Below are 177,828 nucleotides of genomic sequence, written 5' to 3'. Positions count from 1 at the left end.
GGTGAAGTCAAGGAGTATTTGAATATTTTCAATCGCTCGTTTGCACTTCTGTTATGCTTTCAGCCATTTGAGGCTTGCTGCGTAACGAGGGGCGCATTTTATAGATTTCAGCATAGCTGTCAACCCCTGCTATGCAATTTAGTATTTTATCATTTTTAGGTTGGCGAGCTGCGCTGCAACCGCTAAGATTAAACAACCTGATTCAGCAGGTTTTTTATTCACTTACTTTATGATTTTAACAGGACATTTCTTATGCTACCTATATTAAGAGCCACTCTGCCTTTTACCATTGTAGTGGCCATCGTTGCTTATATTATTTTCTATTTCATAAACTCAGAAATCCCTACAGCATTATCCGTTGTCATTGGCGTGTTGCTTGGTGGTGTCTTAGTTCCTATTTTACGAGATCTGAAAGGTAAAGGTAATGCGGCTCATCGCAGTGATGATGGCATTGTTGGAGAGGAATTTACCGGTGACTCTGCGACCTTATACGTAGGAAATCTACCTTACCGTGCTAATGAAGAAGCCGTACAACAGTTATTCGAAACCAAAGGCGTAGTGATCAATGTTCGTTTAATGAAAGATCGCCAAACCGGACGTCGGCGTGGTTTTGGCTTTGTCGAAGTAGCAGCTAAAGATGCGGATAAAATGATTAATGCTTTGAATGACTCTGAGTTTCAGGAACGAACGCTAAAAGTTCGCGAGGCGAAAGATCGTCAAGAACAATGAGTTTCCTCTTAACATCATGAATGAGCACCTGACGACAGGTGCTTTTTTTTGTATTGCGTTTGGTTCTGTACTGAAAAAGACTTAAGATCGCTTTTTTCATGCAGATCAGGATGCCACCATGCGGCCAGGACAAATAACCCCAGAACAGTATGATGCGCTTTTAGCAGATAAAGTTGCACATGTCTCTAGTATCATGCAGCCTTTGAATCATCCTGAAATAGAGGTTTTTCGCTCTAAACCGAGTCATTATCGCCTTAGGGCTGAGTTTCGGATTTGGCACGAAGGAGACGACCTCTTTCACATCATGTTTGATCCCACCACGAAAGAGCGCATTCGTATTGATGAATTTCCCATTGCTGATCAACGTATCAGCACCATCATGCCCGTATTGATCGAGGAGTTAAAAGCGGAGCCGGAGTTACGTCATCGAATTTATCAAATTGACTATTTAACCGGTTTGAGTGGTGAACTATTAATTACCCTAATCTATAAAAGGCCACTCACAGACGCATGGCAGCATGCCGCTCAGGCATTAAAGCAGCGATTGGCGGCTTATGCGCCACTCGATTTTATTGGACGATCCCGTAAACAAAAAATTGAGCTGGATCGGGATTACATCATTGAGCAGCTGACAGTAGAGCAACGCAGTTTGCGTTATCAACAAATAGAAAATAGCTTCACCCAGCCCAATGGTGAGGTCAATCAACATATGTTGAATTGGGCGTGCAGCATAGCCAAAAATTTATCTGATGATTTGCTTGAGCTGTATTGTGGTAACGGCAACTTTTCTTTGGCTTTGGCACCACACTTTAATCAGGTGATCGCCACAGAAATTTCACGTAAATCCATTCGTTCTGCGCAATACAACTGTGAATTGAACCACATCAGCAATGTTCAGGTGCTGCAAATGTCGGCTGAAGATGTTTCTGCAGCTTTACTGCAAGGTTCACAGCTTAAAAAACTGGATCTATCAACGCTAACTCTCAATACCGTGCTAGTCGACCCACCCCGGGCAGGCTTGGATTCCGCTACCGTACAATTAGTCAGTCGCTTTGACGACATCCTCTATATTTCGTGCAACCCGGAGACACTTCGAATGAATTTAGCTGAACTGGATAGCACCCATAGTATAGAGCGCTTTGCTGTCTTCGATCAGTTCCCCTACACCCATCATTTGGAATGTGGCGTATGGTTAAAGAAACGAGCATAAAGTCAGCTTACAAGAGGAGTAGCTATCGCTTTGCCACATCTTTGTATACACGCTCTGGTCAAATTGACGCATGCTGGCTGCCTGCAGCCAGCCAACGCAATTGCAGAATTGTTTTCACCGTAATTTTTTGCCGCACCTCGTCACTGGCATCTAACGCATCCGCACCAGCATGGAATACTAAAATCACCATTGCCTCAGCTTGGATCAGTGCTAACTCAGGCGGACATTTATTTTCTTTACGCAGATAATCCGCTAATTCAGCACAAAAGTGCTGAATTTCTCGAGCAACCGCACTGCGAAAAGCCGCTGAGGTCCCTGAGCGCTCTCTGAGCAACAGCCGGAACACATTGCTATGCCTTATAATGAATTCCATAAAGGTTTCCACCGAGGTGCGGATCACACTGGTATTATTAATCAAACGTTGTCTAGCCTGACGCATCAGCTGCCGCAACATCAGACCGCCTTCGTCGACTAAAGTTAACCCAAGCTCATCCATATCGGCAAAATGGCGATAGAACGAGGTCGGAGCAATACCTGCTTCCCGAGCGACCTCCCGCAAGCTGAGACTAGCAAAACTTTTATCCGCACTAAGCTGCTCGAAGGCAGCATTGATAATAGCGCGGCGGGTACGCTCTTTTTGCTCGGCTCGTGTCACAGTTTCACCTCTTTTTCACCCTGTTTCATCGGAATCAGCTTGACCTGAATCGCTGCTCTCGGTAGATTGGGCGTACATTTGTAAGCTGAAAGTTCATATATGCAAAAAGCTCCACTTATCTGGACCAATATCCTGGTCTTTAGTAGCACATTCTTAGTCGCTTTAGTCGCTGTGCCTTGGTACGCCATCGCCGTTGGTTTTGGTGCGGCAGAAATTATCGCAATGATCTTATGCCTTGGCTACTGCGGAATGTCAATTACCGCGGGTTATCATCGGTTGTGGTCCCATAAATCTTACCAGGCGCACCCGGTACTGGAATTTATTTTTGCTATCGGCGGTGCTTTTGCTTTGCAGAACAGTGCTATTCATTGGGCCTCAGATCATCGCATCCACCATCGTCATGTCGATGATAACGATAAAGACCCCTACTCTGCCCGCCGTGGTTTTTGGTTTAGCCACATCGGTTGGATGCTACGGGATTATCAGGGGCCTGCTCATTATACCTACGATAATGTTCGTGATTTACAAAAGAACCGTATCCTGCAATGGCAGCATAAGCATTATTTGACTCTAGTGTTATTAACCAATGTTGGTATTCCTGTTGCCTTAGGCCTTATCTTCGGTAATTTCTGGGGCATGCTGCTACTTGTGGGTGTTGTCCGCTTGGTCCTGAGTCATCATTTCACTTTCTTTATCAATTCTCTGGCTCATATCTGGGGCAAGCAACCGTACACCGATGAGAATACTGCCCGTGATAACGGCATACTTGCACTGTTGACGTATGGGGAAGGCTATCATAACTTTCACCATATCTTTGAGTATGATTATCGTAATGGCATTAAATGGTGGCACTTTGATCCAACCAAGTGGCTTATTAAAGGCGCATCTTTGGTGGGACTAACGACCAAACTGAGAATCAGTCCGGAGGATCGGATTGAACAGGCGAAAGCCTTAATGCAGCTAAAGCGAGCCAAGTCAAAATTGCAGCAGCAACGCTATCCCGATGCTGAGCAAATACTGCAAAAGGTTGAACATGAATACGAGCTTTTAATTGAGCGTATGCAAGCATATTACGCATTGAAAAAAGGCTTGTTGGTGCAGAAGAAGCAACAACTTCAAGATAGTTTTTCCGTTAGCTATACTGAGCTATCCATGCAAAAGCAATATTTCGAACTGAAAGCTTTATTCAATGAGCAGCGGCGTCATTGGCAACGTCTGACTGCTCAGTTGGCCTAATAAAACTACAATCAACTTATGCCTTGTTGCTTATTGATTAGCAACAAGGCGGGCACCACTGAACTGAACCATTGCTTCTGGGCTATCAAGCTCCATCCAGACCGAACCGGACTCAAAATCAGCTAAGCTTACAGGCTGTTCAAATTGAAAACTGAACGTGAGTGACTCTGGCTGCTCAATAAAACTCATCAGACTTTGCTTAAACTCAGCCGGCACTGTATCTGTCATTGCTAACGACATCATCGCTATCCCTTGCAAAGCTTCCATGGTGGGGGATTGGCCATTCGCTGCCGTAAATTTAATTAAGCGCTGCAAAAAACCATCATTTACTAAATGCACTTCACCATGACTGACTGCACCATGTCGCAGAGCATCTGAAATCTCATCTGCATAGGACTCAGACGCCATCACTGCTTGCTGTTGCTCTGCGCTCATAGCTGTCATTTCCGCCAACCACTGCCATAATGGCTGCATCTGAGTGAAAGTGAATTGATAACTGAACTGGAATTCATCATTAATACGTGTGTGCTGAGAAAACCATAAACTTTCATTGTTTGGATTGTAGCTATAGCGATAATCGCCATGCAGCTGCACACTTTGTATAAATGCACCCAGTTCAGCTGGCAGAAACAGTAAGGCACCAGACCCAACCGTTAACTGGTTGACTTCAACACTGCCCTTATTCGCCAGTTGATTAGGCTTCACACCTTTTAGCTGCACACTATCCACAGCGAGCAGCTCACCCAATCCCGTCATAGAAAGTTGCAAATCATGAATACGATAACTGGATGTTAGTACGTTGGCTGAAATAGTACCATGTGCTAGTTGTAAGGCTGGTAATCCTTCAAGCATTGCCATGTCAGCATAAGATTGGTTCACTTGTTGCAGCTGCAACTGAATCGCCTCTGATGCTTTATAATTCACGAACACAAGACTAGCTGCAGCGGTGACAACCAACAAGGTAGGAATAATAATTTTTAACTTCATAAGACCTCATGTCCATAGGAATACTTATATGGTTTTGTCTATCATCATGCTTTGCATGCTAGCATAGAAGCTAAAATCACAACAGCAGCAGCTACCTCGCTAGCTGCTGTTCGAAGCGAGAAAAAAGCGATGGATTATCTGCATTGGTTTGATTTGATGGGTATAGCGGTTTTTGCGATTTCTGGCACCTTGGCGGCCTGGCGGAAACAAATGGATGGTTTTGGTGTGCTCGTCCTCGCCTCCGTTACCGCAATAGGTGGCGGTACCCTGCGTGATGTCATTCTGGATGTACCTGTCGTCTGGATCAATGACAACAGCTATTTTATCGCCATTTTTTCAGCAGCGTTGCTGACTATTTTATTGCTGCGAAAGCGTTTAACCATCCCGAATAATACCTTGCAGTTTTTTGATGCTATAGGCTTGGCCTTTTTCGTGATCATGGGTACTCAAAAAGCGCTGGATCTTGGTACTTCGAATCTAGTCGCTGTGATGATGGGTACCATGAGCGCGGTAGCAGGGGGCATGATACGTGATGTCTTATGCCGTGATATCCCAATGGTGTTTCGAGGTGAGTTATATGCAGTCACCTGTATTGTTGGCGGTGTGGTCTATATTCTTGCTCTGCACGCTGGGGCCAGTACGCTGCTCGCCATGGTTCTGGGCATGACCAGTTTATTTTCCTTACGTTTGGCGGCAATAAAGTGGCAACTGACTATCCCCGTGTTCGGCAAACATCAAGCTGATTTAGGCGAGCCGTGATGCACGGCTCTAAAAATAATACTCCAAGGTCAACTGAATATAGTCGTCTTTACGCAGCCAATACAGTAAGTCTTCAGGATCCTTGCTATCAAAAAACCAGCCATCGAGCCGCAACCGAAACCGATCACTCAGTCGAGTCGATGCTTCCAGATAGGCGCTTCGGCTCGAGCTGCGATCCAAATCCTGAATCACACCCAACAAAATTTCTGAACCTGCGGCATCATTGAGTGCCAAACGCCAGCCAACAAAGAGGTCATTTTGTCCTATAGCGTTGGCTTCTAACCCGCGGCTATCGTATTGGTATTCGACCAACCATCCCAGATCCCAAAACCGCTCATTGATGCCGATCTGAGTGTATTCAAAACCTGATGTAAAAGCCGCATAATCTTCAATCTGACTATCACGATAAACCGCTTCTATTTTCCAAAGCCAGCTGCCCAAGATCCACTGCCCATCTAAGCCTAGTTGCTTCATTTGCGGATAAAAAGGAATTAACAACTCTTCGCTCGATGGCACCAGAGCAGGCTCACGAGAGGTGCCCTGAAAAAAGCTTACCCCTAAATCTAGCCCGCTAAACTGTTGTGACCAACGCAATGCCCAGTCAAGATGACGACGTTCTCGGGAAGATTCATAAGCTGGCCTATCAGTATCAACCAATTGCGGCAAACGCAGCCGACCATCACTACCGGCAAATGCCCGTTCACGAAAATAGGGCAACAAATAGGCTTGAATGGTACCAAAGTCACGAATAAGACTCAGCTGCACCATTGGCTGCCCTAGCTTACTTTCTCCATCAGGACGATCCAGCAAGTCTCTCTGATTGATAATATCAACCAAACGTTGCGACTCTACCGCGCCCCAAAACACCTTATTGACTCCGGTGCGAACCTCCCAGCCAGAGCCATAATAGAGCCAATATGCCTCAGCCAAATCCACCAGATGACGATTACTATCCTGTTGATCCCAGCGTAGATAAGGAGCCACCACCACAGTGTGGCTGCGATCATCTGACTGCCAGTACCATTCCATTTCAAGGCTAACCGATTGATGCCACTGCGATTGCTGTTGCAAACCCCGTTGCGGGAATGCCCGCTGCATCAAATTTACTTGAGAATACCACTCAATATCAGACCACAGACTGTTATCGGCTTCGGGCGAAGCCGGACTGTTAGCGGAAGACGCGCTTCTGGCGGGGTTTTCAGCAGCTACGTTTGTCTCTGGGGCTGGCTCAACCGGTGACGGTGTCAATTGTTCCGGCCCGGCCATATTGGCAGCAAGTCCTCTTGTTGTATCGCTTGACGCCAACAAGAGATTTTGCTGCTCTTCTAACGCGTCAGAGCCAGACTGCACAGTCATAGACCACTGAGGCTCAGCCCTTTGCAATGAGGTTCTGGCTTCAGAAGCACGCTGCAAGGCTTCCGTGGCGTTCTGGCGAGCAACTTGTTCGTAATCAGGTACTATTAGCCATTGTCCGTGCTGCAATTGATTGATATCTTGCTGTAAAAAAGCATCTGGGTTCAGTTCAAATAATGCTTGCATCACCTGCGCAATACTCACATCGTCGCTAGGCCGGACCTCACTGGCAATGCGCCATAAAGTTTCGCCAGGTTGAACCTGTCGTTTACCGGCATGCTCATCGGCATGGGTGCTCGCAGTCCACATACAGCTACTGATTATCAGCAAAGCAGCTGCTGTGAAGTGTGAAACTTTATCTGGCACGTTGTAAGGCATTGTTATCAAAGTCTGCATCAGTAAAGCCGCGGTCAAACTGAATATCCGTCATCAATAAGGTGGTGCTCTTTTGATTCTGGGCATTCACCATTTCCATGCGATCTGCTCGCCAGAACTCGTCTTTATACAGTTTATAATCATGGATAGTCAGCGTTTTCAACAAGCTATCACGGCGATCGTAGTAATCAATTTTCTGTACCCGATAATGGCTTTTATCTATCCAGACCACCATCCGACTGTAACCAGAATACTCATCCTGCGGAATTTGCTCCACCACATAGCAAAGCTCACCATGCACTTCATCGTCATGCAAGTACGTGAAGCTAAACTTCTCCAACTCAAATGAGCTTAAATCTTCATACGCGTACTCACTACCCATAAAAGGGCCAGATTTATTTCGCGATACAATTCGGCGCACCCGATTGACCGCTGGTAAAAACAACCATTGCTCATCTGGTACCATAGTTTTGGTGTGCGTCAAAAAAGCGGAACCACGCACATCTCGTGGTTCATCAAAAATGGTTAACGCTTTATCTCCATCATCCAGCACCTCCAAAGTGAGGGTACGCATTTCACGACGGCTCTCACGACCACGGGCATCACGAAGTATCATGGTCATCACTACTTCCGTATCGCCCCAGCCGGTATCTCGTACTTTGCGTTCAGTCGCAATACGCAAGCCCTCTGCCATGGCCGCATCCTGCTCAGCTACCACAGAAGCTGGCAACAAACATAAACCCAAACTAAGCAGACTGTGTAGCAGGTACTTTTTCATCATTCCTTCCTTTTTTATCAAAACGCAATAACAGCGCTGGTAAAAGCAGTAAATCAATAATCAACGCCAGAACGATGATCATGCCGGTCAACAGTCCCATATCAGAGTTTAGCCTAAAACCAGACATCGCCAAGACAGCAAAGCCAGCTACCAGCACTACCGTCGTGACAAATAAAGCCCGTCCTACACTATTGAAAGCATAACGGACTGCACCTTCGGTGGTTTGCCCCTCTTGCAGGCCACGTTGGTACTTACTGAGAAAGTGAACCGTATCATCAACGATAATCCCCAGGCTGATACTGGCCACAACCGATAAGCCTAAATTGATTTCGCCGGAGTATAAAGCCCAGATACCAAAACCAACTAAGGCCGGCATAATGTTGGGAACCAAACTAAAGAGACCAAGCCGCCAAGAGCGCAAGCTAATTACTAGCAATCCAGAAATCAGGATCAGCGCAAACGGTAAGGTTTTGAGCATCGATTCCATATTTCGTTCCCCAATATGGGCAAACATTAATGCGGTACTGGCTGCACTGGCATCGTACTGTGGCATTTCTTCTGCTAACCAAGATAGCGCTCGTTGCTCAAACCCGGTCAGCTCTTTACTGCCAAGGTTTTGCAGCGTTGCTGTGATCCGGGTGGCACTTTTATCCAGATTTAATTGGTTATTTAGATCCAACCCAAACGGCAGTGACATTTCAAACATCAGTAAATATTGCGCGGCTAAATCCTGCTGCTCAGGTAAGCGGTAATAAGCGGGATCATCGCCATGCATGTTTTTATTCAGACGCTTAAATACGTTGGTAATACTGGCCACATGGGTCACTTCCGGCTGCTGATGCAGCCAATCACTGAAAGCCGCGACATGAGCCAAAAATTCAGGGTTATTCACCCCACTGGTTTGCTGGCTATCGATGGCAAAATCCAGATTGGCCGTGCCGGTGAGATTTTCTTCGATAAAATCCAAGGACTGCCGAAATTCGGTACGGGTATCAAAATACTTGACTGCCACATCATTCACCTGATTAGTGCCGGCAAAGGCGGCCACCGCCACCATCAAAACGGCTCCGACGGGTAGGATTTTCCGATGCTGCTGCACCACAAAAGTCGCCAGCTTATCCATCCCTTTCGCTGTATGGCTCACCGGCACCACTTTGGCCGGTAACAAGCGCAGCAATGCAGGCAACAAAGTCACACTGAAGATGCAGGCCAACATCACGCCAACGGCTGTCATGTTGCCTAAATCTCTTAGAATAGGCACTTCTGAAAAGTTAAGCGTTAAAAAACCAATGGAGGTGGTAATACTGGTAATAAAAATCGGTACGACGTTGCGAGTCATGCTGTAATGGATGGCTTCTTCCTTGCTTTTACCTTGCCTGAGTGCGTATTGCATCGACACAATGACATGCACACAATCAGCCACTGCCAATGTCATCACGATGGTAGGCACATTCACCGTTGCGGTACTCAAGAAAATACCCAGCCAACCAGCAACTCCCAAGGTGCTCAGAATCGTCACCAGAATAATAATCACGGTCGCCAGCGCTGCCAGCGCTGATCGTAGCAGCAGCACCAGCATCATGATAATCACTAAAAACATCAAGGGAACCAGAGTGGTGGCATCTTTCTCAGCTTCGCTGGCAAACGCATAATTCAGTGCCAAAATACCCGCATGATAAAATTCAACATCTGGATGCTTTTCAGCGAAGTAGGCACTTAGACCAAGTACATATTCATACGCATCCACCACTTCCTGGTTTTGATCAACCTCAGGCAGTTGTACCGTGATATTAATAGCGGCAACCGCGCCATCAGCCGAGACGAGACTCCGGTATAATGCAGGTTCAGTCATAGACACCGCACGAATTTTAGCGCGCTTTTCCTCGGTTAAATCAGCAGGGTTAAGCAGTAAGTCTTCTACCAGCAAATCATCATCCATGGCCTCGGTATGTTGAAAATTGCTGATCGAATCGACCCGGCTTGAATAAGGGGTCTGCCACGCGGCTTCGGTAAATTGCCAAATCAGCGTCAGCATATCCTCATCGAACACATCACCGGATTGAGGCGCAATGGCCACCATGATGTTATCGCTTTTATTAAATTCATTTTGCATCTGCTCAAAAGCAAGCATTTGCGGATTATCCGGTGAGAAAAAAATGCGGTAATCGCCTCGAAAATAAAGCTGCCCCATGCCAGCCGCCAACGCCAGCGTTAAAATCAACGCCCAGCTGATGGTCAGCCAAGGTCGTCGTAATGCACTATTGAGCCAAAATTGCTGCATGGAGCCCCCATCGATTAGCAATGCAAGGTATTGGTTTTGAACCATAGTGTAGCGCATAGGTTGTCGGAATGCGCGCCAATTGCTTGAACACCTCGCACAATAAAACCAATAAATAATCATAAAATTTGCAAATATATTACTTTTTGATCAATACTAGCCAAGTTGTACTTTTTCATTCGTCGGTAATTTTGGAGACAGGATGTCATTAGCCATTATTTTTAGCCGGGCGCGCCATGGATTGGCCGCCCCTCTTGTTACCGTAGAAGTTCATTTAGCCAATGGCCTGCCGGCATTTCATTTAGTCGGTTTGCCCGAAGCCTCGGTTAAAGAATCACGCGATCGAGTGCGAAGCGCACTGATGAACAGCGGCTTCGCATTTCCCGATAAAAAAATCACAGTCAATCTTGCTCCGGCAGATTTACCGAAAGAAGGCGGTCGCTTCGATTTGCCTATCGCGCTGGGTATCATTGTTGCTAGTGGACAGCTGAGTGAAAAGAGCATTGAAGGCTATGAGTTTGTCGGTGAGCTGGCGCTTTCAGGTGAAATCCGCCCTATCGTCGGAGAAATACCCGTTGCCATGGCCAGCCGTGATGATGGCCGAGCGACCATCATGCCAATGAGCAATGCGGAACAAGCTCAGCAAGTGCCCAAAGCGCATATTTACGGTGCATCTCACTTGTTACAAATTCATAGTTTTTTGCAATCAGGCCAAGCGCTCCCTGCCATTCCGGCCTTACCCAAAGAAACACTGCCACAGCTGCCTGATCTGGCAGATGTCAAAGGCCAAAGTACCGCCAAAAGAGCGCTGGAAATTGCAGCTGCCGGAGAGCATAACTTAATGATGCTTGGCCCTGCTGGTACAGGCAAATCGATGCTGGCACAACGACTGCCGGGGATCTTACCCAATCTAACTGAGGAAGAAGCTCTGCAAACCGCAGCTTTGTATTCCATTGCAGGCATGCCTCGCTCAATGGCTGACTGGCAACGCCGTCCATTTCGACAACCTCATCACACTAGCTCTGCCGTTGCCTTAGTGGGCGGAGGCCCAGTTCCCAGACCAGGTGAAATTTCGCTGGCACACCATGGTGTCTTGTTTTTAGACGAGCTTCCCGAGTTTCCCCGCAAAGTGCTCGATGTCCTGCGCGAGCCACTAGAAACAGGCTGGATCCACATTTCAAGAGCAGCCCGGCAGGCAGAGTTTCCGGCACAATTTCAGTTTATTGCTGCGCTCAACCCCAGCCCTACTGGTCATCATGATGATGGCCGTGCTAGCCCCGAACAAGTCATGCGTTACCTAAATCGTATTTCAGGGCCTTTTCTCGATCGGATCGAGCTGCAAATTGACGTACCATTGCTGCCTAAAGGCTTGCTGAGCCAACAAGATGCTTCGGCAGAGTCCAGTGAGCAGGTCCGCGCCCGTGTGTTAGCTGCCAGAACCCTGCAAATGGATCGTCAGGGCAAGGCCAATGCCCGGCTCAGCGCCGCCGAAATTAACCAGCACTGCCCACTAACCCCACAGGATGCTGCCTTTCTGGAAGATACCATTCACCACCTGAAACTATCGGCGCGTAGTTATCACAAGCTGATCAAAGTCGCTCGCACCATTGCCGATTTACAGCAGCAACCTCGGATTCAAAAAGCACATCTAATGGAAGCGCTGAGCTACCGCGCACTGGAGCGGTTGCTCAGCTATCTAAAAAATTGACACCAAAAACAAAAGAATCCATTACATATAATTCATTTACTTTTACAAAGAAAAAATTTAGCATACTGCAAGCTAAACTTTTCGCCGAGGAAACGAAACCATGGCAAACTTCTTACACTCTTGCCATATTGAAAGAATTAACAACGGTCAACTGCAAAGAGCCGCAGGTATTATCGAGCGCTATTTGGATCAACATGGTAATACCGCCGTCACCAGTCAAAATTATCGGCTGCATCAATACGGTGACTTACGCATCACACCGGAACAAAAGGCGGCAGCATTTCGAGGTGATCGCAAGACCTTCTGGCGTTTACGCCAAAAAGTTGGGGATCCAATTGCAGATGTGGCCCTGCCGATATTGGAGAATCGAGGCCTAAATGGCCGTGTAGCGAACAGATTAACCGGCCTCTCGGACGATCCGGTAAAATTAAACCAGCTAGGTGTAGATCTGATGGTTGCCCATGTTGCAGCTGTCACTCATGATTATGATAACTGCATCGGCAATGTACCGGGCGCGTTAAGCCCGCAGCAAGTAGCTGAATATCATCATATTGTTTTTAGAGAACATGGCATTGGCAACTATCACTGGCTGCAAAGTGATGGCGCCTGGTTGTTTGGCGGTACTTTATTTAATCTGCCAGCCAACCTCTACCGGCCCATCTGGTGCAACGCTTGCGATTTTATTGGCCATGGCATTGGAAACTAAGCTTATGCGCATTCTCACTCACTGTTGTACCTGGAGTCTTCTAGTTGCGCTTACCAGCTGTAGCGAGGTATTTGCTGATTTCGAACGTATACAGCTAGGCAACCAGCAGTACTGCATTCCAAAAGAATACAGCCCCTACCAATACGGTACAACCAGCCGTGTATTTTCATTCGCCGGTGCAGATACCGATAATCGCCCTGCATCTTTGATTGTGCAATTTCAGGGGGTAGAGGTGCAATCCCACATCCCTGAATACACGGCAGCACTTGGGGAGCAGGACTTTTTGCTATTTGCCACCATTCGCCGCCCTGGCGCGGCACAAGCAAAAAACTTTCTTACACAAGGCGCATACAGCTCCGGTTTGACCTTACGGGACGACTACCAATTTGTTGAATACGATACCAAACAGGGTTACTACAAAGTCAGCCAGCTACCCTTTCCTGATACGCCATTTTGGCACCTCTACAAAATGAAGCCTGCCGTTGCTCAGCCTGTGCCTGAGTTGCTGAATGATTACTTTCTGGGGGCTTGCTCCATCTCAACCATTTACCAGACCGTTTGCAACATCGATATCCAGCTCCATGACTATCTGATACAGATTCGGACCCCTGAACCAAATATTCTGTTGCAACAGCAACTGGCGACCTTTGCCTATAACAAACTCCAGCAATGGCAGGATAATTGTCCAAGCGAATAAAGAGACTTGGTTGTTTTCTACCACCAATTGGCCGATAGCTTCTGGTAGAAAGCACTCAGCTACCGCGCTTAAGGTCGTAGCTGAGTTATCTGAAAGTTAAAGCTGCTTCCACTTGAGCGTCTGGCCGGCATGAAACGGTACGATTGCTTCACCATTGGCCAGCATCAGTTGCTCTGGCAGCGTCCAGTCCTGCCGCTGCAACGTGATGGTACCGCTGTTGCGGGGCAAGCCGTAAAAGTCCGGGCCATGATGGCTGGCAAAACCTTCCAACTTATCCAAACAGCCTAAATCATCGAACACCTGAGCATAGAGCTCAATCGCACTCATGGCACTATAACAGCCGGCACAGCCACAACTGGACTCTTTTCGATGTTTTTCATGCGGGGCTGAATCCGTTCCTAAGAAAAACTTTTTAGAACCCGAGGCCACCGTGGCTTGTAGTGCTTGCTGATGGGTATTGCGTTTTAACACCGGCAAACAGTAGTTGTGTGGCCGAATACCCCCCACCAACAAGTCATTGCGATTTAACAGTAAGTGCTGTGGCGTGATAGTTGCCGCTACCTGACTGGGAGCATCCATGACAAACTGGGCAGCATCGGCGGTGGTGATATGCTCAAACACCACTTTTAACTGCGGTAACCGCGCCACAATATGCTGTAAATAGCGATCGATAAACTCTTTTTCCCGATCAAAAATATCGATATCGGCATGAGTCACTTCGCCATGCACCAACAACAACATCCCTTGCTCAGCCATGGCTTCAAAGACGGGGTACAAACTATCCAAAGCACTAACCGCATCACTGGAGTTGGTAGTGGCACCCGCCGGATACAATTTAGCCGCAATAACTCCGGCAGCCTTTGCCGCTGCAATATCTGCTGCGCTGGTCTTATCGGTCAAAAACAGAGTCATCAAGGGCTCGAACTCGCTACCTGCTGGCCGGGCAGCCAAAATCCGCTCACGGTAAGCAATCACCATGTTCGCATTCGTTACTGGTGGCACCAGGTTGGGCATAACGATGGCTCGACGAAAAGTACGCGCTGTAGCCGGTACAGTATCCAGCAACATCGGCCCATCGCGGAAATGCAGATGCCAATCGTCGGGGGTTTGCAGAATGAGTTGATCCATAAAAGCTCCAGAGTCCGCAGAAAAGTCGCTCTATGATAGCAAATAAAGCAGCATCCCCGTTATTTTCCAGCCAAGAAAACAGAAAAAAAGTATCCTTGCAAAACAACAACTCACCTTGCGAAATACATCATCTTATTGGATAGTGAAGCCATATCATGATTAAAGTCTCAATGGCTAAGGCGCATGGATGGAACTGTCGCAACTTCTTATTTTTCTGATTTTAGCCATCACCGTTGTGCTGTTTATCTGGGGCCGCTGGCGACACGATATGATTGCGCTTGCTAGTTTATTGGCTTGCGTGCTTGTTGGCTTGGTACCAACCGAACATGCTTTTGCAGGTTTTGGGCATCCTGCGGTGATTACCGTTGCCTGTGTATTGGTGTTAAGTCAGGCGCTACAAGCTACTGGTGCAGTTGATGTATTGGCCATGAGAGTGTTACCAAAACACGCAGGTCCCACCTTTACCATCGCTGCATTAACGGCTCTTGCTGCTATTTTGTCTGCATTTATGAACAATGTTGGCGCCTTAGCACTGTTAATGCCCATTGCCATTCAAGTGTCAGCACGCACCAAACTGGCCCCCGGTCAGGTGCTCATGCCGGTTGCCTTTGGTTCTATACTCGGCGGTATGACTACCTTAATTGGTACCCCACCCAACCTGATTGTTTCTGGTTTTCGCGCTGAAGTAGCCGACTCTGGTTTCGGCATGTTTGATTTCAGCCCGGTGGGTGCTGCGGTTGCGTTAATCGGTGTCATTTTTGTCGCTCTGATCGGTTGGCGGTTAGTGCCGGTTCGAAGTCGCTCCGATGCCAGCAGCTTTGAAACCAGCAAGTATTTGACCGAAATACGCATCACTGAACAAAGTAAACTGGTCGATACCCCATTAAAGGATTTAGAAAAAAAGCTGGAAGAAATGGAAGCGCAAGTCGTTGGCATTGTTCGTAACAATTATCGCGCCCCCACGCCTCCCGGGTACTACCGCCTGGCAAATCAGGATATTCTGGTGATTGAAGCCGAACCTGAATCGTTAGGCGCCATCCTGACAAGTCTGGGTTTGTCACTGGAGGAAAGTGAAGCCAACCAAAAAGTTGATGCAAAAGAGAAAGAAGACACGAAAGAAAAGCAAGTGGCTAAAAGCAGTACAGACAACACGGTAGAAAAAACTAAAAAGGAAGAGAACGGCGATATTCATCTATTGGAATTGGCGGTACTGCCAAACTCCGAGCTGATACGGCGTACAGCGGCTCAATTAAGTTTGCGTCGTCGGTTCAATATTAATTTGCTGGCTTTATCCCGCCACGGTCAACGCTCTATTAAGCGGGTCCGTCGAACCGCTATCCAGGCGGGCGATGTACTGCTTTTGCAGGGGCAAGAAGATGCACTAAATAGTTTTGCCAGTGAGTTTGGCTGTGTTCCATTGGCAGAGCGACAGATCCGAGTTCCGGAAAAGAAAAATACCATCCTGGCCAGTATCATTATGCTGGGTGCAATTTCCGGGGCTGCTTTTGGTTTGCTGCCTGCCGCAATTTCCTTTGCTGCAGGTATTTTAGCCATCATGGTCTTTAAGGTGATGCCGCTTCGTAAGGTTTATACCGCCATTGACTGGCCTGTGATTGTGCTTCTGGCCTGTCTAATCCCCGTTGCTGGTGCTTTAGCAACCACCGGTGCAGCCGACTTAATGGCACAAAGTCTGCTTGACTATATAGCAGGCGATCATGCAATTCTTGCATTAGCCATTGTACTCATTCTTACTATGACGTTATCCGACTTCATGAATAATGCTGCCACTGCAGCCATGATGTGCCCCATAGCTATTAGTATCGCGGAGCAACTTAGTGTTCGTTCCGATCCATTTTTAATGGCGGTAGCGATAGGAGCGTCTTGCGCCTTTCTAACTCCAATAGGGCACCAAAACAACACCCTGATCCTTGGCCCGGGTGGCTTCAGGTTTGGCGATTACTGGCGCCTGGGGTTACCCATGGAATTGGTCGTGATAGTAACCGCCATACCTGCATTACTCTTTTTCTGGCCTCTATAAAGGCACAGCAGAGAGCAAGACTAGGCGCAGCCTGCAATTTCAGCATATACTGTCGGTAAAATAGCTGTCAGAGTGTATTAATGAAGAAGAACAAAGTCGTCGCTACAGAAGATATTCTGCTCACCTTGTGTCAGTCCGTCAATGAAGTGCTGTCTGCAGCTGGCAACCGTGATGTTGCCTACTCACCGATGGTGCAAAAAATTCAGAAAACTTGCTTACGCCCTGACTTAGGTTGCTTTGTGTTGTTTGATGGCGGTTTTTCAGGTCTGGTGGTGATCAACTTTACCTCACAAGCCGCGATGGAAATTTATCGCAAGTACATGATGAGTATGGGCATGCCGGAATCTGAATTAGCTCAATTTCATACCTCAGATGAAGTGGGTAACGTCATGGGCGAACTGATGAATCAGATTGTCGGTGATTTTACCAACAAAGTGCGCCACGATTTACAAACATCCATCAATCAAAGCCAACCTAAAATGATGGCCATCAACAAACAAGTACAAATCCTTATTAACACCCAGCTGGACCAGCCACAAGCTCGCCGGGTTACATTCAACACGCCTGAGCACAATATCTTTTATCTGGAACTGGCCATGGATAAGACCGAGTTTATCCAGTTGCATGAGTTTGAAAAAACCGCCCGGGAAAACCCTGACGATATTCTGGAAAATGCTCAACAAGGCAGTTACGAAGTCGCCAACGAAGTCAGCGCCGATGTCGATGAAGATTTTCTGAAGGATTTAGGTCTCTAAGACGCCACAGACTCCCTCGGTGCAAGTTCTCTCGGTACCAGCACCAAACTAAAGCGGGCCCCTCCCAATGGGGCCATGCTAATCACCAAACGACCATGATGCCACTCCATAATACGACAGACGATCGCCAATCCTAAGCCAAAACCACCGGTGTGTGGCCGTCTAGGTTGATCCAGCCGCTGAAACGGCTTGGTAATTTGCTGCCGCATCTCAGCGGCAACACCGGGTCCATCGTCATCAACATGCAGCCATAATTCACTATTTTTCTGTTCCAGGCTTACTTGAATACGTTGTTTGGCATAGCCTTTGGCATTTTGCAATAAGTTGACAATCGCCCGCTCGAGATAATGCCCATCGGCTGCGAAGTTACACGTCGCTGGCAGCTGCAACTCAATAGAAGGGCCGGGCAATACCGCCAATTGCTCTTGAATACTATGCAGTAACTCCACAATATCAACCGAGCTTGGTTGCAGTTGAGGCATCGCCACTTCCAGACGAGCGTAATCCAACATTTCGTCCACCAATCGCTGCAGTACCCGAACATCTTGTTGCATCAATTGACGCTCCTGCCCGGTTAAGTGCTGAGCAATTTCCAAAGCAAAACTTAGCCGGGCTAAAGGGGTACGTAATTCATGCGACACGGCATGTGTCATCTCTTTTTGCAACGATAATAAACGTTGGATCTGCGCCTGCATCTGACGCACGCTATCGGCAATCGGCGCTAACATGGAGTGAGCAGGCACTGATACGGCTGACGATTGTCCCTCCCCCATCAAGCCAAGATCCCGCTGTAAATATTTGATATCTCGTGCCAAAGGCCATAACCAGAGTGCCACCGCAATGCCAAGCAAAACAAAAAACAGCACGCTTAAACCCAATCGCAGCGGTGACTCACTTTCCAGCTCTACCGGCCCAAACTGCCATAACTCATTGTGATGTAAACCGAAGAGGTAAAGCTCGGAGCCTTGCGTAAATAAAGGCAACACCTCACCTCGCTGCAAAGCATGCTGCTCTTGCTCGGACCACTGGATGCTACCCGATGCTAGCATCTGGCTAGGCATGGCCAGTGAGGCACTAAGCTCTGAAGCAGACTCATGTTGCAAGCTTAACTGAACTTGCTGTTGCCAGTATGGCACCGAAGCAGGCAGGTCTGCATCAGACCAAATTTGCCATAGCTGCTCAATGCTCCAACCCAGCCCAAGTAGTAAAATCAATAAAAATAAATAAAAACGGATGAATAAGCGCTGCATCAGTTTGCCCAGGCATCGGCGACAAACAAGTAGCCTTTCCCCCAGACGGTTTTAATGCGAAAGGGCGTTTCAGTATTATCATTCAGCTTTTTGCGTAAATGCGATATCCGAACATCGACGGACCGGTCCAAGCCATCGTAAGGACGACCGATCACTTGTTGGTGGATTTCTTCTCGCCGAACCGTCTGGCCGGCGTGTTGAGCCAGCATCCATAGCAAGTCGAACTCGTAGCTGGTTAGCTCAACCCGGTCACCGGTTAGAAACACTTCACGCGCCCTTCGCTTTAATTGCAAATTACCGAAGCTCAATTCGTATTGATGATCGGGCTCAACCGGTTGGTGACGACGCAATAAGGCATGAATACGTGCCAACAAGACCCGTGGCTCAACCGGTTTAATGACATAATCATCCGCTCCTAGCTCCAACCCGAGCACCTGATCAATATCACTTTGCTTGGCGGTTAACATCAAGATGGGCCCGGTAAAACGAGGCCGAATCTGCCGACAAACACCATAACCATCCAGGCCTGGTAACATCAAGTCCAGAATGATCAAATCTGGTTTAAAGCGGCCACAATGCTCAGCCACCGCACTGCCATTGCCTTGAATCTCAACCTCGAAACCATGTTGTTTCAGATAGCTTTGCACCAACTCAGCCAGACGCTGATCATCTTCCACCAACAATACTTTACTCATTAGAATACACTCCAGGGTGCAACCAGACGTCGACGACGTTTTGGTTGTCGACTCACAGTTTTCAAGGTTTCATACGCTACAATATGCTCTGCACTGCGCAGTGATAGCATGGCTTGCTCTGGCCATTGCAATGACGCACGCCACTGGCCGCGCTGCTGCGATGGCCAGCAGGTTAATAATTCATCGGCCAGATAAAGGCAAAGATCAACAGGTTCAGGGCTACTCCAGGCAATAGCAAGCTCCGCCTCGCAGCCACCTCCCTGCTCACTGGAAATACAGACAACAGGCATCGCTGACCAACAAAGATCAGTGCTACATTCCTCTGCGGCTACCCCGCCGGTCCAAAGCAAAGCCAGCAACAACGTGACTTTACTGTCGAATCCATTCATGAGTTAAATCGGTAACTCCATCCTATAAACCAACTCTGTACATAGTTTTGCTTTACCAGTGGGCTGCGGGTCATCGCATTATCGAGCCAGCGATAGCGATAAAAGGCCATCAGGCTCCAACCAGAACGTATTGGTAGTGACCAGCCCATCTCAACCTCTGGCTGCCAGCTGGCCTTACCATGATAACGCGGCAAATGAGGAGCCTCATTGGCGCCGATACCATAATAACGATCAATCAGTTGTTCACTTTTCCAATGCAAACCAGCACTCCAGCGCCAATGCCCGTAAGCACTCTGCTGATACCAACTCATCACGGTACTCAATTGGTGGCCATGATGCTGACCAGATATATCTGTCCACGCATTCATTCGCAGCGACCACTGTTCATAGTGAGCATTTAATTGTACACCGGCATCCCAAGCCGTCGGGCGCCGACTCACCTGATCCACAGACACTTTAGCCCGTTGTTGGTTCCTCAATTCTTGTTCTTGCGAAACCGTAGGCATCGACTGAAACGTTTGATCGAACACATTGATGTTGCTAATGTGCCAACGATAAAAGTACCCTTTTTCGGGATTAAGCCGACTGACCACGCTCAAGGTCCAATGCTCTTCCCTCAGCGCACTTATACCAAAAATGCCATTGTCAAAAAATGCATAGCGGCCATAATAGCTCACATCCGGCATCAGCAGCAGCGGCAGTGGCTTAGCACCATGCAAGGGGGTAGAGCTTTGCCCTAACCCAACAGCCAGCCCAAGCTGCCAGCTTGATTCATCAATGTAACGCTCATCAGCCAAACTGACTTGTACTGTCAGGCTCAAAGTAAGGCTTAAGACGATACTGCTGATTGTAGTTGCTATTTTGTTCATACCACGACCTGTTCACTGCATCTTGCTTTGTTCAGTTTATCACCGCTATTGCTACACTCTAAAGCAAAGTAACATTGTTTCACAATTTAACGTCCCCTTCCGACACACTCTCCAACCACTTTAGAACACTCTCCCCATTTGGAATAAAAAATTCCACAAGATAGTTTGATTAATAATAAAAAATTGTATTAGACTGACTATTCGTCGACCTCAAGGGAGCATCTGCATGAATAAACGACAGTTACTTAAATTAAGCTTAGCGTCCGCATTGCTGCCTCTTATGTCATGCTCGGGTATGGCCGCCACCGCTGTCCATCGCTCTGGCGTACTATTGCCGGCTCCTTTAAAACGAGGCGATACCATTGGTGTCGTCAGTCCCTCTGGTGCCATTGCCTCGCGGCAGGGCTCGCAATTTGCCATCGAATCCATGGAGGCTTTAGGTTTTACAGTGAAAGCTGGTCAGCACTTTCGCAGCCGTCATGGCCATCTTGCCGGTCAGGATGAAGACCGCGCGGCTGATTTCAATAGCATGTTTGCTGATCCTGAAGTTAAAGCGGTGATCTGTCTGCGCGGCGGCTCAGGAGCCGCGCGGATATTGCCACTGATTGATTATGATCTGGTCCGGCAGAACCCTAAAATTGTGCTGGGTTATTCAGACATAACCGCCATCCATAATGCATTGCATGCTAAAACCGGTTTGGTGACCTTCCATGGCCCCAATGGTAGCAGTCGCTGGCATGATTTTAACGTGCAGCAATTCGAGCAACTTTTTTTCGAGCAACAACTGCTTACTTTTGCCAACGAGCAGTCGATCAATGATGATTTGATTGTCCGTCAAAATCGCACCCAAACCATTCGCAACGGCAAAGCCATTGGTGAACTCGTGGGTGGCAACTTAACCGTACTGACATCCTTATCTGGCACTCCTTATTTGCCTGACTTTCGGGGTAAAATTTTATTTCTGGAAGACATTAATGAAGCCCCCTATAAAATTGATCGCATGATGAGTACCTTGCGGTTAAATGGTACATTGCAGCAAATCAGTGGTTTTATCTTTGGTGATTGTGCCCGCTGCGAGCCAGGTGGTGGCTGGGGTAGCCTGACCTTGGATCAAATTTTCGATGATTATATTCTGCCATTGAATATACCGGCCTTCAGTGGCGCCATGATCGGCCATATCCCACGGCAATTTATTGTTCCTGTCGGAGCCAAAGCAGAAATGAATGCTGATAACGGTACCTTTCGCTTGCTCGAGCCGGTTTTCCAAGCCGGATAACCTCATCCTTCACGTTGCTCAGGCCATCAGCAGATCCTAAAGGTAGCCTGAGCGGCTCATCCGCTAAAGGTTTGAATCCAACAGCGCTTCAGTCTATGATAGCTGCAGGTGTCCGCAAAGGCCGTTATTAAGTCATTGTCGCTCCACATTTTTGTTGTTAGCCAACCTCATTGGTAGAGCGTGATCCATGAAAGACAAAGCAACTTCTTTTGATATTGCATACCTAGCCGGGGTGTCTCAGTCGACCGTCTCGAGGGCTCTGCGTGATAGCCCTCAGGTCAATAAAGAAACCCGTGATAAAGTTCATGCTATTGCAAGGCAGTTAAACTACAAAGTCGATAAAAATGCCAGTAACCTGCGGAAGCAACGCAGCAGTACACTGGCGTTACTACTGTTTGAAGACCCAACCACCGATGAATCGCTGATTAACCCATTCTTTTTATCCATGCTCGGCAGCATTACCCGCGCCTGCGCACAGCGGGGTCAGGATTTATTAGTCTCGTTTCAGCAACTCAGCGATGATTGGCATGCCGATTATGAAGATACCAAAAAAGCCGATGGCATCATTCTGCTAGGATATGGTGATTACGAAGATTACGAGGAAAAGTTGGACAAGCTACTGGCACAAGAAACCCACTTTGTCTGTTGGGGTGCCGAGGTGGAAGGGCACCCGGATTTTTCCATTCGTAGCAATAACCGGCAAGGTGGCCGCTTGGCAGGCGAGCATTTATTGCAACTTGGTCATAAACACTTTGCGTTTATTGGCAATGCATCTGCTGGCAGCCCCGAGTTTAACCAACGTTTTCTTGGTTTTACCGATGCGTTGCAAGACGCTGGCATTCATCTCAAGCAGATCCCACAATACAATGCAATTTCGACGGAACAGGCTGGTCAACTGGCAACCTTAAACTTGCTGGATGCAGGGCATCCGGTCGATGCTATTTTCTGTGCCAGTGATTTGATTGCCATTGGCGTGATGCAAGGCATTCAACTGCGTGGTTTAAAAGTACCAGAAGATATTGCCGTAGTTGGCTTTGATGATATTCCTGTCGCCTCGTACGCTAACCCACCACTAAGCACCATCCAGCAAGACACCACGCTGGCTGGCGAGATGCTGGTGCAGAACCTGCTGCAATTGATCAACAATCAGCCCATTGAAACCAATCAGATTGAACCAAAAATAGTGATCCGTAAATCGTGCGGCACCACTCCCAGTAAAGGATAACATGATGAAGAAAATAGCCTTATTGTTTAGCTCAACCTTACTTTTGGTTGCCTGCGGCGGAGCACCATCTGCCGACAAGTTAGCCAAGGATCCCGAACTTCTGGCCAAAGTGATGACGGAGTGTGCCGAGCTCGGTTTAAAAGGGGAAAGTACGGATATCGCCAAATGCAACAATGCCAAAAAGGCGCAGCAGCAACTACTGGATGATGCAAAAAAAGAGCTGGATAAGCTGCTAGGTAATTAACCCGGTATTCAAGGCTGCGCCAGCATGGCGCAGCTTCTATCGATTCAGTACTACTTCGATTGCATAATCAGCAAACCATCGCTCGCCAATTGTCTGCCATCCAAATCATAGCCCCAGATGACATCCAGACCGCTCTGTTCTGCTAACACCGCTGAAATATCTGTCATCTCACCGGCTAAATTCAGCACAAATACCGTGCGCTGCTTATCTAACTCACGTGTTACCGTCAGGACCCCCTGCAGCGGCGACTGCACTTCATAAGAGCCGTTCAGACTCATTTCTGGCCGTTGCTTTTGCATAGCAATCAACTGGCGGTGCAGCTGCCACAAAGAATCCAGTTGAGCTCGCTGCGCCGCTACGATGCGATCGCCAGTTGCCAATTGCTCTGCCAGGAAATCCGGCCACCAGAGTTCAAAGTTCTGAGTAAAGAGCTCATTCTGCTCCACCCAGCTAAGCTCGGCTTTAGTAAAGCCCGCCTGATGACTTTGATCCCACAACATCGGCGCCCGCTTATACACATCATGGCCACTTTGCTGCTGAGTAAGGCCAATTTCTTCACCATAATAGATGTATTTTGTACCCGGTGAGCTGAATAATAATGCGGCCGCCTGCTTGGCTTTGGCCTGATTTTCCTGCAACTGAAAAGCCACCCGATCCTGATCATGATTGGTCAGAAAAGGAGTGAAAAAAGCCAGTGGAGCTCCAGAATCGAGCCGGCGTTGTACATTAGCAGCGAGAGGATGCAACTCACCGTCTGACATCTGACCAGACTGCTGACTCATGGTGCCAAACTGAGCTTCGGTGGCAAGGCCTTGCTGCAATAAATCCAGCACGATGTAACCAAATTCAAAATCAAAGCCCTGATCCAGCCCTTTACCATCCCCCCAGTATTTAGCCGCTACCGGAATATCCACCCAAGCCTCGCCGACCAGATACGCCTCTGGGTTAACGCTTTTGACAAAGGCATTAAAGTCTTGCCAGTAATCAATGGTCTCTGGTAAATCTGCCTGCCCTTCAGGCCCGCGCTCAATCACAAAACGAACGGCATCGAGCCGAAACCCATCAACCCCTTTATCCAGCCAGAACTTAGCCATGGTCTTCATTTCTTCGATGACATCCGGGTGCTCCAGGTTGAGATCCGGCTGAGTGGCACCAAAAGCGGCGTAGTAGTATTCACCACGAGTTTCATCAAAGTGCCAGACCGCTTCAGGTAAATCATTCGTCCCCCAGGCATGCCCCCAGCCTTTACCTACCGCAGGTAAATCTTCACGCCAGATAAAGTAATCGCTGTAGGGCTCAACCCGCTCTGCTGATAAACGGAACCACTCGTGCTCTCGCGAAATATGGTTGATCACCAAATCCAAAATGACTTTGATATCACGCGCTTCAGCTTCGTTTAAAAAACGCTCAAAATCAGCCATGGTGCCATAGTCGGATTCAACCTGATAAAACTCAGTAAAGTCATAGCCATGGTAAGACGGCGCTTCAAACATCGGCGTCAACCAAATGGCATCGATGCCCAGCTCCGATAAATAAGGCAGCTTGGCGGTCATGCCATTAAAATCGCCATGACCATCGCCGGTGGTATCATAAAAGCTACGCGGCCAAATCTGGTAAAAAACCGCATCATCCCACCAAGGCGCTTCGCTAGCTTGCTCAGAATCATGCTGCAGAGCGAATGAGCTCTGTTCTGCTGAAGCCTGCTCTGATGAAGCCGGTTCCGGTGCTGGCTGACAAGCAGCCAGCATGAGCGCCACAAACAAGCCACAGCAGAGGCGGATAGAATCTTGTAACCACAATCGCATCGTCAATTACCCTTTTACTGTTTTACTGGTTCGCACAAATAACACCGCAACCGCCGCAATTAGATAACTAATGCCGCCCAATGCTAATGCGTAAATCGCCTGACCATCAAAGAAATAGGTGAGCAGGCTGCCCAAAATAGCGGCTGCCAGCAGTTGCGGCAGCACGATAAAGATATTAAAGATCCCCATGTATACGCCCATCTTATGGGCCGGTAAGCTATTCGACAGCAACGCATACGGCAATGACAAAATAGAGGCCCAAGCAATACCGATACCAATCATCGGCAGCCACAGCAATGCGGGATCCGTAATAAAGAAGAATGAGAACAAGCCAAGCGCTCCGCACACCAGATTCAGACTATGGGTGCGCTGAGTGGTAATACGCCGGGCTAACCAGGGAATACCCAGTGCTGCAATCGCAGCAAAACCGTTGTAGACAGAGAATAAAACACCGACCCAATCAGCGCCGGTATTGTATGCTAAAGAGGTGGTATCGCTGGTACCATAATGATGGCTGGTCACAGCGGCAGTGGTATAGATCCACATGGCAAACAGCGGGAACCAGGAAAAGAACTGCACTACTGCCAGTTGCTTCATGGTGCTTGGCATGGCGTACAAATCATCAATAATTTGCACCAGCATATTGCGGTTTTGCTGTTGCTTGAACCAGCTCGTTAACCATTGCAGCACACCAAAAGCAGCAATCAAGGCACCGAGCAAATAGAGGTTCTGATCCAGCTGCTGGAAATAAACGAAGGCCCACAGCAACACGCCAATCACAACAGCCGCCGCACCACTTAACCAGTAGTTGTCATGTACTTTGACCACTTCCACTTCAACCGGATTGGCTTGTTGCTCCGCAGCTTCAAAAGCAGCCAGCTGATCCGGGCTGTATTCTTTACTGCGAATGATGGTCCAGCCTACCGCCAAAAATAGCACCACACCGCCAGCATAGAAGGAATACACCACCGAGGCAGGGATCTCACCAGCAGGTGCCGTATTGGCCACACCAAACCAATTGGTCATGATCCATGGCAAGGCAGATGCCACGACGGCTCCGACACCAATAAAGAAGCTTTGCATGGCAAAACCGAGCGGCCGTTGCTTTTTATTCAAATTGTCACCAACAAAAGCCCGGAACGGCTCCATGGTGACGTTGATGGCAGCATCGAGGATCCAAAGCATCAAGGCAGCGACCCACAGATAAGGCGAGTTTGGCATAAACACCAAGGCCAGGGTAGTGGCCAGGGCGCCATACAAGAAAAAGGGGCGACGACGACCAAGTTTGGTCCAGGTTTTATCGCTAAAATGGCCAATAATGGGCTGAACCAATAAACCGGTTAAAGGAGCCGCCACCCAAAGGATAGCGATTTGGTCCATTTCAGCGCCCAGAGTCTGAAAGATCCGACTGACATTACCATTTTGCAAAGCAAAACCGAATTGAATGCCAAAAAAGCCCAGACACATATTCCAGATTTGCCAAAAATTGAGATCAGGTTTTTGCTGCTGCATTGTTTTTATCTCGAACACTGTTGATCCATCTTTGATAACCTTATTATGGTGCAACAACAAGATGAATACGTATTCAAACCAGCAAAACTGTCACAAAATAGTGCAAAACAGGCTAAACCACTCAGCAGAGTAAGGCCATCGGCTATAGCTTACTCAGGCTTAAGCTCGAACTGCCCCAGGCCGCTCTCCATATCTACTGGCACTGAAAAGTGCTCATGAATAATTTTCCAGCCATCAGTTTGTAGTTGCCAGCATTGGGTACAACGTAACCAACATACATGCTGCTGACCTTCGGCATCGGTGCCGCCAGCCAGGTTCAAAAAGTGACAAAAAGCCAGCTCATTGTCGGCTTGCACTTCCAGTTGGTGAATGTCAAAACAGAAGGTACCCGGGCAATACTCCATGCACTCTTGCCAGTGCTGCTGATAGGCATCGCGGCTGTTAAACTGCAAAGGCCCCATGGCATCAAAGGCACGCAGTGGCGGGCTGTAAAACTGCATGATCGCTTTCACATCTTTACTCGTTACCGCTTGCTGCCATGCCTCGAGCAACTGGCGAATTTGTTGCGCGTGTTTGTGATCGGTCATTGTGGTCTCCTTTCATGAACTGTGTCACTAACGGTCGTTTCATCATGCGTTATTTCGACAGACCAGACCGATATTTAGCGTAAAAAAATGTAAGCAAATATCACAATGAAAGACAAGAAAAGCCAGTACCCAACTGCTGTACTGGCTTTGAACGGGAGAACGGTTGGTTGATTAGTTCAGAGTCAACTGAGTATCCTGTTGCCAGTTCAGTTGCACCACAATAGCGCCATCGCGATTGCGCCAGGCACCTTCCCCGCCTTTCGCGACCGACTCAGCCTGCACTTCTAAAGTACGGCCATCTACCTGAACCTGCTGCCAGTGCGCCGGGGCCTGATGCACCACTAACATCAAGTGCCGTGCAGCTGGCATACCAGAATAATCGCCTTGTCGCGTCAATGTCAGGTTAAGCTGCTGATCCTGCTGATTGCTGGCATGAAATTGCAACAGCTCAAAGGCGCCATCCTGCAAGCTGGTACGGCTTACGCCATCGTCTTCATACATCTCGCCTTGGCTTTGGCCAACACTGGCATCATGCCAGTAGTGCAGCTCCAGCTGCTTGCTGCTGTAGTGATCCGTAGTTTGCATGGAGGCGACCATCGGCACAAAAGCACCAGCCTTCACCAGCACAGGAATGGTTTCCAACGTCACCGGCACAGTCAGCGACTGGCCACCTTTGTAGCGACTGCCATCAAAGAAATCAAACCAAATGCCCGCTGGCGCATTGACCGTCCACTCGGTCACACCTGGCTCGGTGACTGGCGCAACTAAGAACGCATCGCCCCACAGGTAGCTGTTACGCTCATCAATAAAGGCGGTATTATCAGGCTCCAGATAAAACAATGGCCGCATCAAGGGTAAACCCAGCGTACTGTGCTGATAGGCTAAGGTGTAATTGTATGGCAGCATCCGATAACGCAGCTGGATAAAATCACGGGTGATACGTTGAGTAGTGCCATCATGAAACACTGGCTCTGGCGCGATATGCTCCTGCGCATGCGGTCGGTAGACGGGTTGAAACACACCATACTGCATCCAGCGGGTGTACATCTCGGCATCGAACTGCTCGCCACCGGCAAAGCCGCCCAAGTCAGAGTGGATGTAACCAAAGCCAAACAAACTCATTTGCAGCGCCAACTCGACCTGAGGCTCTAAACCGCCCCAGCTGCGATCAACATCGCCGGTCCAGGGGATCATGCCATAACGCTGCGAACCCGGTGCACCAGAGCGCATCATGATAAAAGGACGCAATGTCGGGTAATCACGTACGTGGCGTTCAAACACCATTTTGGCCCACTCATGGCCATAGGCATTGTGAATTTCATCCGCCGTGGCGGTGCCATCAGGCAACTGGTGAATGGTATCGTGCGGATGCACCTCTGGTTCACCCAAATCGCCCCACCAGCCGGCCACACCTTGCTGCATCAGACCATGGTAAATTTGCCAGAACCATTCGGCGGCTTCCGGTTTAAAGACATCAATTAAGCCGGTATTGCCAAAGTAAAAATCAAAGGTTTTTGGCTTGCCAGCCAGATTAAGCGCCAGCACTTGTTCCTCCACCGCTTCTTGCCAGCGGTTGGAGCTGGTCAGCATAAAAGGCTCAGTGATCAATATGGTTTTCACCCCCAGTTCGCGAAAATCAGTAATCATCTGCTCTGGATTAGGGAAAGCATCTTTATCCCAGGCCAGATTGCCCATATGGCCCTGAATATCCGGGCCAAACCAATACAAATCCAGCACAATGGCATCGAGTGGAAAGCCTTGTTCAATAAAGCGTTGCACTGTATCGCGCGCTTCTTGTTCGGTACGATAACCAAAGCGGGAGGCGTAATTACCCAGCGCCCAGCGTGGCGGCATTGGCGGCATGCCGCTGGCCTGAAGGTACTGCTGTAAGGTATGCTGATAACTCTCACCCGCCGCCACAATGTAACCAGTGCGACCTGCCACGGCTTCAAACTGCAGTACGTCAGCTTCAGTTTTGCCTAAATCAATAAAACCACTGGCGGAATTATCAAATAACAGCATGTAGTTGTTGCTGGATAAAACCGCTGGCAGGCTAAAGTACATTTGCTCAGACTCGGTGGTGTAACCGTAGTCAGCCTTGTTGTAAAGCGGCAAACGATGACCTCGTCGGTCCATGCCTAGCACCCGCTGCCCGGCTCCCATCAGCTTTTCATCGGGTTGCAGCTGAAAGCGAAAACCACGCAGAGTGTCATGCTGAAACAAGCCCTGTTCTTCGGCCAAAAACACCTTGCCATGTCGCTCATAGCTCAGTTGCAACGATGCCTTATCGATAAGCACAGTCAGTGCTTCGGTGCCATAACGCAAAACGTCACTTTGCACCTCCAAGCCAGCTGATACAAGCTCTTGCTGTGTTGGCAAGGTAAACGAAGGCAGCTGCTTTACCCCTTCAGTCTGATAAAAGGCTTCAACCACTGCTGGTTGATGAAAGCGCAGCAGCAACTGGCCATCTGTGGTTTGTATTACCAGGCCGTCATCGGTCAATTGATGGCTTTGGTAATCGGCTGCTTGCAAAGGCAATACCCACAACAGGGCCAGCAGGCAGAGCCAGTTCGAGCTGCGACGTAGCTGCAAGAAATTAGCGGGCAGAAGTCTCATGGTTATTCCTCAAGCTGTAAGATCAGCGATGCCAGGGGGGCCAGCGCTAATGGCACCGAGCCGACACCATCCTGCACTGTTAGCGTCGTGGCAAGCTCGCCATACAGCTGCTCTGACAAGGTATAGTCACCATCAGTCAGACCCCAAGCGGCAATGAGATCGGCTGGGATAGTCAGGCTTAGCGGCGGATAAGCCGCATCACGCAGGTTGGCCACCACCAGCAATTTTTGCGTATCGCTCCAACGCAAGTAAGACAGCAGTTTGTCATCGTAATGCTCAGTTTTCTCGCGGTTGGCTCGATGGATCTCAGCATAATGGCCATTCATTGCGGGTTGCTCGGCGCTGAATCGCATTAGACGGACATAAAAATCACGCAGCTGCCGCTCGTCGTCGGTCAAAGCACCGCCATCAAATTTACCGTCGTTCATCCAGCGCTGATGGGCTGGTACGCCCCAGTAATCGAAAATGGTGGTGCGACTGGCTTTACCAAAGCCTGCATCTTCACTAGCAGCCTCGCCCACATCCTGACCAAAGTAAAGCATGGTTGGTGAGGTGCTGATGGTCGCTGAAATTAACATGGCAGGCATGCCTAAGCGGGCATCACCGGCAAATTCGGGGCTGGCCAAACGTTGCTCGTCGTGATTTTCCAGAAAATGCAGCATATGATGCTCGATATCAGCCATGCCTTCTTGCACCTCGATCAGCGCATCGGTGCTGCCATGGCCCTGCATCGCCCATTTCAGGTTGTCATAAAACTCAACTTTGTCATACAGGTAATCCATGCGACCCAAATGCAGGTAATCACGATACAAATGCGGTTGATACACTTCTGCTAGCAAGAAAGCATCTGGATTGACCTGCTTGATGTGCGAGTTCAGGTAGCTCCAAAACTCCACCGGTACCATTTCGGCCATATCATAGCGAAATCCATCCACGCCCATCTCAGTCCAGTACAACACGATATCGCGGAATTTCTCCCAGGAATCAGGCACATCACGGCCCTGCCAGAACGTATAGTGCTCCTCAATGCTCTTTTGCGCATACTCGGCTGGCAGGCTATCAAAGTCGTAACTGCCATCTGGCCGCACGCCAAAGTTGATTTTCACCGTCTCGTACCAGTCGTCAAAGGCTGGCTGAGCAGCCCGTGAGCCATTGCCAGTCCATTTGGCCGGATACTCATCAAAGCTACCATCAGCTAATGGATGTGACTCACCGCCCAGTACCTGATAATCATCTGGCCAGGCAGGTACCTGAAACGCCTCACCAGGGATGTAGTAGAAATTGTTGTCACGGGCATAGGCTACGCTGGTATCGTCGCTAGCGCCAAAGTCAGCGACCCCTTCTGGCCGACTGATTGACTGATAATTGCGCGCGACATGGTTTGGTACGATATCGATCAACACTTTCATGTCGTGAGCATGAGTACGGGCAATCAGTGCCTGAAACTCCTGCAAGCGATTGGCTGGGTCATCCGCCAGATCGGGGCTCACATTGTAATAATCTTTCACCGCGTAAGGCGATCCCGCCCGGCCTTTCACTACATCCGGGTCATCCAATGAAATGCCGTACTCAGTGTAATCGCGGATCACCGCATGATGCGGCACACCGGTGTACCAAACATGCGTCACACCCAGCTCTTTAATGCCCGCCAGCGCTTCATCAGTAAAGTCGCTGAATTTACCAACACCATTCTCTTCCAGCGTGCCCCAAGGCTTATTGGTGGTGTTGGTATTGCCAAATAAACGGGTAAAGACCTGATATACCACTGCCTTCCCGTCACCAGACTTAGCAGCACGAGCTTGTTCTTCGGTCTCGCCTGCTGGCTGAGTAGATGATTGCGTGGATGGGTTCTGGGATTCAACCGCCGGTTGGCAGGCCAACATCAGCGCGGCAGAGACGGCAGCCAGCATAAAAGGTTTCGGGTGCATATTTAAGCTCCAATAAACAGTGATGGATTTAAATTAACGCACTTTTATGATGCAAACCTGCTTTTTTTGCTGAATACGTATGCACTGACATACTGATATCATACTAGAGTTGACTCTATTGAATCGCTGGGCAGATCCTTTTAAGTTCTCTATAGTTAGAGTGCAGATATGACTGATGCCACACTATGACTGAGTCACAACAGATGTTGCAACAAGCCGATGCGGCGATGTATCAAGCTAAAGAGGCTGGTCGTCATTGCTGGCAACAACATAATGACGCGGCCGGACAACCAGCAACGCAAACTTAGTCTGTTTCGCTGCGAGCAGCATCATCGGGCATAAAAGTACACTGCCAGCCCCAGCCGCGCTGCTTTTCAACAAAATCAGCAGCTTTCTGTTCGCAGTAGCCCGCTTCATTGCGAGCTTGCCACAATACGCTTTGTTCACCTTCGCGCTGATAACGCACTTCGCAAGGCAGTTCCCCGCCTTCCGGGTACACCACTTGAATCACCCGCACCGTATCGCCAAGCTGGCAGTGAGTGGTATGGGTTTGGCCGGCAATCACAACACCGCTAAACAGCATCGTTAAACAACAGGACATGGTTAAAAAGCACAAGGTTTTCATCGTTTTCGCCTCTCTGGTTATGTACAGATTAACCGCAGTATAGCAGAGCCAGCAGGCACTGCCCTTAAGCACAAAAAAAGGTGCCTGTGTCAGGCACCTTTTCAAAGACAAGTACATGCTGCTTAGTCGGCGGCCAGCACCGTAATCATAGGCGCTTCTGGATCAGCTGCATCCACGATGAACGTGTAATCACCATCAGCCGGAATGCTGACATTCAAATCACCGCCATTAAAGGCCAGCACCTTGGCTTCACCTAAGTTGACAGTGCCGCCATCATCACCAGCCCCGTAATTAATGGCCCCCCAGTCAGCATCGGCAAACTTAAAGTTATAGCCGCGTGCTTCCAGCGTAATGGTCACACTGTACTGGTCGTTACCGATGTAACTAAACGGCACACCAGTGCCCCAATCGCTCATCTCTCCGCGCAAATAAATGGTATTAGCATAAGGCTGCTGTTCCGCGACCGTCAGCACCGGCGCTTCTGCATTTCGTGCATCAAGACTAAAGACGTAGCGACCTGATACAGCAATGTCGATATTGAGGTTACCACCGGACCGGGCCAAAGTATTCGGTGTATCCAGCAATACATCCTGACCATCGGCACCGCCACCAAAGTCAACGGTTGACCAGTCTTCCGAGGCGATTTTAAATTCATACTGCCCAGCTTGCAGGTCGACAACGATGCTATAAATACCGGCGCCAGCATACGCCATTTCATCATCCGTGCTCCAACCATTCATGCCGCCCCGAACAAACACACTGGTGGCTTCATACGGCGGGATATCTGGCGCACCTATGGTGGCATCTGCAGCTAAACCTTCCCCCTGAGTGCCATGCTGTGCTTTAACAAACACCGCCATGGTCTGCGCAGGGACCACAAAGGTGCCAGCCCCATCCCCTTCATAAAACATCGCACTTGCTACTCGCTGATCGGCCGATGCCTGCTGTATGGCATGCAGATCAAACCCAGTTGCCGTCGGGATACTATGCGCTTGCTCTGTGACGGAGCCATTAATCACCACCACCAGTGCATCTACTGCAGGGTCAAGATCCGCATGGCCAATGCCATCGTCAATACTCATCACAATCAAACCAGGGGTTTGATTGCTGCCAACATTGTGGAAGCCGACCCGCGCCATCACATCCTCCGCCGTCCGCAGGCGGAACAATGGGTGCTGACTGCGAATTTGCAAAAACTCGGCAAAGACATCGGCAGCAAAGGCAATCTGCTCAGGCTCAACCGCCGTATTGGGGTTTAAGAACAAGCGGGCAATCTGATCCCAGTTGTCGAGATTCTTTTCTGCCAACGGCAGACCCACCGCCCAGTTATTGCTCTGCATAGTAAAGTCGACATAATTGAACCAATCACCCGCATCGTAGCTGTCTCTATCCATCGACTTCGATCGTAGGAAATCGCCACCCAGTTGCAGGAATGGAATCCCCTGACTCATCAGTGGAATGGCGATGGAAATATTTTGCGCCCGCACCCGTTCAGCCGAGCTCATCGACTCTGGTAAGCGTGCTTGCAAAATATCCCACAAGGTCTCGTTATCGTGTTTCGAAACGTAGTTGATAATATCCGCTGGCATCTCAGCATACCCGGCAGGCTGGCCATTCCAGCTTAAGCTAGAGGCTGGGCCTGACACGCCCCGGGCGTTCAATAACACGTAATCTTTCAAGGTAGCGGTTAAACTGATACGAATGATGTCCATTTCTGAAAGATCGCTATCGCTTAGCTCGGGCTGAAACAGCGCAGCACTGCGTACTCCTTCGCGGATCCGGTCATTAAAGGTACCGATACCAGAACCGGCCATATCTTGCTGCTTGGCCTGAGTAAAGAGTCGATTGTTGGCCACTTCACCGAAGTTCCAGCCCTCACCGTAGAAGTAGGTGTGCGGGTCGACCGCACGCACGGCATCACGAGCAGCCAGAATATCCTCTTTACGATGATGTCCCATGATATCGAAACGGAAATCGTTGTAGCCAAAATCCCGCGCCAGAATCACCAGCGAGTCACGGATAAATTTATCCATCATCCGATGCTCTGTGGCGGTGTTTTCGCAACAAGTCGAACGCTCAATCGTACCGGTACTCTCGTTGTAGCGATGGTAATAACCAGGCACGATTTTATCGAACACAGAGTTATCAAACAGGCCCGAAGAACTGGTGTGGTTGTACACCACGTCCAGCGCGACCCGAAGCCCCATTTCATTCAGTGCCTGGATCATCGCCCGAACTTCCCGCACCCGTGCTGGCCCTTCAGGGTTGGTCGCGTACGATCCCTCAGCAGCAATAAAGTGATGTGGATCATAACCCCAGTTAAAGCCATCCAGACTGCGCATCGACTGCACCAGTGCTTGTGCTTTCGATTCATACGGCAGATAACTCTCCAGCACCGATAAAATAGTGGCACTGTTGCTTTCCACTCCACAGACTGGTGCTTCTGGATTGAGCTGACACAAGCGGCCCACCGTATCGGTAATTTCAACCCGCTGACTGGTATCTTCATCAATGTTGGCCTGATCGGTGGCAGGCAATACATGGAAATGCGTTAAGCCTGCCTGAGCCAAACGGCGTAAATGCTGCACCGGTGCCGAATCCTCTTCGGTGAAAGCTAAGTACTTACCGCGCCAGCCTGAACGAGTACTTTCATCACGAATACTGAAATCACGAATATGGCCTTCATAGAAAACGATATCTTCCGGCTGTTCCACCACCGGCACCACACGATCATCCCAGCCTTCTGGCTTCATATCGTCATCATTCAAATCAACAAACTGACTGAAGCGACCGTTTAGCGAGACATTCAGTGAATAGGGATCGGTCGCTTCCATGACTTCGACTTCACGGGTCAGAGGATGGTAGGCCGTCACCTGATAACGATAAAACTGACGATCAAGTCCATCGCGCGCCCCCGTGTACGACCACACGCCAGTGTCATCATGCCAATCCATCAGGATGCTATCGGTTAGGTTTTTATCCGCATTGTAGACCTGCAAGCGGACCTCATGCGCGGTTGGTGCCCACACCGCAGCACTGATCTCACCGGCTTCGTAATGGATACCAAGCTCAGCAGCTAAAGCACTGTTGTCGCCATGAGCGTATAAATCATCCAACACTTTGGCGGCTTGGACATAGGTTGCGCTTAGTAGCTCCTGCTCGGCATTGTAGGCGGCCAATACCAACTGATTACGTGCCATGGCTTTCGCCTCAGTGCTGGTCAAATCCAGCATAAAGGCAGGTTGCCCGGCCAGATGGGGCACCAGCTCGCGCTGCTCATCACTCAGATCAACCGGTTGCAACTCTATACTTTGCCCGGTCAAATCGTCATCCATCACCTGAATATCGCCGTCGGTATCATAAAACAACCGAACCCGGTTGGCAGACCAGACATCGGCATTCCAGATCACCGTATGCTGGTCAATCCAATGCGCTGCCGCCCCCTGCACACTAACGCCCAGTGATAATAAGGGGTATTCAAACACCGACGCCACACCAGAAAAAGTCCAGTTCATACGGGCAAAGTCCGGATCATCCTGCGATAATGGCATGGTAAAGTCACCACCCCCCATCTCTTTGCCTGATTCCTCGGTACCAATATGAATAATAAAGTTTCCGCAGGCATCTTCGGTGCCAGCGTAGCCCTCTTTCAACTCCAAGAGCCAGTAAGCACCATAGTTTGGATCGATACCAGTGATCGGCAAACCATTGTCCCAAGAAGGAGCAACAGACTCGGGCTGATAGGCATCGCAGCTGTCGTTGTTCCAGGTATGCAGACGCCAGCCGTCGTAGTTGCCATCCTGCGGCCGTTTGTAAAACAGTACGGCTTGATTCTCTCCGGCAAAAATGACCGGATCCGGCGCATCAGGGTCGGCTCCGACCACACAGCTTTCATTCATTGCATCCGGCACGGTCGGTGCCGGGCACTGGATCGGGGGCGGGTCAATACACATGGCCCCGGTAGCATCCGGGATTTGTGGTACGTTACAGGTCAGCATTGGCTGGCCTTGTTCGGTCGAGTCACCGCAGCCACTCAGTACAAGTAACACAAGGGCGGAAGCACCGAGTTGTCCAAGTTGTTTCATGCTAAACATCATGATGTTGCTCCAAAAAAGTGGTGTTCATACCAGCTGCTCTCGCCATCAGTCATCGGCAGCCGGAAATCAGGCTCAGCGTTAAAAGGAATACACCGCACCCAGAAAGTACTGGCGGCCAAAGAATTGCAAGGTGCCCGTTTGGGCTTGCTGGCCAAAGTAACTCTTGGTCGGTTCATCCGTCAGGTTATTGACCTGAAACAGCAGCTTCAGGTTATCGTTCCACTGATAACCTGCCTGAAAATCAACCACGGTTTCACTGTGAAAATTGGTGACCTGCTCATCGATTCCAATCTGGGTCGAGACAAATGGCGAGCGATAACGCCCACTGATGCGAGCTTCCAAACCCTCGTGCTCCCAAAACAGAGTCGCCGTCAGTACCTGCTTGGATAAGCCTTCAAAGCTCATAGCAACCGGCTCACCTCCTAACGGGTTGACCAAATCCACTTCACTTTCGGTGTATGAATAACTACCACTGACCCCTAAGCCAGACCAAATCGATGGCAAGAAATCGAAGATTTGGGTATAGGCCAGCTCAATACCACGAATATAGCCACCATCCTCGTTATTTACCGCCGTTGAAAATGCACCATCAAAGGTCGCACGTGGCACGCCATCCTCATTGATAATTTGATCCGGCACCGGGAAACCTGCCGCCTTAAAATCAAATTCCTGAATGGTGAAGTCATTGATAAAGGATTTGATATCCTTGTAAAACAAAGCCGCCACAAAAGCACCGGTACCAAAGTAGTACTCGTAGGATAGATCATATTGGGTAGCTTCAAACGGACGTAAAAACGGGCTATTCGAGCTGTTGCCACTGACTTCACCATCATCGCTGATAAAAATCGCGGTGTTGGACGACAACCGATTAATGGGTGGCCGGGATATTACCTTGGCCGCAGCAAACCGTAACTGAGTGTTTTCAGTCAAGCCCAGATTTAAGTTGATACTCGGTAGATAGTGGGTGTAGCGATCGCCAATGATACCCGGTGCGTAACGGCCATTGATCAAGCCGGCTTCATCGACAATAAACTGAGCTCCCTGCAGTGGATCACCATCCACATTGGCTAAATCAGTGGCTGTTTGATCGGTATCGACCCGTCGCACACCAAGATTACCAGTCAATGGTAAATCAAACAGCTCGGTATCCAGATTGACCATCAGATAGCTGGCCAGCACATCTTCAAACACCTGACCACTTTCCTGCACTGACCACCCCGTATTTGGCCCGACCCCTGGCGAAGGGCTATTGATCACATCGGGATTGCCCGTGCCCCAGGTCTGTATTGGCTGGGGAACTCCCTGTGGAAACCAGGCATTCAGTGCCTTATCCAGATCAATCGCCAGATAGCTGGGGAAATAGGCAAACTTGCCTTTAAAATCGACAATATCCACCATGTCATCGGTTAAACGCAGCGGAGGCTGCGAACTTAAAAAAGCGCCATCACTGCCATACTCAAACACTGAGCGGTCATTGCTGTAACGGCGCTCAGAGTAGCGGACACCGGCTTCTACTGAGCGTATCAATGGCATATCTAACTCATATACCAGATCCAGCTTGAAGGCATTGACAGCGTCTGAATTGACATAGGGGTAGATACCGTACTTACTGACCATCACCCGATTAATATCGGAAAATGCGTCGGCTTGATTAAAGCCCATATTGGGTAAATTTAAGCCGTTCAAGCCATAGCTTATAGATACATTAGGATCTAAGACCGGTACATCCGCAGTGGCATCTTCTGCGACCAAAGACCATAACAAGCCATTACGGAAGTCGCTGCTGGCAGTCGAGCGTGAGACATCCATCGTCAGGTTCAACCGGTCCGTCACATCCCAGTCGGCTTTGATACCAAAACTATCGACTTCGTTGTAATCCCGATTGTCGTCATTAACAATCTCTACCCGGGTAAAGCTTTGCGATGTGCGATTAAAGGTGCCACCGATCACCGAGTTGTTATTCAGCACCGGATTACCCACGGCAGTACTGGCACCGCCCAACTTAACCCGAAAGCCACGGGCAAAAGCTTCTTTATCGAAACGTGAGATAAAGGCATCCGCTTTTAAGCTAAAGTTACTTAATGGCGCCCACTCCACCGATGCCATGTAGCCATCACGGGTTTCTTCACCACCACGATGCTGGATCTCAAAGCCTTCGCTTAAAAACTCATTCTGGCCATCCCCAGTGACATCTTTTTGCGCATTGTAGGCCAAACCAACAAACTGCGTGGCCACACTGGGTTGAAACAGGCGCGCATAACCAAGGGCAACGCCCAGCGTATCGTCAAGAAACTTGCCCTGATACGACAGACTAAAACGATGGCCGCTCTCTTTGCCATCAGGTACCTCATTGGCCCGGTCGTTGTACATACCGCGGGCATTGACGACAAAGGTATGCTGCTGTTCATTGCGAAGAGCACTGGCCGTTTGTAGTTCAACCGTACCCGCCACACCACCTTCAATCAGCGATGCCTTTGGCGATTTATATACAGCAGCCGAGTTAATCAATTCTGATGGGTATTGATCAAATTCAATATTGCGCTTGCCACTGGTGGACACCTGCTCGCGACCATTCAGAGTGGAAAATACAAAGCCGCCTGACATACCACGAATATTAATTTCTGCCGCCTGACCGCCAGTTCGCACTGCAGAAATTCCTGGTAAACGCGTTAACGCATCTGCCATTGAGACATCGGGCAAGGCACCTAAGTCATCAGCGGATATGGTTTCAGAGACGATATCGCTAAAGCGCTTGGCATCCAGTGAACGAAATAAGCTGCTGGCAAACCCCCGCACCTCGATCACTTCGACTCGTTCTTCTTCTGCAGCGGCTACTGCACTATCCGGCTCAGCTTGCTCCGCCATCAGCGCAAAACTGCCAATACCAGCCGCTGCCAGCGCCAGTGTTAGCAGGTTTTTTTTGGTCCTCACCATGTCTGTTGTCCCCGTTTTTATTGTTGTTTGTGGCGGACAACGTACTGCTGGTATTGATCACTCCTGCCCACCTGGCGTTGGTTACGCCTTGAACAGTTATGGCCAGAATATCAGCAAACGACAACATGAATACGTATTCATAGGCTAAAATTTGTCTACTGGCTTGCACCACGATGGCACCTTGCGCACAGCTGCAGTGCTTTACTTTCAGCAACAATCCGTTATGTTAGTTTGTATGGTCTGTCACCTCTGGCAGTTCCTCAGAAAACAAAAATGCGGAGCCACTCCTTGCCAAGCCTTGCTGCCAACCTACCGACAGCCAGCGTATATTTACGCCAGCTCAAACAGCTGCTGAACACCTTGTATCAGCCCGCTCAGGCTGGCGATAGCTTGTACCAAAGCATGCAGCACTTTTTTAAGAAAGAGCATGCGCAGTGGCAAAAGCTACCGGAGCTGGAACGGAGCTGGCAACAAGCCAGACAACAAAAGCCAGAGCAGGTGCAACGAGAGCGCCAACGCTATACCCAGCTTAGTCATCAACTCGAACAGCAACGATTGGCCCGGCTGGAGCGCTGCATGCACTGGTGTGAACAATTGCTGCAACTGAGTGAAGGCACAACCATCAATGAAACGCTGACTCGCTCCGCTCGTATTCTCGGCAGCCTGCAATTGTTGGTGCCAGAACAACCACACCGCGCAATCGAGGTTCAGTTCAGTTATAAATTGATTTATAAGGCTGTGCTTGCTCTGCGGTTACTGGATCATCGACTGAAACTGCAGCAAATGCCTGAAGCATGGCAGCAGTTATGGCAGAAGCGCTCTGGCGTGTCAGAATCAAACGGTGATTGTCCCTTCCGGGAGCAGATACAACTTCCCCTGCTGATGGCAATCTTGTTGCAGGACTTCGGTCAATTGCATCCAGATGCACAAGCTTTATTAACGGCTCCGACCGACAAGCTGGACCCATTAAAGGCTTTAACCCCGGACGAACGCGTGCAGTTTTTGGCCGTCAGCCAACAGGCATGTACCGATTTGCTCAAGCAAGGGCTTGGCTTCTGGCCTTATCAGGGCAATGACAAAACCGAACGCAATGCGCACTTGCATTCACAGCAGCAACGTCAGCAGTGGATCCAGCAGTTGCTGGAAGACAGCCAACAACCAGGTGCAGGCTCGGGGAATTTACTGAAAGTGCCCCAGGTGTATGCCTCTATTGTGATGCCCGGCCGCAGAGGTTTCAGTTACGAGGTTTTACCCAAAGCTGCTTTATTGCTAAAAGAAGGGGTGAAACGGCAACTGTACAGTGCAGAGTGGGTGGATCAGCTATTGCGCATTACCGGTTTATTCCCTCAAGGCTATGGCTTGGCGTTTATTCCCCCACGCCATGCCAGCCAGCCAAAAGATAAATATGAATTTGCCATCGTAAATGCACTATACCCAGAGCAGCCCGAAGAACCCCATTGCCGCATTGTCACCCGAAACTTGCAGTACAAAAACACCGGTAAAGATTGCATTATTGCCGTGCAGCAAAACCTGTATTTTCGTCAGGCACGTAAACAATTGGAGATAGTCCCTGCCGAGCGATTACAACATATTCTCAGTAAGCTCTTTGCCGATCACGAGCAGCGTTTTTTACGCCAATTGCTGCCTCGTTGCTGGCAACCGAACGACTTTTTTGCTCAGCCAGCGCATCAAAACTTGTGGAACAAGAGATAAAATAGCTTCAGATTCATGCTAAATCAGCCATTAATTCTATTTTTTCGAATGATTGCTGCTGTATATTGTGCTAGAAGCACCACCAACCCAAAGGTATGATTATTTTATCACCAGCCAACCCGGTTGGGCTAATTTAAAGGTCATGTTATGTCGTCATTGACACTTGGTACCCGGCTCGGGGCTGGTTTTGGTTTGGTGTTGCTGCTCATGTTGGCACTTACGCTATTTGGGATCCAGCGCGTTCATGTCATCAACACGACTCTGACAGAAATTACAGAAGTCAATTCAGTGAAATTACGTCATGCCATCAATTTTCGCGGTAGTGTGCATGATAGAGCCATCGCATTGCGTGATGTCACGCTGGTAACAGAGCCCGCTCAGCTCAATACCGTTTTGGCAGATATTCGCCAATTGGCCGATTTTTATCGTCAGTCAAAACAACCGATGGATCAAATTTTTACACAAGGCCAAAACATCGGCCAGCAAGAGCGACAGTTGCTGAATGCCATTCATGCTATAGAGCAACGCGCCTTACCGCTCACTGACCAAATCATTCAGTTGCGCCAGCAAGGTCAACAGCAACAAGCTCAGCAACTATTATTGCAACAAGTCAGCCCTGCTTTTGTTGACTGGCTAGCCAGTATCAATGCCTTTATAGACTTTCAAGAAGATAAAAACCAACACGCGACGGACTATGCCGGGCAGGTCGGTGCTACTTTTGCCATCACCATGGTATTGCTTACCAGTGTTGCCATTGTGCTGGGTGGCTTCATTGCCTTTTTGATCACTCGTTATCTGAAACGCGCTCTGGGCGGCGAACCGGATGAGACCGCGCTTATTGTTAGTCGTATTGCCGAAGGCGATCTAACCCAGTCGCTGCGCTCCAGTCGGGCGGGTAGTATGTTGGCGGCTGTTGGCACCATGCAGCAGCAACTGCGTCAGACCTTAAGTGAGGTGATCGTGGCGGCAGAGCAGGTTTCTAAACAGTCATTCGAACTGGATCAAGCGTCCAATGATGCGTTGCAAGCAGCTGAAGTGCAGGCTAGCTCATCCACGGCATCCGCTGCCAGCATCGAGCAAATGACCGCCAGCCTGAACGATGTTGCCGGGATCGTGCAGCAAACCGAGAGCAACTCTGAAAAAACCGTGGTGTTGGCCGAGCAAGGTGCTCAGCTGGTCAATAGTGCGGCCAAAGAAATCGGCCGGGTGGCTGAAACTGTGCAATTATCGTCTGAAAAAATCAGCAGCCTGCAGCAACGCTCTAAAGATATCGCTGGTATCGCTAATGTCATTCGGAGCATTGCCGAACAAACCAACTTGCTGGCTCTGAATGCCGCTATCGAAGCCGCACGGGCCGGTGAATCGGGCCGCGGTTTTGCCGTGGTTGCCGATGAAGTGCGCCAACTGGCCGAGCGCACCAGCAAAGCCACTACGGAAATAGCCGGCATGATCCAACTGGTACAGGAAGACACAGAGCAATCAGTCCAGGCCATGGAAGCCACTGCTCCACGGGTGGCCGAAGGGTTATCACTAGCCAATGAAGCCGTCACCATGTTGCAACAAATCCGTAGCCAAGCCACCGACTCACTGGAAAATGTACGTGATGTATCCCGGGTCTCTGTTGAGCAATCCGCCGCTGTCGCCGAGTTGGCGCAACATATCGAACACATTGCTGATATGTCGCGTGAAACCTCGGTAGCGATGCAACAAAATCGTGGCGCCGTTGCATCATTGCAGCAGGTTGCCAGCGGTCTGATCGCTCAGGTGAGTCGCTTTAAAACCCAAGAGAAATAAAGCGCATCGAAACTGACATGGGCTCGTACCATGTCAGTTCATTGATGGCGGCCACAGTCACTATCCAACCAGGTGCCCTGCTGTTGCATGGTCATTCGCTCGGCGCGGCCATTGATCTCGGTGGTAAAGTTGGCATTGCCTCTGTAAGAGCGTGGGCTTTCAAAGACCATCTCTCCCGATCCACTGGTAGGCGGATTCCCCTGACATTCAAAACTAAAGGTAAATCGATCATCGCCTTGAGGTTCCAGCGTTTGGCTGCATCCATCTTGTTGCGGCATCATGCCCCGATTGATTTCCTCTTCGGTTAAACAAACCTGGATCGATGAGCTGGTTCCACCAAAACTGATCCCTTGCTGCTCCAGCATCGACTCCATCATCCGGCGCTGCGCAGCTGGTAAGCCTTCCAGTTGTTTCCTGGCTTCCTCCATTGCTCGTTCCAGCTCACCACTCTCACTTTGCATGCTGATATTATGCTGCCATAGTCCAGGCTGCATATTGAGTTTAGGTGCGTCAGCCAGTACCGGGTTGCTCAAAAAAAACACGGTAATAACAACCGCATAATTTAAATATTTCATACACTTTGTCCTTGTCGTGATTGAAAGTACGCTGCACCAACAGGGTACTTCATCCGATCAAGGCTCCCTGCAGCTCGAACCTATAGCATAGCGGCTAGTTTGGGATAGATCCAAACCGATCGGCCCCCTAACCCGCCGGACTACAAAGCGAGAGCTTGCGTCAACTGGATATCCCCCTGTTCAGCCGCGTATGTCATTGCTGATGTATAAGCCTTTTCCTTACTCAATCTGTTATTACCAGGGTAAAGCATCGCCATTGCTGTGAAAAAACTGGCCACTGCGGCTGGCATCAAGCTCGCTAATGCGCTCAACCAGACGGCGAGCCGCTTCATCCGGACTGATGTCGCCTGCAAAACCCACCATCTGGGTTTTAACAAACCCCGGGTGGTAAATGCCAACATAAACCTGCCGGCTTTCTAAATCATGGCTCAGTGATACACTGGCGGCATTCAAGGCCGCTTTGGCCATGCGATAGCCGTAATAGGCGCCAGAGCCATTATCACTGATCGAGCCCATTCGGCTGGTGAGCATTGCAATTTTACTGCCCACCTTCAGCGCTGGCAGCATGGCATGGCTGAGCACTAATGGAGCGACGGCATCAACCTGAAACTGAGCTTGCACGCGATCCAGATCCAGCTCATTCAAGGTTTCATTGCTGAAAATCCCAGCATTATTAATCAAAACATCAACTGAATTTTCAGCAAATTGGCTGGCTACTTGCTGCAACTGGGCTGGCTGGCTGAAATCGATACCGCTATGGACAGTCACATCCAAATCGGCCAGCTCTGCTGACAAGTTGCGACACAGCACAGTGACCTTGCAGCCTTTGGCTAAGTATTGTTTGACCAGAGAAAGACCAATGCCCCGGTTGCCACCGGTAATAACGACGTGTTGCATGCTAAGGCTCCTTTAGAGTACGAGAACGGCCACAAGAATTTAATGACTTTAGTAGATATTCGGTCAACTCCGTGAAAATTCAAGGCAAGTCAGCAAAAGCCAGACTCAGGATGCCACCGGATATGAATACTGACACCAGCCAAAAATGAGAGCTACTTATACAAAGCTTAGCACCAGGCTGATGATCAGCCCGGTGATCACCAGCTGTACCAGACAAAACCCCATAATATCTTTTGCTTTCAAACCAGCGATCGCCAGCACGGGCAAAGCCCAAAAAGGCTGAATTAAGTTGGTCCAGGCATCTCCCCATGCGATGGCCATAGCCACTCGCTCAATATCTGCACCCAGTTCCAGCGCTGCAGGAAGCATGATCGGCGCCTGTACCGCCCACTGACCGCCACCAGAGGGCACAAATATATTGACGATGCCGGCACTGATAAAGCTCCAGAACGGCAGTGTTTCGCTACTGGCAAGGCCAACAAAGAATTGTGACAGGCTTTGCGCCATGCCCGATTGCACCATCACTGCCATCATGCCGGCGTAAAATGGAAACTGCAGCAAGATACCAGCACTACCCGAAATAGCCTGCTGTAAACTATTGAGTAATTGCCGGGGGCTCTGATGCAGCAGAATGGCGGCAAACAAAAACAGGAAGTTGACGCTGTTTAGGTTCAAACCACCCTGAAGATAAAAATAATTCAGCAAGTACAGCAAACCCAAACCACCAAATAACCAGCCTAACCAACGACTTTGCTCCAGCTTATCTGCTGGTCGCTCACTGACTGACGATTCAATAACAGGGTCTTGCAGCCGAGCAGGATCTATCAGGAAAGTATCTTCATCTTTGGGTTGCATCAAGCGATTCACCAAAGGGATCACGACCAGCAGCAACAAGGTTAACGTTAGATTAAAGCCAGAAAAAATAGTCTGACTAGTCGGGATCACGCCAATCAGCGATTCAGAAAAGTGCCCTTTAGTAGCAATGGTCAGCGGCACCGAGCCAGCCAGGCCGCCGTGCCAAATCACAAAACCAGAATACGCACTGGCCACCAATAATCGATAATCGACCTGCACTTGACGCGCCAGCGCTTTGGCAAAAAACGCTCCGACCACCAGACCAAAGCCCCAATTCAACCAACTGGCTATTAAAGCCACCGCAGTCACCAGCACAATCGCCTGCCCTGAGGTGCGGACCCGGCAGGCCAATCGATCCAGACCTGCTTGTATCAGGGGCGTAGTCGCCAGCATAAAGCCAGTGACCAGCACCAGCATCATTTGCATAGCAAAAGTTAGCAGGCTCCAAAAGCCATCGCCCCAGTAACCAATGACCGTCAACGGAGCCTGTTGTTGAAACACCATGGCAGCGACAAAGACCAGCAAAGTGAGCAGCAATACAATAACAAATGGATCAGGCAGGTAGCGATCGACCAGTTTAACGAAGGGTTTAGCGGCATTAGTGAGCATAAAAAAAGTTAGGCCAGGTAAAAAACCCAGCCTAACTCGTTTTTGTTGGAGGAGCCAGCCTTTCAGTGGAGACAAAAGGCTGGGTAAAACCTAATGGTTACTCAGCATCACCACGCGTCATCGCAAGAATACGTTCACGTAGCTCTTCGTCTTGTTGCGCTTGTTGCGCAATGGCATTGTATGTCTCTGCGGTTAAACCAGCCGCTTCGACCGCTTCTACCATTTCATTTTGAGCTTGCTGCTGAATTTGTTGCGCTTCCTCAGCACTTTCAGCTTCTTGAAATTGGGCTTCATACTTAGCACCGACTTCACCAATGGCATCCATCGCCATGCTAAATTGCAACAAGGTCGCTTCATCGACTTCAACACTTTGCTGTTGCTGCGGTTGCATCGCAGCCGGGTTTGCTTGCGCAATACCGACAGTGGCAGATACAGAGAAAGCGGCCATACATAATGCGATTGCTGTCTTTTTCATAGTTGCTACTCCTTTCGTTTGAGTTCGCAGTACTTAATGCCAAGACCATGCCAACAATGAAATAAAACAATAATAGACTGATAATAAAAGGTTTTATTTAATTCGTAGAGAGAGGGGCCTTTCTGGCAACACAGACATTGTGTATACTAGTGTCACACTTATGGAGGTGCTGTGACAAAATTATCCAACATTCGGCGTTGGCATCAAGCCAGCTTACAGCGAAGCTTATTATTTTATGTGGTGTTGCCCATGTTACTGCTGACGGGTTTAGCCATTCGCTTTGGGCTCACCTTTACCAACGAACTGGTGATCAGCAACCTTCGCAGTGATCTTGAATTGATTGGCCGCGCCATTCGGGTTCCTATCAGTGATGCATTACTGAAACAGGATACAGCGACTATTCATGCTCATCTGGAGTCCGTATTCACCATAGGGCGGGTGTATGGTGCATCGATTTACGATACCGATGGCGCGCTGGTAGCTGCCACCGGGGTGATAGAACGCGATCTGAGTGACAGTCAACTGGCTTCTGAGGTGGTGCGTACGGGTCAACAGCAGGATGGCTATCGCTCCGTATCCGGACAATCGTTATTCTCGCATTTTCTCCCCATTATTGATCGCAGTGGCCAGATCCATGGCCTGTTGCAAATTAGCCGCAAAGGCAGCGATTTCGAGCAATCGTTGGACAGACTATCCACGCTGGCCTGGTTAAGCTGGCTTGCCCTGGCTTTACTTAGTTTACTCATTATGTGGCGCGGTCATAAACGCGTGATTGGTGAGCCCATCAACGAATTGGTCAGTAGCATGCGGCAGGTGGCCAGTGGTGACTCTAACTACCGGGCCAAAGTACAGGGGCCTGTCGAGCTACAAGAGGTGGCCAGAGGCTTGAACCAGATGCTGGATGAAATCAAACGAGCAGAGCAGCAGCTACTGCAACAACAAAAGCAGCAACGGCACATTGAGCAACAGCTGAAAGAAAAAGAAACCATGGCGGCTATTGGTCAGGTGGTCAGTGGCGTGGCCCATGAGTTGGGCGCTCCGTTAAGTGTGATTGATGGCAGAGCACAGCGTCTGTTACGACAGCAACCCGATGAAGATGGTCAGCGCCAACTGCAGGCGATTCGGGGCCAGGTGTTGCGCTTGAATCATATGGTGAAGCAACTACAGGCTTTTGCCCACACACCGGTAGCCAGCTGGCAACAGATCGCATTGCCGCAACTGCTGCAACAAGCCATTCAAGGCATCAGCTATGAGCTGCAACAGGATGAAGCCATGCCTGAGATCTTGCCCCCTTGCCCAGCGATCAACATACAAGTCGATGTACCCCGGCTCGAGCTGGCACTGGTCAATGTACTGCGAAATGCGATTCAAGCCGCGACCCAGCGCGTTGTTATTGTCGCAGAGGTGCAGCAAAACCGACTGCACATTCGGGTGCAAGATGATGGTGAGGGCCTTGCCAATAATTTAACCACCGCGCAAATGATGAGTCCTTTTGTGTCCACTAAGCCACAAGGCAAAGGAACTGGACTCGGCCTTGCCATCGTGCAGCAAATCATGCAAGAGCATCATGGCTCCATCACGCTGCACAATCGCAATGAAGGCGGCTGCGAAGTCACCCTAACCTTGCCGATAAACCTTATGGAGACGCATTAATGTCCATTCTATCCCCGCATCAGTTAGCTGTGGTTGAAGACGATCCGGCTTTGATGGAGCTCTTGCAAGAAGAGTTAACCAGCCAGGGCTATCAAGTCACTGCGTGCGGCAGTGCGGAAGACTTTTTGGCATTAGGGACAGAGCATAGCTTTGCATTGGTGATTAGTGATATTCGCTTGCCCGGCATGGATGGTCTGCAATTACTGCAACGGTTAAAACAGCAGCCAGAGCCCCCTGCATTACTGTTAATCACCGCCTTTGGTACTGTGCGCCAAGCCGTCAATGCCTTAAAGCAAGGAGCCGATGATTTCTTAACCAAGCCACTGGATTTGGAGCATCTTGCCTTATCCGTTCAGCGACTTTTATCCCACAAAGCTCTGCAGCACGAAGTGCAACAATTGCGGCAATGGCAGCAAGATGGCCCCGCTGGTTTAGTCGGTAAGAGTCGAGCCATGCGTCGACTCTATCAACAGATCAGTCAGGTGGCCCCAGCTCAGGGGGCAGTGCTTATTTTGGGAGAAAGTGGTACCGGTAAAGAACTGGTTGCTCGAGCCATTCATGAACAAAGCAACCGTAATGATCAGCCTTTTATTGCCGTAAATTGTGCAGGTATTCCAGCTGAATTAATGGAAAGTGAGTTCTTTGGCCATACCGCAGGGGCCTTTACCGGAGCCAGAAATCAGCGCGCTGGTTTGTTTAAAGAAGCCGATGGTGGCACCTTGCTGCTGGATGAAATTGCTGAAATGCCATTGCTGCTGCAAGCCAAATTGTTGCGCATCTTACAAGAAGGGACCATTCGTCCGGTCGGCAGCGATCAGGAAATCAGCATCAATGTCCGAATTTTGGCAGCAACCCACCAGGATCTGGAGCAAAAGGTCGAGAGTGGACAGTTCCGTGCTGATTTATTTTATCGGCTGGAAACCTTCAGCATACAGATACCACCATTACGGGAGCGAGCCGATGATTTGGAGCTGCTGGCTGTGTTTTATCTGCAGCAACTGCAGCAAAAGCATGCACGACCAGTGAATGGGTTAAGCCAGGATGCACTGGATTGTCTCTATCGCTATCCATTCCCGGGCAATGTGCGCGAACTGCAAAATGCATTGGAACGAGCGTATACCTTCGCTAGCGGCAGTGATATTGAGCCAGTCGATTTTCCTGCCCGTATCCGCAGCTTTCAACCGGAAACGACCGATATCAACCCTGCCGCCAATACTCGTTGGCCAACCTTGCATCAATTGCAGCAGAATTATGTCCGGCAAGTACTGCAGCATACCGCGGGCAATAAACAAAAAGCGGCTCAGTTGCTTGGCGTCACCCGACGCACCTTGTACCGCTGGTTGGAGCAAGAAAATGGTACTGACGACAGTCACCCGGCTGAGCCTGGTACCTGACGATGATTACCTGACCAGAGAGTGCAAACACTCCAATCAGCAACACAACTCTGCTTTACGTTATCATTGGTGATGAATTGTTACGTTGCTGGAATCCCCCCTTTGGCCTGTATTATGCTCTGAGCTTAAAATGTTCTTAAAGGATACATAATGAAACCATATCAGTCCGCTTTGGCCATACTATGCTTTGTTCTGACCAGCCTGAGTGCCTCGCTACAGGCAACCATAGTTGAGTTTAAAACCTCGCTCGGCGATTTTGAAGTCAACCTGTTTGATGAAATTACACCGGAAACGGTTGAGAATTTTCTGGAGTACGTCCAGCAAGAAAGCTATCACCACAATGTGATCCATCGCTCAATTCCTGGCTTTATCATACAAGGTGGTGGTTTTGTCTATGATGATGAGCGCCCTGATAATGAGCTTCCTCTGAGTGCCATTGCAGCAAATGCAGCTATCACGAACGAACCAGAGCTATCCAACCGTCGCGGCACCATCGCCATGGCCAAACTTGAATACAACCCGAACAGTGCAACCAATCAATGGTTTTTTAATCTGGATAACAACAGTGCCAATCTTGATGCACAAAATGGCGGCTTTACCGTCTTTGGGCAGGTGTCCGCACAAGGTCTGGAGGTGATCGATGCCATTGCAGCATTACCACGCTACAATCTGGATAATGGTGTACTTAGCGATGTCCCGTTACGTAACTATACCTCAGCAGATGCAGCTGCAGGCGTAGAAATTACTGAAGATAATTGGGTATTTATCGAAAGCGTGGTGGTGGTTGACGCCCGCACAGATACAGCCTCTGGGCTGAACCCTGTTGCCAATGAAGCTGAGCCTGAAATTCCATGGGGTGATACTCCAAGCTCCGGCTCTATTGGCTGGTCACTACTAGCCCTATTGATCTGTTTTGGTTTTCGACGGTCACGCGGCTAATCAATGAAGCGGGCCTTGGCCCGCACTTCCTACTGATTTAATTAGACTCACTCATGGTTTTCAGTTGTTGCTCTAAGGATTTTATTTTTTGCTGTGCCTGCTGGTTTGACATCGTTAAGCGTTCAACGGTAGACGTCGTGTTGCTCTTAACAAAACTTAACTGCTCTTCCAACTTACTACAACGTTGCTGCAGCTGCTCTCGTTCCTGCTCAAACTGGTGCTGTGCTTCACGCAGCTGTTTGTTCTCATCGCGCTGTAACTTGATGGTCTCTCGTTGTCGGGCCTGATGGCTGGAGGTCACTTCACTTTGCTCTTTCAGCATGGTATTGGTGTTCTGCAAGTGAGCAATTTTGCTTTCCATCACGGGTAACCGCGAGCGAAGGCGCTTTAGCTCTTGCTCTTGCTCAGCAAATTCCTGCTGCGAACGCATTTCTGGTAATTGTGAGCTCAGTTGCTTAATTTGCTCGACCTGATCCTGCATCGACTGCTGCAGCTCTGCAATGGTATTCTGCAGTTCGCTGACTTCTTTTTTCGCTTCATCCCGCTCTTTTTCGAGCTTGGACAAGACCGCTTCCTGCTCTGAGTAACGCTCTTGCCGCGCTTTTAGTTTATCTTCCAGTGTTTTCTGCTCACGCAGTTGAGCATCGTATTTCTCCTGGAACGACGTACGAGCCTGCTCTGCTTTTTGCAACTGTTGTTCCAGTTCAGGGATCTGAGCATTCAGTTGCACCAGCTCCTGTTGTGCCTGCTCTAGTTTTTGCTCTGTTAACTGTAAACTTTTGGATTGCTTGGCATCAGCGCCCGTTTGTAACTCAGCATTGGCTAACTGCAGGGCATCTACCTTTTGAGCCAATAGCTCGTATTGTTCATCACCCTGCCGCTTTGCTTGCTGAGCTTCATGCCGTTGCTGCTCTAGCTCAGCGACCAGATCGTTTAACCGGTTCAGTTCATTCTGCTGAGCAACAATTTTCTCCTGCACTTCATTCAATGCTTTCTGGCGCTGAATCGCGGTTTGTTGTGCATCGGTGAATTGCTGGTGCAAATCGGTACTTTCTTCTGTCAGTTCTCTGGCCTTGTCGCGCTGCAGATTGAGTTCAAATAGCAGCTCTTCTTGCTCTTGTTGCAAGATCTCAATTTGTTGCTCTAACTCCAGTACGAGTTCAGAGCTACTTTCTGATGGTGGCAAGTGAGCTTTCGCGTCGGTAGCGAGTGGCTTGGATGCCTGAGCCGGAGCGTCGCTTTGCTTTTCATGTTGTGCGGCCATAACATCTACCTTGGTTTGTTCTGTGGTTTTAGGCTGGACTTTTTCTGGTGTTACGGCTGCAGGCTGAGGCTCAACCTCATTTTTTTGTATTGCAACAGCTGCCGCATCGGCCTCCGATGCGGCTGTCACTTCAACGGTAGCTGTGTTTTCTACCAGTGGAGGCTTATCACCCTTGATGATTTGTTTACTAAAATTAAACACCCGGCTGAGTGAGCCGGGCATTTTTTCAGTGAGTTGATTCAGGTGCGCTTTCGCATTGCTTAACGTATCACTACTGGTTTGCTCTGTAGTTGCTTGAGTTGCTTGCTGCGCTCTTGCCAGCGTATCGGCTGATTTTGGCAGTGCATCCTGCTCTGAACACCAATGGTCGAAGTGCACCACCATACTGGAGCGGCTGCCATCAAGATGTTTGGCGAGTACGTCAAGGTTGATTGCTTTTCCTTCGCGCTGTAAACGCTCACAGACTGCTTTCACTTCACTATAGTTAGCCATGGTATTAAATCACCTCATAAAACACAGAGCTAAACAGGATACTCACTTTTTTGCGTGCAGCAAACATTTAAAGGGTATTTTTTACTCATTTAGTTACATTGGGTACACATTAGCCAATCTCATCAGCATGGCTAGAAAGCGTGGTGCCTGAAGCCAACCAAAGCATTCCAGCAAATCGGTAATTTTGTTAGCAGTTTCTCGCAAAACGGCTAGTTCAAGCTATACTGAAAAATCTGTTCCTTTGGAACAATATTATGGTATTTGCTGAAAGAGGATAGGCTGATGATTCTGTTGGTCGGTGGTGAGAAAGGCGGTAGCGGTAAAAGCTGCTTAGCACAGAATATCGCAGTGTATTTTACCCGTGAAAAGCAGGCCAATGTGATGTTGGTTGACTGCGATCCACAACGTACAACATCCGACTGGGTGCAAGAGCGTCATCTTGACTCTGAGTTGCCCTGGATCAACTGTGTACAGATGTATGGCAAAATTCGTTATGAATTAAAAAGCTTAGAAATGCATTACGATGTGGTGGTGGTGGACTGCGGTGGTCAGGATAGTGTAGCCTTACGTTCGGCGATGGTTGTCGCCAGCCACGTGCTGCTTCCGTTACGTCCCAAACGACGTGACTTAAAAACTCTGGAGCATCTGGAAGATTTGGTGAGTGCCTGTAATGTAGTCAATCCGGATATGATTGTTGGTTGCGTGATGACTCAATGTCCATCACTGCCCAATCAAGCCAACCGCATTCTGGATGCGAAAGAGGTCTGTAAATCGTTTAATTTACGGGTGCTCGAGGCCATTACGCACAGTCGCAATATTTACGATGATAGCGAAGAAAAAGGCTTATCAGTGATGGATATCGATCCGCAAGGTAAGGCTGCAGTAGAAATTCGCGATATGATTACCGAACTCTTATCGATGAAGGCGATACAAGAAGATGGGTCTGAGGGATCTGAGAAAAAAGTCTACGCCGTCTGAAAAACCCAAAGTCAGCGTAGATGACTTTATTGAAGATGCAAACAATTATGCCATGGGCTTGCCTAAGGTCGTTAGTTTGCGTCAACAATTGCCGGATGAAGAACAAGGCCCTCGCCTGCCGATGCGCCATGCTACCTTCACTTTAAGCCCTGAAGCAATAGAAGCACTGAACCAACTGAGTGAGCTGACTGGCGAGGCTAAGTCCAAGATTGTTCGTCATTTGGTGTTGCAAGCCATGGAGCAAACCGGCTCTCGACCCGATGTCGTGGTGGAACCGGTTCAGCCGCCACCGGGCAAAACCAGATCAGGCAGCTAAAAGCGAACTCGATGCATGATTCATAACACAGTAAGACTATAGCTGCTGGCTTAATCGAGCATAAGCAATGTCAAATGCCCCCTGCTGAAACCCCTTTAAGCCCGTTGCTTTGAAGTCAATCAGCAATGGATGACGGCTTAACTGCTCCTTGATCTGAGTACCTGACATCAATTGTACGTCAATACCTTCAATCAGCTGCAAGGCGGCTTCAATCTTAAAACCAATAGCGCCACCAGCAAACTTTCCTTTTTGCGGTCGCTCCCGGATCACCACCTTTTCAACCTGATAATCCTGTAGAAATTTCTTCATGGTAAATTGGAATTTCCGCACCGACTCTGCGTCTTTATCTTGTAATAAAGCAAAGCGTTGCTGACGACAATCAGGCAGCTCAAACAAACCTTGATCCAACACCATCAAACAAATGATAGCTTCATTGCTTTTTATCTCTACGCCACAAATACGCATAATGGTCTCCGTCTCTCCGGTTTATTTGATGTATCTCAAACCTAATTGCGCATCAACATGTCATACTGACTTTCAATGATGCTACAAGCCTTACTTAATGGCTCACCAAACAGTAAAGGGTTAAAATCGCGATCGATGCAATACCGCTGACGAAACTTCAACAGCTCGTCTTTTGATGACGCAGCATTTTTAAGCTGAGCACGCTGGCCTTCACCCAACTGTTGCCCCAGTTGTTGGAACAGGTTGTCAACATTCTTTAATGCCTGAGTTTCGCCAGCCCGCCCGGCGGAACCAGCCAAGCCGACCAGCCAGCTGTACAGCTGATCTTTGTAAGGGCTAACTCGGGGGTGATCGGAAAAAGTGGCCAGCAATAAAATCACCAGCAACAACAACAGCAGTTTTTTCATCGTTTGGCTCTTTGTCTGATACCCATTGCAGCCATGATAACTGATCCGGCACGTGCGTGTCTTGTCAGTCATAGTGAAAAGGGGTTTGTTCCTCTACAAAGTCCAAAGAAATGATATACTGTGCTCTCGATGCACCCCAGGTTTGAGGTTACCGTGACAGATAAAATTGATGTGAAAAACATTCCGGTCGATGTGCAGCTTCATAAACCTGATCTCAAGCAGCCCAATCGCTACCCTTCACGGGATCGTATTTATGTTCGGGCCGTTAAGGGATTGCACCAGGTGCTCCGCCGCTACATGGGGTTCTTCTTTATGGGGTTGTTTATGCTACTGCCCTGGCTCCGTTACCATGGCGAGCAAGCTATTTTACTGAATATTGCCGAACAAAAATTCACTATTTTTGCACTCACCTTATGGCCGCAGGATTTCACCATTCTGGCCTGGCTGTTTATCATTGCTGCCTATGCACTATTTTTTGTCACGACTTTTTATGGCCGGGTCTGGTGTGGTTATTTGTGCCCACAGTCGGTCTGGACCTTTATCTTCATGTGGTTTGAAGAAAAAATTCAGGGCAGCCGCAATCAACGGATGAAGCTCGACCAGCAAGCCTGGAGTGTAACTAAATTCAGTAAGAAGTTTTTGACTCATCTCTGTTGGGTTACTTTTGCTTTACTCACATCGCTGGTGTTCGTCGGTTACTTCACTCCTATTGACCAACTGGTCCTTAACTTCTTTACCTTGCAAGCCGGTTTCTGGGCCACGCTGGCCGTGTTGTTCTTCACCTTTTGTACCTATGGCAATGCTGGCTGGATGCGGGAGATCATGTGCACCCATATGTGCCCCTATGCCCGTTTCCAATCCGCCATGTTCGATAAAGATACGTTTACCGTTAGTTATGATGCAACTCGCGGCGAAAACCGGGGGCCGCGCAGCCGGAAAGATAAAGACTATAAAGAAAAAGGCTTAGGAGATTGCATTGATTGCAACCTGTGTGTGCACGTCTGCCCGACCGGTATCGATATTCGCAATGGCTTGCAATACGAGTGCATCAATTGTGGTGCCTGCATTGATGCTTGTGACGACACCATGGATAAAGTGGGCTACCCAAAGGGCCTGATCAGCTACACCACAGAGAATCGTCTATTGGGCAAGAAGACCCATATTTTCCGGCCTAAACTGGTCGGCTACTTTGCGGTTCTGGTCGTCGTTTGTCTGGCTTTTGCCTATACCCTGCACCAACGTCAGCCGCTGGAGTTCGATATTTTACGCGATCGCGGAGCTCTGTTCCGGGACACCAGTGAGGGCTGGGTAGAAAACACCTATATTCTTCGTATTATCAATAAATCACAACATGAGCGCAGCTACCGTGTAGAAGTCACCGGGCTCGACGATGTCCGCTGGATAGGTCCGCAAGAAGTGACCATTGCCGGAGGCGAAACCATTAGCCAACCGGTGAGCCTGGCGGCAGATCCATGGGAGCTGGCAGAGCCAATCACCGATGTAACCTTTACCGTAACCGTGCTGGAGCAACCGGAGATTCAGATCAGCCAAACCAACCGCTTCTTCTCACGACGCTAGGCCGCTTCGTGCTATAGTCGCTGTATTCCTTGTCTTGCAGCGACTGCCGGAGCTCTATGTCTGCTTTTTGTTTCACCTCGTTGACACCCGATACGGTGCTGGATGCGCTTGAGCAGTATGGCATGGTCATCGACTCTGGTTTAACCGCTCTCAATAGCTATGAGAACCGGGTTTACCAATTCCGCGGCGAGCTTGAAGCCGCACCGGGGATCCAACGCTGGGTGGTCAAGTTTTACCGTCCTGAACGCTGGAGCCTTGCACAATTACAGGAAGAGCATGACTTCACCTTTGAGTTAGCCGCTGCCGATGTGCCAGTCGTTGCTCCCATCCAATTGAATGGTCAATCGGTACTGCCTTATGCCGGTGGTTATTTCGCATTGTTCCCCAGCCGGGGAGGCCGCACACTCGAAACCGATAACGAAGAGCAGTTGGCTATGCTCGGCCGCTTTCTCGGTCGTTTACACCAGGTTGGCAAAGCCAGCACTTTCACGCATCGTCCGGCATTCAGTGCTGACAGTCATTTGCATCAAAGCCGCATCGTGCTGAGTAGCTGCCCTTTTATTCCAGATAGCTTGCAGCAGCCTTTTTTTACTATACTCGATATGGTGATTGCACAAGCCAGTCAGCACTATCAACCGACTGAGCTGCTCCGACTACACGGCGATTGCCATGCAGGCAATTTATTTATTGATCAGCAAGGACCATTTTTTGTCGATCTGGATGATTGTCGCATGGGGCCGGCGATACAGGATATCTGGATGATGCTATCCGGTGAGCGCAGTGACCAACTACTATATCTGGATATTATGTTGGAAGAATACCAACAATTCTGTGACTTTAACCCGGCAGAACTAAAACTGATCGAACCCCTGCGTGCCATGCGTATGATCCACTACATGGCCTGGCTGGCAAGACGATGGCAAGATCCGGCCTTTGCAATGAACTTTCCCTGGTTTGCAACAGACAAATACTGGGAGCAACAAATTTTGGTACTGAAAGAACAATTGTTTCTGCTGCAACAACCACCATTGTCGCTGCAACCGGGTTATTAATCCTGAAGCAATGTTCAATTCCGCCTTTTTTTGCTAGGCTAGCCCACAACATGATGTATCTTTTTGAGGAAGTAAATAATGATGAAAAAGCTATTTGCAGCGTTTACGCTCAGTCTGCTGTTTAGTGCTTCGGCTTTCGCACAACAGTTTGTGCAAGGTACCCACTACGACGTGATTGCCGAGCAAGCCACTAGTAAGCCTGAATTAAAAGAGTATTTTTCCTACTTCTGTGGTGGCTGTGCATCGATTGAGCCACTGGTACAACAGTTAAGCAGTAACTTGCCAGAGGGTGCAGAGTTCAAAAAGGTTCATGTAGATTTTGTCCGTGGAGCCTCCCCTGAGGTACAGAATACGCTGGCCCGTGCCTATCTGGTTGCCAAAGCTCATGGCACAGCCGACCAATTCTCTACCGCCGTTTTTAATCACCTTCACCGCCAACGTAATCAAATTCGTAACGATAGTGATGTCCGCTCTATTGCTTTGGGAGTCGGTATCAGTGCTGATGATTACGACAAGCAAATCAATAGTTTCTCAGTACGAATGGGGGCTACGGTGATGCGCAACGAACAAAATGAGTTATCCCGTGCACGGGTGTTAACCGGAGTACCCACCTTTGTAGTAAACGGCAAGTACAAAATCAACAACGGCAATTTAGACAGCCGCAACTTTGCGACAGAACTGGAGCAGTTGGTCGAGTATTTGCTACAAAAAGACAGTTAATAACCCCTTTCGGAACAGGCTGAATTGGCAGCCTGTTCAGCACATAAAGAGCCTTTCTCTCTCCCCGACTGATGTACTCATAAAGTAAAACCCAAACCTTCGCATGATCATTCGCACTATACAACGGCTCTTATCCGCAAGAGAGCAAGCCAGTTAAGACAAAGTCTGCTCCAGATCGGCCAATAAACAACCAACCCGAGCAAAAAACAAACGGTTAACTTATAAACCTCATTTATTACAACAAAAAACTTTACATTACATTATTGCTACCATAGAATCCGCCGCCGTGACATTCACTGGACAAGGACATAATACAATGATGTTAAAATACGCACTTCCATTCGTCGCAGTTGTAGCCTCTGCCTCTGCTATCGCTAATGACTATCAGCTGATCTCTTCTCTGGAGTGGGATCACATCCGCTACAGCGGTAGCTCGACCAATGTGCGCGCTTTAGAAGGCACTTACTTTCTGGATCGTAAGACTGTACTAGGCCCTTTGGATCAGTTTGAGTACATCAACAAAACATCGAATGTTCAAGCCGGTTATGCCCGTTTTGATGGCACCAACCTGTGGGCTGTTGGCGGTGAGTACTTCGCCGATAACAATCTGATCGTTTCTGCTGGCCATGCTCGTAGCAGTGGTATGCATGCGAATACGCTTGGTTTGGGTTACTTAATTTCAGATGACTTCGTTGTCCGCGCTGAAGCCACGCGCCCACGCAGTGGCAGCACCTCCTATCTCTTCTCTGCCGGTTACAACGTGCAGCTCGAGGGCAATGACTATATCGGTTTTACTGCCAGCACCGATGATGACTTCGACTATCACAGCATCAGCAGCAAATATTTCTCAGCTCTGGGCAATGATCGCTTTATCACTGTTGGTGCTGAGTTTGAACGCCTGGAAGGCATGAAAAACAACTGGGAAGCCGAAGTGGGTTACTACTTCACTCGCATGACATCTGTTGCGGTAAGCTATGATCGCAGCAAAAGCTACGGCTTCAAAGCCAAGCACTTCTTCAACCACAACTGGGCATTGGCAGCTGGCTACGGCAGCAACCGTGACCTGTCAGGCTTGAATGTGTGGCATCTGGGCGTTACTGGTCAATTCTAAGCCAGATGATTTGATCACTTGAAGGGTGCCGCTGGCACCCTTTTTACTGTCTGTCACTAACATTATTTCAGTTTTGCTTGCATCGAACCGCGTCAACAATAGCAGTCTGAACCAGCGCAATTATCAGCAAGAGCTTGAGCAATTACTGACCTACTTGCTCAGTAAAAAAGATTGAGCCCGTTAAGGCTCAATCATAACAGCTGAAGGCACCAGCTGATAACGGACTTCCTCGCTACCTGGCCATGGTTGCAACACCCCGGTGGCGTAAGCTGTTTTACCTTTAGCACTGAGCGGAAACACCATATCACCATCCCGCACTTTTAACCGGAAAGCCGGCTCATTGTCTTTCGTAGCAAAGCGCATCCAGCAGTGCATTTTTTCGCATACAGCAGTAATAGTGCCCTGCACCGTCACCTCCTGCTCAAGATACTGCTCCGGTGCAGCCAGAATACTGGATAACGCCACCAGCTGCTCTTGCTTCACTTCGTCTCCAAAATGGATCTGCGCAGCCTGTACACTGGATAACAAACAGCCAGCTGCAACCAACGTAATAAATAGTTTGTTCATTCTTATGTCTCCTTTGATTCTGAGCAAACTGCAACAAAAGCAATTTCTACCAGCATGGCAGGATCCAGCAGCTCTACTTTGATGCAAGCCCGTGATGGTGCTGCACCCTCCGGCAACCAGGCATCCCAACACGCATTAAAGGCATCGACCTGGCTGATGTCGGTGATATAGATGGTCGCGCTGAGTAATTGACTGTGATCACTGCCAATGGCGGCCAGCGTCTGCTCGGCTTGCTGAAAAATCTGCCTGGCCTGGCCGACCATATCAGCAGAGGTATCTTCCGGCACTTCGACAAAGTGAGCGATACCATTAAAAACAGTAGCATCCGACCAGCGCTGGCTGGGGTTAAGACGTTGTAGAGGCATGATTCAATCCATGTTTTTTGCTATACCGTCGATTATGACCAGCATTCACAGCAAATACAATCTGAGCAATCACCACAGCCCATCGCATGTATCACCTTGTTTTGTGATAAATTAGCCGAAATACAACAAAACCATACGATGCAACATAAATACGTTTATGCAGAAAATACCCACAATGGGTCTTGGTGACCCTCAGGCGAGCTTTCGGGTGTACGTCGCTAAACGTCCACCGATGCAAGAATATGCTGATTTGACCGCAGTGCAGTCTTTATGCCGCGGTGAAATCGACAGCATTAACGCAGCTTGCGGCAACGGCTGGCGCAAGCTGTTTAACGTGTACAGCAAATTGTTGTTTGCTTTAGATCCCAGGCAGTTTGCTTTCAGCCAACAGGCCAGCAGCTGGCAACAGTATCGCGATCAGCACCTGCTGCAGCAACGCAGCAACACCGCCTTACTATTCAGCCCGCCAGAGCTGAACCCGGCAGAAGCTACTATCCATATTATTGCCGGGCGCACCCACGCCAAACACCTGCTCAACCAGGGCTTAGCCGCACAGCTAAACTGGCTGAATCAGGAGTTCGCGATAGATACCAGCAACCGGTTGCTGGTATGCCCCTACTTTGATTACCGGCAGCTGAACAATGAGAAGATTGTGCGGCTGTCTGAACTGATCAAAAGGCTTCTGATGTAAAACAGTGAAAGATACAATAATATCCATACTGCCCTGATATAGGCTATAATAGACACTATTATATCCCATAAAGGTGTTTTAGTGGCAGATCTTCCATTACTTGACGATACCGATGTACAACAGGCATTTGCTGCGCATCTGCGTGCACAGCGTGAACAAGCCGGGCTGTCCCGCGCTGCGCTGGCAGAGCGCAGTACAGTGCCAGCGCCAACCATCAAGAAATTTGAGCTAACCGGCCAGATTTCTTTGCGCCAACTGCTGTTGTTGTGGCAATCGCTTGATGACTTACAGCGTTTATACGCACTCACCCAAGAGCCAGCACGTCATGCGGCTCTGCCCGGCTCTATAGAGGAAGTGCTGCGCGATGACCTTTAAACCCGTACAAAAACTGACTGTCCAGCGCACTCTAATCACCGGCGAAACCCTGCCGGTCGGAATTTTGGCGCAAAACCGCCGGGGTGTTTTTTTTCAATACGACACGGCTTATCTACAGCAATTCGGCTCCCTGTCTCCATTTCTTTTGCCCGCGACTGGCCAGCTTCATCCCGCGCCAGTGAAGCCTCATGCTGGTCTGCACGGGGTATTTGCCGACAGTTTGCCGGATGGCTGGGGCCTGTTATTACAAGACAGGGTATTCCGACAGCACGGAATTTTACCCAGCCAACTGACTGCCATGGATAGGCTGGCTTTTGTTGGTAACCATGGCATGGGCGCATTAAGTTATGCACCTGCTTCTGCTTACCAGCCTGAGCACTCTACCGAAGTTGATATAGTGAGTCTTGGCATGGAGGCGCAAGCGCTGTTCGATGGCCAGACTGATGACGTTCTGACGGCCCTCGTCGCAGCTGGCAGCTCTGGTGGTGCCAGACCAAAAGCACAACTGTACTTCGCTGCCGGGCAACCGGAACACTGCCGCACCTTCGCCAAAGCAGGCGACGAGGCCTGGCTGGTGAAGTTTACCTCCAGCCAGCTGGCACTCGGCCACGAAGAAGGCATGTGCGAAGCGGTATACCTGGCCATGGCAGACAAAGCCAGTTTGCAACCGCCAGAATGGCGCCTTATTGATGTCGCTACGCCCAGCGGGCCACGTCGCTGGCTCGCCCTGAAACGCTTTGATTGGTGCAAAAATACTGAGAATGAGCAGCTTCAGCCCGGCCGTTTGCACCTGCACAGTGCTTGTGGGTTGCTTGATGCCGATTTTCGAACGCCGAGCCTGGATTACCTCGACTTAATCAAAGCCAGCCGCCAGCTCTGCCAGTCGCCAGCCGTTGGTCAGCTACAGTTTCGTCGTGCTATCTTTAATTTATTTGCCTGCAACCAGGATGATCACAGTAAAAACTGGGCTTTTTTGCAAGATGATCAAGGCCGCTGGCAGCCAGCGCCTTTTTACGATGTAACGTTCAGCCCCCATCCATTCAACGAGCACGCTACCGCTTTCTCTGGCTTTGGCAAAACACCTCCGCTTAAAGCCATGCAAAAACTCGCAGCCAGTAGTGGCTATAGCGATTGGCGAAAGGCACAACAGCACATACAACACATCGTCGATACCATCAGCCAGTTTAGCGAAATTGCCCAAGAGCTTGGCATATCGAAAAACACCATTCAGACGATCAGTACCCAGTTGACTAAGTGCCGGCAGGAGAATAAAGCTTTGCTTGGTTAATCTGCACGGGCCGGGCTGGTAGTGTGAAAAGTAATTGAACTCTCAGGAAAATCACCAAAGGCACTCAGCCTTACCCGTATTGCAGAAAGTTAGCACCACGACATTAAACCACCAATACAGCAAATAGAAATGGTTTATGGGTTGATGACAACGAGCAATGTGAAATACTGTATTGTGACTTATCGTCCGTGGTGCAAAAACCAGCAATGCCGGATACTACAAGATTCTTCACAACCGGAGACTTGAACATGATGGCAGCCAACGAAGCAATCGATATACAAATCCCTTACGAGGAAGAGCTAGGCGACTATACCATCTTCATTGAAGACAACCCCGATCACTGGACTGGTGGGTATTTATGGTCGGCGTGTAAGAATGGAATAGAATTTGATTCAGGTCTGGAATTCAGTATCGCTGGCGCGCTACAGGTAGCAACCGCGAATATAATTGGGAGCTAAAACTCATAAAGTAATACTTATCACTGTAAACTCTGTTACCTTGTCTTTATAATCAATTCCGGCTATGCGCGAAGGGTAAATCTACCCTGCGAACTGCTGAAAATAGCAACAAACTCAATTGAATCAAGAAGTAATCAGAGATATCACGTGACTAGCTATTTAAATAAAATTGAAAATGCACTAATTCCTCTTGCAGAGAAATATATTCCGGAAGGCAGTTCTTCAAAAGCAGTAGTCGATCAATGGTTACATGCTCTGGCAAATGGTAGTGATTTGTTCGCAAGCAACAAAGGAATCAATGCAAGTGTTATTTTAGGTATACTAAAAGACGTTTTACCTGAAAAACACGAGGTTAACTTAAAGGAGTTAGTCTACAGTCATTTGGTATTGAAGCCAGATACATCCCCCAAACTTAAATTTATTGATCTCTTTGCTGGTATCGGTGGAATGAGGCTGGGTTTTCAGAATAATTCTGGTTTATGTGTTTTTTCGTCAGAGTTTGAGAAACATGCACAGGCGACCTATTCCGCCAACCATGGTGAGTTTCCGTTTGGTGATATTACCAAAATAGATGCCACTGATATTCCAGATCATGATGTTCTGGTTGCAGGGTTCCCATGCCAGGCATTTTCTCATGCGGGCTTAAAGTTAGGGATTCACGATACCCGCGGAACCTTATTTCATGATATAGCCAGAATTCTGGAAGCAAAAAAACCAAAGTTTGCATTACTTGAAAATGTTAAAGGACTGATTAGTCACGACAAAGGTTATACTCTGCAGGTTATTCTTAAAACCTTGACCAGGATTGGGTACAGTTGCAATATATCCAAAGACGTTATCCACAATGGCTCTGCAAAACAAATCCAGGCTGAAGCGAAAAAGATGGTGTTGAAGTCAACAGACTTTGGGGTACCACAGAACAGACAACGTATTTATATAGTACTATGGCAGGATGGTTTGATAGATTCATTTGAATACCCAAAACCAACCAGTGATAAGGTGAAAGTTGGCGATATTCTTGAAGCTAATCCGGATCCCAAACTGACAATTTCAGATCGGCTTTGGGATGGCCATCAGCGCAGAAAAATTGAGAACAAGCGCAATGGTAAAGGATTTGGCTTTGGTCTCGTTACTGAAGATTCGCCATACACTAACACTATTTCTGCGCGTTATTATAAAGACGGTAGTGAGATACTCATCGCACAGAATGGCGCAAATCCAAGAAAATTGAGTACTCGTGAAGCAGCACGATTACAAGGGTTCCCTGATAGTTTCAAACCATCGCAGTCTAATACTCAAGCATACAAGCAATTTGGGAATAGTGTTACTGTGCCAGTGATTACGAGTATTGCATTTCAAATTAAAAAACTAATGGAATAGCTGAATGTTAGTAGACCTAAACGCAATAGCATCTGAATTAAAAAATAATTTTGAGCAAAGCTTCAAACACAAAGATTTTATATTGAGCAATGAGTTTAAAATTGCTTATAAAAATCTGCTGTCTTCTGGGCAATATAGTTTAGGTTATACCGATGTCATATTTCACAGATTCTCAGCGGAAATTATAACGAGTTCAAGTAAAACAATATCTGTACCGAATTTTTGGTTCATTTCTGCAGCACATTTCTCAGCATTAATTCCCGTTTTACATGAATATAGAAATGCTGTACTAGAAATAGGCAGTTATTTGCAGCTACCAAAAAATTGGATTCCAGAATGTAAGGGAACTGCTAATATTCCTTTTACTAGCGTAGATGTTCAAGCAGTAACCGGTGATGACCGCAACTTTGAGCTGTTACGCAACTTTCTGACGAATTACGATTGGTGGAAAGGCGCTAAGTCTATTGATAGAGGCGATTTTTATGTTAGCCCAATTCTAAAGTTGGGTAACTTTCTAGCCGAATCCCAAAGTGCTGTGGCTGAAATTGCACAACAACTTAGCCATATCAATGATGCTAGCATCTTGATAGACGCAGTGAATGACTTTTTAGATATTGCACAAAATAAACCTGGAAATAAGCCAGTAGGATTACACTTATCAAAACCGTTTATCCTGCTTGCTGGCATTTCAGGTACTGGTAAATCACGTTTTGTCCGTAAACAGGCTGAGGCACAGGGAAGCGAGGCTGAGTTTTGCCAAATGGTGCCGGTGCGACCAGACTGGCACGAGCCATCCGATTTGCTTGGTTATGTATCCCGAATTGGCGGTGCGCCCAAATTTATCGTAACTGATGCACTGCGCTTTATGGTTAAAGCCTGGAAAGCCTGTGATACAGAAGCAATAGTATTACCGGATGGCAGAGCCGGTTGGGCCGGTAAGCCGCTTGATTACATCAACACCTACTGGCTTTGCCTGGATGAAATGAATCTGGCGCCGGTTGAACAGTATTTTGCCGATTATCTTTCTGTAATAGAAAGTCGCAGCTGGCTGTATGATGACGATGCGCAAGGGCAAGACTATCTTTACTGCTGCGAGCCTATTCTTCCGGCATCTGCTTTGCAGGTTGTAACTGACCAGAATACCTTCGCCAAAGAGCTTGGCTTGGATATTATTGATTCGCCAGCCGATAAACAGTTGTGGGATGCCTTTTTACAATACGGCATTCCTGTACCCTTTAACATGGTCGTGGCAGGCACGGTAAATATGGACGAGACCACTCATGGCTTCTCCCGCAAGGTGATAGACCGTGCGCTGACGTTTGATTTTGGCCGGTTGTTCCCGAATGATTTTACCAACCTGTGGACTGGTCAGCCAGAGCCTAAAAAATTAAGCTTTTCCAGGTATTCGCAAGCAAGGCCGGAATTAATGGCCGGCTGTGTGGCGGATAGTGACGGCATGAAAACGATTAGTTTCCTACAGGCGGTAAATGATGTATTGCGTGACTCACCTTTTGAACTGGCTTATCGCGCATTGAATGAGTTACTACTGGCGGTAATCTGCCATAGCCCTGCTGATGAGCCTTCACTGCAGGCAGTATGGGACGATTTTATGATGTGTAAGGTACTGCCGCGTATCGAGGGAGACGATGAAAAGCTTTCTGTTTCATCTGATACCGTCAAAACAGAAAACCTGCTGGACAAGCTGGAGCAGGTACTGGAAAAGCAATTAACAGCCATCTGGTCCACTACCCGGCCGGAATTGCTGCTTGAAAATGCTAATCCGGTACTCTGCCGCAGTGAAGTGAAACTGGAATGGATGAAGAACAGGCTGGAACGGAACAGCTTTACCAGTTTCTGGCCTTAAACTGTGAGCCCGGGGATGCGCGAACTTCTGCAGATCGATACACCTGATTGGCAACTGGCGGTTTATGGGCCTGATGTAGCAGGTAAACAGCGGGTCCTGGAAAAAACGATGAACATCCGCGGCAAACCTGCACCTACAGGCGTAGTTGTATTTGACCGCTTGTTGTATGTGACGACTTTTACCGCAGAGCAGAGTACCACTCCACTTAATGCTGATGTTGGTGCTTTAATCAGCCCTCAGGCTTTATTGTTTGAAAACACCGGTTATATGTTTGAACTGTTGTTTAAACATTACTCCGGTTCTGAACCGCCGCCACAGATCACTCACAAGCTTACAGCAATCCAAAACGCATTTCGCAGCAAAAAAATCGGTAATCAGCTGTTGGTTAGTGGCGCCCTGAACTTTGGTAACAACGTCGGCTGGTTTTCACTGCCTTTTAGCTACCACAGCAATAATAAGCAGCAGCAGAATATTGTTATTAAGTTTAACATCTTACCTACTAAGATGGACCTCGATTCAGATTTGCAGGCGATTTACTATCGGCTGGATGCCGACTACCCGTTATGGCGTTTTGCCTTTAGTAACAGCACCGAATCAACAGCAGACGGCAAAAGACAATCCAACAACAACTTCCCGCTGTTATGGCTGGCACGTTTTACCGGCTTGCGGGAAAAGTTTGAGAAAAATATCCGTATTTTGCTGAATGCCCCCCACAGCCGGCTGGTGCAGGTAGATCGCAGAGTGAAAGCAGAACGCCTGAAAGGCAAACTATCAGTTGCCCTGCAGGAAAAGCTGGAGCAGGACTTTAGCAATCAGCATTATTACAACAGCTATGCTACCAGACGTAAGATCCTAAGCCTGGATACACCGGAAAACCGCTTTATAAAAATGGTGCTGCAGCATGCGCATTCACAGCTGGGGCGCTTTCTTCATCTGGTTGCTGAAGCTAACAAAAAGCCGGATGCGCAAATTTTTGCAGCTTCATTTGTGACCCAGCTAAATAGCTGGCAAAAAACACTGGAAAAATACCTATACCATCCGATGTTTAAAGAAGTGGGCTCCTTTAAAGGTATGAGTAAAGAGTCGCTGGTTTTACAACAAAAAACCGGCTACAACGGTGTTTACAAAGTCTGGCATGAACTGAAGCGCTATCTGGACGTGATGGGTAGCCAAAGCTCTGTTTCAATGAAAACCATTGATGAGTTATATGAAGTTTGGTGCTTTCTTGAAATACGCCGGATTTTACTTAGCAGTGAACTGGGGTTTAGGGAAGTAGAACAAAAACCAGTGCGCGTCGGGCACTCAGGACCAGAAGTTAAGTTTGATGATGTGCTGGCAGACTCTTATATCTTCACCCGGGAAGATGGATTAACGATAAGGCTGGCGCATGAACCAGAGTTCACCGAGACATCAACGCCTGTGCGTTCCTGGTTAAATAAACATAAACCTGACATAGTGATGGAAGCGACCTTTGCAGACGAATTCAAATTAATGTGGTTGTTTGATGCTAAGTACCGCATTGACAACAAGTCAGAGGACTCTGAGCAGGACCTTGTACCTGCAGATGCTATTTATCAGATGCACAGATACCGTGACGCGTTGATCCACATCGAACCAGCCGGAGAGCATAGTCACAAAAGTCGCTCAGTTTACGGTGCCTATGCATTGTACCCCGGGGCAAATAACCAGAATAAACCACTATCCGCCAACACATATTCCGAAGCAATAGATTCAATAGGTATAGGCGCTTTTCCGTTACTACCCTCAGCTGATAATGACAAGGGTTGTATCTGGCTTAAAACTTTCCTGCAGAAACAATTTGCGACTATACCGACTACCCCGGCACCTCTCACAAAAGATCGTTATCTACTTGAGGACTCAGCCCGTATTCCACACCATGGCATGCAGCAGGTACATTATCCTGATCTTACCATGTTAATAACAGCAGCACCGGAGCAAGGTAGGGATCAGACTTATATCGACAGCTTTAAACAGGGAACCGCTGTTTGTTATCACACCAGGCTTGAGGCAACAGAACGCATAAATCTCGAAAAGAATGCAATAACAGAAGTGCGCTACTGCGTTATAGCGACTGTTGTAGCGGGCAGTACTGAACGTGAAGCTAAGTACATTTGGCCGGTAAAATCTGTAAAGCTGGTACAAAGAAACAGTCTGAATATACAGCAAACCGGGATTAAAATTGATGATAGTGACCCTCGCGCAGTCGACAAATATTGGTTATTTGAGTTCGGGCCAGCATTTGAATTACCACAGCCAATCACTGGCTTCTGTACAGAACATCATGAGGTAAAGTTAACAACACGCAGAAGCCTTGTGCACATTAATCGTTTTGATAAAGTTGAACCGGTATACAGTGCGGTAATGACTTATCACTTGTGACAATACAATGGGGCTTAGTTCCTGATGACGGACGTGCATACAAAAACTATCAGAAGTAAAAACATGGCTGCCATAAAGAGTCGCAATACCAGACCTGAAATGGTGGTACGCAAAGCTTTGCATAAAGCCGGTTTCCGCTACCAGTGTCACCGGCAATGTAAAACTGACCCACTAACGACAATTTAAAATTGACCCACCTGAGGCAAAATTACCGCCGACATTAATTGAATTAAGGCGGTGTAATTTTAATGCTGACTCAGGAGTTATTAGTGGAAATCCATGTGTTGCACCGACAAGGCCAAAGCATTCGTGCTATCGCCAAAACATTACATGTATCACGCAATACTGTTCGTAAGTATCTGCGGGATATTGCTAAAACGCCAGCCTATAGTGAACGTGCTGATCGGGCTTCAAAACTTGACCCCTTCAAGACGTATCTGATGGAACGGATTGCTGCGGCTAAGCCGGACTGGATACCGGCAACGGTGCTGTTCCGTGAGATCCAGGCGAAAGGATTTACCGGCAAAGAAGGCATTCTGAAGAACTATATCCGGCCTTTTAAACCGCAGCAGAATGAGCCGGTGAGACGCTTTGAAACCGCCCCAGGCCAACAGCTGCAAATCGACTTTACGACCATTCGCCGCGGGCGTTATAAGCTAAAAGGCTTTGTTGCCACGTTGGGTTTTAGCCGCGCTACCTATGTCCGTTTTAGTGAATATGAGCGCCAGGAAGACTGGTTGCTGGGTATTGAAGCCGCGCTGGATTACTTCTCTGGCGTCCCTAAAGAGCTGCTGTTTGATAACGCCAAATGTATCATGATTGAGCGCGATGCTTATGGTGAGGGTGCTCACCGTTGGAATGCCAAACTGCTTGAAATGGCCAAAGACTATGGCTTTAAACTTAAAGCCTGCCGCCCTTACAGGGCGAAAACCAAGGGTAAGGTTGAGCGTTTCAATGGCTATTTAAAAGGCAGCTTTATCACGCCACTGGCTGCCAGCTTAAAACAGGCTGGCCTTGTGCTCGATGTCGACACAGCCAATGCGCATATCGGCCCCTGGCTGCATGATGTGGCCAATCAGCGCATCCATGGCACGACTGGCGAGAAACCTGCTGTGTTACTGACCAAAGAGCGCTTGAGCTTACAACCGCTACCCAGCGGGATTAAACCGCGCCAATCTGACATCCGGCAAATCACGCGCTATGCGATGCCAAGGGAAAGCTTGCAACATCCCTTATCGGTGTATGACCAATTGCTGGAGGTGCGGCCATGAACCTGCAACTTCAACGAATACAGCATGCCTGTGAGGTATTGAAACTGCCGGCAATGGCTACCGAATGGTCAGCAATGGCTGACCACAGTGCCGCACAAGGTAAAAGCTTCGCCGACTTCCTCGAAAGCCTGCTGCAAGCAGAACTGGACGCCAGATTGCAGCGCACGCGGGAGATGTTGCTCAAGACTGCCGGGTTACCAGCGGTAAAGCACTTCGATGATTACGACTTCCGCTTCGCCACTGGCGCACCGCGCAAACAGCTATTGGAGCTCACCAGCCTGGCCTTTATTGAGCGTCAGGAGAATATTGTACTGCTCGGCCCAAGTGGCGTAGGTAAAAGCCATCTGGCGATAGCACTGGCGTACAGCGCTATTATGCGGGGGATAAAAATACGCTTTATTACTGCGGCAGATTTAATGCTACAGCTGGCAACAGCCAAGAAACAGGGCCGCTTGGAGGCATACTTAAAACGCAGTGTATTATCGCCAAAACTGTTGGTCATAGATGAAATAGGTTACTTACCGTTTGGCCGGGATGAAGCCAACCTGTTCTTTAACGTGATAGCGAAACGTTATGAACAAGGCAGTGTTATTGTGACCAGCAACCTGCCATTCTCACAATGGTCAACGGCGTTTGCTGATGATCAAACATTAACTGCGGCACTCTTAGACAGGCTATTACACCATGCTCATATCGTGCAGATCAGCGGCAACAGCTATAGGTTAAAAGGTAAAAGAACAGCGGGTGTAATACCGGCAGCAGAGAGTATGTTAAGTTGATAAAAAGCCTGGGGTGGGTCAAATTTAGATTACCGTTTTAAGCGGTAAGTGGGTCAAAATTGGATTGCCGTTGACAACCAGCTACATGTTGCCAACCTGCCTGGTAAACCGGATTTGGTTTTTCCCAAATACAAAGCTGTAATTTTTGTACAGGGCTGCTTCTGGCACCAGCACCAGTGCGCTATGTTTCATTGGCCAAAAACCCGAACAGAATGGTGGCGGCAGAAAATCAGCGCCAACCGTGCTCATGACGAAGCGGTGCAGGACAAACTTCGTGAGCTGAGCTGGCGGGTGTTGTTAATTTGGGAATGTGCATTAAAAGGGAAGAATAAACTCACACCTGAACAAATCACGCAACATGTTGCGTCATGGCTGCGGCATGGTAGCTCCTTTAATGAGCTGCCACCACCGTAAGTATTAGACGATTTTTTCCAAGGCATAAAAATTATATAAATCGTCTGTAGAAACTCCGAACTTTTCGAAAACAGGTCTTTGTTTCACAACACGATTTAGTATAGGTATCGCAATCTTTGGCTCTGCATGGTGTAAGGCCCTGTGACAAAATGGACAAAGGCATACCACATTCTCTTTTACATCAAGTTGCTCATCAAATTGTGAGCCAAGGCTAACCGGAATAATATGGTGTGCTTCGAGGTAATTATTTCCTGTGGATTTTGATACGAACAAGCGATGGCTGGGGGTAGCTTCGCAGCGATAATTTGCCTCAGCCATTACATCCAATGCAACCTTGCGCTTCCTTTTAAAAACATCAACCGTTGTTTGTCGTGTTTGATTGACCAGCTCCTGATAGCTACTATCGTCTGTATCATCTGTTAGTGCTGAAAACTGAAAGCGCCAATTAAATTCGGACATATTGCCAATCCATAATTCATCGTCCCTGATGTAGAAAAAAACAACATCCCCAACCTCAGGCATAAAGCCTTTGCCTGTAGCTATATATAAGCGCAGCTCTGATTTCGCAGGTTTTGGGTAAACAAGATTAAGATGAATTATGGTTCCGCTGGGGTGAAGTCTGAAAGTTTTGAGTGAAGCGCCATCAGAACCTTTAACATTACCAGTATGAATAGTGTTGCCAAAGAAACTTGTCACCACTTCAACTTCATGATCTGTTAATGTTATCTGGCTATCTTTAATTTCGCGCTGTGTGACGAGGGAGTATGCGCCGTCGAAGGTTCCGAACTTTTGATTTTGAATTCTGCCAAACTTCATAAATTACTGTGCTTTCCTTTTTTATATCGCGGAGTAGAGTACTAGTCAAACAAATAGCTAATCGGCTTTAGCATAGTGATGGCCAGCCTGAATGTAAATAGAGAGAAAATCTTATGACAGTGAAAATGAGTACAACGAGTACAGCAGCAACATTTTGAAAATGCCTATCGGGTTCTGTTAACCCGAGCCCGGGAAGGGATGGTGATTTTTGTACCAGAAGGAGATGATACCGACTCAACCCGAAAATCAGCTTACTACGATGGCACCTTTGCATTTTTACGAGCCTGCGGGTTGCCCATCCTCCAGAACAAACCTGTCGAATAGGTCACTCAATTTTATGGGTCAGATAAAATAACCTACACCGAATTGATCAACTGCCACAAAGGGTAAGAAAACAACTGAAGTAGTGCTTCGGTCAGGCTGGCAATAATGGCGGTTGGTGTTTAGTGACAACTGATACTTTAAGGGCGTTCATAATATTTTGCTCGGCTTTATGCGCATGCTTTTGCCAGGCATTTTCGTCAGATTGATCGACCCGGTGTTGAAAGCTAATTGTAAGATAATAGTGCTTATCAAGCGGTAAACAGTAAACATCCGTGTGCGTTGCCTGCTCGCCCTTACGCTCTTGGTAGAAGACCCATTCAAAACCATGCATGGAAATAACCTTTGCCGGTTGCAACCCCGGATAACCAAACCGCTCAATTTGTTGCAGGTAATGCTCTTCCAGCTTTTCCAACCGCCCGATTGAACCGCGTGCAGCGGCAGCTTCGGCCTCTTGCATAAGCTTTAATCGTTGCCGGGTATTCCAGCCAAGTCCTTGGCAGTTACCATCAGGCCCGATAGTATCGGCGTTATAATGCGCATCGTAGTGTGCAATCACATAATCTGCTAATTGCTGGCGGTTCAGGGCATTTATAGTATCAGGTGATTTTTTTAAAGCCAGCTGTAACCAAAGCACACCATATTCACTGTTTTCACCCCTTAACACCGGTGCCAGATAACACCAGCCTTCGGTATGGATATGCACTTGAAAGTTATGCATGTCCTGCTTTGCATGCTGTTCAAACCACCCGTTAACACGGAACGGCAGATTGACCATACGAAGCGGTTCGTCTGCAGCAATGTTAGAATATGGCAGGGAGAGATCCAGCTGGAATTCTTCTAACTGAAATGACAGTTTTTGCAGCCGGTTAAAATCCGGGCCACCTGAAAAACCTTGCCATAAATGTTTAACCAGCTGCATTGGCTACCCTGTATGCTTATCAATATAACGCTGCACCTGAGCGGCCTTCTTATGCTGGCCAAACATGCGTAGCTGTTCTTTATAGGTTTCAATACCCAGGTAAGGCAGTGTATGCGGACTAACCCCAGGCTCAGAATCTTTACCAAAGACTAAACCACAAAATTGAATGCTGCGACACAAACTGCTCGGTGATAAATCATTACCGCCAGCAAGATTGGGTACCATGTCAAACGGGTTGTTATTCACTGCCACCACTTTCATACCGAGCACTGTAGCTAACTGGGTGAGCTTGGTTACATTGGCGCCACTACCATGAATAGCCAGCTGTTGTGAGCCCAAACGGCCACCGTAGCTTGCCCGGTAATGCACCAAAGCCGCATTAAAAATGATGGCCCCCTGACTATGAGCCACCCACTTAATGGCCTTGCCACTTTGCTGAGCCTGCGCCAGCACAGCTGCCAGATGTTGAGCGTTATGTGATTTGGTACGGCTAAGTTTATCAAACACGCACTCGGCAAAATCCAGCTTCCAGCCATCACTCGGGTTATGGAACAGAGTATAACCTCTGATGCCATCGGCAGAATACGCAGCCTGAGCATGAGCGCCCATCAACCAAGCGGCTTTCTCTGCATTATTTTGCATGCCGTTGACAGCTGCGTGCATGGTATTTACCCGCGATACAGGCTCTTCAATCTGCCAGGCACCTTCCAATGCTTTAAGTGAATTTCTGTCTTTAGGCCCATCATAGCTGGACTGATTGTTGCGTCTCACGCTATACAACATGGTACGTTCTGCAGAACAACTCTGCTTCGCACCATAGAGACTGCGATCGAAGTAAATATCATCGATAATGACCTGACCGGAGCCTGTGGTTTTATATTCAACTAAGTAGTGGTATGAACGAAATGGGTAGCGTGAACGATAAATCCGCCGAGATGGGTTCAGACTGTGTCTGGTAGAACAGGTCGTGCCAGGGTAGCGTGTGACGTAATCGATTTCTTTCATCACTTGCTGTTGATCATAGTCATTAAGGCTGGTAAGCATAACAAGTGCCTGATGAGTGAGTTGCCACTTGTTATTCATGTAGTGAGACGGCAAGCGGATGCCATGCTCCTGCGCCAAATTTTTATCTAACCCCGTGTAATTGTAAGCCTGAACTTTACCAGCATGTCTCCAGCTCATCCATGTGCGCCCTGTCGGTTTGACTATTAAAATATGCTATCATTTAAAACATTAAATTTGCAAATAATTTTAATTTGCTTAAATTGTAAACTTGATCGTCAAATAAAAGATCTGTAGCCGGGTTATAGTGATGAACCATCAGCAGCAAAAAATAAAACTGGCAGTCACATCACTGTTCGCTTTTTTCCTAATGCTTGCCATGGGTATTGCAGCAAGTGTGCTGTTGACCTCGGGGTGGCATCAGCATACTAATGCTATAGCGAGCGAATCGCAGTTAATCATTATCAGCAGTATGCATGGCTATGGCCCCGGGATTATTGTTGGTTCTGGTGCGGGTGCTTTATTGTTTCTGCTTTACTTTATGTATCGCTGTATTTACCAGACAGAAACACAATTTTTCAAAAAGGCTGAGAAAATCCTGGCATCTTTTGCGGTGATCGGATTAGTAGCTATTTTTGTTGGTCGTCATTTTTTAACGTCCCACTGGCAGAGCAATGCATACGCAGCGGGTTTCACGCCTTGCCCCGCTATGACATTACTATCCAATCGAGCGACAATGGAAGTCTGGGTAAGGAATGCAGCCTTGTGTTTCGACGCCGATGTACGGCGGATCATTAGCAGAGGAACACCAGATGAAATGGCACAAGTGGAGCGACATCTACAAGCTAGGCAAAAGCAGCAAGAAGCCAGACAAAAACTTTAGCGTTAGATCAAAATAACACAAGAGATTGCATGTGAACTAGCCTGATGGATATGGTCACTTTAATTTGCGATTCTGACCACCACTCCGTGACCAGTATCAATGCTCGCTTTGGTACTGAATTAGTGCGTACTACACTTTTATGCGCATATTAATGTGTAAAATTACATTTTCATGCGCATAAAAGTGTAAAGCCCCCTTGTTTTAAAGCGCATAAAAGTGTAGTTTTTAATGAAGTGTCGCGAAAGAGAATTCGCTGTGGAACGGGCATTATTAGCAGAACTATTAATTTGGAAAGAGAAATCTAAACGAAAACCGCTACTTATTGATGGTGCACGGCAAACAGGCAAAACCTATTTATTGCAGGAGCTACTAGGCCAGCATTTTAAGCAAGTGCTGCGTATCGATTTCCTTGAATCTCCGCACATGGCTGAGGCTTTTACCGGCTCCCTGGCGCCAGAAGATGTATTGTCTGCTATCGAGCTATTAATGAATAAGCAGTTTAATGCTAAGACTGATCTGCTAATCCTCGATGAAATAGGTGAATGCCCACATGCTGTAACAGCGTTAAAATATTTCGCTGAAAAGGCACCGCATATGTTTGTTGCAGCCAGTGGTTCGAACATTGGCTTACTGAATACTTTTCCTGTAGGTAAAGTTGAGCAATACAACTTGCGCCCCCTCACTTTTCGCGAATTTCTGCTGGCAGCCAATCAGCCAGCGCTGATAAACACCTATGATAACGCTGTAAACTCTACGGCTGCACACAGTAAGTTATTTGAAAAGCTCACAGAGTATTACTTTACAGGTGGCATGCCCGAGGCTGTCAGTTGCTGGTTTGCCATGGCAGACAACAGTATTCTGGAGCGTGTAAAAGCCGTTTCCCGCATTCATGCCGATCTGATTTCAGGGTATTCTCGGGATTTTGGTAAATACTCTGGCAAGGTTGATGCTGGGCTTATTGCCGCTATTTTTAATGCAGTACCGTCGCAGTTGGCTGCCGTTCTGGATGAATCTGTTAAACGGTTTAAATTTAAACAGGTGCATGAACGAAAATCTCGCTATCAAGAGCTGGAAAGTGGTATCAACTGGCTGGAGAAATGCCGTCTTATCTTAAGAAATTACCCGGTAGAGGGTGTACCACGCAGCCCCCTGGCCGCCTATAAAAAAGACAACAAGGTAAAGTTATTCTTACTGGATGTGGGGCTGTTGAACCATATGTTGGGGGTAAGTTATCTGGAAATTAAACAACAAAGCTATGAGTACAAAGGCTATATTGCAGAAAACTTTATCCAGCAAGAGCTCGCGGCGCTTGGAATTGAGCCTACGTTTTCCTGGAGCGATGCCAGAGCTGAGATTGAATTTGTTATTGCTGATCAAGCAGGCAATATTATCCCTATTGAAGTGAAAAGCGGTAAGCGTACAAGAGCTAAGTCACTGCAGTCTTATATCGACAAATGCGCCCCCATAAAAACCATTAAACTGACGGGTACACAAGGCTCATCGACAATTGAGCAACAACATTTTGTCTACCCTCTTTACTACGCTGTCCATGCTGTCAAAAAACACCTGATGAATTAACAACCATCAGGCCTTCAACAACGGCTTCAAGTAATGGCCGGTGAATGATTTTTTGCACCTGGCGACGGTTTCCGGTGTACCGGCTACCAGGATTTCGCCACCACCGCTGCCACCTTCAGGGCCTAAGTCGACGATCCAGTCGGCGGTTTTAATCACGTCCAGATTGTGCTCGATCACCACCACGGTGTTGCCGTGGTCGCGTAATCGGTGCAGTACATTCAGCAGTTGCTGCACGTCGTAAAAGTGCAGGCCGGTGGTGGGTTCGTCCAGAATATACAGCGTTTTGCCAGTATCGCGCTTGCTGAGCTCACGTGCGAGTTTTACCCGCTGCGCTTCACCGCCGGATAAGGTAGTGGCCGACTGGCCGAGCTTGATGTAACTTAAGCCGACATCGAGCAAAGTTTGCAGCTTACGATTAATGGCCGGGATGGCTTTGAAAAACTCTTGCGCGTCTTCCACTGTCATATCCAGCACTTCGTGAATGTTCTTGCCTTTGTATTTTACTTCCAGCGTTTCACGGTTGTAGCGCTTGCCTTTACAGACATCACAGGGCACATAAACATCGGGTAAAAAGTGCATTTCTACCTTAATCACGCCATCACCCTGACAAGCCTCGCAACGGCCACCTTTGACGTTAAAGCTAAAACGCCCCAGCTGATAGCCGCGCGAGCGCGCTTCCTGCGTGCCGGCAAACAACTCGCGCACACCGGTAAAAATGCCGGTATAGGTCGCGGCATTGGAGCGTGGAGTGCGACCAATCGGGCTTTGGTCGATATCAATCACCTTGTCGAAATGCTCCAGACCTTCAATGGTTTTATGTGGCGCCGGATCTTTGCCTTCGCCTTTGTTTAAAACCTTGTGTGCTACCCGGTACAAGGTATCGTTGATCAAGGTCGACTTGCCCGAGCCGGATACGCCGGTAATGCAGGTCATTAAGCCAAACGGAATGGCCAGATCGACTTTCTTCAGGTTATTGCCTCTGGCGCCGAGCACGCTAAGCCATTTGTCGGTTAATGGAGTACGTTTTTTCGGAACTTCAATCCGACGTTTGTTGCTAAGATACTGGCCGGTCAGTGATTCCTCACAATTTTTTATATCATCCAGCGTGCCTTGTGCCACGATGTAGCCGCCATGCACCCCGGCGCCCGGACCAATATCCAGAATATGATCGGCACTGCGAATAGCATCTTCATCGTGCTCGACCACAATCACGGTATTACCCAGATCGCGTAAATGCGTCAGGGTGCCAAGCAGGCGATCGTTATCACGCTGATGCAAACCAATGGAGGGTTCGTCCAGCACATACATCACGCCAACCAAACCAGCCCCAATCTGACTGGCTAAGCGGATACGCTGCGCTTCACCGCCCGACAGGGTTTCAGCGCTGCGCGATAAGGTTAAGTAGTTCAGGCCGACATTGACCAGAAAACGCAGCCGGTCCTGAATTTCTTTCAGTATTTTTTCGGCGATTTGAGCGCGTTGGCCGCTGAGTTGCAGCTGCTGGAAAAACGTTAAGCAATCACCGATAGAACGCTCGGTGATCATCGGCAGATTGGTCTTGCCAATAAACACATGGCGGGCTTCTTCCCGTAAGCGGCTGCCATTGCAGCTGGGGCAAGGTTGGCTGGCCATGTACTTCACCAGCTCATCCCGTACCGAGTTCGATTCGGTATCGCGGTAACGCCGTTCCATGTTTGGAATAATGCCTTCAAAAGCATGGTTGCGCCGGACGGTATCGCCGCGGTCATTCAGATAGGTAAAATCAATTTTGGTGCTGCCACTGCCGTACAACACGGCTTGCTGCTGCTTTTTACTCAGCTCTTTAAAGGGCGTCTCGACATCAAAATCGTAGTGTTTAGCAACCGACTTCACCATCTGATGGTAATAAAAGCTACGCTTATCCCAACCTCGAATCGCACCACCGGCCAGGCTCAGGCTATCATTACTGACCACTTTGGCGGGATCAAAGAACTGCTTCACCCCCAGACCATCGCAGGTGGGGCAAGCCCCAGCCGGGTTGTTGAAGGAAAACATCCTCGGTTCCAACTCAGTCATGGAGTAACCACAGGTTGGACAGGCAAAATTAGCAGAAAATACCAACTCTTCTTTAGCAGGATCGCCCATATAGGCCACCCGAACCACACCATCAGACAACTGCAATGCAGTTTCTAATGACTCCGCCAGCCGTTGCTGAATATCATCCCGCACCTTGATACGGTCGATCACCACTTCAATGGTATGCTTTTTATGCAACTCCAGCGTTGGTGGATCGGATAAGTCACACACTTCGCCATCAATGCGGGCACGGATATAGCCCTGAGTGACCAGACTTTCTAATAATTTGACGTGCTCACCTTTGCGGTCTTGCACCACAGGCGCCAACACCATCATTTTGCTGCCCTCAGGCAGTGCCAACACTTTATCCACCATTTCGCTAATCGTTTGCGCGGCCAGAGGTAAATCATGCTCCGGGCAACGTGGCTCGCCGACACGGGCAAACATCAAGCGCAGGTAATCGTAAATTTCCGTGATGGTACCCACAGTCGAGCGCGGATTGTGAGAGGTCGATTTTTGTTCAATCGAAATGGCCGGCGATAGCCCTTCGATATGATCGACATCGGGCTTTTCCATCATGCTTAAAAATTGGCGGGCATAGGCAGATAAAGACTCGACATAACGGCGCTGACCTTCGGCATACAAGGTATCAAACGCCAGCGATGATTTACCCGAGCCGGATAAACCAGTCACTACGATCAATTTATCGCGCGGAATATCAAGTGAAAAGTTCTTCAGGTTGTGGGTACGGGCACCACGAATTGAAATTTTGTCCATGATCAGATCCATTTGCCAGCAGAGAAGTGGCCAGATAATGCCACTGTAAACTGTACAAATATACACTATCTATACAGCAGGTAAAACCACCAAAGGGTAGATAACGCGGTAAAGCTGGTTTTGGTTCTTTGTCAGGCCATCAATTCTATACCGTGATTGTCTGGCTAGACATACGAAGATGCAAGACGGTATGTTATACTGCTTCGCCGTTGTAGGCCCAAACTCACATAACCAACGAACACACGGATGCATCAACTCACCTCGACCGAAAAAAAAGCAGCAACGTCACTGGCTCTGGTCTTTTCCAGCCGGATGCTCGGCCTGTTTATGCTACTGCCGGTGTTTGCCATTTATGGTGCTGACTTAGTCGGCTTTTCGCCGTTGTGGATTGGTTTGGCCATTGGCGCTTACGGCTTTACGCAGGCCTTACTACAAATTCCGATGGGTTGGCTGTCGGATAAAATTGGTCGTCATAAAGTGATGTTACTGGGGCTGGCTTTATTTGCCGTTGGCTCGGTGGTGGCTGCACTTGCCGATTCGGTTTATATGGTAACTATAGGGCGGGTACTGCAGGGTGCAGGGGCTATCGCTGGTGCTGTGCTGGCACTAGCGGCCGATTTAACCCGCGAAGAACAGCGCCCCAAGGTGATGGCTATTATCGGTATGAGCATCGGCTTGTCTTTTGCGGCAGCCATGGTGCTCGGGCCAATGATTGCAGCACGTTATGGCCTAAGCGGTGTGTTTTGGTTTACCGCCGGGCTGGCGTTGCTGGCGATGCTGGCAGTACAGCTGACGCCCAAAGCCATCAGCAAAGCACCGCAACGCGAAACTCTTGCCGTACCAGCTTTATTAGCTACTTTAGTTCGTTCGCCGCAACTCAGTCGGTTGAATCTGGGTATTCTCCTGCTGCACTTTATGCTGACGGCTCTCTTTATCGCCTTACCGCAACAACTGGTGCAATTGGACTTCGGCAGCGAGTCGCACTGGCGTTTGTACGTACCGGTGTTGTTGCTCTCTTTTGTATTGATGGTACCAATGATCATTATTAGCGTACGTAAACGAAAAGAAGTTGGCTTTTTCCGTACCGCATTGGTTTTATTGCTACTCGCTGCTTTGCTGTTCTGGCTGGCACCACTCAATTTGCCGGGTATTAGCCTGGCCCTGCTGTTGTTCTTCACCGGTTTTAACTATCTGGAAGCCAGTTTACCCGCTTTGTTATCCCGCTTAGCACCTGCTGGTCAAAAGGGTACCGCTATGGGGCTCTATTCCAGTGCTCAGTTTTTTGGTGCCTTTCTTGGCGGCCTTACCGGCGGCCTGGTAGCGAGCTGGTTTGGCTTGCAGGCTGTTTTTGTGCTGAGTGCACTGGCAACGCTTGGCTGGTTACTCTTAACGTTGGGAATGCAGCTACCGGGTAAATCTGAGCGACTAAGTATTGATTTAACAGAAAAGACAGAGGAAGAATCACAAACTCTGCTTGAACACATCGCTCAGTTGCCCGGGGTTTTGGAAGCAACCTTAGTGCTGACCGAGCGGCGCTGTTATCTGAAAGTCGAAGCTGGCCTGTTTGATTACCAGCAACTCAAAGCCTTATCTTAGACATAAATAACGTCAATTATTTTTACAATTCATAACGGCTTCCATGTACGAATCACCATAAGGTGCTGAAAAAAAAACAATCGTAAAACTGGCATTTTCTATGCACTTTCTAAAATTGTCCGGGCATGACGCCCAACTTTAGAAGGATGACAACGATGACGACCAAATTTAAAACAACCTTAAAACTGTTAGCAGGTGCTGCCTGCTTGTTGTCAGCTCACACTTTTGCAGTACCTATTTCTAACTTTGATTTCACCGCTGGTGGCGGCTTTGTAGATGGTTCTGCTACCTGTGATGGCGGTGGTACCTGCGGTATAACCTATTCCAATGCAGATGGCTTGTCAGGTGATTTCCTGAATATTAACTGGGGGACTCCAGCAAATACCAATCCCAGTGGCTTAGAGATCCAACATGATCCCTTTGGCTTAGGTTCCATACAGGTTGGTGCTGGCCCACAAGTTGTCGGTTCTTTCAGTCACTCCAATTTTGTGCTTCAGGCCGCTGGCGGCTGGATGAACTTTGTGCAGGTTTCCGGTATTTTCAACCTGTTTGATCCAGACACTAACATGATCGCACCAACACCAATTGAACAGATCAATAATCTGGCCTTTTACGAAACCTTAAACTCAACTCCTTGTGATGATCCTTTCCCGGGAGGCAATGCGACTGACTGTGATGACGTATTCACCACCGAGATTTTAGCCGGGGCCTTTGATTTCACCATCGATGGTTATATCTATACCTTTAGCTTTGGTTTTCAGGCTGGCCCTGGGTTAACCGGTTTTATTTTCGATACCTGGGACTTCGGAGACGGGGAGGTGGATGTGATTCGCATCTGGACTCAGGAAGATGGCGTCAGTACCATTTATACCACGGCCACTATTGATGTACGGCCTGTTCCAGAGCCAGGCACTCTGGCACTGTTTGGTTTATCGCTGCTCGGAATGGGCGCCTATGCCCGCCGCCGTAAGCAGAGCTGATGCTCCTTTCAGTACATCTAATGTAGTAAAAAAGAGACAGCCAATGGCTGTCTCTTTTTTACAGCGAATCACTCTTGAATGCCCTGCTGGCATGGTATACTCTCAGCTATTATATTCTGCATCAGCCCATACCTAATTCCAGCAGCCCATGTGACGTTTATCTGCTTCGGGCTTCTTAGCTGGTTTGGACTCGATACTTTCGCAAGGAGACATATTCATGGCACGTGGTATTAACAAAGTAATCTTAGTCGGCAATCTGGGTGCAGACCCGGAAGTCCGATACATGCCTCAAGGTGGCGCAGTGGCTAATTTAAGTATCGCGACCTCAGAAAGCTGGAAAGATAAAAACACCGGTGAGCAAAAAGAACAGACAGAATGGCACCGCGTGGTGATTTATCAACGTCTGGCGGAAATAGCCGGTGAATATTTGCGAAAAGGCTCAAAAGTTTATCTGGAAGGTAAGCTAAAAACCCGCAAATGGACTGATAAAGACAATATCGAGCGATACACTACCGAAATCGTCGCCAGCGAAATGCAAATGCTGGATGGTCGTAATGAGGGTCAAGGCATGGGAGGAGGCCAAAACCAACAAGCCCCTATGCAGCAACGCGCACCTCAACAACAACCACAACAGTCTGGCTACCAGCAGCCGCAGCAAGGTGGATACCAGCAATCGTCCTCTCAGCCAGCGCAACGACCACAAAATAGCCAACCGCAACAACGCGCGCCTATGGAGCCACCAATCGACTTCGATGATGACATCCCGTTCTGAAGCATCCTTGATACCAACCCCATTGCTGAAGCCATGGGGTTTTTTCTACAAAGCAAAACACATGATTGCTTTTGTTTTTTGCTTACTTGCTTTCACCGCTACAGCGCAAAGCAATACTGCACAAATAAACAGCGAACAGAACCGCATTGCACAACGCCCTACTGATTCACTGCAGCATTACTTTCGCGAGCAATGGACCACTAGGGATGGCTTACCGCACAACACCATCAACAATATGGCTCAAACCGACGATGGTTACCTCTGGTTTGCTACCTGGGAAGGCATCGCGCGTTTTAACGGACGCAGCTTTAAAGTGTTTGACCGAAATGAAACCACTGGTTTACCCGACTCAGGCATATTTGCTTTGCATGCTGCTGCCAATAACCGTTTGCTGGCTGGTGGCTCCCGGGGTGGTTTGGTCGCACTGCAGAATGAACGCTGGCAACCCTATCCAGTGGCTGGCGCTTTAATCCGATCAGTACTTGAGGATAGTCAAGGGCGTATTTGGCTAGCGACTGAAGGCGCCGGCCTTTGGCGGCAAGAGCCCGATGGTCAGCGTTATCGGATCACCAGTGCAAAGCCCGGGTTGAGTAATGAAGCAATGTTTAGCCTTGCCGAAGATAACACTGGCACTATCTGGGTTGGAACCGCCGAAGGACTGTTTTTCATAAAGCATGATCTAGTGCAGCACGTTTCGGCGGAGCATGGCCTGCCTGAAGGCCCAGTGTTCAGCATTGCGATGGCTTACCAAGATCAAGTGGTCGTCGGCACTGAGCAAGGTGTGTTTATCGGAGATAAACAACACGGCTTTCACTTACTTGATAACACGCTCACTATGGCCTCCTCGGCGCTGTTAGTGGATGACGACCAGCTCTGGATTGGTACCGTCAGCGATGGTTTATTTCGCTTCAATCAGTCCGGAGTAGAAGCGTTAGGCACAGATACTGGCAAACCCAATAATCGAATTTTGTCATTACTTAAAGATCAGCAAGGAAGCCTATGGGTAGGCACCAATGGCGGATTGTTCCGATTGCGTCACGCGCCGTTTAGCTCTTTCAATCATGAACATGGTTTAGCCGATGATTTTGTCCGGGCCGTGTTGCCCCTGGCGGATGGATCTGTACTGGTAGGTACCAGCCGGGGAGTTGATCGTATTGACAATTACCGCGCCAAACCATTTGAGCACTCATTACCGCTGCTCCGTGAGTCCATTCTTAGTTTAGCGCAAGATGCCAGTGGCACCTTATGGTTTGGCAGTTATGCTCATGGTTTATTTAGTGTTGATGCCACAGGTGAAACCCAGCAATTTACCCGGGAGCAGGGCTTGTGGACCAATGAGGTCAGAGCTATTTTGCCTGCGGACGACGGTAGCTTGTGGATAGGTACCTCACGCGGTCTGAATCGGTGGTATCAAGGCAGTATGGAGCAATTTGATGTGGACTCAGGATTGCCAGGTAACTATATCATGGCACTGTATCAAACCGCAGATCAGCGCATTTGGGTCGGCACTGGTTCAGGAGTCGCCTACCGCCACAATGATGGCTTCACCACGGTTGACTTGCAACAACAGGATGAAGCTGAATTCGCCTTTGGTTTTTTAGAAGTTCAGCACCATCTTTGGATGGCAACAGACCGGGGGTTAGTTCGCTATGATCAAAACAGCGGTCAGCTTGCGATCATCGGCCGCCAGGCTGGCTTACCCTTCGATAAATATTTTCAAGTGGTGCTGGATCAACAAGAGCACCTATGGTTAACCAGTAACCGTGGCATGCTGCGCTTCGCTCTGGCTGATGCCAATGCACTGTTGGATGGCAGTATCACTCATCTGGCACCGGAACACTACAATGAAGCTGATGGGATGCATAGTGCTCAAGCGAACGGCGGTTCCAACCCCGCCGCTACTTTGCACCCTGATGGCTCCGTGTGGGTGGCTACCGCTGGTGGCGCCATCAGAACCCAACCAAGTACACTGGGCAGCTTCAGTGACTTTATCCCACCCATTGTCATTGAAGATATTCGAGTCGATGGGGAAACCAGCACGAAAGAAGCTCTGCAATCACTACCTGCTGGCACCCAACGTATTGAGCTCCACTACGCTGGTTTAGCCTATGTTATGTCGCAGCACATCCGTTATCGCACTCGACTTCAAGGCTTTGACCAAGACTGGATAGAGCGCGGTAATCAGCCCTATACCGAGCTTACCAACCTTCCACCCGGGCAGTATACTTTTGAAGTCATTGCAGCCTATCCTAATGGCGAATGGAGCCCACAACCGGCAATGCTGGCCATTCATATTGCCCCTTACTTGTGGCAGCGAACCGGATTCTGGTTCACTGTTGTATTGTTCGGTGTACTTGCTGTGATAGGTTTAGTGCGCTGGCGCCTGTACAGCTTGCAGCAAGCTGCCACTCGTCTGCAACAACAAGTGGCAGAGAAAACCATTGAGCTGCAACTGAAAGCTGACCATTTGCAGCAAAGCAATCATGAGAAGTCCTTATTGGTCGAGCAGCTACGCATTCAATCCGAGGCCTTTGCCCGTCAAGCACGGCAGGACTCTCTGACTGGACTCGCCAACCGTCGGGTATTTGATGAAGCACTGAGTCAGGAGTTTAAACGTGCTAAACGGCATCAGCACCCACTTTGTTTGGTGTTGATCGATCTTGATCATTTCAAGCGCGTCAACGATAACTGGTCGCATGCGGTAGGAGATCAGGTGCTCATTCGCGTGGCCGCTTCTCTGCAAGAGCAGTGCAGAGATACCGATATCGTTTCTCGTTGGGGCGGTGAAGAGTTTGCCTTGTTATTGCCGGAAACGGGGCTGCCTGAGGTCATGCAATTCTGCGACCGACTGCGTGCCCAAATCCGGCAGCTCGATTTTAGCGATGTAGCCGCTGACTTACAAATTACCATCAGCATTGGTGTCGCCGATAGTATGCATTGTGAGCAGCCTGAGACCTTACTCAGTCAAGCCGATAAAGCCTTGTATCAGGCGAAAGACCAAGGCCGTGATCAGGTGAGTGTAGCCGGGACTTAACTGCGAACACTAATCGCTGAGTCCCACTCGCTTTAGAAGCTCAGAAAACTCACTGGCAGGCAGTGGTTTTGAATAGTAATAGCCCTGATAACAATCGCAACCAATCTGCTGCAAGTAAAGCTGCTGAGCAGCTAACTCAACACCTTCGGCCAAAACATCGAAACCTAAGGTATGGGCCAGGGTAACGATAGCCTTGCAAATTTCAGCATCTTGCTGGTGCTCGGGCAATTGATCAATAAAGCTTTTATCAATTTTTAGTACATCGATGGGAAAGGACTTTAGGTAAGCTAACGAAGAATACCCGGTACCAAAGTCATCAATGGCTAACCGAATACCTAGTGCTTTTAAGCTGGAAAGCATACCGACCGCTCGCTCATGCTGGGTCATTAAAGCGCTTTCCGTCATCTCCAACTCCAACTGCTCCGCTGGAAAGCCCGAGCTTAACAAGGTGTCCGCGATCTGCTGCTGCAATTCGTTGCGCTGAAACTGATGCGCCGATACGTTGACAGCGATAATCAGCGGAGGAAGCCCTTCCTGCAACCATAACACCCCTTGGCGACAGCTTTGCTCGATCACCCAGAGGCCGATTTCATGGATCAAGCCGCTGCTTTCAGCAATAGGGATAAAGCGACTTGGAGCGATGAAGCCTTCATCAGGATCATACCAGCGCAATAAGGCTTCGGCCCCAACAATACGACCACTCGATAAATCAATTTGCGGTTGATAGTGCAATGACAACTGCTGCTCAACGATAGCATTGCGTAAACGAGACTCTAGTGTCAAACGTTCCCGTGCACTTTGGGTCATGCCATCAGAGTAATAGGCGCTGGTATTACGGCCTTCACTTTTGGCTTTGTACAGGGCTGAGTCTGCACCCTGAAGCAAGCTATCGGCAGTCTGCTCATGCAAGGGAAATAAACTGATCCCCGCACTAGCACTCAATTTCACATCCACACCATTGCTTAATGTCCAGACACGATGAATACAATTCAGCAGTTTATCTGCAACTCTGGCTGCATCCTCCGGTTGCTCTATCCCTTCGATTAAAGCTGCAAACTCATCCCCACCAAGTCGGGCTAAATAATCAGATGGCCGCAACAATCTTCCCAGCGCTTGACTCACTTGCTGCAACAGTTCATCGCCAATAGCATGGCCATAACTATCATTAATATTTTTGAAATGATCGACATCCAGCACAATGACAGCCACTAACTGTGGTCGGCGACTGGAGCGCTCTAATACCTGGCTAAGCCGCTTCACAAAAGACTGCCGGTTTGGTAAATCTGTCAATGCATCAAAGTCAGCCAAATAAGCGACTCGCTGCTCTTGCTTTTTTTGCTCGGTTAAATCAATGTCAATGCAAAAAAACTGTGGTTTTTTCCCGGGTAAATCAATCAGCGTATGCGATGAAAATACCGTGACCGGTTGTTGGTTTTTTCGTTTGAGTACCAATTCTGCTGATGGGATCGGTTGGCCACTTTCAACCATGGCTTTCACACCGCTAGTCACTACTGCATGCATTGGTTCAGGAATGATTAGATCCAGTAGGTTTCGGCCAATCGCTTCATCAGCACGATAACCATAAATGCGCTCGCTGGCTTTGTTCCAATAGAAGGTTGTGCCATCGGCCTCATAGCCCTGCACCGATATGTCTGCACCACTATCCAGCAAGGCACTGAACTTCATATTGGTTTCACGCAATGCAGTTTCGGTTTCTTTGATGCTTTGAATGTCTTCGATGATAGAAATAAAAAACAGCTCCCCAAACTGAGAAGCATCTACCGCCCGGACATACAATCGAGTCCAGATGTAATGTCCTTCTTTATGCCGATAGCGTTTTTCCATGTTGTATTCACGTCGGATGCCATTGCCTAATTGCTCCATCTGCGTCAGATCTTTGTTCAAATCATCAGGGTGGGTAATATCCTGAAATGTCATCTGTTGCATCTCAATTTCACTGTAACCAAACATCTGACATAACCGGGCGTTGCAGCGCAGCCATTGGCCATCTTTACTTACATGTGCAATGCCTACATTCGCCAGTTCGAATGTCAGGCTAAACAAACTACGTATCTGATTAGACTCTTTCTCAGCACGAGTCCGCTGCCACAATAACACCCAAGCCAGTAACGCCGTAAAAGCAACGTACATCCACCCTTTGTAGGTTTGATATTGGCTGTACAATTCAGGATCGGTAACAATGGCTCCGAGCAGAAAGTCACTACTGCTGATCCAAAAAACACCAAAAGCGAGGTAGACCAAAGCACCAAACCAAGGTCGGTGACTCAGACCTTTGTTAAGTACGGGCAGATGCCTGTGATCGTAGGTTGGCAGTGTCATGCAGTAATGTCCCTTAACCGAACAGAAGTAACTGAAAGCTCTCAACTAAATCAGTCAGTTAAGCATAGACTATTTTTTTCAGAAAACTACAGCACGTTGGCAGGGAAAGTACCGGCTAACCCGGGGTTAGCCGGCTCACATTAAAATGAATAAACCAGAGTGAGGGAGGTCTGAGTATCGGTGCGCTTTTTATCCACAGGCACATCGGTATCGCTCTGAACAATAAACGCTGCCTTCATTTGCATACGGCCATTGATCCGCGCGGTCAAAGAGGTTTCTGCTGAGGTACGGGTGTTATCTTCACCATATTCAACCACTAAATCCTGACCAAAACTGGCATGCTCACTGATGACCCATTTATAAAAGGCACCTGCACGAGCCAGTAGGCCACTTTCAGTATCGCCTTCTGCTGTCTTCCCATAAGAGTAACCCGGACCTATTTCAACATTCAGGCTTTGGCTCTCACGATCCAACAAGCGTGTACCATAACCCACAGCAACGGTGGAATATTTACGATAGGCACCAAACTTATCCTCGGTGTGGCTCCCCAGTACAAACAAATTATCATGCTCAGTTTCCAGCTTGTAAGCACTCTTCACCGATGCCCTGATGCGTTCAGCTGTGCGCTCACGCTCAGAACTGCCATCTTCCAGCCGCTTTTTATCTTCTTTGAAAAAAGCACTCAAGTGGTACTCGTTGTCAAAGCGCTCTAATCGCTGCACCGAATTAATTCGTCCGGTAATCGAGGTACCTTCGGTATTCCCTGTGGTGGTAATAGCACCGAGCTCTGCCGATGAAGACCAGCCTAGCTCTTCGGCCTGAACAGTGATACCAGAGGCAGCTATTACCACAGCTGCCATCGTCATCGAATACTTCATTCTTTCTCCTGCTGCGTTGATTGAATATGCACATCCATCTGAGGAAATGGAATACCAATGCCTTGCTCGTCAAAGGTCAACTTCACTTTTTCCAGCGTTTCCCAATACACGGCCCAGTAATCGGCGGCATTGACCCAAGGGCGTACTAAAATATTCACCGATGAGTCAGCAAGCTCGCCGATGACAATGTTTGGAGCTGGCTCTGGAAGAATCCGCTCATCTTGCGCCAGAATATCCGCTAACAATGCTTTGGCTTTTTTCAGGTCAGAGTCGTAACTGATGCCAATCACCAAGTCCACGCGACGGGTCGGTTCAGCCGAAAAGTTGGTAATGGCTCCGCCGGTGATTTGTGCATTCGGAATGATCACTCGCTTATTGTCCGGTGTTTTTAATACGGTCTGAAAAATTTCAATTTTATCCACCGTGCCCATTACTCCCCCGGCATCAATAAAGTGACCGGCTTTGAAAGGACGGAAGATGATGATCAACACCCCTGAAGCAAAGTTGGCCAACGACCCTTGCAAAGCCAAACCGACGGCTAAACCTGCAGCACCTAAAATTGCAATAAAGGATGTCGTTTGCACACCAACATGTGACAACGCCATCAAAAGGACCGCAATCATAATCAGGCTATAGACAATGCTGCCTAAAAAGCTAACCACAGCCTTATCAATAGAGCGGGATAACAGTGCTTTTTCCATCAAGCCTGAAACCGCCCGGCCTATCCAACGACCTATGACAAAAATAACCAGTGCCATGACGATATTGAGCAGATGACTAACCATGACATCCTGATTTTCAGTCATGAAATGGGTGACTTCATCCATATAAATCTCCAAATTGATAGCAAGTGAAAGAAACCAGCTAAAATGATAGCATAGAGAAAACAGACATCTGTGTAAAATTGTCTGAATTCCACTATAATTTTTTGACAAAACATGGCGAGCTGATGAGATTTTAGCTTAAAATTCCGCTAAAATATGGCATGTGTTGTGGTGATTGTAGCTCAGTTGGTAGAGCCCCGGATTGTGATTCCGGTTGTCGTGGGTTCGAGCCCCATCAGTCACCCCATTTCTTTTCCTTTCTCACGCTCACTCTGCTACGCTTTTTTACTCCTATTTTGACGAGGATTTAACGATGTTGACCTTGGCTGCGTTACAACAACAACTGGAGAAAAAACAAGCACCAATTGAGCAGTGGAATCCGCCTTTTTGTGGTGATATCGACATTCATATTCAGACCGATGGGCAGTGGCTGTATCAATCCAGCCCTATAGGAAGGCTGGCTCTGGTTCGGTTATTTGCCTCGGTACTGATCTATGAAGCAGGTGAGTACTTTCTGAAAACACCGGTCGAAAAAGTGCGCATCCAGGTGGATGATGCCCCTTATCTTATCGAAAGCTGGCGCTGGCAAACCACGAAGCAAGGCAAAGCCCTCGTTGCTATCACCAACCTGGACGATGAAGTGATCCTCGGTCCAGAGCACCCGGTTGCACTGCAACCTTATCAGGCTCAGCCTGTACCTTATGTGACCCTGTGGCGTGGATTGACCGCACGAGTCAGCCGTAATGTATTCTATCAGTGGGTATCAGAAGCTTTAAACCAATCCAATCAGACAGCAACACCTGAGCTGCATTTACAGAGCGCCAGCTATGCTATTCCACTTGGCTCGACCAACGAAATCGATCCTCGCTAGATAAGTTACAATATCACAAAATCATGATTTTAAACGGTTAAATACCGCCAGTAGTCGCATTGCACTTGCCGTTTACTCAAGGGCTGCCACATTGGGTTATCGTGCTCATTTTCTTTGTCTGGAGTTTCTATGACTATCGTTACCCTGAAAGCGCCGGTTGCGCTTTCCATCGCTCTCGCGCTTGGCTCCATGTCAACGCAAGCTGCAACCTTAATTCATGCTGGACAGTTGATCACAGCAGAAAATAATCAAGTATTAACCAATCAAACCATTGTGATTGAGCAGGATAAAATTCTGGCAATTGAGTCTGGCTTTCGTACGCCTGCAGCAGATGATACCGTCATCGATTTACGTCAGCATACCGTGATGCCCGGTTTAATAGACCTGCATACCCACTTTTATACGCAATTAAGCCAAGGCTCTTATTCTGACGCCTTTCGTATGAATGAAGCAGACTATGCACTTCGTGGTGCCACTTTTGCGACCAAAACATTGATGTCAGGCTTTACCACTGTGCGTGAGCTGGGTGACAACCATCAGATTAGTGTGGCGTTGAAAAAAGCCATTGCCAGTGGTTATGTGCAAGGCCCCCGCATCTATGCTGCCGGCAAGTCGCTGGCCACCACCGGAGGTCACGCCGATCCGACCAATGGCGTCAGTTATAGCCGAATGGGCGACCCGGGGCCTGTTGAAGGCGTGGTCAACAGCGTTGAAGAAGCACGCAAAGCAGTACGTCAGCGCTACAAAGAAGGCTCAGATCTAATCAAAATCACTGCAACAGGTGGCGTGTTAAGTGTGGCTGCCAGTGGCATGAATGCGCAATTTACCGAAGAGGAAATTGTGGCTGTCGTTCAAACAGCGCAGGATTATGGTTTTAAAGTCGCAGCTCATGCCCACGGTAAAGAAGGCATGGAACGGGCGATCAGAGCTGGCGTTCACTCCATTGAGCATGGAACCTACATGGATGACGAGACCATGGCTCTGATGAAACAGCATGGCACCTACTATGTCCCTACCATTAGTGCAGGTAAGTTCGTCGCTGAGATGGCTGTCATGCCTGGCTTTTTTCCTGAGTTGGTCCGGCCAAAAGCACAAGAAATCGGCCCTCTCATTCAAGACACCTTTGCCCGTGCCTATAAGGCTGGTGTCAATATTGGCTTTGGTACCGATGCAGGCGTTGGCCCGCACGGTGATAATTGGAAAGAGTTTGTCTACATGACCGAAGCAGGGATGCCTGCCATTGAAGCCATTCGCTCTGCAACCTATCACGGCGCCCAGCTGCTTGGTTTATCTGATCAACTAGGGACCATCCGCACTGGCAACTACGCGGATATTGTTGCTGTCCCCGGCAACCCACTGGAAAACATCGAACTGATGGGACAAGTCAACTTTGTCATGAAAGCAGGTAAAATTTATAAACAATAATATGCGGTAACTTGCCAGGGCATGCTTCAAGCCTTGGCAAGATCCCGGTAGGCGTTTAGCAGCTTTTCCACATCAGCCAGAATAAAATCTTTCAGATCCACCTCAGCTTGCTCACGAATGCGATCCAACTTCTGGATATGGGCTTTATCATGTTTTTTCCGCGCCGAGTGCGTGGGCATATCCTTGACCACATCATACATACGATGCATGCCGGGGTATTCTGTCACAGGATCTGGCTTATCTGATCGCTCTATATGATCCAACAACACCCAGACACGCAAGGTGCCTTCCGATAGCTCACATTGCTCAGCTTGCATCGCTTTACAAATACCAACAATACTATCAATCAAATACTGATTTTTTTTCGCTTTACTCGCAGCAACGGCCCGTTGTTGTGCTTGAACCAACCACAGCAAGCGACCGGCATAAAAAGACAAGCCAATGATAATGGCAGCACCTACCAGTATTACTATGATCCACCATACACTCATTGCTGCTCCTCATCATCTCCTAACAAATCTCGCTTCCAATCTTTACGCTCAAACTCAGCTAGCGGATCGTCGCTAGGCGCTTCCGCCAAGCCAAGTATTTCCAGCAATTGCTCGTAGCGCTCCGTCATACGATTAAAGTACTTGGCATCTTTACCTGTCAGGACTTCATTTTGCTCAACCCGCTCCAGTAGCTGCTGCAACTTTTCATCCTGCTCCAGCACAGCCAACTCTTGCTCTGGTGACAGTGCAACTGCTTTAACCTTCCCAATCTGAGCTTTTGGTTGCATGGAGTGCTGCAACTGCTCCTGCTCCGATGGCTCTGTTATCAGCAATGGTATCGGCTTTTTACTGCCATGACGCGGATCTTTCGCCGCTTGTTGCCGACTATCATCACGAGCATGTTTACTCAATAAAGGCGAGTTGCGCTGGCCAGCTTTGCCACCAACCGCCGACTTTTTGCTTTCTTCCTTGCGTTCTCTCGCTTTGCGGACATCAGAAGCGGGTAGAAAGCGAGGGCCATTATCGCCAGCGCTACGGGTTTTTTTTTGACGAGTCATAGGACCCCCTCAATAAGTTCATGTGCAGGCAAAGCCCTGCTTCAGCTAATGGAGCGCATTTTAGCATACTCCAAAGTCAGGAAGTGGATTCTGTTGCGACAGACAAAAAAAGAAAAGGCGATAAGTTGCCTTATCGCCTCTGCCATGTTGTGTCTAAGTGGACACTTATTTCATTCGCTGCAGTCATCCTGACCCGAGTTGGACTACCTGTCCTGTAATGGTCCCTACTATTTTTCTGTAATTTCCATATAAAGCTATTTTTTATTGACGATCATCCTGATACTTTCGTAACCATCCATGAGGTTTTAGCGCACTGGCATCGCAGCGATGCAGTATTCGTCGTCGCACTTGTATAGCTTTCCGTGCCTTAGATCCATTTTTTCGACGCGTTACTAAATGTAACGAACTGTTAATGTACTCCTATTGCAGCAGATGGCAAGACCCCATGCATAAAAAACCAGCAAAAACTTGATGTGCTGATAATAAAATCAATTTTATCAATCAATTATGAAGTACCGTTAATTGACACAAAAATACAAGAGGCTGGAACTATGGCAGATTTCTTACAGGGCATGTGGGATATATCGCACAAAAAAGCCAGTCGAAAGACTGGCTTTATCTATAGACTTAGTCTGGTAAGGCGCAAACCACTTAAATTAGTGCAAACCACCCAAGTACAGCGAAATCATTTCGATGTCTTCATCCGACATCTTACGCGCGATATCGCGCATCATGCCATTCATGTCATTTGCCCGCTGACCACTACGAAACTCTTTCAGTGTTTCAATCAAATAAGGAGCATGCTGAAATGAAATGCGTGGAAAACCGGACAGGCTGGTACCAGCCCCACGAGGACCATGACAAGCAATACAGGCTGGGATGCCTAATTCCGCATCACCACCACGATATAGCTGCTCACCACGCTCTAATGCATGCTCCGGCGTCTCACCAGCTGACATCGGCTGCGATGAAAAATAAGCAGATAAATCACGCATATCCTGATCAGACAATGAAGCTACCATACCGAACATCACTGCATTGTTGCGACCACGCTCACCGCCCGTGGACATACCCAATTTGTAATCTTGCAGCTGTTTGTACAAATATTCAGCATGCTGACCAGCAATTTTAGGATAGATATCCATTGGGCTATTTCCATCGGTGCCATGACAGGCGACACAAGTGGTTGCTTTTTCTTTACCGGCCGCCGCATCACCATCAAATGCATGGGCCGCCCCTATCATGCTGAATAACAGCGTAAGTGGCAGTACAAGTCTTTTCATGTTGTTTCCGTCTCTGTCTGCAGTGAATCGCCAGTAATCTGGCACCTGTTGTTATGTATAAATGTGATCTGCCGCTTATTTTACACGATTCTGCTTAAGATAAAATCCCATCTATACAGCAATTACTTCTTCCGATCCATTGGATCCGTTACAATAGCCCAAAATCATTGCCGGAGATAGCCGTGAGCAGCACGCCCCTCAATTTTCAACAAGCTACTTTTTTGACCAGTGCGCCCGATATTCGCGCACTGCCAGCGGATGAAGGCATCGAAGTTGCCTTTGCCGGACGATCCAATGCAGGTAAATCCAGTGCATTAAACACGCTGACCCGGCAAAAAAGTTTAGCCAGAACCAGTAAAACGCCGGGGCGAACTCAATTGATCAATGTATTTCAAATGAATGATCAGCAACGATTGATTGATTTACCAGGGTATGGTTTTGCCAAGGTGCCACTGGCAGTGAAGCAAAAGTGGCAAAAAGCACTGAGTGAATACCTCATCAAGCGCCAAAGTTTGCAGGGACTTATCGTGCTGATGGATATCCGTCACCCATTAAAAGACTTGGATCAGGATTTAATCCATTGGGCAGTTGAAAGTCAGTTACCGGTACGTATTTTATTGACCAAAGCAGATAAACTCAGCCCGGGCCCACGCAAAAAAGCCTTGTTGCAAGTCTCTGAAGCCGCATTGGCCTTTATGGGGGATGTTCAGGTCCAGGTATTCAGCTCATTAAGCAAACAAGGATTACCAGAATTAGAGCAAGCATTACGGCTGTGGTTCAACCCAACAGATATGCCTGCCGATAGCGAATAATACTTCGGCCCGTACCAATAAGCATAATACGTATGGATAAAAAAACGGCCTCACAATGTGAGGCCGGTATAGCAAACGGGGAGAAGCTATTAGTTCAAATCAACAGGGTGTCCTCTTTACGAGGACATTGTAATGATACTACAAAAAAATCTTCGTTTGAAGTATTTACTCTATAAAAATAATCACTCATTCCCTACGACAAAAATAAAAAAACGCCCCACTGCAAGCAGTGGGGCGGCTAAATAAGCCTACTTTCTGGTGAAGAACTTACGTTCAGACACTGAAAGATAGAACATCTTACCTCTGTACCCTACACAAGCAATTCTAACTTCAGCAGCTGAAAAATCAAGCGAATTTGGTAAAAAAACAACATAAATAACAATAGCACCGATTTAAAGTACAAAAATGGTAATTAAATTACTTGGAAATAGAGTGACTTTCTGCAGTGATACGCGGGTAAAAAGCAAAAAAAACCCTGCCAAAGGGCAGGGTGAATCGTATTTATGAAGGGAGAGCAGAACATGTTACTAACTATTCTGAGTCAACCTTATCGATTAAGTTCATTTTTAATGCGCTTGATCCCAGTTATCACCAATGCCTGCTTCAGCCACCAGAGGTACATCCAGTTCAGCGGCTTCCGACATCACCGCAGTTAGAGCCCGGGTCGCTTGTTCGGCTTGTTCACTGCTCACTTCAAAAACCAATTCATCGTGCACCTGCATCATCATCACAGCTTTCAATTCAGGGTGTTCTTTGAGATAGGCCGCCACTTTGATCATGGCACGTTTAATAATATCTGCCGCAGTCCCCTGCATTGGCGCATTGATTGCCGCGCGCTCCGCTGCTTTTTTACGTGCCGCATTGCGGGCATTGATCTCTGGTAAATACAAGCGACGGCCATAGATCGTCGTCACATATCCCTGCTCATGCGCTTGCTGCCGTGTCCGCTCCATGTAGTTCAGTACACCTGGGAAGCGTTCAAAATAACGATCAACATACTGCTGAGCTTCTTGCCGGCCAATATCCAGTTGCTTGGCCAGACCAAAAGCAGACATGCCATAAATCAAGCCAAAATTAACTGCTTTCGCCCGGCGCCGTTGTTCTCCGCTTACCTCAGATAAAGGCACACCAAACACTTCTGCCGCAGTTGCTTTATGAATATCTAAGCCTGCAGCAAAAGCATCAAGCAACGCTTGATCCCCCGACAAGTGAGCCATGATTCGCAACTCAATTTGTGAGTAGTCAATCGCCACTATCTTTTTACCAGCTGGTGCGATGAAAGCCTGACGAATACGTCGACCCGCCTCACTGCGAATAGGGATGTTCTGCAAATTCGGCTCGGTTGAGCTTAACCGGCCAGTTGCAGCAACCGCTTGATGATAAGAGGTATGCACCCGGCCTGTTGCGGCTTTGATCATTTTTGGCAGTTTATCAGTATAAGTCGACTTCAGCTTGCTGAGCCCACGGTGCTCAATCAGCACACGCGGTAATTCGTATTGATGCGCCAATTCTTGCAACACATCTTCAGCAGTAGAGGGTGTGCCTTTGGGCGTTTTCTTTATCACAGGCAACTGTTGTTTTTCAAACAAGATCTCCTGCAATTGCTTGGGAGAAGCCAGATTAAACTCCTGCCCGGCTAGCTCATACGCCAACAACTCCAGTTCAGCCAGTCGCGTTGCGAGTACAGCACTTTGATCACGTAACTGCTTTGCATCGATCAAGACACCGTAACGTTCCATCGCCGATAAAATGGGTACCAGCGGCATTTCAATCTCTTGCAATACGGCAACCAGCGCTTCGCTCTGTTGAAGCTGTGGCCACAAAGTTTGGTGCAAACGTAATGTCACGTCTGCATCCTCAGCAGCGTAACGGCTCGCCTGTTCCATCTCAATTTGGTTAAACGTCAGTTGCTTCACTCCTTTACCAGCAATATCGGTAAAGCTAATGGTGTTATGACCCAAGTATTTTAATGCCAGATTATCCATATCATGCCGTGAACCCACACTATTGAACACATAAGACTCCAACATAGTATCAAAACAGATCCCTTGCAGTTCAATGGCATATCGGGCCAATACACTTTGGTCATACTTTAAATTCTGCCCGACTTTGGCTTTTGCCGGGTTTTCCAGCCAAGCCTTTAACTGAGCTAACACCCAATCGCGGTCCAGTTGCTCTGGAGCATCTAAGTAATCATGAGCCACAGGCAGGTACCAGGCTTTGCCTGGTGCCGTGGCAAAAGACAAACCGACCAGGTTGGCCTCCATGTAGTCCAGACTGGTCGTTTCGGTATCCAAAGCGGTTAATTCGCTACCTTCAATCGCCTCCAGCAGCTGCTGAAACTCGTCTTTAGTGAGGACCGTTTGATAGCCTGAAGTATCAAGTGTCACTGCTGTTGGCTCTGCCTGCTCCAGCTCAGTCACATCTGGTTGCAGGCTATCCGTCGCGGTCTCTGCCGTCAGTAACTCTTTTAACCAACGATTAAATTCACATTGTCGATAACACTGCTCTAACTCAGCAGTATTCGCAGGCTGTATTTGCAAGTCGCTCAATTGATAGGGTAATTCAACATCGGCTTTGATGGTGGCCAGCAGATAAGACAGCTCCACCTGCTCTTTATGGGCGAGCAGCTTTTCAGCCATAGTTTTCGCACCACGGAAATTCAGTTCGGCTAGCTTTTCTGGTGCAGCAAAAAGTTGCTGCAAACTGCCCCCTCCTTGCAACATGGCGGTAGCGGTTTTTTCACCCACACCGGGCAAACCGGGAATGTTATCTGATTTGTCCCCCACCAAAGCAAGGTAATCAATGATCAGCTCTGGTGGCACGCCAAATTTGGCCTCTACACCTACGGGATCCAATACCGTATTGGTCATGGTATTAATCAAGGTAACGTGCTCATCCACCAGCTGAGCCATATCTTTATCGCCGGTAGAAATCACGGTGTGACGGCCCGCTGCACTGGCAGCTCTTGCCAAAGTACCAATCACATCATCCGCCTCAACGCCGGAGACACAAAGCAGCGGTAAGCCCATGGCCTGAATGATTTGGTGCAAAGGTTCAATCTGATGGCGTAAGTCATCAGGCATTGGAGGCCGGTGTGCTTTGTACTCCGCATACAGCTCATTACGAAATGTAGGGCCTTTGGCATCAAACACCACCGCCATTTCCGATGGCTTATACTGCCGCAGCAAGCTTTTTAGCATGTTGACCACACCATAAATGGCACCGGTCGCTTCACCTTTGGAATTAGTTAGATGAGGTGGTGAGTGATAGGCGCGAAATAAGTACGAAGAACCATCCACCAAAACTAATGGGGTATCGGGGTGAGTTGCCATAATGCATCCTAATCAAGTGCTGTTAAAATCAGTGTTTGGTTATGGTGATTGCGCGATCATACTATAGTATCGAAAATGGGCCTAGAGTATCAAAATCAGGTCTGCCCCAAAGAAGGGTAGATCATCACAAGCTGTGGATAACTATGTGCAAAAGATTTTTTGAAGCACAATAAATGCCCAACATAATCCTTGCGGATGTTGAGTAAGTAATTGAAATTGAAGTTATTTAAAAGGGAAAACTACTGGAACCCTTATTATTTTTTTTATATTCCATCATGTGGAAAAACTTTTTGTTGGAAGCATAATGCTTGCCAGAAAAACCTGCGGACACTTAGTCAGCGGTTGTGTAGACTATCACACTATGCTGGATAAAACAGAGCAAAACTATAAAAAATTTTCGTTTAAAAAAACCAGTTTAAGAATCGATTGGTATAAGCCAGTATAGATGCCTGCTGGCGGTTATTTTTGGAGGTTATCATGAAGCATGTAGCAGTAATTTTGAGTGGTTGCGGTGTCTATGATGGGGCTGAGATCCACGAATCGGTGCTCACTTTATTGCATCTGGAACAACAGCACGCGACCTACCAGTGTTTTGCACCCGATACCATGCAACACCATGTGATTAATCATGTCACAGGCGAAGCAAGCAACGAGCAACGCAATGTGCTAATTGAAGCTGCTCGTATTGCTCGTGGTCAGATCAAACCGCTTTCTGCTTTGCAGGTCGATGACTTTGATGCTGTGATCCTGCCCGGTGGTTTTGGTGCCGCAAAAAACTTGTCTGACTTTGCCTTTGCTGGTGCCAAGGCGGAGGTGTTACCAGAATTAAAACAGCACCTATCCCGTTTTATTGCCGCGAAAAAGCCACTGGGCTTTATCTGTATTGCCCCGGCCATGATCCCCCGGTTATTCGATAGTCGCGTAAGCCTGACCATCGGTATGGATCAAGATACTGCAGACCACATTACCACCATGGGTGGACAACATATCAATTGCCGGGTGCAAGATATCGTGGTTGATCATGCAGCTAAGGTAGTCAGCACCCCAGCCTATATGCTGGCACAGTCGGTACTCGAAGCCAGTAGCGGTATTGAAAAGCTGGTGCATGCGGTGCTTGAGCTGGCTGAAGCAAAGACAGCTTCACATCATGGGGCTTCCCCAAGCCCATCTGGATCGTTATAATGGCGCAAGATTTGTACAAATTAAACACAGGACCAACAACGATGAAAAGAATCCACCTTGCAGCAGCGGCTGCATGCGCTTTGCTGTTCACAGGTCTGGCTAGCAGCTCGACTGAAGATGATGTCCGTAAGCGTATCGCTCCGGTAGGTCAGGTGTATCTATCAGGCGATGCGCCAGCACAAGCCACAGCAGATACTGGTCCCCGCAGTGGTGAGCAAGTGTACCAAACAGCTTGCTTTGCTTGTCATGGTACAGGCGCTTTAGATGCCCCAAAACCTGGCGAATCCAGCTGGGAGCCACGGATTGCGCAAGGCTTTGACGTAATGCTGCAAAAGTCAATTGAAGGATTCAACAACATGCCAGCGATGGGGACTTGCATGAATTGTTCTGAAGATGAAATCGCTGAAGCGATTCGCTTTATGATTGAAGGTGTCTGAACCCGGGCCGTGCCCTGACGCATTGTTCTGTCGTGGCCAGGCGGCCACGGCAGGCTTGCCTCCCCCACATATAACGTTTCTCAACAAAATACTCACCATATATACTAAACTAGTATAATAAAGCTTCGCTTTCATTCAGATGACGATTTCACTCTGCGTAAAGTTTGTGCATAATGGGTCAGTTCCGTGCATTGAACCGATCATTATGATAAGAGACTGAGTTGAAGGATTTAACCAATAAAAAGCGCGCGTTACAGCGTGCAGAAGCCAATCAGCAACGGTTGCAACAATTGGCCGAACGTTATCGTCAAGCGTATGCTATCCAAGGTGCTCTGCTCCAGCTTTCTGAGCTGGCCAGTACTATTGCTGATATGAAAGAGTTTTATCCTGCCATTCACCATATGGTGGCTGAGCTGTTGCACGCCAAAAATTTTTATGTCGTCTTGGTCAACCCAGAAACTCATGAGTTTTCTCTGGAGTATTTTTCTGACGAAAAAGACCAGCAAGTTATCCCACAAGTACCATCAGAAGCTTTTTCCTCTGGCCTGACCGGCTATGTCTTTCAAAAGCACAAACCTCTACTTTGTGATCAGTCTTTATTTGAACAATTGGTGACTTCAGGTCAGATTAAAGCTCAGGGTTCCATGCCAACCCATTGGATGGGAATTCCACTTAGTCGGGGCAAACAAACCATCGGTGTGATGGCCATCCAAAGCTATGATGCTGACAAGCATTATACCGAACACGATCTCGATATTTTTAGCCATATCGGTCACCATACGGTGACCGCTTTTGATCGAGTCCGTAGCAGAGAGATCCTCGAACAAACTGTTCGTGAACGCACTCAACAATTGCAAAAAACCAATGTTGAGCTGCAAAAAGAAATAAAAGAACGTAGTGCCGCTGAAAAGCTGCAAGGCTCATTGTATCGTATCAGTGAGTTGTCGGCCTGCAGCCGTAATATGCAAAGCTTCTATCGTGATGTTCATCAGGTACTGTCTGAATTGATGTATGCCGAGAATTGCTACATTGCGTTAGTGGACGCCAGCAACAATAGCCTGAGCTTCCCATTTTATCGCGATCAATACACACCAGCTGCGCCAAAGCGCCCTATGGGTAAAGGCTTTACCGAATACATCATTCGCACCGGAGAAGCACAATTAATTGATGGTGCGGCAGCTTTGCAATTGGCAAGAGCCGGAGAAGTGACTCGCGGTATGGTGAGTGCTTTACAGAGTACCCGCCATTCGACCAGTTGGCTGGGTGCTCCTTTATTACTGGATGACGACGTGATCGGAGTCATTGCGCTTCAGGCCTATGACTATCAATACGATTACAGCGAGCAAGAGCTCAATATTCTGCGCTTTGTCTCTCAGCACATCGCTGTCGCCATTCAGCGTAAGTTGGCAACCGAACAACAACGTAAACATCAGGAAGACCTGGAGCGAAAAGTCTTTGAGCGAACCCGGGAATTACGTCAGACTAACCTGTTCCTCCGCTTACAGGTTGAAGAACGGAAAAAAATCGAAGAAAAGCTGTTTCATGAAGCCAATCATGATGCGTTAACCAGTCTGGCAAATCGTCCTCGCTTCCTGCAATTGCTGCAGCAACAGTTTCGTCAACGGAAGCGCCAATCGGATGGCAAGTTGGCGTTATTGTTTATCGATTTAGATCGGTTCAAAGCCATCAACGATAACCTGGGCCATGCCATTGGAGATTCGTACCTGATTGAAACCAGCCATCGTCTGCAAGCAGCCGTGCGAGAGCATGATCTGGTTGCCCGACTTGGTGGTGATGAGTTTGTCGTGATGCTGACCGAAATCCACCAACAACTGGATGTAGAAGAAGTGGCAGATCGTATTCTCGAGTCGGTTCGCCAACCCGTCGATATCGAACAGCAGCAAGTATTGTCAGGTGCAAGTATAGGTATAGCTCTCTATCATCATGGCTACCAATCTGCAGATGAGATGCTGCGCGATGCCGATGCGGCTATGTATCAGGCTAAATCGTTGGGCTCTAACCGTTTTGTGATTTTTAATCCCGATATGATGGAGGTAGCCGCCCCCAAATCCCCAAAGTCTGACGCTGAACCTGCAGCGGTATCAAATAAAGCAGCTCAGGTCGGTTAGCTTTTTTCTTTATTAAGCAGTTGTCGTAGTCGTTCAATGTTGGCTTTGCCCGTCACCTGTCGTTGTTCTGCTGTTTTAGGGGCCGCGACCAGCTGCCACTCCAAATCATCTTGCGGTAGTTCATACAAAAAACGGCTGGGTTCTGGCCGGATCACTTCGCCATACTGACGCCGCTCTTTGGCATAGGTAAAGATCAACTCTCGCTGCGCTCGCGTGATGCCAACGTAAGCCAGTCGCCGCTCTTCCTCGATGTTATCTTCATCAATGCTACCCTGATGGGGCAAAATACCTTCTTCCACACCCACCATAAAGACGTAAGGAAACTCCAATCCTTTGGATGCATGCAAGGTGAGCAATTGCACCTGATCGGCCTGCTCATCCTGCTCTTGTCGCTCCATCATGTCGCGCAGGGTCAGACGAGTCACAACTTCCGGTAAAGTCATCGGGGCTTCATCATCCTTACCTGCCAGCATCTCGACAATCCAGCGGTACAGCTCATTGACATTTTTCATCGCCATTTCCGCGGCTTTGGGGCTGTTACTGGTTTCAAATAACCAGGCTTCGTAATGACTTTGCCGGATCAAATCGCGGATGGCTTCACTTGGCTCTTCCCGCTTGATTTGCTCCGTCAGTTGCACAATCCAATTGGCAAACTGCTGCACCGCCTGATACCCCCTCGCAGGCAAACGCTGGGCAAGTTCTGGCGAAAAACAACTGGCAAACATGCTCTGTTGTTGCTCATGAGCCAGGGTACCTAGCTTTTCCAGTGTGGCAGCACCAATCTCACGGCGCGGCACATTGATAATGCGCAGCAGGGCATTGTCATCATCCGGATTGACCAGTAAGCGCAAATAAGCCATCACATCTTTAATTTCAGCACGGGAAAAGAATGAAGTTCCGCCAGAAATACAATAGGGAATACGATTGCTCATCAACGCTTTTTCAAAAATTCGCGCCTGATGGTTGCTGCGATACAACAAAGCATAATCTTTGTATTGAGAGCGGTTGCTAAAGCGGTGAGAAATAATCTCTGCCACTACTTTTTCGGCTTCGTCCTCTTCATGTTTGCACGGCAGCACCTTGAGCGGCATGCCATAGCCAATTTCACTAAATAACTGCTTTTCGAACACATGGGGGTTATTGGCAATCAGAATATTAGCGGCTTTCAGAATGCGCTCTGAGGAGCGGTAGTTTTGCTCCAGTTTAATCACTTTCAATTGCGGAAAGTCTTGCTGCAAAAGTGCCAGATTCTGCGGCTTAGCGCCCCTCCACGAATAAATAGATTGATCGTCGTCTCCAACCACGGTGAAGCGCTGTCGCTCTCCCACTAGCAGCTTCACTAGCTGATACTGACTGGTGTTGGTATCCTGATACTCGTCCACCAGCAAGTAACGAATTTTTTGCTGCCAGCGCTGCCGCACCTCTGGTTGATGCTGCAATAATAAGGTTGGTAATAAGATCAGATCATCAAAATCAAAGGCATTGTAGGCTTTCAATAGTTGGTTGTAGCGCAAATAAAACTGCGCTTGCAGCAGCTCTTCAGGGTGCACGGCCTGCTGAATGGCCAACTCGGGTAGCACCAGATCATTCTTCCAATTGGAAATACGGCTTTGCAGTTGGCGAATTAAATCCTTATCACCGGCATAATCCCCTTCGGTCAGCTCTTTCAGTAGCGCTTTTGAATCCTGATCATCAAATAAACTAAAACTGGCTTTGTAACCCAGCGCGCGATACTCTTTTTTCAGAATAGTTAAACCGAGTGTGTGAAAGGTCGAAATGGTCAAGCCGCGACAAGCCGGTTTTGGCAGTTGATGACCAATTCGCTCTTTCATTTCACGGGCGGCTTTGTTGGTAAAGGTCACCGCGGCAATATGGCGGGCAGGCAATTCGCATTGCTGAATTAAATAAGCAATTTTATTAATAATAACCCGCGTTTTGCCACTACCGGCACCAGCTAATACCAGACAAGGTCCGGAAATGTAATGCACAGCATCATTTTGTTGTGGATTTAGTTTCATTTAAGCGCCAGCGACAGCATCGCCATAAAGAGGATCGTCCTATCAGGCGAGCTATTTTACCGGAAATTGCCGTAAAAGAGCAGCGAAGCTTTGTTATACTGAATAAACACTCATATCCAGCACTGCACAGGACACCCTTATGATTGATCCAAAAAAAATTGAAGACATGGCGAAACAAATAGGCGCTCTAATTCCGAGCCAACTGCGACAGGCAGCCGATGATATTGAAGGGAAAATCAAACTGATCCTACAGCAAAAACTGGCTCAATTGGATGTAATTAGCCGCGACGAATTTGATGTGCAACGACAAGTCCTGGCCCGCACCCGGGAAAAAGTCGACCTGCTGGAAACGCAAGTTCAGGCTTTACTGGCAGAACGCACCACGCCCTCCACTAAAGACGAGCTGCCTTCGTCTGATCAACAGTAGGACAGTCGAATGAAAACGCCCGTTTTAGCCCTAACCGCACTATTGATAAGTTGTGGTCTTTACGCCGCGCCGGATCGCTTAATTTTGGCTGGCCAGTTATTGGATGTTCGTACCGGTGAACTTCATAGCCAGCAGGCTATTTTGATCAAACAACAACGTATTCAGCGTATTACGTCTATCAGTGAGCTGGCAGACAATGAGCGACCAGCCGATGTGCTCGATTTAACCGGTTACACCGTCTTGCCCGGCTTAATCGATATGCATGTGCATCTTACTTCGAATCCGCAGAAACATGGCTATCGTCGCCTCAACGACACCCCAACCCGGCAAGCTCTGTTTGGTGTCACTGCGGCTCAAGCGACACTGGATGCCGGCTTTACCACAGTGCGTAATGTTGGTGCCAGCGGCTTTGCTGATGTCGACTTGCGCGATGCCATTGATGAAGGCGATATTGTCGGCCCCCGCATGCGAGTGGCAGGGCACAGCATCTGTATTACCGGTGGCCACTGCGACAACAACTTACTGCCTCATACCTATAAGGCCAACAGCTTTGGTGTCGCCAACAGCCCGGACGAAGTTCGTGCCCGTGTGCGTGAAAATATGAAGTATGGTGCCAACGTTATTAAGTTTACCGCAACCGGTGGTGTGTTATCGCGCAATACCGATGTTAATGCCAGCCAGTTTAGTCTGGCAGAAATGCAATCGCTGGTGGCTGAAGCTCACGATCGCGGAGCCAGAGTTGCAGCTCATGCCCATGGGCTGCATGGCATGAAGCGGGCGATTGAAGCCGGAGTCGACTCCATTGAGCATGCCAGTTTCCTAAACGATGACGTGCTGGCACTGGCAGCAGAAAAAGGCACCTATCTGGTGATGGATATCTATGTCAGTGATTACATCTTAGGCGAAGGCGAGGCTGCCGGTATTTTACCGGAGTCGCTGGAAAAAGAACGTCATGTCGGCCAGTTGCAGCGTGAAAACTTTCGACGTGCCGTTGTCGCTGGTGTCAATATGGCCTTTGGTACCGATGCTGGTGTTTATACACATGGCCAGAATGGCCGTCAACTAGCCTACATGGTGGAATGGGGCATGACCTCATTGCAAGCGATACAAAGTGCAACTGTGCATGCAGCTGATTTATTGCATTGGTACAGCGATGAAGGCAAACAAAACGTGGGTGTACTCGAGCCTGGCGCTTTTGCTGATTTGATCGCGGTACAGGGTAACCCGCTGCAGGACATTCGACTGCTGGAGTCAATTCCCGTGGTAGTGAAAGGTGGCCAGCGGGTTAAATAATCTGCTGCTGAAACGTAAAAAGGCCTGTTGCAGCAGGCCTTTTTGGTATTTGGAGCGACGTAAAAGAATTAACGGCGGCGTAAACGCAGCCCGAGCAAGCCAAGGCCTAGCAATGCCAAAGTGGCAGGAGCAGGGACTGGTGTGGTGGTTTGAGCTGGCGTACCAAATACATCTAAGGTTGCACTGCTTAAGTCAAATGAGCGTTCACCACCACTCCGCGAAAACCACAAGTAAAAACTGCCCGACTCCACAATGCTATCAAATACATCCAGTGAATTATTGAAAGTAAACGTCATGGTTTGATTACCAGAGTTTAAGCGACGGTTTGCCGCCGTTATGTCAGACAAACTGCCATTGATTTGATCCACGGCTGGACGAACATACCAGCGATTATTATTAATCATCCCAAAGAACGCAGTGTTAGGAAGCAAGTTGTAAGTCAGAGTTAACTCAAACGACGTAATATCTTCAAAAGCAAGATGACTGAAGTCAAAACCATCATGGAACGAACTACCGCTACTGCAACCAGTGACATTGACCTGAAAGTGGTCTGCATGCAAGCTGCCACAAGAGCCATTGTAATTTGTATGTAACGGTGAGTGCTTACCAATACCATAATCATGGCTGATAGTGCCAATCAAGGTAGCATGCGCCGAAAACGCCAAACCGGCCAACAAAGTGATCGTACTAACAACTAAAGATAGTTTCATGTTTTTACCTGAGTTAAGAAGAGAATATGCCATACAACTGATCCGGGCATCCTGAACAGCGGGCGATCATTGACCATAAAACACATTTAGCAAAGATCGAGCCACAAAAAACAATACCATTGTATGTCTATGATACTAAGTAGCTTATTTTTTGTTCAGCACCTATTCCACCTCCTACTGCCATGAATAACGAACCGTATTGTAAACAAAACAGACACCGTCGGCTCAGGGACCAATGAAATCATTGTATGGGGTTAAAATTCACAGACGCTCATACTAAACTGTTAGACTATCAACGACTCATAGTGCTTGGTATTCATTTGAAAAGCTTCACAGACAAACAGGAGATACTGTGGCTAAAACACAGGAAAAATTGGATCGGTTGTATGGCCTAATCGCCAACGAGGAAGATGCCCGTGCCTGTAAGGATATTTCTGATCAGGCTTGTACCGAGGTGCCTCGCAACTTTTTTCTGATTTTATGCAGCCAGACCCTGACTAGCTTAGGTGATTTACTCACCAGTCCGAAAACCATTTTAACCTGGTTGATGACAGCTGTCGGCGCTCCTGCCGCCTTGATCGCCTGGCTGGTCCCTATTCGGGAATCCGGCTCCATGTTGCCGCAACTGATGATTGGTGCCTGGGTGCGCCAGCATGCCCTGCGTAAACCCTTTCTGGTACTGGGAGCCATCATTCAGGCGCTGAGCTTATTCGGTATGGTACTGGTCGTGCTGTGGCTGGAAGGGCTGGCTGCAGGTCTGGCTATTTTGGGCCTGCTGGTGGTATTTAGTCTGGGCCGGGGCCTCAATTCAGTGGCGATGAAGGATGTACAGGGCAAGACCATCCCGAAACAACGCCGCGGCCGCCTAACGGGCCTTGCCAGCACTATTTCTGGCCTGCTGACAACGCTGATCTCTGTCTGGCTGTTCAGTCAGGCTGAAGATGCCGGTCTGCTGATCTATGTGCTGCTGTTGCTCGGTGCCGCTATGCTATGGTTTGGTGCTGCCACCTTGTTCAGCCAAATTGACGAACAACCGGGTGAAACCAGCGGTGGCGGCAATGCCATGCAGCAAGCCTTTGCTAATCTGGCACTGCTGCGTGACGATGCCTTGTTTCGGCACTTCGTCATCACCCGGGCGTTAATGTTAAGCTCAGCTCTGGCAACTCCCTTTCTCATTGTGTTAGCGCAACAACACAGCAGCTCAGGTGCCTTACTGGGCGCTTTTTTGCTGGCGAGTAGTCTGGCCAGCTTGCTTAGCTCTAGTATCTGGGGTTGGATGGCCGATTGGTCCAGTCGAAAAGTCTTGTTATTGGCTGCCGGCTTGGCGTCTGTGTTCTGTTTTCTCGCTGCGCTAGCCAGTCAGTTCGATGGCCTGATCGTCAGCAATTTTTGGTTTTACCCCACACTATTTATGCTGCTGAGCATTGCCCATGCTGGCGTGCGGGTGGGCCGAAAAACCTATCTGCTGGATATGGCAGGTGGCAATAAACGCACCGATTATGTCTCGGTCAGTAATACCGTCATTGGCGCGCTGTTACTGCTTACCGGCTTGGTCAGCGCTCTCGTTGCCAGCTGGTCGTTGTTTGCGGTGCTGGTGTTGTTTGCACTGATGAGCGCAGTTGGCGTGATCTACGCCTGGCGTTTAAAAGAAGTAACGCAATAACCCAGGGCATGCCCTAGTCACCGCCAGCCAAAAAGTTATCCAAATCCTCGCCGGTTAACTTGCCGATTTGAGAAAAGAGATACAGGACTGCGCCCATCATAATTATGGTGCAAGGGATAGCAATCACAGGAAAGCTCAGCGCCGTCATGCGGCCAATTTCAGCATTAAAGGCTTCAGTACCTGCCGGGCTCACCACGATCCATTTGGCCAGCACGTAATTTAGAATGGCAGACAGCACAAATGAGCTGGCCAACAAATAAGTGCTTATTTTTAATTTTTCCTCGAAGGCTTCTGTTGCCTGCCTGGCCTTCAATGCCTTGGCCAGTTTCTCGGTTTGAATAAGCTCTTCATTTAACAACAACTTGCGTACCAGCGAAAAACGAGTGTTGTGGGTCAGCAAGACGCCAACAGCGATCACGGCTGGCACAGCAGCCTCTTTAATCGCAATATAAGCCGGGTCGAGTTGCAGCAAACCAATACCGCCAGTCAGCAGCACACTGATCACACCCAACACGGAAATAAAATTCACCTTCTCACTGCGATGAAAATCCCAACTGCCATACAACACCGGAAACGCCAGTGCCACCACCAATGCCCACATTGGACCCAAATGCGCCTCACCGCTGAATTTGGTCAGGATCAGCACCGGAATGATGATATTAAATACGATATTTCCGAAAAAACCGCCTTTCTTTTTGGCTGGTTTTGACTTCACAGCATCGGACATGGCTACTTCCTCACTCACTGCGCATCTGCGTAGATACACATACTCAATAAACGCTAGTATGCCACTAGCCAGCATCCGCGGCTAGCTGCTGATCCAGCAACAAGATAAAACTCAACACCGCCTCACTCACCGCATGATAAAACCCGGTATCCACCCGTTCAGCAGTATCCCTTGGGCTATGATAATCCGCATGATCGGCCACACCAAAATACACAAAGGGCACACCATGGCGATGAAAGACACCATGATCGGAACTCTGAGTCCAGTTTTCAGTCCGGCCCGCCCGCCACCAGGGTCGATCATGGGCTCTTATCAATCGAACACTACTTTGTGCCTGCACCTGATCCAACAATGGGTGCAACCAGGGGTGCTGGTAGGTACCAACCGCAAAGAGCTTGCGCCCGGTATCACGGCTTAGCATATCGACATTGATGTTAAAGGCCAGCTGCTCAGCTGTTAGCATCTGATGCTGAAACAAAGCGACTGCGCCTTGCAAGCCTTTTTCTTCGCTATCCAGCGCAATAAACAGCAAGGGATGCTGTGTTGGGTTGTGTTGAAAATAACGAGCCAACTCCAGCATAGTAGCTACACCTGAAGCATTGTCATCGGCGCCATGGAAGATGTCTCCATTGCGAATACCCAAGTGATCATAATGTGCTGTCACCACGAGGTAGGGTAAATCCGGCTGTTGGCCGGGTAAACGTCCCAACACATTGGCAGCGTTAGTTATGGCTTCAATCTGACGCTGACGTTGGCGAAACAAGCCACTGAACTGAATATGCTCTTTCACCTCATACTCTTGCAAATACCCCTGCTGGCCAGCAGGCTGCAAACCAATCGACTGATACTGCTCAATCAGCCAATGCCGGGTTGCCAAAGCACCTGCTTGACCAGACTCGCGACCTTCACGGTCTGGGTGAGCCATCCAGCTGAGATCATCCATCATGCGTTGCGCATCAAGCCGATTGGGGATGGTTTCAGCCAACTGTTGCGGCGTGATGGCTTCAATACGTGCGGCTTCCCGCTCCGTTAGCCAAGCCTGCCAAGCTGGGTACAGGCCGTAATAGCTTACCGCAGCTACCACAGCAAGCATTGTCGTTATCACCAGTACACGCTTTATCCACTGGAGCATCATGGTTACCTCTAATCTTCAATAACCGCAGTGTACTGAAGAAGCTAACCAATAAAAAGGACGCATTGCACCATTAGGTGAACAATGCGCCAAGGCTGTGGTTGGAAACGTTTAACTGTATTAACGGCGCTGCATCGCCTGAGTCGTTTGCTGAAACAGAGCATAGGGTGCCAACTTTGGCAGTTCGCTGATTAAATCCTGCTCCAGTACCGTCAGCTGCTGGATTTGCTCGCACAGCGTATCTCCTCGCTGCTCCAATGCCGCAGCTTTTAGATCCATACTGGCTTCCAGCTCTGAGCCAAACTTTTCCATCCGCTCGCCAAAGGCTTCCATTCGTTGCTCAAAGCTGCCTTCGCCACTGAAAAAAGCTTTGCCCAGCTGCCAGAAAATACTACTCATGGAGCTTTCTACCACCTCTTCGATGGCGGCTTCAAACTCAGAACCAAAGGCATGCCCCAATGCATCGAACTGACTGCCACGAATAAGCAATGTATCGCCTTGTTCAACGATGATTCTGGATTGCACCTCCGCTACTTTTTGCAGGGCAGCTTGCATACTCTTGTGCTGGGATAATGGCCGTCCGGTCAGCTCGGTCAGTACCTGATCGACTGCACTGTATGCAAGATCCATCGCTTCTACCACGATATGTACCGTGGTTTTTCCTTGCTGATAGACACCTTCGCGGTATTGTTGAAGCTGCTCTCGCTGTGCAGGGCTGGTAGATTGAAGCTGTTGCTCTACCCACAACTGCCCCGCCTGATCGATGCGCCATAATTCGGTGCTACCAGACGATAAGGTCAGTTGTTGTGGGGTCATGGTTAGATCATGCTGCAATTGAAAATTGCACTGCTGATGGTGCACAGTGGGCCCCATCATGCTCAGGGTCAGTATGCTGCTGATTAACAGGCTGCTCATTATTCTATCCTCATGGTTGGTCGGTGACTCGTTTCGAGTTGTCGATAAGCGTATTGCAACCTGAGTGCCAAATATTAAACCACTGTTTTTTATGATTTATTTTAATTTCATCTTGCTGTGGCTTGGCTTGAAATAAGCAAAATGACCAAAAAATAGTTGATTTCACATCATGCAATCCAGTTTCTTAATTCCATAAAGGAATAAAAAAGAGAAATCTATTCTTTTACGAGCATCCATGTAGACGGCTATGCTAACGGCCTTATCATCGAACAGGTGTCGTTATGCTTTTGTCTTCTCTTGTCGCTCAGGCGAGCCCATTGACTGAACAGCAAATTCAGCAACTACAAGGCGTCGTTAGTCAGCTCAATCCCATCCAGCAAGCCTGGGTGAGTGGCTATCTGGCTGCCAGTGCTCAACTCGCCGGTGGCAGCGCGCCACAAGCTGCAGCCAGCGCGGCACCCGCTTCCAGCCTGACTATTTTATATGGCTCACAAACCGGTAATGCCCGTCATGTTGCCGAGCAGCTGGCCAATGCCGCCAAAGCGAAACAATGGGCTGTTAAGGTGCTGGATATGGCCGATTACAAAGCCAACCAACTAAAACAAGAGCGCTTTTTGACCATAGTAACCTCCACCTATGGCGAAGGTGAGCCACCAGAGAATGCCGAAGCCTTCTACAAATTTCTGTTCAGTAAAAAAGCGCCTAAGCTCAATGGCTTGAAATATGCTGTGCTTGGCCTTGGTGATACCAGCTATGAATTCTTTTGCAAAACCGCGCAAGACTTTGATGAGCGCTTGGCGGAGCTGGGTGGTGTCTCATTGCAGCAGCGACAGGATTTAGATGTCGACTATGAAGCGCAGGCTGAAAGCTGGAATCAACAGTTAATTAAAGCGTTAGAGCCAGAGCTTAACGCAGCCAGCGAACCGGCTGGCGCTCAGGTCATTGCCTGGCCCGGACAAACGGCCAGTGCCACCAGCACTTTTAGCAAACAAAACCCATTTCATGCTGAGTTGTATGCCAATCAGAAGATCACCGGCCGCGATTCAACCAAAGATGTGCGTCATATCGAAATATCACTGGAAGGCTCGGATATCCGTTACCAGCCAGGTGATGCGCTCGGCGTGTATTTCCTGAATGATCCGGCCATCGTGCGTGAAATCTTACTGGGTGCCGCCATTGCCTCCAATACACCAGTGCAACTGGCAGAGCACAAGCTCACTGTGGAAGAAGCGTTACTGGAGCACCTTGAGCTGACCCAGTCGTACCCAGCTTTTGTCGAGAAATATGCTGCAGCGACTCGCAATGATGCGCTGCAAGCACTGGCAGTAGATAAAGCTGCTTTGCGGGCTTATCTGGCCGATCGACAAATCATTGATATTATTCGCGATCACCCCGGGCTGCTGACCGCACAGCAATTGGTCGATGCGCTGCGTAAACAGCAACCTCGTCTGTATTCCATAGCCTCTTCGCAGGCCGAAGTGGAAGAAGAAGTGCACCTGACTGTCGCGGTGGTTCGTTACGATGCCTATGGTCAACCTCATTTGGGTGGCGCCTCGGGCTTTTTGGCAGAGCGTCTGGCCGAAGGAGAACGCATCAAAGTCTTTGTTGAACACAACGACAACTTTCGTTTACCGGCCAATGACGACACACCGGTGATTATGGTAGGCCCAGGCACTGGTATTGCTCCGTTCCGCGCTTTTTTACAAGAACGAGAGCAACGTGATGCCAGCGGTGACAACTGGTTGTTCTTTGGTAACCCACATTTCACGCAGGATTTTATCTATCAGGTCGAGCTGCAACGCTACCTGAAACAAGGTCTGCTAAGCAAGCTGGATGTCGCCTTTAGTCGCGATCAGGCAGAAAAAGTCTATGTGCAGGACAAACTGCGCAAACAAGGTGCCGAGCTGTTTGCCTGGCTAGAGCGCGGTGCCCATCTTTACATTTGCGGCGATGGCAATCGTATGGCCAAAGACGTACATCAGGCGTTGCTGGATATAATCCAACAGCATGGCCAACGCAGTGCGGAACAAGCTGAAACCTACTTAGATGAACTGAAACAAGCCAAGCGCTATCAGAAGGATGTGTATTAATGAGTCAGTATCCAATCAATCCAGCCTTTGTGGCTGAAGGCAAGCCCTCTGATAACGAACGGTTAAAAGCAGAGAGTGATCATCTGCGTGGCACCATTACGCAAGACCTGAAAGATGAAATCACCGGTGGGTTTAACGGTGATAACTTTATGCTGATCCGCTTTCATGGCATGTACCAACAAGATGACCGTGATATCCGTGCCGAACGCGCGGCGCAAAAGCTGGAGCCATTGCACAATATGATGCTGCGGGCCCGGATGCCGGGCGGTATTATCACGCCAACACAGTGGCTGGCCATCGATCAGTTTGCTGCGGATAAAACCATGTATGGCAGTATTCGGTTAACCACACGGCAAACCTTCCAGTTTCACGGCGTGCTTAAACCCAATATCAAACCGATGCATCAGTTTTTGCATGACATTGGTATCGATTCCATCGCCACCGCTGGCGATGTTAATCGCAATGTGTTGTGTACCTCAAACCCGGTTGAATCCGAGCTGCACCAGCAGGCCTACCAGTGGGCCATTAAGATCAGTGAACATTTGCTGCCGAAAACCCGTGCCTACGCCGAGATCTGGCTGGATGAAGAAAAAGTTGAAACCACTGAGCAAGAGCCGATTTTAGGCGATCATTATTTACCGCGTAAATTTAAAACCACGGTGGTGATCCCACCGCACAACGACATCGATGTGCATGCCAACGACCTGAACTTTGTTGCCATTGCCGAGCACGGTCAACTGATCGGTTTTAATGTGTTGGTGGGTGGTGGCCTGGCCATGACCTTTGGCGATAACTCGACCTACCCGCGCAAGGCTGATGAACTGGGTTTTATTCCGCTTGAGCATACATTGAAAGTGGCTGAACACGTCGTCACCGTGCAGCGTGATTATGGTGATCGCAATAACCGTAAAAATGCCAAGACCAAGTACACCATTGATCGCATCGGGCTGGATAACTTCCGTAGCGAAGTGGAGCAACGTGTTGGCGTGGCTTTTGAGCCGGTGCGCCCCTATGAGTTTACCAGCCGCGGTGATCGCATCGGTTGGGTGGAAGGCATGGATGGTAAACACCACCTGACGCTCTTTATTGAGAATGGCCGTATTCTGGATTACCCGGGCCGACCGCTGAAAACCGGTTTGGCTAAAATCGCCAACATCCATCAGGGCGATTTGCGCATGACCGCCAATCAAAACCTGATCATCGCTGGTGTACCCACTGAGCAAAAAGCTCAGATTGAGCAATTAGCTCGCGAGCATGGCTTAATCGACGATGGCCACAGCGAACAGCGCAAAAATTCTATGGCTTGTGTCTCCTTCCCGACCTGCCCATTAGCCATGGCGGAAGCGGAACGCTACCTGCCAGAACTGGTGACCAAGGTCGAAGGCTTGCTGCAAAAACACGATGTAGCAGATGACCATATCGTACTGCGCGTCACCGGTTGCCCGAATGGCTGTGGCCGGGCCATGCTGGCAGAGGTGGGGCTGGTGGGTCGAGCGCCGGGTAAATACAACCTTTATCTTGGCGGCAACCGTATTGGCACCCGGATCCCGAAACTGTATCTGGATAATGTCGGTGAAACCGAGATCCTGAGCCAACTAGACCAACTGATCGCCGACTGGGCCGCCAACCGCCAAGCTGATGAATGCTTTGGTGACTTTGTCGTTCGTACTGGGGTAGTGGCTGAAGTAAAAGTATCCAAAACGGATTTTCACGCATGACCGAGGTCGTTATGAGCAAATTTCAACAGATCCTGTCGCAGGATAAAGCCACCCAGCAAGACTGGCTGGCCGAGATCAATCAGCAGCTGGCCCCGTTGTCAGCCGCTGAGCGGGTGCGCTGGGCATTGGAACACTTGCCACAGCAACCCATACTCAGTTCCAGCTTTGGTATTCAGGCTGCGGTGATGCTGCATCTGGTCACCCAGCAAAAGCCTGATATCCCGGTGGTACTGACCGATACCGGCTATTTATTCCCGGAAACCTACCAGTTTATCGATCAACTGACCGATCAATTGGGTTTGAACCTGAAAGTGTACCGCTCGCAACTGTCGCCCAACTGGCAAGAAGCCCGCTATGGCGAACTATGGCAAAGTGCCGAGGGCATCAAGCAATATAACCAACTGAATAAAGTAGAACCAATGCAGCGCGCACTTCGTGAATTGAACGCTGGCAGCTGGTTTACCGGCCTACGCCGCAGCCAAAGCAGCACCCGCGCAGAGAAAGCGATTGTTGAAATCAGCCGCGGTGTGATCAAGATCCAGCCCATTATCGACTGGAGCAACAAAGACGTGTTCTATTACCTGAAAGAACACGGCCTTAGCTACCACCCGCTGTGGGAGCAAGGCTATATCTCGGTCGGCGATACCCATTCCACCGTCAAGTTCGAACCCGGCATGAGCGAAGAAGACACCCGCTTTAACGGCTTTGGCCGCGAGTGCGGCCTGCATATCGATGGCGATGGCATCTAGCCATCGCTGAAACACTCAGCGCTTGCAATGAAGTTATCGATTTCATGTATTTTCTGTAGTTAATCGTCAGCTATCTTTACACGACTCTTAAATTTAGTGTCTGGTTTATCCATAACTTTATGATTCCTTTGCATTTAAATATCATGGCGTAAACATTGCTGTGTTGGTTTACTCTCAATGATAAAATCCCTTTATGGAGGAAGCTATGAAGGCACTTAAACCTGTCGTATGTGCTATTGGTCTGGTATTTTCGAGCCTGGCCAGCGCAGGACCTATTTTAATTATTAATGGTGCAGATCAGACAACGGAAGTAGGTACTACCAGCGCTGTAACTGCTAATCTGACATCCTTGCATGAAGCGGTTGGAAACACGGTCACTGTTAGTAATACTATACTGGGTGACTTATCTGGTTTTTCTCAGGTATGGGATGTACGCTTTTTTAATGCTGCAGCACTGGATGCCGGATCACAAACTACCTATCAAAACTATCTGAGCAATGGTGGTGGATTATTTTTAATGGGTGAAAACTCAAGTTTTATGGCACGAAATAACTCGATCCTCTCGCTTATTGACATGCTAGGTGGTGGTTCTTTAGGTTTTCAAGGCTCTTGCCAAAGTAACCAAACAGTGTACGCACCTTTTAATGAGCCAAATGTCGTTACTCAGGTCAATTACAGTGCAGCAGGTTGTTTTGATGGTACCGGTACTGGGCAGTGGATTACCTCACGTGCTGATGGAGCTCAGGGCTCAGGCCTGGCTTTTGGTGTTGGCTCATTGACCAATGCGATGGCGGGTAGTTTAACAACCATCCTCGATGTAAATTTCATGATGAATCAGAATGATTTGCCAAATTCACAAGAGCTGACCAAAAACCTAATCTCTTTTGTCGGTGATCAAACCGAGCCGACTCCGGTTCCAGCCCCAGCTAGCTTCTTATTGCTTGCTGCAGGTTTGATTGGCTTGCGTTTTAGTCGTAAATCGGCCTGATTATACCAACCGCAGATAAAGCAAACTTCTCCACGCGCACATTACAGTGCGCGTGTTTTATTACGAAAAATCAATAAACCAGACATTATATTCTGGAATGTGAGCCTATCTTCATTCTGATATACCAATGCGCTTGCAGTAAGTGACGCTAAGGCATTAGGTCACGAGCCGTTTGAAAGAGAGCGGCATTAAATCGTCATTTTTTCATTCCCAAGAATCGGTTACACTAGCCATATCTTTCTCATTATAAATGATCAGACATGAACGAGTGGCTAGCTACACTTCAACACTGGCGTGAACTGTCGCCGGAACTGTTTATGGCCTCCAGCCTTGCGGGCTTGGTTTTATTATCCTGGCTCGCTAACTGGCTCACCAAAAATATTCTGGTCCGTGCTGTTTCCAAAGCCTTTAATGCCACCCCTTTCGCACAAAATTCGTTGCAGCAGGATTTTGGCATCATTGCGCGGCTATCCAATGTAGTACCAGCCCTGGTGCTGGCTGCTGGGGTAGGATATATCCGGGATGTGCCTGAGCCTTTGGTCGAGGTGGTTCGCAATGTCAGTAATGGCTTTATTGTATTGACCATTGCCATGGCGCTCAGCAATGTGTTGACCATGGTCAATACCCTGTATGAACGCCGACCTAACTCCCGTACCAAGCCGATCAAAGGTTATATACAGCTGCTGAAAATCATCATCTACACAGTAGCCTTTGTGCTCATCGTCGCCATGCTCATTAACCGCTCCCCTCTGATCCTACTATCAGGTATGGGCGCCATGATGGCAGTCATGCTGTTGATTTTTCAGGATACTATCTTATCAGTGGTGGCCAGCATTCAGATTGCTTCCAACGATGTGATACGCGTCGGTGATTGGGTCGAGATGCCACAGCTCAACGCCGATGGCGATGTGATTGATATTGCCTTGCATACCGTGAAAATCCAAAACTGGGATCGTACCATCACCACCATTCCTACGCGCCGCTTTATGACCGATCCTTTTAAAAACTGGCGTGGTATGCAGCAATCTGGTGGCCGGCGCATCAAGCGCAGCCTGATGATCGATCAGCAAAGTGTCCACTTTATCAGCGCTGAAGAACGCTCGCGGTTAAATCGCTTTCGTTTGCTACAGGAGTACCTGCCAGAGAAAGAGCAAGAAATAAAAGCCTGGAATGAATCACTGAAAGAGCAGGGGCAAGAGCCGGTAAATACCCGCCGCATCACCAACTTGGGTAGCTTTCGTGCTTATGTCGAGCGCTACTTGAGAAGCCATCAGCATGTGCATCAGCACATGACCTTGATTGTGCGTCAGCTCGCACCTACGCCGGATGGCTTGCCACTAGAGATCTATTGTTTTACCAACACCACGGCATGGGTCGCTTATGAAGGCATTCAATCGGATATTTTCGACCATCTGTTCGCCATTTTGCCTGAGTTTGGCTTGCGGATGTATCAGCACCCAAGCGGGTTGGACTTACGACAAATTAAGGTAGAAGGCTTAATGCCAGCCAATCCACAAGACTAGGGGGTTAAAAGTCTTTGCGTGCGTGATTATTGGCGTACTATCTGCCATAGTTACTTTAGTATGTGTCTTGAGTGGGTACACCAATGGTGAAAATACTGCGTATAACGGGGTTGCTAATAAGCGGGTGGTGGTTCTCTATACAGGCAGAGCCAAGCTCCCTAACCGTTTACACAGAGCATTTTCCTCCATACAACTTTCAGCAGCATGACAACATTGTTGGTATCAATACCGAGTTGGTACAAGCCATGTGCCAAAAAACAGCCATCGATTGCCAGTTTGTGCTTTACCCATGGCGCAGAGCCTATGAAAATGCCCAGCGTGATAGCTATGGGGCCCTTTTCTCAACGTCTCGCATGCCTCAAAGAGAGGCAGATTTTCAATGGGTTGGTCCCTTGATGTACTCCACCGCCTATTTGTACCGACTTCGCAGCCGACAGGAGGTCAACCCACAAAATCTAGAGGATGCCAAACAATTTGTGATTGGTGTGGCACACGGCGATGTTTATGAGATCTATTTAAAGAGTATTGGCTTTGATTATGGCACCAATTTGGTAGGTTTCGTTGCCAAAGCCGACTCGATTGGGCCTTTTCTACAGCATAAAGTCGATTTGATCATAGGCTCTCCCAGAGTGATCCAAGTCTGGCTGCAGCGCTATGGCAAAGAAAGTTCGGAGGTAGAGCCAGTCATTGAGTTTGATATGCTGGGTCTTAATTATCTGGCAGTCAATCTCGATGTCGAACCTGAGCTTGTCGATCAACTGCAACAAGCTCTGGATGAACTCAAGTCTTCGGGTGAAGCAGAACGTATCGTACAACAGTATATGAAGGACTTCTCATACCCACATTAACAGACCAAAAAACACCCGGTTATTTACAGAAAACTTTGCTGCTGTTCCTGCTGCAAAACGGCCTTTAACCGCTGCTGCAGACCTTCGCTAATCCAGTCCGCCAGTTCTTGTTGCTGCTTACTTTTCCACTGGTCGTTTTGCAATTGCTTTGCCCATTGCAGTAAACGGACTTGCTCTGGCCGCGACCAATCACTCGCCTTCGCCGTCAGAGCCAACCGACTGCGCTCGGCATGCGGTCGCAGCCAAAGTAATTGGGTGAAAGTCAGTGCCCGAGCCATGACCACCAAAGGAAAATTAGGGTGCTTCACCGGCCCGACATAACTTTTTTTGCCACTGAGCGGCAACCAGCCAAGTCGCTTCCCTGGCAGCTGTTTGCTGGCCAACCATCCCCCAGCGGTTCCCAACACGCCCCCTGTTAACGCCCCTAGCATCATGGTGCTGCCGGCTAACCCCATATCAAGCATGGCGCCTGCCGCCATACCCGCGCCGCCACTCACTACCAGCAGCTCTTTTTGCTGCAGGCCCCATAAATACCAGGTTTCGGTATTCATGAGCTGATCGTGATCCAACTCCCAATTGACGTCGCGCTGCAGCTCTGCCTGTCCATGCCCCCACTGGGTTGCTAATTGCTGAAATAACTGAAGCTCCGCCTGATCCAATTGCTGCTGTAAGTAGACTTCAGGGCTATCAGTTAACAAAGGAGGCAGTGTCAGTAAGGGTTCGCGGCGACTCACTTGCCGACACCAGTACTCGGCCAGCTGCAAACTAACATCGAGCAACCGTTGCTGATCGCGCGCCGCCAGTTGCTGGCTCAATCGGGTTAAATCAGCCGTCCACTCTGGTGTCAGTTCAGCCATGGCTTTGAACAACGCCTGTCGGCTGGGTAAACTGGCCGTCATGGGGTTAAACACGCGGACCCACTGAAAAAACTGACTTAAGGTCGCCTGCCAGGCCGCCGCGTTATGCTGCTCACTCATCGGGTTAATCAGCGCCATTCTGGGCTGGCCGGTCCAGCGTAAAATCTCCATTTCCGCCTCATCGGCCCGGCTAACCTCGTTGGCCGCATCGGTCACGTACAAGATACCACTGCCTGCCATAATGGGCTCCAGTAGCCGACACTCATCCGGGAATTGCTGCTGGTGCTGTGGCTCGGCCAGAAAAGCACGGATCCGCTCAGGGCGATCTGCAGGCGCAACCGCTACTTGCTCCAGCCAAGCCAACACTTGTCTGGCGCGTTGAAAGCCTGGTGTATCCGTTAATGCCAGTACCACTTTATTCTGCATCCGAAACTCAAAACGCTCGGCCTGCTCTGTAGTACCAGACTCCACGCCTATTCGTACGGAGTCATTCTCCACCAAGGTGGAGACAATGGACGACTTGCCTTGATTCGGGTGGCCGACCACACAAAACTGTGGGCATCGCGACATCATCATTTCCTTGTCAATTCCCTATCCAAACCAGTTCATGCTGTCGGGCAAAGGCTTGCCAACTGGCGATATGCCGCTCCGGCACGGTTTGCGCATCGGTTTGTAACCAAATGGCTTGCTCAATCTGCTGCTGCCTGGCCTGTTGCATCCAATCGGCCAGCTCAGCCACCGGGGAACGACTGGCAGGCACGCGCCATAGCAGTCGTTTTGGCTTGCTGGCCAGACACTGTTGCCATTGTTGCTGATCGTGCTGCCAGTCTTGCACCCCCAACTGCAAGGCGCCAGTTGAGGCCAATTGCCAATTCACCACTTTAGCATCTTGCCATTGCTCCAACACCGCAGTGGCTAGCTGGTTGGTACTGGCATTTTTTTCAGTCGCTTGGCGTGAAGAGGGTATGGCGACGTGTATTTGCGAGCGCTGGGCATGATGCCAGCGCCAACGGCAAAAAAGCACCAACCCCAGCCGGGGGAGGATATTGTAAAAAAGCACACTCGCCAGTAAAAATGGCCACCAGCCACTGGCCTGCTGCAAGCTGGTCTCTGTGGTTTCAACACGAGCAAAGCGTGTCAACTCTATCATGGCAGCATCAGGAACAGCCGCAGGCCACAAAGCAGCCCAAGGACAACTAATCAGGCGAATAGTCTCAACCAACAGCTCGCTATTAAACAAGAGTGTGGAGCTCCAGCCAAATGCCAGATCAGAAAACAACAACAGCAGTAAATACACCAGCACAATACCCAACGCAAACCAGACCCACAGCCATTGCAGTTGACTGAGCAACCACCACAACTGTTGCTTATTCGGTTGCCAGAATACCGATTGACCGCTGAAGCGGCTGAGCCACGGCTTGGCAGGGCGAAACAACCAAACGACCGACACCAGGCTGCCCAGCATAGGCATTCCAGCCCATAACAACCACACCAACAACACGTTAATGCGACCATCGGCACTGTAATTTAGCGCGCCTGCCCCGAGCAGCATACCGGCCAGCATGGCCAGCGGCCATAGCCACCAAAACAAATGCAGCTCCGAGCTCTCTTGTTGTTGCTGTATAAAAGGCATTGCGCTCCATCGGTAAACATCATCGAATGGTCATTATCTTATGCCAAGATCCAGCCAGTGCATACACTGAACCTGCTGTTTTTAGCTGATGAATGGCAAAGTCACCATTGAGAAATGCGCTATCAGCCCTAATCTATAGTGAGTTGCGAGCAGTAAGCACAGGATGACAATATCGTTATCGATAAAAACGATTAAACCTATTTGTTTTATTCGTTTTAAAATAAATCTGTAGCTTGATAAAGTAGCTGCAGTTGAGACACACCCAATCATTAACCTAAAGGAGTAAGACGATGTCTTCTATTATCAATACTAAGATCAAGCCATTTAAAGCGACCGCATTCCACAATGGCAAATTTGTTGATGTGACCGAGCAGGATTTATTAGGCAAATGGGCTGTGGTCTGTTTTTACCCTGCCGATTTCACCTTCGTTTGTCCAACTGAGCTGGGCGACTTAGCGGATTTCTACGCTAAATTCCAGGAAATGGGTGTAGAAGTGTACTCTGTATCAACTGATACGCATTTCACCCACAAAGCATGGCATGACGCTTCTGAAACCATCAAGAAAATTCAGTACCCAATGATCGGCGACCCAACCGGTGCCATCACTCGTAACTTTGGTGTGATGATTGAAGAAGATGGTTTGGCACTGCGTGGTACTTTCGTTATCAACCCAGAGGGCGAAATCAAAGTTGCTGAAATTCATGACTTAGGTATTGGCCGTAGCGCTGCTGAACTGTTCCGTAAAGTACAGGCTGCTCAGTATGTTGCGAACCATGATGGCGAAGTATGTCCTGCTAAATGGACACCAGGTGAAGCTACGCTGGCTCCATCTTTGGACTTAGTAGGTAAAATCTAACTTGCTACACCGACCGTTGCCAGACAGCGGTTGCTGAACCCCGCTTCTTAGCATTCATGTCAAGAAGCTGGTCCCGGCTTCCCCTGTTTAATGAGTTAACTGGTCTCTGTCAGCGCCTCCGGGCGCTGACAACACTATCTTTTTGCCTGCACGGCAGCAATAAAATGCCACGTTATGGAGTACAACGATGTTAGATACGAATCTGAAACAACAACTGAACACTTACCTGCAAAACCTGAAAAGTCAGGTTGAATTGGTCGTATCTCTGGACGATAGCGCCAAGGCAGCTGAAGTGCATGAACTGGCGACCGAAATCGCCGAACTGTCCGATTTAGTGACCTTACGTCGGGACGATGCTGCCGCTGAGCGCATTCCTTCGATGCAAGTCCGCTCGGTGGAAAAAGACACCTCGATCAATTTTGCCGGTGTGCCACTGGGGCATGAATTTACTTCTTTGGTGTTGGCTTTGCTGCATTCAGGCGGACACCCGATTAAAATTGAAACTGATTTGATTGAGCAGGTACGCCAATTAAAGGGCAGTTTCAAATTTGAAACCTTTATCTCATTAAGCTGCCAAACCTGCCCGGAAGTGGTGCAGGCTCTGAATATGATGGCAGCGATTAACCCGGACATCACCAGTGTGATGATCGATGGTGCCGTTTTTCAGCAAGAAGTGACTGACCGTAACGTCATGGCAGTACCAACGGTATTCCTGAATGGCGAGCAGTTTTCACAAGGCGCTATTACGCTGGAACGTATTATCCAGAAAATCGACGTCAATGCCGAAGCCCGTCAGGCCGATGCATTAAAGCAAAAAGACCCTTTTGATGTCTTGGTAGTGGGCGGTGGCCCGGCCGGTGCTTCCGCAGCCGTTTATGCCGCTCGTAAAGGCTTACGCACTGGTGTATTGGCCGAGCGCTTTGGTGGTCAGGTCGCTGATACCGTAGGTATTGAAAACTTTATCTCAGTGCAATACACCGAAGGCCCTAAGCTGGTCAATGCACTGGAAGCCCATGTTCGCCAGTACGAAGTCGATATTATGAACAACCAGCGCGCGACCAAGCTCAGCAAAAGCGAACAGGTCGAGCTGGAGCTGGCCAATGGTGCCGTACTGAAAAGCAAGACACTGATTCTGGCACCCGGTGCCCGCTGGCGTGAAATGAACGTACCGGGTGAGCAGGAATACCGTGGCAAAGGTGTCGCCTATTGTCCGCATTGCGATGGCCCTTTGTTTAAAGGCAAAAAAGTTGCCGTCATTGGCGGTGGTAACTCCGGTATTGAAGCAGCGATCGATTTGGCTGGTATCGTTGAGCACGTCACTGTGCTGGAATTTGCCGCCGAACTGCGCGCCGATGCCGTGCTGGTGAAAAAAGCGCATTCGATGGGCAATATCACCATCATTGCCGAGGCCGAAACCACCGAGGTATTGGGAGATGGCAACCGCGTCACTGGCCTAAACTACAAAGATCGGGCGAGCGGTGAAACTCATAAAGTCGAGCTGGCAGGTATTTTCGTACAAATCGGTCTGGTACCGAACACCGAATGGCTTCGTGGTGCGTTAGAATTAAGCCCGCGCGGTGAAATCATCGTCGACGAGCGCGGCCAGACCTCACTGCCAGGTGTGTTTGCTGCCGGTGATGCCACCACCGTGCCCTATAAGCAGATCGTTATTGCAATGGGCAGTGGTGCCAATGCTTCACTCGGTGCCTTTGACTATCTGATCCGCCACTAATTTCATAAGCGCGTCCCCTTTGCGGCAACCTTCGGGTTGCCGTTTTTTTATCACTCACTCTTTTTGAACACAGTGCTGCGCATGTAGGGAGCCGGGTAAATGCCGACTTGCAACAACTGGGGTCGTAAAGTCCATTCGACCTGAAGCTCCAGTTGGCCTTGGTCATTCATAGCAAAATGGACAAACTTCTCGCGTTGCGCTTTGTTGTGCCAATGTGCCCGGTACGTATCGCCCTGCCAATGCTCCAGGGTCAGAACTGATACAGCATCATCCCAGAACTCCAGCCGCAGCTGACCATTGTCATGGTGCTGCACTTCGGCACTACCATACAAATCATGCCGATAACGGCCAGTGATCTGTTCAGGTGTCAAACTCGCTGCACTATCCGCTTGGCGCTGTTGCTCAATCTGCTGGCGCGCTGCACTGGCTTCGGCAAAGTCGCGTTGGTACTGCGAAAAGTAATGCTGATGCCAGTCTTGTGCAGATAAACCAGCCATACGATCGATGATGGTTCGGGTTACCGCCGGGCGGAAGTTTTCAAAGGTATTGCCAATCACAATGATGCCCAGCTCCAGCTCTGGCACTAAGGTAATGTGGGTATTAAAACCATCGGTGGCCCCGCCATGACTGGCAGTTGCGAAACCACGGTAATCTTCTAAATACCAACCGAGGCCATAGGCACGAACGGGCTCGGTACGGCTGGCACGGCTGACGACCACTTGCGGGGTAAACAGTTCGGCCATCACGTCATCGCTCACCAACCTTTGGCCCTGATAAACTCCGGCCTCACCTAAGTTGAAACGCAACCACTGCGCCATATCGTACACACTGCTGTTGACTGAGGCCGACGGGCCGACATTATCAAAGTTGCGTCGGGCGATGGGCACCACTGCGCCGTCGATAAACTGGTGAGGCAAGGCAATATTGGCATCATCTGGCATAAATTGGGTAATAGACGTATTGCTGCGCTGCATCGTCAGGGGCTGGAACAGACGTTGCTGGATAAATTCATCCCAGCTTTGGCCACTGACTGCCGCAACCACTTCGCCAGCCACTGAGTACATGACGTTGCTGTAAACGAAACTGCTGCGAAACGGCTGCTCAAACTCATGATACTGCATCTGCCGGATCACCTGCTCACGGCTGGCCGTCGGCATAAACTGAATGCGATTACCAGTGATGCGGCCCAAGCCTACCTGATGCGTTAGCAAATCACGAATACGAACTTCCTCCGTGACCCAATCATCTGCCAGCTGAAAGTATGGCAGATGGTCGATGACTTTATCATCCCACTGCAACTTGCCTTCATCTACCAGGATACCCAGCGCGGTAGCTGTCATTGCCTTGCTGGTGGAGGCAACGCCAAACAGCGTATGCTCGTTCACCGGCAGCTCAGAGTCTAACCCCAGCGTGCCAAAGCCCTTGACGTAAATCAGCTGATCCTGATACACAACAGCCACAGCCATACCCGGCAACTGCCAATCGCTGCGGCCTTGCTCAATCCACGTATCCAGCCCAGCCAGCGGCTCTGATTGAGTCGTACCAGGTGCACAACCTGCCAGCATTACCACAGCTACAGTGCTCAGCAAGACCTGACGAAACGAATGAGAAGAAGTAAAAAATAAATGCATGCAGCCCTCGTGGCAAATCAATCAAGGCCAGCATACTAGCCGATCCGGTCGGTCAGCTGCAATGATTGCAGAGGTAGGTATCAATAGCAGAACTAATCCTTTTTCAGCCACGGTGCGTACTGATCCCCTTTCAGACAGGGATAACCAACCTATGCAGATTGAACCAAACCCAAAAGGCGTCATTGTGATCACCGGTGCGGGCCAGCGGGTAGGCTTGCACTGTGCGATAGCCTTACTGCAACAAGGCTATCAGATCGCAGTCAGTTATCGCAAAGAATCCGCTGGCATCAAAGCGCTTCGAAGTGCAGGGGCCCATTGTATTTATGCCGACTTTCAATCACTGAATGACATTGCTGCCTTTGTCGAGGCATTGGCCGTATACCCGACTATCCGGGCTCTGATTCATAATGCATCCAGTTGGCAACCTGATCCACCTTTGCATCAACGCCAGCCATCCGGCAGTGTACTCGGGCAATTGCAGCAAGATGCCAAGGTGTTTGACGCCATGCAACAGGTTCATGCCAGAGCTCCTTTTTTACTTAACCGGGCTTTGCTGCCGCAGTTAACCGTTGGCACCGAGCCTACTGATATCGTTCATCTCACCGATTTCGTCGCCAGTGTCGGTAGCAGCAAACACCAAGCCTATGCGGCGTCGAAAGCTGCGCTTGAAAATCTGACACTGTCATTGGCCAGAAAGCTGGCACCCGGCGTGAAAGTCAACGCGATTGCACCGGCTTTATTGATGTTTAATGAGGGCGATGATGCAGCCTATCGCGAAAAGGCCTTAGCAAAATCATTAATGGCTACCGCACCGGGGCCAGATGAAGTACTCAACAGCCTGCTGTATTTACTTCATAGCCGTTACATCACCGGCCGCGTACTCGCCTTGGATGGTGGTCGTCATTTGAAGCTGCCGTAAACGATGCATCAGAACAAGCCAGCACATTTAAATCTATTTTTTAAATTAGGGTAATCGATTTAAATCACAATATACTATTAAAACCTTACTATACTATCTTCAAGGTTACTTTGCGACGCAAAGGCAGTTGGGCTCGTTTGCTGTGCATACAAGCCAGTTGCTCAATGCTTATTTAGAGGCAAAGGCGACCTGTTCTTGCATATCAACCCACCGTGGCGTTGAAGCAAACTCTTAACCTGAAGGAAATAAATGATGAAACGACCGCATTTTAATAGATCAATGTTGGCTGGCATGATGAGCATCTTGCTGGCATCTGGCTCGGTTTTTGCGAACTCACAAACAGCCGAGATGAGTAAACCACAAGGAGCCGTCGGCTCAGGAACGGCCACTGTAGGCGCAGTACGAAACAATCAATTTTGGTGGCCGGATCAGCTCGATTTGTCACCACTGCGCGCCCATGATGTTCGTTCCAACCCCTATGGCGCTAACTTTAGTTATGCTGAAGCCTTTAGCAAGCTTGACCTTGACCAAGTCAAACAAGACATCGATCAACTGTTGACCACTTCACAAGATTGGTGGCCGGCAGATTTCGGTAACTATGGCCCTTTCTTTATCCGCATGACGTGGCACAGCGCGGGTACTTACCGGACCTTGGATGGCCGTGGTGGCGCAGGTGGCGGCCAACAACGCTTTGATCCACTCAACAGTTGGCCAGATAATGCGAGTTTAGACAAAGCCCGGCGTTTACTCTGGCCCATTAAGCAGAAATATGGTGAATCCTTATCATGGTCAGATCTCATCGTCTTGGCTGGCAATGTCGCTTTAGAAAACATGGGGTTTGAAACCTTCGGTTTTGCCGGTGGTCGTGCCGATGATTGGGAACCGGATTTAGTTTATTGGGGCCCTGAAGTTGAAATGCTGGCCAGCGATCGTGAAGATGTTGATGGCGAGCTACAACGGCCTTTAGGCGCGACCCACATGGGGCTTATTTACGTCAACCCGGAAGGGCCAAGAGGAGTGCCTGATCCTGTAGGTTCGGCGAAAAACATTCGTGTTGCCTTTGATCGTATGGCCATGAACGATGAAGAAACGGTAGCACTTATTGCTGGTGGCCATACCTTTGGTAAGATGCACGGCGCGCACAAGCCTGATGATTGCCTGGGGGCAGAGCCTGGTGCCGCGGGCATTGAAGAGCAAGGCCTCGGCTGGAAAAACAGCTGCGGTAAAGGGCATTCGGAAGATACCATTACCAGTGGCTTAGAGGGTGCGTGGACGCAGGCACCAACACGCTGGACTACGCTGTACTTAAGCAACTTGTTAAACTTTGAATGGGAGCAAACACGCAGTCCGGCTGGTGCGATTCAGTGGATCCCAACCGATGAATCGCTGCATTCCTCAGTACCGGATGCACATATCGAAGGAAAGTTTAACCCACCGGTCATGACGACCGCGGATTTAGCGCTTAAATTCGATCCGGAGTATAAAAAAATAGCAGAGCGTTTTCTGGCCAACCCAGAAGAGTACCGGTTAGCCTTTGCCAAAGCATGGTACAAACTAACCCACCGAGATATGGGTCCTCCGCGTAACTTTTTAGGCAAAGAGGTCCCTGCTGAAGTACAGGTATGGCAGGATCCGATTGATGATAACACCCGTTCCACCATCAACAGTCGGGATGTCAATCGCCTGAAAACGGCTATCTTAGAATCTGGCCTGACCGTTCCTGAGTTGGTCCGTGTCGCCTGGGGCTCTGCCGCCAGCTACCGCAGCTCAGATATGCGTGGAGGTGCAGATGGTGCCCGCATTGCATTAGCCCCTCAAAAAGACTGGGCCGTCAATAACCCTGAAGAAACTGCCAAAGTGCTACAGGCATTAACGGCCATTCAAAGCGACTTCAATAAAAGCAGACGCAAAGTATCTCTGGCTGATTTAATTGTACTGGGTGGCGCTGTTGCGATAGAAAAAGCGGCGAAAGATGCCGGTTATAGCATTGCAGTGCCCTTCAAGCCGGGTCGTGGTGACGCGACGCAAGCGTTCACTGATGTCAACTCCTTCAATCAACTCGAGTTGACCTCTGATGGCTTTAGAAACTACTTTGATGTCGATGCCAGCTACAAGTCTCCGACTGAAATGCTGGTGGATAAAGCGGCTCAACTGGATCTATCGGTGCCCGAAATGACCGTTTTGGTTGGCGGCTTGCGCGCTCTTGATGCCAACTACCAAGGCGCTCAACATGGCGTATTTACATCGAACCCCGGCACCTTAAACAACGACTTTTTTGTCAACTTGCTCGATATGTCTACCGTATGGAAAAAGGCTGACGATGACGGCGTTTACCAGGGGTTGGATCGCGCTAGCGGCGAACCAAAGTGGTCGGCAACCTCGGTTGACTTGATCTTTGGCTCCAACTCAGAGCTGCGCGCAATTGCGGAAGTCTATGCATTTGACACGTCCAAACAAAAGTTTGTTGACGACTTTGTAGCCGCCTGGACCAAAGTGATGAACTTGGATCGCTAACCAAAGCTGAGTGTCATTCTAAACACCAAAAAAGGGCCTGTTGGCCCTTTTTTATGGTTATAAACCCTACATCATAGCGCTAGATCATGTCTGCGCATTAACCTGCGTTCGGCGTTCTGGCCGGACGACTGCGCTGACTGCGGGCTTTAGCCGTCGCCGAACCCGTACTACGCTGACCATCCTGATGTTGGGTTTTCGGCCGTTTTGGCTTGTGTTGCCGTGGTGCCGTTAAGGGGCCCGTCTCCGGCAATGGATGCACCGGTTGGTAGCCTTCCAGCTGAGCACGAGGGATCTTTTGTTTAATGACCCGCTCAATATCACGCAGCAGTTTCACGTCATCGGCACAGACCAGTGATACCGCATGGCCACTGGCGCCAGCACGACCCGTCCGGCCAATACGATGCACATAATCTTCCGGCACATTGGGTAAATCGTAATTCACCACTTGCGGCAATTGATCAATATCCAAACCACGGGCAGCAATATCAGTCGCTACCAGCACGCGGGTATCGCCGCTTTTAAAGTTGGCTAATGCTTTGGTCCGTGCGGCCTGACTTTTATTACCATGAATGGCTGCCGCCTGAATGCCCACAGCTTCCAGTTGCTTGGTCAGCTTGTTGGCGCCATGTTTGGTTTTGGTAAACACCAATACCTGCTGCCAGTTGTTATCAACCACCAAATCAATCAACATCGCAGCTTTACGGCTTTTATCAACCGCATAGACGCTTTGCTCGACGCGCTCAGCGGTGGTGTTTTCCGGGCTGACCGACACTTCCAACGGGTTGTTGACCATGGTTTTTGCCAACGCGCGGATCTCAGTAGAGAAGGTCGCCGAAAACAGCAGGTTCTGCCGCTGCTTTGGTAAAAACGCCAGAATTTTACGAATATCGCGAATAAAGCCCATATCCAACATTCGATCGGCTTCATCCAGCACCAGCACTTCCAGCTGATTAAAGCGAATGGCATTTTGCTGATACAAATCCAACAAACGGCCAGGTGTTGCCACCAGTATATCGACGCCTTTACGCAGTTTCTGCATTTGCGGGTTAATTTTTACACCACCAAACACCACCGTGGAACGAAGGGGCAGACCACGACCATAACGCTCAACACTGTCCGCTACCTGAGCTGCCAACTCACGCGTCGGCGTTAAAATAAGTGCCCGCGCCTGATTGGCCTGCGCCGGCTTGCCTTTGGCGAGGATCTGTAAAATAGGCAGGGTAAAACCCGCGGTCTTGCCGGTGCCAGTCTGGGCAGCCGCCATTAAATCTCGCCCAGCCAACACGGCTGGAATGGCTTGCGCCTGAATAGGTGAAGGGGTGTCGTAACCTTCGGCTGTAATGGCAGCCAGCAGGGGGGCCGATAAGCCCAGAGAGGCAAAACTCATAGATTCTCACTTGTTGTGCAAAATATCGCCAGAATGGCAGCCGGGCAGGATACAGGATCTGGCCTCAAATCGCTATCTTTATCCCAATACCAGCCTAAGCTTTGTGCTTGAGAGCATAGAAGATCTACTCTTAATTCCTTTTGGTTATATCTGAGCGCGATCCATTCTTTTATTAAGGCCATGCAGACGGCTATTCTATACGCTGACGAATTGGCTTGATGGCCCGATAACAGAGGCACCCGATGGACTTCTTACCTATTTTTACGCAATTGCAGCAACAACCCGTGCTGGTCGTCGGTGGCGGGCCGGTTGCGCTGCGTAAAATACAGCTGCTGCTGGCTGCCGGTGCAAAAATCACAGTATTGGCTCCGAGCATCTGTGCTGAAGTGGAGGCACTGGCTGGTGAGCAATTAAACTGCCTCTATCAACGCTTTGGTCAGCACGAGATTGCTGGCTACAAGCTGATTATTGCCGCCACTGATAAGCCTGCGGTTAATGCTGAGATTTATCAAGCCGCTCAAGCCGCTAATATCTGGATCAATGCAGTCGATGATCCCGAGCATGGCAACTTTATTTTCCCGGCCATTGTCGATCGCAGCCCTATCGTGGTGGCTATTTCCTCCGGTGGCAATGCCCCCGTGCTGGCGCGTCGTATCCGCGAAAAAGTGGAGCAATTACTGCCGCAATCCATCAGTTTAATGGGCCAGTTTGCCGCCCGCTGTCGTGATCAGGTCAAAGCCGCACTGCCGACCATAGATCAGCGCCGTGATTTTTGGGAGCGTTGGTTTAGTGGCCCGGCTCAACAGTTGATCGCCAGTGGCCGCCAGCAAGCGACTGAGCAACTGTTTCAACAGCAATTGGCTGATTTTTCGCCGAATCAGGGCGAAGTCTACATTGTTGGTGCAGGGCCCGGTGATCCGGAATTATTGACTATCAAAGCCATGCAGTACATGCAACAAGCCGATGTCATCGTGCATGATGGCTTAGTCAGCGATGATATACTAGCCTTAGCACGACGCGATGCCGAGCGCATCAGCGTGGCCAAGCAGGCCGGCTTTCACAGCTTGCCACAGGATGAGATCAACGCATTATTGGTCAAGCTGGCTCAGGCTGGCCAGCGGGTTTGCCGGTTAAAAGGTGGTGACCCTTTTATTTATGGCCGTGGCGGCGAAGAATGTGAAGCACTGGCCGCTGCAGACATTCGTTATTATGTGGTGCCGGGCGTCACTGCTGCCGCTGGTTGCGCTGCCTATGCCGGTATTCCGCTGACGCATCGCGACTATGCGCAAACGGTACAGCTGGTGACTGGCCACTGCCGTGCCAATGGTGATGAACCAGACTGGGCCTCTTTGGCCAAAGCCAGACAAACCTTGGTGGTGTATATGGGTTTAATTAACAGCACCACCCTGACCGAACAACTGATCAGCCATGGGCGGGATGCCAATACGCCGGTGGCGATTGTCGAAAATGGTACCCGGCCAGAGCAGCGCAGCGTCACCGGCACGCTAGAACAACTACCGGCGCTGATCAACCAGCATCAACTGAGCAGCCCGGCACTTATTATTATTGGTGAAGTGGTGGCTTTAGCCTCCAACTTGCAATGGTTTCACACGGTCGCTGCTAAGCACAGCACAACTGAAGCAGCCTAGGAGTAACACAGATGGCGTTATCGCATTTACAACAACTGGAAGCGGAAAGCATTCATATTTTCCGCGAAGTCGCCGCCGAGTTTAAAAAGCCGGTGATGCTGTATTCCATCGGTAAGGATTCATCGGTGCTGCTGCATTTGGCACGCAAAGCCTTTGCCCCCGGCAAAATTCCATTTCCACTACTGCATGTGGATACCAACTGGAAATTTCGCGAGATGATCCAGTTCCGTGATCGGGTCGCTAAAGATTACAACGTCGACTTACTGGTGCATAAAAACCCGGAAGGGCTGGCGATGAATATCAGCCCCTTTGTCCATGGCAGTGCTAAGCACACCGATGTGATGAAAACTCAGGGGCTAAAGCAGGCACTGAATCAATACGGTTTTGATGCAGCCTTTGGTGGCGCCCGTCGCGATGAAGAAAAATCCCGCGCCAAAGAACGGGTGTTTTCCTTCCGCGATAAACACCACCGTTGGGACCCAAAAAACCAGCGTCCTGAACTGTGGAACCTGTACAACAGCTCCATCAATGAGGGCGAAAGCATCCGGGTGTTCCCACTGTCCAACTGGACCGAGCTGGATATCTGGCTATACATTTTGCAGGAAAACATCGACATCGTGCCGCTGTATTTAGCCAAAGAACGGCCTGTTGTGGCCCGCGATGGCAGCTTGATTATGGTCGATGACGACCGTATGCCGATTGAGCCGGGCGAGGTGATTGAGCACAAGTCGGTCCGTTTTCGTACCCTTGGCTGTTACCCACTAACCGGTGCCATTGAGTCCACGGCCAACACCTTAGAAGGCATCGTCGAAGAAATGCTACGTGCCCGAACCTCCGAACGTCAGGGGCGGGTGATCGATCAGGATCAGTCCGGTATGGAATTGAAGAAACGTGAGGGGTACTTCTGATGAGCAGCGTACTGGAAGCAACATCATTACAACAGCAGCTCGACGAGCTGGGCATTCGTGGTTACCTGCAACAACATCAGGACAAAAGCCTGCTACGCGTGCTGACCTGTGGCAGTGTCGACGATGGCAAAAGCACCCTGATTGGCCGCTTGCTGCATGACAGCCAGCAACTGTACGATGATCAGCTGGATGCGTTAAAAAGCGATCACAAAGGTCGCAACAGCGATGGCGAACTGGAACTAGCCATGCTGGTCGATGGTCTGCAGGCCGAACGCGAGCAAGGCATCACGATTGATGTCGCCTACCGCTATTTCTCCACGACCCAGCGTAAGTTTATTCTGGCCGATACACCGGGGCATGAGCAGTACACCCGCAATATGGCGACTGGCGCGTCCCATTCCGATGTGGCCATTTTATTGGTCGATGCACGCCATGGTGTCTTGACCCAAACCAAACGCCATAGCTTTATCTGTGCTCTGCTGGGCATCAAGCATTTTGTGGTGGCGGTCAATAAAATGGATCTGATCGGCTACGCTGAAACCGAATTCAGCCGCATCAAAAAAGATATTCTGGCCATCACCACTCAGTTGCAGGTGCCTCATGTCGATGTCGTACCCTTAAGTGCGCTAAAAGGTGAGAATATTACTCAGCCTTCAGCCTCCATGCCTTGGTATCAGGGGCAGCCATTATTGCCCTTGCTGGAAACGCTACCGATCCCGGACCGCAGTGGTCAGCACACCCGCTTTCCGGTGCAGTACGTGATTCGACCCGATCTTAACTTCCGTGGCTTTGCCGGCACTTTAACCGGTGGCCGTCTCGCGGTTGGCCAAGCCGTCAAGGTGTACCCATCGGGTCAACAAAGCACGGTGCGCAGCATTGAAACCTTTGCCGGTCAACAGCCTTCAGCCCAAGCCAGTGAAGCGGTAACGCTGACCTTGCAGGATGAAATCGATATCAGCCGCGGCGACTGGCTGGTCCCAGTGGAAGAGAGTGTCACGCAGAGTAACCGTGCGCTCGCCTATCTGGTCTGGTTTAATGAACAGCCGCTGCAACCTGGCCGGTTGTATGACTTAAAGCTAGCCAGTCGCAAAAGCTCGGCCAGCATCAGCCAGCTAGATCATAAGATGAATATCAATACGCTGCAGAAAATCGATGCCGACGATGTGCAGATGAACGACATTGCACTGGTGGAGCTGGAGCTGACTGAAGTGCTACCACTGGATAGCTTTGCCGATCATCCCGGGACTGGCAATTTTATTCTGGTCGATCGCTTAACCAACGCCACCGTTGCCGCGGGTTTGATTCAGACCGTGTTAGCGAAAGAAAGTCAGAGCATTCCAGCGAGCTTCACTGCCTTTGAGTTGGAGTTCAATGCTTTAGTCCGCAAGCACTTCCCGCATTGGCAAGCCAATGATCTATCCACGCTCGTGGAAGAGCTCCGCGCCAAAGACCAAGCAGAGAAGAAATGACCCTACAGCAGTATGGGGTTATCACCCTGCTGCTGGCTCTGGTTGCCGGCCTGATAGTAAGCAAGCGCTCACCGGCCTTTTGGTTTGGTGGTGCCTTGCTGTTCAGTTATCTGGTTGGCTGGCTGGAACTCGACAAAGCATTAACCAACTTCAGCAACCCCTCACTCATTACCTTGGTGTTGTTGTTGCTGATTTCCATTGCCATCGAAAAAACCCGGTTGGTCAGCTGGCTCAGCCATAGCTTTGAGGGCAAAAACCTTAGCCTGGTAGTAGCACGGCTCAGTCTGTCCAGTGGATTCTTGTCATCCTTTGTCAACAATACCGCCGTGGTATCGACCTTGATGGCGTCGCTACGGCAACATCCACATTTTGCTGCCTCCAAGCTGTTGATCCCATTGTCCTATAGCGCCATTTTAGGTGGTATGCTGACCTTAATCGGCACCTCGACCAACCTGATCGTCAATGGTTTTGTTGAAGAGGCTGGCTTGCCCAGCCTTGGCTTTTTTTCCTTCACCTTGCTTGGCCTGATTGCCTTTGCCGCTGGTCTGGTGGTCCTGATGATTGGCGTGCACTGGCTACCCGATACCCGTAAGCAACACGATGAAGCCGCACCTTTTTACTTAAGTGCTCATGTGGATAACAGCAGTCAACTCGCTGGTAAAACGGTAGAGCAAAATGGTCTGCGTGAGCTGCAATCGTTGTTTCTGGCCGAGATCCAACGCGGTGAGCAGCATATTTGTCCGGTCCGCCCCGATACCGGGATACAGGCTGGTGACGAGTTGCGCTTTGTCGGCGATATTCAGGCCGTTTCACGGCTGCAAAGCTTCCCGGGCTTGCAGCTGGTGCCGGATCAAGCCGATCAACAAGGTGAGTTGATGGAAGCGGTGATTAGCTACAGCTCCAAGCTGGTTGGTAAAACCTTAAAAAACTTGCGCTTTCGCGAGCAGTACGATGCGGTGGTGATTGCGGTTCGACGCGGCCATGAAAGGCTCAATGGTGGCCTCGGTGATTTAGAGCTGCATGCTGGTGATGTGCTGATCTTATCCACCGGCAAAGACTTTCCTGGCCTGAATGAACTGAGTCAGGATTTTATCTACGTTAATGGCCTTTCGATTTCGACGCCTTTATCGTCGAAACGTAGCCACTGGGTACTGGCCGCCTTCGCCGCTACCTTGCTCTTATCCTTATTGGATATGGTGCCGCTGGTGAAAGGCTTGCCGGTGCTTTTGGTTGGGTTATTGGCCACTCAGGTGATCCATCTGAATGAATTAAAGCGCCGTTTCCCGCTGGAGCTATTTGTCATTGTCGGCGCTGCCATTGGTCTGGCGCAGCTGATGATCCAATCCGGCGTCGCCGGCATGATTGCAGCAGGCCTGAACCAGCTGGTCGATGGCAGCGGAGCCTATGGCGCACTGATTGCTATTTTTATTGCCACCTGGCTGTTTACCGAAGTGGTCACCAACAATGCCGCCGCCGCGCTGACCTTTCCGATTGCCTATGCCATGGCATTAGAGCTAGGCGTAGACCCTACGCCATTTTTTATGGCAGTCGCCTTTGGTGCTTCAGCTAGTTTTATTTCTCCCTTTGGTTATCAAACCAATTTGATGGTGTACAGTGCCGGTAACTACCAGCTAAAAGACTATGCCCGACTCGGGATCCCAATGGCTTTGGTGTATAGCAGCGTGGTATTGCTATGCTTACCGCTGATTTTCCCTTTTTAATGCGTTTATGGATACAAGATGACTGACAATATTGTTTGGCAACAACATCAGGTAGGTCGCGAGCAACGGGCTGATTTATTCGGCCATCGCAGCGGCGTGCTATGGTTCACTGGATTAAGCGGCTCCGGTAAGTCCACCGTGGCTAATGCGCTGGAACAAGCACTGGCGGAGCAAGGCTTTCATACCTACTTGCTGGACGGCGACAATGTGCGCCATGGCCTGTGCGCCGACTTGGGCTTTAGCGCCGAAGACCGGACCGAGAACCTGCGCCGGGTTGGTGCAGTATCCGGCTTAATGGTCGATGCAGGATTATTGGTACTTAGCGCCTTTATTTCGCCTTATCGCAACCAAAGAGCGCTGGTTCGCAGCTTTTTACCTGAAGATAGCTTTATCGAGGTGTACATTGCTACGCCACTGGAGGTTTGTGAGAAACGCGATGTTAAAGGCCTGTATCAAAAAGCGCGCAAAGGCGAAATTAGTCATTTCACCGGCATCTCTGATCCCTATGAGGCACCAGAACAACCGGATTTGGTCATCGACACCTCCAGCAGCACCTTGCAGGAAAATGTCGCCCAACTGTTGCAACTGCTGCAACAGCGTGGTTGGATCAAAGCCAACCGCTGAGTAAGCACAACAAACATATAATGATGAAGCCGATGCTATGAAACTGCTATTACAACAAATCATTCAACTGGCAGAGCAAGCCGGAGAAGCCATTCTTGACGTGTATCACCGCGATATCACCGAGCAGGGCATTCAGGCCAAAGCTGACGACTCGCCACTCACCGCTGCAGATCTTGCAGCGCAGCAGGTGATTAGTGAACGCTTGCAACAGCTGACGCCGGATATTCCACTGCTGTCGGAAGAAGCTGCAACCACGCCATGGAGTGAGCGCCAGCATTGGGAGCGCTTCTGGCTGATTGACCCAGTCGATGGCACCAAGGAGTTTATTAAACGCAATGGTGAGTTTACCGTCAATATTGCCTTGATTGAGAAAGGCAAAGCAGTACTCGGTGTGATCCATGCTCCGGTTCTGCAAAAAACCTATGCCGCCTTAAAAGGTGAAGGCGCACTGGTACAGGAAAAAGGTGAGCAGTACCGCATTCAGGTTAGTCGCCCCGCTCCAGGCGAAGCCATCAGAGTGGTTGGCAGCCGCAGCCACCCAAGCCCGGAGCTGGCAGACTACGTCAAGAAATTTCCGCAGCATGACATTGTCGCTGTGGGTAGTTCATTAAAGTTTTGTCTGGTGGCAGAAGGCAGTGCTCATGTCTACCCACGCTTTGGCCCGACCATGATGTGGGATACCGGCGCAGGCCATATCATTGCCGAAGAAGCAGGTGCCTCGGTGCAATTTACCGGCCTGGGTGACGCGGTATACCATCGCGACGAATTGCTTAATCCAAACTTTATCGTCTCGGCGCTGCATTAGAAACTAAAACGAGCACCGAGCTTACCCTGAGTAAAGGTTCCACCCAAAAAGTCACCCCGAGAGAATTCAGCAAGAACTGAGATGTTTGGGCTAAAGAAGTAATGCAAGCCAACAGCTTGGGTAAACTGGCTTTTATCCACGATACCCGACTCATCCAGATACTCGTAGCCCAAACGGCCATACAACTCAACCTGAGGTGTAATCATGCTGCGCACAGTGCCTTCAATCTTTAAATAGTCGTATTTATCTTCAAAGCGCTCAATAAAATTACCATCCACGATGGTATCCTTCAGCTGGTAATTGCCAATATAACCAGCTAAATCCAACGTCGTATTCGGCGCAAAGGGCGTGATCACGCCAAGTCCGATTGCCTGATTGCGAATACGGTACTCATCATAACCATCACTGAAGCGCACGGTATCTTCCACCCGACTGTACTCACCGGCGATAAACAAATGCTGGTTAATTTTAAAGGAACCTTTCAGACCATAGCCACTGTAATCGTTACGATCGCCATCGAACTTATCTTCAAAAGACAGAAAACTGCCTTCGATATAGCGATGGCCAGGCCACTCAGCAGCCGTTGCGGTAAAGCACATTGCACCTGCTAATGCAGACATTAGTAGAGATAAGCGCATAGATCGATCTCCTAAACCATAAAGTAGTACTGTTTGTAGCCTAGTGCCTGCAGCTTAATTGAAGCTGAACAAGCTTTTATGGGTCAACTGAAGTAAAATACGCATCTATTGTTGATAAGGTTTTTTCTGTATGCGATTGGATAAATACCTCAGTGCCAGTACTGGTTTAACCCGCTCCCAGGCCACCAAAGTAATCCGCCAGAAGCGTGTCACCGTCAATGGTTTGCTGGCCAAACAAAGCGCCATGCAACTGCCCGCTGATGCAGTAGTTGAGCTCGATGATCAGGTCGTAGCACCAACGGGCCCGCGCTATATTGTGCTGCATAAACCCGCCGGCTATGTCTGCTCCAGTGATGACCCGGAGCACCCGACTGTAATGCAGTTACTGGATGAGCCACTGCTGGAAAAACTAAATCCGGTCGGGCGATTGGATTTGGATACCACAGGCTTGCTGCTGATTACCGACGATGGCCAGTGGCTGCATCGCATCACATCCCCCAAGCATCATGTTGCTAAAACCTATCGGGTCTGGCTGGCCGATCCCATTCCAGCCAGCGCTGTGCAAGCCTTTGCTGATGGCGTATTACTTCGTGGTGAAAAAGACCTGACCCTACCCGCTGAGCTGAACATCGTTGCCGAGCAAGAAGCTTTACTCACCATCCACGAAGGCCGCTACCATCAGGTAAAGCGCATGTTCGCCGCCATCGGCAATAAAGTCGTGCGCCTGCACCGGGAAAAAATAGGTGATTTTCAACTGCCAGACGATTTGGTGGAGGGTGAGTACAGGGAATTGAATTTGTCAGAAATAGAGTTAATTGAGAGTTAATATAGCGCAAGTACAGTATTAGGCTTGATAGCATGAATTCGTTTAAGCCGATGCAAAATCACATCGGCTTAGTCTGGAAAACAAATGGGCCAAAGACCCAATTAAACACGCCTTAGGGCAAAAGTTTACTTTTGCTTCTCGCTTGTTACTGGCTGACCATACTTGGGTGATCTTGGGCCATAAAGCAGCCCATTATGACTTTCAGCAAACAACAGCCGGTTGGAGCTAATGGCTGCAATATCAAAACCGCGGTCGGTGATGGTTTCAATGATTTGATTCATCGCCGCTTCTACCAGCATACCTACCAAGCCACCTCCACTGTTTCCTCGACTTTCTGCAGATGATGCTGTTGCTTTGTCTTGCCACAAGACATTTCCTGAGCGCAAATCAACCAGGGTAGCTGAGATTGCCACTACGGTCTCACTCGACAACACTACATAACTGGTACCGTATTTTTCAATCGTCATGTAAAGGCCAGTATCAGCACCAAAAATTTCATGGACTCTTTCAAAAGGCACGGCATGAATATCCGTTGCTTCGGTCAACCCATTGTTGCGGAATGTTTGTTCAACCAAGGTCACAGGAAACACATAGTAGCCCGATTCTGCAATAGGTCCTGTGACCTGCGACAGTAAACTATAAGGCGCAATAACCTCTACACTGTTGTTAATCGGTGGCAATACCAGTATCGAGTGAGGATCTGCATTGCGAAACGCACTGTAATCATGCGCTGACGGCATACTCACACAACCAGTCAAAACAATGACCGCACCTACAAGGCCTAACTTCAACCACTGCATAAGGGTGTTTTCATTATTTTTAATCATGAATAACACCGTCCAAAGGGGCAGTTCAGCAAACAAATCCTACTCCGACACTGGCTTTTTTGCTGAATCAAGTATCATTCACCCGGTTCTCCTGCTATTTTTTGAAGGCGAACTTTGCATTATTGAATAACAACCATAAAGAGGAAGTTTATGAACTTTATCATTTTTCTATTGATCGGCGCCCTTGCTGGCTGGCTGGCCGGGCAACTCATGAAAGGCCGTGGTTTTGGTCTGATTGTGAATATTATTGTCGGGGTTGTCGGCTCCTTTATTGGTGGCATCGTGTTTAATGCGCTCGGTCTTGGCCCCACCAATCTGATTGGTACCTTAATTATGGCAACAATAGGTGCCGTGGTGCTGTTGTTCTTATTAAGCCTTATCAGTAAAAAAGCATAAACCGATCTTCAACACATCCAAACCCCAGCCAATAGCGTAAGATGCTATTGGCTAATTTTATTCAGGGGTTTTCATGATCAAGGTCTCATCAGTTCTCACGCTCACGTGCGTGATGACACTTACTGCACTGCACGTAAACACAGCGTCGGCTCAAACCAATCCGAACGATTTTATTGAAGTATTTCAGCAGCTTTCCGGTCATCATGCCGGTGAGCGTAAAGGCCATGCCAAAGGTGTTTGTGCTGTTGGTGACTTTACCGCCAGCGAAGCTGGGCAACAGGCATTTGATATTGCTTTATTTTCTGGCGAAACATTACCAACTCAATTTCGCTTTTCGATGGCCGGTGGTAATCCGCATGTTCCTGATTACCACCGCTCACCACGCGGATTAGCCGCTCAATTCACCTTGCCTGATGGCAGTAAACACAATATTGCAACCCTGACGACGCCGGTATTTGGTGCCAAAAACCCTGAAAATTTCCTTGGCTTATTGCAAGCCATGCGGCCGAATGCAGAGGGCCAAATGGATGCCGAGCGAATTGCTGATTTTCGTCGCGCACATCCAGACACGCACGCGCAAGGGGCCTGGCTAGCGGCTAAACCGCCACCCTGGAGTTATACCACTACGGAATATTTTGGCCTGCATACGTTTTACATACGTGATCATCAAGGCGATGCCGTGAAGATCCGCTGGCATTTATCGCCGGGTGATGGCATCAAGGGCTAGTCAGAATCAGACATTGCTGAAGCCAGCTCTGATTTCTTAGTCGACCGCCTGGCAGAGCGACTGACCGAGGGCCCTGTGCATTTTGATTGGATGGTAACCCTGGGTGAAGAAGGCGATAGTATCAGCGATCCATCGGTGCAATGGCCAGCAGAGCGGCAGCAGATCCATGTCGGTACCTTGCGTATCACATCCAGTGGCGATGACAGCTGTGTTGGAACCAACTTTGACCCGAATGTGCTTAGCCTAGGCTTTCGGGCCAGTGATGACCCAATACTGCAAATGCGCTCGCCAACCTACGCCATCTCTTTTGGTAAGCGCTTGAGTGGTCAGTAAATGCCAATACGGCCTAATCTTGGTTGGAGGCATCAATAAACCAATCCGGCTCTTGCTGATCCGGGTTGGTTGCTCTGTCATGGCCTGATTGGCTTTTGGCCTGACGGCGTTTTTGTCGCTGGGCCAACAGCTTTAAGATCCGGGCTTTCTCCACCGCAGGCTTTTGTGGCCAATTGAACCGCTCCTCACGTGAGCGCAAGCAGCCCTTGCAATAACCCCGGTTATTGCTTTCACACACCCCAATACAAGGGTTGGGCAGATCAAACAGCTCTAACTGATCCATCGGCTGACCGCATTTGTTCACTATTGCTTCAGTGTACTCTGTCGTTCCATTCTTGTGCAAATAGCAGTTTTTGGCACTTTTTGCTGCAGAATTGGCCATTTCCTGAAAAAACCGTTGACTTCAGACTGATAGACGGCTATTTATAGAGGTAACTGGCATGGTTAACCCCATGACCTTAAATTAACCCTTAGAGTTAGTGAAGAATTATAAAATGCGTTTAGCTGCTGTTCTAAACATTATTGTCCTCGTAGTCGTGGTGATTATTAGTCACTGCGGGGGCTTGCGTTTGGAATTTTCTAGCTAGAAAACCAGATTCCAGAAAAACCCCCGCTCCGCAAGGACCGGGGGTTTTTTCGTTTCCGGACCTTGAAAAAACGGGCTGAATGAGTAAAGAGGAAACACAATGAACGGCGCAGATTTGGTGATGAAGGTATTGGAGCAACACGGCGTGGATAGCATTTTTGGCTATCCCGGTGGCGCCATCATGCCCATTTACGATGCCATCTACCACAGCCCCATCAAACATTACTTATGTCGCCATGAACAAGGCGGAGCCTTTTCAGCCATCGGTTACGCCCGTAGCTCAGGCAAAGTTGGTGTTTGTTTGGCAACCTCAGGGCCAGGGGCTACTAATCTGATCACCTCATTGGCTGATGCCATGCTGGATTCAGTACCCATGGTGGCCATCACTGGTCAGGTGCCACAAGCGGTGATGGGAACCGATGCCTTTCAAGAAATCGATGTCTTAGGTTTAAGCTTATCGGTCACCAAGCACAGCGTGCTGGTAGAAGATATCCAACAGCTGGAAGCGACGCTGCATGAAGCCTTTCGTATTGCACAAAGCGGCCGTCCCGGCCCGGTGCTGGTGGATATCCCGAAAAATATACAGGTTGCCGAGGTCTCCGCTGCGCTGCATGAAGTTCAGCGACACACAACCAACGATCTGGAAACGGTCGAACCGCACACCCTAACACAGGCCCGTCAGTTGATAGCCGCTGCCAAGCAACCCATTGCCTATATCGGTGGCGGTGTGCATATGGCCGATGCCATCGCGGAATTGCAGCAGTTTTTAACAGCAAGCTCCATGCCATCAGTCACCACTTTAAAAGCCATGGGCTCAGTGGCGAAAGACGACCCGTATTATCTAGGTATGCTGGGCATGCATGGTACTCAGGCCGCTAATTTGGCAGTGCAGCAATGTGATTTGCTGATCTGCCTGGGCGCACGTTTTGATGACCGGGTGACCGGCAAGCTGGACACCTTTGCCGCCGGTGCCAAAGTGATCCATATCGATATTGACCCCGCCGAAATCAACAAACTGCGTCAGCCAGATTGCGCCATGCTGGGTGATATGAAGCAAATCCTGCCCGCCATCAGCACAGCCACGGCTTGTCAGCCTTGGCTGGAGCATTGTCAGCAGCTGAAACAACAGCACGGTTGGCGCTACGATCACCCCGGTGAACGCATCTATGCTCCTTTGCTATTGAAGCAACTAAGCGAGCGGATGCCAGATAACAGTGTGGTCTGTTGCGATGTAGGCCAGCATCAGATGTGGGTCGCGCAGCATATGCGGTTTGACCACCCACGCAATCACTTAAGTAGCGGCGGCCTTGGCACCATGGGCTTTGGTTTACCTGCCGCCATAGGCGCCAAGCTGGCCCGACCGCACGACACCGTGTTGGCCGTTAGTGGCGATGGCTCCTTTATGATGAATGTGCAAGAGCTGGGTACCATCAAGCGCTTTCGGCTACCGGTAAAAATCGTCATCATCGATAACCAGCGCCTTGGCATGGTGAAACAATGGCAGCAGTTGTTTTTTAACGAGCGCTACAGTGAAACCGACTTATCGGATAACCCGGATTTCGTTGCGCTGGCGGCGGCTTTTGCCATTCCCGGCCATCGCATCAGTCGTAAAGATGAAGTCGCTGATGCACTGGAAGCTATGTTTACCTGGCAGGGCCCCTACCTGCTGCATGTCTGTATCGACGAAAAAGACAATGTCTGGCCACTGGTTCCACCAGGCGCTGCCAATGAACAAATGATCACGGAGCATTCATCATGAATCATGTCCTTACTATCCAGACCAGAAATCAAGCCGTGGTGTTAGAGCGGCTATTGCAGGTTACCCGCTATCGTGGCTTTCAGCTTGCTGGCTTGGAAATGAAGCCGCTGGCTGAACATGCTGGCCTGTTAATCATCTTATCGGTGGTCACCGACAAGCCCATTCATTTGTTGACCAATCAGTTGAATAAACTGGTGGATGTAGAGCAACTGGAGCTGGCAAGTGAAACACTGACCGCCCTGCGGGCGTAAAATAACCGGGTGCCATGCCTGAATCAGGGGCGTAGCATCTATACTGAACACAATTGACTACATCTTTTTTCAGCTCAGTTATTTCATCGTAATGAAACTGGCAACCATGGAGTATCAACACAATGCCAAAGTTAAGATCCGCAACCGTCACTGAAGGTCGTAATATGGCTGGAGCCCGTGCGCTCTGGCGCGCCACCGGGGTGAAAGACACCGACTTTGGTAAGCCCATTATCGCGGTGGTGAACTCATTTTGTGAGTTTGTGCCTGGCCATGTGCATTTACGGGATCTGGGCAAGCTGGTAGCAAGCAGCATTGCCGAAGCGGGCGGCATCGCCAAAGAGTTTAACACCATCGCCGTCGATGATGGCATTGCGATGGGGCATGGCGGCATGCTGTATAGCTTGCCCTCACGTGAGTTGATTGCCGACTCGGTCGAGTACATGGTCAATGCGCACTGTGCCGATGCCATGGTTTGCATTTCCAACTGCGATAAAATCACCCCCGGCATGCTGATGGCCGCCATGCGCTTGAATGTGCCGGTGATCTTTGTCTCTGGCGGACCGATGGAAGCTGGCAAAACCAAATTGTCGGATCAAATCATCAAGCTTGATTTAGTGGATGCCATGGTGTCCGCAGCCGACCCTAACGTCAGCGACAGCGATAGCAAAGCCATCGAGCAAAGTGCCTGCCCAACCTGCGGCTCCTGCTCAGGCATGTTTACCGCCAACTCGATGAACTGTTTGGTCGAAGCCCTGGGCTTAGGCCAGCCGGGTAACGGCTCCATGCTGGCCACTCATGCTGATCGCAAAGAGCTGTTTGTGCAGGCAGGCTATCGCATTATGGAACTGTGCAATCGCTGGTACAAAGAGGATGATGTTCGTGCTCTGCCACGTAGCATTGCCTGCAAAGCTGCTTTTGAAAACGCCATGATGCTGGATATCGCCATGGGTGGCTCCACCAATACTGTACTGCATTTATTGGCTGCAGCTTTAGAAGGTGAGGTTGATTTCAGCATGGATGATATTGACCGCTTATCGAGGATGGTGCCGCATCTGTGTAAAGTGGCCCCCTCGACGCAAAAGTACCATATGGAAGATGTGCATCGCGCCGGTGGTGTACTGAGCATTCTGGGCGAACTGAATCGAGCAGGCTTGCTTGATCCCAGCACGCCGCATGTTTGTGGTGCTAGCCTCGGCGAGGTATTGCAAAAGTGGGATATCAAAACCACCAGCGATGAGGCAGTAAAACAGTTTTATATGGCAGGCCCGGCCGGAATTCGCACCACGCAGGCGTTTTCACAAAACTGTCGTTACCCTTCGCTGGACGACGACCGCGAACAAGGGTGTATTCGCAGTAAGGAGCACGCCTTCTCGCAAGATGGTGGTTTGGCCGTACTATCAGGCAATATCGCCCCCAATGGCAGCATCGTGAAAACCGCTGGAGTAGATGAGGAGTGCTTGGTCTTCTCTGGCCGCGCCCGAATTTTTGAAAGTCAGGATGATGCCGTGGCCGCTATTCTGGCAGGTAAGATTGTCGCTGGCGATGCGGTGATCATTCGTTATGAAGGGCCGAAAGGCGGACCGGGCATGCAGGAAATGCTGTATCCAACCAGTTATTTAAAATCGATGGGGCTGGGCAAAGCCTGTGCGTTGATCACAGATGGTCGTTTTTCTGGCGGTACCTCCGGTTTATCCATTGGCCATGTATCACCAGAAGCAGCCAGTGGCGGTGCCATTGGTCTGGTGGAAGAAGGCGACCGCATCGACATCGATATCCCGAATCGCAGCATGAATATCGCTATCTCGGATGAAGAGCTAGCCGCACGCCGCGCAGCGATGGATGCAAAAGGTGCAGCGGGCTGGAAACCAGTGGATCGTAAGCGGGTTGTCAGCAATGCGCTGAAAGCCTATGCCATGCTGGCCAGCAGCGCCGATAAAGGGGCGGTGCGGGATTTATCGAAGCTGGAAGACTGAGTCAACTTAGTTGTAGGCTTCGACCACAAACTGCACACAAGGACGCCGTGAATGCATCCATGTAGGCTCGGCTCCAGCATCCATGCTGGAGACGCCTTGTTTAGCAGTTTCCGGTCTTCGCAAGATAGTTAAGTGTTTCGGAGAGAAATACAGCAAAGCATGAAAGACGATGGGCAAGGTGTGCTCTAGTAGCAGCGGCAGGGATGTGCTGTCTAAGGCGGCGAAAAGAGCATTACCTTGCCTTGAGCTTACACCTGATCGGCAGGCATAAACCAAAACATTAGCAGTAAAACATCAACGGAGTAGCAATGAATAACCTGGCAACAGCACAACCGACACCGACAGATACCGATGAAATGCAGCAGTATCTGCGCGAGATTTTGCTGTCGCCGGTGTATCAAGCCGCAGTGGAAACACCAACCGAGCCGATGAAAAAGCTTAGTCAACGGCTTGGCCACTCCATCTGGCTGAAGCGGGAAGATAAGCAACCAGTGTACTCGTTTAAACTACGCGGTGCCTTTCATAAGCTGCACAAAGTAAAGCAACAAAGTCCCGATGCCCAAGTGGTCTGTGCCTCAGCTGGCAACCATGCGCAAGGAGTGGCCCTTTCGGCCAGCAAGCTTGGCTTGCAAGCCACCATTGTGATGCCAATCACCACACCAGAAATCAAAGTAGCCGCCGTCAAAGCACTGGGTGGCAATGTGGTGCAACACGGCACCGGCTTTGACGAAGCCAACCGCTTTGCCATAGAGCTGGCTACAACAGAGGGTGCCATCTATATCCCGCCGTTTGATGATCCGGATGTGATCGCAGGCCAGGGTACTGTGGCCAAAGAGCTGTTGACTCAACACAATCAACTGGATGCGGTGTTTATTCCGGTTGGTGGCGGTGGTTTACTGGCAGGCATGGCGGTGTACATTAAGGCAGTATTGCCGCATGTCAAAGTGATCGGCGTCGAGCCAGAAGATGCCAACTGCCTGCAGGCAGCACTCAAAGCAGGTGAACCGGTCACATTGGAGCGGGTTGGCCTGTTTACTGATGGCGTAGCAGTCAAACGTATCGGCAGCGAAACCTTCAAACTGGCGCAGCAGTTCTGTGATGACGTCATCACCGTCAGCAGCGACGAGATCTGCGCAGCCATTAAGGATATCTTCGATGATTTGCGGGCTGTGGCAGAGCCGGCAGGCGCCTTAGCATTGGCTGGGTTAAAAAAATACAGCCAGCAATCAGGCTGTGAGCCGAACCAGCAATTGGCAGCTGTATTAAGCGGTGCCAACCTGAATTTCGATACCCTGCGTTATGTATCTGAACGCTGCGAGCTGGGCGAGAAAAAAGAAGCTGTGCTGGCCGTCACCATCCCGGAGGAAAAGGGCAGCTTCCGCCGCTTTTGTCAGGCCCTCGGCGGGCGCGCTATCACCGAGTTTAACTACCGCTACGCCAGCGACCACAAAGCGCATATTTTTGTTGGCATCAAACTACGCCATGGTGTGCAGGAGCTTAACACTGTCAAAGAGGCACTTAGTGATGCGGGCTATGAATTTCTGGATTTATCCGACGACGAACTGGCTAAACTGCATGTACGCCACATGGTCGGTGGCCTGCCGCCTCGCCCGTTAAACGAACAGGTGTATCAGTTTAACTTCCCGGAGTACCCAGGCGCGCTGATGAACTTCCTCAATACCCTGGGCGAGCATCGCAACATTACCTTATTTCACTACCGCAACCACGGCGCCGCCACCGGCGATGTACTGGCAGGTTTTGAAGTCACTGGCCGCAACGATATCAATGAGCACTTAGAACATCTGGGCTACGAATACCGTTTAGTCAGTGATAACCAAAGCTACCGGACCTTTTTAACAGCGGGGTAATGGTGGATCCTGCGCAGATTTGGGCAGTGAACCAGTTAGGGCTTACTGATGGCCCATAACCAAGTGGCAACGATTAAATCAACTGCCAATGTAATGCCCGAAGCACTGCTTGCGTTCGATCACGACAATGTAATTTTGCCAGAATGGCTGATAGGTGGTTTTTTACCGTACCTTCGGCCAGATACACCGCACCGGCAATTTCTTTATTCGATAGCCCAGCGGCAACCAGCTTCAGAATTTGCTGCTCTTTCTCTGATAAGCAATCAGCAACAAAGTCTCTCTCCCGATCCAGTGGCATGGAGATCTGGCTAACCAGCACAGGTTCAGCTACAAAACCTCCGGCTGCGATTTTCTGGATCGCATCAACCAATGTCGGCATATCAATATCTTTCAACAAAAAGCCATTTGCACCTGCAGTCAATGCTTGTAAAAACAACTCGTGATCATCAAAGGTAGTCAGCATCAGCACCGGAATAAGGCTCCCTTGTGCTCGTAAGGCAGTGACCAGGGCAATGCCATCCTGTTGCGGCATTCTGATATCGCTAATCAGCATATCTACGGGCTCGCTGATTAGCTTTTTCTGTGCCTCCAGACCATTGGCAGCCTGCCAGCAAACCCGGGCAATTCCTGACAAATCGATCAGAGTCGCGATACCGGACCGCACCAGCTGTTGGTCGTCAGCTAACCCAATACTAATCATGGTTTTGCTCCACAGATAATTGCAAACAGGCACCGCCTTGCTGATTATTTTGCAACGTCACCGTGCCCTGAAAAGCGGCCAGCCGCTCTTTCATGCCTTTAATCCCACTACCGGAACAGATGTTTTTTGCCAGCCCGGTACCGTTATCAGTCAGTTCTATGGTCAGTGGTTGCTGGCTCAGAATACGCACGTTAATAGTTGTCGCATGCCCATGCCGTACGGCATTACTAATTCCTTCCTGCAAACACAACAGTAATTGCTCTGCCAAAGCCGCGTTTTCTACCGAAAGCGAATCAGGCAGTTCAACATGAATACCGGGCAACCTGCTGGACAAAGTGCGAAGTGCGGCAGTCAAGTCTGTTGCGGTTGCGCCGCGCACCTCTCTGACAATGGCCCGCAGATCATGCAAAGATTGTCTGACTTGCGTTTTCAGACTGACAAAAATATCGGCTTGCCCGACTGGGGCTGAGTGCCGGGCCGCTTCAAGTTGCAGTGAGAAGGCGGTCAGTTGATGGCCGATGCTATCATGCAAATCACGGGCTATCCGCAACCGCTCCTGGCGCGAAGCATCTTGCGCCAGCAATAAACGAGTCGCATCCAGTTGCTGATTACTTTGCGCTAATGCTTTGTTGGCCTGCTGTAATGCCTGCCTTGCCTGAGAGCTTGCCAGGGCAAACCACTCGAATCCCAGGTAAGCGAAGGCCGCAATCCAGCTTGGCTGCTTGCCCAGCAAGAAGGGCAGCAAGATAAAAGCGAATGCATTCAGGCCCAGCAACCCCAGTACCGCCTGACGAAAAGAAAACACAAAAGGCAATTGTGCCGCCCAAACCACCAGCAATATCGGGGTCGCCCTGACGTCTATATAAGCAACCAGCATTACAGCGATGATGCCCTGCAACCACAACGCTACGGGCTTGATCCAGAGATAGCCTGACTGAACTTTATCTACCGTGACCAGTAAAAATAAGAAAGTAAAGGCGACATAAGGCAACAGCCAGAGCAGACTCACCCCTTGTTGCCTCCAGGCCAGGCTATCGACAAAAGCAACTAACGCACAAGTGAATAAACCACTGAATATCAGAAACCACTCTTCTCGTTTTTTTAGCAAAACTTTCCCCTTTACCCCAGATCTAAACAGTATATCGCGACCATGGCAAACAGACAGGTGCCAAAAGTCATGGTTTTTCTACCGCAAAACGGTGACCACCGGCACCTGTGATCAGTCAGGATAAAACTTAGTCTATGGCCAACTCAAGTAAAGGAGATAACCGATGAAATACACTAGCCTGATCCTGGCAGCCAGCCTGGCATGGACTGCATCTGCCTCTGAAACCAGCAGCATTGATGTCACCATCAGCAATATTAAAGCCTCTTCCGGACAAATTAAGTTTGCTTTATTTCGTGGCCAGGAAAATTATGACAACAATAGCTCCCCTGCATTGGCGCTCACATTCCCTGTAGACGGCGACAGCCTGCATATACCCTTGACAGATTTACCTGCTGGTGAATACGCCATCAGAGTTATGCATGATGAAAATAACAACGGCAAGTTAGATACCAACCTGCTGGGCATGCCGACCGAGCAATACGGCTTTTCAAATAATGCCGGGCAATTCGGCCCAGCCAGTTTTGCAGATGCACGCTTTAATCCGGCTGAATTAACAGAAATGCAGATCCGTCTGCGTTAGGAGGTCTCCATGGAAAGGCGCAGTTTTATTCAAATACTGGCCATGCTGGGTGCCAGCGCAGCCATCCCCCGCAATGCGTTCGCTTTTGAGACAAAGCAGCCAGACGCACCCTGGCTGTCCGCCTATCAAGGCGTTCAACACGACTTGCCTGTGCTATCGCTACACACTGAAGGTAGCTGGCCTACAGAGCTTACGGGCACGTTATACCGAAACGGTCCGGCGATGATGCAACGTGCAGGCGAGCGTTACCACCATTGGTTTGATGGGGATGGAATGATCCAGAAGTTTCGGATCAACCCGGACGAGATCACGCATCAAGGTCGTTTTGTTCGCACCGAAAAGTTTGTTACCGAGGAAGCAGCCGGGCGCTTTTTATACCCGGTAGCGGGAACCTATAGAGCAAACAGCCTGCCAGTTGCTAATAATGACAGCATCAATGTGGCTAACACCAATATTTTCCCAATAGCCGACAAGTTATTGGCCTTGTGGGAGGGAGGCTCTGCAACAGAGATTATCCCTGACACTCTGGATACTGGTCGCTTAATCAGCTGGGGCGAAGGCATGCAGCATCTGCCGTTTTCAGCCCACCCGATCCGGGATCAGGATGGCAGTGTCTGGAATATGGGCAGCGTGGTATACGTTTCTCCCGCCAAGGTAGTTCTGTATCATCTGTCCGCTACTGGCAAGCTAAACAAGATGAAGCTGCTTGAGCTTGATTTTGGCGGCTATATGCATGATTTCGCCATCACGGATGAATATGTGGTAATTCTTAATTCTTCCTGCGTTTATGGTGAGGGCCGTACCTTTACCGACAGCTTTTCATGGCAACCACAACGGGCCAGCCAATTGATAGTATTGTCAAAACATGATTTTTCAGTAGTCGCTCAATACGATATTGAGCCAAGTTTTGTCTTTCACTTTGCCGGAGCCTATCAACGTGGTCAGGAGCTGGTGGTTAACCTGAGCCGCTACAAAAACGCCGATATTATGCTCAGCGCCATGAAAGAGTTACTGGCCACCGGTTATGCCAACGACTGTGAAGATGCCACCTTGTCGCAACTGGTGGTCAATATGCAAACGGGTAAAAGCACCTTGCACGACACCGGCATGGCGCTGGAATTTCCAGCCTGGGATCGCAGGCAACCACTGGCACAAGCCAGCACCTATGGTGTCGGCACCTCAGGGCGTAGCGCCAAGCTACTGAACGATGCCGTGGTTGGCTTCAATTTTCAACAACAACAGCAACAACATTACCACTATGGCCCGGGCTATTTAGTGGAGGAGCCCCAGTTTATCGCCAAAGCCAATAGCAAACCCGGGCAGGGTTGGCTATTACACACCCTGTTTGATTACCAACGGCGAAGAAGTGGCCTGGCGGTATTGGATGCGCAACAACTTAGCAAGGGCCCAGTAGCAATGGCTTGGACTGATAGGGCAATCCCACTGGGTTTTCATGGCTGTTTCGTGCCAGCTAAGGGATGAAAATCCCAAAACAGCTAAAAATTCAACCGGGCGCACAGTTGTGGTAAATCAGCAGTGCCCGGTGGTACAAAGCGGTTTTGCGTGGTTTGCTCAGCGATCGCCTGAGTATTTTCAGCCATCACCGCGTCCAGCCAGCTGGCATGGTGTGAAATACGGGAGTAGGCTTCTTTGACACCATATTTACCCACAGCAGTAAACCAGGATGTTGCTCTGGAACTAACGCCAAGCAGGTAAAAATCGGTGCCCTGCTGAATAAAGGCTGGGCCGCCACTATCCCCATTACCCGACACTCCTTCCAGTGGCAGGGCCTTATCGCCTTTGTTAAACGTGAAGAGCAACTCAGTCGCCGAAGTGCTCCGAACCGTATTTTGCGCCTTTCGCAACTGGCCGTTATTTTGTTGCAACGATACCGTCTGCCCGGTATTGCCATTGCCGCTGGCACCGGCACCAATAAACCACAGTGCCTGGCCTTTTTCATCATTATCGCGGTACAACCGGGCTGCAGGCACTGCAGTTACCGGCTGTTGCAGTTTAACCAGCGCAATATCATTGTGTTTATCCAACTGGTAATCTGCATGGGCATAAACCGCACTGACGGCAACCTGCTGCCCACCAACCTGGATCAGCGCACCGGGCTCCAGACAAAAAATAGCATGTGCGGCGGTAACCACCCACTCGGGGTCGATCAGGCTGCCATGCACACCTATCTGGTACAAGGTGGCCAGCGCAGGAAAATCTGCTTCAGTCGCCCAATACTGCTCATCACTGACATCATGCCGGATAACAATGGCAGCCAGTTGAAACGACAGCATAGCTGTCAAAAGTAAAAAGAATATCCGGAACAGGCTCATAGTCACTCCTCATTGACTGATCAGTTGGCTACACGCCACTCTGACAAGCACACCTCCCTCTGTTAGCTGACCTTACCAACAGTGTTATCAGCATCATTGTATGATTAAGCCACTCTATAAACTACCGAAAATAAATCTTATCGTTGCTTGCATCTGCGCCAAGCCACCCCCAAATCATCAGCAATGGCTCACAAAGGTAAACCGATGCAACAAAATTCCTGGCTAGTTCAGTGCAAAGTGCTGCTATTCACTGCAGGGCTGATGCTACTGGTTGCCTGGCTAGTGCAGCCTGCACCACTTGGCGGCTCTGTTGCTGAGGTGCCTGCATTAACTCAATTAAGTCAGCAGGAACCAGCTGATGAGTATGTACTACCTAATCTGGCTCGTCATCCTGCAGTTTTATTTCAACATATCAGGCAGCAGCCGGTGTATTCATTATGGCAAGAGTTTGGGGTAAGCCCACTGGCCGCCTTGCCGCTCAGCTTGCCGCCCTTATCATCCCTGCTCCCCTGGTATATCCTGGCCGATGCGTGCGCCAGCTTTCGGCTTGGGCTGTGGCAGGATGCAAACTTACACGCAAAACGGCTGTACTATTCCCTTCTGGCTTGATGTTTTTAACCACACCTTACTACGTTAGTTAAAATAATCAGACAGAGGTTTTTATGTATTCCTATTTTATGCAGCTCAGTAAAGCTGTCACGATCACGCTATTTATTTTTACCATGATGCCAGGTGTCGCGCATGAAAGCGTCAGCATAAGTGCAAGCGAACGCCGGGCGGCCATTGACGGCATTAACCAGGTACTGCACCAACACTATGTATTTCCGGACACCGCCGAACAAGTGGCTCAGCAGTTATCAGCAAAGCTAAATGCAGGTGAACTGGAGCATTTAATCAACCATCAACAGTTTGCCGAACAGGTGGCCAGCTTACTACGGAAATACAGCAGTGATGGTCACCTGGGCCTGGCTTTGACAGCAGAAACAGGTGGCGTCTCACATCGATTGCAGGAAACCGAAGAAAGTAAAAACAATAACTTTGCCTTTGAGCAGGCCATGGTTCTGCCAGGCAATATTGGCTATCTGAAACTGAATAAGTTTTGGCAGGCAGAGCAGGCGCACCGAATTGCGCATGCTGCCCTGACTTTTCTCAGTCATACCGATGCCATTATCATTGATTTGCGTGACAGTGGTGGTGGTTCCCCTGAACTGGTGAGTTATTTGCTCAGCCACTTTGTCCCGGCCGACACCTTATTGTGGCAGATCCATGATCGGACAGGGCTCCCAACCAGCCAGGTAGTCAGTGAAGCGGTGCCAGGCTCCGAATTGCTGCAAACCATTCCTCTTTATGTGTTACAAAGCAGCCAGCTGGTAAGTGCTGGTGAGTTTTTCAGTTATACCTTACAGCAATTGCAACGAGCCACCATAGTCGGCGAAACCAGTGCTGGCCTGGCGCATTATACCGGTGCCGCCAAGGTGAATGACTGGCTGTTCATCAGGATCCCTATGTACCGGCCGGTATTTCCCACCTCAGGAAAAAACTTTGAGGGCATAGGGGTAATCCCGGATATCAGGGTCGATGCGCAGGAAGCGTTGGATAGAGCACTTAAACTTGCCCGGTGAGCCGATTAGGGCTCATTATTCGGCTCACATTGTGAGCCGAGTATCGTTATGATTTGGCGCATTGCTCAGATAAAACGATAAGGGCGTAATTCAAATGATTACGCCCTTGCTGTTTTAACCATCTACCCTATTAAAACCCACCATTAAAACTGGGATGCAGGTTGTTCTGGTTGTGGTTGCTGCCACTTTCCCAGTCTTGCCCACTTCCGCCCACTGGCCCTCTGCGAGTTTTCCATTCAAAGTTACCTGGATCTGGGATCGTCACTTCCCAGACGTTGCCGGGTGTCCAGGTGCCTTCAATACCAGCGCCCCAGTTTGTTAAGGCTGAGTCACCGCCTGTAAAAAACAACGAGTAGCCATAGCCGACATCTTTCGTCATCCGTAAGGTAATGGTGTTTGGTGCAGATCCTGTAGATTGTGGTACCCAGACCGACCACCCTGTACTTTCCGTCATATTCACTGGGAAATTGCCAACTCCCTGAGCATTGGTAGTGATGGTGCCAGACACATTGCCGGTATAATCGTAGAAGGTGGTATTGGGTTGGTGACTGTTGATGCTGAATAACTGCTGACCACCCCAGTTTCGGCCCGACATCAGCATCACCAGGCCGGTACCCGGCGCAGTACTCAGACCTTCACGTACATAAGCATACACCGCCTCGGTATTGCCGGCGTATTCATGACCCGGGCCATAGGCAAAGTAGCGGCGCGCCTCGATCAGCTTATCCAACGTAGGCGCCATGCCAAACTCGTCGTAATCGCGGGCAAACACGGTGGGTACACCATGCTCCCGCAGCAGGATGTAGGCATAAGCTTGGTTCTTGTAATTAATGACCTGTGGCATGCCATACGGATTTCCGGCCCGGCTGGTGTCGTGGTTATCAACAAAGGTTACCGCCCGGTCCCGATGCGGGCTGTTGACCAGACCACCCCACCAGCGCATGTCTTTATTGCCACTGCTCAGTGCAACAAATTCCTCCCGCAAATTGAAATCAAAAGCACGTAAATGCGGTGTGTCGACTGCATCCAGATAACCATTGATGTCGCTGACCCAGGCTTCCGCCACAAAGAATACATCCTCGGTGGTGGCCCACTGCACATGGTTGATCCAGTCGCGGGTGAAATCGGTATCGACATGAGCAATCGCATCCATCCGGAAGCCGCTGAAACCGACATCATTAATCACCCATTCTCCCCAGGCTTTCATTTCCTGCTGCACTTCAAAGCGGTTGTAATCGACGTCCTCGCCCATCAGGTAAGGAAAGTGATAAGTGTTGCCCCACCATTTCCCCGGATACAAGTTGCCATCGGAGCCATTGAATGCGGTCCAGTTCCAATCAAAGTCGTGCCAGAGATACCCCCAGTTTTGCTGGGTATAGTGCACCGAACGGCCTTGCAGATGGTACTCGGTCCAAGCCAGGCCAAAGCCCGGAATATTCTCCTGTGCATCAGCGCCCATACGGTGGTTAAACACTACATCAAAGTAGGCTTGCACACCCAGATTATCGAGCGCGGCTAGTGCTTGATCCAACTGCTGTCGGGTGCCATAACGGGTGGCGACCGTGCCCTTTTGGTTAAATTCACCCAGATCCCAGAAATCATAGACATCATAGCCAACGCTGAAAGTCCCATTCATGCCTTTGGCCGCTGGAGGTAACCACATCGATGTAATACCGCGCTCGGCCAGCGGTGCAGCCATGGCTGGCAAATCCGCCCACAAACCAGGGTAGGCATCCCAGTAAAATGCCTGATACATGGTGTTATTAACTTGATTGGCTGGGATTTGAGGTAAATCGCTGGCCTGTATGCCAAGCGATAAAGTGAGAGCCGAGAATGCAACGGCGCTTCGGCGGAAGCATGTCGACAAGAAAGTTTTAGCTGTCATTTGCATGGTTATACCTGAAAATAAAAGGTGTATTTCAGGTCTGTGGTGTACTACCTCAGCTCCATGCCATGCCGCTCCCCGACTTTTGTCCTTGTTGTTACCTCCAGCGTTTCCAAACGCGACAAGCAATACGAAACAGACCTCACGTGCTCTGATAAATACACAGAGCCATACTGTTATGGCCAAGCTGGTGCAGCTAAACAAGATGAATACGTATGCAAAAGCAAATTAACGAATTAATTGCACTAAAATGGGGAAATGTGTAAATCAATTTACAACTGCGGCTGCCAGTACAAGGCTCGCTCAGGCCAGTGCAGGGTGGCCTGCCGACCATGCATTTTTTTCGCCAGCGCAGGATCGAAATCCGCCACTACTTTGGCAGCAAACTGATAGAGGAAGGCCGACTTCAGGGCTGCTCTGGCCTGATCTGGCCCCAGCTGCTGGTATGGCGCAGATGACAGCAACAAAAACCCATCATCCGCAATGCGCCCTGCCCGCATATTTTCAGCAATAATTGCCGCAGCCTGACGGATGGGCTGTGCTAAATCCGGGCTAAAGGGGCCGATAATCAAGGCGGTATTGGGCACATGCAAAAAATCAAAGCCACGACCAATACATAGCATCCACTCCCGGTGCTCACTATCTGGCTGGCGCCGATGCTGTCGCATCGCTGCGATATGAGCCAGATTGCCCTGCACCAAAGGCAGCAGATCCTGCACTAGCTGCGCTGGCATATCCGGCAACAATTGCCGGACTAACTCAGGCGCTCTGCTTTGCTGCAATGCAGACATTGAAGCCAGATCTAACTGTTGTTCAGAGCCGTGCAGTACCAATGCATCCAGATCGGTTTCAAAACCGCATACCAGGGGATACAACCAGTGCTGATTGGGGTAGAGCTGACGGAATTGTTGCTGTAATAATCTGGCCTGTTGTTCGGCTGCTGCCCGATCACAATCAAAACCAGCGCAACCACGCTGCTTATTGCCTTTGGAAAAGTGGTAGCTGATCAACACCAGAACCGGCCGGCCTTGCTGCCAGGCGGCTTGCACCTGCTCAGCCAGTAGGTCGCCTAAATAAGGCCAGCCAAGATCAAAGATACCGCCCAGATTACGAAATGGCTGAATCACCCCTGTTGGAATACGAGTAGCATGCGGTAAGTGAATGCGCCCATCCATGCATTTAAAAGCAATAATAGCGGTCGGGTGGAAAGCCTGATACTGCCGACGCAGCTGACGCTGCTGCTCACTGATAAAATCTTGATGGTAGTGGCTAGCCAGTTGTTGCAGCCAGTTAAGTTTATCGGTAATGGGAGCAAGATGCATGGTCATGCGGTGGTGTCCTGGCCTTTGCGTGTTATTAACACTAGCAGGCCAGGCAACTGCTGCAAGGCGACTTTGGTCGCATCAATGATGTCAAAAACCCGGCAACTGCTGAGTGCCAGGCCAAAAGTTATTTAGCGGGAAGGCAAGCGCACCTGACCACCTACATCCTGATGACGGACTGAGCCACTGCCTTTGCGCTCCAGGCTCAGGTCACCATCAATGCGCTCAGCCCGAATACTGCCTGAACCGATAGAGCCAAACTCCGCATTACCTTTTACATCGCTAACGCGCACCGAGCCAGAGCTGATACGATCAACTTTTACGGAGCCATGCACGTCACTGGCACGCATTTGGCCAGAGCTTAAGCTTGCTAAGGTGACATCACCCGCTGCGGTTTCAATACTGAGCTGACCTGAGCTTACACTGCTGGCTTGCACCGAACCCACCTGATGCAACCGGACCTGTCCAGATGACAGCGCATTCAATTGCACCGGCCCTGCCTCTGTGATGGTGAGCTGACCACTGGATACAGAACCGCTTACCGGACCAGCAATATCGTTAGCCTGTACCCGGCCCGAGCTTAATACCAATTCTAAACCTGCAATATTTTCAACGCTGGCCGAGCCAGAGCTCAGTGTTAAATCCAGTAAAATACTGGCTGGCACCTCGATGGTTAAATCAAACCATGCATAGCTGCCACCCCGACCAAATAAGCCGGAACTGAACTGATTCGATCGCCGCTCTGGCAACAGCTGCAATTGAGTCGACTGACCTTGTTGCCTCGTATCCAGCCGCAGTTCATCCAACCGCTTTTGTGACGAGGCGCACAGCCGGGCAGTCACCGCAACCTGGTCGCCCGAGCCGCCCACTAGTTTTAGTTGGTCAGAGCTCATGGTCAACTGCAAGCGTTGCACATCATTTAGCGTTACCTGTTGCTCTGAGCTGTATTCACATCGTTCATTCGCCAAAACCGAGCCTGAGCTCAGCGCTAGTATTGCCAGTGCTAATTTCCACATTATCATTTCCTCTTTTGTTTGAGCCTATCCAGCTCTAAACTCAAAAGCAAAGAACGGGCCAAAAACAATAGCATTATTTATCAGACACTTACCCCAGAGCCCATTTGTTGTACACCTCCTGAGATCAGCAAATCCGCCATTTATTGGCGGATTTCAAAGCCGATAACCTTGTTTGGCTTTTATAACTTACTTAAAGCAGCATCAAGAGTGTCAGAAAGGTCTTTAAGCTCCCTGGACTTAGCGAACAATGAATCAGCTGTTTCTGAAGACTTTGAGCATTCTAAGCTTAAAGTCTCAGAGCCTTTTGACAGGTCTGCAACTGCATCCAGCTGCTGCTGCAGACTAATTTTTACCATGTCTAACTCATCAGAAATGCTGTGCACTGAGCTTAAAACCTTTTGCACTGATTGTGATGAATCATTTGATAAAACCACTGCTTCATCAGTTAACTCTAATGCATGCTCACCATCCTGTCCCGCAGTTTTAATCAAGGCACGAAGGCTTGATGTCATTTCGGTGATTTCAGTTGTAGACTCTCTGGTTTTTTGTGCCAGCGAACGGACCTCATCAGCGACAACAGCAAACCCTCTCCCTTGCTCACCAGCACGCGCAGCTTCAATAGCAGCATTTAAGGCAAGCAAGTTCGTCTGATCAGCAATATCGTCAATTATTTTGGCAAAGCCATCTATGTTCTTTGCGCCAACCTCAACACTTTCAAAGTTCTTATCAAACAAGCTTACAGCTTCTTTAACCTGATGAAGTTTTAAAGTCAAATCCTCGACCAGACTCTCCGCACGGTCTGAGTTGTCACTAGCTTGCCCTGCGTTTTCGGTAAGCTTCTCAATAGTCGCGTTTAATTCACCCATGGTTCCAGTTAGCTCTTCTGAGGTGCTCGCCACTTGGTTGGATCTCTCATCCAAGTTATCAGATAAGCGCCTGACACTTGCTGACAATGATTCTACATCCGAACTAATTTTAACTAAACCATCACCACTACTTGTTACTTGGGCAACCACTCTGTTCAATCTCGCAATAGCAGTATTGAAGTTTTTACCAATCTCAGCGAATTCATCTTGGCTGTTAATTCGATTTTTTATATCAAGATCTCCATCAGCAACAGCTTTGGCGATTAAACTTAACTCTTTTAACCCTGCTAAAATACTCGCCCTGCTTAAAAAAAACATAGCAATCAAACCAGCAACCAGGAAAAATGCAACTGGGATTGCCCACTTGCCGAGTTGAAAAACATGAAGTTCTGCGAGCAAATATAAAACTGCGGCTAGTTGCCCCATGAGCGCATTAACCAACACCAATGTTTTAATCTGAAATCGTCGAAATAAGTCCATAAACCACTCAATAAATGGATGAATATTACAATTCAAATAAATTTATTGAGTAGCTTAATGCAAAGAAATCTTTTTAGCAAAACCTGCAATAACAGCTGGCTCCGGCATGATTACGAATGAACCTTTGGTAGAAAAATTAAAACCACATACCCAAGTATATTAGGCTTAAATGAAGGGGGCGATCTTAAAACAAATTAGGTTTCTAACTCAGCCAGGGGGTGTCTGGCAGTAAAGCCAGATGCTGACAATAGCGGGGCATATTAAAGCTTTCTTTATGCTCAATCACCGCTTCCATTTCTGGCGCCAGTGCGCAAGCCATCAACTCAATGGCATCTTCCCGGCTATGACCTGTCAGCTGCAAGCGCATCAGCGTTTCAGTGGTTTCTTTCGGGTAGCGGTCGGCCAATTGATTTTCAATCACTTCAAATAATAAGGCTTGATCCAGCTGCGCATCGTCCATGTGAGTTCCTCTGCTAAGGATAGAGGCTTTTATTATGGCGGATCCATCAGCCCTTGTCAGGCCAGAGGCGTGGAAAAGTGTCGCTGACGTCCTACCTTCCTACCCACATCGGCTTGACATTAAACAGCATTATGCGCGCCAGCGCACAGATAGAGCTACGTTACTCCGGCATACTTTTTATTTAGACATGTTGTTTTATTTAGACATAGAGAGCTCGGCGCACTTTTGCACCAGCCCAGGTATAGCAGGAGTTATCAATGAAATCCCTTTGCAACAACCCACTACAACAAGCAACCAAGGCGTTATCGGTCGTGCGTCCTGTTCAGCGCTGGCTGTTGGTTGGCGGTACTCTGCTTATTCTGATTGCCTGCACATCTCCGGCTCAAGCTCCCAGTGCTGAACTGGCTGCCGCAGAGCGTGCTATTGGTACTGCCGAACGAGCACAGGTCACCCGCTATACCAGTATCGAATTGGATACAGCACGTCAGGAATTGATAGCGGCTCGTGCGGCGTTAACCGCAGAGAATATGCCGCAAGCTGAGCGTCTGGCCGTGTAAGCACAGCTAAGTGCCGAGCTGGCAATGGCTCGGGCTGAGCTACTGAAAGCTCAGGAGATCAATAAAGACATGCAGCAAAGCATTGAAGCGGTCAAGCAGGAAGCACAGCGGAATCAATCAGGAGCCAAGCTATGAAACCTTCACTTCGTTTTCGCAAAACCCTGCTCAGCCTGAGCCTGACAGCAGTGTTTTTAGCCGGCTGTGCCAGCTCCCCACAAAGCCCGGATGGCGCAGCCAATGTGCGTCAGCAACTAACACAATTACAAGCGGATCCAACTCTGGCAGTGCTGGCTCCACTGGCTATAAAAGAAGCGGAGCAGGCGGTGGTAATCGCTGAGCAGCCAGAGAGAGATCGTGCGCTGGCTGAGCACAGGGTATTGTTGGCAGAGCGAAAAGTAGAACTGGCGCATACTCAGGCGCAAACCCGTCAGTTAGAACAACAACGCTCGGATTTAAGCCAACAGCGCGATGAAGTACGATTAGCTGCACGAAGCCGTGAGGCTGCCAGCGCCAGAGCCGATGCCAGTGGTGCACGCAGTGAGGCGGAGCAGGCCAGACAACAGGCGAAACAGGCAGCACACCGGGAAGATATGGCACGGTCCGAAGCGGAAAGCGCCCGGGATGATGCCCGCTCTGCCCGCCAGCAAGCCGATCAGTCAGCTGCAGCCGCGACTGAATTGCGAGCACAAATCGCCGAACTGAATGCAAGACCGACCGATCGTGGTTTGGTCGTGACCCTGGGCGATGTGTTGTTTGATACCGATCAGGCTAGCCTGAAAGACGCCAGCAGCAACCATCTGGAAAAGCTCGCCCGGTTTTTAAATGACCATCCGGAACGTACTGCACTGATTGAGGGGCATACCGATAATGTCGGCTCCGCTGAGTACAATACATTGTTATCACAACGTCGTGCGGATGCCGTCAATGATTTTCTGGTGGCACAAGGCATCGCTGGTAGCCGGCTTAAAACCTCTGGCAAAGGCTTAGGGACGCCACTCGCCAGTAATGATTCGGCGCAGGGTCGTCAGCAAAATCGTCGGGTGGAAGTGATTATTTCTACCATTGAGTAGTAATTGTCGCTGACGGTATCCATTGTTTGCTGCTAAGATGATTTCTTTGAAAATCAACTGAATGCCGCACTATGTTGTCCACACTCAAAAGCAAGCTAGCTACCCTGGGCCCTGGTCTGTTGATGGCGACCGCCGCCATTGGCGGCTCACATCTGGTGGCTTCCACTCAGGCTGGTGCTTTATTTGGCTGGCAGCTCATTTGGCTGATTTTGCTGGTCAATATACTAAAATACCCGTTCTTCCGTTTTGGCGTGCAGTACACCCTGGATAATCAACAAAGTCTGCTGCAGGGTTATCAGCAAAAAGGCCGGGGTTACTTCTACAGCTTTATTGTATTGAACCTGATTGCTGCGGTGGTGAATACAGCAGGCGTCTTACTACTGACCGCCAGCTTACTGCACTATGCGCTGCCATGGCAGGTTTCAGTGACCTTATTGTGCTGGCTGATTTTAGCTGTCTGTCTGATGATTTTGCTGCTGGGCCACTACAAGGCTTTGGATGCCGCTGCAAAAATCATCATGCTGCTGCTGACGATCACCACCGTTTTCGCCGTCATTATTGCCGCCAGCAATGGTGCCACTGCACCAGTAGATTATGCCGGTCCTTCCCCCTGGCAACTGGCGATGCTGGGTTTCTTAGTGGCGTTGATGGGCTGGATGCCCGCGCCAATTGAAATTTCAGCCATCAGCTCGTTGTGGTTAAAAGCAAAGCTGCGGCAACAACCCATTTCACGGCAACAAGGGTTATTCGATTTTAACCTGGGCTACTGGGTCACCGTCAGTCTGGCGCTGGTGTTTGTCTCGCTTGGAGCCCTGGTGCAATATGGCAGTGATCAACCCATTGCTCTGGCCGGTGCGGCCTTTGCCCAGCAGTTGATTGGTATGTACAGCGCCACCATTGGTGACTGGACCCGACCACTGGTCGCCTTGATCGCTTTTTTGTGTATGTTTGGCACCACCCTGACCGTGCTGGATGGCTATGCCCGTTCTCTGAATGAATCCTTCCGCTTGCTGGGATGGCAGTCCTCAAACAACCGCATCAGCCAGCCGTGCTGGCTAGTGGCTCAGGCTCTGTGTGGTATGGCCGTGATCTTGTTCTTCCGTTCAGCGCTTGGTCCTATGCTAACTTTCGCCATGACACTGGCCTTTTTAACCACGCCGGTGTTTGCCTGGCTGAATTTCAGTTTGATGCGCAATAACCCGACACGGCCACTCAAACCGTTGTTGGTCTGGTGGAGCTGGCTGGGGCTGGCCTATTTGGTCGGTTTTGCCGTGCTGTTTTTGCTGTGGTACAGCAAGTTGTTGCAGTAAATCAAGCGAACTTCTACTATGGAATCATCTACCGCTACCGCGCTGATGGGCAGCCTATTATTTAGCATAGCGCCAAATCAGCAAGGCAGCCGCTGCGAGTGGTAAAAATACCAGCAAAAAGAACGGCACTTCTTGCATAAAGGTGTAGCCTGCCTTTGTCACCCCTACCCACATATTGACCGCGGCGACCATAAACCAGATTGGAATAAAGCACAGTGCTGCCAGGCCGATAGCTTGACGCCAGTAGCCAAGTAGTAGACATGCAGCCAGCAGCAACAAGCCACCGGCCAATACCATGATCGTATGCATAACATGCTCCTTAATCAGGCCGCCAACAGGCGGCCCTAATCCGTTTGCTCTCACCAACTTACTTGGTGGTATAGCCACCATTTGCCAGTATAGTCTGTCCGGTGATCCACCACCCCTCTGTCACCAAAAAGCGGATCATGGGGACAATGTCTTCAATTTCTGTTAAGCCGGTTTTGCTAAATGGCGATAAAGCGGCTGCTGTTTTGTAGTAAGCCACCGCTTCAGCACTTTCCTGACCATAAAAGAAGGGGGTATCCATCGGGCCAGGGGCGACAGCCGTCACGGAAATACCACGCGCGCCTAACTCTTTGGATGCAGCCCGGGTAAAGTGTTCCACCGCGGCTTTGGCGCCGGCATAGGTCGAGTAAAAAGGTGTATAAGCACCTAATAAGGAGGTGGCCAGGGTGCAAATTTTACCGTTGTCGGTCAGATGCTTGCCTGCTTCTTGCAAAAAGAAGAAAGCGGATTTACTGTTCACGGCAAACATGGTGTCGTACTCGGCCTCAGTGACGTCCGAAATCGGCTTTTTCAGTACCTTACCAACGGTATTCACCGCGATATCTATACGACCAAAGTGCGTCAGTGCATGCTCAAACAATGACTGTACACCGGCAGCGCTGGTCATATCTGCCTGAATGGCGACAGCCTTTGCCCCAAGTGCTTTTACCGCATTGACCGTCTCGGTCGCCTCGGCCTCTGTCGCGGCACTATGGTAGTGGACTGCAATTGCACCTGCACCATGCGATGCAAAATCCCGGGCGATTAAACCGCCCAGATTTTTCGCCCCGCCAGCAATAAGAATTACTTTTTCATTTAAACTGTGATTTGCGCTCATAACGTGTTCCTCTGATGTGAAGTTAGTGCCTGCCATCTCGGTTGCAGCAAGCCTGTTCACTATGGTTTATTCAATTAGAATGATAAATGACCAATTTACGGCTACACTGTTCATGATTTACGAACAATCAGGTGTACTATGGATCGACTTAAAACCATGGAAATATTTATTCAGGTTGCGCAAATGCTTAGCTTCAGCCGGGCGGCAGAGGTGCTGCAACTGCCTCGTTCCAGCGTGTCCAACGCTATTCAGTCGCTGGAAGCCCATCTGCAAACCAGGTTGCTGCACCGCACCACCCGAAAAATCCAGCTGACAGCCGATGGTGAAATGTATTACGACTGGTGTCGGCGGTTGCTGGCCGATATCGAAGATACCGAGCAACGCCTGCGGGTTGGCAGTTCATCACCCAGAGGCCGCTTGCGTGTCAGCGTGCCTTCACGACTGGCTAGCCATCTGATTGCTCCGCAAGTGCATCACTTCTTGCAGCTGTATCCGGATCTGGAGCTGGAAGTCAGCAGCACAGACAGACCTGTGGATTTAATCCCGGAAGGCATTGATTGCGCCATTCGGGTCGGCAATCTGCATGATGAGAACCTGGTAGTCCGCCACCTTGGTGTCTTGCCGCAAGGAACCTATGCCAGCCCGGCTTATATTGAGCAGTTCGGGCTGCCGACCAGCATAGATGCGCTGGAGGCCCATCAGTCAATCCATTACCTGTCTCCGGCCAGTGGCCGGTTGCTGGAGCTTGATTTTGTGGTGGATGGGGAGTTGGTCCGGGTAAAAATGTCGGGCCGACTGGCCGTCAATTCAGTAGAAAGCTACATTGCTTGCTGTTGCGCGGGTTTGGGCCTGATCCAAATCCCCAGGTTCGATGCGGCAGAGTTGGTCAGGCAAGGTCAACTCACTGAAGTACTACCAGAGCTGGCACCTGAGTCGATGCCTATTGCGGCAGTGTACCCGGACCGGCGCTATGTATCACGCAGAGTCCGGGTGTTTATTGCCTGGATGCAGCAGCTGGTGCAGAAAGGCTGCTGTTAGAGTGTCAGCGTTTTCTCACCACGGGAAATACCCGATACCCCTGAGCGGGCCACTTCCATGATGACGGAGCCTTTAAGCGCTTCGATAAAGGCATCCAGCTTATCCGAGGTGCCCACCACCTGAATGGTAAAGGTTTTGGCCGTGACATCAATGATTTGACCGCGAAAAATATCGGCGCAGCGTTTCACTTCATCGCGCTGCTCGTTGCTGGTCGCCTTGACCTTGATCAGCATCAACTCGCGCTCAACATGCGCGCTTTCGCTTAAGTCCTGCAATTTGACCACTTCGATCAGCTTATGCAAGTGTTTGGTGATTTGCTCTATCACCTGATCATTGCCATGCGTCACCAGAGTCAGCCGCGACATAGTTGCATCCTCAGTTGGTGCCACCGTCAGTGAGTCAATGTTGTAGCCGCGCTGCGCAAAGAGCCCGACTACACGCGCCAGGGAACCCGATTCGTTTTCCAGCAAAACAGAAATAATATGACGCATGCTCAGGTCCTCTTAGTTTTGCTTAAGAACATCTCATGCATGGCGCCACCAGGCACATGCATCGGATAAACGTGCTCTTTCGGATCGACGTGAATATCCAGAAAGACCAATTGGTCTTTCAGAGCAAAAGCTCGCTCCAGCGCTGGCTCCAGCTCTTCAGGTTTGGTCACCCGAATGCCAACATGGCCATAGGCCTCGGCCAGTTTGACAAAATCCGGTAGCGAATCCATGTACGAACTGGCATAACGTGACTCGTAGTTCATATCCTGCCACTGCTTCACCATGCCCAGATAGCCATTGTTCAGATTGATAATTTTCACTGCCAAACCATACTGCTTGCAGGTCGACAGCTCCTGAATATTCATCTGAATAGAACCCTCACCAGTGACACAGACCACATCGGCATCCGGGTAATTTAGTTTGACTCCCATAGCGGCGGGTAAACCAAAGCCCATGGTGCCAAGACCACCTGAGTTGATCCATCGGTTCGGTTTATTGAACTTGTAATACTGGGCAGCAAACATCTGGTGCTGACCGACATCACTGGTGACATAGGCTTCGCCTTTGGTAATACGACTCACCGCCTCAATCACCGCCTGTGGCTTCAATACTGGCGTATCTTGCTGGTACTCGCCGCCGTGTACCGAGCGCCATGCTTCAATTTGCTGCCACCAGCTCTCCAGTGCTTTGCTATCTGGCTTGGTTTTCTTCTGCTCCAACTGCGCGACCATGGCTGCCAACACCGGTTTCACCAAGCCGACAATTGGAATATGGGCATTGATGGTTTTTGAAATACTAGCCGGATCGATATCAATATGAATGATGGTGGCATGCGGGCAAAACTTTTTGGTGTTGTTGGTGACCCGATCATCAAAACGCGCTCCCACCGCCAGAATGACGTCAGCATGATGCATGGTCATATTGGCCTCGTAGCTACCATGCATGCCCAGCATGCCAATAAATTGTGAATCATCGGCCGGATAAGCTCCTAACCCCATCAACGTATTGGTGACCGGATAATTCAATTTCCGGGCCAGTGCAGTCAGCTCTTCGGATGCTTGCCCCATAATGACACCACCACCACTATAGATGATGGGCCGCTTGGCCTGCAGCAAGGCAGTAACCGCCTTTTTAATTTGGCCCGGGTGACCGGCAGCTGTGGGGTTGTACGAACGCAGCTTCAGCGTTTCCGGGTACTGATACGGGTACCTCTCGTTCGGCATGGTCATGTCTTTCGGAATATCCAGCACCACTGGGCCAGGCCGGCCACTTTGCGCAATATAGAAGGCTTTTTTGATCAGATAAGGGATATCTTCCGGCCGCCGCACCGACATATTGTGTTTTACAATCGGGCGGGAAATACCCAGCATATCGGTTTCCTGAAAGGCATCACCACCAATCAGATGGCTCATCACCTGACCGGTCAAGACCACCATTGGAATAGAATCCATATAGGCGGTGGCGATACCGGTGACTGCATTGGTGGCACCAGGGCCAGAAGTCACCAATACCACACCAGCTTTACCACTGGCACGAGCGTAGGCATCGGCCATATGGGTCGCCGCTTGTTCGTGGCGCACCAGCACATGCTTCACTTTACTTTGTTGAAACAGGGCATCATAAATGTGCAGTACTGCTCCGCCCGGGTAGCCGTAGAGATACTCTACGCCCTCATCAGCCAAGGCCCGGATCACCATGGCGGCGCCAGACAGCATCTCAGTTTTGGTATTCTGGCTTGTCATTGTTCAATTCTCTTTTTTAGCTACAGCAAAGCATCATATCCTGCATAATGCAGGCGATGAGATCAGGGTTTGCACCAAGGCAAACCTGTTATCGAACGTGGTTGGTTGAGGGTGGCGGTCGTTGACCTGCCTGCGGCCTGATTGTGTTTTTATATTAAAGCCGTCTGTATGGCTCTAACTTTACGAGATCCTACCCGCAATGTCGATGCTTTTCGCCAACTTTTGCCAGCCCGCTGACCGGCTTTCGCCTTGTAAAACGGATCCATCGACCTCATAGTAATCATTAATACGGTTAACCAGGGTAATGTTGTGTCCGAAGCTCAAATTTTTGATGTCACTATCGATAACGTTCGTGAATTATTAGCGGCCTCGCAGCAGCGACCGGTATTGTTTTTTTTCTGGTCCGCTCGCAGCCAAGAATCGTTGCAACTGGATCAACTGCTTAGCAGCAAAGTACAGCAGGCAGCCGGTCATTTGCTGTTAGCCAAGGTCGATTGCGATCAGCAGCAAGATTTAGCGATGCAATTTGGTATTCAGGCACTGCCCACGGTATTAATTATCAAAGATGGCCAACCGGTGGATGGATTTGCCGGGCCAATGGATGCAGCAGGGCTGGATGAGAAGTTAGCGGCTTTTTTGCCAAAGCCTGAAGATGAATTAGTGCAGCAAGCACAGGCGCTGCTCGCTGAACAAAATTTCAGTGATGCCTTTCCGCTACTTAGCCAGGCCTTGCAACTGGCACCAAAACGGCCGGACATCAAGCTCTCATTGGCGGATTGTGCAGTCGAGTTAGGTCAGCTGGAGCAAGCGGGCGAATTGTTGGCTACGGTATTGTTGGAAGATCAAAATGCTGACTTTAAAGCCGTGCAATCCAAACTTGCACTGGCGAAAGAAGCTGCTGATACACCAGAAATTCAAGCACTTGAAACCGCATTGGCGGCGGAACCAGATAACATGAACCTGAAAGAACAGCTGGCCGTGCAATATCAGCAAGTGAAACGATCGGCTGAGGCGCTGGAATTGCTGTTCAGTATCTTGCAGAAAGACTTGGCGTTTTCAGAAAGCCGTAAGTTGTATCTGGATATTCTGGCAGCCATGCCGCAGGGCGATGCCACCGCCAGCAGCTATCGACGTAAGCTGTATAGTTTGTTGTATTAGTCAGGAAATAGAGTCGGATTGAGCGGGCTTATTCAACAGCAATGGTCCGCTGCCAAATAGCCTCAATTTGCTGAGATAAGGTCATGGGATCAAACGGCTTCACCACCACATCAACCGCCCCCAGATCTTTGTACGACTGCACTTCATTGCTTTGCACTTTGGCCGTCATAAAGATCACGGGTACCTGACTTAAGTCATAACGCTGTTGCAGTTGCCGCAAGGTTTCCGGGCCGTCCATCTCTGGCATCATCACATCCATCAGTAACAACTGCGGCTCAAACTTACTAAATTGTACCAGTGCATCAGGCCCTGTCGGGCAGGTCAGCACCTGAAAACCACCCACCGCCTCTAAAGCAATCTTGGTGACTTGCTGAATGGACGGATCATCTTCCACATGCATAATTCGTTGTAGTGTCGCCATTACGTATCCATTATCTGTTTATGCTGAGGCGAATACCAATCCGTACAAGCTATAGATCACTCAGCAAGTGCCAAACAGATAGGTATACGATCGCTGCGGACTGTCGGCCAACAGACAAAACCACTATAATGCAGTTTTTACACGCAAGCAAAGTTCTCTTTGTTGCCCCGGAGTTCAAGTACACATGTCCCTGCAGTCTGATTTTCAGCAGTTGCACCAGCTGTTGCGACGCTATCAAGACTATTGGCAGCTGATGCCTTTTGCTCAAAAGAGCTGGCCTTGGAGCCACCCTCAGTTGCAGCAGCAATTGGCGAGCCTGACTGATCAGCAGGTGGCAGAACTGGATCGTGACCCAGCCAACCGTCAGGCCTACTTGATCGATCTGTTTCCTGAGCTGGCTAGTTTGCCTGAAATAAAACGGCTGCCCGTTGCGCAACCAAGCCCGGAGCTGCCATTTTGGCTCAGTAACGGCATCCCCGGCCGTAAAGTGGGCCAGATCAGTCAGTTTTGCCAACGAGTCACTGATAGCTCGCTCCCTGTACTGGAGTGGTGTGCTGGTAAAGGGCATCTGGGTCGGATGCTGGCGTACAGCCAACAACGTCAGGTGCAGAGTTTAGAGTGGCAGCTCCCACTGTGTCAGCAAGGCCAGCAACTGGCAGAGAAATATCAGTTATCACAACAGTTTATTCATGCCGATGCTTTATCCGCACAAGGTTCTGCTGCGCTAAAGCCAGCCCAGCAGGTGCTGGCTTTGCATGCTTGTGGCGAGCTGCACCTGCAGCTGCTTCGAGCGGCAACAGAACACGATTGTCAGCACGTGCAACTGGTGCCTTGTTGTTATCATTTGATCCCACAACCCTTCTACCAACCCATCAGCCAACAAGGCCAGCAGAGGGATTTAGTGCTGTCGCAGCATGATTTAAAGCTGGCCGTGCAAGGGCAGGTGACCGCCGGAGCTCGTATTGCCCGGCTGCGGCACCAAGAGGTGGAGTGGCGCTTGGCTTTTCAAGCATTGCGAGCAAACATCACCGGCCAGCCGCATTATCAACCACTTAACTCCGTGGCCAAACATATTTTCAGTGGTGATTTTATTGACTTTGCCCGCTGGGCAGCAGAGCAACATCAACTGACGCTGCCAGAGGCACTGGATAGTGAATATTACCTCGAGCAAGGCAGGCAGCATGCGCAACTGGTGCGGCGCATTGAGTTGGTGCGACATCTGTTTCAGCGCCCGCTGGAGCTGTGGTTACTGCACGACCGGGCACTGTTTTTACAACAGCAAGGATATCAGGTGGAGTTGGGGACTTTTTGCCCTGCGGCTTTGACACCGCGTAACTTGATGATCCGCGCGAGTAAAGAATAGCAACGTACGAGCTTGTAACCTTAAAGCAGCAGTTTTTGATTAAGGGGTGGGGTTCACTTTGTTGCTGCTATTCGTATCAGCTGCTTGCTGTTCAGCCTGATAAAAAGCTGAAAGTTGAGCATCTTTATGTTGCCAGCGCTGATTCAACCAGTATTGAAACTGCTGTCGATAGGCATCATCGTGAAAGTAATCCCCGATCAACTGCTTCGTTACTGGCAGTCGCTCTACCTGAAACACCACCCGCTTTAACTTACCAGCCAGCATGGCCAGCACGATGTGTTTGGGGTTATCCGGATAAATAATAGTGACATCCAAAATGGCATCAAACTGCTCGCCCATACTGGCCAGGGTAAAGGCAATACCACCGGCCTTGGGGGGTAATAGATACTGAAACGAGCTTTGCTTTAACTGGCGCTTTTTCTGGCTAAAGCGGGTGCCTTCGACAAAATTGATTATCGTCGTGGGCTGGTGACGAAATGCTTCACAACTGCGACGGGTGCTGTCGATATCATGGCCTTTTAAATCCGGGTTAGCTGCCTGCTGAGCTTTGCTATACCGGCGCATAAAGGGCATACCCAATGCCCAAGCGCCTAAACCTACAAAGGGGACCCACTTCAGCTCTTGCTTAAGAAAAAACTTTGGCAATGGCATCCGGCCATAAGTAAATTGTGCCAACAACACCACATCAAGCCAGCTTTGATGGTTGGCAATCAGTAAATACCATTGCTGTTTGCTCAAACCATCAGCCGGCAGCTGTTCTTGCCACTCCAGATTATTGACCGAGCGGATAATAAAAGCATTCACTGCAATCCAGCCGGTATAGCAGCCATGCAGCGCATGGTGACAAACCCGGCGGGTTACACCAAAAGGCAACAAACGCAGTAGGCTCAGCAAGGTGACCAGCACCCCCCAAAATGCCAGGTTCAGTGCAAACAAACAAAAGCTGACAGGTACCAACACCCAAGCAGGCAGAGTAGCCATCAAGCGCGCTCCGCCCGCGACTTCATCTCTGCCAGTTGCTGATCTTTATGCTGCCAAAGTGCATTCACCCACTGCTGAAAAGATGCTCGAAACGCGGGGTCTTGATAATCACCCAATAGCTCTTGGGTGATTGGCAACACCCGTACCCGAACTTGAATGGCGTGCACCCCACCGGAAATGTAATCCCAAAAACTGGGGATCCGCTCTGGATAATGAATGGTGACATCGAGAATATGCTGCAATTGCTGGCCCATCGCCCCCAACACAAAAGCCACGCCGCCAGCTTTGGGCATTAACAGATGCTGGTAGGGCGACGCTTGTTGTTGATGCTTCTCTGGTGTCAGGCGGGTACCTTCGACAAAGTTCATCACCGTCACCGGCTTAAAACGGAATTTTGCACAAGCTTTGCGTGTGGTCTCAATATCCTTGCCTTGTAAATGCGGTTTTTTTTGCAAGATAGCTTTGCTATAGCGTTTCATAAAAGGAAAATCCAGCGCCCACCACGCCAAGCCCAAAAAGGGCACATACAGCAGCTCTTTTTTCAGGAAAAACTTGATAAAGGGAATGCGGCGATTAAACAGGTTTTGCAGCACCAGTATATCGGCCCAGGATTGATGATTGGCCAGCAACAAATACCACTCTTTTCGAGTGAGTCGTTCAACACCACTGACCTGCCACTGAATGCGGGTGAATAACCAGGTAGTAAAGTTATTGATGCTGATCCAGGCCACAGCACAACCATCCAGCAAACGATTGATAAAGCCTTGCCACGGTTTAACCGGGGGTAACTTCAGCACAGCCAGCATCATGACCGGTACAAACCAGAATAGCGTATTAACGGTATAAAATAGTAAAGCCAGTACACCTCGGACTGGCTTGGGCAAAAAATACAGCATGAATTCACCTTGCATAATGACCGATCGCCGCCATAAGCTATATCGCGACGACCGGAACAGATCAGTATGAGTGTACCTTAATCTTCAAAATAGGTGTATCCATTAACACCGGCTTTCAGCTCTTCCAATAGTTCATCACGACGTTCAGCGGTCATGTCCAAACGTTCCAACTGCGTGGTGTAGGACTGGATCAGTTTCGCTGCGTCAAAGTGCACATAACGAAGTACATCGGCTACGGTATCACCTTTAATGGCATTGGTCAGCTGATAACCGCCATCTTCGGTGAGTTCGACATGCACCGAATCGGTATCACCAAACAGATTGTGCAAGTCGCCAAGAATTTCCTGATACGCGCCCACCATAAACATGCCCAGCAGATACTGTTCATCTTCTTTGTACACTGGCATCGGCAAGCTGGTCTCAATGCCGTTGCCATCGGCATAGCTTTTTAGCATGCCATCAGAATCGCAGGTAATGTCCTGAATGATGCAGCGATGATCCAACGGCTCGTGCATCCGCTCCAGCGGCATCACCGGGAACAGCTGATCGATCCCCCAGGCATCCGGCATCGACTGGAATAGTGAGAAGTTGACGAACAACTTATCAGCCAGCTTTTCATTCAGCTCGTCATGAATCGCACGGTGTGAGCGCGAGCTTAAATCGAGGTTGTCACGCACCCGGTTAATGGTGGCGAAGTAAATTTGCTCCAGCAACGACCAATCCTGCAAATTCAGCAAACCATGCACATACTGGGTATGCGCATCACTAAAGTAATGCACGGCATCATGGTAAGCCTCGACCGCGGTGCGTGGCGTTACGTTTTTGTAGGCATCCCATAACCCCAGTACCACTGAAGGTGCATCATCACCAGGCTCCGGCAGGTATTTCAGACCCGGCGCCCGCTCAATATCAATGGCATCGGTTACCAGTACCGCGTGGTGTGCTGTCATAGCACGGCCCGATTCGGAAATAATATTTGGATGCGGCAAATCGTATTCGTCACAGACTTCTTTTAAACCATTGACCACATTACGGGCATACTCATTCATGGTGTAGTTCATCGAGCAGGTCGAACGCGAACGCGAGCCTTCGTAATCGACTCCTAAGCCGCCGCCAACATCCACGGTGTCAATAGGCACCCCTAAAATGCGTAGCTCGGCATAGTGGCGGGCACACTCGCGAATGGCGTTGTGGATATCGCGAATATTGGCAATTTGCGAGCCAATGTGGAAATGCACCAACTGCAGCAAATCCAGCTTGCCTGCTTCTTTAAGCACCTCGATGGCTTGCAACACCTGAGTAGCCGTTAAACCAAACTTGCCTTTTTCGCCGCCGGTGTTTTGCCATTTGCCTTTACCGACCGAGTTCAGTTTGATACGAATACCAATCAGTGGTGCAGCGCCCAGTTGATCAATTTCGCGCAGCAAGGTTTTCAGCTCGGACAGCTTTTCGACCACGATGTAGACTTTATGGCCCATCATCTGCCCTATCGTTGCCAACCGCAAAAACTCGCTGTCTTTATAACCGTTACACACAATGCTTAGAGGCTTATCAGAAACCCCTAAAATGGCCATCAACTCCGGTTTACTTCCAGCTTCTAATCCGACAGTACCACTGTCATGACTGAGTAACTTGGTCACCACCGAGTATTGCTGATTCACTTTAATCGGATACACCGCGGTGTAATTGCCTTGATACTCTTTTTCAGCTTTCGCCTGTTGAAACGATTTGATCAGGCTATCGATACGATGCTGCAAAATATCAGTAAAGCGAACCAGAACAGGCAGAGTGAGCCCATCCTCTTTAAACCGTTGCACCAGCTCAGGAAAGTGCACCCCATCTTTGCTGTGGTCCTGATCCGGATACGCCACCAGCTCGCCTTTATGATTGACGTCAAAATAGCCTTCACTCCAGACGGCGACATTGTAAATAGAACGTGCTTTTTCGATACCCCAATCAATCATGGTGGATCCTTAATCAATCGCAAAAAATAAAGCGAATGCTGTGGCAGGCAACAGAATTCGCGTGAATGACTCTATTTTAAGACGGATCTCACTCAGTTGCAGCAAATTGCGATCAAATATTTGTTTGTGTTGTCTGAAGCAGGCAAAATAGCGCCTGAACTGAAATAAGGGGGCGACGATGTCTGGTCTGGATGAAAAAAAATGGTTTACCGAAATCTTTGAGGCAAGTGGCAGTGTATTTGGCCTCGCCATTACCGAAAAACTGGATGAAGTGCAATCGCCGTTCCAGCACATTGAAATCTTTGATACTACTCACTTTGGCAAGTTGATGGTCATTGACGGCTGCACCATGGTCAGCACGCGGGAAAACTTTCTTTACCACGAGATGATGAGCCATCCAGCGTTATTTACCCACCCCAACCCGAAAAATGTGGTGATCATCGGTGGTGGTGATTGCGGTACTTTGCGTGAAGTGCTGAAACACCCGGGCGTGGAAAGTGTGCATCAGATCGATATCGACGAGCAGGTCACCCGCATGGCTGAAAAGTACTTCCCAGAGCTGTGCGCTTCCAACAACGATCCGCGCGCTACCATTCGGTTTGATGATGGCATCAAGTTTATGCAAGAAGCTGCGCCAGCCTCCATCGATGTGGTCATTGTCGACTCCACCGATCCGGTTGGCCCGGGCGAAGGTTTATTTAATCGTGCTTTTTACCAAAGCTGCCTGAAAGCACTGCGCCCGGGCGGTATTTTGGTACAACAAAGTGAGTCGCCGCTGATCCATTTGCAGCTACTGACCGATATGCGTCAAGCCATGCTGGATGCAGGCTTTGCTGCACTGCAAACGCTGAATTTCCCGCAAATGATTTACCCGTCTGGCTGGTGGACCTGTACGCTGGCACGCAAAGAGGAAGGCTTTAACGGCTTCCGTGAAGCGGATGCGGCCAGTGCACAATTGGATGCCGATTACTACAATGTCGATATTCACAAAGCAGCCATGGCACTGCCGAACTTCGTGCAAAAAGCCTTTGCAGGGCAGAAGTAAAACCTGCGCCAAATCAGCTAAGGGCGGGGGAATAACCCGCCTCTTTTTTATCTGTTATAAAACCTTCCCGTAAATTGTCTACCTATAAAAGCCAACAATCGAACAAAAAAATATCAAAAACTTGACAAAAAAACCCCCAATAGTTAATCTTCATTAAGTTCCAAACCCTAGGAATCCTAATGCGTGTTGTCACACTCTTGCTCGGGGGGGCTGCTTCCCAAGTTACTCGCAAAGATAGGAAAAAAGCCGAGATTGCAAAAAGCTCACGTGGCGATAATGTTACCAACATTAACCGGCTAACCGCTGCAAGAATGCGTAACGCATTAAACAAAGAGGTCATAAGACTCGAGAGCACATCCGTGCAGGATTTTCGTCAGTTACTTGAGTTTCAAGGGCAAGAAACCAATCATTTAGATGATATAACACTGACTCTTTTGTTACGTGAAGAAATACATCATCTGAGAGCGCTTACTGTTAAACTTTTACAGCAGGATATCATTGGCGCTAACACGCCTATCATCATAGCAGGTACAACTAAAGGAGCTTTGGGCATAGCAACTAAAATACTAGGCCCAACCACTGTAGCGAGCTGGAGCCCATTAGGTATAAGTGTCTGGTGGAATTGTCAGATCGGTTGCAAGATCGACTCGATTCACTTTTATGACGTAAATCAACAGATACACTTCAGACCATGAACCTCCTCAGACTCTTTTTAACCGCTTTTTTGTGTGTTAGTTGTACTAATGCTGTTGCCACTAATTATCACTTTATGGGATGCGACTGGCAAATCCCTGCTCAGTTTACACAAATCTCAGATAGAGAATTTCGTTTTGATAACTCAAAAGCAAACCAGCACAGAGAGCTTTCGAGCATTCTCTTTGGTGACTCCTTTAACCCCAATCACTTCGAAGTGTTATCACAGATTTATGGTGCCAATATTTTTGCATTTAGACATCAAAGCAACCCGGGTTTTGATATTACTTCGGTGTTTACCCGCTCCCGGCATTTATCAACAAATGAGTTAATTAGCGATATCATCACCATTAGATCTGGTGATCAATACACCTCCCTGATCGGTTTAACCGACAAAGAGGCGTCTTTATTTTTAACAAACTGCGTGGATGTCACAGTAATAGATAAGCACCAGTCGGTACTGAAGCAACTTCAACAAAACTTTACTGAGTTTAAGTCTGGCTCACATCAACTTGAAGTTATTCTTCCATCCAGTAGCAATCAATAAAAAACCTGCCGCAGCAGGTTTTTTTATTGTTTCGAATCGATCAGCTTTCCGTGATCGGTTCGATATGAATTTCCACCCGGCGATTCTGCGCCCGGTTGGCTTCAGAGGTATTGGGTACCATTGGATAGGTAGGACCAAAGCCCTGGGTTTCCAGCCGCACCGGTAAAACGCCCTGAGCCGCCAGATAATTACTCACACTATCAGCCCGCTGCACTGACAACCGCATGTTGTAATCGTAAGGGCCGGTATCATCGGTATGGCCAGAGATCACCAGCAAGGTTTTATCGTAATCGCCTAGCACCCGGGCAATATCATTCAATACCGGGTACAGGTTAGCCCGGATATCGGCACGGTTAATTTCAAACGTCAGCTGCGATGGGATTTCCAAGCGCAAATTATCGCCTTCGCGATGCACTTTCACCCCGGTACCACTCAACTCTTCCCGCAGGGCTTTTTCCTGATTGTCCATGTAGCTGCCAACCGCTGCACCAGCCAAAGCACCAACAGCAGCACCAATCACCATGCGCTTGTTTTTATGATTGCCGGTTGCTTTACCAGCAATAGCCCCTGCCACAGCACCAATGGCGGCACCACGGGCAGTATTCTGATTATCGGTGCTGGCACAACCGACTACACCACCCAACGTCATGCTACTTGCCAAGACACCAACGATCATCAATTTTTTTTGCATCTGAAACACTCCTGACTACTTTATTTGTACAGCATAGTCCCACAAGCTGAATCATGGCTGAACTATTTTTTCCTGCTAAGGATAAATAAATAGATAGACATATGGCCATCTAAAATTATAATCAGCTCAGTAAACCGTTTCTGAGCAAACAAGTATGTTAGGTCAACACTGGCGGCGTATCGTGGTTAAAGTAGGCAGCGCTCTGATTGCCCCGGATCACAAAGGCTGCTCAACCCGCTATTTACTGATCATTGCTCACTTTATCAGCGAGTGCCGCCAGCGTGGTATCGAGGTTATCTTGGTGTCCTCCGGCAGTGTCGCAGCAGGGCGCAGCGCTATTGCCTTTTCGCATCAACCATTGCCGGTGCATATTAAGCAGGCGATGGCCTCTGTTGGCCAGTATCAAATGATGCAGCACTGGCAGAGCTTGCTCGATTGCCACTGTGGCCAGCTGCTGCTGACCCACGATGATTTTCACAACCGCCGCCGATATCTGAATATTGAAAATACTCTGCGTACCTTGCTGAGCCATCAGGTGCTGCCGATCGTCAATGAAAATGACTCGGTGGCAACGGCTGAACTCAAGCTGGGTGATAACGACAACTTAGCGGCACTGGTCGCTACAGCCGTCGATGCCGATGTGTTGATCATCTGCTCGGACATTGATGGCCTGTTCAGCGCCAACCCCCGCAGCAATCCAGAGGCTCGTTTTATTGCTGAAGTTGAACGCATTACCCCTGAGATTTTTGCCATGGCAGGGGGCAGCCATCA

156 protein-coding genes, 1 tRNA gene and 2 pseudogenes are annotated in these 177,828 nt (G+C 49.3%); 92 read left to right on the top strand and 67 right to left on the bottom strand.

Translation table 11 applies throughout. The annotated features are described in order from the left end of the window. Positions 1 to 252 precede the first annotated feature (252 nt). A complete protein-coding gene (locus tag Q3O60_RS07715; protein ID WP_305893330.1) occupies positions 253 to 729 on the top strand; it encodes an RNA recognition motif domain-containing protein in 477 nt (158 codons plus the stop codon). 118 nt (positions 730 to 847) lie between these two features. After that, a complete protein-coding gene (gene trmA, locus Q3O60_RS07710; RefSeq protein WP_305893329.1) occupies positions 848 to 1,939 on the top strand; it encodes a tRNA (uridine(54)-C5)-methyltransferase TrmA in 1,092 nt (363 codons plus the stop codon). A 58-nt stretch (positions 1,940 to 1,997) separates the two neighbouring features. Here trmA and fabR read toward each other — a convergent pair whose 3' ends face one another. After that, on the bottom strand, positions 1,998 to 2,594 hold the full coding sequence (gene fabR / locus Q3O60_RS07705) for an HTH-type transcriptional repressor FabR (RefSeq protein ID WP_305893328.1): 597 nt from the start codon (positions 2,592 to 2,594) through the stop codon (positions 1,998 to 2,000). Positions 2,595 to 2,693: 99 nt separating this feature from the next. Here fabR and Q3O60_RS07700 point away from each other — a divergent pair, with 99 nt between their 5' ends. Continuing rightward, positions 2,694 to 3,830 (top strand): fatty acid desaturase, encoded by a 1,137-nt coding sequence (locus tag Q3O60_RS07700; RefSeq protein ID WP_305893327.1) that lies wholly within the window; start codon positions 2,694 to 2,696, stop codon positions 3,828 to 3,830. Between the two features lie 30 nt (positions 3,831 to 3,860). On the opposite strand, the gene Q3O60_RS07695 is transcribed toward Q3O60_RS07700, so the two are convergent. Then, positions 3,861 to 4,817, bottom strand: coding sequence for an aq_1923 C-terminal domain (locus tag Q3O60_RS07695; RefSeq protein ID WP_305893326.1), 957 nt, complete (start codon positions 4,815 to 4,817; stop codon positions 3,861 to 3,863). Positions 4,818 to 4,946: 129 nt separating this feature from the next. On the opposite strand from Q3O60_RS07695, the gene Q3O60_RS07690 reads away from it, so the two are divergent. Beyond that, on the top strand, positions 4,947 to 5,576 hold the full coding sequence (locus Q3O60_RS07690; protein WP_305893325.1) for a trimeric intracellular cation channel family protein: 630 nt from the start codon (positions 4,947 to 4,949) through the stop codon (positions 5,574 to 5,576). A gap of 9 nt (positions 5,577 to 5,585) precedes the next feature. Here the strand turns inward: Q3O60_RS07690 and Q3O60_RS07685 are convergent, their stop codons facing one another. The 3 genes from Q3O60_RS07685 to Q3O60_RS07675 are packed head-to-tail and all read right to left on the bottom strand — an operon-like array spanning position 5,586 to position 10,363. Continuing rightward, a complete protein-coding gene (locus tag Q3O60_RS07685) occupies positions 5,586 to 7,238 on the bottom strand; it encodes a FimV/HubP family polar landmark protein (protein ID WP_305893324.1) in 1,653 nt (550 codons plus the stop codon). Positions 7,239 to 7,284: 46 nt separating this feature from the next. Further along, positions 7,285 to 8,085, bottom strand: a complete 801-nt coding sequence (locus Q3O60_RS07680) for an outer membrane lipoprotein-sorting protein (RefSeq protein ID WP_305893323.1) — start codon at positions 8,083 to 8,085, stop codon at positions 7,285 to 7,287. Then, positions 8,051 to 10,363 (bottom strand): efflux RND transporter permease subunit, encoded by a 2,313-nt coding sequence (locus Q3O60_RS07675; RefSeq protein ID WP_305893322.1) that lies wholly within the window; start codon positions 10,361 to 10,363, stop codon positions 8,051 to 8,053. The genes Q3O60_RS07680 and Q3O60_RS07675 overlap by 35 nt, the downstream gene beginning before the upstream one ends. Positions 10,364 to 10,562: 199 nt before the next feature. Here Q3O60_RS07675 and Q3O60_RS07670 point away from each other — a divergent pair, with 199 nt between their 5' ends. The 3 genes from Q3O60_RS07670 (at position 10,563) to Q3O60_RS07660 (ending at position 13,471) form a co-directional block, all read left to right on the top strand. Continuing rightward, positions 10,563 to 12,068, top strand: coding sequence for a YifB family Mg chelatase-like AAA ATPase (locus Q3O60_RS07670; protein WP_305893321.1), 1,506 nt, complete (start codon positions 10,563 to 10,565; stop codon positions 12,066 to 12,068). A gap of 100 nt (positions 12,069 to 12,168) precedes the next feature. Then, on the top strand, positions 12,169 to 12,774 hold the full coding sequence (locus Q3O60_RS07665) for a hypothetical protein (RefSeq protein ID WP_305893320.1): 606 nt from the start codon (positions 12,169 to 12,171) through the stop codon (positions 12,772 to 12,774). Positions 12,775 to 12,778: 4 nt separating this feature from the next. Next, entirely contained in the window at positions 12,779 to 13,471 is a 693-nt protein-coding gene (locus Q3O60_RS07660) for a hypothetical protein (protein ID WP_305893319.1), read from the top strand. A gap of 96 nt (positions 13,472 to 13,567) precedes the next feature. Here Q3O60_RS07660 and pyrC read toward each other — a convergent pair whose 3' ends face one another. After that, positions 13,568 to 14,599: a dihydroorotase gene (pyrC, locus tag Q3O60_RS07655; protein WP_305893318.1), complete on the bottom strand. Its 1,032-nt coding sequence runs from the start codon at positions 14,597 to 14,599 to the stop codon at positions 13,568 to 13,570. A gap of 187 nt (positions 14,600 to 14,786) precedes the next feature. Here pyrC and Q3O60_RS07650 point away from each other — a divergent pair, with 187 nt between their 5' ends. After that, on the top strand, positions 14,787 to 16,637 hold the full coding sequence (locus Q3O60_RS07650) for an SLC13 family permease (RefSeq protein WP_305893317.1): 1,851 nt from the start codon (positions 14,787 to 14,789) through the stop codon (positions 16,635 to 16,637). Positions 16,638 to 16,717: 80 nt separating this feature from the next. Then, entirely contained in the window at positions 16,718 to 17,392 is a 675-nt protein-coding gene (locus Q3O60_RS07645; protein WP_305893316.1) for a DUF3334 family protein, read from the top strand. Here Q3O60_RS07645 and Q3O60_RS07640 read toward each other — a convergent pair. Genes Q3O60_RS07640 through Q3O60_RS07625 form a run of 4 tightly spaced genes read right to left on the bottom strand, consistent with a single transcriptional unit; the run spans position 17,389 to position 20,595 of the window. Then, positions 17,389 to 18,642 carry an ATP-binding protein gene (locus tag Q3O60_RS07640; RefSeq protein WP_305893315.1) on the bottom strand — a complete coding sequence of 418 codons (1,254 nt, stop codon included), beginning with the start codon at positions 18,640 to 18,642 and terminating at the stop codon, positions 17,389 to 17,391. The two genes, Q3O60_RS07645 and Q3O60_RS07640, sit on opposite strands and share 4 nt — an antisense overlap. Then, positions 18,642 to 19,337, bottom strand: a complete 696-nt coding sequence (locus Q3O60_RS07635) for a response regulator (protein WP_305893314.1) — start codon at positions 19,335 to 19,337, stop codon at positions 18,642 to 18,644. Before Q3O60_RS07635 ends, Q3O60_RS07640 begins: the two co-directional genes overlap by 1 nt. Continuing rightward, positions 19,337 to 19,726, bottom strand: a complete 390-nt coding sequence (locus tag Q3O60_RS07630; protein ID WP_305893313.1) for a DUF3019 domain-containing protein — start codon at positions 19,724 to 19,726, stop codon at positions 19,337 to 19,339. Before Q3O60_RS07630 ends, Q3O60_RS07635 begins: the two co-directional genes overlap by 1 nt. Further along, positions 19,723 to 20,595 carry a MipA/OmpV family protein gene (locus Q3O60_RS07625; protein WP_305893312.1) on the bottom strand — a complete coding sequence of 291 codons (873 nt, stop codon included), beginning with the start codon at positions 20,593 to 20,595 and terminating at the stop codon, positions 19,723 to 19,725. The genes Q3O60_RS07630 and Q3O60_RS07625 overlap by 4 nt, the downstream gene beginning before the upstream one ends. A 226-nt stretch (positions 20,596 to 20,821) precedes the next feature. Here Q3O60_RS07625 and Q3O60_RS07620 point away from each other — a divergent pair, with 226 nt between their 5' ends. The 3 genes from Q3O60_RS07620 (at position 20,822) to Q3O60_RS07610 (ending at position 23,340) form a co-directional block, all read left to right on the top strand. After that, positions 20,822 to 21,871 (top strand): S66 peptidase family protein, encoded by a 1,050-nt coding sequence (locus tag Q3O60_RS07620; protein ID WP_305893311.1) that lies wholly within the window; start codon positions 20,822 to 20,824, stop codon positions 21,869 to 21,871. Positions 21,872 to 22,058: 187 nt separating this feature from the next. Continuing rightward, the gene (locus Q3O60_RS07615) at positions 22,059 to 23,096 is read left to right on the top strand and encodes a LacI family DNA-binding transcriptional regulator (RefSeq protein WP_305893310.1); all 1,038 of its coding nucleotides are present in this window, start codon (positions 22,059 to 22,061) and stop codon (positions 23,094 to 23,096) included. 1 nt (position 23,097) lies between these two features. Further along, entirely contained in the window at positions 23,098 to 23,340 is a 243-nt protein-coding gene (locus Q3O60_RS07610; protein ID WP_305893309.1) for an EexN family lipoprotein, read from the top strand. A gap of 50 nt (positions 23,341 to 23,390) precedes the next feature. On the opposite strand, the gene Q3O60_RS07605 is transcribed toward Q3O60_RS07610, so the two are convergent. From Q3O60_RS07605 to Q3O60_RS07585, 5 genes are all read right to left on the bottom strand, one after another. Continuing rightward, positions 23,391 to 25,145 (bottom strand): alpha-amylase family glycosyl hydrolase, encoded by a 1,755-nt coding sequence (locus tag Q3O60_RS07605; RefSeq protein ID WP_305893308.1) that lies wholly within the window; start codon positions 25,143 to 25,145, stop codon positions 23,391 to 23,393. Between the two features lie 6 nt (positions 25,146 to 25,151). Beyond that, positions 25,152 to 26,657, bottom strand: coding sequence for an MFS transporter (locus Q3O60_RS07600; protein ID WP_305893307.1), 1,506 nt, complete (start codon positions 26,655 to 26,657; stop codon positions 25,152 to 25,154). Between the two features lie 149 nt (positions 26,658 to 26,806). Beyond that, positions 26,807 to 27,244: a YybH family protein gene (locus tag Q3O60_RS07595; RefSeq protein WP_305893306.1), complete on the bottom strand. Its 438-nt coding sequence runs from the start codon at positions 27,242 to 27,244 to the stop codon at positions 26,807 to 26,809. A gap of 171 nt (positions 27,245 to 27,415) precedes the next feature. Continuing rightward, entirely contained in the window at positions 27,416 to 29,860 is a 2,445-nt protein-coding gene (locus Q3O60_RS07590; protein WP_305893305.1) for a glycoside hydrolase family 31 protein, read from the bottom strand. A 2-nt stretch (positions 29,861 to 29,862) separates the two neighbouring features. Next, positions 29,863 to 31,788 carry an alpha-amylase family protein gene (locus Q3O60_RS07585; protein WP_305893304.1) on the bottom strand — a complete coding sequence of 642 codons (1,926 nt, stop codon included), beginning with the start codon at positions 31,786 to 31,788 and terminating at the stop codon, positions 29,863 to 29,865. Between the two features lie 185 nt (positions 31,789 to 31,973). Here Q3O60_RS07585 and Q3O60_RS07580 point away from each other — a divergent pair, with 185 nt between their 5' ends. Further along, on the top strand, positions 31,974 to 32,096 hold the full coding sequence (locus Q3O60_RS07580; RefSeq protein WP_305893303.1) for a hypothetical protein: 123 nt from the start codon (positions 31,974 to 31,976) through the stop codon (positions 32,094 to 32,096). Here the strand turns inward: Q3O60_RS07580 and Q3O60_RS07575 are convergent. The 3 genes from Q3O60_RS07575 to Q3O60_RS07565 form a co-directional block, all read right to left on the bottom strand. Next, positions 32,093 to 32,413 (bottom strand): hypothetical protein, encoded by a 321-nt coding sequence (locus Q3O60_RS07575; RefSeq protein WP_305893302.1) that lies wholly within the window; start codon positions 32,411 to 32,413, stop codon positions 32,093 to 32,095. The two genes, Q3O60_RS07580 and Q3O60_RS07575, sit on opposite strands and share 4 nt — an antisense overlap. Positions 32,414 to 32,535: 122 nt before the next feature. Further along, positions 32,536 to 36,510, bottom strand: a complete 3,975-nt coding sequence (locus tag Q3O60_RS07570; RefSeq protein WP_305893301.1) for an alpha-1,6-glucosidase domain-containing protein — start codon at positions 36,508 to 36,510, stop codon at positions 32,536 to 32,538. 78 nt (positions 36,511 to 36,588) lie between these two features. Then, positions 36,589 to 39,444, bottom strand: coding sequence for a TonB-dependent receptor (locus tag Q3O60_RS07565; protein WP_305893300.1), 2,856 nt, complete (start codon positions 39,442 to 39,444; stop codon positions 36,589 to 36,591). Between Q3O60_RS07565 and Q3O60_RS07560 the strand changes: the two genes are divergently transcribed. The 3 genes from Q3O60_RS07560 (at position 39,443) to Q3O60_RS07550 (ending at position 42,951) form a co-directional block, all read left to right on the top strand. Then, the gene (locus Q3O60_RS07560) at positions 39,443 to 39,592 is read left to right on the top strand and encodes a hypothetical protein (RefSeq protein ID WP_305893299.1); all 150 of its coding nucleotides are present in this window, start codon (positions 39,443 to 39,445) and stop codon (positions 39,590 to 39,592) included. The genes Q3O60_RS07565 and Q3O60_RS07560 overlap by 2 nt on opposite strands. A gap of 140 nt (positions 39,593 to 39,732) precedes the next feature. After that, positions 39,733 to 41,157 carry a hypothetical protein gene (locus tag Q3O60_RS07555; RefSeq protein ID WP_305893298.1) on the top strand — a complete coding sequence of 475 codons (1,425 nt, stop codon included), beginning with the start codon at positions 39,733 to 39,735 and terminating at the stop codon, positions 41,155 to 41,157. A gap of 147 nt (positions 41,158 to 41,304) precedes the next feature. Continuing rightward, positions 41,305 to 42,951, top strand: coding sequence for a methyl-accepting chemotaxis protein (locus Q3O60_RS07550; RefSeq protein ID WP_305893297.1), 1,647 nt, complete (start codon positions 41,305 to 41,307; stop codon positions 42,949 to 42,951). A gap of 38 nt (positions 42,952 to 42,989) precedes the next feature. On the opposite strand, the gene Q3O60_RS07545 is transcribed toward Q3O60_RS07550, so the two are convergent. The 4 genes from Q3O60_RS07545 to Q3O60_RS07530 all read right to left on the bottom strand — a co-directional run bounded on the left by Q3O60_RS07545 (position 42,990) and on the right by Q3O60_RS07530 (position 46,362). Further along, entirely contained in the window at positions 42,990 to 43,526 is a 537-nt protein-coding gene (locus Q3O60_RS07545) for a DUF3617 domain-containing protein (protein WP_305893296.1), read from the bottom strand. A 234-nt stretch (positions 43,527 to 43,760) separates the two neighbouring features. Beyond that, on the bottom strand, positions 43,761 to 44,423 hold the full coding sequence (locus Q3O60_RS07540; protein ID WP_305893295.1) for an SDR family oxidoreductase: 663 nt from the start codon (positions 44,421 to 44,423) through the stop codon (positions 43,761 to 43,763). A gap of 156 nt (positions 44,424 to 44,579) precedes the next feature. Continuing rightward, the gene (locus Q3O60_RS07535) at positions 44,580 to 45,887 is read right to left on the bottom strand and encodes a short-chain fatty acid transporter (protein WP_305893294.1); all 1,308 of its coding nucleotides are present in this window, start codon (positions 45,885 to 45,887) and stop codon (positions 44,580 to 44,582) included. A gap of 97 nt (positions 45,888 to 45,984) precedes the next feature. Further along, on the bottom strand, positions 45,985 to 46,362 hold the full coding sequence (locus Q3O60_RS07530) for a DUF4168 domain-containing protein (protein WP_305893293.1): 378 nt from the start codon (positions 46,360 to 46,362) through the stop codon (positions 45,985 to 45,987). Between the two features lie 171 nt (positions 46,363 to 46,533). On the opposite strand from Q3O60_RS07530, the gene Q3O60_RS07525 reads away from it, so the two are divergent. From Q3O60_RS07525 to Q3O60_RS07515, 3 genes are all read left to right on the top strand, one after another. Next, positions 46,534 to 48,015, top strand: a complete 1,482-nt coding sequence (locus Q3O60_RS07525) for a sensor histidine kinase (protein WP_305893292.1) — start codon at positions 46,534 to 46,536, stop codon at positions 48,013 to 48,015. After that, positions 48,015 to 49,409: a sigma-54-dependent transcriptional regulator gene (locus Q3O60_RS07520; RefSeq protein WP_305893291.1), complete on the top strand. Its 1,395-nt coding sequence runs from the start codon at positions 48,015 to 48,017 to the stop codon at positions 49,407 to 49,409. The genes Q3O60_RS07525 and Q3O60_RS07520 overlap by 1 nt, the downstream gene beginning before the upstream one ends. A gap of 150 nt (positions 49,410 to 49,559) precedes the next feature. Next, positions 49,560 to 50,348, top strand: a complete 789-nt coding sequence (locus Q3O60_RS07515) for a peptidylprolyl isomerase (protein ID WP_305893290.1) — start codon at positions 49,560 to 49,562, stop codon at positions 50,346 to 50,348. A 37-nt stretch (positions 50,349 to 50,385) separates the two neighbouring features. Here the strand turns inward: Q3O60_RS07515 and Q3O60_RS07510 are convergent, their stop codons facing one another. Beyond that, positions 50,386 to 52,104 carry a coiled-coil domain-containing protein gene (locus tag Q3O60_RS07510; protein ID WP_305893289.1) on the bottom strand — a complete coding sequence of 573 codons (1,719 nt, stop codon included), beginning with the start codon at positions 52,102 to 52,104 and terminating at the stop codon, positions 50,386 to 50,388. 282 nt (positions 52,105 to 52,386) lie between these two features. On the opposite strand from Q3O60_RS07510, the gene Q3O60_RS07505 reads away from it, so the two are divergent. Continuing rightward, a complete protein-coding gene (locus Q3O60_RS07505; RefSeq protein ID WP_305893288.1) occupies positions 52,387 to 53,082 on the top strand; it encodes a nucleotide-binding protein in 696 nt (231 codons plus the stop codon). After that, the gene (locus tag Q3O60_RS07500; RefSeq protein ID WP_305893287.1) at positions 53,042 to 53,398 is read left to right on the top strand and encodes a replication protein RepA; all 357 of its coding nucleotides are present in this window, start codon (positions 53,042 to 53,044) and stop codon (positions 53,396 to 53,398) included. The genes Q3O60_RS07505 and Q3O60_RS07500 overlap by 41 nt, the downstream gene beginning before the upstream one ends. Before the next feature lie 36 nt (positions 53,399 to 53,434). Here Q3O60_RS07500 and Q3O60_RS07495 read toward each other — a convergent pair whose 3' ends face one another. Together Q3O60_RS07495 and Q3O60_RS07490 are read right to left on the bottom strand one after the other, a co-directional pair. Continuing rightward, positions 53,435 to 53,863 (bottom strand): DUF3010 family protein, encoded by a 429-nt coding sequence (locus Q3O60_RS07495; RefSeq protein WP_305893286.1) that lies wholly within the window; start codon positions 53,861 to 53,863, stop codon positions 53,435 to 53,437. Positions 53,864 to 53,904: 41 nt separating this feature from the next. After that, the gene (locus Q3O60_RS07490) at positions 53,905 to 54,270 is read right to left on the bottom strand and encodes a hypothetical protein (RefSeq protein ID WP_305893285.1); all 366 of its coding nucleotides are present in this window, start codon (positions 54,268 to 54,270) and stop codon (positions 53,905 to 53,907) included. A 153-nt stretch (positions 54,271 to 54,423) separates the two neighbouring features. Between Q3O60_RS07490 and ccoG the strand changes: the two genes are divergently transcribed. The 4 genes from ccoG (at position 54,424) to Q3O60_RS07470 (ending at position 58,731) form a co-directional block, all read left to right on the top strand. Further along, entirely contained in the window at positions 54,424 to 55,848 is a 1,425-nt protein-coding gene (ccoG, locus tag Q3O60_RS07485) for a cytochrome c oxidase accessory protein CcoG (RefSeq protein ID WP_305893284.1), read from the top strand. 56 nt (positions 55,849 to 55,904) lie between these two features. Next, entirely contained in the window at positions 55,905 to 56,900 is a 996-nt protein-coding gene (locus Q3O60_RS07480; RefSeq protein ID WP_305893283.1) for a serine/threonine protein kinase, read from the top strand. 78 nt (positions 56,901 to 56,978) lie between these two features. Next, a complete protein-coding gene (locus Q3O60_RS07475; protein WP_305893282.1) occupies positions 56,979 to 57,620 on the top strand; it encodes a thiol:disulfide interchange protein DsbA/DsbL in 642 nt (213 codons plus the stop codon). Between the two features lie 316 nt (positions 57,621 to 57,936). Then, positions 57,937 to 58,731, top strand: coding sequence for a putative porin (locus Q3O60_RS07470; protein ID WP_305893281.1), 795 nt, complete (start codon positions 57,937 to 57,939; stop codon positions 58,729 to 58,731). Between the two features lie 180 nt (positions 58,732 to 58,911). Here the strand turns inward: Q3O60_RS07470 and Q3O60_RS07465 are convergent, their stop codons facing one another. After that, complete coding sequence (locus Q3O60_RS07465; RefSeq protein ID WP_305893280.1) at positions 58,912 to 59,298, bottom strand: DUF4920 domain-containing protein; 387 nt, start codon at positions 59,296 to 59,298, stop codon at positions 58,912 to 58,914. Positions 59,299 to 59,300: 2 nt separating this feature from the next. Continuing rightward, positions 59,301 to 59,663 carry a RidA family protein gene (locus tag Q3O60_RS07460; RefSeq protein ID WP_305893279.1) on the bottom strand — a complete coding sequence of 121 codons (363 nt, stop codon included), beginning with the start codon at positions 59,661 to 59,663 and terminating at the stop codon, positions 59,301 to 59,303. A gap of 157 nt (positions 59,664 to 59,820) precedes the next feature. On the opposite strand from Q3O60_RS07460, the gene Q3O60_RS07455 reads away from it, so the two are divergent. The 12 genes and pseudogenes from Q3O60_RS07455 to Q3O60_RS07400 all read left to right on the top strand — a co-directional run bounded on the left by Q3O60_RS07455 (position 59,821) and on the right by Q3O60_RS07400 (position 70,583). After that, positions 59,821 to 60,354: a DUF6942 family protein gene (locus Q3O60_RS07455; protein WP_305893278.1), complete on the top strand. Its 534-nt coding sequence runs from the start codon at positions 59,821 to 59,823 to the stop codon at positions 60,352 to 60,354. Between the two features lie 81 nt (positions 60,355 to 60,435). Then, positions 60,436 to 60,729: a helix-turn-helix domain-containing protein gene (locus Q3O60_RS07450; protein ID WP_305893277.1), complete on the top strand. Its 294-nt coding sequence runs from the start codon at positions 60,436 to 60,438 to the stop codon at positions 60,727 to 60,729. Continuing rightward, positions 60,719 to 62,017 carry a type II toxin-antitoxin system HipA family toxin gene (locus Q3O60_RS07445; RefSeq protein ID WP_305893276.1) on the top strand — a complete coding sequence of 433 codons (1,299 nt, stop codon included), beginning with the start codon at positions 60,719 to 60,721 and terminating at the stop codon, positions 62,015 to 62,017. The genes Q3O60_RS07450 and Q3O60_RS07445 overlap by 11 nt, the downstream gene beginning before the upstream one ends. Positions 62,018 to 62,265: 248 nt before the next feature. Then, positions 62,266 to 62,475, top strand: a complete 210-nt coding sequence (locus Q3O60_RS07440; protein ID WP_305893275.1) for a hypothetical protein — start codon at positions 62,266 to 62,268, stop codon at positions 62,473 to 62,475. A 147-nt stretch (positions 62,476 to 62,622) separates the two neighbouring features. Then, complete coding sequence (locus tag Q3O60_RS07435) at positions 62,623 to 63,855, top strand: DNA cytosine methyltransferase (RefSeq protein ID WP_305893274.1); 1,233 nt, start codon at positions 62,623 to 62,625, stop codon at positions 63,853 to 63,855. 4 nt (positions 63,856 to 63,859) lie between these two features. Then, positions 63,860 to 65,719 (top strand): McrB family protein, encoded by a 1,860-nt coding sequence (locus tag Q3O60_RS07430; protein WP_305893273.1) that lies wholly within the window; start codon positions 63,860 to 63,862, stop codon positions 65,717 to 65,719. Between the two features lie 267 nt (positions 65,720 to 65,986). Beyond that, a complete protein-coding gene (locus Q3O60_RS07425; RefSeq protein ID WP_305893272.1) occupies positions 65,987 to 68,119 on the top strand; it encodes a DUF2357 domain-containing protein in 2,133 nt (710 codons plus the stop codon). A gap of 24 nt (positions 68,120 to 68,143) precedes the next feature. Continuing rightward, positions 68,144 to 68,305: a PDDEXK family nuclease gene (locus Q3O60_RS07420; RefSeq protein ID WP_305893271.1), complete on the top strand. Its 162-nt coding sequence runs from the start codon at positions 68,144 to 68,146 to the stop codon at positions 68,303 to 68,305. Between the two features lie 62 nt (positions 68,306 to 68,367). Beyond that, positions 68,368 to 69,390, top strand: coding sequence for an IS21 family transposase (istA, locus tag Q3O60_RS07415; RefSeq protein ID WP_305893270.1), 1,023 nt, complete (start codon positions 68,368 to 68,370; stop codon positions 69,388 to 69,390). Further along, the gene (gene istB, locus Q3O60_RS07410; RefSeq protein ID WP_305893269.1) at positions 69,387 to 70,169 is read left to right on the top strand and encodes an IS21-like element helper ATPase IstB; all 783 of its coding nucleotides are present in this window, start codon (positions 69,387 to 69,389) and stop codon (positions 70,167 to 70,169) included. Before istA ends, istB begins: the two co-directional genes overlap by 4 nt. A gap of 48 nt (positions 70,170 to 70,217) precedes the next feature. After that, a pseudogene (locus Q3O60_RS07405) lies at positions 70,218 to 70,340 on the top strand (hypothetical protein); the annotation flags it as partial. A 12-nt stretch (positions 70,341 to 70,352) separates the two neighbouring features. Continuing rightward, entirely contained in the window at positions 70,353 to 70,583 is a 231-nt protein-coding gene (locus Q3O60_RS07400; protein WP_305893336.1) for a PDDEXK family nuclease, read from the top strand. 3 nt (positions 70,584 to 70,586) lie between these two features. Here the strand turns inward: Q3O60_RS07400 and Q3O60_RS07395 are convergent, their stop codons facing one another. Next, positions 70,587 to 71,399 carry an HNH endonuclease gene (locus tag Q3O60_RS07395; RefSeq protein WP_305893268.1) on the bottom strand — a complete coding sequence of 271 codons (813 nt, stop codon included), beginning with the start codon at positions 71,397 to 71,399 and terminating at the stop codon, positions 70,587 to 70,589. A 147-nt stretch (positions 71,400 to 71,546) separates the two neighbouring features. Between Q3O60_RS07395 and Q3O60_RS07390 the strand changes: the two are divergent. Then, positions 71,547 to 71,723: pseudogene (locus tag Q3O60_RS07390) on the top strand (DNA/RNA helicase domain-containing protein); the annotation flags it as partial. Between the two features lie 91 nt (positions 71,724 to 71,814). Here the strand turns inward: Q3O60_RS07390 and Q3O60_RS07385 are convergent. Both Q3O60_RS07385 and Q3O60_RS07380 read right to left on the bottom strand, forming a co-directional pair. Then, positions 71,815 to 72,642 carry a hypothetical protein gene (locus Q3O60_RS07385; RefSeq protein WP_305893267.1) on the bottom strand — a complete coding sequence of 276 codons (828 nt, stop codon included), beginning with the start codon at positions 72,640 to 72,642 and terminating at the stop codon, positions 71,815 to 71,817. 3 nt (positions 72,643 to 72,645) lie between these two features. Further along, entirely contained in the window at positions 72,646 to 73,824 is a 1,179-nt protein-coding gene (locus Q3O60_RS07380) for a hypothetical protein (protein ID WP_305893266.1), read from the bottom strand. Positions 73,825 to 73,954: 130 nt separating this feature from the next. On the opposite strand from Q3O60_RS07380, the gene Q3O60_RS07375 reads away from it, so the two are divergent. Beyond that, positions 73,955 to 74,527: a DUF1240 domain-containing protein gene (locus tag Q3O60_RS07375; RefSeq protein WP_305893265.1), complete on the top strand. Its 573-nt coding sequence runs from the start codon at positions 73,955 to 73,957 to the stop codon at positions 74,525 to 74,527. A 255-nt stretch (positions 74,528 to 74,782) separates the two neighbouring features. Continuing rightward, positions 74,783 to 76,105, top strand: coding sequence for an ATP-binding protein (locus Q3O60_RS07370; protein WP_305893264.1), 1,323 nt, complete (start codon positions 74,783 to 74,785; stop codon positions 76,103 to 76,105). A 6-nt stretch (positions 76,106 to 76,111) separates the two neighbouring features. Here Q3O60_RS07370 and uvrA read toward each other — a convergent pair whose 3' ends face one another. Beyond that, complete coding sequence (gene uvrA, locus Q3O60_RS07365; protein ID WP_305893263.1) at positions 76,112 to 78,937, bottom strand: excinuclease ABC subunit UvrA; 2,826 nt, start codon at positions 78,935 to 78,937, stop codon at positions 76,112 to 76,114. Between the two features lie 246 nt (positions 78,938 to 79,183). On the opposite strand from uvrA, the gene Q3O60_RS07360 reads away from it, so the two are divergent. From Q3O60_RS07360 to Q3O60_RS07345, 4 genes are all read left to right on the top strand, one after another. Further along, on the top strand, positions 79,184 to 80,533 hold the full coding sequence (locus Q3O60_RS07360; protein ID WP_305893262.1) for an MFS transporter: 1,350 nt from the start codon (positions 79,184 to 79,186) through the stop codon (positions 80,531 to 80,533). 155 nt (positions 80,534 to 80,688) lie between these two features. Continuing rightward, a complete protein-coding gene (locus Q3O60_RS07355) occupies positions 80,689 to 81,513 on the top strand; it encodes a THxN family PEP-CTERM protein (protein WP_305893261.1) in 825 nt (274 codons plus the stop codon). Positions 81,514 to 81,730: 217 nt separating this feature from the next. Further along, positions 81,731 to 82,285, top strand: coding sequence for a single-stranded DNA-binding protein (gene ssb, locus Q3O60_RS07350; RefSeq protein WP_305893260.1), 555 nt, complete (start codon positions 81,731 to 81,733; stop codon positions 82,283 to 82,285). Positions 82,286 to 82,346: 61 nt separating this feature from the next. Further along, positions 82,347 to 85,319: a ligand-binding sensor domain-containing diguanylate cyclase gene (locus Q3O60_RS07345; RefSeq protein ID WP_305893259.1), complete on the top strand. Its 2,973-nt coding sequence runs from the start codon at positions 82,347 to 82,349 to the stop codon at positions 85,317 to 85,319. Positions 85,320 to 85,328: 9 nt separating this feature from the next. Here Q3O60_RS07345 and Q3O60_RS07340 read toward each other — a convergent pair whose 3' ends face one another. The 3 genes from Q3O60_RS07340 to Q3O60_RS07330 form a co-directional block, all read right to left on the bottom strand. Then, the gene (locus Q3O60_RS07340; RefSeq protein WP_305893258.1) at positions 85,329 to 87,659 is read right to left on the bottom strand and encodes an EAL domain-containing protein; all 2,331 of its coding nucleotides are present in this window, start codon (positions 87,657 to 87,659) and stop codon (positions 85,329 to 85,331) included. A gap of 140 nt (positions 87,660 to 87,799) precedes the next feature. Further along, a complete protein-coding gene (locus Q3O60_RS07335; protein WP_305893257.1) occupies positions 87,800 to 88,537 on the bottom strand; it encodes a DUF481 domain-containing protein in 738 nt (245 codons plus the stop codon). After that, entirely contained in the window at positions 88,534 to 89,364 is an 831-nt protein-coding gene (locus Q3O60_RS07330) for a mechanosensitive ion channel domain-containing protein (protein WP_305893256.1), read from the bottom strand. Before Q3O60_RS07330 ends, Q3O60_RS07335 begins: the two co-directional genes overlap by 4 nt. A gap of 168 nt (positions 89,365 to 89,532) precedes the next feature. Here Q3O60_RS07330 and Q3O60_RS07325 point away from each other — a divergent pair. From Q3O60_RS07325 to Q3O60_RS07315, 3 genes are all read left to right on the top strand, one after another. Beyond that, positions 89,533 to 89,608, top strand: a tRNA-His gene (locus tag Q3O60_RS07325). 66 nt (positions 89,609 to 89,674) lie between these two features. Continuing rightward, positions 89,675 to 90,232, top strand: coding sequence for a DUF1285 domain-containing protein (locus Q3O60_RS07320; protein WP_305893255.1), 558 nt, complete (start codon positions 89,675 to 89,677; stop codon positions 90,230 to 90,232). Positions 90,233 to 90,361: 129 nt separating this feature from the next. After that, positions 90,362 to 91,657 carry a metal-dependent hydrolase family protein gene (locus tag Q3O60_RS07315; RefSeq protein WP_369812647.1) on the top strand — a complete coding sequence of 432 codons (1,296 nt, stop codon included), beginning with the start codon at positions 90,362 to 90,364 and terminating at the stop codon, positions 91,655 to 91,657. A 26-nt stretch (positions 91,658 to 91,683) separates the two neighbouring features. On the opposite strand, the gene Q3O60_RS07310 is transcribed toward Q3O60_RS07315, so the two are convergent. From Q3O60_RS07310 to Q3O60_RS07300, 3 genes are all read right to left on the bottom strand, one after another. Then, complete coding sequence (locus Q3O60_RS07310; RefSeq protein ID WP_305893254.1) at positions 91,684 to 92,148, bottom strand: DUF2489 domain-containing protein; 465 nt, start codon at positions 92,146 to 92,148, stop codon at positions 91,684 to 91,686. Next, positions 92,145 to 92,705: a Der GTPase-activating protein YihI gene (gene yihI, locus Q3O60_RS07305; RefSeq protein ID WP_305893253.1), complete on the bottom strand. Its 561-nt coding sequence runs from the start codon at positions 92,703 to 92,705 to the stop codon at positions 92,145 to 92,147. The genes Q3O60_RS07310 and yihI overlap by 4 nt, the downstream gene beginning before the upstream one ends. A 656-nt stretch (positions 92,706 to 93,361) precedes the next feature. Further along, positions 93,362 to 93,988: a c-type cytochrome gene (locus Q3O60_RS07300; RefSeq protein WP_305893252.1), complete on the bottom strand. Its 627-nt coding sequence runs from the start codon at positions 93,986 to 93,988 to the stop codon at positions 93,362 to 93,364. A gap of 182 nt (positions 93,989 to 94,170) precedes the next feature. On the opposite strand from Q3O60_RS07300, the gene yihA reads away from it, so the two are divergent. Beyond that, positions 94,171 to 94,800 carry a ribosome biogenesis GTP-binding protein YihA/YsxC gene (gene yihA / locus Q3O60_RS07295; protein WP_305893251.1) on the top strand — a complete coding sequence of 210 codons (630 nt, stop codon included), beginning with the start codon at positions 94,171 to 94,173 and terminating at the stop codon, positions 94,798 to 94,800. A gap of 566 nt (positions 94,801 to 95,366) precedes the next feature. On the opposite strand, the gene polA is transcribed toward yihA, so the two are convergent. Further along, on the bottom strand, positions 95,367 to 98,135 hold the full coding sequence (polA, locus tag Q3O60_RS07290) for a DNA polymerase I (protein ID WP_305893250.1): 2,769 nt from the start codon (positions 98,133 to 98,135) through the stop codon (positions 95,367 to 95,369). 477 nt (positions 98,136 to 98,612) lie between these two features. On the opposite strand from polA, the gene elbB reads away from it, so the two are divergent. From elbB to Q3O60_RS07275, 3 genes are all read left to right on the top strand, one after another. After that, entirely contained in the window at positions 98,613 to 99,317 is a 705-nt protein-coding gene (gene elbB / locus Q3O60_RS07285; RefSeq protein ID WP_305893249.1) for an isoprenoid biosynthesis glyoxalase ElbB, read from the top strand. 41 nt (positions 99,318 to 99,358) lie between these two features. After that, positions 99,359 to 99,754: a c-type cytochrome gene (locus tag Q3O60_RS07280; RefSeq protein WP_305893248.1), complete on the top strand. Its 396-nt coding sequence runs from the start codon at positions 99,359 to 99,361 to the stop codon at positions 99,752 to 99,754. Positions 99,755 to 99,975: 221 nt separating this feature from the next. Further along, positions 99,976 to 101,883, top strand: a complete 1,908-nt coding sequence (locus tag Q3O60_RS07275; protein WP_305893247.1) for a sensor domain-containing diguanylate cyclase — start codon at positions 99,976 to 99,978, stop codon at positions 101,881 to 101,883. On the opposite strand, the gene rep is transcribed toward Q3O60_RS07275, so the two are convergent. After that, on the bottom strand, positions 101,880 to 103,901 hold the full coding sequence (rep, locus tag Q3O60_RS07270; RefSeq protein ID WP_305893246.1) for a DNA helicase Rep: 2,022 nt from the start codon (positions 103,899 to 103,901) through the stop codon (positions 101,880 to 101,882). The two genes, Q3O60_RS07275 and rep, sit on opposite strands and share 4 nt — an antisense overlap. Before the next feature lie 139 nt (positions 103,902 to 104,040). Here rep and ubiK point away from each other — a divergent pair, with 139 nt between their 5' ends. Both ubiK and Q3O60_RS07260 read left to right on the top strand, forming a co-directional pair. Continuing rightward, positions 104,041 to 104,328 carry a ubiquinone biosynthesis accessory factor UbiK gene (ubiK, locus tag Q3O60_RS07265; RefSeq protein ID WP_305893245.1) on the top strand — a complete coding sequence of 96 codons (288 nt, stop codon included), beginning with the start codon at positions 104,041 to 104,043 and terminating at the stop codon, positions 104,326 to 104,328. Positions 104,329 to 104,337: 9 nt separating this feature from the next. Next, on the top strand, positions 104,338 to 105,621 hold the full coding sequence (locus Q3O60_RS07260; RefSeq protein ID WP_305893244.1) for a Xaa-Pro dipeptidase: 1,284 nt from the start codon (positions 104,338 to 104,340) through the stop codon (positions 105,619 to 105,621). A 68-nt stretch (positions 105,622 to 105,689) separates the two neighbouring features. Here the strand turns inward: Q3O60_RS07260 and Q3O60_RS07255 are convergent, their stop codons facing one another. After that, the gene (locus Q3O60_RS07255; protein WP_305893243.1) at positions 105,690 to 106,331 is read right to left on the bottom strand and encodes a PEP-CTERM sorting domain-containing protein; all 642 of its coding nucleotides are present in this window, start codon (positions 106,329 to 106,331) and stop codon (positions 105,690 to 105,692) included. Between the two features lie 352 nt (positions 106,332 to 106,683). On the opposite strand from Q3O60_RS07255, the gene Q3O60_RS07250 reads away from it, so the two are divergent. Next, positions 106,684 to 107,994, top strand: coding sequence for an MFS transporter (locus Q3O60_RS07250; RefSeq protein WP_305893242.1), 1,311 nt, complete (start codon positions 106,684 to 106,686; stop codon positions 107,992 to 107,994). A 13-nt stretch (positions 107,995 to 108,007) separates the two neighbouring features. Here Q3O60_RS07250 and Q3O60_RS07245 read toward each other — a convergent pair whose 3' ends face one another. The 3 genes from Q3O60_RS07245 to Q3O60_RS07235 form a co-directional block, all read right to left on the bottom strand. Next, entirely contained in the window at positions 108,008 to 108,721 is a 714-nt protein-coding gene (locus Q3O60_RS07245; RefSeq protein WP_305893241.1) for a VC0807 family protein, read from the bottom strand. Positions 108,722 to 108,785: 64 nt separating this feature from the next. Next, the gene (locus tag Q3O60_RS07240; protein WP_305893240.1) at positions 108,786 to 109,814 is read right to left on the bottom strand and encodes a M28 family peptidase; all 1,029 of its coding nucleotides are present in this window, start codon (positions 109,812 to 109,814) and stop codon (positions 108,786 to 108,788) included. A gap of 159 nt (positions 109,815 to 109,973) precedes the next feature. Further along, the gene (locus Q3O60_RS07235) at positions 109,974 to 110,768 is read right to left on the bottom strand and encodes a DUF2884 family protein (protein WP_305893239.1); all 795 of its coding nucleotides are present in this window, start codon (positions 110,766 to 110,768) and stop codon (positions 109,974 to 109,976) included. A gap of 281 nt (positions 110,769 to 111,049) precedes the next feature. Between Q3O60_RS07235 and Q3O60_RS07230 the strand changes: the two genes are divergently transcribed. The 6 genes from Q3O60_RS07230 (at position 111,050) to Q3O60_RS07205 (ending at position 118,684) form a co-directional block, all read left to right on the top strand. After that, positions 111,050 to 112,858, top strand: coding sequence for an assimilatory sulfite reductase (NADPH) flavoprotein subunit (locus Q3O60_RS07230; protein ID WP_305893238.1), 1,809 nt, complete (start codon positions 111,050 to 111,052; stop codon positions 112,856 to 112,858). After that, positions 112,858 to 114,576: an assimilatory sulfite reductase (NADPH) hemoprotein subunit gene (gene cysI / locus Q3O60_RS07225; protein ID WP_305893237.1), complete on the top strand. Its 1,719-nt coding sequence runs from the start codon at positions 112,858 to 112,860 to the stop codon at positions 114,574 to 114,576. The genes Q3O60_RS07230 and cysI overlap by 1 nt, the downstream gene beginning before the upstream one ends. An 11-nt stretch (positions 114,577 to 114,587) precedes the next feature. Continuing rightward, on the top strand, positions 114,588 to 115,325 hold the full coding sequence (locus Q3O60_RS07220; RefSeq protein WP_305893334.1) for a phosphoadenylyl-sulfate reductase: 738 nt from the start codon (positions 114,588 to 114,590) through the stop codon (positions 115,323 to 115,325). Positions 115,326 to 115,530: 205 nt separating this feature from the next. Next, on the top strand, positions 115,531 to 116,313 hold the full coding sequence (locus Q3O60_RS07215; protein WP_305893236.1) for a PEP-CTERM sorting domain-containing protein: 783 nt from the start codon (positions 115,531 to 115,533) through the stop codon (positions 116,311 to 116,313). A gap of 260 nt (positions 116,314 to 116,573) precedes the next feature. After that, positions 116,574 to 117,836 (top strand): mechanosensitive ion channel family protein, encoded by a 1,263-nt coding sequence (locus tag Q3O60_RS07210; protein ID WP_369812646.1) that lies wholly within the window; start codon positions 116,574 to 116,576, stop codon positions 117,834 to 117,836. 83 nt (positions 117,837 to 117,919) lie between these two features. Next, positions 117,920 to 118,684, top strand: coding sequence for a substrate-binding periplasmic protein (locus Q3O60_RS07205; RefSeq protein WP_305893235.1), 765 nt, complete (start codon positions 117,920 to 117,922; stop codon positions 118,682 to 118,684). 23 nt (positions 118,685 to 118,707) lie between these two features. Here the strand turns inward: Q3O60_RS07205 and Q3O60_RS07200 are convergent, their stop codons facing one another. Next, positions 118,708 to 120,111: a DUF3482 domain-containing protein gene (locus Q3O60_RS07200; protein WP_305893234.1), complete on the bottom strand. Its 1,404-nt coding sequence runs from the start codon at positions 120,109 to 120,111 to the stop codon at positions 118,708 to 118,710. A 13-nt stretch (positions 120,112 to 120,124) separates the two neighbouring features. Beyond that, a complete protein-coding gene (locus Q3O60_RS07195) occupies positions 120,125 to 121,174 on the bottom strand; it encodes a DUF2868 domain-containing protein (protein ID WP_305893233.1) in 1,050 nt (349 codons plus the stop codon). A 290-nt stretch (positions 121,175 to 121,464) separates the two neighbouring features. Between Q3O60_RS07195 and ahpC the strand changes: the two genes are divergently transcribed. Then, positions 121,465 to 122,031: an alkyl hydroperoxide reductase subunit C gene (gene ahpC, locus Q3O60_RS07190; protein WP_305893232.1), complete on the top strand. Its 567-nt coding sequence runs from the start codon at positions 121,465 to 121,467 to the stop codon at positions 122,029 to 122,031. 187 nt (positions 122,032 to 122,218) lie between these two features. Next, complete coding sequence (gene ahpF / locus Q3O60_RS07185; RefSeq protein WP_305893231.1) at positions 122,219 to 123,763, top strand: alkyl hydroperoxide reductase subunit F; 1,545 nt, start codon at positions 122,219 to 122,221, stop codon at positions 123,761 to 123,763. A gap of 50 nt (positions 123,764 to 123,813) precedes the next feature. Here ahpF and Q3O60_RS07180 read toward each other — a convergent pair whose 3' ends face one another. Beyond that, complete coding sequence (locus tag Q3O60_RS07180; RefSeq protein WP_305893230.1) at positions 123,814 to 125,394, bottom strand: serine hydrolase; 1,581 nt, start codon at positions 125,392 to 125,394, stop codon at positions 123,814 to 123,816. A 151-nt stretch (positions 125,395 to 125,545) separates the two neighbouring features. Between Q3O60_RS07180 and folM the strand changes: the two genes are divergently transcribed. Both folM and katG read left to right on the top strand, forming a co-directional pair. Then, on the top strand, positions 125,546 to 126,313 hold the full coding sequence (gene folM, locus Q3O60_RS07175) for a dihydromonapterin reductase (RefSeq protein WP_305893229.1): 768 nt from the start codon (positions 125,546 to 125,548) through the stop codon (positions 126,311 to 126,313). 252 nt (positions 126,314 to 126,565) lie between these two features. After that, positions 126,566 to 128,827: a catalase/peroxidase HPI gene (katG, locus tag Q3O60_RS07170; protein ID WP_305893332.1), complete on the top strand. Its 2,262-nt coding sequence runs from the start codon at positions 126,566 to 126,568 to the stop codon at positions 128,825 to 128,827. A 97-nt stretch (positions 128,828 to 128,924) separates the two neighbouring features. Here katG and Q3O60_RS07165 read toward each other — a convergent pair whose 3' ends face one another. Beyond that, positions 128,925 to 130,214, bottom strand: coding sequence for a DEAD/DEAH box helicase (locus tag Q3O60_RS07165; protein WP_305893228.1), 1,290 nt, complete (start codon positions 130,212 to 130,214; stop codon positions 128,925 to 128,927). A gap of 242 nt (positions 130,215 to 130,456) precedes the next feature. On the opposite strand from Q3O60_RS07165, the gene cysG reads away from it, so the two are divergent. Genes cysG through cysQ form a run of 6 tightly spaced genes read left to right on the top strand, consistent with a single transcriptional unit; the run spans position 130,457 to position 137,390 of the window. Beyond that, a complete protein-coding gene (cysG, locus tag Q3O60_RS07160; protein ID WP_305893227.1) occupies positions 130,457 to 131,863 on the top strand; it encodes a siroheme synthase CysG in 1,407 nt (468 codons plus the stop codon). Between the two features lie 11 nt (positions 131,864 to 131,874). Then, positions 131,875 to 132,771 (top strand): sulfate adenylyltransferase subunit CysD, encoded by an 897-nt coding sequence (cysD, locus tag Q3O60_RS07155; RefSeq protein ID WP_305893226.1) that lies wholly within the window; start codon positions 131,875 to 131,877, stop codon positions 132,769 to 132,771. After that, complete coding sequence (gene cysN / locus Q3O60_RS07150; protein ID WP_305893225.1) at positions 132,771 to 134,240, top strand: sulfate adenylyltransferase subunit CysN; 1,470 nt, start codon at positions 132,771 to 132,773, stop codon at positions 134,238 to 134,240. Before cysD ends, cysN begins: the two co-directional genes overlap by 1 nt. Beyond that, positions 134,237 to 135,961, top strand: coding sequence for an SLC13 family permease (locus Q3O60_RS07145; protein WP_305893224.1), 1,725 nt, complete (start codon positions 134,237 to 134,239; stop codon positions 135,959 to 135,961). The genes cysN and Q3O60_RS07145 overlap by 4 nt, the downstream gene beginning before the upstream one ends. 18 nt (positions 135,962 to 135,979) lie before the next feature. Further along, a complete protein-coding gene (gene cysC / locus Q3O60_RS07140; protein ID WP_305893223.1) occupies positions 135,980 to 136,585 on the top strand; it encodes an adenylyl-sulfate kinase in 606 nt (201 codons plus the stop codon). A gap of 37 nt (positions 136,586 to 136,622) precedes the next feature. Continuing rightward, the gene (gene cysQ / locus Q3O60_RS07135; protein ID WP_305893222.1) at positions 136,623 to 137,390 is read left to right on the top strand and encodes a 3'(2'),5'-bisphosphate nucleotidase CysQ; all 768 of its coding nucleotides are present in this window, start codon (positions 136,623 to 136,625) and stop codon (positions 137,388 to 137,390) included. Here cysQ and Q3O60_RS07130 read toward each other — a convergent pair. After that, positions 137,387 to 138,028, bottom strand: coding sequence for an outer membrane beta-barrel protein (locus Q3O60_RS07130; RefSeq protein ID WP_305893221.1), 642 nt, complete (start codon positions 138,026 to 138,028; stop codon positions 137,387 to 137,389). The two genes, cysQ and Q3O60_RS07130, sit on opposite strands and share 4 nt — an antisense overlap. Before the next feature lie 130 nt (positions 138,029 to 138,158). On the opposite strand from Q3O60_RS07130, the gene rsuA reads away from it, so the two are divergent. Next, the gene (gene rsuA / locus Q3O60_RS07125; RefSeq protein WP_305893220.1) at positions 138,159 to 138,854 is read left to right on the top strand and encodes a 16S rRNA pseudouridine(516) synthase RsuA; all 696 of its coding nucleotides are present in this window, start codon (positions 138,159 to 138,161) and stop codon (positions 138,852 to 138,854) included. 125 nt (positions 138,855 to 138,979) lie between these two features. Here the strand turns inward: rsuA and Q3O60_RS07120 are convergent, their stop codons facing one another. Continuing rightward, positions 138,980 to 139,654, bottom strand: coding sequence for a DUF799 domain-containing protein (locus Q3O60_RS07120; protein WP_369812648.1), 675 nt, complete (start codon positions 139,652 to 139,654; stop codon positions 138,980 to 138,982). Positions 139,655 to 139,831: 177 nt separating this feature from the next. Between Q3O60_RS07120 and Q3O60_RS07115 the strand changes: the two genes are divergently transcribed. The 3 genes from Q3O60_RS07115 to Q3O60_RS07105 all read left to right on the top strand — a co-directional run bounded on the left by Q3O60_RS07115 (position 139,832) and on the right by Q3O60_RS07105 (position 141,137). Continuing rightward, positions 139,832 to 140,077: a GlsB/YeaQ/YmgE family stress response membrane protein gene (locus tag Q3O60_RS07115; protein ID WP_305893218.1), complete on the top strand. Its 246-nt coding sequence runs from the start codon at positions 139,832 to 139,834 to the stop codon at positions 140,075 to 140,077. Positions 140,078 to 140,189: 112 nt separating this feature from the next. After that, complete coding sequence (locus tag Q3O60_RS07110; protein ID WP_305893217.1) at positions 140,190 to 140,804, top strand: catalase; 615 nt, start codon at positions 140,190 to 140,192, stop codon at positions 140,802 to 140,804. Between the two features lie 75 nt (positions 140,805 to 140,879). Beyond that, positions 140,880 to 141,137 carry a catalase family protein gene (locus Q3O60_RS07105; protein ID WP_305893216.1) on the top strand — a complete coding sequence of 86 codons (258 nt, stop codon included), beginning with the start codon at positions 140,880 to 140,882 and terminating at the stop codon, positions 141,135 to 141,137. A 13-nt stretch (positions 141,138 to 141,150) separates the two neighbouring features. Here the strand turns inward: Q3O60_RS07105 and Q3O60_RS07100 are convergent, their stop codons facing one another. Then, the gene (locus Q3O60_RS07100; protein ID WP_305893331.1) at positions 141,151 to 141,420 is read right to left on the bottom strand and encodes a DUF1289 domain-containing protein; all 270 of its coding nucleotides are present in this window, start codon (positions 141,418 to 141,420) and stop codon (positions 141,151 to 141,153) included. 403 nt (positions 141,421 to 141,823) lie between these two features. Between Q3O60_RS07100 and ilvG the strand changes: the two genes are divergently transcribed. The 4 genes from ilvG to ilvA all read left to right on the top strand — a co-directional run bounded on the left by ilvG (position 141,824) and on the right by ilvA (position 147,574). Continuing rightward, the gene (ilvG, locus tag Q3O60_RS07095; protein ID WP_305893215.1) at positions 141,824 to 143,482 is read left to right on the top strand and encodes an acetolactate synthase 2 catalytic subunit; all 1,659 of its coding nucleotides are present in this window, start codon (positions 141,824 to 141,826) and stop codon (positions 143,480 to 143,482) included. Further along, positions 143,479 to 143,733, top strand: a complete 255-nt coding sequence (gene ilvM, locus Q3O60_RS07090) for an acetolactate synthase 2 small subunit (protein ID WP_305893214.1) — start codon at positions 143,479 to 143,481, stop codon at positions 143,731 to 143,733. Before ilvG ends, ilvM begins: the two co-directional genes overlap by 4 nt. Before the next feature lie 122 nt (positions 143,734 to 143,855). Next, positions 143,856 to 145,706 carry a dihydroxy-acid dehydratase gene (ilvD, locus tag Q3O60_RS07085; RefSeq protein ID WP_305893213.1) on the top strand — a complete coding sequence of 617 codons (1,851 nt, stop codon included), beginning with the start codon at positions 143,856 to 143,858 and terminating at the stop codon, positions 145,704 to 145,706. A 308-nt stretch (positions 145,707 to 146,014) separates the two neighbouring features. Further along, the gene (gene ilvA / locus Q3O60_RS07080; protein ID WP_305893212.1) at positions 146,015 to 147,574 is read left to right on the top strand and encodes a threonine ammonia-lyase, biosynthetic; all 1,560 of its coding nucleotides are present in this window, start codon (positions 146,015 to 146,017) and stop codon (positions 147,572 to 147,574) included. Between the two features lie 73 nt (positions 147,575 to 147,647). On the opposite strand, the gene Q3O60_RS07075 is transcribed toward ilvA, so the two are convergent. Continuing rightward, the gene (locus tag Q3O60_RS07075; RefSeq protein ID WP_305893211.1) at positions 147,648 to 148,274 is read right to left on the bottom strand and encodes a response regulator; all 627 of its coding nucleotides are present in this window, start codon (positions 148,272 to 148,274) and stop codon (positions 147,648 to 147,650) included. Then, positions 148,267 to 149,382 carry a sensor histidine kinase gene (locus Q3O60_RS07070; RefSeq protein WP_305893210.1) on the bottom strand — a complete coding sequence of 372 codons (1,116 nt, stop codon included), beginning with the start codon at positions 149,380 to 149,382 and terminating at the stop codon, positions 148,267 to 148,269. Before Q3O60_RS07070 ends, Q3O60_RS07075 begins: the two co-directional genes overlap by 8 nt. Before the next feature lie 163 nt (positions 149,383 to 149,545). Between Q3O60_RS07070 and Q3O60_RS07065 the strand changes: the two genes are divergently transcribed. Next, positions 149,546 to 149,962, top strand: a complete 417-nt coding sequence (locus Q3O60_RS07065) for a DUF2141 domain-containing protein (RefSeq protein ID WP_305893209.1) — start codon at positions 149,546 to 149,548, stop codon at positions 149,960 to 149,962. A gap of 9 nt (positions 149,963 to 149,971) precedes the next feature. Next, entirely contained in the window at positions 149,972 to 151,444 is a 1,473-nt protein-coding gene (locus tag Q3O60_RS07060) for a carotenoid oxygenase family protein (protein ID WP_305893208.1), read from the top strand. A 14-nt stretch (positions 151,445 to 151,458) separates the two neighbouring features. Here the strand turns inward: Q3O60_RS07060 and Q3O60_RS07055 are convergent, their stop codons facing one another. Continuing rightward, positions 151,459 to 152,295 (bottom strand): S1 family peptidase, encoded by an 837-nt coding sequence (locus tag Q3O60_RS07055; protein ID WP_305893207.1) that lies wholly within the window; start codon positions 152,293 to 152,295, stop codon positions 151,459 to 151,461. Between the two features lie 204 nt (positions 152,296 to 152,499). Here Q3O60_RS07055 and Q3O60_RS07050 point away from each other — a divergent pair, with 204 nt between their 5' ends. Together Q3O60_RS07050 and Q3O60_RS07045 are read left to right on the top strand one after the other, a co-directional pair. Then, positions 152,500 to 152,904: a hypothetical protein gene (locus Q3O60_RS07050; protein WP_305893206.1), complete on the top strand. Its 405-nt coding sequence runs from the start codon at positions 152,500 to 152,502 to the stop codon at positions 152,902 to 152,904. Positions 152,905 to 152,957: 53 nt separating this feature from the next. Then, positions 152,958 to 153,917, top strand: coding sequence for a S41 family peptidase (locus Q3O60_RS07045; RefSeq protein WP_305893205.1), 960 nt, complete (start codon positions 152,958 to 152,960; stop codon positions 153,915 to 153,917). Between the two features lie 130 nt (positions 153,918 to 154,047). Here the strand turns inward: Q3O60_RS07045 and Q3O60_RS07040 are convergent, their stop codons facing one another. The 5 genes from Q3O60_RS07040 to Q3O60_RS07020 all read right to left on the bottom strand — a co-directional run bounded on the left by Q3O60_RS07040 (position 154,048) and on the right by Q3O60_RS07020 (position 159,946). Then, positions 154,048 to 155,802, bottom strand: coding sequence for an alpha-amylase domain-containing protein (locus tag Q3O60_RS07040; RefSeq protein ID WP_305893204.1), 1,755 nt, complete (start codon positions 155,800 to 155,802; stop codon positions 154,048 to 154,050). Between the two features lie 272 nt (positions 155,803 to 156,074). Beyond that, a complete protein-coding gene (locus tag Q3O60_RS07035) occupies positions 156,075 to 157,130 on the bottom strand; it encodes a carboxysome shell carbonic anhydrase domain-containg protein (RefSeq protein ID WP_305893203.1) in 1,056 nt (351 codons plus the stop codon). A 125-nt stretch (positions 157,131 to 157,255) separates the two neighbouring features. Continuing rightward, entirely contained in the window at positions 157,256 to 158,140 is an 885-nt protein-coding gene (locus Q3O60_RS07030) for a DUF4097 family beta strand repeat-containing protein (protein WP_305893202.1), read from the bottom strand. Positions 158,141 to 158,319: 179 nt separating this feature from the next. After that, positions 158,320 to 159,486: a methyl-accepting chemotaxis protein gene (locus Q3O60_RS07025; RefSeq protein WP_305893201.1), complete on the bottom strand. Its 1,167-nt coding sequence runs from the start codon at positions 159,484 to 159,486 to the stop codon at positions 158,320 to 158,322. A 202-nt stretch (positions 159,487 to 159,688) separates the two neighbouring features. Further along, positions 159,689 to 159,946: a hypothetical protein gene (locus tag Q3O60_RS07020; RefSeq protein WP_305893200.1), complete on the bottom strand. Its 258-nt coding sequence runs from the start codon at positions 159,944 to 159,946 to the stop codon at positions 159,689 to 159,691. Between the two features lie 257 nt (positions 159,947 to 160,203). On the opposite strand from Q3O60_RS07020, the gene Q3O60_RS07015 reads away from it, so the two are divergent. The 3 genes from Q3O60_RS07015 to Q3O60_RS07005 all read left to right on the top strand — a co-directional run bounded on the left by Q3O60_RS07015 (position 160,204) and on the right by Q3O60_RS07005 (position 162,883). Further along, positions 160,204 to 160,503: a DUF4398 domain-containing protein gene (locus tag Q3O60_RS07015; protein ID WP_305893199.1), complete on the top strand. Its 300-nt coding sequence runs from the start codon at positions 160,204 to 160,206 to the stop codon at positions 160,501 to 160,503. A gap of 131 nt (positions 160,504 to 160,634) precedes the next feature. After that, positions 160,635 to 161,573 (top strand): OmpA family protein, encoded by a 939-nt coding sequence (locus Q3O60_RS07010; RefSeq protein ID WP_305893198.1) that lies wholly within the window; start codon positions 160,635 to 160,637, stop codon positions 161,571 to 161,573. Between the two features lie 71 nt (positions 161,574 to 161,644). Further along, positions 161,645 to 162,883 carry an NRAMP family divalent metal transporter gene (locus tag Q3O60_RS07005; protein WP_305893197.1) on the top strand — a complete coding sequence of 413 codons (1,239 nt, stop codon included), beginning with the start codon at positions 161,645 to 161,647 and terminating at the stop codon, positions 162,881 to 162,883. Positions 162,884 to 162,940: 57 nt separating this feature from the next. Here Q3O60_RS07005 and Q3O60_RS07000 read toward each other — a convergent pair whose 3' ends face one another. Both Q3O60_RS07000 and Q3O60_RS06995 read right to left on the bottom strand, forming a co-directional pair. Next, positions 162,941 to 163,192 (bottom strand): hypothetical protein, encoded by a 252-nt coding sequence (locus Q3O60_RS07000; RefSeq protein ID WP_305893196.1) that lies wholly within the window; start codon positions 163,190 to 163,192, stop codon positions 162,941 to 162,943. Positions 163,193 to 163,250: 58 nt separating this feature from the next. Then, entirely contained in the window at positions 163,251 to 164,027 is a 777-nt protein-coding gene (locus Q3O60_RS06995; RefSeq protein WP_305893195.1) for an SDR family oxidoreductase, read from the bottom strand. A 138-nt stretch (positions 164,028 to 164,165) separates the two neighbouring features. On the opposite strand from Q3O60_RS06995, the gene Q3O60_RS06990 reads away from it, so the two are divergent. Further along, the gene (locus Q3O60_RS06990) at positions 164,166 to 165,065 is read left to right on the top strand and encodes a LysR family transcriptional regulator (protein WP_305893194.1); all 900 of its coding nucleotides are present in this window, start codon (positions 164,166 to 164,168) and stop codon (positions 165,063 to 165,065) included. Here Q3O60_RS06990 and ilvN read toward each other — a convergent pair. Then, positions 165,062 to 165,556 carry an acetolactate synthase small subunit gene (ilvN, locus tag Q3O60_RS06985; protein ID WP_305893193.1) on the bottom strand — a complete coding sequence of 165 codons (495 nt, stop codon included), beginning with the start codon at positions 165,554 to 165,556 and terminating at the stop codon, positions 165,062 to 165,064. The two genes, Q3O60_RS06990 and ilvN, sit on opposite strands and share 4 nt — an antisense overlap. 2 nt (positions 165,557 to 165,558) lie before the next feature. Beyond that, positions 165,559 to 167,298, bottom strand: coding sequence for an acetolactate synthase 3 large subunit (locus tag Q3O60_RS06980; RefSeq protein ID WP_305893192.1), 1,740 nt, complete (start codon positions 167,296 to 167,298; stop codon positions 165,559 to 165,561). Between the two features lie 309 nt (positions 167,299 to 167,607). Here Q3O60_RS06980 and Q3O60_RS06975 point away from each other — a divergent pair, with 309 nt between their 5' ends. Further along, entirely contained in the window at positions 167,608 to 168,456 is an 849-nt protein-coding gene (locus Q3O60_RS06975) for a tetratricopeptide repeat protein (RefSeq protein WP_305893191.1), read from the top strand. A 28-nt stretch (positions 168,457 to 168,484) separates the two neighbouring features. Here Q3O60_RS06975 and Q3O60_RS06970 read toward each other — a convergent pair whose 3' ends face one another. Then, a complete protein-coding gene (locus Q3O60_RS06970) occupies positions 168,485 to 168,877 on the bottom strand; it encodes a response regulator (RefSeq protein WP_305893190.1) in 393 nt (130 codons plus the stop codon). A gap of 184 nt (positions 168,878 to 169,061) precedes the next feature. Here Q3O60_RS06970 and Q3O60_RS06965 point away from each other — a divergent pair, with 184 nt between their 5' ends. Continuing rightward, positions 169,062 to 170,240 carry a methyltransferase gene (locus Q3O60_RS06965; RefSeq protein WP_305893189.1) on the top strand — a complete coding sequence of 393 codons (1,179 nt, stop codon included), beginning with the start codon at positions 169,062 to 169,064 and terminating at the stop codon, positions 170,238 to 170,240. A gap of 39 nt (positions 170,241 to 170,279) precedes the next feature. Here Q3O60_RS06965 and yihG (Q3O60_RS06960) read toward each other — a convergent pair whose 3' ends face one another. The 3 genes from yihG (Q3O60_RS06960) to speA form a co-directional block, all read right to left on the bottom strand. Beyond that, positions 170,280 to 171,221: a 1-acylglycerol-3-phosphate O-acyltransferase, YihG family gene (yihG, locus tag Q3O60_RS06960; protein WP_369812645.1), complete on the bottom strand. Its 942-nt coding sequence runs from the start codon at positions 171,219 to 171,221 to the stop codon at positions 170,280 to 170,282. Next, on the bottom strand, positions 171,221 to 172,117 hold the full coding sequence (gene yihG, locus Q3O60_RS06955) for a 1-acylglycerol-3-phosphate O-acyltransferase, YihG family (RefSeq protein WP_305893187.1): 897 nt from the start codon (positions 172,115 to 172,117) through the stop codon (positions 171,221 to 171,223). The genes yihG (Q3O60_RS06960) and yihG (Q3O60_RS06955) overlap by 1 nt, the downstream gene beginning before the upstream one ends. A 77-nt stretch (positions 172,118 to 172,194) precedes the next feature. Further along, entirely contained in the window at positions 172,195 to 174,081 is a 1,887-nt protein-coding gene (gene speA / locus Q3O60_RS06950; protein ID WP_305893186.1) for a biosynthetic arginine decarboxylase, read from the bottom strand. Between the two features lie 178 nt (positions 174,082 to 174,259). Here speA and speE point away from each other — a divergent pair, with 178 nt between their 5' ends. The 3 genes from speE to Q3O60_RS06935 all read left to right on the top strand — a co-directional run bounded on the left by speE (position 174,260) and on the right by Q3O60_RS06935 (position 176,366). Then, on the top strand, positions 174,260 to 175,126 hold the full coding sequence (gene speE, locus Q3O60_RS06945; protein WP_305893185.1) for a polyamine aminopropyltransferase: 867 nt from the start codon (positions 174,260 to 174,262) through the stop codon (positions 175,124 to 175,126). Positions 175,127 to 175,305: 179 nt separating this feature from the next. Next, positions 175,306 to 175,821, top strand: a complete 516-nt coding sequence (locus tag Q3O60_RS06940) for a hypothetical protein (RefSeq protein ID WP_305893184.1) — start codon at positions 175,306 to 175,308, stop codon at positions 175,819 to 175,821. Positions 175,822 to 175,895: 74 nt separating this feature from the next. Further along, positions 175,896 to 176,366 carry a hypothetical protein gene (locus tag Q3O60_RS06935; RefSeq protein ID WP_305893183.1) on the top strand — a complete coding sequence of 157 codons (471 nt, stop codon included), beginning with the start codon at positions 175,896 to 175,898 and terminating at the stop codon, positions 176,364 to 176,366. Positions 176,367 to 176,406: 40 nt separating this feature from the next. On the opposite strand, the gene Q3O60_RS06930 is transcribed toward Q3O60_RS06935, so the two are convergent. After that, positions 176,407 to 177,057 (bottom strand): YiaD family glycine zipper/OmpA-like lipoprotein, encoded by a 651-nt coding sequence (locus Q3O60_RS06930; RefSeq protein WP_305893182.1) that lies wholly within the window; start codon positions 177,055 to 177,057, stop codon positions 176,407 to 176,409. 154 nt (positions 177,058 to 177,211) lie between these two features. Here Q3O60_RS06930 and proB point away from each other — a divergent pair. Further along, positions 177,212 to 177,828 (top strand): glutamate 5-kinase (gene proB / locus Q3O60_RS06925; protein ID WP_305893181.1); only part of this gene is annotated, 617 nt, incomplete at its 3' end.

It is taken from the genome of Alkalimonas collagenimarina (assembly GCF_030717845.1).
GTDB lineage: Bacteria > Pseudomonadota > Gammaproteobacteria > Enterobacterales > Alteromonadaceae > Alkalimonas > Alkalimonas collagenimarina.
Note: the sequence above shows the minus strand (reverse complement) of the source record. Positions and strands in the feature narration are given on the sequence as shown.

Coding starts and splice junctions, on each gene's coding strand:
- Q3O60_RS07220 (WP_305893334.1), top strand. CDS start 114,588: ATGAGCAAATTTCAACAGATCCTGTCGCAGGATAAAGCCACCCAGCAA.
- Q3O60_RS07475 (WP_305893282.1), top strand. CDS start 56,979: ATGATGAAAAAGCTATTTGCAGCGTTTACGCTCAGTCTGCTGTTTAGT.
- Q3O60_RS07695 (WP_305893326.1), bottom strand. CDS start 4,817: ATGAAGTTAAAAATTATTATTCCTACCTTGTTGGTTGTCACCGCTGCA.
- Q3O60_RS07460 (WP_305893279.1), bottom strand. CDS start 59,663: ATGCCTCTACAACGTCTTAACCCCAGCCAGCGCTGGTCGGATGCTACT.
- polA (WP_305893250.1), bottom strand. CDS start 98,135: ATGGCAACTCACCCCGATACCCCATTAGTTTTGGTGGATGGTTCTTCG.
- Q3O60_RS07595 (WP_305893306.1), bottom strand. CDS start 27,244: ATGACCGATCACAAACACGCGCAACAAATTCGCCAGTTGCTCGAGGCA.
- Q3O60_RS07005 (WP_305893197.1), top strand. CDS start 161,645: ATGTTGTCCACACTCAAAAGCAAGCTAGCTACCCTGGGCCCTGGTCTG.
- Q3O60_RS07055 (WP_305893207.1), bottom strand. CDS start 152,295: ATGAGCCTGTTCCGGATATTCTTTTTACTTTTGACAGCTATGCTGTCG.
- cysC (WP_305893223.1), top strand. CDS start 135,980: ATGACTGACAATATTGTTTGGCAACAACATCAGGTAGGTCGCGAGCAA.
- cysQ (WP_305893222.1), top strand. CDS start 136,623: ATGAAACTGCTATTACAACAAATCATTCAACTGGCAGAGCAAGCCGGA.
- yihG (WP_369812645.1), bottom strand. CDS start 171,221: ATGGCTACTCTGCCTGCTTGGGTGTTGGTACCTGTCAGCTTTTGTTTG.
- ahpF (WP_305893231.1), top strand. CDS start 122,219: ATGTTAGATACGAATCTGAAACAACAACTGAACACTTACCTGCAAAAC.
- ilvN (WP_305893193.1), bottom strand. CDS start 165,556: ATGCGTCATATTATTTCTGTTTTGCTGGAAAACGAATCGGGTTCCCTG.
- rsuA (WP_305893220.1), top strand. CDS start 138,159: ATGCGATTGGATAAATACCTCAGTGCCAGTACTGGTTTAACCCGCTCC.
- Q3O60_RS07205 (WP_305893235.1), top strand. CDS start 117,920: ATGGTGAAAATACTGCGTATAACGGGGTTGCTAATAAGCGGGTGGTGG.
- ilvD (WP_305893213.1), top strand. CDS start 143,856: ATGCCAAAGTTAAGATCCGCAACCGTCACTGAAGGTCGTAATATGGCT.
- cysN (WP_305893225.1), top strand. CDS start 132,771: ATGAGCAGCGTACTGGAAGCAACATCATTACAACAGCAGCTCGACGAG.
- Q3O60_RS07315 (WP_369812647.1), top strand. CDS start 90,362: ATGACTATCGTTACCCTGAAAGCGCCGGTTGCGCTTTCCATCGCTCTC.
- Q3O60_RS07420 (WP_305893271.1), top strand. CDS start 68,144: ATGACGGACGTGCATACAAAAACTATCAGAAGTAAAAACATGGCTGCC.
- Q3O60_RS07580 (WP_305893303.1), top strand. CDS start 31,974: ATGACTGAGTCACAACAGATGTTGCAACAAGCCGATGCGGCGATGTAT.
- Q3O60_RS07600 (WP_305893307.1), bottom strand. CDS start 26,657: ATGCAGCAGCAAAAACCTGATCTCAATTTTTGGCAAATCTGGAATATG.
- Q3O60_RS07075 (WP_305893211.1), bottom strand. CDS start 148,274: ATGATTAGTATTGGGTTAGCTGACGACCAACAGCTGGTGCGGTCCGGT.
- elbB (WP_305893249.1), top strand. CDS start 98,613: ATGAAGCATGTAGCAGTAATTTTGAGTGGTTGCGGTGTCTATGATGGG.
- Q3O60_RS07515 (WP_305893290.1), top strand. CDS start 49,560: ATGAAACCATATCAGTCCGCTTTGGCCATACTATGCTTTGTTCTGACC.
- Q3O60_RS07215 (WP_305893236.1), top strand. CDS start 115,531: ATGAAGGCACTTAAACCTGTCGTATGTGCTATTGGTCTGGTATTTTCG.
- Q3O60_RS07570 (WP_305893301.1), bottom strand. CDS start 36,510: ATGATGTTTAGCATGAAACAACTTGGACAACTCGGTGCTTCCGCCCTT.
- Q3O60_RS07675 (WP_305893322.1), bottom strand. CDS start 10,363: ATGCAGCAATTTTGGCTCAATAGTGCATTACGACGACCTTGGCTGACC.
- Q3O60_RS07440 (WP_305893275.1), top strand. CDS start 62,266: ATGATGGCAGCCAACGAAGCAATCGATATACAAATCCCTTACGAGGAA.
- Q3O60_RS06970 (WP_305893190.1), bottom strand. CDS start 168,877: ATGGCGACACTACAACGAATTATGCATGTGGAAGATGATCCGTCCATT.
- Q3O60_RS07545 (WP_305893296.1), bottom strand. CDS start 43,526: ATGAAATATTTAAATTATGCGGTTGTTATTACCGTGTTTTTTTTGAGC.
- Q3O60_RS07565 (WP_305893300.1), bottom strand. CDS start 39,444: ATGGTGAGGACCAAAAAAAACCTGCTAACACTGGCGCTGGCAGCGGCT.
- Q3O60_RS07510 (WP_305893289.1), bottom strand. CDS start 52,104: ATGGCTAACTATAGTGAAGTGAAAGCAGTCTGTGAGCGTTTACAGCGC.
- Q3O60_RS07670 (WP_305893321.1), top strand. CDS start 10,563: ATGTCATTAGCCATTATTTTTAGCCGGGCGCGCCATGGATTGGCCGCC.
- Q3O60_RS07035 (WP_305893203.1), bottom strand. CDS start 157,130: ATGACCATGCATCTTGCTCCCATTACCGATAAACTTAACTGGCTGCAA.
- speA (WP_305893186.1), bottom strand. CDS start 174,081: ATGATTGATTGGGGTATCGAAAAAGCACGTTCTATTTACAATGTCGCC.
- Q3O60_RS07110 (WP_305893217.1), top strand. CDS start 140,190: ATGACACTTACTGCACTGCACGTAAACACAGCGTCGGCTCAAACCAAT.
- katG (WP_305893332.1), top strand. CDS start 126,566: ATGAAACGACCGCATTTTAATAGATCAATGTTGGCTGGCATGATGAGC.
- Q3O60_RS07050 (WP_305893206.1), top strand. CDS start 152,500: ATGCAACAAAATTCCTGGCTAGTTCAGTGCAAAGTGCTGCTATTCACT.
- Q3O60_RS07355 (WP_305893261.1), top strand. CDS start 80,689: ATGACGACCAAATTTAAAACAACCTTAAAACTGTTAGCAGGTGCTGCC.
- Q3O60_RS06995 (WP_305893195.1), bottom strand. CDS start 164,027: ATGAGCGCAAATCACAGTTTAAATGAAAAAGTAATTCTTATTGCTGGC.
- Q3O60_RS07470 (WP_305893281.1), top strand. CDS start 57,937: ATGATGTTAAAATACGCACTTCCATTCGTCGCAGTTGTAGCCTCTGCC.
- Q3O60_RS07430 (WP_305893273.1), top strand. CDS start 63,860: ATGTTAGTAGACCTAAACGCAATAGCATCTGAATTAAAAAATAATTTT.
- yihG (WP_305893187.1), bottom strand. CDS start 172,117: ATGCTGTATTTTTTGCCCAAGCCAGTCCGAGGTGTACTGGCTTTACTA.
- Q3O60_RS07700 (WP_305893327.1), top strand. CDS start 2,694: ATGCAAAAAGCTCCACTTATCTGGACCAATATCCTGGTCTTTAGTAGC.
- Q3O60_RS07310 (WP_305893254.1), bottom strand. CDS start 92,148: ATGAGTGTATGGTGGATCATAGTAATACTGGTAGGTGCTGCCATTATC.
- Q3O60_RS07195 (WP_305893233.1), bottom strand. CDS start 121,174: ATGCCTTTTATACAGCAACAACAAGAGAGCTCGGAGCTGCATTTGTTT.
- Q3O60_RS07260 (WP_305893244.1), top strand. CDS start 104,338: ATGAAAACGCCCGTTTTAGCCCTAACCGCACTATTGATAAGTTGTGGT.
- Q3O60_RS07665 (WP_305893320.1), top strand. CDS start 12,169: ATGGCAAACTTCTTACACTCTTGCCATATTGAAAGAATTAACAACGGT.
- Q3O60_RS07520 (WP_305893291.1), top strand. CDS start 48,015: ATGTCCATTCTATCCCCGCATCAGTTAGCTGTGGTTGAAGACGATCCG.
- Q3O60_RS07540 (WP_305893295.1), bottom strand. CDS start 44,423: ATGCAACACGTCGTTATTACCGGTGGCAACCGGGGCATTGGTCTTTCT.
- Q3O60_RS07385 (WP_305893267.1), bottom strand. CDS start 72,642: ATGCAGCTGGTTAAACATTTATGGCAAGGTTTTTCAGGTGGCCCGGAT.
- Q3O60_RS07495 (WP_305893286.1), bottom strand. CDS start 53,863: ATGCGTATTTGTGGCGTAGAGATAAAAAGCAATGAAGCTATCATTTGT.
- ilvG (WP_305893215.1), top strand. CDS start 141,824: ATGAACGGCGCAGATTTGGTGATGAAGGTATTGGAGCAACACGGCGTG.
- Q3O60_RS07360 (WP_305893262.1), top strand. CDS start 79,184: ATGCATCAACTCACCTCGACCGAAAAAAAAGCAGCAACGTCACTGGCT.
- Q3O60_RS07585 (WP_305893304.1), bottom strand. CDS start 31,788: ATGCACCCGAAACCTTTTATGCTGGCTGCCGTCTCTGCCGCGCTGATG.
- Q3O60_RS07235 (WP_305893239.1), bottom strand. CDS start 110,768: ATGAGCAGCCTGTTAATCAGCAGCATACTGACCCTGAGCATGATGGGG.
- Q3O60_RS07465 (WP_305893280.1), bottom strand. CDS start 59,298: ATGAACAAACTATTTATTACGTTGGTTGCAGCTGGCTGTTTGTTATCC.
- Q3O60_RS06935 (WP_305893183.1), top strand. CDS start 175,896: ATGGGATGCGACTGGCAAATCCCTGCTCAGTTTACACAAATCTCAGAT.
- Q3O60_RS07625 (WP_305893312.1), bottom strand. CDS start 20,595: ATGAACAAAATAGCAACTACAATCAGCAGTATCGTCTTAAGCCTTACT.
- uvrA (WP_305893263.1), bottom strand. CDS start 78,937: ATGGACAAAATTTCAATTCGTGGTGCCCGTACCCACAACCTGAAGAAC.
- Q3O60_RS07575 (WP_305893302.1), bottom strand. CDS start 32,413: ATGAAAACCTTGTGCTTTTTAACCATGTCCTGTTGTTTAACGATGCTG.
- trmA (WP_305893329.1), top strand. CDS start 848: ATGCGGCCAGGACAAATAACCCCAGAACAGTATGATGCGCTTTTAGCA.
- Q3O60_RS07145 (WP_305893224.1), top strand. CDS start 134,237: ATGACCCTACAGCAGTATGGGGTTATCACCCTGCTGCTGGCTCTGGTT.
- Q3O60_RS06940 (WP_305893184.1), top strand. CDS start 175,306: ATGCGTGTTGTCACACTCTTGCTCGGGGGGGCTGCTTCCCAAGTTACT.
- Q3O60_RS07530 (WP_305893293.1), bottom strand. CDS start 46,362: ATGAAAAAGACAGCAATCGCATTATGTATGGCCGCTTTCTCTGTATCT.
- Q3O60_RS07590 (WP_305893305.1), bottom strand. CDS start 29,860: ATGAGACTTCTGCCCGCTAATTTCTTGCAGCTACGTCGCAGCTCGAAC.
- Q3O60_RS07245 (WP_305893241.1), bottom strand. CDS start 108,721: ATGTCCGATGCTGTGAAGTCAAAACCAGCCAAAAAGAAAGGCGGTTTT.
- Q3O60_RS07020 (WP_305893200.1), bottom strand. CDS start 159,946: ATGGACGATGCGCAGCTGGATCAAGCCTTATTATTTGAAGTGATTGAA.
- Q3O60_RS07425 (WP_305893272.1), top strand. CDS start 65,987: ATGTTTGAACTGTTGTTTAAACATTACTCCGGTTCTGAACCGCCGCCA.
- Q3O60_RS07455 (WP_305893278.1), top strand. CDS start 59,821: ATGCAGAAAATACCCACAATGGGTCTTGGTGACCCTCAGGCGAGCTTT.
- Q3O60_RS07640 (WP_305893315.1), bottom strand. CDS start 18,642: ATGCAGCGCTTATTCATCCGTTTTTATTTATTTTTATTGATTTTACTA.
- Q3O60_RS07240 (WP_305893240.1), bottom strand. CDS start 109,814: ATGCTTGCTGTGGTAGCTGCGGTAAGCTATTACGGCCTGTACCCAGCT.
- Q3O60_RS07680 (WP_305893323.1), bottom strand. CDS start 8,085: ATGATGAAAAAGTACCTGCTACACAGTCTGCTTAGTTTGGGTTTATGT.
- Q3O60_RS07000 (WP_305893196.1), bottom strand. CDS start 163,192: ATGCATACGATCATGGTATTGGCCGGTGGCTTGTTGCTGCTGGCTGCA.
- Q3O60_RS07255 (WP_305893243.1), bottom strand. CDS start 106,331: ATGAAACTATCTTTAGTTGTTAGTACGATCACTTTGTTGGCCGGTTTG.
- ubiK (WP_305893245.1), top strand. CDS start 104,041: ATGATTGATCCAAAAAAAATTGAAGACATGGCGAAACAAATAGGCGCT.
- folM (WP_305893229.1), top strand. CDS start 125,546: ATGCAGATTGAACCAAACCCAAAAGGCGTCATTGTGATCACCGGTGCG.
- Q3O60_RS07500 (WP_305893287.1), top strand. CDS start 53,042: ATGGGTCTGAGGGATCTGAGAAAAAAGTCTACGCCGTCTGAAAAACCC.
- Q3O60_RS07690 (WP_305893325.1), top strand. CDS start 4,947: ATGGATTATCTGCATTGGTTTGATTTGATGGGTATAGCGGTTTTTGCG.
- Q3O60_RS07065 (WP_305893209.1), top strand. CDS start 149,546: ATGAAATACACTAGCCTGATCCTGGCAGCCAGCCTGGCATGGACTGCA.
- Q3O60_RS07210 (WP_369812646.1), top strand. CDS start 116,574: ATGAACGAGTGGCTAGCTACACTTCAACACTGGCGTGAACTGTCGCCG.
- Q3O60_RS07320 (WP_305893255.1), top strand. CDS start 89,675: ATGTTGACCTTGGCTGCGTTACAACAACAACTGGAGAAAAAACAAGCA.
- rep (WP_305893246.1), bottom strand. CDS start 103,901: ATGAAACTAAATCCACAACAAAATGATGCTGTGCATTACATTTCCGGA.
- Q3O60_RS07685 (WP_305893324.1), bottom strand. CDS start 7,238: ATGTGGACTGCGAGCACCCATGCCGATGAGCATGCCGGTAAACGACAG.
- Q3O60_RS07200 (WP_305893234.1), bottom strand. CDS start 120,111: ATGTCGCGATGCCCACAGTTTTGTGTGGTCGGCCACCCGAATCAAGGC.
- Q3O60_RS07480 (WP_305893283.1), top strand. CDS start 55,905: ATGTCTGCTTTTTGTTTCACCTCGTTGACACCCGATACGGTGCTGGAT.
- Q3O60_RS07635 (WP_305893314.1), bottom strand. CDS start 19,337: ATGAGTAAAGTATTGTTGGTGGAAGATGATCAGCGTCTGGCTGAGTTG.
- Q3O60_RS07535 (WP_305893294.1), bottom strand. CDS start 45,887: ATGCTCACTAATGCCGCTAAACCCTTCGTTAAACTGGTCGATCGCTAC.
- Q3O60_RS06990 (WP_305893194.1), top strand. CDS start 164,166: ATGGATCGACTTAAAACCATGGAAATATTTATTCAGGTTGCGCAAATG.
- Q3O60_RS07180 (WP_305893230.1), bottom strand. CDS start 125,394: ATGCATTTATTTTTTACTTCTTCTCATTCGTTTCGTCAGGTCTTGCTG.
- Q3O60_RS07400 (WP_305893336.1), top strand. CDS start 70,353: ATGTTTCATTGGCCAAAAACCCGAACAGAATGGTGGCGGCAGAAAATC.
- Q3O60_RS07505 (WP_305893288.1), top strand. CDS start 52,387: ATGATTCTGTTGGTCGGTGGTGAGAAAGGCGGTAGCGGTAAAAGCTGC.
- Q3O60_RS07375 (WP_305893265.1), top strand. CDS start 73,955: ATGAACCATCAGCAGCAAAAAATAAAACTGGCAGTCACATCACTGTTC.
- cysD (WP_305893226.1), top strand. CDS start 131,875: ATGGCGTTATCGCATTTACAACAACTGGAAGCGGAAAGCATTCATATT.
- Q3O60_RS07335 (WP_305893257.1), bottom strand. CDS start 88,537: ATGAAGTATTCGATGACGATGGCAGCTGTGGTAATAGCTGCCTCTGGT.
- Q3O60_RS07300 (WP_305893252.1), bottom strand. CDS start 93,988: ATGAAAAGACTTGTACTGCCACTTACGCTGTTATTCAGCATGATAGGG.
- Q3O60_RS07340 (WP_305893258.1), bottom strand. CDS start 87,659: ATGACACTGCCAACCTACGATCACAGGCATCTGCCCGTACTTAACAAA.
- Q3O60_RS07280 (WP_305893248.1), top strand. CDS start 99,359: ATGAAAAGAATCCACCTTGCAGCAGCGGCTGCATGCGCTTTGCTGTTC.
- Q3O60_RS07615 (WP_305893310.1), top strand. CDS start 22,059: ATGAAAGACAAAGCAACTTCTTTTGATATTGCATACCTAGCCGGGGTG.
- Q3O60_RS07605 (WP_305893308.1), bottom strand. CDS start 25,145: ATGCGATTGTGGTTACAAGATTCTATCCGCCTCTGCTGTGGCTTGTTT.
- Q3O60_RS07560 (WP_305893299.1), top strand. CDS start 39,443: ATGTCTGTTGTCCCCGTTTTTATTGTTGTTTGTGGCGGACAACGTACT.
- yihI (WP_305893253.1), bottom strand. CDS start 92,705: ATGACTCGTCAAAAAAAAACCCGTAGCGCTGGCGATAATGGCCCTCGC.
- Q3O60_RS07395 (WP_305893268.1), bottom strand. CDS start 71,399: ATGAAGTTTGGCAGAATTCAAAATCAAAAGTTCGGAACCTTCGACGGC.
- Q3O60_RS06965 (WP_305893189.1), top strand. CDS start 169,062: ATGTCCCTGCAGTCTGATTTTCAGCAGTTGCACCAGCTGTTGCGACGC.
- Q3O60_RS07130 (WP_305893221.1), bottom strand. CDS start 138,028: ATGCGCTTATCTCTACTAATGTCTGCATTAGCAGGTGCAATGTGCTTT.
- Q3O60_RS06930 (WP_305893182.1), bottom strand. CDS start 177,057: ATGCAAAAAAAATTGATGATCGTTGGTGTCTTGGCAAGTAGCATGACG.
- Q3O60_RS07380 (WP_305893266.1), bottom strand. CDS start 73,824: ATGAGCTGGAGACATGCTGGTAAAGTTCAGGCTTACAATTACACGGGG.
- istB (WP_305893269.1), top strand. CDS start 69,387: ATGAACCTGCAACTTCAACGAATACAGCATGCCTGTGAGGTATTGAAA.
- Q3O60_RS07645 (WP_305893316.1), top strand. CDS start 16,718: ATGAAGAAGAACAAAGTCGTCGCTACAGAAGATATTCTGCTCACCTTG.
- ssb (WP_305893260.1), top strand. CDS start 81,731: ATGGCACGTGGTATTAACAAAGTAATCTTAGTCGGCAATCTGGGTGCA.
- Q3O60_RS07230 (WP_305893238.1), top strand. CDS start 111,050: ATGCTTTTGTCTTCTCTTGTCGCTCAGGCGAGCCCATTGACTGAACAG.
- ilvM (WP_305893214.1), top strand. CDS start 143,479: ATGAATCATGTCCTTACTATCCAGACCAGAAATCAAGCCGTGGTGTTA.
- Q3O60_RS07115 (WP_305893218.1), top strand. CDS start 139,832: ATGAACTTTATCATTTTTCTATTGATCGGCGCCCTTGCTGGCTGGCTG.
- istA (WP_305893270.1), top strand. CDS start 68,368: ATGCTGACTCAGGAGTTATTAGTGGAAATCCATGTGTTGCACCGACAA.
- Q3O60_RS07660 (WP_305893319.1), top strand. CDS start 12,779: ATGCGCATTCTCACTCACTGTTGTACCTGGAGTCTTCTAGTTGCGCTT.
- speE (WP_305893185.1), top strand. CDS start 174,260: ATGTCTGGTCTGGATGAAAAAAAATGGTTTACCGAAATCTTTGAGGCA.
- Q3O60_RS07650 (WP_305893317.1), top strand. CDS start 14,787: ATGGAACTGTCGCAACTTCTTATTTTTCTGATTTTAGCCATCACCGTT.
- Q3O60_RS07165 (WP_305893228.1), bottom strand. CDS start 130,214: ATGAGTTTTGCCTCTCTGGGCTTATCGGCCCCCCTGCTGGCTGCCATT.
- Q3O60_RS06980 (WP_305893192.1), bottom strand. CDS start 167,298: ATGACAAGCCAGAATACCAAAACTGAGATGCTGTCTGGCGCCGCCATG.
- Q3O60_RS07715 (WP_305893330.1), top strand. CDS start 253: ATGCTACCTATATTAAGAGCCACTCTGCCTTTTACCATTGTAGTGGCC.
- Q3O60_RS07630 (WP_305893313.1), bottom strand. CDS start 19,726: ATGAATGGATTCGACAGTAAAGTCACGTTGTTGCTGGCTTTGCTTTGG.
- ilvA (WP_305893212.1), top strand. CDS start 146,015: ATGAATAACCTGGCAACAGCACAACCGACACCGACAGATACCGATGAA.
- Q3O60_RS07120 (WP_369812648.1), bottom strand. CDS start 139,654: ATGCAGTGGTTGAAGTTAGGCCTTGTAGGTGCGGTCATTGTTTTGACT.
- Q3O60_RS07620 (WP_305893311.1), top strand. CDS start 20,822: ATGAATAAACGACAGTTACTTAAATTAAGCTTAGCGTCCGCATTGCTG.
- cysI (WP_305893237.1), top strand. CDS start 112,858: ATGAGTCAGTATCCAATCAATCCAGCCTTTGTGGCTGAAGGCAAGCCC.
- Q3O60_RS07010 (WP_305893198.1), top strand. CDS start 160,635: ATGAAACCTTCACTTCGTTTTCGCAAAACCCTGCTCAGCCTGAGCCTG.
- Q3O60_RS07100 (WP_305893331.1), bottom strand. CDS start 141,420: ATGGATCAGTTAGAGCTGTTTGATCTGCCCAACCCTTGTATTGGGGTG.
- Q3O60_RS07045 (WP_305893205.1), top strand. CDS start 152,958: ATGTATTCCTATTTTATGCAGCTCAGTAAAGCTGTCACGATCACGCTA.
- Q3O60_RS07330 (WP_305893256.1), bottom strand. CDS start 89,364: ATGGATGAAGTCACCCATTTCATGACTGAAAATCAGGATGTCATGGTT.
- Q3O60_RS07040 (WP_305893204.1), bottom strand. CDS start 155,802: ATGACAGCTAAAACTTTCTTGTCGACATGCTTCCGCCGAAGCGCCGTT.
- cysG (WP_305893227.1), top strand. CDS start 130,457: ATGGACTTCTTACCTATTTTTACGCAATTGCAGCAACAACCCGTGCTG.
- Q3O60_RS07550 (WP_305893297.1), top strand. CDS start 41,305: ATGTCGTCATTGACACTTGGTACCCGGCTCGGGGCTGGTTTTGGTTTG.
- Q3O60_RS07025 (WP_305893201.1), bottom strand. CDS start 159,486: ATGGACTTATTTCGACGATTTCAGATTAAAACATTGGTGTTGGTTAAT.
- Q3O60_RS07445 (WP_305893276.1), top strand. CDS start 60,719: ATGACCTTTAAACCCGTACAAAAACTGACTGTCCAGCGCACTCTAATC.
- Q3O60_RS07030 (WP_305893202.1), bottom strand. CDS start 158,140: ATGTGGAAATTAGCACTGGCAATACTAGCGCTGAGCTCAGGCTCGGTT.
- Q3O60_RS07015 (WP_305893199.1), top strand. CDS start 160,204: ATGAAATCCCTTTGCAACAACCCACTACAACAAGCAACCAAGGCGTTA.
- Q3O60_RS07490 (WP_305893285.1), bottom strand. CDS start 54,270: ATGAAAAAACTGCTGTTGTTGTTGCTGGTGATTTTATTGCTGGCCACT.
- Q3O60_RS07060 (WP_305893208.1), top strand. CDS start 149,972: ATGGAAAGGCGCAGTTTTATTCAAATACTGGCCATGCTGGGTGCCAGC.
- Q3O60_RS07610 (WP_305893309.1), top strand. CDS start 23,098: ATGATGAAGAAAATAGCCTTATTGTTTAGCTCAACCTTACTTTTGGTT.
- ahpC (WP_305893232.1), top strand. CDS start 121,465: ATGTCTTCTATTATCAATACTAAGATCAAGCCATTTAAAGCGACCGCA.
- Q3O60_RS07345 (WP_305893259.1), top strand. CDS start 82,347: ATGATTGCTTTTGTTTTTTGCTTACTTGCTTTCACCGCTACAGCGCAA.
- pyrC (WP_305893318.1), bottom strand. CDS start 14,599: ATGGATCAACTCATTCTGCAAACCCCCGACGATTGGCATCTGCATTTC.